This window comes from Luteolibacter yonseiensis (genome assembly GCF_016595465.1).
GTDB lineage: Bacteria > Verrucomicrobiota > Verrucomicrobiia > Verrucomicrobiales > Akkermansiaceae > Luteolibacter > Luteolibacter yonseiensis.
The window spans coordinates 461,372-692,057 of the sequence record NZ_JAENIK010000012.1 but is presented as its reverse complement, the minus strand read 5'-3'; the positions used below and the strand labels follow the sequence as shown (position 1 = coordinate 692,057).

The 230,686-nt window shown below is 59.7% G+C and carries 200 protein-coding genes, 3 tRNA genes and 1 pseudogene (2 of these 204 cut by a window edge); 130 read left to right on the top strand and 74 right to left on the bottom strand.

The genetic code is table 11. The annotated features are described in order from the left end of the window. Together JIN84_RS18650 and JIN84_RS18645 are read left to right on the top strand one after the other, a co-directional pair. Nucleotides 1–501 carry the 3' portion of an AI-2E family transporter gene (locus tag JIN84_RS18650; protein ID WP_200352581.1) on the top strand. Its footprint begins 822 nt before the window's first position, so only the last 501 of its 1,323 coding nucleotides appear in the window; its start codon lies beyond the left edge, outside the window; it ends in the stop codon at nucleotides 499–501. Then, on the top strand, nucleotides 479–1,609 hold the full coding sequence (locus JIN84_RS18645) for a serine hydrolase domain-containing protein (protein ID WP_200352580.1): 1,131 nt from the start codon (nucleotides 479–481) through the stop codon (nucleotides 1,607–1,609). Before JIN84_RS18650 ends, JIN84_RS18645 begins: the two co-directional genes overlap by 23 nt. A gap of 244 nt (nucleotides 1,610–1,853) precedes the next feature. Here the strand turns inward: JIN84_RS18645 and JIN84_RS18640 are convergent, their stop codons facing one another. Further along, nucleotides 1,854–3,128, bottom strand: coding sequence for a hypothetical protein (locus JIN84_RS18640; protein WP_200352579.1), 1,275 nt, complete (start codon nucleotides 3,126–3,128; stop codon nucleotides 1,854–1,856). 190 nt (nucleotides 3,129–3,318) lie between these two features. Here JIN84_RS18640 and trpS point away from each other — a divergent pair, with 190 nt between their 5' ends. The 5 genes from trpS (at nucleotide 3,319) to JIN84_RS18615 (ending at nucleotide 7,311) form a co-directional block, all read left to right on the top strand. Further along, nucleotides 3,319–4,284 carry a tryptophan--tRNA ligase gene (trpS, locus tag JIN84_RS18635; protein ID WP_200352578.1) on the top strand — a complete coding sequence of 322 codons (966 nt, stop codon included), beginning with the start codon at nucleotides 3,319–3,321 and terminating at the stop codon, nucleotides 4,282–4,284. 141 nt (nucleotides 4,285–4,425) lie between these two features. After that, complete coding sequence (locus JIN84_RS18630; RefSeq protein WP_200352577.1) at nucleotides 4,426–5,241, top strand: hypothetical protein; 816 nt, start codon at nucleotides 4,426–4,428, stop codon at nucleotides 5,239–5,241. 65 nt (nucleotides 5,242–5,306) lie between these two features. Beyond that, on the top strand, nucleotides 5,307–5,942 hold the full coding sequence (locus JIN84_RS18625) for an adenylate kinase family protein (protein ID WP_200352576.1): 636 nt from the start codon (nucleotides 5,307–5,309) through the stop codon (nucleotides 5,940–5,942). Nucleotides 5,943–5,957: 15 nt separating this feature from the next. After that, a complete protein-coding gene (gene fmt / locus JIN84_RS18620) occupies nucleotides 5,958–6,869 on the top strand; it encodes a methionyl-tRNA formyltransferase (protein WP_200352575.1) in 912 nt (303 codons plus the stop codon). A gap of 82 nt (nucleotides 6,870–6,951) precedes the next feature. Then, entirely contained in the window at nucleotides 6,952–7,311 is a 360-nt protein-coding gene (locus JIN84_RS18615; RefSeq protein WP_200352574.1) for a VOC family protein, read from the top strand. A 146-nt stretch (nucleotides 7,312–7,457) separates the two neighbouring features. On the opposite strand, the gene JIN84_RS18610 is transcribed toward JIN84_RS18615, so the two are convergent. Beyond that, nucleotides 7,458–8,594, bottom strand: coding sequence for a MalY/PatB family protein (locus tag JIN84_RS18610; RefSeq protein ID WP_200352573.1), 1,137 nt, complete (start codon nucleotides 8,592–8,594; stop codon nucleotides 7,458–7,460). Between the two features lie 217 nt (nucleotides 8,595–8,811). Here JIN84_RS18610 and JIN84_RS18605 point away from each other — a divergent pair, with 217 nt between their 5' ends. From JIN84_RS18605 to JIN84_RS18590, 4 genes are all read left to right on the top strand, one after another. Then, nucleotides 8,812–9,975 carry a DUF4861 family protein gene (locus JIN84_RS18605; RefSeq protein WP_200352572.1) on the top strand — a complete coding sequence of 388 codons (1,164 nt, stop codon included), beginning with the start codon at nucleotides 8,812–8,814 and terminating at the stop codon, nucleotides 9,973–9,975. A gap of 48 nt (nucleotides 9,976–10,023) precedes the next feature. Continuing rightward, a complete protein-coding gene (locus JIN84_RS18600; RefSeq protein ID WP_200352571.1) occupies nucleotides 10,024–11,124 on the top strand; it encodes a glycoside hydrolase family 88/105 protein in 1,101 nt (366 codons plus the stop codon). A gap of 230 nt (nucleotides 11,125–11,354) precedes the next feature. Beyond that, nucleotides 11,355–12,857 (top strand): S10 family peptidase, encoded by a 1,503-nt coding sequence (locus JIN84_RS18595; protein WP_200352570.1) that lies wholly within the window; start codon nucleotides 11,355–11,357, stop codon nucleotides 12,855–12,857. Nucleotides 12,858–13,065: 208 nt separating this feature from the next. After that, nucleotides 13,066–14,322 (top strand): alginate export family protein, encoded by a 1,257-nt coding sequence (locus tag JIN84_RS18590; protein WP_200352569.1) that lies wholly within the window; start codon nucleotides 13,066–13,068, stop codon nucleotides 14,320–14,322. 65 nt (nucleotides 14,323–14,387) lie between these two features. On the opposite strand, the gene JIN84_RS18585 is transcribed toward JIN84_RS18590, so the two are convergent. Further along, nucleotides 14,388–15,281: a LysR family transcriptional regulator gene (locus JIN84_RS18585; RefSeq protein ID WP_200352568.1), complete on the bottom strand. Its 894-nt coding sequence runs from the start codon at nucleotides 15,279–15,281 to the stop codon at nucleotides 14,388–14,390. A gap of 119 nt (nucleotides 15,282–15,400) precedes the next feature. On the opposite strand from JIN84_RS18585, the gene JIN84_RS18580 reads away from it, so the two are divergent. The 5 genes from JIN84_RS18580 (at nucleotide 15,401) to JIN84_RS18560 (ending at nucleotide 20,621) form a co-directional block, all read left to right on the top strand. Continuing rightward, nucleotides 15,401–16,444 (top strand): ABC transporter substrate-binding protein, encoded by a 1,044-nt coding sequence (locus JIN84_RS18580; RefSeq protein ID WP_200352567.1) that lies wholly within the window; start codon nucleotides 15,401–15,403, stop codon nucleotides 16,442–16,444. Nucleotides 16,445–16,548: 104 nt separating this feature from the next. Continuing rightward, nucleotides 16,549–17,835, top strand: coding sequence for a CmpA/NrtA family ABC transporter substrate-binding protein (locus tag JIN84_RS18575; protein WP_200352566.1), 1,287 nt, complete (start codon nucleotides 16,549–16,551; stop codon nucleotides 17,833–17,835). Between the two features lie 77 nt (nucleotides 17,836–17,912). After that, the gene (gene ntrB, locus JIN84_RS18570) at nucleotides 17,913–18,797 is read left to right on the top strand and encodes a nitrate ABC transporter permease (protein ID WP_200352565.1); all 885 of its coding nucleotides are present in this window, start codon (nucleotides 17,913–17,915) and stop codon (nucleotides 18,795–18,797) included. Between the two features lie 25 nt (nucleotides 18,798–18,822). Then, entirely contained in the window at nucleotides 18,823–19,752 is a 930-nt protein-coding gene (locus JIN84_RS18565; RefSeq protein ID WP_200352564.1) for an ABC transporter ATP-binding protein, read from the top strand. Next, nucleotides 19,749–20,621 (top strand): ABC transporter ATP-binding protein, encoded by an 873-nt coding sequence (locus JIN84_RS18560; protein ID WP_200352563.1) that lies wholly within the window; start codon nucleotides 19,749–19,751, stop codon nucleotides 20,619–20,621. The genes JIN84_RS18565 and JIN84_RS18560 overlap by 4 nt, the downstream gene beginning before the upstream one ends. A 597-nt stretch (nucleotides 20,622–21,218) precedes the next feature. On the opposite strand, the gene JIN84_RS18555 is transcribed toward JIN84_RS18560, so the two are convergent. Next, a complete protein-coding gene (locus JIN84_RS18555; RefSeq protein WP_200352562.1) occupies nucleotides 21,219–21,830 on the bottom strand; it encodes a helix-turn-helix domain-containing protein in 612 nt (203 codons plus the stop codon). 76 nt (nucleotides 21,831–21,906) lie between these two features. Between JIN84_RS18555 and JIN84_RS18550 the strand changes: the two genes are divergently transcribed. From JIN84_RS18550 to pdxH, 4 genes are read left to right on the top strand one after another with little or no spacing between them, the layout of a single operon-like run. After that, entirely contained in the window at nucleotides 21,907–22,554 is a 648-nt protein-coding gene (locus JIN84_RS18550) for a trimeric intracellular cation channel family protein (protein ID WP_200352561.1), read from the top strand. Next, a complete protein-coding gene (gene tdh / locus JIN84_RS18545) occupies nucleotides 22,538–23,572 on the top strand; it encodes an L-threonine 3-dehydrogenase (protein WP_200352560.1) in 1,035 nt (344 codons plus the stop codon). Before JIN84_RS18550 ends, tdh begins: the two co-directional genes overlap by 17 nt. Nucleotides 23,573–23,608: 36 nt before the next feature. Continuing rightward, a complete protein-coding gene (locus tag JIN84_RS18540; protein ID WP_200352559.1) occupies nucleotides 23,609–24,805 on the top strand; it encodes a glycine C-acetyltransferase in 1,197 nt (398 codons plus the stop codon). 59 nt (nucleotides 24,806–24,864) lie between these two features. Continuing rightward, a complete protein-coding gene (gene pdxH / locus JIN84_RS18535) occupies nucleotides 24,865–25,500 on the top strand; it encodes a pyridoxamine 5'-phosphate oxidase (protein WP_200352558.1) in 636 nt (211 codons plus the stop codon). 97 nt (nucleotides 25,501–25,597) lie between these two features. Here the strand turns inward: pdxH and JIN84_RS18530 are convergent, their stop codons facing one another. From JIN84_RS18530 to JIN84_RS18510, 5 genes are all read right to left on the bottom strand, one after another. Further along, a complete protein-coding gene (locus JIN84_RS18530; protein ID WP_200352557.1) occupies nucleotides 25,598–28,144 on the bottom strand; it encodes an ATP-dependent Clp protease ATP-binding subunit in 2,547 nt (848 codons plus the stop codon). After that, nucleotides 28,141–29,274, bottom strand: coding sequence for a protein arginine kinase (locus JIN84_RS18525; RefSeq protein ID WP_234043561.1), 1,134 nt, complete (start codon nucleotides 29,272–29,274; stop codon nucleotides 28,141–28,143). The genes JIN84_RS18530 and JIN84_RS18525 overlap by 4 nt, the downstream gene beginning before the upstream one ends. A 13-nt stretch (nucleotides 29,275–29,287) precedes the next feature. Continuing rightward, a complete protein-coding gene (locus JIN84_RS18520; RefSeq protein ID WP_200352556.1) occupies nucleotides 29,288–29,797 on the bottom strand; it encodes a UvrB/UvrC motif-containing protein in 510 nt (169 codons plus the stop codon). A 23-nt stretch (nucleotides 29,798–29,820) separates the two neighbouring features. Next, nucleotides 29,821–30,690, bottom strand: a complete 870-nt coding sequence (gene ilvE / locus JIN84_RS18515) for a branched-chain-amino-acid transaminase (protein WP_200352555.1) — start codon at nucleotides 30,688–30,690, stop codon at nucleotides 29,821–29,823. 100 nt (nucleotides 30,691–30,790) lie between these two features. Then, complete coding sequence (locus JIN84_RS18510) at nucleotides 30,791–31,645, bottom strand: NAD(+)/NADH kinase (RefSeq protein WP_200352554.1); 855 nt, start codon at nucleotides 31,643–31,645, stop codon at nucleotides 30,791–30,793. Between the two features lie 127 nt (nucleotides 31,646–31,772). Here JIN84_RS18510 and JIN84_RS18505 point away from each other — a divergent pair, with 127 nt between their 5' ends. Then, nucleotides 31,773–33,119: a hypothetical protein gene (locus JIN84_RS18505; RefSeq protein ID WP_200352553.1), complete on the top strand. Its 1,347-nt coding sequence runs from the start codon at nucleotides 31,773–31,775 to the stop codon at nucleotides 33,117–33,119. Nucleotides 33,120–33,221: 102 nt separating this feature from the next. On the opposite strand, the gene JIN84_RS18500 is transcribed toward JIN84_RS18505, so the two are convergent. Then, the gene (locus tag JIN84_RS18500) at nucleotides 33,222–34,289 is read right to left on the bottom strand and encodes an LOG family protein (RefSeq protein WP_200352552.1); all 1,068 of its coding nucleotides are present in this window, start codon (nucleotides 34,287–34,289) and stop codon (nucleotides 33,222–33,224) included. 90 nt (nucleotides 34,290–34,379) lie between these two features. Here JIN84_RS18500 and JIN84_RS18495 point away from each other — a divergent pair, with 90 nt between their 5' ends. Both JIN84_RS18495 and JIN84_RS18490 read left to right on the top strand, forming a co-directional pair. Next, nucleotides 34,380–34,820, top strand: a complete 441-nt coding sequence (locus JIN84_RS18495) for a nucleoside deaminase (RefSeq protein ID WP_200352551.1) — start codon at nucleotides 34,380–34,382, stop codon at nucleotides 34,818–34,820. Nucleotides 34,821–35,130: 310 nt separating this feature from the next. Then, nucleotides 35,131–35,670, top strand: coding sequence for a hypothetical protein (locus JIN84_RS18490; RefSeq protein ID WP_200352550.1), 540 nt, complete (start codon nucleotides 35,131–35,133; stop codon nucleotides 35,668–35,670). Between the two features lie 142 nt (nucleotides 35,671–35,812). Here JIN84_RS18490 and JIN84_RS18485 read toward each other — a convergent pair whose 3' ends face one another. From JIN84_RS18485 to JIN84_RS18470, 4 genes are all read right to left on the bottom strand, one after another. Then, nucleotides 35,813–36,421 carry an MBL fold metallo-hydrolase gene (locus JIN84_RS18485; RefSeq protein WP_200352549.1) on the bottom strand — a complete coding sequence of 203 codons (609 nt, stop codon included), beginning with the start codon at nucleotides 36,419–36,421 and terminating at the stop codon, nucleotides 35,813–35,815. An 82-nt stretch (nucleotides 36,422–36,503) separates the two neighbouring features. Further along, entirely contained in the window at nucleotides 36,504–36,701 is a 198-nt protein-coding gene (locus JIN84_RS18480) for a hypothetical protein (RefSeq protein ID WP_200352548.1), read from the bottom strand. Nucleotides 36,702–36,720: 19 nt separating this feature from the next. Further along, nucleotides 36,721–38,499, bottom strand: coding sequence for a sodium:solute symporter family protein (locus JIN84_RS18475; RefSeq protein ID WP_200352547.1), 1,779 nt, complete (start codon nucleotides 38,497–38,499; stop codon nucleotides 36,721–36,723). A gap of 97 nt (nucleotides 38,500–38,596) precedes the next feature. Next, complete coding sequence (locus JIN84_RS18470; protein ID WP_200352546.1) at nucleotides 38,597–39,655, bottom strand: aldose epimerase family protein; 1,059 nt, start codon at nucleotides 39,653–39,655, stop codon at nucleotides 38,597–38,599. A 169-nt stretch (nucleotides 39,656–39,824) separates the two neighbouring features. On the opposite strand from JIN84_RS18470, the gene JIN84_RS18465 reads away from it, so the two are divergent. The 5 genes from JIN84_RS18465 to JIN84_RS18445 are packed head-to-tail and all read left to right on the top strand — an operon-like array spanning nucleotide 39,825 to nucleotide 43,225. After that, nucleotides 39,825–40,253, top strand: coding sequence for a GAF domain-containing protein (locus tag JIN84_RS18465; protein WP_200352545.1), 429 nt, complete (start codon nucleotides 39,825–39,827; stop codon nucleotides 40,251–40,253). Between the two features lie 55 nt (nucleotides 40,254–40,308). Further along, the gene (locus tag JIN84_RS18460; RefSeq protein WP_200352544.1) at nucleotides 40,309–40,773 is read left to right on the top strand and encodes a Jag family protein; all 465 of its coding nucleotides are present in this window, start codon (nucleotides 40,309–40,311) and stop codon (nucleotides 40,771–40,773) included. Further along, a complete protein-coding gene (locus JIN84_RS18455) occupies nucleotides 40,770–41,240 on the top strand; it encodes a DoxX family protein (RefSeq protein WP_200352543.1) in 471 nt (156 codons plus the stop codon). The genes JIN84_RS18460 and JIN84_RS18455 overlap by 4 nt, the downstream gene beginning before the upstream one ends. A 47-nt stretch (nucleotides 41,241–41,287) precedes the next feature. Continuing rightward, nucleotides 41,288–41,632 carry an acyl-CoA thioesterase gene (locus JIN84_RS18450; protein ID WP_200352542.1) on the top strand — a complete coding sequence of 115 codons (345 nt, stop codon included), beginning with the start codon at nucleotides 41,288–41,290 and terminating at the stop codon, nucleotides 41,630–41,632. Between the two features lie 21 nt (nucleotides 41,633–41,653). Continuing rightward, nucleotides 41,654–43,225, top strand: coding sequence for an NAD(P)/FAD-dependent oxidoreductase (locus JIN84_RS18445; protein WP_200352954.1), 1,572 nt, complete (start codon nucleotides 41,654–41,656; stop codon nucleotides 43,223–43,225). Between the two features lie 113 nt (nucleotides 43,226–43,338). Here the strand turns inward: JIN84_RS18445 and bamA are convergent, their stop codons facing one another. Continuing rightward, nucleotides 43,339–45,729, bottom strand: a complete 2,391-nt coding sequence (bamA, locus tag JIN84_RS18440) for an outer membrane protein assembly factor BamA (RefSeq protein ID WP_200352541.1) — start codon at nucleotides 45,727–45,729, stop codon at nucleotides 43,339–43,341. 145 nt (nucleotides 45,730–45,874) lie between these two features. On the opposite strand from bamA, the gene abc-f reads away from it, so the two are divergent. From abc-f to JIN84_RS18425, 3 genes are all read left to right on the top strand, one after another. After that, on the top strand, nucleotides 45,875–47,509 hold the full coding sequence (gene abc-f / locus JIN84_RS18435; RefSeq protein ID WP_200352540.1) for a ribosomal protection-like ABC-F family protein: 1,635 nt from the start codon (nucleotides 45,875–45,877) through the stop codon (nucleotides 47,507–47,509). A gap of 218 nt (nucleotides 47,510–47,727) precedes the next feature. Next, nucleotides 47,728–48,051 carry a putative signal transducing protein gene (locus JIN84_RS18430; protein WP_200352539.1) on the top strand — a complete coding sequence of 108 codons (324 nt, stop codon included), beginning with the start codon at nucleotides 47,728–47,730 and terminating at the stop codon, nucleotides 48,049–48,051. 46 nt (nucleotides 48,052–48,097) lie between these two features. Further along, on the top strand, nucleotides 48,098–49,534 hold the full coding sequence (locus JIN84_RS18425; protein ID WP_200352538.1) for a hypothetical protein: 1,437 nt from the start codon (nucleotides 48,098–48,100) through the stop codon (nucleotides 49,532–49,534). 243 nt (nucleotides 49,535–49,777) lie between these two features. Here JIN84_RS18425 and JIN84_RS18420 read toward each other — a convergent pair whose 3' ends face one another. Further along, on the bottom strand, nucleotides 49,778–50,968 hold the full coding sequence (locus tag JIN84_RS18420; RefSeq protein WP_200352537.1) for an AMP-binding protein: 1,191 nt from the start codon (nucleotides 50,966–50,968) through the stop codon (nucleotides 49,778–49,780). Nucleotides 50,969–51,042: 74 nt separating this feature from the next. On the opposite strand from JIN84_RS18420, the gene JIN84_RS18415 reads away from it, so the two are divergent. The 5 genes from JIN84_RS18415 to JIN84_RS18395 all read left to right on the top strand — a co-directional run bounded on the left by JIN84_RS18415 (nucleotide 51,043) and on the right by JIN84_RS18395 (nucleotide 56,303). After that, nucleotides 51,043–52,296: a beta-ketoacyl-[acyl-carrier-protein] synthase family protein gene (locus tag JIN84_RS18415; protein ID WP_325099618.1), complete on the top strand. Its 1,254-nt coding sequence runs from the start codon at nucleotides 51,043–51,045 to the stop codon at nucleotides 52,294–52,296. Next, nucleotides 52,293–53,318, top strand: coding sequence for a beta-ketoacyl synthase N-terminal-like domain-containing protein (locus tag JIN84_RS18410; protein ID WP_200352536.1), 1,026 nt, complete (start codon nucleotides 52,293–52,295; stop codon nucleotides 53,316–53,318). The genes JIN84_RS18415 and JIN84_RS18410 overlap by 4 nt, the downstream gene beginning before the upstream one ends. A 7-nt stretch (nucleotides 53,319–53,325) precedes the next feature. Continuing rightward, nucleotides 53,326–53,955, top strand: a complete 630-nt coding sequence (locus JIN84_RS18405; RefSeq protein ID WP_200352535.1) for a LolA family protein — start codon at nucleotides 53,326–53,328, stop codon at nucleotides 53,953–53,955. A gap of 184 nt (nucleotides 53,956–54,139) precedes the next feature. Then, on the top strand, nucleotides 54,140–54,658 hold the full coding sequence (locus JIN84_RS18400) for an adenine phosphoribosyltransferase (protein WP_200352534.1): 519 nt from the start codon (nucleotides 54,140–54,142) through the stop codon (nucleotides 54,656–54,658). 91 nt (nucleotides 54,659–54,749) lie between these two features. Then, nucleotides 54,750–56,303, top strand: coding sequence for a glucose-6-phosphate isomerase (locus JIN84_RS18395; RefSeq protein ID WP_200352533.1), 1,554 nt, complete (start codon nucleotides 54,750–54,752; stop codon nucleotides 56,301–56,303). 123 nt (nucleotides 56,304–56,426) lie between these two features. Here JIN84_RS18395 and JIN84_RS18390 read toward each other — a convergent pair whose 3' ends face one another. From JIN84_RS18390 to JIN84_RS18380, 3 genes are all read right to left on the bottom strand, one after another. Beyond that, nucleotides 56,427–56,927 carry an NUDIX hydrolase gene (locus JIN84_RS18390; protein ID WP_200352532.1) on the bottom strand — a complete coding sequence of 167 codons (501 nt, stop codon included), beginning with the start codon at nucleotides 56,925–56,927 and terminating at the stop codon, nucleotides 56,427–56,429. Next, nucleotides 56,920–57,477 carry a GNAT family N-acetyltransferase gene (locus JIN84_RS18385; RefSeq protein WP_200352531.1) on the bottom strand — a complete coding sequence of 186 codons (558 nt, stop codon included), beginning with the start codon at nucleotides 57,475–57,477 and terminating at the stop codon, nucleotides 56,920–56,922. Before JIN84_RS18385 ends, JIN84_RS18390 begins: the two co-directional genes overlap by 8 nt. Nucleotides 57,478–57,541: 64 nt before the next feature. Beyond that, a complete protein-coding gene (locus tag JIN84_RS18380) occupies nucleotides 57,542–57,979 on the bottom strand; it encodes a GFA family protein (RefSeq protein ID WP_234043560.1) in 438 nt (145 codons plus the stop codon). Between the two features lie 168 nt (nucleotides 57,980–58,147). Here JIN84_RS18380 and dinB point away from each other — a divergent pair, with 168 nt between their 5' ends. The 9 genes from dinB to JIN84_RS18335 all read left to right on the top strand — a co-directional run bounded on the left by dinB (nucleotide 58,148) and on the right by JIN84_RS18335 (nucleotide 66,666). After that, nucleotides 58,148–59,188: a DNA polymerase IV gene (gene dinB / locus JIN84_RS18375; RefSeq protein WP_234043559.1), complete on the top strand. Its 1,041-nt coding sequence runs from the start codon at nucleotides 58,148–58,150 to the stop codon at nucleotides 59,186–59,188. An 80-nt stretch (nucleotides 59,189–59,268) separates the two neighbouring features. After that, the gene (locus JIN84_RS18370; protein ID WP_200352528.1) at nucleotides 59,269–60,564 is read left to right on the top strand and encodes an SGNH/GDSL hydrolase family protein; all 1,296 of its coding nucleotides are present in this window, start codon (nucleotides 59,269–59,271) and stop codon (nucleotides 60,562–60,564) included. A gap of 33 nt (nucleotides 60,565–60,597) precedes the next feature. Continuing rightward, complete coding sequence (locus tag JIN84_RS18365; protein WP_200352527.1) at nucleotides 60,598–61,863, top strand: hypothetical protein; 1,266 nt, start codon at nucleotides 60,598–60,600, stop codon at nucleotides 61,861–61,863. Between the two features lie 109 nt (nucleotides 61,864–61,972). Then, on the top strand, nucleotides 61,973–63,436 hold the full coding sequence (locus tag JIN84_RS18360; RefSeq protein WP_200352526.1) for a carboxypeptidase M32: 1,464 nt from the start codon (nucleotides 61,973–61,975) through the stop codon (nucleotides 63,434–63,436). Nucleotides 63,437–63,440: 4 nt separating this feature from the next. Further along, nucleotides 63,441–64,055 (top strand): dTMP kinase, encoded by a 615-nt coding sequence (gene tmk / locus JIN84_RS18355; RefSeq protein WP_200352525.1) that lies wholly within the window; start codon nucleotides 63,441–63,443, stop codon nucleotides 64,053–64,055. Nucleotides 64,056–64,268: 213 nt separating this feature from the next. Next, nucleotides 64,269–64,724, top strand: coding sequence for a PA2169 family four-helix-bundle protein (locus JIN84_RS18350; protein ID WP_200352524.1), 456 nt, complete (start codon nucleotides 64,269–64,271; stop codon nucleotides 64,722–64,724). A gap of 78 nt (nucleotides 64,725–64,802) precedes the next feature. Next, complete coding sequence (locus JIN84_RS18345; protein WP_200352523.1) at nucleotides 64,803–64,973, top strand: DUF1328 domain-containing protein; 171 nt, start codon at nucleotides 64,803–64,805, stop codon at nucleotides 64,971–64,973. A gap of 34 nt (nucleotides 64,974–65,007) precedes the next feature. Then, the gene (locus tag JIN84_RS18340) at nucleotides 65,008–65,364 is read left to right on the top strand and encodes a hypothetical protein (protein ID WP_200352522.1); all 357 of its coding nucleotides are present in this window, start codon (nucleotides 65,008–65,010) and stop codon (nucleotides 65,362–65,364) included. 90 nt (nucleotides 65,365–65,454) lie between these two features. Further along, nucleotides 65,455–66,666, top strand: a complete 1,212-nt coding sequence (locus JIN84_RS18335) for an NAD(P)/FAD-dependent oxidoreductase (RefSeq protein ID WP_200352521.1) — start codon at nucleotides 65,455–65,457, stop codon at nucleotides 66,664–66,666. Nucleotides 66,667–66,682: 16 nt separating this feature from the next. On the opposite strand, the gene hisD is transcribed toward JIN84_RS18335, so the two are convergent. The 3 genes from hisD to JIN84_RS18320 form a co-directional block, all read right to left on the bottom strand. Further along, nucleotides 66,683–67,972, bottom strand: a complete 1,290-nt coding sequence (hisD, locus tag JIN84_RS18330; protein ID WP_200352520.1) for a histidinol dehydrogenase — start codon at nucleotides 67,970–67,972, stop codon at nucleotides 66,683–66,685. A 103-nt stretch (nucleotides 67,973–68,075) separates the two neighbouring features. Continuing rightward, entirely contained in the window at nucleotides 68,076–68,579 is a 504-nt protein-coding gene (locus JIN84_RS18325) for a hypothetical protein (protein WP_200352519.1), read from the bottom strand. A 164-nt stretch (nucleotides 68,580–68,743) separates the two neighbouring features. Beyond that, nucleotides 68,744–69,250, bottom strand: a complete 507-nt coding sequence (locus JIN84_RS18320; RefSeq protein WP_200352518.1) for a YciE/YciF ferroxidase family protein — start codon at nucleotides 69,248–69,250, stop codon at nucleotides 68,744–68,746. 284 nt (nucleotides 69,251–69,534) lie between these two features. Here JIN84_RS18320 and JIN84_RS18315 point away from each other — a divergent pair, with 284 nt between their 5' ends. Next, nucleotides 69,535–69,999: a hypothetical protein gene (locus JIN84_RS18315; protein WP_200352517.1), complete on the top strand. Its 465-nt coding sequence runs from the start codon at nucleotides 69,535–69,537 to the stop codon at nucleotides 69,997–69,999. A gap of 71 nt (nucleotides 70,000–70,070) precedes the next feature. Here JIN84_RS18315 and JIN84_RS18310 read toward each other — a convergent pair whose 3' ends face one another. Beyond that, on the bottom strand, nucleotides 70,071–71,687 hold the full coding sequence (locus tag JIN84_RS18310) for a S8 family peptidase (RefSeq protein ID WP_200352516.1): 1,617 nt from the start codon (nucleotides 71,685–71,687) through the stop codon (nucleotides 70,071–70,073). 179 nt (nucleotides 71,688–71,866) lie between these two features. On the opposite strand from JIN84_RS18310, the gene JIN84_RS18305 reads away from it, so the two are divergent. From JIN84_RS18305 to JIN84_RS18295, 3 genes are all read left to right on the top strand, one after another. After that, nucleotides 71,867–72,214 carry a DUF2288 domain-containing protein gene (locus tag JIN84_RS18305; RefSeq protein WP_325099617.1) on the top strand — a complete coding sequence of 116 codons (348 nt, stop codon included), beginning with the start codon at nucleotides 71,867–71,869 and terminating at the stop codon, nucleotides 72,212–72,214. Nucleotides 72,215–72,648: 434 nt separating this feature from the next. Continuing rightward, nucleotides 72,649–73,488 (top strand): hypothetical protein, encoded by an 840-nt coding sequence (locus JIN84_RS18300; protein ID WP_234043558.1) that lies wholly within the window; start codon nucleotides 72,649–72,651, stop codon nucleotides 73,486–73,488. A 56-nt stretch (nucleotides 73,489–73,544) separates the two neighbouring features. After that, nucleotides 73,545–75,314 carry a phosphatidylinositol-specific phospholipase C domain-containing protein gene (locus JIN84_RS18295; protein ID WP_200352514.1) on the top strand — a complete coding sequence of 590 codons (1,770 nt, stop codon included), beginning with the start codon at nucleotides 73,545–73,547 and terminating at the stop codon, nucleotides 75,312–75,314. A 230-nt stretch (nucleotides 75,315–75,544) separates the two neighbouring features. On the opposite strand, the gene JIN84_RS18290 is transcribed toward JIN84_RS18295, so the two are convergent. Continuing rightward, nucleotides 75,545–77,125, bottom strand: coding sequence for a glycogen synthase (locus JIN84_RS18290; RefSeq protein WP_200352513.1), 1,581 nt, complete (start codon nucleotides 77,123–77,125; stop codon nucleotides 75,545–75,547). Between the two features lie 303 nt (nucleotides 77,126–77,428). Further along, on the bottom strand, nucleotides 77,429–78,052 hold the full coding sequence (locus JIN84_RS18285; RefSeq protein WP_200352512.1) for a hypothetical protein: 624 nt from the start codon (nucleotides 78,050–78,052) through the stop codon (nucleotides 77,429–77,431). A 170-nt stretch (nucleotides 78,053–78,222) separates the two neighbouring features. Here JIN84_RS18285 and JIN84_RS18280 point away from each other — a divergent pair. Together JIN84_RS18280 and JIN84_RS18275 are read left to right on the top strand one after the other, a co-directional pair. Beyond that, nucleotides 78,223–78,298: transfer RNA gene (locus JIN84_RS18280), tRNA-Ala, on the top strand. A gap of 333 nt (nucleotides 78,299–78,631) precedes the next feature. Continuing rightward, nucleotides 78,632–78,826: a hypothetical protein gene (locus tag JIN84_RS18275; protein WP_200352511.1), complete on the top strand. Its 195-nt coding sequence runs from the start codon at nucleotides 78,632–78,634 to the stop codon at nucleotides 78,824–78,826. A 21-nt stretch (nucleotides 78,827–78,847) separates the two neighbouring features. Here the strand turns inward: JIN84_RS18275 and JIN84_RS18270 are convergent, their stop codons facing one another. Both JIN84_RS18270 and trmD read right to left on the bottom strand, forming a co-directional pair. Continuing rightward, the gene (locus tag JIN84_RS18270) at nucleotides 78,848–79,342 is read right to left on the bottom strand and encodes a GNAT family N-acetyltransferase (RefSeq protein WP_325099616.1); all 495 of its coding nucleotides are present in this window, start codon (nucleotides 79,340–79,342) and stop codon (nucleotides 78,848–78,850) included. A 62-nt stretch (nucleotides 79,343–79,404) separates the two neighbouring features. Beyond that, complete coding sequence (trmD, locus tag JIN84_RS18265) at nucleotides 79,405–80,076, bottom strand: tRNA (guanosine(37)-N1)-methyltransferase TrmD (protein ID WP_200352510.1); 672 nt, start codon at nucleotides 80,074–80,076, stop codon at nucleotides 79,405–79,407. Between the two features lie 103 nt (nucleotides 80,077–80,179). On the opposite strand from trmD, the gene JIN84_RS18260 reads away from it, so the two are divergent. The 3 genes from JIN84_RS18260 (at nucleotide 80,180) to JIN84_RS18250 (ending at nucleotide 83,655) form a co-directional block, all read left to right on the top strand. After that, complete coding sequence (locus JIN84_RS18260; protein ID WP_200352509.1) at nucleotides 80,180–81,916, top strand: ABC transporter ATP-binding protein; 1,737 nt, start codon at nucleotides 80,180–80,182, stop codon at nucleotides 81,914–81,916. Between the two features lie 55 nt (nucleotides 81,917–81,971). Continuing rightward, nucleotides 81,972–82,274: a hypothetical protein gene (locus JIN84_RS18255; RefSeq protein WP_200352508.1), complete on the top strand. Its 303-nt coding sequence runs from the start codon at nucleotides 81,972–81,974 to the stop codon at nucleotides 82,272–82,274. Between the two features lie 112 nt (nucleotides 82,275–82,386). Continuing rightward, complete coding sequence (locus JIN84_RS18250; RefSeq protein ID WP_200352507.1) at nucleotides 82,387–83,655, top strand: hypothetical protein; 1,269 nt, start codon at nucleotides 82,387–82,389, stop codon at nucleotides 83,653–83,655. Nucleotides 83,656–83,683: 28 nt separating this feature from the next. On the opposite strand, the gene JIN84_RS18245 is transcribed toward JIN84_RS18250, so the two are convergent. The 7 genes from JIN84_RS18245 to JIN84_RS18215 all read right to left on the bottom strand — a co-directional run bounded on the left by JIN84_RS18245 (nucleotide 83,684) and on the right by JIN84_RS18215 (nucleotide 96,614). Further along, entirely contained in the window at nucleotides 83,684–84,868 is a 1,185-nt protein-coding gene (locus JIN84_RS18245; protein ID WP_200352506.1) for a polysaccharide deacetylase family protein, read from the bottom strand. 54 nt (nucleotides 84,869–84,922) lie between these two features. Continuing rightward, the gene (gene guaA, locus JIN84_RS18240; protein ID WP_200352505.1) at nucleotides 84,923–86,446 is read right to left on the bottom strand and encodes a glutamine-hydrolyzing GMP synthase; all 1,524 of its coding nucleotides are present in this window, start codon (nucleotides 86,444–86,446) and stop codon (nucleotides 84,923–84,925) included. A gap of 114 nt (nucleotides 86,447–86,560) precedes the next feature. Beyond that, complete coding sequence (gene guaB / locus JIN84_RS18235; RefSeq protein ID WP_200352504.1) at nucleotides 86,561–88,015, bottom strand: IMP dehydrogenase; 1,455 nt, start codon at nucleotides 88,013–88,015, stop codon at nucleotides 86,561–86,563. Between the two features lie 172 nt (nucleotides 88,016–88,187). Further along, nucleotides 88,188–88,925 carry a hypothetical protein gene (locus tag JIN84_RS18230; protein ID WP_200352503.1) on the bottom strand — a complete coding sequence of 246 codons (738 nt, stop codon included), beginning with the start codon at nucleotides 88,923–88,925 and terminating at the stop codon, nucleotides 88,188–88,190. Between the two features lie 39 nt (nucleotides 88,926–88,964). Continuing rightward, nucleotides 88,965–92,621, bottom strand: a complete 3,657-nt coding sequence (locus tag JIN84_RS18225) for a pilus assembly PilX N-terminal domain-containing protein (protein ID WP_200352502.1) — start codon at nucleotides 92,619–92,621, stop codon at nucleotides 88,965–88,967. A 534-nt stretch (nucleotides 92,622–93,155) separates the two neighbouring features. Then, nucleotides 93,156–93,827 (bottom strand): response regulator, encoded by a 672-nt coding sequence (locus JIN84_RS18220; RefSeq protein ID WP_200352501.1) that lies wholly within the window; start codon nucleotides 93,825–93,827, stop codon nucleotides 93,156–93,158. Nucleotides 93,828–93,833: 6 nt separating this feature from the next. After that, nucleotides 93,834–96,614, bottom strand: coding sequence for a sensor histidine kinase (locus tag JIN84_RS18215; protein ID WP_200352500.1), 2,781 nt, complete (start codon nucleotides 96,612–96,614; stop codon nucleotides 93,834–93,836). A gap of 250 nt (nucleotides 96,615–96,864) precedes the next feature. On the opposite strand from JIN84_RS18215, the gene JIN84_RS18210 reads away from it, so the two are divergent. Then, nucleotides 96,865–98,598: a 4-alpha-glucanotransferase gene (locus JIN84_RS18210; protein ID WP_200352499.1), complete on the top strand. Its 1,734-nt coding sequence runs from the start codon at nucleotides 96,865–96,867 to the stop codon at nucleotides 98,596–98,598. Nucleotides 98,599–98,602: 4 nt separating this feature from the next. Here JIN84_RS18210 and JIN84_RS18205 read toward each other — a convergent pair whose 3' ends face one another. The 3 genes from JIN84_RS18205 to JIN84_RS18195 all read right to left on the bottom strand — a co-directional run bounded on the left by JIN84_RS18205 (nucleotide 98,603) and on the right by JIN84_RS18195 (nucleotide 101,689). Further along, nucleotides 98,603–99,409, bottom strand: coding sequence for a hypothetical protein (locus JIN84_RS18205; protein WP_200352498.1), 807 nt, complete (start codon nucleotides 99,407–99,409; stop codon nucleotides 98,603–98,605). Nucleotide 99,410: 1 nt separating this feature from the next. After that, complete coding sequence (locus JIN84_RS18200; protein WP_200352497.1) at nucleotides 99,411–99,935, bottom strand: helix-turn-helix transcriptional regulator; 525 nt, start codon at nucleotides 99,933–99,935, stop codon at nucleotides 99,411–99,413. 578 nt (nucleotides 99,936–100,513) lie between these two features. Then, nucleotides 100,514–101,689 (bottom strand): NTP transferase domain-containing protein, encoded by a 1,176-nt coding sequence (locus JIN84_RS18195; RefSeq protein WP_200352496.1) that lies wholly within the window; start codon nucleotides 101,687–101,689, stop codon nucleotides 100,514–100,516. 129 nt (nucleotides 101,690–101,818) lie between these two features. Here JIN84_RS18195 and ribH point away from each other — a divergent pair, with 129 nt between their 5' ends. Genes ribH through JIN84_RS18180 form a run of 3 tightly spaced genes read left to right on the top strand, consistent with a single transcriptional unit; the run spans nucleotide 101,819 to nucleotide 104,620 of the window. Continuing rightward, complete coding sequence (gene ribH / locus JIN84_RS18190; protein WP_200352495.1) at nucleotides 101,819–102,334, top strand: 6,7-dimethyl-8-ribityllumazine synthase; 516 nt, start codon at nucleotides 101,819–101,821, stop codon at nucleotides 102,332–102,334. After that, nucleotides 102,327–103,241: a transcription antitermination factor NusB gene (nusB, locus tag JIN84_RS18185; RefSeq protein ID WP_200352494.1), complete on the top strand. Its 915-nt coding sequence runs from the start codon at nucleotides 102,327–102,329 to the stop codon at nucleotides 103,239–103,241. The genes ribH and nusB overlap by 8 nt, the downstream gene beginning before the upstream one ends. Nucleotides 103,242–103,291: 50 nt before the next feature. After that, the gene (locus JIN84_RS18180) at nucleotides 103,292–104,620 is read left to right on the top strand and encodes an AI-2E family transporter (protein ID WP_200352493.1); all 1,329 of its coding nucleotides are present in this window, start codon (nucleotides 103,292–103,294) and stop codon (nucleotides 104,618–104,620) included. A gap of 45 nt (nucleotides 104,621–104,665) precedes the next feature. On the opposite strand, the gene JIN84_RS18175 is transcribed toward JIN84_RS18180, so the two are convergent. Continuing rightward, nucleotides 104,666–106,291, bottom strand: a complete 1,626-nt coding sequence (locus JIN84_RS18175) for a zinc ribbon domain-containing protein (protein WP_200352492.1) — start codon at nucleotides 106,289–106,291, stop codon at nucleotides 104,666–104,668. Between the two features lie 168 nt (nucleotides 106,292–106,459). Between JIN84_RS18175 and JIN84_RS18170 the strand changes: the two genes are divergently transcribed. The 4 genes from JIN84_RS18170 (at nucleotide 106,460) to JIN84_RS18155 (ending at nucleotide 111,184) form a co-directional block, all read left to right on the top strand. Beyond that, nucleotides 106,460–106,978, top strand: a complete 519-nt coding sequence (locus tag JIN84_RS18170; RefSeq protein WP_200352491.1) for a hypothetical protein — start codon at nucleotides 106,460–106,462, stop codon at nucleotides 106,976–106,978. A 54-nt stretch (nucleotides 106,979–107,032) separates the two neighbouring features. Then, on the top strand, nucleotides 107,033–107,893 hold the full coding sequence (gene purU / locus JIN84_RS18165) for a formyltetrahydrofolate deformylase (RefSeq protein WP_200352490.1): 861 nt from the start codon (nucleotides 107,033–107,035) through the stop codon (nucleotides 107,891–107,893). 62 nt (nucleotides 107,894–107,955) lie between these two features. Continuing rightward, nucleotides 107,956–108,045: transfer RNA gene (locus tag JIN84_RS18160), tRNA-Ser, on the top strand. Between the two features lie 370 nt (nucleotides 108,046–108,415). Then, nucleotides 108,416–111,184 (top strand): PQQ-dependent sugar dehydrogenase, encoded by a 2,769-nt coding sequence (locus JIN84_RS18155; protein WP_200352489.1) that lies wholly within the window; start codon nucleotides 108,416–108,418, stop codon nucleotides 111,182–111,184. Nucleotides 111,185–111,322: 138 nt separating this feature from the next. Here JIN84_RS18155 and JIN84_RS18150 read toward each other — a convergent pair whose 3' ends face one another. Beyond that, the gene (locus JIN84_RS18150; protein WP_200352488.1) at nucleotides 111,323–114,445 is read right to left on the bottom strand and encodes a multidrug efflux RND transporter permease subunit; all 3,123 of its coding nucleotides are present in this window, start codon (nucleotides 114,443–114,445) and stop codon (nucleotides 111,323–111,325) included. A 12-nt stretch (nucleotides 114,446–114,457) separates the two neighbouring features. Continuing rightward, on the bottom strand, nucleotides 114,458–115,591 hold the full coding sequence (locus tag JIN84_RS18145) for an efflux RND transporter periplasmic adaptor subunit (protein WP_200352487.1): 1,134 nt from the start codon (nucleotides 115,589–115,591) through the stop codon (nucleotides 114,458–114,460). A 113-nt stretch (nucleotides 115,592–115,704) separates the two neighbouring features. Between JIN84_RS18145 and JIN84_RS18140 the strand changes: the two genes are divergently transcribed. Further along, a complete protein-coding gene (locus JIN84_RS18140) occupies nucleotides 115,705–116,334 on the top strand; it encodes a TetR family transcriptional regulator (protein ID WP_200352486.1) in 630 nt (209 codons plus the stop codon). Nucleotides 116,335–116,352: 18 nt separating this feature from the next. Here JIN84_RS18140 and JIN84_RS18135 read toward each other — a convergent pair whose 3' ends face one another. The 4 genes from JIN84_RS18135 to JIN84_RS18120 all read right to left on the bottom strand — a co-directional run bounded on the left by JIN84_RS18135 (nucleotide 116,353) and on the right by JIN84_RS18120 (nucleotide 121,534). Continuing rightward, nucleotides 116,353–117,900 carry a SulP family inorganic anion transporter gene (locus tag JIN84_RS18135; protein WP_200352485.1) on the bottom strand — a complete coding sequence of 516 codons (1,548 nt, stop codon included), beginning with the start codon at nucleotides 117,898–117,900 and terminating at the stop codon, nucleotides 116,353–116,355. 452 nt (nucleotides 117,901–118,352) lie between these two features. Further along, complete coding sequence (gene purC, locus JIN84_RS18130; protein ID WP_200352484.1) at nucleotides 118,353–119,063, bottom strand: phosphoribosylaminoimidazolesuccinocarboxamide synthase; 711 nt, start codon at nucleotides 119,061–119,063, stop codon at nucleotides 118,353–118,355. Nucleotides 119,064–119,186: 123 nt separating this feature from the next. Then, nucleotides 119,187–120,575 carry a TonB-dependent receptor gene (locus JIN84_RS18125; protein WP_200352483.1) on the bottom strand — a complete coding sequence of 463 codons (1,389 nt, stop codon included), beginning with the start codon at nucleotides 120,573–120,575 and terminating at the stop codon, nucleotides 119,187–119,189. Further along, nucleotides 120,572–121,534 carry a hypothetical protein gene (locus JIN84_RS18120; RefSeq protein WP_200352482.1) on the bottom strand — a complete coding sequence of 321 codons (963 nt, stop codon included), beginning with the start codon at nucleotides 121,532–121,534 and terminating at the stop codon, nucleotides 120,572–120,574. Before JIN84_RS18120 ends, JIN84_RS18125 begins: the two co-directional genes overlap by 4 nt. Before the next feature lie 300 nt (nucleotides 121,535–121,834). On the opposite strand from JIN84_RS18120, the gene JIN84_RS18115 reads away from it, so the two are divergent. Next, nucleotides 121,835–123,982, top strand: coding sequence for a hypothetical protein (locus JIN84_RS18115; protein WP_200352481.1), 2,148 nt, complete (start codon nucleotides 121,835–121,837; stop codon nucleotides 123,980–123,982). 24 nt (nucleotides 123,983–124,006) lie between these two features. Here the strand turns inward: JIN84_RS18115 and JIN84_RS18110 are convergent, their stop codons facing one another. From JIN84_RS18110 to JIN84_RS18090, 5 genes are all read right to left on the bottom strand, one after another. After that, nucleotides 124,007–125,080: a hypothetical protein gene (locus JIN84_RS18110; protein ID WP_200352480.1), complete on the bottom strand. Its 1,074-nt coding sequence runs from the start codon at nucleotides 125,078–125,080 to the stop codon at nucleotides 124,007–124,009. 57 nt (nucleotides 125,081–125,137) lie between these two features. Continuing rightward, nucleotides 125,138–125,500 carry a hypothetical protein gene (locus JIN84_RS18105; protein WP_200352479.1) on the bottom strand — a complete coding sequence of 121 codons (363 nt, stop codon included), beginning with the start codon at nucleotides 125,498–125,500 and terminating at the stop codon, nucleotides 125,138–125,140. A gap of 136 nt (nucleotides 125,501–125,636) precedes the next feature. Next, nucleotides 125,637–126,359, bottom strand: a complete 723-nt coding sequence (locus tag JIN84_RS18100) for a class I SAM-dependent methyltransferase (RefSeq protein WP_200352478.1) — start codon at nucleotides 126,357–126,359, stop codon at nucleotides 125,637–125,639. A gap of 176 nt (nucleotides 126,360–126,535) precedes the next feature. Beyond that, nucleotides 126,536–128,911: a beta strand repeat-containing protein gene (locus JIN84_RS18095; protein WP_200352477.1), complete on the bottom strand. Its 2,376-nt coding sequence runs from the start codon at nucleotides 128,909–128,911 to the stop codon at nucleotides 126,536–126,538. A gap of 382 nt (nucleotides 128,912–129,293) precedes the next feature. Next, nucleotides 129,294–129,376, bottom strand: a tRNA-Leu gene (locus tag JIN84_RS18090). Between the two features lie 105 nt (nucleotides 129,377–129,481). Here JIN84_RS18090 and JIN84_RS18085 point away from each other — a divergent pair. After that, on the top strand, nucleotides 129,482–130,531 hold the full coding sequence (locus JIN84_RS18085) for a tyrosine-type recombinase/integrase (protein WP_200352476.1): 1,050 nt from the start codon (nucleotides 129,482–129,484) through the stop codon (nucleotides 130,529–130,531). Here the strand turns inward: JIN84_RS18085 and JIN84_RS18080 are convergent. Further along, the gene (locus tag JIN84_RS18080; protein ID WP_200352475.1) at nucleotides 130,521–130,895 is read right to left on the bottom strand and encodes a hypothetical protein; all 375 of its coding nucleotides are present in this window, start codon (nucleotides 130,893–130,895) and stop codon (nucleotides 130,521–130,523) included. The genes JIN84_RS18085 and JIN84_RS18080 overlap by 11 nt on opposite strands. Further along, nucleotides 130,892–131,368, bottom strand: a complete 477-nt coding sequence (locus tag JIN84_RS18075) for an ImmA/IrrE family metallo-endopeptidase (RefSeq protein ID WP_200352474.1) — start codon at nucleotides 131,366–131,368, stop codon at nucleotides 130,892–130,894. Before JIN84_RS18075 ends, JIN84_RS18080 begins: the two co-directional genes overlap by 4 nt. Before the next feature lie 104 nt (nucleotides 131,369–131,472). Between JIN84_RS18075 and JIN84_RS18070 the strand changes: the two genes are divergently transcribed. The 4 genes from JIN84_RS18070 (at nucleotide 131,473) to JIN84_RS18055 (ending at nucleotide 134,147) form a co-directional block, all read left to right on the top strand. Further along, the gene (locus tag JIN84_RS18070) at nucleotides 131,473–132,774 is read left to right on the top strand and encodes a hypothetical protein (protein WP_200352473.1); all 1,302 of its coding nucleotides are present in this window, start codon (nucleotides 131,473–131,475) and stop codon (nucleotides 132,772–132,774) included. Nucleotides 132,775–132,841: 67 nt separating this feature from the next. Next, on the top strand, nucleotides 132,842–133,609 hold the full coding sequence (locus tag JIN84_RS18065; protein WP_200352472.1) for a hypothetical protein: 768 nt from the start codon (nucleotides 132,842–132,844) through the stop codon (nucleotides 133,607–133,609). 103 nt (nucleotides 133,610–133,712) lie between these two features. Beyond that, nucleotides 133,713–133,913, top strand: coding sequence for a hypothetical protein (locus JIN84_RS18060; protein ID WP_200352471.1), 201 nt, complete (start codon nucleotides 133,713–133,715; stop codon nucleotides 133,911–133,913). Between the two features lie 3 nt (nucleotides 133,914–133,916). After that, nucleotides 133,917–134,147, top strand: a complete 231-nt coding sequence (locus JIN84_RS18055) for a hypothetical protein (protein ID WP_200352470.1) — start codon at nucleotides 133,917–133,919, stop codon at nucleotides 134,145–134,147. Nucleotides 134,148–134,161: 14 nt separating this feature from the next. Here JIN84_RS18055 and JIN84_RS18050 read toward each other — a convergent pair whose 3' ends face one another. Next, the gene (locus tag JIN84_RS18050) at nucleotides 134,162–135,007 is read right to left on the bottom strand and encodes a S24 family peptidase (RefSeq protein WP_200352469.1); all 846 of its coding nucleotides are present in this window, start codon (nucleotides 135,005–135,007) and stop codon (nucleotides 134,162–134,164) included. 611 nt (nucleotides 135,008–135,618) lie between these two features. Between JIN84_RS18050 and JIN84_RS18045 the strand changes: the two genes are divergently transcribed. The 28 genes from JIN84_RS18045 to JIN84_RS17910 all read left to right on the top strand — a co-directional run bounded on the left by JIN84_RS18045 (nucleotide 135,619) and on the right by JIN84_RS17910 (nucleotide 157,403). Next, nucleotides 135,619–135,840 carry a hypothetical protein gene (locus JIN84_RS18045; RefSeq protein WP_200352468.1) on the top strand — a complete coding sequence of 74 codons (222 nt, stop codon included), beginning with the start codon at nucleotides 135,619–135,621 and terminating at the stop codon, nucleotides 135,838–135,840. A 71-nt stretch (nucleotides 135,841–135,911) separates the two neighbouring features. After that, nucleotides 135,912–136,679 carry a hypothetical protein gene (locus tag JIN84_RS18040; RefSeq protein WP_200352467.1) on the top strand — a complete coding sequence of 256 codons (768 nt, stop codon included), beginning with the start codon at nucleotides 135,912–135,914 and terminating at the stop codon, nucleotides 136,677–136,679. Continuing rightward, nucleotides 136,676–136,846 (top strand): hypothetical protein, encoded by a 171-nt coding sequence (locus JIN84_RS18035; RefSeq protein ID WP_200352466.1) that lies wholly within the window; start codon nucleotides 136,676–136,678, stop codon nucleotides 136,844–136,846. The genes JIN84_RS18040 and JIN84_RS18035 overlap by 4 nt, the downstream gene beginning before the upstream one ends. 13 nt (nucleotides 136,847–136,859) lie before the next feature. After that, the gene (locus JIN84_RS18030; protein ID WP_200352465.1) at nucleotides 136,860–137,255 is read left to right on the top strand and encodes a hypothetical protein; all 396 of its coding nucleotides are present in this window, start codon (nucleotides 136,860–136,862) and stop codon (nucleotides 137,253–137,255) included. Then, nucleotides 137,252–137,434 (top strand): hypothetical protein, encoded by a 183-nt coding sequence (locus JIN84_RS18025; RefSeq protein WP_200352464.1) that lies wholly within the window; start codon nucleotides 137,252–137,254, stop codon nucleotides 137,432–137,434. The genes JIN84_RS18030 and JIN84_RS18025 overlap by 4 nt, the downstream gene beginning before the upstream one ends. Nucleotides 137,435–137,507: 73 nt before the next feature. Beyond that, nucleotides 137,508–137,762 (top strand): helix-turn-helix domain-containing protein, encoded by a 255-nt coding sequence (locus JIN84_RS18020; RefSeq protein WP_200352463.1) that lies wholly within the window; start codon nucleotides 137,508–137,510, stop codon nucleotides 137,760–137,762. A 236-nt stretch (nucleotides 137,763–137,998) separates the two neighbouring features. Further along, nucleotides 137,999–138,154 (top strand): hypothetical protein, encoded by a 156-nt coding sequence (locus tag JIN84_RS18015; RefSeq protein ID WP_200352462.1) that lies wholly within the window; start codon nucleotides 137,999–138,001, stop codon nucleotides 138,152–138,154. A 42-nt stretch (nucleotides 138,155–138,196) separates the two neighbouring features. After that, the gene (locus JIN84_RS18010; protein ID WP_200352461.1) at nucleotides 138,197–139,003 is read left to right on the top strand and encodes a hypothetical protein; all 807 of its coding nucleotides are present in this window, start codon (nucleotides 138,197–138,199) and stop codon (nucleotides 139,001–139,003) included. Between the two features lie 92 nt (nucleotides 139,004–139,095). Then, nucleotides 139,096–140,289, top strand: coding sequence for a recombinase RecT (locus JIN84_RS18005; RefSeq protein ID WP_200352460.1), 1,194 nt, complete (start codon nucleotides 139,096–139,098; stop codon nucleotides 140,287–140,289). 286 nt (nucleotides 140,290–140,575) lie between these two features. Further along, nucleotides 140,576–141,406, top strand: a complete 831-nt coding sequence (locus JIN84_RS23295) for a YqaJ viral recombinase family protein (protein ID WP_200352459.1) — start codon at nucleotides 140,576–140,578, stop codon at nucleotides 141,404–141,406. 4 nt (nucleotides 141,407–141,410) lie between these two features. After that, nucleotides 141,411–142,490 carry a phage Gp37/Gp68 family protein gene (locus JIN84_RS17995; RefSeq protein WP_200352458.1) on the top strand — a complete coding sequence of 360 codons (1,080 nt, stop codon included), beginning with the start codon at nucleotides 141,411–141,413 and terminating at the stop codon, nucleotides 142,488–142,490. Further along, nucleotides 142,487–143,188: a sulfotransferase family protein gene (locus JIN84_RS17990; protein ID WP_200352457.1), complete on the top strand. Its 702-nt coding sequence runs from the start codon at nucleotides 142,487–142,489 to the stop codon at nucleotides 143,186–143,188. The genes JIN84_RS17995 and JIN84_RS17990 overlap by 4 nt, the downstream gene beginning before the upstream one ends. 3 nt (nucleotides 143,189–143,191) lie before the next feature. Further along, complete coding sequence (locus tag JIN84_RS17985; RefSeq protein ID WP_200352456.1) at nucleotides 143,192–143,794, top strand: J domain-containing protein; 603 nt, start codon at nucleotides 143,192–143,194, stop codon at nucleotides 143,792–143,794. Continuing rightward, the gene (locus JIN84_RS17980) at nucleotides 143,791–144,504 is read left to right on the top strand and encodes a hypothetical protein (RefSeq protein WP_200352455.1); all 714 of its coding nucleotides are present in this window, start codon (nucleotides 143,791–143,793) and stop codon (nucleotides 144,502–144,504) included. The genes JIN84_RS17985 and JIN84_RS17980 overlap by 4 nt, the downstream gene beginning before the upstream one ends. A 122-nt stretch (nucleotides 144,505–144,626) precedes the next feature. Beyond that, entirely contained in the window at nucleotides 144,627–144,797 is a 171-nt protein-coding gene (locus tag JIN84_RS17975) for a hypothetical protein (RefSeq protein WP_200352454.1), read from the top strand. A gap of 31 nt (nucleotides 144,798–144,828) precedes the next feature. Further along, nucleotides 144,829–145,365 (top strand): hypothetical protein, encoded by a 537-nt coding sequence (locus tag JIN84_RS17970; protein WP_200352453.1) that lies wholly within the window; start codon nucleotides 144,829–144,831, stop codon nucleotides 145,363–145,365. A 3-nt stretch (nucleotides 145,366–145,368) separates the two neighbouring features. After that, complete coding sequence (locus JIN84_RS17965; protein ID WP_200352452.1) at nucleotides 145,369–146,016, top strand: Holliday junction resolvase RecU; 648 nt, start codon at nucleotides 145,369–145,371, stop codon at nucleotides 146,014–146,016. Then, entirely contained in the window at nucleotides 146,016–148,565 is a 2,550-nt protein-coding gene (locus JIN84_RS17960) for a DNA methyltransferase (RefSeq protein WP_200352451.1), read from the top strand. Before JIN84_RS17965 ends, JIN84_RS17960 begins: the two co-directional genes overlap by 1 nt. Before the next feature lie 25 nt (nucleotides 148,566–148,590). Beyond that, the gene (locus tag JIN84_RS17955; protein ID WP_200352450.1) at nucleotides 148,591–149,472 is read left to right on the top strand and encodes a hypothetical protein; all 882 of its coding nucleotides are present in this window, start codon (nucleotides 148,591–148,593) and stop codon (nucleotides 149,470–149,472) included. Next, nucleotides 149,469–151,922, top strand: a complete 2,454-nt coding sequence (locus JIN84_RS17950) for a DNA cytosine methyltransferase (RefSeq protein ID WP_200352449.1) — start codon at nucleotides 149,469–149,471, stop codon at nucleotides 151,920–151,922. Before JIN84_RS17955 ends, JIN84_RS17950 begins: the two co-directional genes overlap by 4 nt. Then, nucleotides 151,919–153,097 (top strand): phosphoadenosine phosphosulfate reductase domain-containing protein, encoded by a 1,179-nt coding sequence (locus JIN84_RS17945; RefSeq protein ID WP_200352448.1) that lies wholly within the window; start codon nucleotides 151,919–151,921, stop codon nucleotides 153,095–153,097. The genes JIN84_RS17950 and JIN84_RS17945 overlap by 4 nt, the downstream gene beginning before the upstream one ends. Beyond that, entirely contained in the window at nucleotides 153,094–154,572 is a 1,479-nt protein-coding gene (gene dnaB, locus JIN84_RS17940; protein WP_200352447.1) for a replicative DNA helicase, read from the top strand. The genes JIN84_RS17945 and dnaB overlap by 4 nt, the downstream gene beginning before the upstream one ends. A gap of 147 nt (nucleotides 154,573–154,719) precedes the next feature. Continuing rightward, on the top strand, nucleotides 154,720–155,385 hold the full coding sequence (locus tag JIN84_RS17935) for a hypothetical protein (protein ID WP_200352446.1): 666 nt from the start codon (nucleotides 154,720–154,722) through the stop codon (nucleotides 155,383–155,385). A gap of 50 nt (nucleotides 155,386–155,435) precedes the next feature. Continuing rightward, nucleotides 155,436–155,798, top strand: coding sequence for a hypothetical protein (locus JIN84_RS17930; RefSeq protein WP_200352445.1), 363 nt, complete (start codon nucleotides 155,436–155,438; stop codon nucleotides 155,796–155,798). Beyond that, nucleotides 155,795–155,947, top strand: a complete 153-nt coding sequence (locus JIN84_RS17925) for a hypothetical protein (protein ID WP_200352444.1) — start codon at nucleotides 155,795–155,797, stop codon at nucleotides 155,945–155,947. Before JIN84_RS17930 ends, JIN84_RS17925 begins: the two co-directional genes overlap by 4 nt. Beyond that, complete coding sequence (locus JIN84_RS17920; protein WP_200352443.1) at nucleotides 155,944–156,303, top strand: hypothetical protein; 360 nt, start codon at nucleotides 155,944–155,946, stop codon at nucleotides 156,301–156,303. The genes JIN84_RS17925 and JIN84_RS17920 overlap by 4 nt, the downstream gene beginning before the upstream one ends. 11 nt (nucleotides 156,304–156,314) lie before the next feature. Then, on the top strand, nucleotides 156,315–156,614 hold the full coding sequence (locus tag JIN84_RS17915) for a hypothetical protein (RefSeq protein ID WP_200352442.1): 300 nt from the start codon (nucleotides 156,315–156,317) through the stop codon (nucleotides 156,612–156,614). Nucleotides 156,615–156,965: 351 nt separating this feature from the next. Beyond that, complete coding sequence (locus JIN84_RS17910) at nucleotides 156,966–157,403, top strand: terminase small subunit (RefSeq protein WP_200352441.1); 438 nt, start codon at nucleotides 156,966–156,968, stop codon at nucleotides 157,401–157,403. 187 nt (nucleotides 157,404–157,590) lie between these two features. On the opposite strand, the gene JIN84_RS17905 is transcribed toward JIN84_RS17910, so the two are convergent. Beyond that, the gene (locus JIN84_RS17905; protein WP_200352440.1) at nucleotides 157,591–158,292 is read right to left on the bottom strand and encodes a hypothetical protein; all 702 of its coding nucleotides are present in this window, start codon (nucleotides 158,290–158,292) and stop codon (nucleotides 157,591–157,593) included. 91 nt (nucleotides 158,293–158,383) lie between these two features. Here JIN84_RS17905 and JIN84_RS17900 point away from each other — a divergent pair, with 91 nt between their 5' ends. The 4 genes from JIN84_RS17900 (at nucleotide 158,384) to JIN84_RS17885 (ending at nucleotide 172,677) form a co-directional block, all read left to right on the top strand. Further along, entirely contained in the window at nucleotides 158,384–160,174 is a 1,791-nt protein-coding gene (locus JIN84_RS17900; RefSeq protein WP_200352439.1) for a hypothetical protein, read from the top strand. A gap of 123 nt (nucleotides 160,175–160,297) precedes the next feature. Continuing rightward, nucleotides 160,298–160,825, top strand: coding sequence for a hypothetical protein (locus JIN84_RS17895; RefSeq protein ID WP_200352438.1), 528 nt, complete (start codon nucleotides 160,298–160,300; stop codon nucleotides 160,823–160,825). A gap of 46 nt (nucleotides 160,826–160,871) precedes the next feature. After that, a complete protein-coding gene (locus JIN84_RS17890) occupies nucleotides 160,872–171,767 on the top strand; it encodes a phosphoribosyltransferase (RefSeq protein ID WP_200352437.1) in 10,896 nt (3,631 codons plus the stop codon). 538 nt (nucleotides 171,768–172,305) lie between these two features. Then, nucleotides 172,306–172,677: a hypothetical protein gene (locus tag JIN84_RS17885; protein ID WP_200352436.1), complete on the top strand. Its 372-nt coding sequence runs from the start codon at nucleotides 172,306–172,308 to the stop codon at nucleotides 172,675–172,677. Nucleotides 172,678–172,700: 23 nt separating this feature from the next. On the opposite strand, the gene JIN84_RS17880 is transcribed toward JIN84_RS17885, so the two are convergent. The 3 genes from JIN84_RS17880 to JIN84_RS17870 all read right to left on the bottom strand — a co-directional run bounded on the left by JIN84_RS17880 (nucleotide 172,701) and on the right by JIN84_RS17870 (nucleotide 174,413). Further along, nucleotides 172,701–173,204: a hypothetical protein gene (locus tag JIN84_RS17880; RefSeq protein ID WP_200352435.1), complete on the bottom strand. Its 504-nt coding sequence runs from the start codon at nucleotides 173,202–173,204 to the stop codon at nucleotides 172,701–172,703. Nucleotides 173,205–173,270: 66 nt separating this feature from the next. After that, nucleotides 173,271–173,915, bottom strand: coding sequence for an SOS response-associated peptidase (locus tag JIN84_RS17875; RefSeq protein ID WP_200352434.1), 645 nt, complete (start codon nucleotides 173,913–173,915; stop codon nucleotides 173,271–173,273). Between the two features lie 6 nt (nucleotides 173,916–173,921). Beyond that, nucleotides 173,922–174,413 carry a hypothetical protein gene (locus JIN84_RS17870; protein ID WP_234043557.1) on the bottom strand — a complete coding sequence of 164 codons (492 nt, stop codon included), beginning with the start codon at nucleotides 174,411–174,413 and terminating at the stop codon, nucleotides 173,922–173,924. A gap of 173 nt (nucleotides 174,414–174,586) precedes the next feature. Here JIN84_RS17870 and JIN84_RS17865 point away from each other — a divergent pair, with 173 nt between their 5' ends. The 20 genes and pseudogenes from JIN84_RS17865 to JIN84_RS17775 all read left to right on the top strand — a co-directional run bounded on the left by JIN84_RS17865 (nucleotide 174,587) and on the right by JIN84_RS17775 (nucleotide 192,547). Continuing rightward, nucleotides 174,587–175,507, top strand: coding sequence for a hypothetical protein (locus JIN84_RS17865; protein WP_200352432.1), 921 nt, complete (start codon nucleotides 174,587–174,589; stop codon nucleotides 175,505–175,507). 49 nt (nucleotides 175,508–175,556) lie between these two features. Continuing rightward, complete coding sequence (locus JIN84_RS17860; protein WP_200352431.1) at nucleotides 175,557–175,874, top strand: hypothetical protein; 318 nt, start codon at nucleotides 175,557–175,559, stop codon at nucleotides 175,872–175,874. Next, on the top strand, nucleotides 175,871–176,716 hold the full coding sequence (locus JIN84_RS17855) for a hypothetical protein (RefSeq protein WP_200352430.1): 846 nt from the start codon (nucleotides 175,871–175,873) through the stop codon (nucleotides 176,714–176,716). Before JIN84_RS17860 ends, JIN84_RS17855 begins: the two co-directional genes overlap by 4 nt. Then, a complete protein-coding gene (locus JIN84_RS17850) occupies nucleotides 176,713–177,009 on the top strand; it encodes a hypothetical protein (RefSeq protein WP_200352429.1) in 297 nt (98 codons plus the stop codon). The genes JIN84_RS17855 and JIN84_RS17850 overlap by 4 nt, the downstream gene beginning before the upstream one ends. Nucleotides 177,010–177,057: 48 nt before the next feature. Continuing rightward, nucleotides 177,058–179,118, top strand: a complete 2,061-nt coding sequence (locus JIN84_RS17845) for a portal protein (protein WP_200352428.1) — start codon at nucleotides 177,058–177,060, stop codon at nucleotides 179,116–179,118. 18 nt (nucleotides 179,119–179,136) lie between these two features. Then, nucleotides 179,137–180,690 (top strand): hypothetical protein, encoded by a 1,554-nt coding sequence (locus tag JIN84_RS17840; protein WP_200352427.1) that lies wholly within the window; start codon nucleotides 179,137–179,139, stop codon nucleotides 180,688–180,690. A 2-nt stretch (nucleotides 180,691–180,692) separates the two neighbouring features. Beyond that, on the top strand, nucleotides 180,693–181,256 hold the full coding sequence (locus JIN84_RS17835; RefSeq protein WP_200352426.1) for a hypothetical protein: 564 nt from the start codon (nucleotides 180,693–180,695) through the stop codon (nucleotides 181,254–181,256). A gap of 24 nt (nucleotides 181,257–181,280) precedes the next feature. After that, entirely contained in the window at nucleotides 181,281–181,637 is a 357-nt protein-coding gene (locus tag JIN84_RS17830) for a hypothetical protein (RefSeq protein WP_200352425.1), read from the top strand. Then, nucleotides 181,634–182,281 carry a lysozyme family protein gene (locus tag JIN84_RS17825; protein ID WP_200352424.1) on the top strand — a complete coding sequence of 216 codons (648 nt, stop codon included), beginning with the start codon at nucleotides 181,634–181,636 and terminating at the stop codon, nucleotides 182,279–182,281. The genes JIN84_RS17830 and JIN84_RS17825 overlap by 4 nt, the downstream gene beginning before the upstream one ends. Before the next feature lie 21 nt (nucleotides 182,282–182,302). Then, entirely contained in the window at nucleotides 182,303–182,665 is a 363-nt protein-coding gene (locus JIN84_RS17820; protein WP_200352423.1) for a hypothetical protein, read from the top strand. Between the two features lie 72 nt (nucleotides 182,666–182,737). Further along, nucleotides 182,738–183,184: a hypothetical protein gene (locus JIN84_RS17815; protein WP_200352422.1), complete on the top strand. Its 447-nt coding sequence runs from the start codon at nucleotides 182,738–182,740 to the stop codon at nucleotides 183,182–183,184. Between the two features lie 58 nt (nucleotides 183,185–183,242). Continuing rightward, nucleotides 183,243–184,289: a hypothetical protein gene (locus JIN84_RS17810; RefSeq protein ID WP_200352421.1), complete on the top strand. Its 1,047-nt coding sequence runs from the start codon at nucleotides 183,243–183,245 to the stop codon at nucleotides 184,287–184,289. 56 nt (nucleotides 184,290–184,345) lie between these two features. Further along, nucleotides 184,346–185,890, top strand: coding sequence for a major capsid protein (locus tag JIN84_RS17805; RefSeq protein WP_200352420.1), 1,545 nt, complete (start codon nucleotides 184,346–184,348; stop codon nucleotides 185,888–185,890). Nucleotides 185,891–185,974: 84 nt separating this feature from the next. Next, a pseudogene (locus JIN84_RS23560) lies at nucleotides 185,975–186,148 on the top strand (crAss001_48 related protein); the annotation flags it as partial. Nucleotides 186,149–186,154: 6 nt separating this feature from the next. Next, nucleotides 186,155–186,466 (top strand): DUF2829 domain-containing protein, encoded by a 312-nt coding sequence (locus JIN84_RS23495; RefSeq protein WP_345714443.1) that lies wholly within the window; start codon nucleotides 186,155–186,157, stop codon nucleotides 186,464–186,466. 52 nt (nucleotides 186,467–186,518) lie between these two features. Continuing rightward, nucleotides 186,519–187,244, top strand: a complete 726-nt coding sequence (locus tag JIN84_RS17795) for a hypothetical protein (RefSeq protein ID WP_234043556.1) — start codon at nucleotides 186,519–186,521, stop codon at nucleotides 187,242–187,244. Further along, nucleotides 187,241–188,158: a hypothetical protein gene (locus tag JIN84_RS17790; RefSeq protein ID WP_200352417.1), complete on the top strand. Its 918-nt coding sequence runs from the start codon at nucleotides 187,241–187,243 to the stop codon at nucleotides 188,156–188,158. The genes JIN84_RS17795 and JIN84_RS17790 overlap by 4 nt, the downstream gene beginning before the upstream one ends. Next, a complete protein-coding gene (locus JIN84_RS17785) occupies nucleotides 188,159–191,575 on the top strand; it encodes an Ig-like domain-containing protein (protein WP_200352416.1) in 3,417 nt (1,138 codons plus the stop codon). It begins immediately after the preceding gene. Continuing rightward, nucleotides 191,568–191,855 carry a hypothetical protein gene (locus JIN84_RS17780; RefSeq protein ID WP_200352415.1) on the top strand — a complete coding sequence of 96 codons (288 nt, stop codon included), beginning with the start codon at nucleotides 191,568–191,570 and terminating at the stop codon, nucleotides 191,853–191,855. Before JIN84_RS17785 ends, JIN84_RS17780 begins: the two co-directional genes overlap by 8 nt. Further along, entirely contained in the window at nucleotides 191,855–192,547 is a 693-nt protein-coding gene (locus JIN84_RS17775) for a hypothetical protein (RefSeq protein WP_200352414.1), read from the top strand. Before JIN84_RS17780 ends, JIN84_RS17775 begins: the two co-directional genes overlap by 1 nt. A 227-nt stretch (nucleotides 192,548–192,774) precedes the next feature. Here the strand turns inward: JIN84_RS17775 and JIN84_RS17770 are convergent, their stop codons facing one another. From JIN84_RS17770 to JIN84_RS17755, 4 genes are all read right to left on the bottom strand, one after another. After that, the gene (locus JIN84_RS17770; protein WP_200352413.1) at nucleotides 192,775–193,515 is read right to left on the bottom strand and encodes a hypothetical protein; all 741 of its coding nucleotides are present in this window, start codon (nucleotides 193,513–193,515) and stop codon (nucleotides 192,775–192,777) included. Nucleotides 193,516–193,543: 28 nt separating this feature from the next. Then, nucleotides 193,544–195,160: a S8 family peptidase gene (locus tag JIN84_RS17765; protein WP_200352412.1), complete on the bottom strand. Its 1,617-nt coding sequence runs from the start codon at nucleotides 195,158–195,160 to the stop codon at nucleotides 193,544–193,546. A gap of 64 nt (nucleotides 195,161–195,224) precedes the next feature. Next, on the bottom strand, nucleotides 195,225–195,959 hold the full coding sequence (locus tag JIN84_RS17760; protein ID WP_200352411.1) for a hypothetical protein: 735 nt from the start codon (nucleotides 195,957–195,959) through the stop codon (nucleotides 195,225–195,227). Nucleotides 195,960–196,005: 46 nt separating this feature from the next. Next, nucleotides 196,006–199,542, bottom strand: coding sequence for a pilus assembly PilX family protein (locus JIN84_RS17755; protein ID WP_200352410.1), 3,537 nt, complete (start codon nucleotides 199,540–199,542; stop codon nucleotides 196,006–196,008). Between the two features lie 319 nt (nucleotides 199,543–199,861). Between JIN84_RS17755 and JIN84_RS17750 the strand changes: the two genes are divergently transcribed. Together JIN84_RS17750 and JIN84_RS17745 are read left to right on the top strand one after the other, a co-directional pair. Next, on the top strand, nucleotides 199,862–200,392 hold the full coding sequence (locus JIN84_RS17750; RefSeq protein ID WP_200352409.1) for a DUF3592 domain-containing protein: 531 nt from the start codon (nucleotides 199,862–199,864) through the stop codon (nucleotides 200,390–200,392). A 186-nt stretch (nucleotides 200,393–200,578) separates the two neighbouring features. Further along, nucleotides 200,579–204,076: a DEAD/DEAH box helicase gene (locus JIN84_RS17745; protein ID WP_200352408.1), complete on the top strand. Its 3,498-nt coding sequence runs from the start codon at nucleotides 200,579–200,581 to the stop codon at nucleotides 204,074–204,076. 207 nt (nucleotides 204,077–204,283) lie between these two features. Here JIN84_RS17745 and JIN84_RS17740 read toward each other — a convergent pair whose 3' ends face one another. After that, complete coding sequence (locus JIN84_RS17740; protein WP_200352407.1) at nucleotides 204,284–205,090, bottom strand: sterol desaturase family protein; 807 nt, start codon at nucleotides 205,088–205,090, stop codon at nucleotides 204,284–204,286. Nucleotides 205,091–205,287: 197 nt separating this feature from the next. Beyond that, nucleotides 205,288–206,973 carry a dihydroxy-acid dehydratase gene (gene ilvD, locus JIN84_RS17735; protein ID WP_200352406.1) on the bottom strand — a complete coding sequence of 562 codons (1,686 nt, stop codon included), beginning with the start codon at nucleotides 206,971–206,973 and terminating at the stop codon, nucleotides 205,288–205,290. Between the two features lie 70 nt (nucleotides 206,974–207,043). On the opposite strand from ilvD, the gene JIN84_RS17730 reads away from it, so the two are divergent. Continuing rightward, nucleotides 207,044–207,922 (top strand): LysR substrate-binding domain-containing protein, encoded by an 879-nt coding sequence (locus JIN84_RS17730; RefSeq protein WP_200352405.1) that lies wholly within the window; start codon nucleotides 207,044–207,046, stop codon nucleotides 207,920–207,922. Nucleotides 207,923–208,016: 94 nt separating this feature from the next. Here JIN84_RS17730 and JIN84_RS23555 read toward each other — a convergent pair whose 3' ends face one another. The 4 genes from JIN84_RS23555 to bioB form a co-directional block, all read right to left on the bottom strand. Next, nucleotides 208,017–208,208 carry a DUF4238 domain-containing protein gene (locus tag JIN84_RS23555; protein ID WP_425602308.1) on the bottom strand — a complete coding sequence of 64 codons (192 nt, stop codon included), beginning with the start codon at nucleotides 208,206–208,208 and terminating at the stop codon, nucleotides 208,017–208,019. A gap of 126 nt (nucleotides 208,209–208,334) precedes the next feature. Further along, nucleotides 208,335–208,574 carry a hypothetical protein gene (locus JIN84_RS17720; protein ID WP_200352403.1) on the bottom strand — a complete coding sequence of 80 codons (240 nt, stop codon included), beginning with the start codon at nucleotides 208,572–208,574 and terminating at the stop codon, nucleotides 208,335–208,337. A gap of 9 nt (nucleotides 208,575–208,583) precedes the next feature. Next, nucleotides 208,584–208,787 (bottom strand): type II toxin-antitoxin system HicA family toxin, encoded by a 204-nt coding sequence (locus JIN84_RS17715; RefSeq protein ID WP_200352402.1) that lies wholly within the window; start codon nucleotides 208,785–208,787, stop codon nucleotides 208,584–208,586. Nucleotides 208,788–208,809: 22 nt separating this feature from the next. After that, nucleotides 208,810–209,823, bottom strand: a complete 1,014-nt coding sequence (bioB, locus tag JIN84_RS17710) for a biotin synthase BioB (protein ID WP_200352401.1) — start codon at nucleotides 209,821–209,823, stop codon at nucleotides 208,810–208,812. A gap of 322 nt (nucleotides 209,824–210,145) precedes the next feature. On the opposite strand from bioB, the gene JIN84_RS17705 reads away from it, so the two are divergent. Then, complete coding sequence (locus JIN84_RS17705) at nucleotides 210,146–211,405, top strand: polysaccharide pyruvyl transferase family protein (RefSeq protein WP_200352400.1); 1,260 nt, start codon at nucleotides 210,146–210,148, stop codon at nucleotides 211,403–211,405. A gap of 63 nt (nucleotides 211,406–211,468) precedes the next feature. Here JIN84_RS17705 and JIN84_RS17700 read toward each other — a convergent pair whose 3' ends face one another. The 5 genes from JIN84_RS17700 to JIN84_RS17680 form a co-directional block, all read right to left on the bottom strand. Continuing rightward, nucleotides 211,469–212,152: a hypothetical protein gene (locus JIN84_RS17700; RefSeq protein WP_200352399.1), complete on the bottom strand. Its 684-nt coding sequence runs from the start codon at nucleotides 212,150–212,152 to the stop codon at nucleotides 211,469–211,471. Nucleotides 212,153–212,281: 129 nt separating this feature from the next. Next, on the bottom strand, nucleotides 212,282–213,073 hold the full coding sequence (tpiA, locus tag JIN84_RS17695; protein WP_200352398.1) for a triose-phosphate isomerase: 792 nt from the start codon (nucleotides 213,071–213,073) through the stop codon (nucleotides 212,282–212,284). Between the two features lie 38 nt (nucleotides 213,074–213,111). Further along, entirely contained in the window at nucleotides 213,112–214,308 is a 1,197-nt protein-coding gene (locus JIN84_RS17690; protein ID WP_200352397.1) for a phosphoglycerate kinase, read from the bottom strand. Between the two features lie 96 nt (nucleotides 214,309–214,404). After that, entirely contained in the window at nucleotides 214,405–217,107 is a 2,703-nt protein-coding gene (locus tag JIN84_RS17685; RefSeq protein ID WP_200352396.1) for a tetratricopeptide repeat protein, read from the bottom strand. Between the two features lie 51 nt (nucleotides 217,108–217,158). Continuing rightward, nucleotides 217,159–217,521 (bottom strand): iron-sulfur cluster assembly accessory protein, encoded by a 363-nt coding sequence (locus JIN84_RS17680; RefSeq protein ID WP_200352950.1) that lies wholly within the window; start codon nucleotides 217,519–217,521, stop codon nucleotides 217,159–217,161. Between the two features lie 172 nt (nucleotides 217,522–217,693). On the opposite strand from JIN84_RS17680, the gene JIN84_RS17675 reads away from it, so the two are divergent. Then, entirely contained in the window at nucleotides 217,694–219,106 is a 1,413-nt protein-coding gene (locus JIN84_RS17675) for a hypothetical protein (protein WP_200352395.1), read from the top strand. Between the two features lie 97 nt (nucleotides 219,107–219,203). On the opposite strand, the gene JIN84_RS17670 is transcribed toward JIN84_RS17675, so the two are convergent. Then, nucleotides 219,204–219,452 (bottom strand): hypothetical protein, encoded by a 249-nt coding sequence (locus JIN84_RS17670; RefSeq protein WP_200352394.1) that lies wholly within the window; start codon nucleotides 219,450–219,452, stop codon nucleotides 219,204–219,206. A gap of 123 nt (nucleotides 219,453–219,575) precedes the next feature. Between JIN84_RS17670 and JIN84_RS17665 the strand changes: the two genes are divergently transcribed. Further along, nucleotides 219,576–220,736, top strand: coding sequence for a class I SAM-dependent rRNA methyltransferase (locus tag JIN84_RS17665; RefSeq protein WP_200352393.1), 1,161 nt, complete (start codon nucleotides 219,576–219,578; stop codon nucleotides 220,734–220,736). 11 nt (nucleotides 220,737–220,747) lie between these two features. Here the strand turns inward: JIN84_RS17665 and JIN84_RS17660 are convergent, their stop codons facing one another. Continuing rightward, on the bottom strand, nucleotides 220,748–221,761 hold the full coding sequence (locus JIN84_RS17660; RefSeq protein ID WP_200352392.1) for an FAD-dependent oxidoreductase: 1,014 nt from the start codon (nucleotides 221,759–221,761) through the stop codon (nucleotides 220,748–220,750). A gap of 304 nt (nucleotides 221,762–222,065) precedes the next feature. Here JIN84_RS17660 and prfA point away from each other — a divergent pair, with 304 nt between their 5' ends. Further along, nucleotides 222,066–223,139 carry a peptide chain release factor 1 gene (gene prfA, locus JIN84_RS17655; RefSeq protein ID WP_200352391.1) on the top strand — a complete coding sequence of 358 codons (1,074 nt, stop codon included), beginning with the start codon at nucleotides 222,066–222,068 and terminating at the stop codon, nucleotides 223,137–223,139. 311 nt (nucleotides 223,140–223,450) lie between these two features. Then, a complete protein-coding gene (locus tag JIN84_RS17650; RefSeq protein ID WP_200352390.1) occupies nucleotides 223,451–229,204 on the top strand; it encodes a beta strand repeat-containing protein in 5,754 nt (1,917 codons plus the stop codon). A 314-nt stretch (nucleotides 229,205–229,518) separates the two neighbouring features. Here the strand turns inward: JIN84_RS17650 and JIN84_RS17645 are convergent, their stop codons facing one another. Next, on the bottom strand, nucleotides 229,519–230,442 hold the full coding sequence (locus tag JIN84_RS17645) for a sugar phosphate isomerase/epimerase family protein (protein WP_234043554.1): 924 nt from the start codon (nucleotides 230,440–230,442) through the stop codon (nucleotides 229,519–229,521). A gap of 161 nt (nucleotides 230,443–230,603) precedes the next feature. On the opposite strand from JIN84_RS17645, the gene JIN84_RS17640 reads away from it, so the two are divergent. After that, on the top strand, nucleotides 230,604–230,686 hold the beginning of the coding sequence (locus tag JIN84_RS17640) for a glycoside hydrolase family 16 protein (protein ID WP_200352389.1). It continues 694 nt past the right edge of the window; 83 of the gene's 777 nt are visible here — the first part of the coding sequence; the start codon lies at nucleotides 230,604–230,606; its stop codon lies off the right edge, out of view.

Below are 230,686 nucleotides of genomic sequence, written 5' to 3'. Positions count from 1 at the left end.
ATCCTTGGCACAGCCATCGCCCAGGCGCTGGTCGCTGGGCTGGGGTTTTGGATCGCGGGCGTGCCGGGAGCGGTCCTCCTCTCCGTGCTGACATTCTTTTTCGCGGTGATTCCATTTGGTCCGCCGATGATCTGGCTACCGGCCGCCCTGTGGTTGTTCGCCCAGCACAAGCCGGGACTCGGACTCTTCCTGATCCTCTGGGGTGTGCTCGGAATCAGCATGGTGGATAATTTCCTGCGCCCCTACCTCATCAGCCAAGGCAGCAAGATGCCTTTCGTGCTGATTTTCTGCGGAGTCATCGGAGGTGCCCTGGCTTTCGGACTGGTCGGTGTCTTCATGGGACCGACGTTGCTGGCGGTGGCGTTCCGGTTGATCGAGGAATGGTCCGCCACCCCGAAAGAACCGGAAAGGACGGTGATCTTTGAGGAGACTTCGGAGTTGCACGTCGAACTGACAAAGACCACACACCTGCATGGCGGTGAGTCCTTCAGCATTAGGTAAGGTTCTGGAAGTCTTCGAACGGAACTTCCGCGAGCGGGGGGAGATCGGAGCGTCGGTAAGTATCTGGTGGGACGGCACGGAGCTGGTTTCCGAAGGTCACGGCTGGTGCGAGAAGGACAAGACGAGGCCATGGACCACGAGGACGTTGGTGCCGGTTTATTCAGCGACGAAAGTTCCGTCGGCCGCGACCTTGCTGTTGGCGCTGGAAAACCACGGATTCGGCCCGGACACTCCGGTCAGGGAAATCTGGCCGGCGTTTCCAGTGGGGGAGGCGAGATTTTCACACCTGCTGTCGCATCAATGCGGTCTGGCGGTGCTGGATCAGAAAGCGGATGTTTTCGAGCATGCGGAGGTGGTGGCGGCCATCGAAGCACAGGTCCCGGCATGGCGATTGGGCGAGGGACACGGTTACCATCCCAGGACATTCGGCGCTCTCACGGACGAGCCGGTGCGTAGGCTCACCGGCATGACCTTGGGCAGCTACTGGCGCGAGAAGATCGCGGAGCCGCTCGGGCTGGATTTCTGGATCGGTCTCCCGGAAAGCGAGTGGCCGCGGGTCGCCCGGCTTTATCCGGGAAAGGCCGACAAGTCCGATCTGGCGGATGGTTTCTACAAGCAACTCACCACCTCGGGAACCTTCACCCGGATGGCATTTTCCTCACCAAAGGGATTACACGCTGTCCATGAGATGAACGAACCGCGCGCATGGTCCGCCGGATTGCCCGCGATGGGTGGTGTTGGGACCGCCTCGGCTTTGGCGAAATTTTATCAAGCGATGATCGGCCGCATCGACAGCCCGCTCAGCGAGAATGTTCGTAGGGCCCTGACGGCGCACCAGGTTTCGGGAGATGACAGGGTGCTGCTGCGTCCCACGTCCTTCACCTGCGGCGTGCAACAGGATCCGTTGGATGAGTCAGGGCGGAAGATCCGCCAGCTTTACGGGCCTTCACTCTCGGCCATCGGTCATCCGGGAGCGGGGGGGAGCCATGGCTTGGGAGATCCGGAAACCGGGATTTCCTTCGCCTATGTGATGAATCAGATGGATCTCAGCGTCATGCCGGGGCTGAAATGCGTGGAAATGGTGGAGGCTTTGTTTTCGGAGATTTGATGGAGGTTTCAGGAGACGAAGAGACTATTTCTGACTACGGATTTTACTGATTTACGGATTAGCATGGTCGCGTGGATGCGGAATTCGTGTGAGGTCACTCTCGATTCCGGAGGGTATTCCGCCGTGGCATAGGATCGATGGGGGAGATCTTTCGCATGTAGTTCAGCCATTTATGGCGTCTTCCGCGCGCATGGAAGACGCCATAAATGGCTGAACTACGAACGGAGGAGCATCCACCTCCGAATCATTCTGATGCTTTCGTCTCCCCGGCTTCTTCCGTTTCCTCGCCTGCTTCCTCGCCTGCTTCCTCGGGGGTTTGCTCCTTGGGTTCGTTCAGCGCTGTTTCCTGCACGGGATTCGGGATGATCCAGTTCTTGCCGTCCAGCTTCACCAGAGGAATCGACCCTTTGGTCAATTTCCGCGCGGCGGCATCCCAGACAAATTCGCATTTCAGCATAACCTTGTCCGCATCAGGCCGGCTTTCGTGCCAGCTTTCGTCGTTGCGGAACGAGGAATAGCCGGAGATGGCGGATTCCTCCACGGTGAAGGAGATGGTCAAGGGCTTGGCTTCGGTGGGTTGTTTTGAAATCACCAGCGCGAGGAGGTTCGCGGCGAGAGTCGCTGGATCCACCCTGGGATAAAGGATGTCCATCGAGCCGGGTTCCGTGGTTGCGGTGTCGGCCCCTCCGTCCCCGACATAGGAATTCGCTTGGCTCACGCCATGGGATTTGAAAGCGGAGTAACAAATATTGGACGACCAATGATTGAGGCGGAGGAAATCGCTCTCATCATTTCCGTTCCCCCACACAGGCAGCACATGCCAGCCGGGATCCCCGTCACCTCCGGATTTCAGAACGACCACGCTGGGATTGATCGGAATGAAGGTATCGTTCTTTTTGGCATCGGGAAAAACCACCCATGCAATACCCCGGGAATCTTCTTCGAGCAGGGTGCCCGGCACGCTCAGGGGAGGAGTTGTCCCGTCGTCCTTGGATGGGCGTGTGATGTATTTCCCGGAATACCGTGCTTCCAGGGCCTTGTCATCCTCGGATTCCGCGACCACCCGGACTTCGAGCGGGGTTGCGGGAGTGGAATCGACCCTTCGCAGCAGGCACCAGAGCGTGGCCGCCACCACCTGCTCCTTGGTGTATGGGGTGTATCCCGGCGCTTTCCATGGCTTCACCCGTATGAACACAGGAAGAGCGGGGATCTGGCTGGAATCCGCCGGCTCCACGGAAATGCCGAAGACACTTGCCAGATTCTGATCCAGTTCCGAACCGCCGGACCAGCGCATGGCTCCGTCCGGAGCCGGCCGTGCCTCACCGATGAAATGATGGAGCCCGTAGTAATAGTTACAAACCACCCCCACCGGCCCGAGTGGAATCCGGGTAGGATCGGAACGGGTTCCCAGATTGACGGGTTGCTCGACCGTGGACGTCGCGACCGAAGTGGCCACAACCGGAGTGACCAGCAGGGAACCCACCAAGATGACCACCGAAAGGAAAGGCTTGATTTTCATACGATCTAATTGACTCAGCTACGTACATAGCACGATTTCCTATCAGCGTTGAGTGGAATTTCATCGTTATTTCAAATTTATAGTGAACGGCTTGCGGAAAACGCCAAGGCCATGGCATTTCCGGATGAACTCCCGTTCCCATGCCATCCCCGCTTGACCGATTCCCCGTGACGAATCCATGCTCCGCGCCATGCGAACTCTCACTGGCCTTCAGCCCAGCGGAAAACTCCACATCGGCAACTATTTCGGCGCGATGCAGCCCGCCGTGCGTCTTCAGGATGAAGGCGAGGCCTTCTATTTCATCGCCGACTACCATGCGATGACCTCGTCGCGCGATGCCGCCGCGCTGCGGGTGAACGTGCGCGAACTGGCGACCGATTTCCTCGCCTGCGGATTGGACCCTTCCCGTGCCGTGTTCTTCCGCCAGAGCGCGGTGCCGGAGGTGAACGAACTCGCATGGATTCTTTCCACGGTGTGCCCGATGGGATTGTTGGAAAAATGCCACTCTTATAAGGACAAGATCGCGAATGGCATCTCCCCGAATCACGCGCTCTTCGCCTATCCCGCGCTGATGGCTGCGGACATCCTGCTGTATGACTCGAACAAGGTTCCCGTTGGAAAGGACCAAAAGCAGCATCTTGAGGTCACTCGCGACCTCGCGGTAAAGCTGAACGAAGCCTATGGCGAGGGAACCGTTGTCCTGCCGGAACCCATCATCCGCGAGGATACCGCGCTGGTCGTCGGCCTGGACGGCCAGAAAATGAGCAAGAGCTACAACAACACGCTGCCCATCTTCGGCGAAGAGAAGCCGCTTAAGAAGCTCGTCATGAAGATCACCACCGACTCCACTCCGGTGGAAGATCCCAAACCGACGGAAGGCTCGACCATTCTGGCTCTCTACAAGCTCTTCGCCAGCGAGGAGGACTACGCCACCATGGTGGCGGATCATGAGAAAGGCGGCTGCGGCTATGGAGATTTGAAAAAGCGCCTTGCGGAAGCCTACTGGGATTACTTCTCCGCCATGCGCGCGCGCCGTGCGGAGATCCTGTCAGATCCGGGCTATGTGGATGCGGTGCTGGCGGCGGGTGCCTTGCGTGCCCGCGAAGAGGCTGCCAAGGTCTTGGACCGCGTCAGGAAGGCCGTGGGACTGGCATAGCACGCCCTTTGGGGGAAACGCTGCCACAGCCGATAGACCTGTCATCCGGGTGAAAGAGCGCTTGCCATCACGGCAATGGTCGGGGATGTTCCGCCCATCGTGCCTTCCGAGCAGCGTAAGCCCTTGTGGCTCATCCCAAACTTGCTGAGCCTGGATGCTCCGCTGGTTGCGGTGGCTTGGCTCTACATTTTTGCGAAGACATGGAGGGCGGACTATCTGCCATGGATCTCCTACATCGCGCTCGCGCTGGTGGTCTGGGTCATCTATGTGACTGACAGACTGCTGGATTCCTCGATTCAGGATGGCACCGGCGGGAGATTCGAATCCCGTCATGTCTTTCACCGGAAGCACGCGAAATTATTCCGCATTGCGGCGATCTTCGCCGGAATTCTTGCGATGATCCTCGTCATCGGAAGCATGCCCATGAGGATCTTCGAAAATGCGGGCTTGGGCATCATCCTGGTCATCGGTTTTTTCGCCCTTTCCGTAAACTCCTCCACAGGTCCGAACGACATCCCTTATGCGAAGAACGTGATGGCGGGCCTCGCTTTTGGTTTCGGCACCAGCGTCATCGCCTTCGTTTACACGGCATTCGACTGGTGGGAGTTTGTCATGTCCCCGCAGTTGGTCTGTTTCGCGGTGCTCTGTGTCCTGAACATCTCCGCCATCGACTTGTGGGAACACGCAGGCCGTTCATCCGACCCGGAGGTGAAAGCCTCCGATGAACTCGCGCTCACGCTCCCTCTTACCCTGCTCGGAGGCTCCTCGATCTATTTCGCCGCCCGGGACCACGAACTGGCCACCCGTCCCTTCTTCTACGCCATCCTCACGGGGGCGGCGCTCCTCCACATCATCAACCGGACCCGCTCACGTTTTTCCATGGATGCCCTGAGGGTTCTGGCGGATGTCGCGCTGCTCATTCCGTTCGTTGTTTTTCTTGCGGCGTCCAAGTCCTGACAGCAGCCTCCGGGACGCGTAATCCTCCGGTTCCGCCTTCGTCCCGATCCATCTTTCTTTCATCAATGTCATCCATCGAGCACGCATACAAAAGGCCCGCCTTCATCATCCTCGGAGCACCCGGCTCGGGGAAGGGGACCCAGGGGAAAATCCTCGGCAGCATTCCTCGTTTCTTCCACTGCGCTTGTGGCGATGTCTTCCGCTCGCTCGACACCCGCACCGCGTTGGGCCGGAAATTCGTGGACTACTCAAGCCGTGGCGAACTGGTTCCCGACGAACTGACCATCGAGCTGTGGAAGGCCCAGCTCGACAATCTCGCGGACACGCATGTTTACAAACCGGACATCGATTTCCTCATCCTCGACGGCATTCCTCGCAATGTCCGCCAGGCGGAAATACTCCAGAACCACATCGAGGTCCATCAGGTGTTTCACCTTTCGTGCCCCAACCGCAACGAACTCGCCCGCCGCATGCGCAAGCGCGCCCTGAAGGACAACCGCATCGACGACGCGAGCGACAAGGTCATCGACCAGCGCATCGCGACATACGAGGCCGAGACCAAGCCCATCCTCGAATTCTATCGGGATGAGATGATCACCACCATCGATGCCACGCAACCACCGGTGAAAGTCCTGGCGGAAATGATCCAGCGCATCACCAGCCTGTCCATTTACAACCAGATGGCCCGGCACATCGCCTAACAGATTTTTTCAGACATGCGGCTCATCTTCATCGCCACCGGCGACATCGCCCTTCCGTCCTTCCGTCATTTGTTGGAAAACGGTCCGCGCCCGCTCGCGCTCGTCACCCAGCCGGACAAACCGACGGGTCGTCACCAGAAGCTCACGCCGCCCGCCATCAAGGTGGAGGCGCTCGCGGCGGGCGTCCCTGTCTATCAACCGGAAAAAATCGGAGACATCACCTCCGATCTGGCGGCTCTCCGTCCGGAAGTCATCGTTGTCATGGCTTACGGTCAGATCCTGCGGAAAAACATCCTTACGCTCGCAAGCGAAGCGATCATCAACCTCCACGCCTCGCTGTTGCCGAAATACCGTGGTGCGGCCTGCATCCAGGCCGCCATCGATGCCGGAGACCAAGAAACCGGAATCACCGTCATGCACGTGGTCCGGCAGCTCGACGCCGGGGACATGATTGTCAAACGGTCGATCCCGATTTCCCCGGACGAAACCGGCGGAACCCTTCACGACCGCCTGGCTGATCTCGCCCCGCTCGCAATGGCGGAGGCACTCGAAAACCTGACGACCCGCGATCCGCAGGACGAATCCGCCTCCACCTACATTTCCAAGTTGGAACGTGACGACGGGAAAATCGACTGGACGCAGGACGCGACCGCCATCGAGCGCCGCATCCGCGCCTATGACCCGTGGCCGGGGACATTCACCCTTGCCGTCGAAGGCGGCCAGTCCAAGCGATTGAAGATTTTTCCACCCGTATCCGTATCCTCGGAGGAACTCGCCGCAGGGGAGATATCCACCGCCGGGGGACAGCTCGTCGTCGGCTGCGGAAAGGGAGCGGTCCGTTTGGAGACCGTGCAACCGGACGGCGGCCGCCGGATGTCCGCTTCCGACTATCTCCGTGGCCGCAAGCCCACGGGCTTCGAGTCGTGAGAGAATCGCGCTTCATGCTTTTCATTTTGTTCCGAACGGGGAATGCTCATGAAGCTGTTCATTCCAAACCCATTTTACTCCCATGAATTTCAGGAACGCGCTCTCGGGCATTGCCGTGAAGGACATCGACGCGGCCATCATCTGGTATGAGGCATTGATCGGACGTCCGCCGGACATCCGCCCGATGGATCGTGTGGCCGCGTGGCAGTTCCCGGAAGGTGGCTGGATCGAGGTTTTCCGGGAAGAGGAGCGGGCGGGGATGTCCACCGTGATCCTGGCGGTAGCGAGCCTGGAACTGCAACTGGCCGAACTGGCGAAAACAGGGATAGCCGTGACCTACAACACACCTTCGAAAGACATTGGAGAGGTGGCCATCATCGAAGACCCGGACGGCAACCGCATCGTCTTCGCGGGGCCGCTGACCGGTGTGCTGGATGATTGAGGCACCGGTCACCCGAAGGTGATGAGAAGCGAAGGGGAAGGGGAGTCATCCCCATATCCCTATGCAGGACGTGGAACCACCGGCAAAAATGAACGGTTGCGCGGGTCCGGATTTGTCAGGCGGAATGGTCCCTTTTCATCGTTCTGTCACAAGGCCGCCGCGATTTTCTCCAGCCCTTCAAGCATGCGCGCACGCGGGCAGCCGAAATTGAAACGGATCCAGCCGGGCCATCCGAAGTAGGCCCCGTCCGACAAGAACAATCCGGCTTTTTTCTCAAAATGCAGCGCGGGATTTTCGAGGCCCAGGCCACGCGCGTCGATCCAGGCGAGGTAGGTCGCTTCGCCCGGTTTCACGGACATGCCGGGGCAGCGGGTGTTGATGAATTCGACAAGCAGGTCGCGATTCCCTTTGAGATAATTCACCAACTCCTGACGCCATGGCTCACCATCGCGGTAGGCAGCTTCCGCCGCATAGTAGGCGAGTCCGTTGATCTCGCTGAGAGTGTGTCCGCGGGCGGCGGAAAACTTGCGGCGGATCGTGTCGTCCGGAATGACCGCGAACGCGTAGCCGAGGCCGGCGATGTTCCATGTTTTGCTGGGTGCCAGCAGGGTGATCGTGCGCTTGGCGAGCGTCTCGGGCAGATTCAGCGCGGAGAAATGCGGCGTCGTGACCTCGTCGAAGATGAGATCGCAGTGGATTTCATCCGAAACCAGCACGAGGTCATGCGTCTCGCAGAACAGGGCAAGCTTCTCGACTTCCTCACCGGAGAAAACGCGTCCAAGGGGGTTCTGCGGGTTGCAAAGCAGAAAGACCTTCGTTTCGGGGGTGACGGCGTTTTCCATGGCCTCCCAGTCGAACACCCAGCGGCCGTCAGCCTTTGCATGGTCGACGGTGATCAGGGAAACGTGGGCGTCGTGGTGGACACCGATGAACGGCGGGTAAACCGGGGTGCAGGTCATCACGGCATCGCCCGCCTTGCAGAAGGCCCGGGCGGAGAGCGAGAGCGCGGGCACCAGGCCGCCGAGATGGACGATGTGGTCGATGGGGACGTCCGTGTTCCGGCGATCCCGCAGGTAGGTCAGGATGGCGGAGTTCAACCCCTCATGAGCCTGGGCGTAACCGAAGATGCCGTGATCGACACGCTTGTGCAACGCCTCCAGGATCGCCGGAGCCGAGGCGAAATCCATATCCGCGACCCAGAAGGGATCGAGCTCCGGGCGTCGGTCATACTTGATGCAGCCGGTGCCACGGCGGGTGATGGGCGTGTCGAAATCGAAATTCATCGCGCGGACTTTTCGCCTCTGGCGACGGCGGTTTCAAGTCCGGGCTTGTGATTTTCCACAAATCATCCGCTGCCAGATGACAACTCTTTCAGGTGTTCCATTACTCCATCTGGGCGTTTGACGCTGTTTTCGGGGGGCGGCTAATTTCGACACCGCTGCGTTTGCACTCGTCTGCCTGCCGACGGATTGCCACGCTGCCGGGCGTTATCAAATACCCATGAAATCATTTCTTAGAAAATCCGCCTGGCTTGCAATTGGAACCATCGCTTCCACCTGCGATGCTGCGTCGCTTGAGGTGACCGTCTCGAACACTCTCCCGTCGGCTCGTGGCAGCCAGACCATCGAGGTTTCCGCCAGGGATCTGGCACCGCTGGGGGCGAAGAATCTCAATCTCGTCCACGTTAAGGATGGCAGCGGGAAAGAGGTGCTCTGCCAGGCCATCGATCTGGATGGCGATGAGCTGCGTGCTTTCGACGCCGTCATTTTCCAGGCCGATTTCGCAGCCGGCGAGACGAAGACGTTCACCCTCGGCGTCGGTGCCAAACAGGTCTACAAGAAGGAACAGTTCAAGGCGTTCGGCCGTTTCGTCCGCGAACGTTTCGATGATTTCACCTGGGAGAACGATCTCATCGCCCACCGCACCTACGGGCATGCCTTGGAAACATGGAAGGGGGAACCGCTCACCAGCAGCACCATCGACATCTGGTCCAAACGCACGCCACGCATGGTCATCAGCGACTGGTATCTCTCGGACGACTACCATGCGGATCACGGTGAAGGCGCGGATTTTTACTCCGCCGGACTCAGCCGTGGCTGCGGTGGCAGCGGCCTGTGGGCGGAGGACAAGTTATGGGTTTCGAAAAACTTCATCAGCTCGAACGTGCTGGCGAACGGACCGATCCGCGTGTTGTTCGAACTAAGGTATGCGCCGTTCGCCGTCGGTGGTGCGCAGGTGGAGGAGACCAAACGGGTTTCGCTGGATGCCGGGCAACAGTTCGACCGCTTCGAAAGCCGCTACACCATCAGCGGAGGTGACAACCTGGTCGCCGCCGCCGGTCTGAAAAAGGTTTCCGGCGAGGTGGTGGAATCAAATCCTGCGGAAGGTTGGCTGGCAAAATGGGAAAAAATGGAGAAAGGGGCGGGGAATCAAGGCCTCGCGATCATCACCGCTCCTGCCGGATTGGAAAAGTTTGCTGAGGACAAGCTGAACCAATTGGCGCTCGTCAAAACCGACAAATCCCACGTCGCCACCTACTGGGCGGGATTCTGCTGGGACAAGGCGGGCAGGTTCACCACCGCGGAGGCTTGGAAAAACCATGTCAGCGAGACCGCGAAAAGCCTCGCCACACCCTTGGAGGTGAAGATCACCGCAGCGCCATAATCACAAGGAATGCCGGGTGCGGGCCGGGCTTTCCACAGTCACAATTTCATGAAATCGGTCATACTAACACTGCTGTGCTCAACCGCGTTTTCCCTGGTTGCGAATGCCGGGGAGAAATCTCCCGCCTGCTTCACGGACTGGCCGGAAGGCGCGTCGCCGGCAGTGGTGGGCAAGCGGATCTCTGAAAACATCCTGCCCCGGAAATTCCGCTTCGAAACCAATCCCGCGAAGGCGAAACTTGGCGTCATCTATCCGGAGGTCATCTCCTGGTATGGTGCGCTGACGGTGGCGGATCTCACCAAGGATATCAACCTCCGGGACCGGCTCATCGCGAAGTTCGAGCCATTCCTGTCGGACCCCGGGTCCCAGAGGATCAACCGCGTCGCACATGTGGACTATCGGGTCTTTGGTGCGGTTCCGCTGCAAATCTATCTGGAGAACAAGGACGAGCGTTGCAGGACACTCGGGCTTTCGCTCGCGGACGCGCAATGGGAAAATCCCACACCGGACGGCATCACCGCCGAGGCGCGTTATTGGATCGATGACATGTACATGATCCCGCTCATTCAGACCCAGGCCTACCGGGCATCGGGGGACATGAAATACCTCGACCGCGCGGCACTTACGATGGCCGCCTATTTCGACAGGATGCAGGAGCCGAACGGCCTGTTTTATCACGGCACGAACGCGCATTTCTTCTGGGGCAGGGGTAATGGCTGGATGGCCGCCGGATCGGCGGAATTGCTTCGGTCGTTGCCGGAAAACCACCCCCGGCGCGCTAGATTGCTCGAAGGTTATCGCAAGATGATGGCGGCTCTTCTCGCAAACCAGACTGAAGCGGGAATGTGGCGGCAGCTCATCGACAAGCCGGAATCATGGCCGGAAACATCCGGAACAGCAATGTTCGCCTTTTCCATGGTGACAGGAGTCAAAAACGGCTGGTTGGATGAAAAATCCTACGGTCCGGCAGCCCGCAGGGCATGGCTCGCCCTCGTCGCGCACTTGGACGAAGACGCGAATCTACGGGAGGTGTGCATCGGCACCGACAAGGGATTCTCCGAACAATTCTATCTCGACCGCCCGAGGACAGCAGGGGACCTCCACGGCCAGTCACCGATGCTGTGGACCGCAAGCGCGCTGCTCCGGTGACGTGGCCGGACAGACGTTCCTGATGCTGGTTCTGGAACGTGCAATATTTGACTCCGCATTACATATATTGTAACAAGTAGTAAATGGCCTGCATTTGAACACAGGTGGAAGCACGGATCCCTCGCTATTCCTTGCGTTTGGCGGGTCTCGGACGGATTTCCGGTTTATTTGGCGGTCCTCAGCCATGACATGCCATCGACAACGGAAATTCAGCTGCCTAGGGTTTACCCATGCGACGATTCATTCTCCCAGTTTGTTGTTCCCTGAGTCTGATTGCCTCTGTGGCCGCGGAGCCGGAAAAATCCAATGACGCCAAAAAAGATGACGCGCCGGCGAAAGCCGCGGAGCCTACCACACGTGAGTCGAGTGTGACGATCGATGGGAAAAAGGTTCCTTACAAGGTCACCACCGGAAAACTCCAGCTCAAGGCTGACGACGGCAAGCCGCGCGCGTCCATTTTCCACGTGAGCTACGAGCGCACGGATTCCAATGATCCGACGACGCGGCCGGTGATGTTCGCCTTCAATGGAGGTCCCGGATCGTCCGCCGTGTGGCTCCACATCGGTGTGCTGGGCCCGAAGATCGTCAAGCTCACGGGCGACGGCACGCAGCCCCCCTCCCCGCCTGTCCATCTAACAGAAAATCCCCTGAGCATCCTCGATGTTTGCGATCTGGTGTTCATCGACCCTGTATCCACTGGTTACAGCCGTGCGGAGAAGGACGTCCAGCCCGGTGATTTCCACGGACTGGACGAAGACATCCAATCGGTCGGAGACTTCATCCGCCGCTGGGTCAGCGAGCACGAGCGCTGGGCCTCGCCCAAGTATCTGTTGGGAGAATCCTACGGAGGCATCCGGGCGGCCGGGTTGTCCCATCATTTGCAAAACCGCTATGGAATGAGCCTCAATGGCGTGGTGATGCTCTCGACCTTGCTGGATTTCTCCACGCTCCAGCCCGCCCAAGGGAACGATCTTGCTTATCAGGTTTTCCTGCCATCGCTTGTCGGCACCGCCCACTTCCACAAGAAGATCACCGGGGATCGCGATCAACTCGTGAAGGACAGCACCGCATTCGCGTTCGGCGAATATGCGGCGGCCTTGCTCAAGGGTTCCGATCTGGATCCTGCCACACGCGATGCCGTCGCCGCGAAGCTGGAGAAATTCACCGGAGTCGGCGCCGCCATATGGATCCAGCACGACCTGCGTCTGGACTCCACATCCTTCCGTAGCGAACTCCTGCGGAGTGAGGGAAAGGTTGTCGGACGGTTTGACGCGCGTGTCGCGTGGGATACCACGGACAAGGCCGCCAGTACACCGGAATACGATCCCTCTTATTCCCTCGCCTACGGGGCCTTCGCCACCGCGATGATGGATTATCTGGGACGTGATCTGGGCTACAAGGAAGAACAGCCTTACGAAATCCTGACGAGCAAGGTCCAGCCCTGGAAGTGGAATACGAGCAACTCCGTGGTCAATCTCAGCGGACGCCTCGCCACCGCGATGCGCGACAATCCGAAACTCCGCGTGCTTGTGATGGGAGGATACACCGATCTCGCCACGCCTCCGACCGGCGTGGCATATTCCGTCCGCCACATGTTGAATCTTCCGGAAAACGCCCGGAAGAACATTTCGACCACCTACTATGATGGCGGTCACATGTTCTACCTCAATCCACCGGACCTGATCAAATGCCGCAAGGACATTGTGAACTTCATCCAGGCTCCCACGCCGTGAGGTTCCAAAAATAGGAAAGCCGGTTTCCCTCCGCGCCGCCGTCATTCGCGACGGCGGCGTTTTCATTTTGGCCATTATCGCATGATTGGCCCTCATGTGGTGGTGGAATACGCTTCACCCATTTCGGACCGGCGGCCGGGAATGTGGCAGGGCGCACGCTTTATGGAGGTGTGTGGGGTGCTCCCCCGTTCACGCAAAAAACACACTCATGAAGACGCCATTCGCATTGTTCTTATCCACCGCCGGCCTGCTCCATGCGGGAACTCCCGATTTGGAATCCACGCTTGCCGCCAAGCCCGAGCCATGGATCAAACCCGTCATCGACATCCGTGCCCGCTATGAGTTCGGCGATGTGGATGCCTTCGACCCCTCCCATGCCCTGACGGTCCGCGAGCGTCTGGGACTCAAAACCAAGGCATGGAATGGGTTCAGCGCGTTGATCGAAGGTGAGTTCAGCCAGGCCGTGATCGATGACTACAACGGAGGCGCCGGTCCTACGGCCGACCCGTTCGACCCGGCCAACACCGCCATCTTCGACCCGGAGACCAACGAGTTGAACCAAGCTTTCCTGCAATACGAAGGCTTCGACACCACGGCCAAGATCGGCCGGCAGCGCCTGATCTACGACAACGCGGCATTCATTGGCAATGTGGGCTGGCGCCAGAATGAACAAACCTATGATGGCATCACGTTGGCGAACAAGTCGATCGACGGACTCACCTTGAACTACGGCTATATCAACCAGGTGAACCGTATCTTCGGTTCGGACGCCGATTCCGAAATCGGCTTCCTGCCGGGCTTCGCAAATGTCCAGGATCTTCAATCCGAAATCCACCTCCTCAATGCCTCCTATACGGGTTTCGGCGGTGTGACGCTCGGCGGTTACGCCTATATCATGAACTTCGAGGAACTCGGGGCATGGGATAACAACACCTTCGGTGCGAGCGCCAAGGGAACGCTCGGTGGCGTGGTGCTGTATGGCGAGCTGGCCTTCCAGGACAAGGCCGGTGTGCTGGGAGAGCAAGACGCGCTGTATGGTCACGCCACCGCAACGAAGACCTTCGGAAAGCAGTCGCTGACGGTGGGCCTCGAACATCTTGATGCAGGATTCAAGACCCCGCTCGCCACGGTGCATGCGTTCAACGGCTTCGCGGATGTCACCGACGGCGCCCGCTTGTCCGGTGCCCACAACGGTCTCACGGATCTCTACGTTTCGCACACCATCCCGCTCTTTTACGGTATCAAGTGGACGAACGTGCTGCATGCCATGGGGGACAACGAGATCTCCAGCGGCTACGGATGGGAATATGATTCGGTGCTTACCAAGAAGTTCGACGACAACTTCACCGCAATCGCCAAATTCGCCCAGTTCGAGTCCGAAGGGGATGCCTACGTCGGACCTTCCGGTTCGCCGGGACTCCCGACGGCCACCCGCGTATCCATCGAACTGGACTACACTTTCTGAGTTTTTGGTTGTAGGTTGTTGAGTGGTGCGGGCCGTTCCGGTAACACGGAGTGGCCCGTTTCCTGTCACTCGGTCAGGCTGCTGGGCATCGCGGCGAACGCCATTTCACAAAGACCGATGAACGCTTCCTCAACCAGGCTCGGTTCCCGTTTCGGCGAGTGGAAGACGCCCCATTCGCGTTCGATGCCGGGTTCGTTGATGTTCACCACCTTCAGGCTGCCGTCCGCGATCTCCCGTGCGGCCACCCAGGGAGCGACTATCCCCACGCCGATTCCGAGTTTCGCCATTTCCTTGATGGCCTGCATGTCGCCTAGGACCAGCGGCTTCTTGCCCCGTCCTCCTTTTTGTTCCAGCCAATCTTCGATCAGACGGTGGGTCTCGGTGGCCTTAGCATAGATGATGAACTGGTGGTCGTTGATCGTGGAGAGCACCGACGAATGATCCCCCGCCCAAGGATGGAAGGGTGATACCACGAATGCCAGACGGTCCTTGAACATGGGGCGGTAACCCTCATCTCCCCTGCCCCTTGGCTTCAGTCCGACCACCAGATCGAGATCCGCACCAGCCAGGCGGTCCAGAAGCACGGTGGTGTCGCCTGCCTCGATGACCGGTTCGCATCGGGGAAAGCAATCGCGGAACTCGCGCAGCACAGAAGGGATGAGAAAGTGACAGAGGCTGTGGGGAGCTCCGATGCGGATGCGGGTTTGTCCCCAGCGGCGCAATCCATCGAGATCGCGGCTCGCCTGCTCCAGTTCGAAAATCACCCGCTTGCATCGCCGGAGCAGGAGTTCCCCTTCCGCGGTGACCGCCACCCGTTTCCCGGTCCTGTCCAGCAGGCGGCATGAAAGTTGCTCTTCCAATGTTCTGAGTGAATGACTCACAGCCGACTGCGTCACGAATATCCTGCGGGCGGCGAGCGTGAAACTGCCTTCTTCCACCACGGCAACAAATGCCCTCAACTGTCTTAAATCAGGAACCCACTCCATAAATGAACCGCTTTCATTGAAAGTTGTTTTGCCATGAGCAGTGCTTGTGCCAAATTGTCACCTTTGGCATTCCACGCGCTTTGAGAGGCCTCATGGAAATTTCCGGAAGCCAGACCAGTGGCAAACACTCGATCCGTTTGGGATATGTCCCCTTGAGTGACTGCGCCCCCATCGCGGTTGCGAAGGAGACGGGGATTTTCGAACGTTACGGACTCAACGTCGTCCTTTCCCGCGAACTCGGCTGGGCGAGCGTGAGGGACAAGATGTTCTATGGGGATCTTGAAGCCGCCCAATCCATCGCGGGCATCGCATTCGCCCTCGGAATGGGGCTGGGCGAGCTTCGCTGTGAAGTCGCGGTTCCCCTGATCCTCAATCTCCACGGCAACGCCATCACCCTGTCCAGCGAACTGAAAACCTCGGATATAGGAAAGGGCGAAGGACTGCAGAAATACCTCACCCACTCTTGGAAGAAGGACCGGCCTTTCACCCTTGCCGCGACGCATCGTTACTCGTCACATCATATCCTGCTCAACCAATGGCTCAGGCGGCACGGCCTTTCCACGCCGTCGGACGTGGAAATCATTTTCCTTCCCCCGCCTCTCATGCCGCGCCACCTGAAGGCGGGGCATATCGATGGGTACTGTGTGGGGGAGCCATGGAATTCGGAGTCGATTCTCGCTGGCACGGGCTGGTGTCCGGCCACCTCTTCGGATCTTTCCCATGGGCATCCCGAGAAGGTCCTTCTGCTCTCCGGGAAATTCCTGCGCGAGCGCAAGGATGAATCCACCGCATTGGCCGCGGCTCTTTTGGACGCATGCAAGTTATGCCAGGATCCGGGTTTCAGAAATGAAATGATCTCTATCCTGGCCCTCAAGGAGTATACGGGAGCATCCGAGCGGATCCTGAGGAACAGCCTCAGCGGACAGTTCAACACCGGCATCGGCTCCTCGAATCACACAGCGTTTCATGTCTTTCATGGTGAGTCCGTGAACCGCCCGACGGTGGAGAAGGCATCATGGGTTCTCGCGGGTCTGCGCGGCATCGGCATACTGCCGGATGTCACGGCCGGCTCGCTTTCACGTATCTATCGGGAAGACCTGTTCCATGCCGCCACGCTGTGTTCGCAAGGTGCATGAACCCACTTCATTTCCATGATGAAGATACATCGTTCCGGTTGATTCCATAGAATTTCATTTGGCATCCATGCCGCTTTGTTGACGGACGACATACCCGACAAACCATGGAAACACAATCCTCCCTCACCCGCCGGAAGTTCCTCTCCACTTCCACGAAGACCACCGCGCTCGGACTTCTCGCCTCCGGTCTGCCTGCCGGCTGGCTGGGAGCCCAAACGTCCGGTGAAGCTCCGGAGTCGCCGAATGTGAACTTCGGAATCATCGCCCTGACCGATTGTTCGCCTATCATCATCGCTCATGAAAAGGGCCTGTTCAAAAAATATGGCATCAACTCCACAGTGACCAAAGGCGCGAGCTGGGCGGCCATCCGGGACTCGCTTTCCAATGGCGACATTCAGGCAACCCACATGCTGTTGGGCATGCCGATCGCCTCCACCATGGGTCTCGGAGGTGCTCCGAAGAAGCCGATGATCGCGCCGTGGATTCTCAACCGCAATGGACAATCCATCAGCCTGGCCAGCTCGCTCAAGGGCAAGGTCGCCGCGGATCCCAAGGCTCTCAAACCTCTGGTGGATGCGGCGAAGGCGAAGGGTTCCCCCATGTCCTTCGCCATGACATTCCCACCGGGCACCCATGCCATGTGGCTGCGCTACTGGCTTGCCGCCGGTGGCATCCATCCCGGCGACGCGGCGGGTGCCGGAGCGGACATCTCGCTCATCACGATCCCGCCCCCACAGATGGTGGCGAACATGCAGGCGGGAAAGATGGACGGCTTCTGTGTGGGAGAACCTTGGAATGGCAAGGCAATCAAGGATGAGATCGGTTTCACTGCGATCAATACCCAGGACATCTGGAAAGATCATCCGGAGAAAGTCTGTGCCTTCACCGAGGAGTTCGCCGCGAAGAATCCCAAGACCGTGAAGGCGGTGCTCAAGGCGCTTCACGAGGCCAGCGTCTGGCTGGACAAGATGGACAACCGCCCCGAGCAGGCGAAAATCGTCAGCGCGCCGACCTACATCAACTGTCCGCCGGAAGCCATTCTGCCAAGACTTCAAGGCAAGTATGACATGGGGGACGGCCGCAAGGTCCGGGATCCGAATTACATGATCTTCAGCGACAGGAACTGCAACTACCCACAGCTCAAGTATGGAAAATGGTGGCTTACCCAGCTCCGCCGCTGGGGCTTCACCGAGGGCGCGCCCGACTACGAAGGCATCGCCAAACAGGTCATGCGTTCCGACATTTACGAGGAGGCGATGAAGGAGATCGGATACGCCCATGGCGGTGCCAGTAAGGAGAAGGACACGTTCTTCGACGGAGGAGTGTTCGATCCCGCCGGTGACATGGAAGCCTATGCCGCCTCCTTCTCGGTGAAAACGATCAAGGGCTGACATCGATGGAGCGCGGGATCCGTTCCGCGTGGATGAACGGGTGGATCAGCGATGGTCCACCCTCACAGAACAATACCATGAAACTCTTCTACCAACTCAGGCTCGACGCCATTCTCCTCCCGCTCATCGCGTTGCTCATCTGCCTCGGCGGCTGGGCGCTGATCGCCGGGCATGGGAAGACCACTGTCTCCATCGACGACTGGGGTGACAAGGTCACGAAAACCGAACGTTTCGGATTGTCCAAGAATCTCCCCTCTCCCGCCGAGACATGGACCGCCAGCAAGCCCTACATCGTGGAGCCTTTCGCGAAACGTGGCGAACTGGACCAGGGGATTCTCCGCTTCGCGTGGTTGTCCCTGAAGCTCGTCGCCCAAGGATATGCCATCGCGCTGCTTCTCGGCACACCGATCGGTTTTCTCCTTGGGTTGTCAAAGAACTTCACCCGTGCGTTTGACCCGATCATCCAGATCCTGCGCCCCGTGTCGCCGCTTGCCTGGCTGCCTCTTGGAATGGTCCTCTTCAGCGGCCTGAAAATCATGGATGCGGATGGCCGTTCGGTCTTCGGTACCTCCGATGCCGCGGCCCTCTTCACCATCGCCATCTGCGCCATGTGGCCCACGGTGCTAAATACGGCGGTGGGCGTCAGGGCTGTGCCTCAGGATTACCTGAACGTGGCACGGGTTCTGAAACTCTCGAAGACCAAGACCCTTTTCAAGATCCTCATTCCTTCCGCACTGCCTTACATGTTCACCGGGTTCCGGCTGTCGCTGGGGATCGCCTGGCTGGTCATTGTGGCGGTGGAGATGCTCATCGGAAAGCCCGGTGTCGGCGGATTCCTCTGGCAGCAGTACAACGCGAACAGCTACGCCCACATCATTCTTTCCATCCTCACCATCGGATTCATCGGCTATGTGTTGGACCGCGCGATGAGCATGATCGAAGGACGTTTCCGCTCGGCCTGATGCAACATGGAAGCCCCAACGACCTATGACACCCATCCTCGAACTCTCCGGCGTCACGAAGACTTTCGGCCGCGCCCATGAACTTGCCACCGTCCTGCGGAATGTTGATCTCACGGTGCGTGAAGGTGACTTCGTTTCCATCATCGGCTACTCCGGCACCGGCAAGAGCACGCTCATCAATCTCATCGCGGGCCTGCTGAAACCATCCGCAGGGTCCGCGATGATGGATGGAAAAACCATCGACGGTCCCGGGCCGGAGCGCGGCATCGTTTTCCAAAACTACTCCCTGCTTCCATGGCTCACTGTTTCGGAAAACGTCCGGCTCGCCGTGGACCAGCTTTTCCCGGACAAGAGCGCGCGGGAGCGGAAGGAACATACCGCGAGATACGTGGACATGGTGAAGCTCACCCCGGCCTCCCACAAGTATCCCAAGGAGCTTTCCGGCGGCATGCGCCAACGCGTGTCCGTCGCACGCACCCTCGCGGCGAATCCCCGCATCCTCCTGTTGGATGAACCGCTTTCTGCCCTGGACGCCCTCACCCGCGCGACCCTGCAGGATGAGATCGCCGACATCTGGCACAAGAACCGCACCACCGTCATCTGGATCACCAACGACCCCGATGAGGCGCTGCTGGTCGCGGACCGGGTCATCCCGCTGCTCCCCGGTCGCGATGGTGCGACCCTCGGCGGTGAAATTTCCGTAAACATTCCGCGTCCGCGCCTGCGCAACGAGGTGTTGAAATCCCTCGAATTCAAGGATCTCAAGCTCCAACTCGTCGAGACGCTGTTGAATGCGAAACGCGACACCGCGCCTACGGTCACCAAAAAGCTCGCGGCTCCGGACATCCTTCCGGAAGACCTCGCGCACCGCCGCGCATCCTCCCTGTTCAACCGCCCCACCCCTCGCAGACGCTCACAACTGGAGCGTGAGGAACTCAGCATCGAAGCATCATGAGCACCGCACCCGTTCTCGAACTTTTCAAGCTGTCCAAGGCTTATCCCACGCCCAAAGGCCCCGCCGTCATCGTGAAGGACTTCACGCTGAACTTCGCGGCCGGAGAATTCATCACCCTCATCGGCCACTCCGGTTGCGGAAAATCCACCGTGCTCTCGATGGTGGCCGGACTTACGGATGCCACCGATGGCGCCATGATCCTCGCCGGCAAGGAAACCAACGAGGCCGGTCCGGACCGCGGCGTCGTCTTCCAATCGCCGTGCCTGCTGCCTTGGATGACCGCGTTTGAAAACGTCATGCTCGGCGTCAACCAGGTCTATTACACCGCGTCCAAACAGGAACGCCGGGAACTGGCGGAATATTATCTCTCGGTGGTCGGCCTCGGAAACGCGATGCACAAATACCCGGCGGATCTCTCCCAAGGCATGCGCCAGCGCGTCGGCATCGCACGCGCCTTCGCCCTCCAACCGAAGATGCTCCTGCTGGACGAACCCTTCGGCATGCTCGATTCCCTTACTAAAATGGAACTGCAGGAAGTCCTGCTGGCCCTATGGCGCAGGAACAAGCTCACCACCCTCATGGTCACGCACGATGTGGACGAAGCCATCTTCCTTTCTGATCGTGTCGTGATGATGACGGACGGACCTGAAGCGGAGGTCGGCGACATCCTCACCATCCCTTTCGCCCGGCCACGCGTGCGTGCGGAAGTGATGGCGGATCCCCGGTATCTGGAAATCCGCAACCACCTTCTCACCTTTCTCAACGAGCGTTCGCACATCCGTCCCAGCAGGATCGCCGCAGTGAAGCCAGGGGAGATGGCGACGGCCGGATCAACCCACGCCCCGCATTCGGCCCTGCAAGCGCATTGAACGTGGAAGAGGCATTCCGATGAAGTCGCCGGCAGTCATTCGAATAAAAGCGACGGCGATTCTCCAAAACGCCGCCCGGAGTTAAAGCTTCAGAGGCTGTCGGAAAACGGCAGGAGCCACCTGTGGCGGTGTGAACCGGAGCGGCGGAACGTGTCCGCCCGTGCGGCAGACGTGGTTCTCGAAAAACGAACAAGGGTGAACGGCCTGTCGGCGTGAACGGGAATTGCTTTCAGGTTCTCCGGATCACCACAATCGTCCCATTCCCAGGGTGATGAGACCCTATGGCCCGGATTGTCCCATGGTGCGGGTCGGAGTGGCGGACGCGTTCCGCCACTCCGACCCGCACGACAAACGATGGTTTTTAGTTTTCCGACAGCCTCTTCAGTTTGCTCTTTCACAGACCTGAGCTCTTTCATCAGCCCTAAACAACGAAGGGGCGGATGAATGGGCAAGCTGCTTTCACAAACCTCCGCTCCTTCACCAGTTCACGACTGTTCATGAGCCCGGCTCTGTCAAAACCCCCGTTGTCCATTCGGAAGAGCACGCTGAAGGCGTGAACTCCGGACCACTTCAAGGACTGTCACGTCCCTTGCAATCTCACCGATAAATCACCACCAGGAACAACAACGCTTCCGCCTTGCCGGTGTTCGCGATCGTATGGTCCACATCCGCACGATAGGTGGCGGAATCTCCTTTTCCCAGAACCTCCCTCGAGCTGCCGGATTCCAGCTCCACACTCCCCTCCTCCACCGTCAGGAATTCCCGGGTGCCATCCACGTGCGGCTGGCTGCGGAGCGCGCCGTTCACGGGCAGACGCACTTCATAAAATTCCACATCCTTCTCCATGTTCAGCGGCGAAAGGGTGCGGATCTGGCATTGCTTGTCCTTGCGGAAAATCTGCGCGCGCTCGTTCGCCCGGATGATCTGGATGGATGACGCGGAGTCCGCGCTCTCGATGAGTTCCTGAAGCGTCAGACCGAACGCGCTGGCGATCCGGTAGGTCACGCTCAGGGTCGGGTTCGCGCGTTCCCTCTCGATCTCGCTCAGCATCGACCGGCTCACGCCGCTGGCGGAAGCCAGTTCCTCCAGAGACCAGCCGCGATCTCCGCGCAGCTTCTTCACGCGTCGTCCGAGATCCTCGTTGATGGAATCCTGTTTCGTCGCGGGAGGTGTGGCGGATTGTCTCGAACCTCGTGGCTTGGCGGGCATGGAGTGGCAATATACTGGATCAAATTTCCTGTAAATCGGAATTTACGCTTGCCAGCTTGTTGGAATCAAATCCAGTATGTTGGAAGTCGCGATGCTCTCCACGTTCCTAGACCACTTCGGTGTATCAGTTTCCGCGCTTTCCGGCGTCCTTGCGGCACGGGAAAAAGGTCTCGATCTTTTCGGGGTCCTGGTGCTGGCGGTGGTGACCGCGCTCGGGGGCGGTTCGGTGAGGGACATGCTGGCGGGAGATGGCGCGGTGGCATGGCTGCTGGCCCCCGGAATTTTTTATACCGTCTGCACCGTGGCCTTGGTCGCCTTTTTCATCTGCCGCTGGTGGGAGCCTCCGCAAACCCTTTTCCAGGTGGCTGACGCGCTGGCCCTCTGTTTCTTCGCCGTCGCGGGCACCCGCAAGGGAATGGGCCTGGGCTTCGCGCCTCCGGTATGCATCGCTCTCGGAGTGATCACCGGCGTGGCGGGAGGAATCCTGCGTGACACGTTGCTGGGCCGCGTGCCCCTGGTGTTCCAGAAGCACACCTACTTCTATGCAACGGCGGCATTCTTCGGAGGGTTGATCTACACCCTGCTGCGTGGCCCGCTTGGAGACCATCTCGCGATATGGATTTCCATATCCTCGGCCATTCTGTTGCGTCTTGGCGCGATCCGGTACCGCATCTCCCTACCCTCATTCACTCTGAAATCAAATAACGATGAAAGCCTTGGTTAAAGCCAGATCAGAACCCGGCCTGTGGTTGCAGGATGTACCCGAACCGGACATCGGAATCAACGACGTCCTCATCAAGGTTCTTAAAACGGGCATCTGCGGAACCGATCTCCATATCTACAACTGGGACGCATGGGCACAGAAGACCATTCCCGTTCCCATGGTGGTTGGCCACGAGTTCGTCGGAGAGGTCGTGGCCGCCGGATCGAACGTGAATGATTTCCATCCCGGAGAAATCGTCAGCGCGGAAGGACACGTCGTCTGCGGCCGATGTCGCAACTGTCTCGCCGGCCGCCGCCACCTGTGCAAGGACACCGTCGGCATCGGGGTGAACCGCACCGGAGCCTTCGCCGAATACGTCAGTGTTCCGATGACAAACGTGTGGCACCACACCAAGGGCGTGGATCTCGAAGTGGCCTCCATTTTCGATCCGTTCGGAAATGCGATGCACACCGCGCTGTCGTTCGGCCTGTTGGGGGAGGATGTGCTCATCACGGGGGCGGGACCCATCGGTGTGATGGCAGCCGGAATCGCGAAACATGCGGGCGCCAGGCACGTGGTGATCACCGATGTGAACGACTACCGTCTCGACCTCGCGAAAAAACTCGGAGCGGACGTGGCGCTGAATGTCACGCATGGCAGTATCCAGGACGTCCAGAAGCAGCTCGGCATCAGGGAGGGTTTCGACGTGGGACTCGAAATGAGCGGCAATGCCTCCGCGTTCAACAGCATGATCGACAACATGTGCCACGGCGGCAAGATCGCGATGCTCGGCATCCCGGCCACACCGATCAGCATGGACTGGAACAAGATCATTTTCAACATGCTCACCATCAAGGGGATCTACGGCAGGGAAATGTATGAGACCTGGTACCACATGAGCGTCATGCTGGAGTGCGGCCTGGACATCAAGCCGGTGATCACCCACCGCTTCGGCGCGGATGAGTTTGAAAAAGGCTTCGAAGTCATGAACACCGGAATGAGCGGCAAGGTGGTCCTCGATTGGACCGTCTTCGATTGATCCGACAACAATCCCACACACCCACTTTTGAACATCATGAAATCCTACAGCGCTTTCCAATCCCATCTCAACGAACAGTTGGACGCCATCCGTGGCGCGGGCACTTACAAGAGCGAACGCACCCTGACCACTCCGCAAGGAGCGATGGTGGAGACCACCAGCGGGCAACCGGTGCTGAACATGTGCGCGAACAATTACCTCGGCCTCGCCCAACACCCCGCGATCAAACAGGCCGCGCATGAGGCGCTTGACGCATGGGGCTATGGCTGCGCCAGCGTCCGGTTCATCTGCGGCACCCAGGGAGTTCACAAACAGTTGGAAAACAGCCTCAGCGACTTCCTCGGCACCGAGGACACCATTCTCTATGGATCTTGTTTCGATGCAAACGGAGGCCTCTTCGAAACCCTGCTCGGTGCCGAGGACGCCATCATCAGCGACGAACTCAACCATGCCTCGATCATCGACGGCGTGCGGCTCAGCAAGTCCATGCGCTTCCGTTATAAAAACCGCGACATGGCGGATCTCGAGGCGCAATTGATCGCCGCGGATGCGAAGGGCGCGAGATACAAGCTCATCGTCACCGACGGCATCTTCTCGATGGATGGCTTCATCGCCCCGCTGAAAGAGATCTGTGATCTGGCGGATCGATACAACGCCCTTGTCATGGTGGACGATTCGCATGCCGTCGGATTCATGGGCGGCCATGGCCGCGGCACCCACGAGCATTGCGGCGTCATGGACCGCATCGACATCATCACCGGAACCCTCGGCAAGGCGCTTGGAGGTGCCAGCGGGGGCTACACCAGCGGCCGCCGTGAAATCATCGAACTCCTCCGCCAGCGCTCGCGTCCTTACTTGTTCAGCAACACCCTCGCGCCCACCATCGCCGGCGCATCCTTGAAGGCTCTGGACATCCTCAAGGAATCGACCGCCCTGCGGGACAAGCTGGAGGAAAACACCCGGTATTTCCGGGAGGCCATGACGGAGGCCGGATTCAACCTCGCTCCCGGGGAGCACGCCATCGTCCCGGTCATGCTGGGCGACGCCGCCCTCGCCACCCGGTTTGCCGATGCCATGCTGGAACGGGGCGTTTATGTGATCGGTTTCAGCTATCCGGTCGTCCCCCAGGGCAAGGCCCGCATCCGCACCCAGATCAGCGCCGCACATAGCCGGGAAGAACTGGAACGCGCGGTGGAGGCGTTCAAGTCAGTGAAGATGGAACTGGGACTTTGATGATCCCCTTCCCGCCACCGCCCTTGCACACCCTCCCCGCATCGCTTTAGATTTTCCCCATGGACCTTGCTGATTTCCGTAAAGAGTATTCCGACCGCGGCCTGAAACGGGCGGAACTGGATGCCGATCCGATCGCTCAATTTTCAAACTGGTTCGCACAGGCCATCGAATTCGGTGTCCACGAGCCGAACGCGATGACGGTCGCGACGGTCGATGAAAACGGAATGCCATTCCAGCGCACGTTGCTCCTGAAAAATGTCGATTCCCGCGGGTTCACATTTTTCACGAACTACCAGAGTCGCAAGGCGGCTCAAATGGAGAAGAATCAACAGGTTTGCCTGCTCTTCCCATGGCTCACGCTGGAGAGGCAGATCATTGTCCAGGGTGAGGTGGAAAAGGTCGGTCGCGAGGAATCCCAACGGTATTTCTCCTCCCGTCCGCGGGAATCGCAGATCGGTGCGTGGGTGTCCAACCAGAGCGAGGTCATCGCGTCCCGGGATGTTCTCACGCAACAACTCGCGGAAATCAGGGAGAAGTTCCAGGATGGTGAAATTCCCCTGCCTCCACACTGGGGAGGGTATCTCCTGAAGCCGCGGAGCATCGAATTCTGGCAGGGCGGCCCCGCGCGCCTGCATGACCGCTTCCTGTATCAATTGAAGAACGGTCAATGGACGATCGACAGGCTTTCCCCTTGATTCCCAATACCTGCTTCCGGTTACCGGAACGGTGAAATGAAAAAGCCCCGCTCGCGAGCGGGGCTTTTTGTGATTGGATGCTGTCAGGGAATCCCGGTCATGCGACTCCGCTGACCTCTTCCTCCGGCTCGGGCCGGGTGGAGACGAAGTCGAGTTCATCGCTGTCCGGTTTCTTGATGACATTGACCGTATCTTTCGGCTTCACGTCACCACGCAGCAGCGCCTCGGCGAGCGGATCCTCGAGGAATCGCTCGACGGCGCGGCGCATGGGGCGTGCCCCGTAGGCCGGATCGAAGCCTTTTATCGAAAGAAGATCGCGGGCCTCGGCGGTGAGCGTGAGGTCGATTTCCTTTTCCTTGAGACGCTTGACGAGTTTCGAGACCTCGAGATCGACGATCTGGTTGAGGTCCTTCTTCTCCAACATGTGGAAGACCACCAAACCATCGAGACGGTTCAGGAACTCCGGTTTGAAGTAACGCTTGGACTCTTCGATGATCTTTTCCTTCATGCCTTCCTGATCGGCATCGTCCGCCGCCATCGCGCCGAAACCAAGGGTGGTCTGGCGTTTGATGGTGGAAGCCCCGACGTTGGAGGTCATGATGATGATGGTGTTCCGGAAGTCGATCTTGCGGCCGAGCGAGTCGGTCACAGTGCCTTCTTCCAGAATCTGGAGCAGCAGGTTCATCACGTCCGGATGGGCCTTCTCCACCTCGTCGAACAGCACGACGGAGTAAGGACGGCGGCGCACCGCTTCGGAAAGCTGGCCGCCTTCCTCATAGCCCACATAGCCCGGAGGCGAACCGATGAGACGGCTGGCCGTGAATTTCTCCATGTATTCCGACATGTCGATCTGGATGAGGGAATCCGGATCGCCGAACATGAACTCCGCGAGATTCCGCGCCAGATAGGTCTTGCCGACACCGGTGGGTCCGAGGAACAGGAAGGAACCGATCGGACGGCGCGGGTCCTTGAGATCCGCGCGGGAACGGCGCAGGGCCTTGGAGATGGCGACGACGGCCTCGTCCTGACCGATGACCCGTCCCTTGAGCTCTTCCTCCATCTTGAGAAGCTTCTCGGCTTCCTTCTCCTCCATGCGGCGGAGAGGCACACCGGTCCACTTGGCGACCACGGCCATGATATCGTCATCGGTGACGGTGACGATGGTCTCCTCCGACGAGGCGCGCCAGTTCTTGATCGTATCCTCCAGATTCTTCTTCGCGTGCTTCTCGTCGTCGCGCAGGGCGGCGGCTTTTTCGAAGTTTTGCTCGGCGATGGCGGCGACCTTGTCGCGGTTGATCTGTTCGATGGCCCCTTCCAGCTCTTTGATGGACGGTGGACGTGTCATGGTGCCGATGCGGGCGCGGGCACCCGCCTCGTCGAGCACGTCGATGGCCTTGTCCGGCAAGAAACGGGCGGTCAGGTAACGCGAGGTCAGCTTCACCGCCGCCTCGATGGCCTCAGGCGTGAACTTGGCCTTGTGGTGGGTCTCATACTTTTCCTGAAGACCGCTGAGGATCTTGATGGCGTCATCCACGGAGGGTTCGTCCACCTTCACTTGTTGGAAACGGCGTTCCAACGCGGAGTCCTTCTCGATGTACTTGCGGTACTCGTTCAGGGTCGTCGCGCCGACGCACTGCAACTCGGCACGGCTGAGGGCGGGCTTGATGATGTTGGACGCATCCATCGCTCCTTCCGCCGACCCCGCACCGACGATGGTGTGGAGTTCGTCGATGAAAAGAATGACGTTTTTGACCTTCCGGATCTCGTCCATGACCGCCTTGATCCGCTCTTCGAACTGACCGCGGTATTTCGTGCCGGCGACCATCAGGGCGAGGTCGAGGGTGATGACCTTTTTGTCGCGGAGGATTTCCGGCACATTGCCTGTGGCGATTTCCTGAGCCAGACCCTCGACAATGGCGGTCTTGCCCACGCCGGCTTCGCCGATGAGGACGGGATTGTTTTTCGTCCGGCGGCAGAGGATCTGGATGACGCGCTCGATTTCGCTCTCACGACCGATCACCGGGTCCAACCCACCTTCGCGGGCGACCTTGGTGAGATCGCGGCCAAATGCCTTGAGAGCGGGAGTCTTCGACTTGGCCTCACCCTCCGAATTGGTCGGCTGGGCCTGCCCCTCCTCTTCGAACGGACCATCGCTGTCTTCGATATCCTCATCGTCATCGTCCTCGTCGTCCTGATCGTCAGGTGAAAAATTCGGATCAATCTCCGCAAGAATCTCGTTGCGAGTGCGTTGTATGTCCACATCGAGCCGTTTCAGCACGCGGGCCGCCACTCCCTCGCCTTCCCGCAGGAGTCCGAGCAACAAATGCTCGGTTCCCACATAGGAATGGTTGAGAGCCTTCGCCTCCTTGTTGGCAAGGGCGAGGACTTTCTTCACACGAGGAGTGTATGGAATGTTTCCCGCTGACTTCTGGGGAGGGCCGGAGCCGACCTCCTTCTCCACCTCCATGCGGACGGCTTCGAGCTCGAGGCCCATGCGTTCGAGAACGTTGACCGCGACACCCTGACCAAGCTTGATCAGGCCGAGAAGCAGGTGCTCCGTGCCGACATAGGAGTGGTTGAACCGATCCGCCTCCTTACGGGCGAGAGCGAGAACTTGTTGAGCGCGTGGAGTGAAGTTATTCATGCGTCGCCGGGGTTGGGGTTGGGTGTGTCAGAAAAATTTTTGTCGTCATTTGATGACATACGATTATCAGGAGTTTCAAGAGATTGCAAACGGGAGCGTACGATTTCTGCCCGAATCGAGTCTCTTTCTTCCGGTGAAAGCTTCCGCCCGGAGTGCAGTTGAAGGTGTGCGGGCTGGATGTCCATCAGCAACGAGTCACACAGCATCACCGTTTTCGTGGGAAAATAACCGAGGGTCCCACCCAACCGGAGCAGGGAGAGGTGGTTGAGAGCCTCTTTGGAGTCAATGATATGGGCATAGCGGAGCACGCCGTAGGCCCGGCCGATTTTATCGGAAACCATCTCCGGATCGTCCTCCAGCAGTTTTTCCCGGGCGTTTTGTTCGTGATTCGCGACTTGGGAAATGACGCGCTCGAGACGGCGGATGATCGTCTCCTCGCTCTCGCCGAGCGTGGATTGATTGGAAATCTGGTAGAGATTGCCGAGGGATTCGGTCCCTTCTCCATACAGGCCGCGGACAGCCAGGCCGATCTTGTTCACCGCCTGCAGGACCTGGCCGATCTGGTCGCTGAGCACGAGACCGGGCAGATGGAGCATGGCCGACGCGCGCAGGCCGGTGCCGAGATTCGTCGGGCAGGTGGTGAGATAGCCCAAGGTCGGGTCGAAAGCGAATTCGAGAGACTCCTCCAAATTGGTGTCCAGTTCGGAAAGCGCGCTGAAAGCCGCCGTAAGCTGCAATCCCGGACGAATGGCCTGCATGCGCAGGTGATCTTCCTCATTGAGCATCAGGCTGAACGTCTGCCTGCGTTCGATGACGGCCGCCGAGCCGTCGCCCCGGGCGGCATGTTCACGGGAAATGAGGTGCCGCTCGACCAGAACCTGCTTCTGGACGGAGGTGAGATCGCCGAGTTCGTGCGAAAAAGCTCCTTTCATCGCAGGCAGGGCCTCCACGGCCGGACGCATGAGATCGAGGGCGGCGGCGCGCTGGTCACGCTTCGCCCAGCCCGGGAACGGGTGGCGGCGGAGATTCCTCGCCAGCCGGATACGCGAGGTGATCACGGCTCCGTGCTCGCCCTGCCCGCCTGTCATCCAGTCGGCGGGGTGCTTGATAAGGGTGTTGAAGCGCATCATGGTCGTTTGATTTTCAATGTTTCACCTCATCCAGGTTCCGGATCTCATCGCGGATGCCGGCGGCTTCTTCATAGCTCTCGGAGGCGATCGCCTGGTCGAGCCGCGACCGGAGTTCCTCGATGCGTTGGTTGCGGAACTGGATCGCCATCAGCCCCTCGGGAACTTTCCCGACGTGCGAGGTGCCCTTGTGCATGCCGCGGATCATCTGGGCCACCTCGTCACCGAAGGTCGCATAACAATCGCTGCATCCGAAACGCCGCACGCGTTTCAAGTCATCCAATGTGAAAGTGCAGGTGGCGCATTGCTTGCCATTCCCGGGCACACCGGGTGAAGGGTGGCCCGCCACCGTGCCCGGACCACCCGGCAGACCGCCGAGCAGGAGGTCGGCCAGGGAAAATCCGGTCGGGTCCGTGACTCCGCGCTCCTTCGCGCAGTTGTCGCAAAGGCAAACCTTTTTCATCTGTCCATCGACGAGCTGTGTCAGGAAGACGGTGGCCTTTTTTTCGCAGAAATCACACTTCATTGGCGGGTGCTGGGTGGGTCGCTTCAAGCAACGGGTGTGCCGGTGCTGGTCGCGAGTTCGTGGAATGCTTCGAGGAACCGGGCGGTGAACGGACCGGGCTTGCCGGTGCCGATGACACGGCGGTCGAGCGCGACCACCGGAATGACTTCCGCCGCGGTGCCGGTGAGGAAACATTCATCTGCGGTGAATATATCATAGCGTGTCAACGAGCACTCCTTGAAAGGAACGCCGAGTTTTTCCGCCAGCTCGATGATGACCGCACGGGTGATTCCGTCCAAGGCGCCATCGCAGATCAGTGGGGTGAGCAGCTTGCCGTCCTTGATGAGGAACAGGTTGTCGCCCGTGCATTCGGCCACGTAGCCCTGCTCGTTGAGCATGACGGCTTCCAGCGCGTTCGCCTGGATGGCCTCCACCTTCGCCATGATGTTGTTCAGGTAGTTCAGCGACTTCACCTGTGGCATCAGCGCGGCGGGTGCCGGACGGCGGGTGGCGCAGGTGATGATCGCGAGACCGTTCTTGTAGGTCTCGTCCGGATACAGCTTGATCGTCGAAGCGATGATGAACATCGACGGCTTCGGGCAAAGGTAGGGATTCAGGCCCAGTTCCCCCGCCCCGCGCGTGATGACAAGACGGATGTAGCCGTCCTTGAGGCCGTTGGCCGCAACGGTGTCGACCGTGTATCGCACCACTTCCTCCTGCGTCCAAGGCAGGTTCAGGATGATCGCCTTTGCCGAGTCGAACAACCGCTTGATGTGCTCTTCCAGCCGGAAGACGCGCCCGTTATAAATGCGGATGCCTTCAAAAACCCCATCCCCGTAGAGAAGGCCGTGGTCAAAAACCGATACCTTCGCTTCAGATTCATCTACTAGTTTGCCGTCGAGCCAGATTTTCATGTGAATTCGTGGCCAAGGGTATGGAGATCACCGCCTGTGGCAAGCGGGAGATTCAAGAATCCATCCCGGACAGCCACATTCCTCCCCGCCGGACACCCGCTCAAACGCCCTGCCAATGCAGCTTCTGCCGCAGGGCGCCGTAAAACGACCGCCCTTCGAGACGCAGCAGGAGGAAGGATCGGGGCGACTTTTTCACCTCGATGCGATCTCCCGGTTCGATGTGGATGTTGTCCCGACCGTCCACGGTGAAAATCATCGGACCGCACTCGGCATCCTGCGACGACAATTCGACGGTCGAATCGTCCGAAAGCACCAGCGAGCGCTGGCTGAGACTGTGCGGGCAGATGGGGGTGATGACGAAAACCCCCGCGCTGGGCGCGATCAGCGGCCCACCTGCGGAAAGCGAGTAGGCCGTGGAGCCGGTGGGTGTGGCGACGATGAGGCCGTCCGCCCGATAGTCGTTGAGCAGTTCTCCGTTCACCTGGGCACGCAAGGAGACGAGACGCCCCGTGTCGCCACGCGCCAGGGTGATTTCGTTGAGGGCGGTGAACGATTCCGAAGATCTTCCCTGCCGGTGGACCGTTGCTTCCAACAGCATGCGCACGCTGGTCATATACCGGTTTTCCGAGACGGCCGATGCAAAAACATCCAGCTCGTCGTCCGTGCAACTGGTTAGGAATCCGAGCGTTCCGATATTGATGCCCGCGACGGGTTTTTCAAAATTCCCCAGCTTGGAAAGCGCGTTCAGCATCGTTCCATCACCACCGAGCACGGCGGCGACGTCCACGCTGGACGAGAACTCGTCCGCCGGGATACCGCCGGTCTCCCCCGCATGCCTCGCCGCATCCACATCGAGCACGGTGGTGCAACCGCGGGCTTCAAGGGATTTCCTCAACGCGTGAAGCGTGGAAAGCGAGTCGTTTTTGAGAGGATTGACGAGGATTCCAACTTTCACGGTGGCAGAACCTAACGAAGGAATTCCTCCGCTGGCAAGGGAGTAACACGATTCGCCTGTTGCCTCGACTGAATGAATCATTAGAAATCAAGCAGCCTCTTTCATGAAACAATCGTCCCTTCCCTGCATGAAAATCATTCTCATCGTGTTTGCGCTCGCAATCTCGACCCAATCATCGGTCTCAGCCCGCTCCTGGACAAACGCTCAAGGTAAAACAGTCGAGGCTGAAATGACGTCCCACGACGGCATCTCCGTCTCACTCCGGCTCGGGAGCGGAAAAGTTGTCTCGGTACCCATCGCCACACTTTCTGCGGAGGATCAGGCTTTCATCAAAATCCAACCGGAAATTTCAATCCCACCGGAATCGGTAACGCCTGCCGAACAGCGGATCTGGCCCGACCTCGTGACCATTCCGAACTCCGAGCTGGAAAAAGTCACCATTGAAAAAACCGCGGAATTCTTCATTTACCGCAGCCCGTCATTCGAGTTCACCTGCTCCGCGAATCTCCTCCCCGCCCTGACCAAAGAAATCCCCCGTACGTTCGAAGCGACGAAACGGCTTATTGACGCCCTGCCGTGGGGCATCACGTGCCGTCCGCCAGCGGGCCGGGAACGTTTTCTCGCCGCTCTCTATCCCAAGCGGGAAGACTATGAACGCGCCGGAGGCCCCTCGAACTCCGGTGGGGTCTATATGTCCAAAGACAAGACATTCCGCATCCCGTTCGAAAGCCTCGGCATCAGGAAAGTCGGCGAAAGCTACACCCGCGACAAGGATTTCGACAATGACACGCTGGTTCATGAAATCACACACCAGATGATGGATGAGTATCTGCCGTTCCTTCCCAAATGGGCCGTCGAAGGCACTGCGGAACTAACCGGAATGCTTCCTTACAAAACAGGCACCTTCCGCTCCGGGGATCACAGGAAAGGACTGGTTGACTATCTCGCACGCCCCAGGATCAAGGGAACAAAGGTTGAATTCCCCGACCTGGACACCTTGTTCAGAATGACCCGCTCCGAGTGGGACAAACAAAGCAGCCGCTTCTATTCCGGCGGCAATAGTGACCGCCAACGGGAACTCTACGAACAGTCCGCATTGCTTGTCTATTACTTCAACTTCCTTGATGCGGAACCACCCACCCAAGGGCGGCGCTGGATCCGCTTTATGGACGCCGTCAAGGGGGAGATCGGGAAGTGGAACGAATATCAGGCCGCCTTCGACACTTATCGCAAGGACATGGATGAATTCATGAAACTTCCCGGAGTGAGGCAACTGGAAGGCGCCCGGTTCAGCTACCCACAAGGATTCACACCGCCGAGCCCCCCCGCTTCACCGGATGGCCAAGGAAAGATTTACAGCGAGCAAACGCCGTTCAAGCACGTTGACATCCTTTTGGATGGTCGCAGTCTGGAGCAAGTCAGCGAGGATATCCGCCTTAAGTTCTCACAAAGCAGAATCAAATTGAATGAGTGAGATCGAACGCGCGGGGCACAGGGACGCGACAATGCCCGGATGGTCGCAGCCAATCTGGTGCCCCCCATCCCCGTAGGCGGCCGTCCGACGATCACACTCCGCTCACGCCAGGGCCACCTTGGGTGCCACCAGCTTTCTTACCGTCGGGATGATGTCCGCCAGTTCCTCCACGACGACGAACTCGCCGTCGCACAAGGTGCCGAGCATTTCGATGAGCGGTGTCCAGAAGGATTTCCCGGTGGCGTCCTTGCGGTTGAAAATAATGACGGGCTTCCCTGCCATGGTGGGGTTTCCCTGTTGCTTGAAAATCATCAGCGCCAGCATTTCCTGAACGGTCCCGGAACCTCCGGGGAAAATGACGAACGCGTCCGAATTCTCGATCATGACTTCCATCCGGGTGTAGATGTCCGGCTTCAGCCAGAAACTGGAAAGTCCGATGGGCAGGCCCTCGAGCTCGATGATGTGCGGGACATTCGAACCGCCCGTCCAGCCGCCCGCATCCACCGAACCTCGCACCACCTCGCCCATGATGCCGGAGCTGCCCGCACCTGAAACGCAGCCCATGTTGCTTTCCGCGAGCTGTTTTCCGAACTCGTAACCATCATTCAGATACGCCGGGTCCTCGATCGAAGCGGAACAGAAAACACACACGTTGCCCTCGTGGTTTTCCGGCAACGGTGTCTCGAAGGAGGTGACGGTGTTGGTGCCGATTTTCTCACGGCCGACGACCGGCACACCATTGCGGCGGGTGTTCTCCAGAATCTCGAGAACTTCTTCAGGCGACCCGGCCAGCAGCAGATAGTCCTCGTGGTTTTGCTTCACCGTCCCGAGGGAGTTGAGATGCTTGAGGAGGGAAAAAAGGCGGCTCCAGGAGCCGTCGGAATTGAGCAGCACGGTGGCTTTGCCCGCGAGGTTGACGTCCAGCGTTTGATACCCGACGAAGATGGACACCGCCTTGAACAAATCCTCCAGCGTGGCCCCGGGGGTGAAGACGAAGGCGTCCGACTCGATGATCTTCCGCTCGATGTTTGACAGGGAGATCCGCTGGTCGCCGTTCGAGTTGTAAATATCCCAGCCTTTGCTGAAGAGGCTGTAGAGCAAACGGGCGCGGACTTCCCGATTGGGATCCTTTTCTCCGCGGACGGTTCCTGCGAGTCGGACTTTTGGCATTTCTTGTGGATGGTGTGATCATATGGCAATGCTTGTGCCGGATCGGAAAATTACGTTCGCGGCGGCCTGCCATCTGCATTATCAAAGCGCATGGATTCATTCATGCAAGCGGCACTTGATGAGGCGCGGCTCGGACTCGCCGAGGGAGGCATCCCTATCGGCAGCGTCCTCGTCCACAACGGGAAAATCATCGGACGCGGACACAACCGCCGTGTCCAGAAAGGCAGCACCACCCTGCATGGCGAGATGGATGCGCTGGAAAACGCCGGCCGTCTGGGCGCGGAAATCTACCGGGAATCGATCATCTACACCACGCTCTCCCCTTGCCCGATGTGCAGCGGTGCCATCCTGCTCTATGGCATCCCCAAGGTCGTCATCGGCGAAAATATCACTTTCATGGGCGACGAGGAGCACCTGAGATCCCGGGGCGTGGAACTGGAGATCGTGAATTCTCCGGAGTGCGTCGAGCTGATGGCCGGATTCATCGCCGCGCGTCCGGACCTCTGGAATGAAGACATCGGCGAACCTTGACGATGGGGATCCCCTGTTGTCTGATGCCCTCAAGCGCATGAGAGACGTGGATGCCACTTTTCTGCTGACCGCCGGCATCCGGATCCACCGTTGTCCGGCGCACCCGACAAATTCACCGAACCCGCAAAAAAATGTGGTTTTGCCGACGTATCCGACGGTTCCCGCGAGACAAATATCCCGATTCGCTTCGTTCTTTTATAGCAAATTTGCTCCGGATCTGACCACAGACCTGCAGGCAGCCTGAAAACAACCGGCTTCAACATCCCTCTCGAAGTCCGCGCCCAGTCCAATACCGATTTCAACACACCTTATGGAAACTTTACGCCAAATTCTCGAACAACAGTTCACCTGGGGCCTGCTCCTCGGGCTTCTGGTCGCCACATTCATCTGGAAATCCGGCTTCAGCACGCGCCGGAACATCACGCGCGAGCTCAAACGCGTGGAGACGGAAATGAAGGATCTCCAGGGCCATCTCAATACCCAGCTCAAGATCAACGCCACCGGCAACCAGTCCCTCCAGGCCGAACTCGAAAGTCTCCGGGCGCAGAACGAAACCCTGCGGGTGAACAACGCGGCGCTTCAACAGAAACCCGGCCGGGCCGAGCAGCGTCTGCTTCACGTTTACGACATCGCCATCCGCGCCATGCGCGAGCAGGCGCCGGGATTCGCTCCCGCATGGGAGAAGGCGATGCGCCAGGGCGAACAGGAGGTGGATGCTGCCGAGTCCGGTTTGGTGAAACTGGTGCGCCGGGTGATCCCCGGACTGGGGAATGCCGCCACCGCCGGAAATGGCACCACCGCCATTACTGTGAACGAGGAAACCCCGGAGCGGCAACCGGAGCGACCGTAAGGATCACGGGGGCAAACACGCCGTCATCCGGCGACTACTTGCACCGGACATTCGGTCCGCTAAATTCCGTCCAAGGGGCCGGATGTCTCCCAGTTGGCAGCGTTCAGAACGAACGTGCTCCATCAGAGAAAGACCGGTTCCCCTACTCCAAATAAGGATTTTCGACTTTTTCGCGAGCGATGGTTGTTCCGGGCCCGTGTCCCGGCCAGACCCGCGTCTCGGGAGGCAGGGTCATCAAGTGCTTCGCAATGCCGGTCATCAACTGCCGCGTGCTGCCACCCGGCAGATCCGTCCGCCCGACCGAACCGGCGAACAACGTGTCGCCGGAGAACAACACGCCGTGGTCCTTCAGATACAAGGTCACGCTGTCCGTCGAATGACCCGGTACGTGGGCGAGTTCGATTTCCAGCCCGGCGATCTCCAACACCTTCTCCATATCGAAAATTTCATCGATCTCGTAAGGCACCACCGAGATCGGCAGTCCCCATCCCCGAGCGGCGGATTCCAGAGTGAGATCCTGGGAATATCCGGCGAAGGCATGCAGCTTCAGTCCGAGAGTTTTGAGTGCGGCAGCATCCGTGACGTGATCGTAGTGCTGGTGGGTCAGCAACACGCCATCCACCCGCACACCTCGCGCGCTGATCCATTCCGTGATGCCTTCCGGCGCGTCGATCAGGAGATTGCCATCCGGTGTTTCGATGAGGTAGCCGTTGGTCTGGACGAAGCCGCCGGTGTAGCAGGTGATTTTCATGAACGCGAGGGTCTGAGAAAGAAACGCCCCGTTCAAGCCAATGAACGGGGCGTTGGGATTTAGATGGGTGACTATCGCGGGGTCAGATTTTCTTACCCTTCTTCGCGAAGTATAGCATGACGAGGCCGAACACGAGCATCACGACACCCCAGATGAGGTTCACGTTCATGCCGAGTGATTTCGAGTACATCTCGACATTCGATTTGGTGACGATGCCGTAGATGCCGAGGATCACGCCGTAAATCGTGAAAACGTAGCCGATAGGAAGACGAAGGTCCATGGTGTGGGTGGGTTGGTATTTACCAGAAGATGATGTTCAGGATGAGAGAAACCACGAAAACGATCGTTCCGAGCACCGCAGGACGCATGATCCAGGAATCATTCTCATCCTTGAACTTGGGCGTGAGCGAGTAAACAAGGCCTTGGAGTTCCTCGTCGGTCTTGGTGCGCTTTGTGACCATCGAAAGCGCGAGGTTGACGACGAAGGTGGAGAGGAAAGCCACGATGGCCACCCAGAAGGTCTGGGACATTTCCTTGGGGAACTGCACGAGCGAGTCGGCAGGCAATCCGAGGAAGGTAAGCCAGCCCCCCTTGGAGCCAAGAGCGTTTCCGGTGGCGAAGCTGAAGCCGTGGAAGAGAACCGCGGTGGAGGTGCCCACCACAAGACCCCAGAAAGATCCTGTTCCGTTGGAACGGCGGGTGAACATGCCAAGAAGGAACGTGGCGAACAACGGAGCGTTCACGAAACCGAACACCAGTTGGAGAACGGACATGATGTTGTTATATTTGGAGGCGAACAACGCGAAGCCCATCGCTGCCACGATGCCGAAGACCGTGGCGTATTTGCCCATGGCGAGAAGATCGCGGTCCGTCTTGTTCGGATTGATGGTCTTGTAGAGGTCATAGGTCCAGACGGTGTTGAACGCGGTGACGTTCGCCGCCATGCCGGACATGAAGGAAGCCATCAACGCGGTGATCGCGAGACCCAGCAAGCCGTTCGGGAAGTAATGGAAGATCATCGAAGGCAGCACCTGGTTGTAGTTCAGCGCGCCGTCGGGCTTGATCGGAATGGAGTAGCCACCGGCGACGGTGTCGCTGGTAAGACCGTAGGCGATCATGCCGGGAAGAATGACGATCGCGGGGAAAAGCATTTTAGGGATGGCACCGATGATCGGCGTCCGACGGGCGGCCCCCATCGAGTTCGCAGCAAGGGCGCGCTGGACTTCCGCGAAGTTCGTGCACCAGTAGCCGAAGGAAAGCACGAAACCAAGACCCAGCAGGATGCCATACCAAGGCACACCCATCGGGTTCGCCGTTCCGGCGGTTTCCGCCCAAGAATGAAGAGCTCCCTGACCTTGTGGCGAAGATTGAAGCTTGGCGACGAGGCCGCTCCAACCACCGACGTCCTTGAGGGCGATGTAGGCGAGAGGGGCGATACCGAAGACGATCATGAAAAACTGGAGCACTTCCGTGTAGATCGCGGAGCTGAGACCACCCTTGAGCACGTAGGCCAGGACGATGGCGGAAGTGATGACGAGCGAGGCATAGTAGTTCCAGCCCAGCAACGCGTGGAGTAGATCCGCCAGGGCGTGCATGGAGATACCCGAGGAAGCCACGGTCATGAACGCGAAGGACACCGAGTTGAAAACCCGGGTCGGCTCGTTGTAACGCATCTTGAGGTATTCAGGCACCGACTTCGCCTTGGAGCCGTAATACATCGGCATCATGAAGATGCCGATGAAGACCATGGCCGGGATCGCGCCCACCCAGTAGAAATGGGATGTCATGATGCCGTATTCCGCACCGGAGGCGGCCATGCCGATCAGCTCCTGCGCGCCAAGGTTCGCGGAAATGAATGCGAGACCTGTCACCCAACCCGGGATCGAACGGCCCGAGAGAAAGAAATCCTCAGCGCTCTTGGTATACTTCTTGAGCGCGAAACCAATGCCGATGACGAAGGCCAAATAGATCAGGAGGATCGACCAGTCGATGAAGTTGAGCGGCGGGGCCTTGAGGCCTTCCGTGGAGACAGCTCCGGCGGCTGATGCTAGGAATGAGAAAATTGACGGGTCAGGCATACAGATGGGTAGAGATCGGTGTTTTTAACGTGGGATATGGATGTCAGAAAACCGGGTGACGTTGGCGCGCCACCCAGTTTTGAAAAACCTGCTGGAATTACTCAGCGGAGAACTTGAAGACCATCGTGTGGGAATAGTTCTCACCCGGGCGGAGGACCGCCGAAGGGAAGGATGGCTTGTTCGGCGCGTCCGGGAATCCTTCGGTCTCAAGTGCGAAAGCCGTGCGGTAGGCGTATGCGATGCCGTCCTTGCCCTTGGCTTTTCCGTCGAGGAAATTGCCACCGTAGAACTGGATGGCAGGCTTGTCGGTGGAGATTTCCAACACGCGTCCGGACTTCGGATCCTTCACGCGGGCGGCGAGACGGACGCCTTCTCCTTTTTTCAGGACCCATGCGTGGTCGTAGCCGCCACCGAGCTTGAGGGCTTCGAATTTCTCATCCACGCGCTTGCCGATGGCGGTTGGCGTGGTGAAATCCATCGGAGTTCCCGCCACGGGATCGATCTTGCCGGTCGGGATCAGGCCCGCGTCGGTCGGCAGGTAGCCGTCGGCATTGAGCATGAGGACGTGGTCGTTGATGCTCGTGGTGTGATCGCCGGAAAGGTTCCAGTAGGTGTGCTGGACGATGTTGAGAACGGTCGGCGCGTCGGTGGTGGCCTTGGCAACCCACTTGAGCTCGTCGTTGTCGTTGAGCGTGTAGGTCACGTTGACGGTGAGATTGCCGGGATAGCCTTCCTCACCATCCTTGGAGAGATAGGAAAATTCGACGCCCTTGCCTTCGATCACCTTGCCGGTCCAGACCACCTTGTCGAAGCCCTTGAGTCCGCCGTGCAGCGCGCATGGAATACCGCCGGGATCGTTGTTCGTGGCGAGTTTGTAATCCTTGCCATCAAGGGAGAACTTGCCGTCCTTGATGCGGTTGCCGAACCGGCCGACCGTGGCGCCGAAATAGGAAGTGTTCGTCAGCCAGCCTTCGAGCGTGTCGTAGCCGTGGGTGAGTTCACCGGATTTCCCAGCCTTGTCAGGAGTTTTCACCGAAGAGAGGATGGCTCCGTATTCGGTGACTTGGGCGACGATGCCGTTTTTATTGGTGAGGGTGTAGATTTTCACCTTTTTGCCGTCCGGCGTGGTCCCGTAGGTATCCTCTTTGATTTCCATTGCTGAGCTGAATTGACAGGCGACGAGGCTGAATGCCAGTGCCGTGATAAAGGAATGGGCTTTCTTCATGTGGGGAAGGGTTTGGCGGATAACTTGCAACATGCCAAGTCCGAAATACCGCCACATTAGGGGGGTGACTTTTCCGCCATGCCGTGCTACAGGGTCCGGCATGTCAGAACAGGTTGATTGGTCGTCCGAGCTAAGCTCCATTCTTGAAGATTTCGGCTGCCAGACGGGCACGATCCATCGCACCGCGGCAGATGGCGAGACCCTCGTTCTTGTCGCGCAGATCGGCGTTCCCGACGGCTTGATCGAAAGGATTTCCACCATCCCGTTTGGAAAAGGAATCGCCGGAGCCGCGGCGGAGCGCGGAGAGCCCGTCGAGCTCTGCAACCTCCAGCAGGATCTCGGCGGCATCGCCAAGCCCGACGCCCGCCAGACCGGCGTCTCCGGATCCATCGCCGTGCCTGTTTTCTCCAGCGGTTCCCAGCGGGTCATCGGTACCCTTGGTATCGGAAAATACACGCCCTACGAGTTCACCGATGCGGAAAAAGCATCGCTGGCGGATATCGCGGTACGATTGGCTCACGTAATTTGATGATAAACCCGCCGGGGTGGTTGACCCGGCTGGCGATGTGAATAAACTCCGCGCCATGACCACGGTAGAATCCGCGACGAAGATTCTCGATACCATGCTGGGACACTTGGGGTTCACGGCGACGATCGAACTACAAGACACCCACGACGGCCCCTGCCTGCAGATCCACTCCGGCGAGAGTGCCGCGATCATCGGCAACGACGGGGACCGCCTTGACGATCTTCAATACCTGGTCAACCGGATCGTCCGCCGCCACTTTCCCAAGGCGGAGCGAATCAAGGTGGATTGCGGGCATTTCCGCTCGATCCAGGAGGATCATTTGAAGGACGAGGTGAAAAACATCGCGGCAAGGGTGAAAACCACCGGAAAATCCTTCCAAATGCGTCCGCTCAACGCTTACTACCGTCGCCTCGTCTATAACATCCTCCTCGAGGATCCGCAGATTGTCTCCCATTCGCCCCAGGGGGATGACCGGCTCAAGCGCATCACCATCTCCGCGAAATCCTCATCTTCCACATGAAAAAATTCCTCTTCGACTGCGGCACCCGTGACGTCACCGCCTCCATAGGGATTCTCTCACTGCGCCTGCTTGCCGGAGCAATGATGCTCATCGGCCACGGTATTCCGAAAATCCAGAACTTCGCCGCGCTGAAAGCGACATTCCCGGTGCCCCACTTTTTGGACAAGGTGCTATCCTCTCCGGCCAGCCTGGTGCTCTGCATCTGTGCGGAAGCCGGTGCCACCGCGTTGGTGATTCTTGGACTGGCCACCCGCCCCGCCGCCTTTCTGGTCGGGCTTTGCATGGTCTTCGCCAGCTTCGGATATCTCGACGCGGCACCTTGGTTCCAGACGTCCCCCACCCTTGTCGAGACCAAGGAACTCTCCATCATGTATCTCATCCCCATGATCGCGATCATCCTCTCCGGGGCCGGCGGTTATTCGTTCGACGCCCTCCTTCACAAGGAAGACAAACGCCGCCGCTGGTGAGATGGACCGGTCGTCCGCCCCAGCCATCTATCCGTAAAATCTCCACCATGGAAACCCACCGTCTCGTTCTTCCCGGAGATCTGAACCAATATGGATTCCTCTTCGGAGGACGGTTGCTGGCATGGATCGACGAGGCGTCATGGATCGCCGCCAGCCTCGACTATCCACATTGCCAGTTCGTCACGGTGGCGATGGACAAGGTGGAATTCCACCACAGTGTGCGCGACGGCACCATTCTTAAAATCTCCTGCACACGGGAACGCGAGGGCACCACCAGCACCACCTATGCCGTGAATGTCACGGATCAAAAAGCCGGGCCCGGCATCCTGTTCTCCACCCGCGTCACCTTCGTCAGCGTCGATGACGCCGGCCGCAAGCGCGGCATCCGCTGAAATTTCCTACCTGTGGACCCACTGATCCAATCCATCGACATTGTCCTTCCCTTGGAAAAATCCGAGGATGACGCGGCCCGCCGCCAGGCAGCGGCCGCGAAACTCGGCATTCCCGTCCATAATATCGGCGGCGTCAGGCTGCGCAAGCACTCGATCGACGCACGACAGCGTGCCGTCAAGGTGCAGCTTCGTCTGGATGTCTCGCTCGACGGTCCCCTGCCTCCCGACATCACACCCCAATGGTCCGCGCCCGCCCTTGCCTCCGGTGCGGAAAAAGTCATCATCGTCGGCTGCGGACCGGCGGGATTGTTCGCCGCGCTGCGTTGTCTTGAAAACGGCAGAAAGCCGGTCCTCCTGGAGCGTGGCAAGGACGCCAGCGCCCGCCGTTTCGATCTCGCCCCCATCCTTCGCGAGGGGCGCGTCATCGAGGAGTCCAACTATTGCTTCGGCGAGGGCGGAGCGGGAACATTTTCCGATGGCAAGCTCTACACCCGCGCCACCAAACGCGGTCCCGTCGCGAAGGTTTATGAAGTTCTCGTCGCACACGGGGCGCCGGATGAGATCCTGACGGACGCCCATCCGCACATTGGTTCGAACCTCCTGCCGAACGTGGTCAAGGCCATCCGGAACTCCATCATCGCCGCAGGTGGCGAGGTTCGTTTCCAAACCAAGGTCACCGATTTCCTCATCTCGAACGGCAGACTGCGCGGAGTCGTCACCGCTGCCGGGGACGAGATCCAGGCCGACTCCGTCATCCTCGCCACAGGACACTCCGCGAGAGACATCTACCGGCTTCTGGCGGAGAAGAAAATCCTGCAGGAGGCGAAACCCTTCGCGGTCGGCTTCCGCATCGAACATCCCCAACCGTTCATCGACCAGACCCAATACCACCTGGATCCGGGACAGGAACGTCCCCGGCTGCTGCCAGCGGCCCGTTACCGGCTTGCCACGAAAATCCGTGGCCGTGGCGTGCATTCCTTCTGCATGTGCCCCGGCGGCTGGATCGTCCCCGCATCCACGGAAAACGATGAGGTCGTGGTGAACGGCATGAGCCTCTCCCGCCGTGACTCGCCCTTCGCGAACTCCGGCATGGTCGCCACCGTCGAACCCGAGGACGTCCAGCCATTGGTGAAGGAACACGGCATCCTCGCAGGCCTGGCTTTCCAGAAAGCCCTCGAACGCACCGCGAAAAAAGCCGGTGGTGGAGGCCAGGTCGCCCCCGGTCAACGTGTCACCGATTTCCTGACCGGTCGGATTTCCAACAGCCTGCCGGACACCAGCTACTTCCCCGGCATGACCTCCGCCCCGTTGCACGACCTGCTGCCGCAGTGGATCACCAGCCGCATGCGCGAGGGTTTCAAGCTCTTCGGCCGGCAGATGCACGGCTACATTTCGGAAAACGCGCTGCTGCTCGGTTTCGAGACACGGACCAGTTCTCCTGTCAGGATTCCCCGTCGCGACGACACTCTGGAGCATCCTGAAATCTCCGGTCTCTTCCCTTGTGGCGAGGGCGCCGGCTATGCGGGAGGCATCGTGAGCGCCGCCATGGACGGGCTTCGCGTGGCGGACGCCGCGTGTGGTGTGGCCCGCTGAACAGGTGCCCCATGCCCCCCTCTCCTTCCACACGTCGCGCTGCCGGACAGATCGTAAAAAAAACCGGCCATCCCTGGAGGATGGCCGGCTGAGAGGGTTTCCGCGAACGGAAATCAGAAGGTAGTCTGCAACGAGAAGTTGAACTGGCCTCCCTTGTCAGCTTCGTCATCCGGAGTGGCGACCGGGATCGCATAGTCCAGCGCGAGCGGAAGCGGGCTGATCGGCAGGTGCAGGCGGATGCCGATGCCGACGTCGCTGTAGATCTCGTTCACACCGATGTCCCAGCTGTCGCTGTTGACGAAACCGGTATCCGAGAAGACCGCGGCACGCACGGTCTCGATGATAGGGATAGTGTATTCCACCGAGACGTAACCCAGCGAATTTCCGCCGTAAACCTCGTCCGTATAACCTTTGTCGCGAGGTCCGACATCGCGGAACTCGAAGCCGCGGAGCGTGCGTCCGCCACCGAGGAACATCCGCTCGAAGACCGGAATCTCATCGCCCTGCGTGCTGTCCACGCTGGCAAGCTCGCCGCTGATGGAAAGGATGCTGTCCCATTTCAGGTTCCAGTATTTCTGGCCCTGCATCGAGAGGGTGATGGTGTCCACATCGCCGCCCACAAGGCCGCCGGCCATCGTGAGTCCGACGTCGATCTTATGTCCGCGGCGGGCGGTTTCCGTGCTGTCCAGGCTGTTGTAAACATAGTTCACCGCCAGCGCGCTGCGGGCGAAGTCGCCGCCGATGTTCTTCTCCGAAAGCGCCGAGTTGTCACCGTTGTCTCCGGGGAAATTTTCGTTCTTGTAGTCATTGGAATCCACTTCCGAGTCGATCTTCACCTTCTCCAGGCGATATTCCCCCTTGATGGAGCTTTTAGGTCCGAGCGGCTTGCGCAGGGAGATGGCGGCTCCGAAGTTGGTCTGCTCGTAGTAGTCGCTGAAATAAGTGGACTGCTTGTAGAAAAGCTCGGTGCCGAGAGCGAGTTGCTGGTCGAGGAACCAAGGCTCCACGATCGAGATGCTTGCTTCCGAACGCTCGGAACCGGCACGGAGGCTGGACGAGAATCGTTGTCCGCCACCGGTGAAGTTCCATGGATTGAAGAGGTCGAAGTTCGCCTGTTCCAGCGTGAGGAAGCCCACGATGCTGTCGATGGAGCTGAAACCCACGCCGACGCCGACCTTGCCGGTGGACGCTTCTTCCACGAGCACGTTCACATCGCGGTAGCCGGAGCCGCCGGGAGCGCCCGAGACCTGCACGCTGTCCTTGGTGAAATACTGGAGGTTTTCGAGGCGGGCCTTGGTGGTATCCAGTTCCACCGAGTTGAACTGGTCGCCCGGCTTCAGGGTGATTTCCCGACGGATGACCTTGTCCTTCGTCTTGGTGTTTCCGGAAATGTTCACACGGCCGACCCGGAAACGCGAACCTTCGGTGACACGGTAGGTGATGTTCACCCGGTTTGGTCCGGCATCGCGGATGTCCGGGGTGACGAGGGCATCGGCATAACCGCGCGAGCCGTAGAAGCTGCGGATCATGGTGATGTCATCACGCATCTTCTTCGAGTTGTAGGCGGTCTCTCCCACAAGAGTGAGCGACGGATAAAGCTCTTCCGGCTTGAAAACAGTCATCTTGCCGAAACCGACACCCGCGACGGTGTATTTATCTCCTTCGTTGATCTGGATCACAAGGTCCGTGCGGCCATCGCCCACGGCTTCGCGGTTGATTTTCCCCGTCGCGCGCAGGTAGCCCTTGCTGCGGTAGTAGTCGAGAATGGCGTCGAGGTCGGTGTCGAGCTGGTTCGACTCGAACCGGCCGGACTTGGTGAGCCAGGAGAACCAGCCCTTTTCCTTCACCTTCATCTCCTTGCGGAGTTCCGGATCGGTGAAGGTGTTGTTTCCTTCGAAGCGGATCTTGCGGACCTCGTTCTTCGCTCCCTCGTCGATGACGAAGATGAGATCGGAGACACCCGGCTGGCTGGTCGGCTGCAGGCGGTGCGACACGGTGACGTCGGGATAACCGTAACCTTGGTAATATTTTTCGATGTTCCGGCGGGCCTCGAGGATCGATGCGTCGCTCATGACTCCGCCGCTTTTCAGCTTGGTTTCCTTCGCCAGCTTCTGATCGGTGAAAATCGAATTCCCCAAAAATCCAACCCCGCCCCAACCCGGACGCGTGGTGACTTCCGCGATCAGTTTCACGCTCTCGCCGCTGGGCTCCGCGAGGAAGCGCACGTCGTCGACAAGACCGGATTCATAAAGCGATTTGATGTCGTTATCCAGGTTCTCCGCACGATAGCTGGCGCCAGCCTTGGAAGCCATCAGGTTCCGCAGGCGCGCCTCATCCACCGTCTTCGCGCCGTTGTAACGGATCGTCACCTCGGAGATGTTCTTTCCCTCGAAATCCTGCGCGTGCAAGGTGCCTGCGAGAGCAAGGACGGAGAGCGATGTCAGAGCGGCGAACTGCCCCACGCCACGCGGCATGAGAAATGAAGAGTTGGTAGGAAATCGCATGCGGTGATTGAGGTTGCGCAATAAAGCCCGTCCGCAGCCCGATCCGTCAAGGTCAATAGCTGTGGATTAGTTCACTTTTCCTAATCAATTCCGGCAGATTGCCGAAATCCTTGCCCACCGCCCGCGCGTGATTTACATCCCCCGCGTGCTCACTATTCACAAGCTCACCAAAACTCTCGGCGGCCGCACGCTGCTCCGCGAAGCGGAAATGTCCATCAACTGGGGCGAGCGCGTCGCCCTCGTCGGTCCGAACGGCGCTGGCAAGTCCACGCTTTTCCGCATGATCCTCGACGAGGACCAACCGGACGAAGGGAAAATCGAGCGTGATGAGTATGCCATCACCGGCTATCTGCCTCAGGAAGCGGGCGAGCCGACGGATGAAACCATTTTGGAAATCGCCATCGGCATCACTCCGGAGATGATAGGACTCCTCCGCACCATCCGCGAGGGAGAAAAGTCCGGTGATCTCTCCACCCCGGAGTTCGCACACGCGCAGGACCAGTTCACCGCGCTGAACGGCTACCAGCTTGAGCCGAAGGCAAAAAAGATCCTTTCCGGCCTCGGCTTCAAGCAGGAGGACTTCAACAAACCCGCCCGCGAATACTCCGGCGGCTGGGTGATGCGCGCCCACCTCGCCCGTCTGCTGGTGATGGAGCCGGATCTCCTGATGCTCGACGAGCCGACCAATCACCTGGACCTGCTTTCCCTGCTCTGGCTCCAGCGCTATCTGCTGAACTACTCCGGCGCGATCCTCATGATCTCCCACGACCGGGACTTCATGGACTCCATCATCGAGACTGTCATCGAGATCGATCCCGATGCGGCCGCGCTCATTTCCTACACCGGAAATTACAGCGCTTTCCTTGACCAGCGCGACAAACGCTACGAACTCCAGGTCCAGGCCTACCGCAACCAGAACAAGGAGATCGAGGCGCACCAGGAATTCATCGAACGCTTCCGCCAGGTCGGTTCCAAGGCCGCGCAGGTCCAGTCCCGGATCAAGCTGGTGGAAAAAATCGAACGCATCGAAAAGCCGCGCACCCCGCGCAAGCCGTTCAAATTTTCCTTCCCGCAGCCACCGCGATCCAACCAAAAGGTCATGGAACTCACCCAGATGGGCCAGAGCTATGGCGAGAAGCGCATTTACAAGGACCTGGACCTCACCATCGAGCGCAACGACAAGATCGTGCTCGTCGGTCCGAACGGTGCCGGCAAGACCACCCTGCTCAAGATCCTCGCCGGAGAAATCCAGATCAACGAAGGCAAGCGCGAACCAGGCTATGCCACCAAGATCGGCTACTACAGCCAGCACCGTGCGGAAGCCCTCAACGAGTACAACACGGTGCTCGAAGAGGTCATGGGCGCCTGCACCACCCTGCGCGAGGAAGACGCCCGCGCCATTCTCGGCACCTTCCTCTTCCGCCGCGCGGATGTGGAAAAACGCTGCGGCGTGCTCTCCGGGGGGGAGAAGTCCCGCCTCAACCTCGTCAAGTTTCTTGTCGATCCACCGAACCTCCTCCTCATGGACGAGCCGACGACCCACCTTGACATCCTCTCCATCGACTCGCTTGTCGCCGCGTTGAAAAACTACGAGGGCACGCTCGTCTTCATTTCCCACGACGTGCACTTCATCCGCACGCTCGCGGAGACTACCCTGCACATCACACGGAACGAAAAGAACCCCGAGAAAGGAGCCCTCGTCACCCGCTACACCGGTGGGTATGACTACTTCATCGAAAAGAGCGGACTGAGTGATGACCGTGGCGCGGTGACGGCGTAACCGCGCCGGGCCTGCGATCATGGGCCCGCCTTCGCTGGCAAAGCTGCAATCTGACGGATTTACCTTGTTTCTGAAGATCTGGATCGCGTTGACGGTCGCAGCCACGGCCTTGCTTTTGTCGGGAGTGCTGTATCTTTCATGAACGGGTTCCGTCACCCAGGCTCCATCACGCGCATGGCTCCGCACCAGCGACCCGAAACAGTCCAACACCAGCATCCATGCGTCTTGTCTTCGAAAACATCGACTTCACCATTGTCGGCCACATGCAGAGCCTCCTTGAGTCCGAAGGCATCCGGACGGAACTTCGTAACGCGGGTGCGTCCGGGATCGCCGGAGAGGTGCCTTACACTCAGGTTTATCCGGAGCTATGGGTTCTCAACAACCGCGAGGAAAACCGCGCGCTATCGATCATCAGGGATTACCGGGAAAAGGACGCGGCCTCACCGACCGTTCCAGAGTGGAAATGCGCGAACTGCGGAGAGACTGTCGATGGTGTTTACACCGAGTGCTGGAACTGCGGCACTCCTTCCCCCCTGATGTGAACGATTCACTGCTTGTCGGGTCCGTCTTTTTATCGTGAATGGGAGGATGCGCTTGAGAGTTTTCATCCTGTGGCTGCTGGCCATCGCCGCCGCGCATTCAAACAGCATCATCGCCTGGAACTACCCCCTCGCAGGCTATCAGGAAGGCGGCCCGAAACGAAAACTCGACGCTCCGCCCGAGCCATCGGTCTTCTTCAGCCAAGGTGACATTCTCCACGATATCACACCACCTGTCCCAGCCGTAAAGGACAAGCCGGATACAAAGCTCGACTGGCTGATTTGGAACGAGACGTCCGGACTGATCGTGAGCAAGGGTCCCTGGCAGGCCATCTACATGTTCGCCGACACGGTCCGGATGGGGGAAGTCCTCTCGTCGGCGAAGGTGATTGTGGACGTGTTCGAATTGGCTGAAGGCAAACAAGCGACGAAGGATGCACGCCCTGCCTGTTCGTTTTCCGTCGTCGCCCGCAATGGCAAGCCGGTCACGCTGAAACAAACGAGCGGACCATGGAACATTGATTTCGAAGCTGTCCCTCATATCAACGAATGGCATGTCGACGAGGAGATTCGCTTCAGCACCAGATTTCAACTGAGTCTGACCAAGGGCGATGAAACCCTGAAGATCCAGACGGCGGTCAGGTCGCATGCCAATCGTGCCGTGCGGTTGGGACGCAGCATTCGCGACGGGCGGGGCTTCGAAGTCAGAGCCACCTTCCAACTTTTGCGACCGGATGGACAGATTCTGGAAACCGGGATTTCCGAGGAAAGAAACGGGGAGGCCAAGCCCCTTGATCGAGCACTTGTGGCCCGGAACAAGTCCGCTGAAGGCTGGTTCGAATCGATCCTCATTTCTCCGGAGATTCTTTACGAAATGTCCCCGGACAAATCGACGGACGATGCGGACCCTTTCGCGGAGAGGCCCCCGGAAGGCTTCTTTCGCAAGCCAAGGTTTCATTTCCCATTGGTGGATCTGGCAACCGGAACAATCGCGGCAAGCGGCCGCCCCTTGTGGGACGTCAGCGGATTGTTCGCGGGCTTGGCACTCAAGCCTGGTGAAAGAATCTCTTACGATCCGTTATGCGACCAGCTTCACATCCTGGCGACGGATGAGGAGCTCTTTGGAAAACTGGACATGCTTTTCATGGGATGTCATCTCGATCCACCGAATCTCGCTGTCACCATCACCGGACAGGACGAGTTGTCCGTCGCCGTGATAAGTAATGGGAAGGGGTTGATCTCGCAAGCGAACCACAAAGGAGAGATCCTGAATTCCCTCGAAACAGATGCCGTTCTGGGAGAGGGAGAAGGTATTATCGAGGTGAATCTCGAGATGCGCCATGGCTGCCCGCAGAATGTTTTCAAGACAACCGGCATCGTCTGGAACGGAGGAAAAACACAGTTGGGAAGTGCCGCGACCCAAGGAGAAGCCGAAACCCCGTGGATGCTCCAAGCGGAGGTTTTACGGCAGGAAGATTCTCCGTGATCACCCCGGAAGCATCGGACGTTTCCGTGGCTTTATGATGTCCTTCATTAATGCCGTCTGTTAAGAAGGAACTCAAACATATCCAGGTATTCATGAACCGGTTCGTCATCCACGCCTCTGATGAGGATCGAATTCTTACACGGACAACAATCGTTCGGCACCTCCTCCACGATCAGGAGAGTTTTATCCGAGCTGCTGGTGGAGAGTTTGATATAACCACCCGAATTTGACGCATTGCCGCACTCACCCCCTCACCACCCACTGTCTCGGCAGTTCCCACGTCTGCAACTTTTCCGAGGATGCGGACTTGAGCTGATAGAGGGTGACATTTTCCATCACCTCCACCTCTGCGGCGATTTCCGCATTGCGCTCGGGATCGTTGCTTGCGACCCCATGGACCTTCACCCGCCGCACGAGGCCCGTGGACAAGATCGCGGCCTCCACCTTCGCCGGACTGACCTTGCGACCCGCCACATTGATGGCTCCACCGAGGGTGCCTGTCAGATGGAGCCTGTCTGATGGGTCAAGGAAACCGAGATCCCGAGTGAGATAGCTGCCATTTTCCAACAAGTCATCCTCGCGATGTGAATCGTAGCCAATCGCGACGCCGCTGCTTTTCACGAGCAGGCGTCCGTCCCTGCCGACCTCCACCGAGACGCCCGGCAACGGGGTTCCGACGTCGGTCGCCGATTCGCGCGGTTTGTCGGACAGGTCCAGCGATATTCCACCGCATTCGCTGGCACCGTAGAAATTCCGGATCTTCAATCCTGAGGAAGAGAACACCTCGTTTTCCAACGCGAGCGGCAGCGGTGCGCCAGCGGACAATGCGAGCGTGATCGGCGCTCCTCTCAAGATCCCGGCGCGATGCCATGCCCGCCACATCGAGGGGACGGCGGGCAGGACGAGGGCGGTGTGTCGTTTGAAAATCTCCTCAATCACCCTGGGAAATGGCACGGGAGCGATATGGATGGGCACGCCGTGAAGGATCATGGGCAACACCACATTCGAAAATCCATACGAATGCGCCAGGGAGATGACGGACAGGTTCGGCACTTCGGGTGAGAGTCCCATGGCCGCATGCAGACGATCTCCGTCCGCGATCACTTGCGAGGCGTTGAGAAAAATCCCGCGCGGGATGCCGCTGGCTCCGGGCGTGTATTTCACGAGACATGTTTCCTCGGGAATTTCTCCATTCAACATCGGTTCCGGGGCGTCACGCTCCACCGGGATGACCGCCTGACCATCACGCCACGCCCGGAGGATCCCGACAAAAAAGTCCATCTCTCCGCTACGTGCGATGACCGGGCCGTTGGCAGGTGGCGCGGATTCGACCAGCGCCGCCAGGTCGGAAAAAGTCAGCACATTGCCGCCCTCGTAGATGGCGGGACGGGAAGCGAAGCGGCGGGAGGTTTCTAGCCAGCGGTGATACGGCATTTGACAAGGTGTGCGTGCGTGCCTAGCTAGCAGTGGCCCTGTCTGACGAGCCTTAACTGCGATTCATTTTTCCCGTGGCCTATTTCTCCGACGCCCCACCGCCCTCCCGACCGCGCTCCGTGGTGGTGAGCGGTCTCGGCATCCTCTCCCCCATGGGGTATGGGGCGGAGGAAAACACCATCGGTTTCCGTGCCGGGCGCATGGCGTTTTCTCCGGTGACGATTTTCGATGTCTCGCGGCAACGTGTTGCCACGGCGGGCCAGGTTGATCTGCCGGACGCGGCACCGGATGGCGGGATTTCCGGCAAGGCGTGGTCACGCATGGACCGCGGCACCCGGCTCGCATGGATCGCCGCCCGCGAGGCACTGGCCGATGCGGGGCTGTCAGGAGGGGAAATGCCGCTGGTGGTCGGAACCTCCGCCGCCGCGATGCCTGTGGGAGAGGAGTATTTCAAACAAGCCCTAGCCTCCCCCGTCCGGCGCGCCGCGCAGCTCCGCCGCGTGGAGCTCTACCAGGCACAGCGGCAGATGACCGACATGGCGCGCCAGCTGGGAGTGACGGGGCCTCTCCGCATCGTTTCGAACGCATGCGCCTCCGGAGCGAACGCCATTGGCCAGGCATTCCATCTGGTGAGATCCGGACGGGCGGATCGTGTGCTGGCGGGCGGTTACGACGCGCTGTGCCAGTTGGTTTTTTCCGGATTCGACGCCCTGCAGGCTCTCAGTCCCTCAGGGATCCCCCGTCCTTTTGATGCCGCACGCGATGGTCTTGCCTTGGGTGAGGGCGCGGGGTTTGTCGTTGTGGAGTCGGCCGGATCCGCGAAAGCGCGTGGTGCCAGGGTGATCGCTGAGATCCTCGGCTACGGAGCGGCCACCGATGTCCACCATCTCACCCAGCCCCACCCCATGGGAGATACCGCGCTCGTGACGATGCAAGCCGCCTGCTCCATGGCAGGGATCTCCCCCGGACAAATCGACTACATCAATTCCCACGGCACTGGAACGCCGCTCAATGACATCGCCGAAGGAAATGCGATCCAACGCTGGGCGGGCGACCTGGTGGAGAAGATCCGTGTCAGCTCGACCAAGTCCGCCATCGGCCACCTTCTGGGCGGTGCGGGTGCGGTGGAGTCTGTCATCTGCCTGCTGGCGATGGAGGGCCAGTTCCTGCCCGCGAGCCTGAACGTGCGGGAAGCGGACGCGGTTTGCACCTTCGATCTGGTAAAGACCCCGCGCGAGGCCACCTTGCGGCGGGTGCTCACGAACTCGTTCGGCTTCGGTGGGGCGAATGCGACGCTGGTTTTCGGCAAGGAGGGTGAAATCTCATGAGAACTCCCCTTTCCATCACCGGTTGTGGTGCCGTATCGCCCGCGGGCTGGGGTGTCGCTGCCATGATGCGGCTTCTTGAAGCCGGGGAAAAGCCGGTGCCTTCCTTTCTGGAGCGCGCGGTGGGGGATGAGATCATCCGGACACCTGTCCTGCGTGTCCCGGCGGAGGGAGCGACCACTCCGAAGTTCGCCCGCCTTCGCCGGACCAGTCCGATCTCGAAATTCGCCGCTGCCGCTGCAATGGAAGCCTTGGGTGAAAACCGCCTGGCGGAAGTCGCTGCTGGAAATCTGCGCGTCGGAGTCATCTGCACCCTGACGAACGGCTGCGTGAATTACTCGAACCGCTTTTTCGCGGAGGCTCTCGCCGATCCCTCGCTGGCCAGTCCCATTCTTTTCCCTGAGACCGTTTTCAACGCCCCCTCCAGTCACCTCTCAGCCCTCATCGGCAGCGTGTCCCCGAACGACACACTCATCAGCGACAGCACCGGTTTCCTGAGCGGGATCGATCTTGCCGTCGAATGGATCGTGCGCGGAGATGTGGACGGCTGCCTCGTGGTTGCCAGTGAAGAAATCGACTGGCTGAGTTCGGAAGGCCTTCTCCACTACTCGAGAAATTATCTGCCGGCGGAAGGTGGGGCGGCCGTTTATCTCGAAGCCTCGTGCGGCCCGGTGGAACTGCTGCGATTGCCTGATCCGGTTTCCCTCGCGGGTGCCGGCAGGGAGCAGGCGGCCTGTGAGATCCGCCGCAGGCTTGGTGCCGACGATGATGGAAAAACCCTGCTGGTGGATGGGCGCGCGGGAATTCCGCGCTACGATCGCCCGGATGCCGTCGCGTGGGAAGACTGGCAAGGTCCGCGCTGGTCGCCGAGAATGCTCCTCGGAGAAGGCATGGGAATTTCCGCGGCTCTCCAGACCGTGGCGGCGGTCAGTGCCCTGGAATCCGGCCTGTTTCAAAATGCCATTGTCGCCGCCACCGGTGCCAACCAGCAATCCGCCGGCATGTTGCTCGGCAAGAATCCGTAAAACCACCATGCGCCTCCTCATCCCCTTTATCTCCCTGCTCCTGCTCGCCACGACCCGTGCGGACAACGGCCCGCTCGAAACCTGGTTGAAACGGCAGGCCACCATCACCACCCTGGATGCCGATTTCGTCCAGGAGCGGAAACTTCCCGCGCTCAAGAACCCTGTGTCCACCAAGGGCAGGATCTCATTCGCGAAACCCGACAAGGTTCGCTGGCAGTTGGGAGATCCGGTGGAGACACTCGCCGTTTCGGATGGAGAGACCTTCACCCTCGTCGACACCGCCGCGAAAACCGCCCGCAGGACCGGAGTCAACTCGCCACAGGCCGCCCGGTTTTCACTCCTCTCGGGCAGGGCGTTCGACACGGTGGAGAATTTCCAGCAGACCTTTGAAATCATCGAATCCCGTGTGACCTTGGGCATCCATCAATACACGCTCAAGCCGAAGGACCGGAAAACCCGGTCACAGATCCCTTGGATCTTTCTCGATATCGATCCCGTGAAAAACGAACTCCGCGCGATGGAGATGGAGCTCCAGGACAAGTCCCGTCTGCGAACCGTTTTCCAGAATGTGAAGTTCAACGGCAGGTTGGATGACGCGCTCTTCAAGCCGGATCTCACGGGCTATGATGTGAAATGATGCTCCGCGCGACATGACACTTTTGTATGGTCCGTGACAGCTGACGGCAGTATGGGTGGTTTAATCGGCCGGATCCGACAGAAGCCTGTGTTCTACCGGAATCAGACCAGTCGTTTCCACAAAGAATCCGCCTACCCCGTTTTTGCCGTTTCATTCGTCCCGGCACCGGTCTAGCCTTCCCTCCATGTCCGCCGCCCTCCGCTCCGCCATCCGTGATGTGGTCGATTTTCCCAAGCCCGGGATCATTTTCAAGGACATCACCCCGGTGCTGGCGGATGGGAAGCTTTTCCACGAGGCCATCTCACTGCTTTGCGACACCACCGGCGGGGTGAGGATCGACAAGGTCGTCGGCATCGACGCACGTGGTTTTATCTTCGCGGCGGCGGTCGCGGACCGGCTCGGCGCGGGATTCATTCCGGTGCGGAAAAAAGGCAAGCTTCCGTGGAAGACCCACGAAGCCTCCTACTCGTTGGAATATGGCGAGAACGTCGTGGAACTCCACCAGGACGCCATCCGCCCCGGTGAGACGATCCTGATGGTGGACGACCTGCTCGCCACCGGAGGCACGGCTGCGGCCGCGGTGGAGTTGCTAGAAACGCTCGGCGCGGACCTTGTCGGCATCTCGGTGCTGATCGAGCTGGGCTTCCTCAATGGCCGCGAAAAACTCGCTCGCCACACTGTGAATTCCATCATCACCTATTAACCCTGCTAATCCCCCGGTCCCTCGTTTTTCATCCGCCCACCCGTTTCGCGGGTTGATCCGCACCGTCCATTTTTCCTAAAACCACCGCAACATGTCCTGGCAATCCTACAACCAAAGTCTCGTCCGATACCCGCAACACGGCTTCTCCCTCGACCTCTCGCTCATGGACATCGCGCCCGGGCTGGTCGCCTCGCTCCAGCCGAAGATCGACAAGGCGTTCACCGACATGGCCGCGCTTGAGGCCGGACAAATTGTCAACCCGGACGAAGGTCGCATGGTCGGTCACTACTGGCTCCGGAACGCCGCCCTGGCCCCAAATGAAGAAGTGCGCCGTTCCATCACCGAGCCGTTGGAAAACCTCAAGCGCTTCGCGGAAAAGGTCCACACCGGCGCGGTCTCCTCTCCGACGGGCGGAAATTTCCAACAGGTCCTGCTCATCGGCATCGGCGGTTCGGCCCTCGGTCCCCAGCTCGTCACCGAAGCCATCGGCCAGAACGCCCGGCTCGCGCTGCATTTCTTCGACAACACGGACCCCGCCGGCATGGACACGGTGATCGCCCGGCTCTCCCACACGGGACTCGACAAAACCCTCGTCCTGGTCATTTCCAAATCCGGCGGCACCGCCGAAACGCGGAATGGCATGCTGGAGGCAAAGGCCGCGTATGAAGCGGCGGGCCTCGACTTCGGCCGCCACGCCGTGGCCGTCACCGGGACCGGCTCCAAACTCGACCAATACGCCGCGCAACAGAATTTCATCGCCCGCTTCCCGATGGAAGACTGGGTCGGCGGGCGCACCTCCGTGCTCTCCACCGTGGGCCTCGTGCCTGCCGCCTTGCAAGGCCTCGACATCGATGCGCTGCTCGCAGGCGCCGCCGCGATGGACGTGGAGACCCGCAAGACAGAGGCCGCGAAGAACGCCTCCATGCAGCTCGCGATCGCCTGGTACAGCGCCACCAACGGCAAGGGTGAAAAGGATATGGTCGTCCTGCCCTACAAGGACTCGCTCGTCCTCTTTTCAAAATACCTGCAGCAGCTCGTCATGGAGTCGCTCGGCAAGGAACTGGACCTCGACGGCAACCCGGTGAACCAGGGCATCGCCGTTTATGGAAACAAGGGTTCCACCGACCAGCACGCCTACGTCCAACAGCTCCGCGACGGGGTGAACAACTTCTTCGCCACCTTCATCGAAGTCCGCAAGGGCCGCTCCGGAAACAGCATCGAGGTCGATCCCGGCACCACCACCGCCGACTACCTCCAGGGTTTCCTCCGCGGCACCCGCAAGGCTCTCCACGAGTCCGGCCGCAAGTCCCTCACCATTTCCATTCCGGAGGTCACTCCGTTCCAGCTCGGCCTGCTCATCGCCCTCTTCGAGCGCACCGTATCGTTCTATGCCTCGCTGGTGAACATCAACGCCTACCACCAGCCCGGTGTGGAAGCGGGTAAAAAAGCCGCCGGAGCCTTCATCGACACACTCAACAAGGTGCGCGGCCACATCACCTCATGGGCCAAGACCGCCGGGGAAATCGCCACCGAGATCGATGCGGATCCCGAGGATGTCTACCACTGCCTCACCCACCTCTCCGCGAACGGCGAGGTCCAGATCTCCATCGGCGCGACCCCTGCGGACGACAGCTTCCAGATCTGATCCACAAGGATTGGCTTCATCCTGAAACCAAAATGCGCCGGACACGACGTCCGGCGCATTTCTATTATAAAGCTCGGTGGCAGAACACAGCCCCCGCACCGGTCTGGCTGAAATACCATCTGGTCAAACCCCGCAATCCACGATCTCAAGGTTTGATCCTCCTGTCAGAACTCCCGGCAGCAGTTCCATGGCCCTGCGCGGCACGAAATCCTGTCCGGATTCCATCATCTCCTCCACACCCCACCAGCGGTATTCCTTCACATATCCATCCGGTTTATCCCCGCGGATCTCCTTGTATCCCACCCGCACCACAAAAAATTTCTCAAACTGGTCGATCTCCTTCCCATCCCACACATGCCGGTGACGCCGGTGCCATACGCAAGACCCGGGCGACACCACCAGACCGGTCTCCTCACGGACCTCCCGACGGGCCGCGTCTTCAAACGTCTCCCCCGCTTCCAGACCACCACCGGGCATCACCCAGAAAACCGCTCCTGTGACGGGTTCGACTCCCCGGCAGAAAAGCACGCGGCTTCGCTCGTCGATAAGAATGACCCTTGATGCCAGACGGGGAGTTCCCGATCGACCATCAATGCCCGAAGTGGGATTTTTGTCATCAAACATTCGAAGGTATCCTGGAATAGACCCGTGTGTTCCGCAGCGCACCCGCGAGGTTCCTGCGTTCGTTTCTCATGGTGCCCTCCAGTTCGAATCCCACCCTTTCCGCCAGTTTCCAGCTCGCCACGTTCCTGTCATCGGTGGTGAGGAAAACCCGTGAGGCACCCAAGGATCCCAGCGCGTGGCCAGCCAGTGCCGAAACCCCTTCCGTCATCAGTCCAAGTCCCGCGTATTTCGAATTCCCCCAGTATCCCATTTCGAAATGCCTGAGATCCCAGTCCGCATCGTGCAGACCGCTGCCTCCGACAAGGGAACCGTCCACCTTGAGGAAAAAGAATGCCATCAGATCCTCGTTCAGCAGAAATCTCGCATGAGCCTGGCGACAGGAATTTTCCGACTGTTCGAGGGTGGGCGGTGGAGTGACCCAGGCCAGCCACGGCGCGAGACTTTCAAGCGATCCGAGAATGGCGGCGTTGAAGACCGCCCCATCTCCCGGTCGTGCCACCCGGATGACGAGACGTTCGGATTCGATCTGTTCGGGAAGGGATGACTGCATTTTTTCGCGGATTCTCCAAAATCCTCACCAAGACTGCTGAAGATTTCGGGATAGGTCAACAAGCTCATGGAGTGTCGGCCTCCGGCTTTTTCGAAAAATGTCCGGAAAATTTGCGCGTCGAGGAGTCCATGAAATCCCACGGCTGGGCATCTTCCACGTATATCTCGAACTTCGGCTGGAAAATGGCCGGATCGTCGAGACTCGACGCCACCACGCCGATGATGCCCCGTTCCGCATTTTCCGCGCCCGTCAGCCGGGAACCGCACTCCGGACAAAACCCGCGCACATTATGTCCTCCACCCTCGGTCGCGGTGGAATGCCGCCGGACCTCTCCCTGTGTCAGCCGGAACGCCGGATAGGGGAAAACAACCACAGGCACATAAGGTCCGCCCGTGATCCGCTGGCAGTCGCGACAGTGGCATTTCAACATCAGCACCGGTTCCGCCGTGCTCTCGTATCGCACCGCCCCGCAAATGCATCCTCCAGTGATCGGCAAGTTCATCGTGCCTCAAACATGACCGCACCCGCCGTTTTCTCCACTCCGAAATGACAGTCCCCGCATGCGTCCCCCCGGCGTATCGCGACACCGCCGCAGCCGCGTTGAAAATCCCGGGGTTCCCGGATTTGCTGTGGCGCATCCCGCCTCCGCAGCCGACACTGTGCCCGCCGCTTGAGAAAAATCATCCACATCGACATGGACTGCTTCTACGCCGCCATCGAGGAACGGGAGAACCCCGCCTTGCGCGGCAAGCCCGTGGGCGTGGGCGGTGGCGAGCGGCGCGGCGTGCTGACCACGGCGAACTACGAGGCCCGCAAATACGGCTGCCGCTCCGCGATGCCTGTCTTCAAGGCGCTCGAACTTTGTCCGCAGCTCATCCTCGTGCCGGTGAGGTTCGATCTTTACCGCTCGGTCAGCTCCCGGATCCGTGCCATTTTCGGACGGTTCACCGACCTCATCGAGCCGCTCTCGCTGGACGAGGCCTACCTCGATGTCTCGCACCTGGAGTCCAACGGTGCCGCGGTGGCCCGTGAGATCCGCGCTCAGATTTTTGAAGAAACCGGACTCACCGCCTCCGCCGGGATCGCTCCCAACAAACTCATCGCCAAGATCGCCTCCGACTGGCACAAGCCGAACGGTCAGAAACAGGTGACCGAGGAGGAGATCCCGGCGTTTCTCGAAAAGCTGCCCGTCGGACGTATCTGGGGCGTGGGGAAAAAGATGCGTGAGAAACTCACCGTGCTCGGCATCGAAACATGCGGGGACCTGCAGAAGCTCGACCAGATCGAGCTTTCCCAGCGTTTCGGGAAATGGGGCATCGAGCTGTGGCACCTGTGCCGGGGGATGGACGACCGCGCCGTCACGCCCGACCGCACCCGGAAATCGGTGAGCAGCGAGACGACCTTTTCCGAAAACATCACCACGCTGCCAGCCCTCATCCCGCCGATGCGTGGCATGATCGAGGGACTGCTGGAAGATCTCGCGAAGTCCCACTCGGACCGCACCATCCGTTCGTTGGTGGTGAAAATGAAATTCGCGGACTTCGACCGCACCACCGCCGAACGCGCCGGGCACGTGGTGGACATTTCGGTTTTCGAAGACCTCCTCGCTGAAGCCTGGAAACGCGGAAACGCCCGGGCGGTGAGACTCCTCGGGGTCGGCGTGCGCTTCACTGACCCGCAGGAGGTCGAGCAACTCGAGTTCTTCGATTGAATATCGAAATGACGGAGGAATAAAACGCCTTCCGCACGATTCACTTGTAAAATGAGCGGGGCCGGGATCGTTTACGCCACATGATCCGCGCCGCCTGGTTACTGCCGTTTGTTTCCGTCCTGCCCCTCACCGCCCGGGAACTGCCTCCGCTGCCTGCGGAGCTTTCCGCCTACGTGCTGGAACCGGCTCCGGATACCGCTTCCCCTTTCCTGAAAAAAGGCGATCGCATCGCCATCTGCGGCGACTCCATCACCGAGCAGAAACTCTACTCGGTCCTGCTCGAATCCTACCTGACCGCCAGCTACCCGGAGTTGGAAATCACCTGCCGCCAGTATGGCTGGAGCGGCGAGCAGGCGGGTGGCTTCCTCGGGCGCATGAAAAACGACGTGCTGCGCTTCAAGCCCACCGTGGCCACGACCTGCTATGGGATGAACGACTTCCGCTACGTCCCCTACGAGGACGGGATTGCCGCGGAATACCGGAAGAACCAGACGGCCATCGTCACCGTCTTCCAGGAATCCGGCTGCCGCGTGGTGATCGGCTCGCCCGGAATCATCGACTCCGTGCCACACTGGGTGAAATCCGCCGCCGGCACCCAGCAGGACCTGAACCTGAGCCTTTCCCGCTTCCGGAACATCAACGTGGAAATCGCCAAGGCGAAGAACGCCGCTTTCGCGGATCTCTACCGTCCCATGCTGCTCGCTGATTTCAACGCGGAAAAACAGTTCGGCCCGGACTTCAAGGTCGCAGGAAAAGACGGCGTCCACCCGGCGTGGGCCGGACAGGTCATCATGGCCTACGGATTTCTCAAGGGACTGGGCGTCGATGGAAACCTCGGCGCCGTGAGCTACGACGAAACCAGCGGCAAAGCCACCGCCGCGAACGGTCACGAGGTCCTCACCTCCATCGGGGGGAAGATCACCCTCCGCAGCACCCGCCTGCCCTTCTGCCCCGGGCCGGGAGCGACGGATAAAGACGATTCCATCCGCGCGGGCATGGCGCTGGTGCCCTTCGATGACGAGCTGAACCGTTTTCTCTTCCGTGTCACCTCCCCCAAAGCCGAGTCATACACCGTGACCTGGGGAGACCAGAGCCGCACTTACACCGCCAAGGACCTCGCCGCCGGGGTGAACCTCGCCAAGGACTTCGACAACAATCCGCTGGTTCCGGTGTTTAAAAAAATCTGGGACGCCGTTTCCAAAAAGCAGGAATATGAGACACGCCAGATCAAGAGCATCATCCATGGTCCGGAAGGTGCTGCGGATGCCGAGGCTGCCTTCGCGCTCACGGAGAAAGCCCGGACACCGTTGGAAAAAGCGATTTCCGAAGCAAAACAACCCGCCGAACACGCTATCATGGTGACCGCCGTGAAGTGAAACATCCGCATCCCCTACTCCGTAACTCCTGTCATGAACCGCTCTAACCTCATCTTCACCCACGGAGCCGTGTTTTCCGTAGGCATCGCGGCAGCCATGATCGCGAACAGTTTTCGCGAGACCGGCGCTGACGGAACAGGTGGTGGGACAGCCGCTCTTTCCACCCGTTCCTCATCCCGCGGTGCTGATGGATCATCCGGGAGTGCCGAAACCGACCGCGAGGGAAAAACTCGCGATTCCGACCGCGGTCCCTCGGGCAGGCCCAGAATCGACCCCGTCGAGCAGCTCGGCGGGATTGTGAAGATGACGGATGCCTTTTCCCGCCAGCGCGCGTTGATGGATATGATCGAAAAGCTCGGCCCTGACCAGTTCGCCGCCGTCGCGGAACAATTCCGCAATCTCGACCATCTCGGCAATTCGCGTGGCGAATTCGGCCTCATCCTGCAGGGATGGGCCAAGCTCGACCCGCTTGCCGCGCTCGAATACGTCGGTAAGAACGGCGAAGGCCGCGGCCGCGGAACCATTCTCGAAACCTGGGCGGGCAACGACCCGGCCGCCGCCGAGGCATGGGCCAAGGCGAACTTCACCGGCGAGGGGCCGAATCCCTACATGGCCTCCATCATCCGGGGTATCGCAGGCAACGACCTGACCTCCGCCACCCGCCTCGCGGAGGAAATGCCACGCAGCGACGAGCGCGGATATGCCGCGGGTGCGATCACGGACGCGTTGTTCCTCCAAGGCATCGATGCGGCGAAAAACTACCCCGCCACCATCAAGGACGATGCGTTGCGGGGCGGATTCGTCGCCATGATCGCCGAGCGGCTCGCCCAGAAAAATCCCGAGGACGCCGCGAAATGGCTCGCTTCCATGAACGCGGGCGAGGACCAGATCCGCGCCGCCCGCGGCGTCGCCCAGGCCCTCGCTTCGAAAGATCCTGACGAGGCCGCCCTCTGGCTGAAATCCCTCCAACCGGAAGCCCGGGGCGAGGCCGCCCGGGGCATCATCCCCGCCATGTCCTCAGGCGACATGAACAAGATCACCCAGACCGCGAAATGGGTCGCCACGCTCGCAGGCACACCGGGCTACGACAACGTCGTCGAGGAGTTCGTCTGGAGCTGCAACACCCGCGCTCCCGAGCAGTCCGCCGCATGGATCCAAGGCGTCGCGAATCCCGACCAACAACGCCGTCTCTATTACCGCATGCTCGGTGAATGGTCGCAGCGGGACGCTGCCGCAGTGAAACAATGGGTCGCCGCGAACAACGTCCCTGAAGACGTCCGCCGCCGGTTCCTGCGGTAACGCCGTGCGGAGGCAACCGGGTCGAATGACCTGTGGCTCCTCGTAAGTCTTCCCACAAATCCCCATTTTCCGGCTTTGCCTCGCGGCGGGATTCATTCAGAAACCCCGCATGCCGATTTTTGAAAAAGCCCGCGAGCTTGCGGTCATCAACTCGTCCGCCGCCGTCATCGGCTGGGACCAGGAAACCTACCTGCCGGAAGCCGCCGCGAAGCACCGTGCGGATCAGCTCGCATGGCTCTCCTCACGCGCCCACGAACTCTCCACGTCCGATGCATGGAGGAGGGATCTCGAAGAGGCCGAGGCGGCTGATGATGGCTCCGATTTCAAAAAAACCGCCAATCTCCGGGAGATGCGCCGCGAGTTCGACCGCGCGACGAAGCTGACGGTGGAACTCGTCGCCCGTGACTCGGTGGCCAGTTCGCTCGCGAAGCACGCGTGGGCGGACGCCCGCGAGCGGTCGGATTTCTCCACCTTCGCCCCGCATTTGGAAACCTTGCTCGGCATCGCCCGCGAAAAAGCGGATCTGTGGGGATACGCGGACGAACCCTACGACGCGTTGCTGGACGGCTACGAACGCGGAACCAGCACCGCCGCTGTCGCCCGGTTGTTCGACGAAATGCGGCCTTCCCTGCGGGAAATCTCTGCGGGAGCGGTCGAGCATTCCGCTTCACACGCCCCCTCGCTGCCTCCCGGCCCTTATCCCGTCGCCGCCCAGCAGCATTTCAACGCGCGCATCGCCGCGTCCATCGGATTCGATTTTGATGCGGGTCGCATCGACACCACGACGCACCCGTTCTGCACCACCCTCGGACCGAGGGACATCCGCCTCACCACGCGCTACATGGAGTCGGATTTCACCTCGTCACTCTTCGGCGTCCTGCACGAGGCGGGACACGGACTTTACGAACAAGGACTGCCTCAGGATGACTTCGGACTGCCATCCGGCAGCGCGGTCTCGCTGGGCATCCACGAGTCCCAGTCGCGGCTGTGGGAAAACCACGTCGGGCGTTCGCGGGAGTTCTGGGAGCATTGGTATCCCGTGGCACAGGGCACCTTCCCCCAACTCGCCGGATTCCCGCTGGAAAAATTCCTCCGCTACCTCTGGCGCGCCGAATTCTCTCCCATCCGTGTCGAGGCGGATGAGGCCACCTACGACCTGCACATCCTGCTGCGTTTCGAGCTGGAGCGGCGCATGGTCAGCGGCAAACTCGCGGTCAAGGACGTGCCCGCCGCTTGGAACGAAAGCTTCCGCGAACTCTTCGGCTTCGCGCCGGAGGACGACCGCCACGGCTGCCTGCAGGACATCCACTGGTCGATGGGTGGGCTCGGCTACTTCGCCACCTATACGCTCGGAAACATCAATTCAGCCCAGCTCTTCGCCGCCGCAGGGAAACAGCAGGCCATTGCCGACGCCATTGGCAAGGCGCATTACCTGCCGTTGTTGGACTGGCTGGGAAAATCCGTGCATGCCCATGGCGCCACGCTCGATCCGGCGGAACTGATCCGCTCCGCCACCGGCACCGCGCCTTCCACGGACGCTTATCTGGCCCACCTCAAATCCCGCTACCTGTAAAGACATGCCGGACGGATTCTTCATCGTCATCGAGGGGATCGATGGTACTGGCAAGTCCACCCAGGTGGCACGTCTCGGCGCCTGGCTCACCGCCCAGGGCCGCGAGGTGGTGCTCAGCCGCGAACCCACCGCCGGACCCTGGGGCCGGAAAGTCCGCGAGTCCGCCGCCACCGGACGGCTTTCTCCCGAAGAGGAACTCGAGTATTTCCTCAACGACCGGCGTGAACATGTGGAAGAACTCATCAGACCGTCGCTGGCCGCGGGGAAAGTCGTGATCCTGGACCGCTACTATTTCTCCACCATGGCCTACCAGAGTTCCCGGGGATTCGATCCGCAGGAAATCCGCAAGCGGAACGAACTCTTCGCCCCGGTACCGGATCTGCTTCTCGTGATGGATCTGGATGTGGACGCGGCCCTCCTCCGCATCGGTGCGCGCGGCGATGTCGCGAACGAATTCGAAAAACGGGAGAACCTCCAGCACTGCCGGGATGTTTTCCTCAGCCTTCGCGAAGAACCATTTGTCGAAGTCATCCCGTGTGGAGGTTCCCTTGATGAGGTGACGGAGCTGGTGAACCAAATTGTTTCGACGCGTCTGTTGGAAACCCGACGGCAGGGCTAAGGCAACCGCTCCATGCGGTAGGCAGATAGCGCAAATCGCCCGAAATCCCCGATTTGCTTTTGGGAAATCAAGGATTTATTGCATTTTGCACACATCGAAGCGATCTGCACGGCCAATGGGCACGCTGCGCACGTGATAAAATAGTCACCCTATTGATAATCATAGCGTTAGCCGTCCGCGACGGCTTGGCACCGTTCCTGCGAAAAGCTTTTCATGCTTACGCTTGAAGATCGTCCGGTCAAAGATGCCGCTGAGTTACAACACGTTCTCACCCGTTACATCGATTCCTACCATGGCTACCAACAGGCGGCTGCGGTGGTATCATCTCCCTCCTTTGCCGAAGCATTTCTCGAAATCGCAGATCGGCGCCAACTCATCGTCCGTCACGTTTCCACCCTCATTCTGAACCAAGGGGAAAAGGTGGATTCCGAAAGCAGTCCGGAAGCGACGCTCCACCGTTGGTGGATGCTGGCCCGGGCTCTCATGACCGACGACGAGCTGAAAGCCGTGCTGGCCGAGTGCGTGAGGGGCGAAAAGGAGCTTTCCCGAACCATCCACGACGTTCTCACCCATGGAAACCTGGATGCGAACCATGCCGCCATCATCACTGACGTGGCCACCGAGCTTGAAGAAGCCATCCGCACCTTCGAATCCGTCTTGAATCCGTAATTCTCACACCATGGCGGGCGGGGACAAGCCGGGTCACCGCCAGCCTCAGATCCACTCCGGCAATAGAAAATCAAAGTCATGTTAAGCTGGGCACTCACATTCCTCATACTCGCTCTCATCGCCGGGATCCTCGGCTTCGGGGGCATCGCCGGAACCGCATCCTCGATCGCACAGATCCTGTTCTTCGTGTTCCTCGTCCTATTGGTAGTCTCCGCGTTGGCGCGTGCGCTCCGTGGCAAGACCCCTTGAACCAATTTCCTCATCAACCCGTTTCCTCAGAACCATGAATTCATCCTTATTCAACGACAGAAGGGCCTCCAACCTGCTCAACCGCGTCCGTGACGACATCTTCCACCTCCGGGAGGACGTAGGCAGCCTGCTGTCCCACACCACCAAGAAGACCCTCCCCAACGGGGCACGCGAACTGGCTGACCAGGCGAAGAGCCAGCTCGCTGCCGGTGGTGCCTACGCGGCCTCGCGCCTGCGGGATTTCCGGGGACATCCTCCCCGTCAGTCCGCCGGCTGGATCGGCGGGGCGTTGCTGGTCGGAGTGCTTGCCTACGGCGTTTATTCGCTTTGCCAGAACAGACAAACCGATGAAACCCGCAGGTATGAACCGGAAGACGAGATCGGCGGCTGAAACAGCCAATCTCCACCTCAAACACAACCACCACCCGGTCCGGCCTCGCCAGGTCTTGCCGTGGTGGTTTTTTCATAAGGCCCTCCACCCATGGATCTCACCTCGGACCATCCCTTCTGGACGTTGAAAAACGGCCTGCTCGCCGACTTCCCACCCCTCGCTTCGGACCAATCGTGCGACATCATTGTCCTGGGCGCGGGCATCACCGGCGCATGCGTTGCCGAGGCTCTCACGGCGGACGGCCATGATGTCATCATCGTGGACGCGTGTGATGTGGGCCATGGCAGCACCAGCGCCAGCACCGCCCTCCTGCAGTATGAGGTGGACACGCATCTCATCGACCTCATCAAACTGCATGGCCCTGACCACGCGCGCATGGCCTATCAGGCGTGCTACGAAAGTATCGACATTCTCGAAGAGAAAATCCGCTCTCTCGGTCTGGAAGACTGTGCCTTCACGCGGAAGCCAAGCGTCTATCTGGCGTCCGTGAAGGGACATGTCCCGATCCTGAGGGAGGAAAGCGAGGCCAGACGCGCCATCGGGATCGAAGTCGAAGACTGGGGCGAAAGCGACGTGAAATCCCTGCTCGGATTCTCAAGACCCGGAGCGCTGTGCTCGGCACAGGCTGCGGAAGTGGATGCCTACCGCTTGACGATCGGCCTGCTGAAAACGGTGGCGCGCCGTGGCGGCAGGATTTTCGACCGCACCCGCGTCACGAGGTTGGACATCGACAAATCCGGAGTTCTTGTCAGAACCGACCGCTCCTCCACCATCCGGGCGAAGAGGGTCATCGTTGCGATGGGATACCAGACCCAGACCTTGTTTGATACCGCCTCCTGCGTGAATTTGCAAAGTTCCTTCGCTGCGGCGTCGGAACCGCTGGAAGAATACCAACGGTGGTGGAAAAGCTGTCTGCTGTGGGAATCCGCGAGACCCTATTTCTACCTGCGGACCGAGGCCGGTGGCCGGGCGATCATGGGAGGGGAAGATGTTCCATTCCGGAATGCCACCGCCCGCGACAAACTCATTCCCAGGAAAAGCGCGCGGCTGGCGGACCGGTTCAACGGGATGTTTCCGGAAAGCGGAATGGAAATTTCCCATTCATGGGCGGGCACCTTTGGCGAGACCCATGACGGGCTGGCTTTCATCGGGCCCTATCGGAAGCACCCGCTATGCCTCTTCGCACTCGGCTTCGGAGGAAACGGCATCACCTACAGCGTGACCGCAGCTGAAATCCTCCGTCAGGAAGTCCGGGGCCACCGGCACGACTATTCGCCGGTGTTCCATTTCGACCGCAGGTGAGCGCCCGCCGCCGCGTTTACTTTTCCAGCCGGATGGCTGTGGATCTGCCGTGGGCGTCCAAGCCTTCGATGCGGGAAAATTCCTCCACGACCGGAAGCGATTTCCTGACGGATTCCTTGTCCAGACGGACGATGCTGGTACGGCGCTGGAACTGGTCCGCCCGGATGCCGGAGAATGAACGGCCGGATCCCCCCGTTGGCAGGGTGTGGCTGGGACCCGCAAGGAAGTCTCCGACGGCAACGGGAGAGTCGTTGCCCAGATAGATCGCTCCGCAGGTGCGGATGAGCGGCAGCCAGCGGTCCTCCTCCGCGGTGATGAGCGAAAGGTGCTCCGGGGCGAAGGCGTTGCAGATGGACACACCCTCCGCAAAGGACTTCACGTGAAGCAGGAAGGTTCCGCGCTTGAGAACCTCCCGGATGTATTTCGAACGATTGAGGGTGGGCAGTTGTTTTTCGATCGCCTTCACCACCTTGCCCAGCAACGCCTTCGAATCGGTGGCGAAGCCGACAATGCTGTCGCCGCCGTGCTCGGCTTGTGCGAGAATGTCCGCGGCAATGAACTCCGCGTTTCCGGTCTTGTCGGAGAGAATGAGAATCTCGCTGGGTCCTGGCAGGAGATCGATCGAAACCGCGCCGACGAGCTGCCGCTTGGCTTCGACCACAAAGGAGTTGCCCGGGCCGAAAACACGATCCACCGGGCGGATGGTGCGCGTGCCGAGTGCCATGGCCGCGATTGCCTGGGCCCCGCCGACCTTGATCGCCTCGGTCACTCCCGCCGCTTGGAGCGCGTATAAAAGAGCCGGATTCACGGAGCCGTCCGGTCCGCAGGGCGTGGCAGCCAGGATCTCCGGAACTCCCGCCGCCTGGGCGAACCCGGCCGTCATCAGGGCGGTGGAGACCAATGGGGCCTTGCCTCCTGGCACGTAAACCCCCACCCTGTCAAACGGAGTGAATCTCTCGCCAACTGTTGCACCTTCCGCGTTCTTGGCGGACCAATCCTTCCGCAGGCTGCGTTTCGCGAAGGAGTGGATGTTCTTCAAGCTGCGCGCCACCGCGACCTTCGTCTCGGGCGTGACGGCCTTTTCCGCCGCGGCGAATTCGGCGTCACTGACAAAAAGCGTCTTGGCCGTGAGGATCGCGCCGTCGAAGCGTTTGGTGAGGGTGAACAGGGCCTCGTCCCCCTTTGTGGCGACCTCCGCGATAATCGTGCTGACAAGGTCCCGGGTCCCGGGCTCCGGCAGGGCGCGGCGGTTGAGACGACGGACAAACGGCGCGTAGCCGGAATCTTGGTAGCTGAGAATTTTCATGCCGGAAAAGGAGCCGCAAGTCATGCATACGAAATGCCGTTCGCCAAGCGTGATCCGCACTCCCCGTCATGATGCCGCACGGGCAGGACTCCGTTGCGCCGATTCAAGACGCGCCGGGTGGTCTCGAAGCCTTTTCCGGGTGATCATGATCCTCCACCCCATACTGGCTGGCCAGGTTGTCATGGGTGTGGTTTACAAACACCGATTCTCCCAGGGGATGGTGGTTCCCGATGACCTTTTTTACTCCACGGCTCAGGAGATCCGCCACTTGCACACTGGCTTCCACCGCAAGCGCCATGGATGAGGGGGCGGCTTGATGCAGGAAATGGGCGTCATGTTCCATCGAGTCCTCCTCCCGCTCGATATGGGCCAGCAGAGCTTCGATTTTCTCAAGCCTCACGGAGTCGGGTTCACCCCGGCGGACCGACTCCTCGAAGTTCCGCTTCAGCGCGTTCTCCTCGACTTTCAGCGCGTTCAGGCGCCTCAGCAGCTCCTGGCCCGCCGGCAGGCCGATTTCCGCGATTTCCAACTCGAGGTTGTGCAACTTGTTTTCAGCTTCGAGGATCTTTTCCGCGAGCTGCGAAGGATTTTCCGGATTGAATTTCATATCAGTAAAATTGGTTTATTACCACTCTCCCCACTACCCGATGAAACAGCGTCCTGCAATGCGTTTTTACCAAGTTGGCAAGTTTGTCAGCATTATGGAGCCGCACCCCGGGATCATTGATATAACTGGCGATGAACCTGTGGGCATGGATCACTTCACCCACATCAGACCAAGGACGCGCCGCTCCTTGCTCCGGTAAGGAAGATGCCACCGGCGGCGATCCGTGTGATGGCGCTGTCCGCCTCACATACATCTTGAAGCATCTCCGCCAACAGTTTCGAATCACGGTCGAATCCGAGACAATCCGCGAACGCCTTGGCAACGCCATAGCTCGCCATTTCGTAGTGTTCGATGCGGTTGCCGGATGCGATCAGCACCGCGTCCCGCACCTCGCCCGGGACGGTTTTGGTGAGATGCTTTTTGGTTTCAATGACGAGGCCCCGCATCGCGTCACAAATCATGGTTTCGTGTGAAATTCCATGCTCTTTCCGGATTTCGACAAGACTGGAAAAATGCGTGCGGCTGTCACGCAGACAAAGGCGGAACGCATCACGCAGTTCCGTGCGGGATGAGAAAGCGACCATCTGGGGGAGGACGCCTAGCAACTGGGATTCCGCACTGCACAGGTCGTGAATCTGGTTGAAGTAAAGCTGTTCTAGATTCGTGATCATTTTATTAAGGGGGTTTGAGTGCGGATTCGAAAAGGAATCTGTGGATGATTGTGCAGCAAACATACCATCCCGGACCGCGCTGTTGTGACAAGTTCCAACCCCTACATCGCCAGTATCTAACAGCCACGCGGACCGGTTTTTCACGGCAAGGCTGCAGGAAAACTGATGACAATATGAGGCATTATGCACCCGCACAGCGCATAATGCAAAATGCGACTCTGCCTAAATCGTTGAAATATCAATGCTTTTTGCAATGGTATGCATTCTGCGAATCCGGCAGCACCATGAAAACGGCCTACCTTATTCCACTGCTGACCCTTCCACTGATTTTTGCCAACTGCCGGGAAGCCAAACGAACGGTGTCTGAAGTGAAGACGGAAGTCGCCACTGCCGGCGATGTCACCTTTGCAAGGTCCGCCTTCGAGTCACTGGCGCGTGGGGATGCCTCCGTTGCCGAAAAGATCGACTGGCCCGTCTTCACGTCCATCGGCGAGAATGTGGGTGCCTCATACATCGCCCTTCCTTCCGCTATAGAGAAGGAAAAGCTCGTGAACGCGTTCATCACCCAGTTTGCCACATCATTCCGCGAGAATGGTGGCAGCATCGACGCGTTCACCAACTGGCGGGTCACCGCACATGACTCAGCCCACACCGAGGTTGCCGCGGATTCCTCCTCAGGAATACTCAGCATCACCGTTTCCGAGCGTGATGGCGTGGAAAAGGTTTCCTCACTCAACATGATCAAATGATGGTCGTCCGTTGGATCCTTTCCGGAACGAGCTTTCAAGCACTGTCCGGACGGATCCCGGTCTTCCCGGTTTCAGCGCACGTAGAACGTGTCCTCGCGCTGGTTGTTCAACGGAGTGAGGTCCTGCCCGGCGTTGCCAAGGCTGAGATTGGAGCTTACCCGAAGTGGTTCGTTCCCTGCCAATCCATCCAGACGGACCGGCATTGAGAATGTCTGCATCGCCCCCGGGGCGATCATGGTGGCGTTGAACCGCCGGTTGCCGAAACGGGTGTCGATTTCCAGCAGGGTGTTCACCAGCACCGAGGTGCCACGGTTCTGGATGGTCACCTGGATTTCATCGTTCACACCGGGTCGAACGGATCTTACCAGCCGTTGGTTGGTGATGGCCGCATCGACGATGCCGGGGATGTTTCGGTTCATGACGCGCCCGAGATTGAGTATGCCGCTGCCATATTCGGAATCCGGTCCGGGTATTCCGGCCTCGTCCGCATTGTTCATGACGATTTCCGCCGCCTGGCTGGCCGTCATGGTGATACCGCGCCCGTTCGACATGGTGGCGGCGATGGCTCCGCTGACGAGAGGGGCGCTGGCGGAGGTTCCAACGATGGACTGATATTGGTTGCCAGGCCATGCCGCGTCGATCAGGTAACCGGGAGCGGTGATGGAGAGGTAGGTTCCATAGTTGGAAAAATCCAGATGCTCTCCACGCGCATCCACCGCGCCAACACTGATGACGGTCGGATAGGCCGCGGGGTAACAGGCCTCGGACCGCTCCGAATTCCCCGATGCAGCGACGATGAGGACGTTCTGCTTGTGTGCGTAGAGCACGGCTTCCTCAATCAGGGGATTGTTTTCGGTGGTCCCCATCGAAATGTTGATGATGTGCGCGCCGGCATCGATTGCGGCCAGAATGCCCGCAGCGAGTGCGAAGGAATCCGCCCTGCCGTAATCATCGCTGACGCGCACGGAAATGAGCTCCGCAGCCGGGGCCACCCCTTGCGCGAGCGGGTCATTTCCCGCGATGAGCGAGGCCACCGCGGTGCCATGCCCGTTTGTCTTGGAAATGTCCGCCGGGAACGGAGTGATCACGATGGACTGGGAATAGCCGGGCAGCGCCGGGTGGGAGACAATGCCTGTGTCCAGAACGGCGATTTTCACTCCGGCACCCCAGCCGGCATGGTCCGCAGGGACCCCGAGCCACGGGAGAAGAGACTCACCAAAGCCGACAAGCCCCTGTTGCGTCCCTCCTGAGGAGCCCGGTGCCGGAACAGCGGGAAGCGAGTCGAAGGCCACGATGTTTTCCCCGTCCAACAGGTTGGAGAGATCATTCCATTCCGAGTAGCCGAGGCGCACGGCCCGCAGGCGGTCGAGCTGGTCCACCAACTGGATCTTGCTGCCGGCAAGGGCGAAAAGAAACGCACTGTAGGTTTCTTCCGAGGGGAAACGCAGGATCACCTGATCCGGAGTGCCGCTTTCGAACATCTCCACCGTGCTTCCGTCCCGGAACTCTTCACGATAAGGCGCCGACGCACGATGCGGCACGGATACGGCGGGCCTTGCCACCACCTGAGGCCTGACAGGACTATGCCTGACCACGGACTTTTCCACCCCACGCGCGATCCACCATCCCACCAGCCCGCAAAACACGAGGATGAAAATGGAAAGCAGATGCCGTAGGTGGTTTTTCATGGTCGGCCGGTAGCCGGTTTGGCATTCGACATTACACCCCGGGAAGTTTGGAAAGTTGCTAGGGAATTTCCAAACGCCCGGCGCAGCCGAACGCTACTGAAAATCGGCGGGTTGTGAAGAAGGAATATGGGTCACTTTCCGTCCTTGGCTGGAGGAGCGGCATCCGCTAAACCACCCCCGTGATCTCAATCGACGAAAACGCCGCACCGGAACCGATGAAATACGTGATGCTCGGTGAGGACCACAGCACCACGGCGGAAAAACTCGCCAAATACACGGGCCATGTCTCATGGAGCTACCTCAGACCGCATCATGAAAACGGCAGCCTGCTTTTCGTCGATCCGGAGCTGAAGCTGGAGGAAGTGGGCACGGCATTCGCGCACAACGACAGGAACCGTGTGGAGGCGTGGCTGAAGTCGGGAGAGCTCGTGAAGATCGGAAACCTTCACGCCGCCCAATGGGAGGATACCGACGCGGAGTTCGAAGCGCTTGTCGTCTCCCCCTTCGTCCTCTTCCGGCCCGTCTGAACCGTTGCAGGCGCGCACCGTATCCTTGCCGGTGCTTGTCCCTGTCGTCAGGTACCTATCTCCACCCGATGACATTCAATAGAAATATCTGTTATGATAGTTATGTCATACCCCCACGATCGGGGGGGAGGTTTCATTCAAAAGGAAAGTTCGAGAGAATCAGACCATCCCGCTCCGATGATTCCCCCGCCGATGGATTCATCACACCTTTCCGTGTGATTTGAAAAAATATAACATGAGTCATGGGTTTGGGAAATTCGCACGTTGACAATACATCATTCCTTAACTAGTGCATCGGAACCTTCGGGAAACATCGTTCGTTAGAATGGTTTTCCAAGAACATCGTCCGGCGTGAAGCCGGGCATCGACTCTCAAAGGAAAACCCATTTCGTTTGAAACCCTTTCAAAATCAACCCGCACGGGCACGCACTCTCGTGCCCGCATCATGGTGGAAGACCGCCTCATGGCTCGTCCCTTTCGGGATGTTGTCATTTTCGCTTTACCTCGCGGACATCGTCCCGGAGGCGGATACCGCCGACCATGCGAAAAGAGGATCACGCCCCGGAAGGACCGCCCGTCCGGCGGTGGCAAAACACCAGACCTCGTCCAGCACGCTGCTTTTACAGAGAACGCTCGCCAGCGGAAACGCATCAGACAAGGAGCATGCCATGCGGAATCTCCTGCCGGATCTGATGGCGCGTGACATCGCCTCGGCCGCAAGGATGGCACAACACCTGGAACCCTGGGCATGGCGTGAGGAGGTGCTCTTCCAGGTTGCGAGGGAATGGGCGCGGCAGGATCCCACCGCTGCCGCGGCCTGGGCTCGGGAGCTCGGCGATGCCACCGAACGCGACAACGTGTTCAGCCACGTCTGCATCGCGATCGCGAAAGACAACCCCCATCTGGCTTTGGATTTTGCGGAGCACCACAGGCCGTTGCGGGAGAGAATCCTCAAGATCATGGCGGCCGTAGATTCCGTCGAAGCGATCCTCCACGCGGAAAAACTGACGGATGCCGAGGCCCGCCAGAGAGCCTTTGCCAGCATCGCCCTCGGACGTGCGGAAGAATCGCCCCGTGAAGCCGCGCGCCTCGTTGCGGAACATCTGGCATCCGGCCCGCTGCAGGATGAGACGGCGCTGGCCGTGCTCCACAAGTGGATCATGCTCGATCCCGAAGGTGCGCGGGAATGGGTCGGCATTTTCCCAGACGGGCCGCTGCTGGATGTCGCCGAGTCCCAGCTGGCCGCCGCCGCGGCCTATCCCGCCTCCCGTTGAACAATCTTCCCCTTGGAGTGATGAACGACAAACCCAAACATAAAATACAATCCAAGATGATAAAAACCCACCTGGGCAAGATTATGGGCCTGTTCCTGACCGCCATCCCGGCGCTCTTGCATGGCGCCGGCAACAACTGGATGAACTCCGTCGATGGCGCGAGACTCATCTCCGATCTATCCATCCCCGGCACACACGATTCCGGTGCGAGATATGAGCCGGTGGCGGGCACGGCGAAATGCCAGAACCTCACCATCGCGGAACAGCTGAACGCCGGAGTGAGATTCCTCGACATCCGCTGCCGCCACCTTGACAACGCCTTCACCATCCACCACGGCAGCGTCTATCAGAACATCAACTTCAACGACGTGCTCAACGACACCATCGGATTCCTCAACGCGAATCCTTCGGAAACCGTCATCATGAGCGTCAAGGAGGAGCACACCTCCTCCGGCACCACCCGATCGTTCGAGGCCACCTTCGATTCCTACGTCGCCCAGAACCCGGGCAAATGGCTGCTCGCTTCGTCCATCCCGTCACTGACCAACGCGCGGGGCAAGATCGTGCTCTTCCGCCGCTTCGGAGCCGGCGGCCTGCCCAAGGGCATCGATGCCTCGAACTGGCCGGACAACGCCGCCTTCAGCACCGGCGGAACCCTCCGCGTGCAGGACATCTACAACGTCCCGGACAATGATCCCAAATGGAACTCCATCCTGGCGATCCTCAACGAGGCGCGCTACGGAGGCCCCGCCCCCCTCTATGTGAACTTCGCCAGCGGTGTGAAGAGCGGCGTGTTCGGCATCCCCAGCATCACCACCGTCTCGAACAACATCAACCCGCGGCTCACCACCTTCTTCACCAACAATCCCAGCGGCCGCTTCGGCAGCATCCTGATGGACTTCGCGGACGCGTCGAAGTGTTCGATGATCTACAACACGAACACCCCCGCCTCGCGTCCTTCATACCGCGCCGCCTATTACATGATCGTGAACCGCAACAGTGGGAAAGCCCTCGATCTCATCAGCGGGAACACGGGCAACAGCGCTGCCATCAACCAATGGAGCTACGATTACAACGGTCCGAACCAACGCTGGGTGCTTGCTCCAACCGAGGCGTCCAACCATTTCCGCATCTCCTCGTGGGTCAGTGGAAAAGCCCTCTGCATCGAGGCGGATTCCACCGCCACCGGAGCCAGGACCCACGCCTATGACTACACCGGCAACAACACCGGACAGCAGTTCGACCTCGTGGACGCTGGAAACGGCTACTACAAGATCCGCAACGTGAAGAGCAATCTCGTGCTTGAGATCCTCAACGCCGGCACCGCCGACAACGACCGCGTGCAACAGAACACCGACACCGGAGGACTCCATCAGCAATGGCGCCTGCAACCCTGGGGTGACTACCAGGTCCGTGCCTCCACGGGGAAATACATCTGTATCGAAAACGCGGGAAGCTCGAACGGCAACCCGATCATCCAATACACCTACGAGAACAACCCGTGGTTCAAATGGCGCTTCGAAGGCGTGACCAACGGCCATCTCAAGGCGTCCAGCCTCAACGCCCTCGGTCGCGCGATCTCCGTGGTCGGCGGCACCAGCGTCAATGGCGAGGACTGCCAGCTTTACGACTACAACGTGGCGAATGCCGGAGACCAGAAGCTCCGCATCGTGCCGAAGACGAACGGAAACGTGAAATTCCATTTCGTCCACGACGGCATGAGCTGGGATATCCCCGGAGGAAACTCGGCAAACAACGTGCGTCTCGAGCAATATCCCGACAACGGCAATGCCTGGCAGGAATTCCTGTTGGAAGCCGTGAGATAGGCGGATCAAGCGGCGGACGCATCCCGCAAATCACACTTCCGCCGCCGCGATGAAACGTGGCGGCGGATTTCACAATGCAAGGCGGACACACCGCTCCACAGCGGCCGCAAAAAAGAAGCCAGGCAGAGTGAGCCGGAAAAGCCGACATACCCGATCACCGAAAGCCAGCCAATCTTGGTGGGCCAGCTTCACCAAGACCGTTTACGTTATCCCATGGGACGACGTCATGATCACCCCTCGGCGAGACTTTCCGAAAGGCTCTCCGCGATCGCCTTGATCACCTCTCCGGATTCCTTCTCCACCAGCGGGCGGGCGAGCATTTCCTCGTAGATGCTGATGTAGCGGCGGGCGACTTCCTTATGGCTGAATTCCTGTTCGCTCTCGATCATCACGCGGCGGATCTCACGCTCCCGGATTTCCGCAGGAAGTGAGTAGAATTCCATCGCCCGGTCGATGGCCCAGCGGAAGCCTTCCGACGAGTAGTGGTCGAAGCGGAAGCCGTTTCCGGTGGAGTGGCCGACGTCGATGTGGCGGACGGTGTCGTAAAGTCCGCCCGTCGAATGCACGACCGGCAGCGAGCCATAGAGCGGAGAGGTCATCTGAGGCAGACCGCAGGGCTCGAAGAGCGACGGCATGAGCATGAAGTCTGAGCCTGCATAGGCGAGGCGCGACAAACGCTCCTCGAAGTCCACGATCGCCACCCGCTCGTGCAGGTCGAACGCGCAGACGATCTTGTCGATCCATTCCTGATGCGGACCATTGGCCACGATGACCACCTGCAAATCCCGCTCCCAGTAGTCCGACACCAGCTTGTGCAGGATCTCCGTGAGCAGTTGCGGGCCTTTCTGTACGGGATCGAGACGGGAAGGCCAGAAGAAGATGGGGGCGTCGGGATTCTGTTTGAGATGGAGTTCGCGTTGGAGCGCCTGCTTGTTGGCGGCCTTTCCCTCCACAAAGTCGGCGACACCGAAATTCCGCTCGAGCGCGTCGTCCGTCAGCGGATTGTAGGAAACGTCCGGAGCGTTCAGGATGCCGGCCGAGCATCCGGCGGCGTATTTCGCACGGAGTTCCGCGCGCACGGAGTTCGGCACCACGGAATGCCACCCCTCCACGATTTCCCAAAGGAACCTCGGGCTGACGGTATTGATGTAATGCGCGGCGAAAATCCCGGAAGTCAGCAGATCGATCGGGATGTGCGAGCGGGCGTGATCGTAGTTGAAGGGAGGGCTGGCGAAGAAAAGATTCATCCAGAACTCCGCGGCGTCGATGCCCGCTTCCTCAACCTGTGCCAGCGACACCTGCCGCGTGTGGATGTTGTGCACCGTGAAAAGGCTCTTGATGCCGCGGCGGCGGGCCATGCCGGGAATGAGGGCGGTCATCCAGTCGTTGCAGTGGATCAGGTCCGGATTCACCCGGGGGATGATGTGGTTGATCACCTCGCGCTGGAACACCAGGGCGATGCGCATGGCCTCGTCCGACTGGTTGCTGTAAACCTGCTCGCGATAGTAGAAAATGCGGTCCTCGGCCAGGTGGATGTGCGCCTCCGGGAGGACTTCATGGTATTTCCTCAGCTCCTTTTCATGCAGGCTGAAAATGTCGCCCTGGAACATGCGGCGATAGTTGGGCATGGCGACGTGCACGTCGGCACCAAGCTCGAAAAGCGCCGATACCAGCGAGGCTGAAACATCCGCCAGTCCTCCCGCCTTCGCCGACATCCTCTGCGCCATGTTCCCCATGCCGGATGGCAGATAGGTGATTTCCGGAGTGACAATCAGGATGCGTGGCTTGGTGCTTTTGGTAGTGACAGGCATGGGGCTCGGATTTTTTCGTCCTCTATTCGTTCCGATACTGGTGAATAGTCACCAGTATCGCCAACTCAAATAATGGATTTCGGGCGAATATTTTCGCGGCTCCTTACGGGATCGTGCAAATTCCGAATCTACGCAAGTGGCTGGGGCATCAATTCCCACATGAAGTGCCCCATACCAAGCTTGATCAAGGAATGACCTGACTCTCAGCCTGCCGGCGGCGTAGGGAAAGGCTGAGCATGGTGCCTCCATCGGGCGTCCGTCAGACCTTGCGGACGCACTCCGCGCATCTCCGGGCTTCCTGTCTCAACCCGGTTCGTCCGCCAGATACCGGATGCAGAACTGCGACCATGTCTCCAAGCGATCGAACATCGGACCTGCCAGTTCCTCCAGCGGAGTGAAACCGAGGTCCGTCAACGCGTCCTCACGCGAAGCCACCGCGTCCGATTTCAAATCCACCAGATGCACGATGCCCAGATGCACCTGCCCGACCGGGTTCGATTCATCGTTCAACAATGCGATGATGCGGTGCTCGTGTTTCTCCGGCAGATCCAGCTCTTCCTCGATTTCCCGGGTCACCGCGGCGTGGTAGGCATCCGATCCCTTGCGGTTCTCCCCCATGTCCACAGGGTTCACGTGCCCGCCGACGCCTACGGAAATCTTCGCATGCAGACGGCTCTCTCCGCCCGCCTTGCCTCGGGTGTAGTGGAGAATGCGGTCACCGCAGCGGAAGATACAGTAAGGGATCAGCTGCTTGTGGCCCGGATCCTCCTCCGCCGCCGCGCGATCCATGAAAAAGTGATTCGCGGGATCCAGCAGTTTCGCCACCGCACCGTCCAAGCCCTCCGTGCGGACGCCGGTGAACGATCCGATCTCGTCCAACAACGCACGCGTCACCACCAACACTTCCTCTCCTGCATATTTCGACATGCGGCGCAGCATAATCGGCCGCCACCTCCCGCCAAGCCACATCGTGTGGATTCTTCCAAAACTGCTTTAAAAGCGGGCGATTTAAACTGAGTTTAAGAAAAGTGATCTTTTTCCCAAAAATCATCTTGCCCCGCTCCGATCACGCCGATACATCTCCGCCGCACCCGCGAGGGGCGTTAGCTCAGTTGGTAGAGCACTTGCATGGCATGCAAGGGGTCAGCGGTTCGAATCCGCTACGCTCCACCAATTCTCACCCGAGAGAATTGGATTTTCCCACGCGTTTGGCATACCCATTCCCAGCCTTGTTCCCATGCCATTTTCCAGGCATGCCCCGGTGGACGGAATAAAACACAACCCTACCCTGAAATTTATCTAAAGCACAAGAGAATCAATCGGATTCATGGCTTGCCATGGGGGGAATGATTCGAATTACACTGAGAAATGAGAGCGATCATAAAAGGGACATACCATCCGAATCCCGATGGCTCGAACCGCTCTCAAATCATCCGGAAATATTGCAAGGTAGGTTTGCGGGTTGAAGCGGTCCCCGACCCGAAAAACCCACACGAACCAGATGCGATGGCCATCCATCTCGTCATAAGGCGGCTGCTCGTCCCGAAGAAATTACAGATCGGATATCTGGAGGCGTCGATCCTCCAGGTCAGCCCGGAGCAATACTCCGCAGGTGTGAAACTTTCTGGAAAGGTTGTCAGGATCCACGCCCCCTTCGGAGACAATTCGCCGAGAGTCACGATAGAATTGAAACCGCATTGAGCGGCTCCGCACCGCCGGCCATCAGTCGATGATCCTCCTCATCGGGATCATGTTTGAATGCTCGAATCCGCGCTTCTTGAAAAATTCCTGGGACTCCGCGCTGATGCGGTCGGTGAGAAGGGTGATGCGTTTGAAATGCTTTTTCTTCGCAAAATCCTGCACGTAGTCCAGCAGCATGGTGCCGTAGCCCTGTCCACGATGGTCGGGGTGGATCACCACGTCTTCCATCAGGATGACGAATCCTCCGCGAGCGGTGGAGATCGTGAAGAGAAGATTCACCATCCCGAAGATGGAATCATGGTTTCTCACCACGAAGATGCGTCCGCGGTTCGGCTGCTCCAGGATCAGCTGCAGCCCGCGCTCCTGCACCGCGCGATCCGGTGTGAAATCACCGGAGGCGTCGAAAAGATTCATCACCAGCTCCGTAAGCGCCGGCAGGTCTTCGATCGTCGCAGGCTCCACACGTGGCAGGTCGGCCTCGCTTCCGGCGGTCGCGGCATTCGTCTCGGTTTTCACGCGGCCAGCTTGTCAGGAATTCCCGTCTGGAACATGAAATTTTCGACCCGGCCTGAATTTTTTCACGACAACAGATCCGGACGGTTGGCCCGGGTCCTCGCCAACGCCTGTTCTTGTTTCCACGCGGAGATTTTCCCGTGATTTCCCGAAACCAGTACATCCGGCACCTTCATCCCCCGGAAATCGATGGGCCGGGTGTAAGCCGGTGCCTCGAGCAGGTTCGGATCCGTGAAGGATTCATCCACAGGCGATCGCTCGTCGCCGAGAGCGCCGGGCAGCAGGCGGATCACCGCGTCACACACCACGGCCGCCGCCAGCGCGCCATTGGTCAGAATGTAGTCGCCGATGGAAATCTCCTCGTCCACCAGCGCCTCGATGATCCGGTGGTCCATGCCTTCATAATGTCCGCAGAGGATCAGCAGATGCTCCGCGCCCGCGAGTTCCCGTGCGACCGCCTGCTTGAACGGCCGCCCCTGGGGTGTCATCAGAATCACTTTCGTATCAGGTCTCCGCAGGGCCTCCACCGCGGCGAAGACCGGCTCCGGCTTCAGCAACATCCCCTGCCCTCCACCGCATGGCGTGTCGTCCACGCGACGGTGTTTGTCCTCGGACCAATCCCGCAACTGGTGCCCCGTCACCTCCACCAGTCCCGCCGCGCGCGCGCGCTGGATGATGGAATCACTCAAGGGGGCCAGCGCCACCTCGGGAAACAACGTCACGATATCAATCCGCATGCCGGGACCCTAGCGGAACGCGGGCGCGGCGCGAAATGATTTTCACCGCAATCATCCGAGTTCCCGCTTGCGGGACACGCGTGCCGAGGTTCTTTTTGTTGCTATGGCCATTCTCAAGAGGATTCTCCGGCTCACCTTCCGTTTCCCTCTTCAAAGCGGTCTTTCGCTCGCGATGGCGGTCACCTGCACCGTTCTGGTGCTGGTCCTTCCCGGAGTCACGATGAGGTTCGTGGATGTGATCATCGGACAAAAAAGACCGGATCTCATCATCCCGACCGCCTCGGTCGGAATCGGTGCCATCCTGCTCCGCCAGTTGCTCTTCACTTTGCGCACCTATTATAACAATTCTCTGGAGCTCAAGCTCACCCACCTCATCCGCGTCGAACTTTACGACAAGCTGCAACGGCTTCCCGTGAAATGGTTCGATTCCAACAGTTCCGGAGAAATCATGTCGCGGGTCGCCAACGACGTTCCCACGGCCAACCGGATCATGATCGAAGGGGTGGACCAGGCCATCGCCGCGATCCTCCAGTTCCTCATCGTCGTCGGCTACATGTGCTGGCTCTCGTGGCAGCTCACACTGGTCACGCTCATTCCCCTGCCCTTCATCGCGGTGTTGACCACCTGGTGGAGCCGCCGCTCCGAGCCGATGTGGCGCGAGTCCTCCGAGGCCACCTCCGCGCTCAACGCCATCCTGCACGACAACCTGTCGGGCATCCGCCAGATCAAGGCCTACACGGTCGAACCACAGGCACTGGAAACCTTCGACAAGGCATCCCGCAAGGTGGGCGAGAAAACCATGACCGTCATGCGGGGCCAGGCGCTCGTCTGGCCCGGAGTATCCTTCATCGCCGAATCCGGCATCATCCTGATGGTCGCCTTCGGCGCACACTGGGTGCTGGCGGACCAGCTTTCGAAGGGAGCGGTCATCTCCTTCCTGGTGGCATGGGGCTTCCTGTTCGATCCCATCTCCCGCATCAACACGCTCTCCCAGACATTCACCAAAGGTATCGTTTCCGCCGAGCGTGTCTTCAAGATCCTCGACACACCGGATGAAGCCAATCTAACAGAAGGTATCCGCCCGGAGAGGATGACAGGCCATGTCCGCTTTGAAAACGTCTCGTTCTCCTACTCGGAGGAGGCGCCGACCATCAATGACCTGACGCTTGAGGCGCAACCCGGTGAAACGGTCGCGCTGGTCGGCGCCACGGGAGCGGGCAAGTCCACCGTGCTGAACCTTCTCACGCGGTTCTACGACCCCACTTCCGGCCATATCCTCATCGACGGCGTCCCATTGGACACCATTTCCAAAGAATGGTTGCGCGACCAGCTCGGTTACGTCACCCAGGAAAGCTTCCTTTTCAACACCACCCTCCGCGAAAACCTGCTGCTTGCGAAGCACGACGCCTCGGACGACGAAATCTGGGCGGCCCTCGAAGCAGCGAACGCCGCCGGTTTTGTCCGCGCCAGCCCCGACGGCCTCGCCACCGTGGCGGGGGAACGCGGCGGCCGATTTTCCGGCGGGGAAAAGCAGCGGCTCTCCATCGCCCGGGCCTTGCTGAAGAATCCCCCGCTGCTCCTGTTGGACGAGGCCACTTCCGCGCTGGACAACAAGACGGAACGGCTTGTCCAGGAAGCTCTCGAAAATCTTCGTTCCGACAGAACCTGCTTTGTCATTGCCCATCGGCTTTCCACGGTCCAAAAGGCCGACCGCATCTGCGTCCTGCATCATGGCACGCTCGTCGAGCAAGGCACCCACGCCGAACTCATCCGCCTCGGCGGCAGCTACGCGAAACTTTGTGAAGCCACTTTCGCAAACGATCCTAGACCCGCGGCATAACATCTGTCAGACTCCGTTCGATCCAACTCCCCTTTCCCCAAAAAACATCTCCCACATGGAAACGCTCATACAGCTCCCCGAAGACGAAACGCCCAGCACCATCAGCGAGATCCTCGCATCGCTCCGCAAGGAGCATCTCGAACCCCGTCACGAATCGAAGGCATGGGGCGACTGGATCTACCTCGAAAGCTACAGCACGGTCATCAGCATCGAGTCCAACCGCGGCCTCAGCAGTTCCGCCACCATCGAGCACGGCGAGGGTGAGGAAGAGGGCGAACCCGCCGCATCCATCTTCCGCGCGTTCGGCCGCCTGAACTGGGTCGGCATGGACGACGACGGCGAGTATCCGCTCGCTTGAATTCCCACACCGCGCCAGCAGGGCGCGACACGGATGGTTTCTGTAAAATCTCCGTAAACCGGCCGGAAGCTTCTTGAACCCGGCGTCTCCCGGGGGCATTTCTCCGGATGTTATGAAAACATCCGCAGTCCTCCTCCTCATGTCCACCGCATGCCATGCGTGGCCGGTTTATCAGCTTCACGAATGGGGCACCTTCACCACTGTTTCCGGCTCCGACGGCACGCTTCTGACGGGCCTCGAACGTGAGGAGGAAACCCTCCCGGGCTTCGCCTACTCACACATCGGTCTGGAAAACGGCGGACGTCCCAACATGGACGAAGTCCGGCGCATATTCAAAGAACACGGAACCCAGGGTATTCCTTCATTCAAAGGCCTCGGCAGACGTCCGATCAAGGGCGTCACGGTGAAAATGGAAACGCCGGTGATCTATTTCCATTCGAATGAAACGGCTCCCATCCATGCCAAGGTGAAGGTCGGTTTCGACGGTGGCACCATCAGCCAGTGGTATCCCCAGCGCTCGGGCGGCGAGATGCTTCCCTGGCCGGTTCCGTCGGCGAATCCGATTGCGAAACCCACTCCTCTCAGCGCCTGGACGCTTGACTTCAACAAACCCTATCGTGGTTTCATCGAGTGGGACATCGACATCCTCACACCGGCCCAGACGCGTGACGCCATCCTCTTCAAACCCGGTGACAACGTCAATTGGATGCGTGCCCGGCAACCCATGACAAACGCCGTCCGCACCGCGGACGGAGAGACGGAAGGCTACCTCTTCTATCGCGGCATCGGTCGTTTCGATCCCGGCCTGAAGACCACGGTCGGCCCCGATGAGACCCTGCGTGTGGAGAATCTGACCGGAGGCAGGATTCCCTATCTGGTAGCCTTCGAAATCGCGGATGGCACTCTCCGTTGGGTCGAAAAAACCGAAGGCCTGGATGAGAAAGGAATTCTGGCCATTCCGGAATCCGATCTGAAAAACGATACCTCCGGTTTTTCCGAACCTCTCTATCGCGCCATGACCACCGGCCTTGCGAAGTGCGGGCTGACCGATGCCGAAGCACGCTCGATGGTGGAAACCTGGTGGCGCAGTTATTTCGAGAGTCCGGGCCTGCGCGTGTTCTGGGTTCTGCCCCGCGAATCCACGGATCGTCTGCTGCCTCTTGAAATAACACCTCCCCCGGTGGAAATAGTCCGGGTGATCGTGGGTCGCAGTGAAGTCCTCCGCCCGCGGCAGGAAAAGGAGTGGCTCGCCTCTTCCCGGAAGACGGGTGACGACGCCGCAGCGTGGGAGACGTTCGTCGGCACCGACCGCTTCGGCCTCTCCGTGGCACAGCGGGTGAAGTCGTTGGAAAGTGTCGCCACCAGCGGTGAAAACCACTGAGGTTTTTCAACCCACCCCTCATCCATCATCATCCCGCCGGAGCTTTGCCACACGCATGCGGGATCCGGTCAAGCACGCCGTTCAACACCTCCACCGCGATGGGCGTGGCCTCGTGGAGAAGCACGATGTCGCCTTTTGCCAGATCCGGTAAAATCCTGGAAAGCACTTTCCCGGGATCTTTCTCCACCGCATCAAAGCCACGCCGGTTCCAGGACATCACCGCCAGTCCGAGCTCGTTGGCGACAGGATGGGTGAAGAGGTTCCGGTGTCCCACCGGTGCCCGGAAATAACGCGGTGCGTTTCCTGTGACCCCGCGGATGATCTTCTGGCACTCCTCTATCTCCCTGCGCGTGCGCGATGGCCCCGCGCACCAGAAACGCGCCTGTGGGTGGGTGAGGGTATGATTGCCGATTTCGTGTCCTCGCCGGACGACCTCGCGCGCCAGGTCCGGGTGGGCGAGCACTTTCTCACCGATCATGAAAAAGATGGCTTTCGTGTCGTGACGGTCCAGCAGATCCAGCAACAAGGGGGTGTCGTGAGGATCCGGACCGTCGTCGATGGTGATGAGGATTCTTTCCCCATCCGTCGAACGGATCACTGGTCCGAGCACTTGCGAATATGGACTGAGAATCCAGCTGCAGAACATTGCGGCGAGCAATCCTCCGCCCGCAAAAAACCAGGGCCATCCCCATTTGAAAGCGGCCACCATCACCATTCCATGTGGAATGACGAACAATCCCACCCGCCAGGCGATACCCGGTGCCCCGCTCCATCGCATGCATTCCCGCCAAAACAGCACACCATCCGCGGCGATTTCCAAGACCGCCAGAGCGATCCAGAAATAGGCGAACATTCCTGCCCAACCACCTGCTCCGCATTGCATGACGGCCCATAGCAGACAAACGGTGAGCCAGAGGCGCCATTGATCCGGTTGACTCCTAACAGCCAGAATGAAGGGTAACAACTGCATCACCAGCAGCGTTACCGGAACCGCCAAGAGGCAGCCAAGAAACGGGCCCGCCATCGCGGCCAGCGGGCCGCTGGTGGCGACCCAAATGGTGAGTGGGAAAAGAACGGCGAACACCGCCGTTTCATGACGGTGCATGCCCTGGCGGGAGGCGCGCTCCTCCACATCCCCCGCCACCCGGGGCTCTCCCGCACCGAATACCCGGAACAAGGAAGAAACCGCGCGGTTGTCAGAGGGTGGTCTCATGCCGCACGGTTTTTACCGGAACATCGCGCGGCATGGAATCCACGCCCGCATTCATCACTCCCACTCGATGCTGGCGGGCGGCTTGGTGGAGATGTCGTAGAGCACACGGTTGATGCCCTTGACCTCGTTGAGGATCTTATGGCTCGTCTCGCGAAGGATGACAGGCGGCAGTTCGACCCAGTCAGCGGTCATCGCGTCTTCCGACACCACGGCGCGGAGATTGGTCGCCCATTCATAGCTGCGCTCGTCGCCTTTCACCCCCACGGTCTTCACTGGAATGAGGCCGGCATAGGCTTGCCAAACCTTGTCATACCAGCCGTGTTCCTTGAGTTTTCCGATGAAGATGGCATCGCACTCGCGGATGATGTCGAGACGTTCCTTGTCGACGACTCCGGGACACCTGACGGAGAGGCCGGGACCGGGAAACGGATGACGCTGGAGGATGTCCTCGGGAATGCCCAGCGCGGTGCCGAGTTCGCGCACCTCGTCCTTGAAAAGCTCCGCAAGCGGTTCCAGCACCTTTCCCTCCGCCTGGAGTTCCAGGATTTTGGCAACGCGATTGTGGTGCGTCTTGATCACGGATGCCTTGGACTTCGCGTTGGAAGCGCTCTCGATGACATCCGGGTAGAGCGTGCCTTGCGCGAGCATCTCCGCATCGCCCACCGCGTCCCAGAAGACCTCGATGAACATGTTGCCGATGATCTTCCGTTTCTTCTCCGGGTCTCCCTCACCCGCGAGAGCGGTCAGGAACCTTTCGGAAGCATCCACGGTATCGATGTCCACGCCGATGCGTCGGAAGTTTTCCTGCACCACCTGCGCCTCGTCCTTGCGAAGAAGGCCGTTGTCGACAAAAATGGCCCGCACGTTCACCCCCGCCTCCTTGAGCAGAACGGCAAGCACCGTGCTGTCGACCCCGCCGGAAACGCCGCAGACGACCTGGCGGCTGCCGACCGTTTCGCGGATGCCGTCGATCAGCTCACGCTTGAAGTCGTCGATGTGGAACGGCAGCAGGTTGCTGGAAAGATCGAGGAAGTTTTTCAGGATCTGAAGACCCTCGTGGCTGTGTGTGACCTCGGGGTGATATTGGATGCCGAAGAATTGCTCGTTCCATTGCAGGGAAACCGGTGTTCCGTGCTGGTTCGAAGCGATCACCTTCGCCCCATCGGGCAAAACCTTCACCGTGTCCGAGTGGCTCATCCACACCTGCGAGGACGCGGAAACACCTTCGTAAAGGCCGATGCATTCCGCGGGAAACAGGTTCGCCGGACCGTATTCGCGACGGTCGCTCGCCTGCACCGTGCCGCCGAACTTGATATTGAGAAGCTGCATGCCGTAGCAGACTCCGAGAACCGGAACGTTGAACGCTTTCAACGCCTCGAAATCGAGGTCCGGCGCATCCACCTCGCTGGTGCTCTTGGGGCCGCCCGAAAGGATGATCGCGCCGGGCTTCCCGATGTCCGGGAACTCCTCGATCGCATAGAGCTTGGCGAAGTATCCGAGCTCGCGCACGCGGCGCACAATGAGCTGCGTGTATTGCGAGCCGAAATCGAGAACGGCAACGTGGTTGGAATCGTGCATGGATGGGAAAATTCTAAATCTTGAATTCTAAAATTTGAAACGAAGAGAAGGAGGAAAGGCAGCGCGAATGTTTCTTGTTCTTCGTTTCGAATCTCGCGCTTGGGATTGATCGCCTCAGCTCAGCGGTTGGTAGTTCGTGGGCTCCTCCGTCATGACGATATCATGGACGTGGCTTTCCCGGAGACCACCTGCGGTGACTTGAACGAAGTTGGCGCGTTCGCGGAGTTCGGTCAGGGTGGAGGCTCCGACATAACCCATGCCGGACTTCAGGCCGCCCATGAGCTGGAAGATCACATCGGAAAGAGGTCCTTTGTAGGGTACGCGGCCTTCGACACCTTCCGCGACGAGTTTGCCTGAGCTGTTCTGACCATACCGGTCGCCCGCGCCTTTTTGCATGGCTCCGATGGACCCCATGCCACGATAGGTCTTGAAGCGGCGCCCTTGGGACTGCACCGTCTGGCCTGGGCTTTCCCGGGTTCCGGCGAGAAGCGAGCCAAGCATGACAAGATCGGCTCCGGCGGCCAGTGCCTTGACGATGTCACCCGAGTAACGGATGCCGCCGTCGGCGATGACCTTGACACCCGCCTCACGGCAGACATCGGCGACATTCCGGATCGCGGTGAACTGGGGCATGCCGACCCCGGAAATCACGCGGGTGGTGCAGATGGAGCCCGGCCCCACACCAACCTTCACGGCACTGGCTCCTGCGGAGACGAGATCGCGCGCGCCTTGTTCGGTAACGACGTTTCCGGCGACGACAGGAACATTCGAAAGCGAACGCAACTTGCCGATGACTTCCATGACATGACGCGTATGACCGGTGGCGGCATCGATGAAGAGTGCGTCCGCACCAGCGTCGATGAGCACCTGTCCGCGGTCGATGCAATCCGGACCGACACCTACGGCGGCTCCGCAACGGAGTCTTCCGTGGTCGTCCTTCGCAGCGTTGGTGAAAGTGATGCGCTTCTCGATATCGGAACCGGTGATGAGTCCGAGCAGACGTCCTTCCGCATCGATCAACGGGAGTTTCTCGATCCGGTTCTGATACAAAATACGCCGGGCTTCTTCGAGGCTGGTGTTGGCCGGCGCCGTGATCAATTTTTCACGAGGGGTCATCACGTCGGCCACACGGGCGTCGGTCCGGTCGAGGTAGCGGACATCGCGTCCCGTGACCATGCCCTCGAGGCGGCCTTCGCCATCAATGACAGGAAATCCGGAGAATCCGTTTTTCGCCATCACGGCACGGACGTGATCCACGGTATCCTCCTTGCGGACCGTATGCGGTTTTTGAATCACGGCGTTTTCCGAGCGCTTGACGCGGGAAACCATGGTCGCCTGCTCGTCGATAGGGCATGCGCGGTGAATCACACCGATACCCCCCTCACGGGCGAGCGCGATCGCGAGATCATGTTCGGAAACGGTATCCATCGCCGCGGAGACGACAGGTAGGAACAGTGGGATACCAGCCGTAACATGCGTGGAAAGATCCGCTTCACCAGGCAACACCGAGCTCAAAGCCGGCACCAGAAGCACGTCATCAAATGAAAGTCCGAGAGAAATCTCTGCCATGGCGGAGTCAATAGAAGCGGCCTCCCGAGCGCAAGCCCGAATCTGGGTCAGGGAAATTTTATGGTGGCCGGATCCGATTACAGACCGAACTTCATAAAAAAGAGCGGCATAGGATGCCGCTCTTTTTGTCATTCCGGTTGATTCTGTAATTCCGGTGAGATGCGCGTGGTCCTCACTGTCCGGCTGCGGAAGGAGCCGACGGCTCCCTTGGCGCGAGATCGTCGAAATTCCGGATCTCCACAAAAGCCGTTTTCGGATCCGGGAACATCAGAAGAATATTGCGGCGTTCCTTGCCGGGAACCGTCCAGATACTGGAAGCGATGGGCTCCCACTTGTTGGCTTTCCAAACGAAACCCGTCATGCCGGTCTGAAGGTTTTCTCCCACGGGCGGGTTTTCGATCAGCGAAACCTGACCGGGATTGTAGTCATAGACCTTCTCCTCAAGCTTGAGCCTGACTTTCTGGGGAGCGAGGTTTGTCACGAAATAGGAACCCGCCGGAAAATTCTTTTTCGAATCATCGATCGGCATGATACGGAACTGCGCCTTGTCTTCCGGACGGCTCTTCGGGAAAAACAGAAGAATCGCCGAGTTCACGTTTTGCGGGAGGGTGATCTCCCCCACCAGCTCCCCTTCCCGGGTGATGGATCCCCGGTCCGGCTTGCTGGTGAAAACGATCTTCCTGCCTACCACCGGCACGGTGAAGTATTCATGGTTCAAGTAGGATTTGATGGGGGTTTTCACGGACGCCGCCGACGCTTGCGCCGCAGGGTCCTGCGCATACACATCGTCCTGAGCCAGGCCCGTATTGAAGGCGAGCATGCGGAGTTCCACTTTTCCGCCCCCTTGGGCGAACAGAGGCAGGGAAGTCACGCACAACAGCGCGGCGACAAGCAGTTGTTTGAAGATCATGGTGGAGAGTAAGCGATGCGAACGGCGGGAGGCAAGCATTCAGAGCTCGTTTTCTGAAAGCCAGCGGAAGGACACCAGGTTGAAGCGACGGCCGAACGTGATGTTCGCCGCAGACTTGAGATCGCCTATGTTGGTCTCCGGCACCTCCGTGGAATCAACGAACTCCGGAACACGCTGAACAACCGCCTCGCACCAGGCACGTGCTGTGACAGTTCCTCCGCTCGTGGCCTCGCCATAGCTGCGGATTTTGAAGGTGTCCCCACGCACCGTGATGATCGGAGCAAGCACTGTCATGAGATCACCCTGGGTCAGGGTCGGAGGAGTGCCCTCGGCCGTGAGACCGTTCATGACCGCGGCGTTCTGCACACCGGTCATGCGCCTTGCGGTGCTGGAGATGGTTTTCGAATCACGATCCAGAACTGTCCTGTTGATATCCGCGGTAGCATCCACTTCATCGATGGCGGTCTGCAACAAACCCGCGTTCTGATGTACTGACGATCCGGGGCGGCGGTTCACAAACTCACCGACCGAGAACGGAGGCGCGCCATCGACCTTGCCACGTTCCTTGATTTGTTTGATGATGCTTTCCGCGAGACTCTTGATCTGGGCGTCGGTCAGGGTCTTGAAACCCGCCCAGAGCATGCCATCGGCCGGCTTCGAGCTCGTGAGCGGCTTGCTGATGCGGGTGAACGGTGTTGAATCGTCATTTTTGTAGGAGACTTGCGAAATACTCGTGCTGGCACCTGTTACCGCGACCCTCACGCCGGTCACCGTCCTGTCACGCATGGCCATCAAGGCCGCGCACCAGGCATCCAAGGAAGTCGAGTTGACATTGAACGGACCACGGATCGCCAGATATTTTCCCAATTGCTTCGAGCGTTCCGTCGTATTGAGTCCCAGGATCTCGCTCGTGCGCTCACCGGCATCCTGACTCGAAATCGGGATTATCCGGCTGTTCAACGGCGACTTGGTATTGGCAAAAAGATCGGTCAGGATCTGCTCGGTGGTCCTGGCATCATCCGTCTGCAAAAGTCCCGAACCGGTGGCAAGGTTCGCTACCGATGAGAAATAATAGCCATCCCAAAGAGAGTCATTCAAGAGATAGGAGTGGTCGAGCATCTGCGATCCGGTGCCAAAGGCGACCCTGTTTGCCGGGATCAGGGGATGGGCGCGCGAGTTGCCGAACGGATGGACCACGCGGGGTGGCTTGGATCCGCTCGCGAGGTTCGAGTGAATGAAGTCGCCCAGCGAGGCGGCAGGAGCCAGTGGCACATGATACATGGGCACGAAAGTCGAACCGGCGCTCAAGCGGTTGTCCGCACCGAAGTAACCGCGGTTGGTTTTCGACTCGACAGCGATTCCTCCGTCAGCAGGACTGTCCAAACTGGTGATTTCCTTCAACCGGAGGTCATAAGGTTGGTTACTGAGACCCACCACCGTGCTGTCCTGCACGCCGCCTTCAACGACCATGTTGTTATACAACCAGGGCTTGTTGTCGGTAAGGAGCTCACGTGTGGTGCGGCCCGACATCTCCAGCATGGCGAAGGCGCGCTTCTTGGTCTGCGTCTGGTCACTCGCCTCCTGCAGCATGTCATTGATCCGGTAAGTCCGGGTGATCACGCCGTTGTTTTTCGTCGGGTTTTCGCTGATATCCTGGGTCGGATCTCTTCCCAAGAAATTGAACACATAGGTGCGCAGCGTGTCCGCACTGACATCGCTGATTCCGTTCGTGATTGCCGTTCCTTCGCTGTAACCCGCGAGAAAGTCCACTTGGAACTGGTTGGCCAAGGCTGACGAAGTGACAAATGGCTTGATTTCCACCTTGAGCTCGTGGTCGAGACGCATCGTCACGTATCCGTCTCCGTCGTTCGGATTATTCGGGTACTTCGAAGGACCATAACGATTGTTGGTGGCAAGGTGGTCGATTTGAAGCCCGGCCATGCTGTACCAGCCCGGGACAGCCTCCACTCCGAACTTGTTGTCGGTTCTCCCGTCGATATTGCCGAAGTTACGACCGGACTGCCAGTCGAAGAATGTGGGCTTGATAACGCCATTGGGATTTGTCTCGGCCCCCCAGGTCCAACCGGTCTGGACGCGCGGCGAGAACACCTTCACTTCCCCCGGCCTCAGTTGCAGCCTGGTGCCGGTGTTGTTACGATCCCCATCCGCGAGGACCAGGGTGAAGCATCTCCGTGCGTTCGCATTGTATTGATTGTCGATCTGCATCTGGCCCAGCGTAGCGAACCCACCGTTGTTCGCCGGATCCCTGAAATAGGCTCCGGGGCCCAGGCCCAGGTTCGTGAACCGGAAGGCCACCGGCGGATCCCACACCCTGATGCGCGCCCTGTTCAGGTTGAGCGTCACGTCGTAAGGATTGTAAAGCGTGGTCACCACGTCATAGACCAAGTGAGGCACCGCATAGTTGTTTTTCCCGAGAATGCCATCCCATTGGCTGATGCGTTCAAAGATATGGGGACGATGGCTGACGATGGAGAACACGATCTGCATCTTGGCAATGACGGGCAGCAACCGCTCCGTATCAGGGGAAGGACTGTAGCCTTTCGGATCAATCTTGTTGATCGTGGTGGGACTGTTGACCTTCAGATCGTAAACCTTGTTCGTTTGATTGAGCGAGTAGGCAGGTTCGCCGCTTCCTCCTGTCACATTCGTGAACTTGCGGTAATGATCCCGGAAATACGACCAGCGAAGGTTTCCATCGGCTGACTTGAAATTCTCGGGATAAACGAACGAACTGGCATTCACCACGGCCTCAGGCAGGGTCGGGCTGTTGAGGTTCTGGATGTCAAATACCGAGCTGAGATCGGTTTTCAAACCACCAGTGGCCGTGTTGGTCAAAAGACCCATGTTCATGGTCGTGAAATCATGGAACCTGGAATCAATGGGCTCGTGGTTGGTCGAGTTCAAACCCAGAGCCGCGGTATTGAGGGAAATGAGCTGTTGGGGATCAGCGAGCGAAGAAAGTTCGTTCGCGACCATGTCGGCGCGGTAACGGCGGGGAACCGAGCGCTCGGCAACCTCCAGACGGGGATCGATCGCCGCATCAGGTTTGTCGCCGAAATCAATGGAAGCCTTCGTACTCTCGTCGAAGACCGCCCAACCATAACCGCCTGCGGATTTGGATGACTCGCCGACTTTCACCTTCCCGACAATCACAGTGGTGTCGATGTTCTGACTGTCTTTCGATGGGTTTTTCGCATCTCCCACCAGAACCACCGAGTCATCGCCGAGCGGCAGGGCCGTGTTCGGATAAGCAGGTGCCATGGCATCGTTCTGCTTGGTTGTGGAAACCAGCCAGCCACGGAAATTATTCGACTTGCTGGAATAGCTGGGCGCGCTGTTGTCGTTCGGCGCCCAATGCCAATAGTTGCCTGGATCGCCCTGGTTCCATACCCCCACCGCATGAGGCTGGCCCGGCTTGTCGGCAACCGCGGACGCGGGAGCGGAAACAGCCTTATCCGGCCCCAGCGTTTTCTGAAGTTCACCCAAGGCGAGCATCATCCCGAGGCGCGCGTTGTTTTTCGCAATGCTTGCGGCGCTCGCATGTCCGGAAGAACGAAGGCTGACACTGGACAGCGTCAACAAGCCGACAGCAATCACCGTCAGCAAAATCATCATGCTCAGCGTCACGACCAGCGCGAATCCTGATGGTTGGGTTTTCTTCGGGTTTGTCTTCATGGGGAATAGGGGTTTAAGAAATCTGAAAGAATATAATGACATTACAATGTAATCGCAATCGAAATTTTTTGGCTGGCGTGTTCGTGGGTATCAGGTCTCTGAAGACGTCAGCTATGGGGTCTGCGATTTTTGATTTCGATAGTCTCAAGCAACAGGGTTCGCGGGAGATTATCGTGATGAATGGGTCGGAAAACGGCGTCGGACCTCAAAAGTAGGACCCATTTTCCTCGCACCACAAACAAAAATGGCCGTACCCCCCCGATTGGGGGAGAGGTCGGAAATGTCGCAAATCGGAACTTCCGGATGACAATGAGGCGCAGAATGGCGACTCGAATGGCAAAACATTTTGTGCATACGATGCGGATACGATGTCAGAATTGACCAACTTCGTGTCCCAACGTGCTCTATTTTTCGACGATCCGCTTGTAAGATTGCGGATTTATTGTGTAATATTCCGACAGGAAGCCTCCGTCATTTCAAGTTGTAACAATTGAAAATCAACGACTAGAGGAAATTCAAAGTTCCTCCACTCTCTCACAGCGGCCCGCGCTTGTCTTCCTTAGAATCGCGGAACTTCATCGCCGCTTCGGTGCGGGAATGTACATGAAGTTTTTCGTAAACCCTGCGGAGATGGACTCGCACGGTCTCCACGCTGATATCCAGACGGTCCGCGATCTCCTTGTTCGCGAGTCCCTTTGTCAGGTGTTCGAGAATCTCCGTTTCACGCTTGGAGAGCTTCACCGATTCGGCTTCGGGTGATTTGATGGGCTGGTGGAACGCTTCCACCACCCGCCGGGCGATCTCCGCGCTCATCGGCGCCCCGCCGGAACGCACGTCCCGGACCGCTTGACGAACTTCCTCCGGAGTGGAGCGCTTCAACAGGTATCCGGAAGCTCCCGCTTTCAGCGCCGCGAAGATCTGATCGTGATCCCGGTAAACCGTGACCATGATGACTTGGAGTTCCGGAAGATGATGTTTGATGCGAGCGGTGGCTTCGATTCCGGACATGCCCGGAAGATTGATGTCCATCAGCACCACTTGCGGGCGGAAGGCGTCGATTTTTTTCAAGGCCTCTTCCGCGCTGGTCCAAACCCCGAGGCAGCGGAAATCTTCGGCGGATTCCACAATTTTACGGAGCCCCGCACCGAGTGCGGCATTGTCCTCGACGATCGCGACATCGGTCACTTGCTCCTTGGAAATCGACATTGGGTTTTATGAAAGGGGTTTTGCGGGTGTTAACAAGGGAAGAGTCAGGAAAACGGTCGTTCCCTGTTTACGGAATGTTTCAATACGGCAGTTTCCTCCCGCTTCTTGCATCCGTTGCTTGAGATTGCCGAGGCCGTTTCCACCGCCACCGGCGGCATAGTCAGGCTCGAATCCGCAGCCATTGTCCTCGATCTGGATTTCCAGGGCTTTTTCTTCGAGCCCGATGCGGAGTCGCACCTCGGTCGCACCGGAATGCTTCACGATGTTGTTGAGAGCCTCGCGGGCGGCCAGGAAAACCCCGTGCCGCTGGGGAGTCGCAAGCGGGAATTCAGGAATTTCCCGTACCACGTCGGTGCGCAGCGGGACCCGGGCGATGTCGAGAAACTCCCGCGCGAACGCGGCGATGTATTCCACCAGAGATCGCAGGGTGTCTTCACGCGGGTTCACCGCCCACACGATTTCGTCCAAACTTCCAACGACATGTTTGGCCTTCACGGAGAGCTGGTCCAGCGAAGGCTGGAGAGCGGTTTTCTCCGCATCTTCGGCAGCCAGTGCGGCGAGGATGGATATTTCCGTGAGACTCGCACCGAGGTCGTCATGCAGATCGCGGGCGATGCGCGAGCGTTCTCCCTCGCGGGCGTTGCGGATCTTCAGGGCCTGGATGCGGCTCTTCATCCGCATCCGTGCGGCGGCCCAACCGGAACCGACGGCGATGAAAACGACCAATGCTCCCACCGATACATAGAACCATGCGGTTTCCCAGAACCGGGGCTCGATCACCACCGCGATCCTCGCGGGTGCGGCGCTGCGCAGGCCATCACCATTCACCGCCATCACTTCGAAGGTGTATTTTCCCGGCGGAACGGCTTCGAATGCCGCGACCCGCTGGTCGCCGAGTTCTCGCCACGAATCATCCAGCCCCGCCAGGCGGGCGCGATAGTTGATTTTCTCCGGTGCGCTGAAGCTCAGTCCGACGAAACGGAATTCCAGCCGCGCGCGCCCTGGCTCGGTGGTGATCGGACCGGAGACCACGGGATGGGGCACGCCGTTCGCGCGCGCGGATTGCAGGTAGACGGGAGGTGGCACGGTATTGCGTTTGACCAGATCCGGCCTCACCCGCGCGATCCCGCTGCCGGTGGGAAACCAAAGCAATCCGTCCCGGGCCAGCCATCCGGCGGGTTGGTAGCCGCCGATGCATTCCCGCGATGGGAGTCCGTCCGTGTGATCCAACCGCAACCACTGGACCGCGGCCTCCGCATCCGCAGCGTGGGCCAGAAGCTGTTTCCGTTCCGCGCGGATAATGCCTCCCAACGATCCCAGCCAGATGCAGCCACGGCCATCGTCAAGCACGCACGTCAGACGCGAATCCGGCAGCCCGTCGTCCGCATCGTAGCAATACCATTTTTTTCCGTTCCACAGGTACAGACCGCTGCCAAGTGTGGAAACCCAGGTTTCCTTTTTGGAAACAGGATAGATACCCGACACCCACTGGTGCTTGAGAACTTCCGGTTTGGCAACCGTTTCAAACCCATCCGCATCGCCCAGCAGTATTCTCCCGGAGGCTGTTCCCGCGATGATCTTCCCGCCGGGAAACGGCTGGACCACCGTGAGGTCCATATCCCCCACCCCGTCTTCCCTGCCGTAGCGCCTGACCTTCTCCGACGCGTAGGATGCCAATCCCTGCGAGCCGCCGAACCACAGGGTGCCTTTCTCATCCTGGGTGATGGAGCGGACCTTCGACGGAACCTGGGTCTTCACGAACTGCGGTTTGAACACGCCGTCGTCATACCGGTAGACACTGCCGTCCCGCGACGCCACCCAAAGCTTGAAGTCCTTGTCTTCGAAAATGGCGGACGCGGAACGGGAACTGGAAAGCTGGACATATTCCGACTCTCCGGTCGTCCACCGGTTCAGCCCTCCGCGCCGGTTCGCGATCCACCACGTGCCGGCATGATCCTCCGTCAGAGCCCAGACCGCCCGTTCGATCTGGTCCTCATTCGTATCGAGCACATCCACCCGGGCGTGACGGACCCTGACAAGTCCGTTGATGGGTGAGGCCACCCACACGTTTCCTTCGGAATCCTCCATGAGCTCGTTCACCGCATAGGCCTGGCCACGCAGGGGCAGGTCCACGGAGATCGGCGCCTCACCATCCTTCACGATGGCCAGGCCTCCCGCGCTCCCCACCGTCCAGACGCCACCGGAGCGATCATGCAACTCAGGATTCTTCCCATCCACCACGATCCGGCCGCCGGTTTCCTGCTTTTTCAGATCCTCGGCAAGCAACTGTAACAGGCCGTCCGTGGGTGTGACCACCGTCACGGCTCCGTCATCGGAAATTCTCCCGATTTCCTGCCCCCGTTTATAGAAAATTCCGCCATCGGCATCCTCCACCAACTGCATCACCCGGGGTGGGCCGGGCCGGCGCAGGTTGTCCAGAACACGCTTCATGCGGCCATCGCTTACCTTGAAGAGCCCCCCTTGATAGGTCGCCGCCCAGACACCACCGCTCCGGGTCGTGAAGAGCCGGGAATATGCCAGGCGGTACCGGCGCAGATCTCCTTCCGGCTCGACCAGCTCGAAATCAAAACCATCGAAGCGGGCCACTCCCTCGGCCGTCGCCACCCAGATATAGCCGTCGCCCGCCTGCACCATCGAGCGCACGACGTTGCTCGGCAGCCCGTCCTGCGATTGCCAGACGCGGACGAGCACCCTTGCCGGAGTGGAGAACTCCGCCGCAGACACACACAGGACCAGCAATAGGAAAATGAGCGGAAAGTAACGCACCGGCAGCCAGAAATGAACGAGTCCCCATCCTTTGTGAATTAGAAAAACCCCGCTCAAATGGAGTAATGGCGTCGGCGGAACCGGTTCTACGGAGCTGGGATCGCGGGTCGGGAACGGAGAATCACCTCCCTCCGTTGCGAATGGACGAGGCTCGTGGCAGGCGGATGCTCCACAGGGCTCCCGTCGGTCTCTTACTTGTAACGGTGAATTGAATATTTACGGCAGGCGGCCGAGCGACAAGAATGGGTGCGTGCACACCACCCAGCCCCGCCAAGCCGGCCTCTTGCTTCCAGCCTTCACTCCCCGCCGGGAGGGGGATCTCGGCATCGGCGACACGCTGGCGCTGCGCGGTTGGGTCGACTGGGCGGCCGATCACGGAGTGGCTTTCCTCCAATTGCTCCCGATCAATGAAAACGGCACCGAAGAAAGCCCATACAGTGGCATTTCCTCCGCGGCTCTGGACCCGATCTATCTGGCGTGCGAGGTTGGCGAAATTCCTGGACTCACGGAAGCCGACATCGCGCGGGCCCGCAACCAGCTCAAGGCGGCGATCCAGTCCCCCTTGGTGAACTACCCTGCGGTCCGCGCGGCGAAACGATCGTTGCTGGAACTCGCGTGGTCGAGATTCAAACATTCGGAACCTTCCCTCACCGCGGAGTTCGAAAACTTCAAGAAACTCGAATGCGACTGGCTGGAGGACTACTGCCTGTTCCGCCATCTGATGGAAATCCACGGCGAATCACTGACGTGGGACCAGTGGCCGGAAGGATGCCGCACGCCTCAGGAAGCCCGGAAATTCCTCTCCAAACTCCGGACACGCGACGCGGTGGGGGTGGACCACCGGTTGGATTTCTTCGCCTTCGTCCAATGGCTGTGCTTCCGGCAATGGCTGGCATTGCGCGGGCACGCGCAGGCGCGCGGGGTGAAGCTCATGGGCGACGTGCCGATCGGCATCAGCTGGCATTCGTGCGATGTGTTTTTCAATCGCGAGGAGTTCCACCTCGACTGGAGCGGAGGCTCGCCGCCGGAAGGGATGCGCCAGGACGATCCGTTTTTCCAACAATGGGGACAGAACTGGGGTATCCCGCTTTATCGCTGGGATCACATGCAGGCCAACGGTTTCCAATGGTGGAGAAAACGCATCAAACGGCTCACGCGGATTTTCCAGATGTTCCGGCTGGATCACATCCTCGGGTTCTACCGGATCTATGCGTTCCCCTGGAGACCGGAGAGAAACCACGAATTCATCGGCCTGGGTCGTGAGGAAGCCGCCGCCATCACCCACGGACGCCTGCCCCACTGGTCGCTCAGGCCGGATGACACCATGGAAAACAAGGCGGCGAACCGGGAGGATGGCGACGCCCGGTTGCGTGCGATTTTCGATGCGGCGAACGGGGCCGAAGTCATCGCGGAAGATCTCGGATGGGTTCCCGAATACGTTCGCCCCCACCTGGCCAGCCTGGGCATCGCCGGGTTCCGCATCCCGCACTGGGACTGCAACGAGCATGGCCATCCCACGCCGGGCGATTTTTTTCCAGAGAATACCTTCGCCACTTATTCCACCCACGATCACGACCCGGTCAACGGCATCTGGCGGGCCTGCCAGCGCACGATCCAGCAGCACCACGAGCAGCCAACCGAGCAGACCGGCTGGTGGGTGGGCGGCTGCCACAACACACTGCGGATTCTCTCCGAATTCGCCGGAATACCCACAGCGCACCATTCACCGTGGCCTCCGTTTACCGAAGGCATCCGCCTGCGGTTCATCAAGGCGCTGCTTTCGTCCAACTCGCGCTATGCGGCCCTGATGGTTACCGAACTCTTCAGCCTTGACGACCGCTTCAACCACCCCGGCACAACCGGCGGCGAAAACTGGCGCTACCGCCTGCCCTGGACGCTTGAGGAAATCATGGAAGACCCCTTGCTCCGCGCGAACGGCGAGAAGTTCGCAGCAATCATCAGCATCACCCGTCGTTCGCCCTGAACATTCAACTGTCACTCCTCAACGCGGCCAGGGCGCTGAGCAGCTGATGGTGGTTTTCCAAGCCAAGCCGCTCGCGGATGGTTCCCAGCCGCTTGTCCAGGCTATCCCTGCGGATGCCCATTCCGGCGGCAATTTCCCCCCGCGGACGGGACTTCAGCAGCTCCGCCAGCAGATGACCGTCCTTGTCGTTGAGTCTGTCCACGGAGCTGCCTCCCATGCGGGACTCTACAAATCCGCAGAGCCCCTTCCACGCCGCATCCAGTTGTTCACGTTGCTCGATCCGGCGGCTGACCAGTCCGAGGCGCAGTCCCATATAGTGGAAAACCTGCGCGTCCTGATCCGTGAAATCAAACTCGCGCCGGTTCCAGGTGAGCACCAGACGGCGATCCCGCAGCACGCTCGCCGTGTAACAGATTTGGTAGTGCGCGTCCAGATGTTGATAAACCTCGCGGAACAACGGATTCTCGCGGAACTCCATGATCGGCTGGAAATCCGAAATCCGCATGACCTGCTGAAGGGTATCCTCCAGCTTGTCCGCCGCGATCAACGGATGCTCGGACATGGTTTGGGCATGAGCTTCCTCCAGTCCGCCGAATGAGTCCTGATATTCGTCATTTGTCCGGCAGGTCATCAGCCGGCTCATGTCCCGCGACCAATTGTTCCAGCAGATGCAATCGGCGGGCAGGAGTTTCCCCGCCGTCTCGATGAAGCGTTCCTCGAGTTCGCCGAGTGTCTCTACATCCGCCAGGGACAACATCGCACGGTCGATCCTGCGGGCCTGTGTGGCGCTGATTTGGGAAAAATCCGGCATTTCAGGAAGCCGGTTGGTTCGAATTGAAAATCGCCGCCACCCGGTTTCTCACGCCGAGCTTGTGATAGAGATTCGCCACATGTTTCTCCACCGTCCGCACGGCGCAGCCGAGGATCACCGAAATCTCCGCATCGCTTTTCCCGGCACGCAGCCAGTCGAAAACCTCGCGCTCGCGGATGGTCAGAGCCGCCAGCGGATCCGGCGGCCTGTGTCCGGACGAGCGGCTGCCCCAGATGTGGACCTCCCCGCCCGCATGCCTGTCGGCCGGCGGAGAGTCACCCTCCCGCAGGTCATGCCGGGCATTCGGGCTCAGCCAGACCCCGCCTTCCACGGTGGGTAGTGAAACGCACCATCCCGCGGCGTCAAGGACCTCGCCCCACGCTTTCAGACGCATCCACCTGCGGTGGTTCACCCGCATGAGCTTGTCGTCCAGCCGCTCCAAAAACTCATCCCCAGGTGTTTTTCCGCTTTTTTCATCGTCATCAGGGCCGGCGCTGGGAGACGGGACAGAGGTAGGGGGGATCACGATAGGCGGAATGCAAACAAACCGCTCCACCATGGTCAAGTGCCTAACAGCTATCTAACAGAAATCAGCGCCTGGTCCGGGAATACGTAGATCAAGGGCTTCCGTTTTTCTGCAAAATCTGCAAGGTTGCATGCCCTCCCCGTTTTCACCTACGGGTGGATTGCACGCCGTCTGCGAACCGAATCCACCAGCATCACCCGCTGAGCAATGATTCGGTCCGCAGGCGGTTATCCTCCGGTTGCCCCACTCCAGAGTTCTGGGAATGACGGGTGGCCGTGTTTCAAAGCTTCCGGATACGAATCAGGCCGGTGCCGGTTTTCCCACGTGTACGCAAAAAGTGCGCTTTGGAATTCCCCCCGGATCTCTCAAAGCGCACCTTTTTTCAATCACCACTTGATAGGACAGTCCGACTGACTTCCCCCCGGTTATCGAACCGGACTGTATGGCCCTACGTTCGTGGCAACGATTTCTTTTGGCACGTGAGCGCCTCAGAACAGGACTCAAGATACCACCGATCTCCTCGGGAGAAAGAACTACATACCCCCAATCCCGGCCAAGTGGTGTCATTTCCGGCCATTTTATTCGGAGCACCGCAAGATTCCATCGGTCAGGATCCTCGCCCTCAGTCCGCCCCTGAAGTGGTCGGAAAGGAAAACCTCGGCACCCGGGCCCGCCACCCTGTCCATCCAGTAACACGGCTTGCACTCCTCGCTTCCTTGAAATTCAACTCCTTGGAAGCTGAAACGCCGATCTTTCCATTCCCCGAGCTCCACCCCGCTTACAATCAGGTTCCGGCGGAATACCGAACTGCACAGATCGGGTTGCGACAGGTGTTTTCTCACCGCATCGACGACCTCTGCGGACAAAAAAGTCACCTGTCCCTTGAAATCAGGTTTGTAGCCGAAATACCGGTCTCCCCGCAGACCCATGCCCGCCACGCACTCGACCACGGACAGCCTTTGGATGCCGTGCTCCAAACGGCCCCGCTCATGCCGCCCCCTGAAGTCGTTGCCAGGGGAAATCCATATGTCGTGCAAACCTGCCCTCCACTCGGGAACGGCACCTCCATCGGGTGCGGTGGCATTCACCCAGTCTTCGGGAGTGTTCGCGTTGTCCAGGGCTCGCGGGGTGGCCGGTTCAAGCAGGCGACAGCCATGATGCATGAGAATTTTCCGAGGATGGCGGAACCCATCCGCCTCGGCCTGCTCAAGGATGGGCAACGCGGTATGGGAATAAAGGGCGCAGAGAGGTTCGGGCAGTCCGTCAAATTCACTCCTGTAGGCAAGGAACTTTTCCTCGGGAGTTTTCCGCGCGACCAGATTTACCAGCGTTGCCACATCCAGCCTCGGCAGGTCGCATGCGACCACAAGCCAGTCGTCTGACGGCGACAGGCGCATGCCTGAGAGAATACCCGCCATCGGCCCGCCGTCACTTCCCTCGGGATCACGGACGATCTCCTCGCCATCAAGGCCGGCGGGAATTTCCTGTTCATGGCGCAAGGAAATGACAACGCGGTCACACCCCGCCTCGCGCAGCAGATCCCGACAACGGGCGGCGAGCGTGCGGCCATCCGGATGAACGAGCTCCGCCTTGTCCACCCCCATGCGCGTGCTGCGACCGCCCGCGAGCACCAGGCCACACGGTTTGTTGTCTGAGTTCAGGGTGCTTGTCATGGTGGTTTTCCAAGGGAGCATGGAGGAACGACCATTGGAGGGCAAGCCGATGAGGGTGCATCCCGAGTGATAACTTTTCATGCCCGCGGTGAGCGCCATTCCGCTCCCGGGGCGCCTGCCGTTTGTCGGTCCGTGTGACTTTCCCGCTCTGGTGACGAATCTGTCAGTCTGCCGATTGACTTTTCCACAACAGCCCGCCATACCCCGCGTATGTCTTCAGCGTTGCCGCCGAAACCCCGTATCATCGGACCCAAGGTCCGCATCTGCATTGTCGCGTCCAAATACAACGAGCAGTTCACGGACGCGCTGGTGCAGAACGCTATCGATGAGTTGGGAGAACTTGTCCCACAAGGCCGTGTGGACCTGATCCGCGTGCCGGGCGCTTTTGAAATCCCGGTGATGGTCGCCTCGATCCTGGAGCGGGATCCACCGGCCTGCGTGATCGCGCTCGGACTCATCATCCGTGGCTCCACCGAACATGGGGATCTCGTTGCAAGCTCCGTGACGACCGCCCTCCAGCAACTCGCCGTGCGGTCGCTCCGTCCGGTGATTCATGAAGTTTTGCTGGTCGAAGACGAAAAGCAGGCTTACGCACGCTGCATCGGCGCGCAATTGAACCGGGGCAAGGAAGCCGCCCGCGCCGCCGCCTCGATGATTGATATTTTCCAAGAACTTGACCGATCCATGCCGCGAAACTCCAGCCAGAAGATGCACCGCAATGCCTAGTCGCCGCCATATCCGCGAGGCGGTCGTCCAGTTCCTTTACTGTGCGGATCTTGAAGGAGGAGCGAACCCCGCCGAACTGCGTGGTCCTTTCTGGGACTTCGTGACCGAGTCGGACCGCAGGAGCCTGCAGCTCGCCACCTTCCGCACCGTGCACCACCTCGCCCATGGCCGCGAGGGACGCCTGGTCGAGTTTGTCGAACGCCAGAGCGTCGCCAGCGCCCTGCTTTCCGCCTACCCGCAGGCGGAGGTGCTGAAGCTGGAACTGAAGCGGGTGGCTGAAATGGAATCAGGCTGGAGCACGCTTTTCGCAAAACTGGAACGCCTGCCGAAAGACGATGACGACGCGTCCGTCGCCGAAAGCTTCAGCGACGCACTGGAGAAGCTTTTCAAGCTGGACCGGGACCTCGCCCTGGCACGTCTCCGTTTCCTGCAAGGCATCGAAGACTTCCCCGCCCTGCGCGGACAACTCGAGGCGGTGGCTGCCACGATCCGCCGCCTGCAACGCATCTCCGACCGTCTCCGCATGGTTGAAGAGCCCGAGAAATTTCCCGAACAAGCGGATCTCGCCCGCCTGAGGGACTCGAAGGAGGAGATCATCGCGCTGCGCAAGATGTCCGACGAACTCGTGGATTCGATTCTGGTGAAAAAGGAGTCGATCGACGAGACGCTCGCCGCGGTGGTGGAAAACTTCTCCCCCGAACGGATTGATCCGGTGGACCGGGCCATCCTGAGGCTCGGCACCTACGAAATCCTGCATGCGGCGATTCCGCCGAAAGTCGCCATCAACGAGGCCATCGAGCTGGCCAAACGCTTCGGCACCACGGATTCGCGCAGATTTGTGAACGGGGTCCTGGACAAGATTTCCAAGCACACCGCGGGTTCGTCCGAAAATCAGGAGGTTTTGTAATTGGTATGTGAAGCATGTGCCGTCATAAGACGGCGCAAGTTTTTCCAACCATGCGCTACCCGACCGAATTTCAACAAAAAACTCTCTGGAACGCCGCCACCGGGGTTTCCATCCTGGTGCTGGGTGCCTTGATTGTCGCGCTCGTCTGGCTTTTGGGCTATGTCTTCGGTTTTCTCCAACCGGTGCTCATCCCGCTGATTGTCGCGGGAATCATCGCCTATGTGCTGGATCCGGTGGTGAGGCTGCTGGAAAAAAGGGGCATGAGCCGGCTGTGGTCGGTGGTTTCCCTGTTTGTGGGAATACTGATCGCCATCACCCTGCTCGTGGCCGCCGTCCTGCCCGGCATCCAGAGGAGTCACGGGGCGTTGCGTGAATTCATGGCGAAGAGTACGATGGCCCCGGTTTCCACGACAGCGGAAGTGCCGGCGAACGCGGATCTTGCCGCCACGGACGATTCCCGACATCTCGCTCCCGCCCTCACGCGCTCGCTGAACACTCTCCGCAGGGAGAACGCGGATGGCCCCGTCGGCTGGCTCCTGACGGAAACGGACGATCTGGGCAATCCACGGGAACCCGCGAGGCCTGTGGACCAGGCGCTGACGTTGGATGACTTCGCCCACACCCGCGGCGGCCGCATGCTGGTCGAAAACCTGGATGTGATCTTCAATACCGGAAAGACCTGGCTGACGGCGGGATCCAGCAAGGTCCTGGGTTTTCTCGGGCTGATGCTCGGCATGATCATGGTGCCGGTTTACCTGTTTTTCTTCCTCAAGGAGTCCGCGGCCATCCGCACGCACTGGCATGATTATGTGCCTCTCAAGGCGTCCCGCTTCAAGACATCGCTGGTGGACACGTTGCAGGAAATCAATGGTTACCTGGTATCCTTCTTCCGTGGGCAGGTTCTGGTCGCCGCCATCGACGGCATGCTGGTGGGCATCGCGCTGACGATTTTCGGACTGCCCTATGGATTGCTGATCGGGGTGTTCATGGCCCTCCTGGGGGTGATTCCTTACATTGGCAACATCCTCTGCCTGATCCCCGCCTGCATCATCGGCTATCTGCACGCACAGAGCACGTCTCCTTTCGGCATGGGGCCGTGGGCATATGTCGGCTGCGTGGTGGCGATCTTTGTCATCGTGCAACAGATCAACTCGCTGGTCACCGCACCGAAAATCGTAGGTGATTCGGTCGGATTGCATCCGCTTACGGTGATCTTCTCCATGCTTTTCTGGTCGCTGGTGCTCGGCGGTTTTGTCGGGGCGCTTCTGGCGGTGCCCCTCACCGCGGCGGTCAAGGTGCTGTTCCGCCGATTCATCTGGGAGCGCAAGCTGAAAGAGGGAGCGGGTGCCGAGGCGGTCCCCACCGCGGCGGAAATTTGAACCCACATCTTCAATGGGGCGTTGCTTCACAGGCGCCACATCGCGTCACCGGGAGAGGCGATCCTTGATGGATTTCTCCGCGCGCTCCAGGAGGATCTTCAACTCGGGATCAGATCCCGCCTTCACCGTCGCCAGAACGGACAAGCTGTCAGCTCCTCCCACCCTTCCCATCAGGCGGATTGCCGAGAACCGGAGCGTACCGCTGGTTTCGGGGAACCGACGGAGCAGCGCAGGCTCGATGGCTTGCCCCATTTCCCCATAAAGGGCCTCCCACACTGTGGCATTTTGGGACCAGAGTTCATCCAGGACCGGAACAACATCGACGTTTTTCTCCTTCACGATCAGGGCGATCATTTCCTGCGGAACCACCTGCTTTTTCGCCTGCAGTTTCTTCGCTTCTGCCAACGCCGCGGCGCTGGCAGGCCCGGGTTGTTCGGACCAAGTCTCCAGCGCGCGGCAGATGATCGGTTTGAAATCAACCGTTTCCTCTCCCAGCAATGAAATCAACTGCCGGGTGATATCACTACGGTAGACGGTGGGAGGGGCGTCGGAAAGACGCTGCACGGCCCGCTTCGCGCGGTCGAGGTCGACGCTTTCCAATTCGCGGCGGTTCAGTTGATAGAACGCCGGGTCTTCCCGATTGATCAGCTTCTCCATCGGCCCTTCGATGAAATTCTCGTTGTTCACGCGCACCTCGACCACCGAGAGGTCCGGATAAATATTCTGCGTCTCGCCAAGCGGATTCGCCAGTTTCGCGAGTTCTTGCAGGCTCTTCGTCGTACCGGTAACGACCAGCAGGTAGCCCCCATCCCGAGGATAGGGGTGGGTGGAAGAGTCCGCTTCGGCGGCGCGGATGAAGTAATCCCGCACGAGGTTTTTGTTGCTTCCGCTCAGGTCCCGCAGCCAGATCCCGACCGCCCGCTTGCCACCTTCTTCCTTGGGATGTCTGGCGATTTCCGCGTCGAGCGGATCCGTTCCGATGCGGCTCTTCAGGGCGTTGAGCGACTTGCTCTGTTCCGTTTCCTTCGGAGCTTCAATGGAAGGGCCGGGACCGCCCGCCACGGCTTCCTGTCGGGACTGCGGCAATACCGAGCCGCTTTTGAAAAAGAACGGGACCGCCATGACAAAACCGGCAAGCAACAGTCCCACTCCCAGCGCCTTGATCCGTGCCTTCGGGTTAGCATAGACCAGCAGCAGCATGCCGAGCAAGCAGGCGAAACCACCCATCACGAGACGGTTTCCCGTCTCCATGCCGTCCAACATTCCTCCGCTGGAACCACCGAACATCAGGAGCAGCGCCATGAACACCATCCCACCCACACCCAGCGCGCCCGCCAGGATCCGCTGCGGTGACATCGGCTCCAGAACCGCGGGATCCGGCACGTTCGCATAACGGATGGTCTGGAGTCCCGAGAGGGATTCGCCCCCCGCGAGAGGCACCCGCTGGAAACGGTTCAGGGCCGGATCATTTCGCTCGCCGGGGTAGAATTTCTTGGTGCGGACGATCACCTCGTCATTGATGCGGAAACGGTGTTCGCAACCGCCGCACTCCACCGTCCGTTCCCGCAGGTCATCCCCGACCTTGAAGCGTTGGCCACAGGACGGGCAACGGATAAGCAACAGTGAGTCGTCAGGGTGCGGGTGCGTCATATCGTTACGTCCACTTTTCATGCAAACAGCATTGATTGCAACCCCAAGCATCACCCGAATCCCGAACGCCGGCCGGATCTAACAAAGTTCCGTCCGCAGGCGGGTGCCGGACGATGGTAAGGAAACATTAAATATTGACCTTTCCCTACTTTCTCCCTACCAAGTCGTCCCAATCAGAGCAAGCCACCCATGAGCACCCTCAGAGTCAATCCCCTCCCCACCCCGTCCGGCGATGCTGGAACTCCGGTCCTCCAAAAGGAATGGGAAGGTGGATTCGTGGATGAGGCGGTGATCGCAGCCATGCTGGCCCGCCCCTACGTGAAACGCAGCGCGCCCCAACCCGAGGACATGGCCCTCTCTGCGGAAGATCTCGATTTTGCTGGCTGGAGCGCACCCGTCGCGCCTGTGCGTGAAACGCCCGCTCCCCCGGAACCGGTCGCCATTTCCGTCCCAAGGGCGGCCCCCCTCCCCGCCGCCGAACCTGAGGAAGCCCGGCCACGCCAGGGCAACCTCCTCTGGTGGCTGGCCGGAACGGCTCTCGCGCTCTCGGCCATCTTGTTTTTCTCGGTGCTGCCATCTTTCCTTTCCGGGCCCGTGGTCCCCACTGTCGAAAAAGGCACGCCTCCGGGCCAGGCGAAGGCGGTGTCCGCCACCACCTTTCCAGCGCAAGATACTTCCAATGGAGAAGGCGGAGCGCCACAACCCTGAAACCCATCCGCGATTGATTGACTGGACCTCGCCGGCCACCCAATCTCGCCGCGCATGTCCCGCTCAGGATTGATCCTCAAACTCAGTTGCCACGACCAGCCCGGCATCGTCGCGAAAATCGCGAACTATGTCGCCGGCCACCGGGGGAATCTCATCGAATTCGCCCAGTTCTCCGACCAGCTCGGAGGAAAATTCTTCGCCCGGCTTGAGATCGTCACCACGGATCTGGATGTCGACGTGCAGGATTTCATTGACGGCTTCGGCACGCTCGGCCGCTCGCTCCAGGCGGACTGGCATTTCCGCAAGCTCCCCTACCGCATGAAAACCGCGGTGCTCGTCACCAAGACGGACCACTGCCTCAACGAAATCCTCTGGCGCGCCGAACTGGACGAACTCCCTATCGAGATCACCTCCATCATCGGCAACCGCCCGAACTGCCGCGCTATCGCCGAACGCGCGGGCATCCCTTTCCACGAGATCCCGATGGACGGCGACCAGCGCCTGCCCGGCTTCGCGGAAATCCGCAAGCTCGTCGAAGCCCAGGACGTCGAACTCATCGTGCTCGCCCGCTTCATGCAGATCCTTCCGGACGATTTCTGCCGGGACTTCAGCGGGAAGATCATCAACATCCACCACAGCTTCCTCCCCGCCTTCATCGGCGCGAACCCATACAAGCAGGCTTACGAGCGCGGAGTGAAACTCATCGGAGCCACCTGCCACTACGTCACCGCGGACCTCGACGCCGGCCCGATCATCGAGCAGGAGGTCGACCGCGTGCAGCACTTCCACACCCCGAACGATCTCGTCCGCCTCGGCCGCCACTGCGAGCGCATCGCCCTCGCCAAAGGCATCCGCTTCCACGTCCACGACCGCACCATCATCGACGGCCACCGCGCCATCGTTTTTCCGGATTAAAAATCCAATTGCAGGCTTTACAACCCGCCGATCACCCGCCATTTTCCCGGTCCCGGTTCGAAGGAGAGGTGGTCGAGTGGTCTATGGCACCTGATTCGAAATCAGACGTGGGGTAACACTCACCGAGGGTTCGAATCCCTCCCTCTCCGCCACCCTTTCATCATTTATGGAAATGGGAGTCCCCGGCAGTTTCTGATAGATTCAGCAAAAGGCCGTTTCATCATGCCTGGTCCGAAGTAGTCACGAAGACTCTCAACTGTGCGCCGTGCCCGGTCTGTGAAAAACAGCTTTGGCGATAGATATATTTCCCACGCTTCCTTGAAGCCTCCAGTTGCGGAAACCATATCGGCAATTTCGATGAGAATATCTTTTTCCCGTGGCTACTTACCAAGGATAACTGCTCAAATGGGTAACGGTGCAAGATTGCATGAGTCCGCTCTTTAGAAGAACGTCGGGAAGAGTGTCGGCGGTTCGAATCCTGCCTCGGCTCGCCCGTCTACTCCTCCGGCATCCATCAAACCCATGATCATCTTCGAAAACCCTGTCCCATTGTTCCCTCTTTTCACTTTGTTTCTTTCCACCGCTGGGGCGGCGACGTTGCCTGCGGGGTTTGCGGAGACAAAGATCGCGGACGACTTGAACCCCGTGACCATGTCCTTCTCTCCCGATGGACGGCTGTTCCTCTGCGAAAAGCACGGATTGCTGCGTCTGATCGACGGAGAGAAGCTGTTGCCGAAGCCCGTGTTGGACCTCAGCTCCAAGGTGGATGCTTGGAACGAGCGCGGGTTGTTGAGCGTTTGTTTTGATCCGGAGTTTTCCAAAAACGGTTGGATTTACGTTTATTACACCCACAACCGCGACCCGGACGACAAGGCGCGCACCTCCAGCAACAACCGCGTCAGCCGGTTCACGCTGAAGGGCGATGTGGCGGATTTGAAGAGCGAGGTGGTCATCCTGGAACTCGACAACCTCTCGAAGATCGGCTGGCATAACGGTGGCGGATTGGGCTTCGGCAAGGACGGCAAACTCTACGTCAGCACGGGTGAGAATTCGAAGGATTCGAACGCGCAGGATGGCGGGAACCTGTTGGGAAAACTGCTGCGCATCAACAAGGACGGCACCATTCCCTCGGACAATCCGCATTACAACGAGTACAAGGACAAGAACCGCGCCATCGCCGCGCTGGGCCTGCGGAATCCTTTCACGATCTCGGTGCAACCGGGCACCGGGTTGCTGTATCTCAGCATGGTCGGGGCGAATTTCGAGCAGATCGAGGCCTACGACACCGGCAAGCCGCCGGTGGTGGTGAACTACGGTTGGCCGGGGATCGACGGCCCGCCGAAGAACCAGAAGCAACCCCCGGGCTACCGCGCTCCGGCGTATGCCTACGACCACGGTGGCGGCGGTGGCACGGCCTTGTGCGGCGGCGATTTCTACAATCCCGCCAAGCCGGGCACGGACGCGTTTCCCTCCGAGCACACCGGACGCTATTTCTTCTCGGATTACAAGGGCTGGATCAAATCTATCGACCCCGCCACGCCGGACAAGCGATACGATTTCGCAAAGGACATCGACCGTCCCATCGACGTGGACACCGCTCCGGATGGCTCGCTCTGGTATATCGCCCGCGCGGGCATCCCCGGTGGATCGGACGAGGCGAACAGCGCCAGCAAGAACGGTTCCGTCTGGCGGGTGCGCTGGACCGGCGGCGGACAGGTGGCGAAGCTGGCGGTGATCCAGCAACCGGTGAGCACCAACGTCGGCACATCCATCGGCACGGTGAAGGTCGCGCTTCAGGATTCCTCCGGGAAGCCCGTGGATGCGGCGAACGACAGTGTCACACTCACACTCTCTTCCGGCGGCACGCTCATCGGCACCAGCAAGGTTCCGGCGGTGAAAGGCGTGGCCACGTTTCCCGCACTCAGCATCGCCAAGCCAGGACGCGGTTACACGCTCCGCGCCAGCAGCGGCAGTTTTTCAGCGGTGAGCGGCGGATTCGATATCGAAAACCGTCTCGCCACGCCGGCCATCATGCCAGCCAGCGGCGCCTTCAGCGGTCCGGTGTGGGTCAGCATCTCCAATCCCACGCCCGGCACGACGATCCGCTTCACCACGGATGGAAAAGCCCCGGACGCGGCATCGCCCGTTTACACCGCTCCATTCCAGATCACCACGGGTACCGTCATCAAGGCCATCGCCCGGCGTGACGGCCTGCCTGACAGCGGCGTGGCCGGCGCGGACATCCGGATTTCAGGAAACACGCCTTACGGGCTGGATACACGACCTGCCGTGAGCGGATTGAATCTGCCCGCGACGGCGGATGAAGCACTTCCACCCACCCTCTCCGCCACCGGAATCTTCAGTGACAGGAATCTGACACCCAAACCCGGTGTGATCCCCTACTCTCTGAACAGCCCGTCGTGGAACGACGGCGCGGAAACCCGCCACTGGGTGATCCTGCCGGACTCGGGAAAAATCGGTTTTGCGGACAAGGGCGAATTCACCTGGCCGGGCGGCACGGTTTTCATCCAGCACTTCGAGATCGAAACCGATCAAACCAGCAAGGCCCGCCGGCGCCTGGAGACGCGCTTGCTGGTTCTGGATCCGACCGGTGGCTTCGGCTATGGTGCTACCTACCGCTGGCGACCGGATGGCAGCGATGCCGATCTCGTGGATGCGGCGGGTCAGGAAGAGGTGTTGAAAATCACCGACGCGTCCGGCACCACCCGCAACCAGACATGGAGCTACCCCGGCAGCGGGTTGTGCTTCATGTGCCATACGCCGAACGCCGGATTCGTGCTCGGTCCGAAAACCCGCCAGCTCAATGGCGATCACGCCTACCCGAATGGACGGACCGACAACCAACTCCGCACATGGACCTATCTGCAGATGTTCGGCCCGGCCTTGGATGAAAGCGCGATCAAACATTTCGCACATACCGTGGCCGTGGATGACACCAAGGCATCAGTGGAAGACCGCGCGCGCTCCTATCTCGACACGAACTGCGCCCACTGCCACCGCCCTAACGGCACCGGTGCGTTGTGGGACGCCCGCTACGACACGCCGCTGTCCGCACAAGGAATCATCGGCGGCGAATTACGGAACACGCTCGGCATCGAGAATGGAAAAATCGTCGCTCCGGGAGATCCCGTGAAATCGATCCTGCACCATCGCATGGCCTCGACCAACCTCACCGAACAAATGCCGCCGGTATCACGCAATGTGGTGGATGCCACGGCGCTTGAAGTGCTGGGTGAATGGATCAAGAAGCTGTCGCAGAAAGGCGAGTGACCACATGGACATCGTCTCAATAAGGAGCGTGGACGCCCTCGTCCACGCAGCCGATGGAACGTGCGACACGAGCGCGAAGCTCTTCCTCACACCTCGCATCCGCAGGTCGGACGAGGGCTCATTGCGCGACGCCACAGATCAGTGTGCCTCCGTCTCCTCCAATGGCTTCGGTTTTTTGCTGACTTTCCCGATCACCACGAAAAACACCGGCACGAAGAAAATCGCGAGCACCGTGGCAGTGGTGATGCCTCCCAGCACTCCGGTGCCGATGGCGTTCTGCGCGCCCGAGCTGGCACCCGACGCGAAGGCCAGCGGCACCACACCGATACCGAACGCCAGCGAGGTCATGATGATCGGTCTCAGGCGCAGCCGCGATGCCTCCACCGCCGCATCCACCAGCCCCATGCCGTCGCGATAAAGATCCTTGGCGACTTCCACGATCAGGATCGCGTTCTTCGAGGAGAGGCCGATGATGGCGATGAGTCCGACGCGGAAATAAATGTCGTTCGGCATGTCGCGCAGGATCACCCCGGCGACCGCCCCGAGGATGCCCAGCGGCACCGCGAGCACCACCGAGAGAGGGATCGACCAGCTTTCATAAAGCGCGGCGAGGGCGAGGAAAACGATCAGGATCGACAGTCCATAAAGCACGGGCGCCTGCGAACCGGAGACGCGTTCCTCGTAAGATTGTCCGGACCACTCGTAGCCGAGGCCGGGAGGCAGCTTCTTCACGAGTTCCTCCATCGCTTTCATCGCGTCACCGCTGCTCTTGCCGGCCGCCGCTTCACCCGTGATCGAGAATGCGGGGAATCCGTTGTAACGGGTGAGGCTCGGTGGTCCGATGATCCACTCGGTTCTGGCGAACGTTCCGATCTCCACCATGTGACCCGCCGTGTTCCTCACCCGCAGTTTCTTCACATCGTCCACGAGGGTGCGGTGTTTCCCATCCGCCTGGATGATGATGCGGCGCACCTGGCCGTTCAGGATGAAATCTCCCACATAGTCCGAGCCGAACATCACCGCGAGCGTGCTGTTCACCTCCTCGATCGTCACGCCCATGGCCTGGGCCTTGGCGCGGTCGATGTCCAAGCGGAGCTGCGGAGTGTCCGTCATGCCGGCATACATCACCGCCTTCAATTCGGGATTCCCGGCAGCCATTCCCAGCAACTGGTCACGCGCTTTCACGAAATCCTTGTAAGGAATGCCGCCGCGGTTCTGGAGGCGGAAGTCGAAACCGGAGGTGGATGAACCGAGTTCCGGCAACGGTGGAGCGGTGAGCGCGAAGATCATCGCGTTCGGCCGCACGCCGAATTTCTGGTTCACCCTCGCGACGACGGAACTCACGTGGTCTTTCTCCTCCTTGCGTTCGTCCCAAGGCCTGAGCATCGCGAAGATCATGCCCGTGTGAGGCCCGTTTCCGAAGATGCTGAATCCGGCGATGGAGAACGAATGCACCGCGGATTCCTCCTTCACCATATACTCGTTGATCTCCGCAAGAACCGCGCGGGTCTCACGCTGGGTCGCCCCCTGCGGCAGGGAAACGGGGATCATGAGGTTCCCCTGGTCCTCGTTCGGCAGGAAGGAGGATGGCAGGTCGCGATACATAAGGAACGTCGCCCCGACGATCGCCGCGAACACGAAAAGATAGCGCACGGGCTTGCGGACCAGCGCCGCCACCGTTCCCGAATACCTGTGTGTCGTCTTGTCAAAGACACGGTTGAACCACCCGAAGAAACCCTTCTTTTCATGATGATCCGCACCGATCGGTTTCAGCATGGTCGCGCAGAGAGCCGGAGTGAGCGAAAGCGCCAGGAAGGCTGAAAACCCGATGGAAACCGAAAGCGTGAGCGCGAACTGGCGATAGATGTTGCCGACCGCTCCCGAAAAGAACGCCATGGGAATGAACACGGAGACGAGCACCACCGTGATGCCGATGATCGCGCCGCTGATCTGTTTCATCGCCTTCACGGTCGCCGGGCCGGGTGCGAGCCCCTCCTCCTTCATGATCCGTTCCACGTTTTCGACGACCACGATGGCGTCATCGACCAGGATTCCAATGGCGAGCACCATGCTGAACATGGTCAGCACGTTGATCGAGAACCCCATCGCCATCATCACCGCGAACGTCCCCAACAAGGCGATGGGCACGACGAACGTCGGAATCAGCGTGGCCCGGATGTTCTGCATGAAGAGGAACATCACGACGAACACCAGAGCGATCGCCTCGAACAAGCTCACCACCACCTTCTTGATGGATACCGCCACGAAGGGTGAGGTGTCGTAAGGAATCTCATACTGTACTCCGCTCGGCAGCAGCGGCGCGAGTTCGTCCATCGCCTTCTTGATCCCTTCCACCACCTCCAGCGCGTTCGATCCCGGTGCGAGCTTCACGCCCATGCCGGTGGCGGCCCTGTCGTTGAGACCGGACACGATCTGATAGTCACTGCCGCCGAGCTCGATCCGCGCCACGTCGCGCAGCTTGATGGATGATCCGTCGGGCAGGCTCCGCAGCTCGATGTCGCCGAATTCCTCCGGCGTGTCGAGCGAGTCATCCGCCACGATGGTGGCGCTGAGAGCGGCCGATTCAGGTACGGAATGGCTGCCGATGTCGCCGATAGTGATCCGGTTGTTGTTGCTGCGGACGGCGTTCACCACGTCCGAGGCCGAGAGTTGCAGCGCGGTGAGTTTTTCCGGATCCGGCCAGATACGCATCGCACGCTCCGCGCCGAAGATCTGCACCTGCCCCACGCCGGGCACCCGGCGGAGGATGTCGATCACGCGGGATGCCGCGATCTCTCCGAGGGCCACCGAATCATACTTCGGATCCTTCGAGGACAATGATACGAACAACTGGATGTTGTCGGCGGCCTTCTCGATGCGGATGCCGCCCTGCCTGACCACCGCGGGCAAGCGTTGCTCCACGACCGCCAGGCGATTCTGCACCTCCACCGCCGCGATGTCCGGATTGGTGCCTTGCTTGAAGGTGAGCTTGAGCGACGCCGCTCCGGTGGACTCGCTGGTCCCCGCCATGTAGATCAATCCGGGCGCGCCGTTCATCTCGCGCTCGATGACCGCGGTGACAGTTTCCTCCACGACCTGCGCGGAGGCTCCGGGATACGATGTGGAAATGTTCACCGTCGGCGGCGCGATGTCGGGATACTGGGCGACCGGCAGCGAACGCAGGGACAGCAGCCCCGCCAGGATGATGAACAGCGATACGACCCATGCGAAGATCGGGCGCTTGATGAAGAAGAAGGCCATGGCTCGGGAGTGTTATTTGATTTCGGTTGCCACCACCTTCGTCCCCGGAACGAAGAAGCCCGGGTTTTCCACAATGATTCTTTCGCCCCCCTTGAGGCCGCTGGTGAGATGCCAGCGGTTTCCATCGATGTTCTTCGCCTCCACCGGCAGCGCCACCACCTCGTCGCTCGCGTTGATGGACATTACGATGGACCCTTCGTTCGTGCGGATCACCGCCACGCGAGGGACGAGGATCGCCTGTTTCTCCACTGCGAGATCGAACGAAGCCCTGACATACATTCCCGGGAATAGCTCGCGTTTGGGATTCGGAACCAGCGCGCGCATCATGACGCTGTCGGTGCTAGGTTCGACCGCCAGATCGGAGAAAATGAGTTTTCCGGGTTGGGAATAAACGCTTCCGTCGCCGAGGATGATTCCCACCTTCACCTCGTTCGGATCGATCCCTTCGAAATTTCCTTCCGCGAGGGAGCGGCGGAGCGAGACCACGTCCGAGACCGGCTGGGAAAAATTCACGTAGATGGGGTCGATCTGTTCGACCGTCGTCAGCAGGGTGGCGGAGTCCTCGCCCACTAGCGCGCCCTCGGTGACGGCGGCTCTTCTCGCCCGTCCGTCGATGGGCGAGGTCACGGTCGCATATTCGAGTCGAAGGCGGGCCGATTCCCTCGCCGCCTTGGCGGATTCGATTTTGGCGGCGGCCTGCAACAACTCGGACTCCGCTTCCTTCATGTCGCGGAGACTCACCGCATTGCTGGTGATGAGGGCCTGGTAGCGGTCCTTCTTATCCTGGGCCAGAGCCAGATTCGCCTCGCCTTCCGAAAGCGCCGCCTGGGCGGCATCGTAAGCGGCTTGCAGCGGGGCTTGATCGATACGGAAAAGCACGGCTCCAGCCTTCACTTCCTGCCCCTCTTCGTAGGCGCGTTCTTTCACAACGCCGGAAACACGGGCCCGGACCTCAGCCTGGCGATAGGCTTCCAAGCGACCCGGCTGGCTTGATTTGACGACAAACTGCTCCGGCTTCACCGTGATGAACTTGGCTTCCTGCGGCCCGGCCGGGCCTTGGGGAGCCTGCTCCTCCTTTTTGCAGCTGGTCATCGCCAGAATGGAAAAACTCAGGAACAAGACGGGGGAAAGAAAACGGATCTTCATGGCGGACTGCGGCGTGCGCGGGACACATTCCCTATAAAAATCAACGGGTCAACATTTATTCGTTTGCGAACAATTAAATTTACTCGTATTTTTTCCCGGTCATTCCGAAACCCATGGCCCGCAAAACCAAAGAAGACACCCTCAAGACCGTCGTGAAAATCCTGGACGCCGCCGAAGTGGTTCTGGTGGACAAGGGTGTCGCGAACACCACCATCAGCCTCATCGCGGAGAAGGCCGGAGTCTCCAAGGGCGCCGTCTACGGCCACTACAAGGACAAGGTGGACATCTGCGTCGCAGTCTGCATGCGGGGCTTGGAAACCACGCGTGAGATCACCTCGATTTCGCCCGGGGAAACCTATTTGGAAACCCTCTATCGCTGGGGGATGAACTACCTCCGCACCGTGGGCGAATCCGCATCCGTGAAAAACGTCCTCGAGATCCTTTACATGAAGTGCGAGAAGAGCAGCGAGTACCAGTCCATCCAGGATGTCCGCATCCTTTGGGAAAGACGTGCGTTCAGATCCACGCAACAGCTGATCCGCAAGGCCGCCTCAGCGGGGGAGATCCCGGCGAACACGGAGGTGGACCTCTGCAACATCTACCTCCATTCGCTCATCGAAGGCATCATGGGCACGCTATGGTGGACCGAACGCCTGCCTGAGACAGACCGCTGGGCGCAGGTGGAAAGGATGATCCGTGCGGGCATCAAAACGATTCAGGATTCCGACCATTTCACGAAGTGACGCCCGCGATGGTCAGCTTTACAGCCGGGCGACCAGATAGAGCGGATCATCCTCCGCCACGGTGATTTCCAGCAAGTCCCCCGCCCGCTCCAGCATCCTTTTACAGTCGGGCGACAGATGACGCAGTTCCAGTGTTTTTCCCAGCTTGGCATAGCGGCTCGCCAGCGCCTTGATCGCCTCCAGCCCGGACATGTCGCAGACCCGCGCGTGATGGAAATCCAACACAACCCTGGCAGGATCACCCGCCGGATTGAATTGCTTCGCGAAGTCCTGGACCGAGCCGAAATAAAGCAGTCCTTCGAGACGATAGATCCTCTGATCCGCCGATTCGCCGACCAGTGAAAGACGAACATGCTTCGCACTCTTCCATGCGAACACCAGCGCGCTCAAGATCACCCCGCTGATCACCGCCACCGCGAGATCGTGCCACACGGTGATGCCGGTGACGGCGATGATCACCAACACATCCGACAGCGGCACCTTCCCGATGGTTTTGAAACTCGACCACTCGAACGTCGCGATGACCACCACGAACATCACTCCCGTAAGGGCCGCGATCGGGATGCGGTCAATCAACGGTGCGCCAACCAGAATGAAAGCCAGCAACGCGAGCGCCGCGAAAACACCCGACATGCGTCCCCGCCCGCCGGAGCCGATGTTGATCAGACTCTCGCCCACAAGGGCACAGCCGCCCATGCCCTTAAAAGCTCCCGCCACAATGTTCGCCGCACCGAGCGCCAGAGCCTCGCGGTTTCCCTTGCCCCGGCTCTCGGTCAGTTCATCGATGAGCTGCAGGGTCATCAGGGTTTCGATCAATCCCACCAGCGCGAAGATCACCGCATATGGGGCGACAAATCGGAATGTCTCCCACGTCAGCGGCACATTTGGCAGGTGGGGCATGGGTAACGCACCCCGTACGCTGGAGAGATCGCCCACCGTCTGGGTCGTCAGGCCGAACGCGCCGATGATGCTCACGACCACGATGGCCGCCAGTGACGAAGGAACCTTCTTCGTGAAGCGAGGAAGCACATAGACGATCGCCATCGTGAGCGCCACCAGCCCCAGCATCGTTCCCAGTGCGGAACCCGCAAGCCAGTCTCCCACCACCGCGCCTTCGCGTTCCCGGAACATTTTCAATTGCGATAGGAACACGACGATCGCCAGTCCATTCACAAACCCCATCATCACGGGGTGTGGCACCAGGCGGATCAAACGGCCGAGTTTCAACACGCCGATGACGATCTGAATCACCCCCATGAGGATCACCGCCAGCAACAGATACTCGAAGCCCGCGCCTTCTCCGCCGCGGCGGTTGCCTTCCGAAACCAGCGCCACCATCACCACCGCGAGCGAGCCCGCCGCCGAGGAAATCATGCCCGGGCGTCCGCCGAATGCAGCGGTGATGAGGCACAGGATGAAGCCCGCATACAGTCCGGAAATCGGCGGCACGCCCGCTACGAATGCGAATGCGATCGAGCCGGGAACCAACGCGAGCGCCGTCGTCAGGCCGGCCAGCGCGTCGTCCTTCCAACTGCCGCGCTTCTTTTGAAATAAGTTGGAAAACATGAATTGGAAATCAGTGATGTGAAGAAATGGCGGACGTCTGATCGGCGGGAAAACAGGAAGGAAATCCACCGGATTCCCTCATACGATCAAACCAACATGCGCGCCGGACGGCGTCCCTCATTCACGGTAGCGCCATCTCACCGGGTCCGGCACGGAGCTGCGCGATCTCAAAAAAGCCGGACACATCCCGGCCACTCGACCCGCATAACCAGCCGAGGGTCACCAGGGCGACAAATGGTTTTCATTTTGTCCGTTAGGACGGTTTTCGGGCTCAATAGACAAAATTTCAACGTTTATTGAGGATAAACCAGATCTCAGACACCGACGCAGATGCGAGCGATCCATACCGGAAACCTCCATCAACGGTCAGCCGGTGGTGGTTTCCAAATAGGCTAGCAACCAGATGAGCCGGAACAGGTATCCGGCGTATCATGGCCCGTGTCCGCAGCGGGTCAGCTGTTGGATTTCAGGCGTCCGAGAACTTCCTGATACGCCTCCATCACGCCGCCGAGGTCGCGGCGGAAGCGGTCCTTGTCCATTTTCTCGCCGGTCTTGAGGTCCCACAGGCGGCAGCCGTCGGGGCTGATCTCGTCAGCGAGGACGATGACGGATGGATCCGAGACGAGGCGGCCGAACTCGAGTTTGAAATCGACGAGCTTGAGACCGGCTTTGGCGAAGAAGTCGATGAGAATGGCGTTCACCTTCAGCGCGGAAGCGCGCAGGTGTGCGAGGTCTTCCGGGGTGGCGAGGCCCATCTCCCGGATGTAGTCGTCGTTGATGAGAGGGTCGCCGAGTTCGTCGGATTTGTAGGAAAACTCGATGATCGGCTGGGAGAACACCTTGCCCTCTTCCGTACCGGTGCGCTTGCAGTAGCTGCCTGCGGAAATGTTGCGGATGATGACCTCCACCATCAGGATGGTGACTTTTTTCACCTCGACGTTCGTGTCGTCGATCTTGCGGACGAAGTGGGTGGGCACGCCCGCTTCTTCGAGAAATCCGTAAATGAGGGTGCTGATCTCGTTGTTGAGGCGGCCCTTGTCTTCGAACTGCGCCTTTTTCTCACCGTTGAAGGCGGTGGCGTCGTTCTTGAACTCCATGCGCAGGGTGTCCGGATTTTCGGTTGCCCAGAGGCGCTTGGCCTTTCCTTCGTAAAGCGGTGTCATCCGGAAGTCGTAAAACCCTCTCACGCCGCGGTCAAGAGCGTGGGTGAGGAAGAACGAAAACAGCCCCGGTTGCGGGAATTTGCCAGGCTGCCGTGATCCAGGGTTCGCAAGACAACCGGGCGGTCATTCGCGTAATTTGGCGTGGCGCTCGGCCATGGTCCATGCGACCTCGGGCACGAGCTTGTGCCAGTCCTCGTCCTTGGCATTGATCATCCGGCAAACATCGCGCCCGGTGTAGGAAAGGACGAAATCGTCCTCGCACGGAATCGACTGGATGCGCCCGTTCGCGAGGAAGTGGCGGTAGAGGTGCACGCTGTCCTCCGGCGCACGGAATGTATCCGCGGTGACCAACTCCCCGTTGCGACGGTTTTTCCACGGGAAAACGTGCAGCGTCACCCCCTCCTTGAACAACCGCCCGAACGACTCCAACAAGCCCCCGGCCAGCTTTTCCGACCACTTCGGTTTGAAAAGCTCGTTCAGCAGCCCGATGCTGAGGATGATACCCACGGGCTTGTTGGTATAGCGGTGCAGGAATGCGGCGATGCGGTGGAACTCCGCGCAGCGCGACAGCAGCACGGTTTTGCCCAACGATTGCAGCGCGTCCGCACGGTCGAGGAAATCCACGGGATCCACCCCGCGGCCACGCAGCAGGTTGTGCATGGAGATCTCGCACAACTCGATGGCAGAGACGCGGTCGGTATCGCTGAGGGAGTTCACGAACCCGTCGCGCGCCTGTTCCAACATCTTGAGATGCACCTTCATCACCGGATCGAAACTGCCGCGAAGCAGCAGGACGGGGTGGCGGTAAAGCGCTTCGGCGGGTTGCACGACCTCGCCGCTCGGCAGGAACATGGTCGCATCCGTCAGACCGCTTTCCACCAGTTGCAGGGCGCAGAGCCGGTTGTCGAAAAAGCCGTATCCGTGGCCGGTGAATTTCAGCAGGTCCACTTCCACCCGCCCCGGGACGAGATTGTCCACCAGGGATTCGACGAATTTCTGCAAATGACCGCGGTGACGGAATACGGAATGGATCAGATTCACCCCGACGACGCCGAGCGCTTCCATCTGGTCGATGGTTCTGACATCCAGCAATCTGACGTGGAGCACCACGTCGGAAGGCGGATCACCCGGTTTCATCTGGAAACGGATGCCGAGCCAGCCGTGGCACTCGCCATTGTCCTGCCAGCCGCGGGCGCGCACGGTGTTGCAGAAGGAGAAGAATGTCGTGTTTTCACCACGTTTCGGAGCCAGTCGCTCCAACAGGATGGCATATTCGTGCTCGATCATCGAGGAGAGCCTCGCGGCGGAGACATAACGCTCCGCCTGGCCGTAGATGGCGTCGCTCATCGTCATGTCGTAGGCGGAGATGGTCTTCGCCACCATTCCCGCCGTGCCTGACGCGCGGAAGAAGTGATTCGTGGTTTCCTGCCCAGCGCCGATTTCAGCGAAGGTGCCGTAAACCATGGGGTCCAGGTTCAGTTCCTGCGCTTTTTCCAGTGTCGTTTGTGTCATTTTTCCTCCGTGTTTTCCACCCAGCCATCCGTCACGAAACGCTCGATCTCCACCTGGGTTCCCGAAGTGGCACCTTTCGGATATTTCAGGGAAAGCATGAGAGCGAGGCTTTTGGTATCCGAGTCGAGGTGGATTTTCTGATCGAGAAGGGTGCCTTTTTCGACATAACCATAAAACGATCTCTCGCCGTCCGTGGAAATGAGCCGGTAGGATTTCCACTTCTTTTCATCCGTGAAGGCGAAATTGTAATACTCCACCGCGGACAGCGTCACCCGGAAAACATGGCCGGTGGTCGGCTTGGTTCTGATAAAATCATCCCACGACATTTCCGACCAGCCCACCCAGCTCTCCCAGTCGACCTTCAGGCCCTCCGGAGTGTCGACAAATGCGATGGCCTTCGTGTCCAGGTCGCGGGTGGTGACATGCAGGGATAGCAGATGGCCCAACACGGAGGCCTCTCCGCTGGAGTTGAATTTCGACAATCCCGGCGGGCTGACTTTCCCGTCAGGATGAAAAGTCCTCATCCTGGACTCCGCCACTTCCGGGTTGCGGATCAAAGGGAGCAATTCGTCCACGGACTTCGCTTCCAGAAATTTTTTCGCGAGCGGCTCGGCATCCTTGAGCAGGGCGGCTTCCCCGCGCACGGCGGCCTCCGGGACGATTTGTTTTCCGCCATCCGGATTGGAGACGGCAACTTTTTCGGGAACCGCCGGCTTGCTGCCGGAGTTGAGCAAAACCACCGCACCTCCCACGATCAGTGCGAAAAGAACACTTCCACCGATCAGCATCATCCGCATTTGCCGGTTTTCACCACGCCCGGATCGTGAAGAGCGGGGCTGTTGCTCCCAGGAATGTTGGTCGGAGCCCCCCGCTTTCCTGCCGCGACGGCGTTTTTTCAACACCTGCGGCTCCGCATCCGCCACGGGCTCCTCCACCACCATCCGACGCACCGTGGTCATCAACGGAGGAGGAACATCGTTGGCGGTTGGAATCTTCAACAAGCGCCTGCAACTGGGACACACGATCCCCTTGCCATCATGATCCCTCGGCACGCGAAACACGAACCGGCAATCCGGACACACATAACCACTCCACCGGCGGGCGCTTTCCATCGTCTCTGACACGCCACAGACTGTCGCCAGCCCACAGCGGTCTGCAAGCATTGAGGTGGTGAAAATCCACCCCAGTCCCCCGGAAAAAATCCGGAGCGAGTTTTCCGGTAGGAATCACGTCGCCCCAGCGTAGGACAAGTCATTGAAATGAACTACCGGCCGCCATTCCTCGCCCTGTGTGCCCTCCTAAGTCCTTGTGTTTCCGCCCAGGAAGCTCCCCCGGCGTTCCCCAAAGACCCGCTCGATACATTGGAACGCACCTGTTTTCAAACCTCCAAGCCCTGGAGCCCCCAAGGCAACCTCCGCTCGGATGTCGCCATTTGCTATGGAATCGATGCCACGCTGCCGGAACGTGTCGCCACCTGGAGGGACCGCGGCTATCGCGTGCATCTCATGACCGGTGTCGCCTGGGGCAACTACCAGGACTATCTCTACGGGCGATTCGATGGGAAAAACCATGAGGACAACGCTCAGACCGATCGCAATGGCAAGAAAATCAGCCACGGTGGCGACGTCTATTACATGTGCCCGGCGGAAAACTACGGAGAGTTCCTCTGCGTGGGCGTCCAGAAGGCTCTTGATGCCGGGGTCGAGGCGGTGCATCTGGAAGAACCGGAGTTCTGGGCGCGCGCCGGATACTCGGAAGGATTCAAACGCGAGTGGCGGTCCTATTATCAGGAGGAATGGCAGCCACCCCATTCCACTCCGGACGCACAGTGGCGGGCCTCCAAGCTCAAGTATTTTCTCTACCGCCGCGCCCTCCAGCAGGTTTTCAACCACGTCCAGGCCTTCAACAAACGCACCGGAAAACACGTCCGCTGCTACGTTCCCACCCACTCGCTGATCAACTACGCCCATTGGTGCATCGTCAGCCCGCAATCCAGCCTCGCCATGCTGGACGGCTGCGATGGCTACATCGCCCAGGTCTGGACCGGCACGTCCCGCACCCCGAACCATTTCCGGGGAAAACTCAAGGAGCGTACCTTCGAGACCGCCTTCCTGGAATATGGTGCCATGCAGAACCTCGTCCGTGCCACGGGCCGCTCCGTCTGGTATCTGAACGACCCGATCGAGGACAATCCCCGCCACGACTGGACGGACTACCGGACCAACTGGGAATCCACCCTCACCGCCTCGCTGCTCCAGCCGGACGTTTCCAAATATGAAGTCGCCCCCTGGCCCGAACGCATCTTTGGCGGAAAATATCCGCGTGGTGCGGAGGACGCGAAAACCATTCCGCCCGAATATGCCACCGAACTCCAGATCGTCGGCAACGCCCTCAACGACATGAACCAGGCCGACATCAAATGGGATTGCGGCACCCAGGGCATCGGTGTCCTCATCAGCGACTCCCTCATGTTCCAGCGTGAGCAACCCACTCCGAGCGATCCGCACATGGCACACTTCTACGGGCTCGCCCTCCCACCCCTCAAGCGCGGCATCCCGGTCACTCCGGTCCAGCTCGAAAACGTCCCGCTGCCTCATTTCCTCGACACCCAGAAAGTCCTCCTCCTCAGCTACACCGGCCAGAAGCCGCAATCCCCCGAGGTCCACCAACCACTCGCCGACTGGGTCAAAAAAGGTGGCGTCCTCATCATCGCCGATGACGACAAGGATCCGTATAACCAGGCCCGCGAATGGTGGAATGAACAGGGCAAAACCACGCTCATCCCACGCAACCATCTCTTCGATGCCCTGGGCCTCAAGGACGGACAATTCAATGGCGCACCCGTCTCCGTTGGAAAAGGCTCCGTCATCTGGCTCCGCGAGAATCCCGCCACATTCGCCCTCGGCGAAGAGAGCGAACGCCGGCTCATGGACACTCTCAAGCAGGCGGCCGCTCTTGCCCGCCTCACTTGGAAGGAAACCAACCATTTGTCCCTCAAACGCGGTCCCTATCAGATCGCCGCAGGTCTGGATGAATCCATTTCTGGTCCGGCGGCAACCCTCACCGGCCGGTTCGTGAATCTTTTCGACCCCACCCTCTCCGTCCAGAAATCCTTCTCCGTCACCCCGGGCAGCCGCTACTTCCTGCTGGATCTGGATGCGGTGAAAAAATCCGACAATCCGCAGGTTCTCGCATCCGCCTGCAAGGCCCTGCCCCTCAGGGAGAACTCATGGACCGTCGAAGGCATCACCGACACGCCCGCCGTCCTCCTCATCGCCACCGGAAAGGTCCCGAAATCCGTGAGACTGGACGGTCGGGAGATCACCGGATTCAACCACGGTGACGGGCTTCTTCACGTGCGCTTTCCGAACGAATCCCGCCCTCGTGTGCTCGACCTCGTTTTTTGACAACCGCCGGAGCGGGCGGACACGCTATCGCTCCTTTTTGACAGATCCGGGAGACATGGTGCGGGCATCCGCAGGAATGTCGAAATGCCCCGCCGGATAACCCTCCGGGATTGTCGCGCTGATAAGTTCGATGGAAAACGGCCCTTTGGTGATCCTGAAGGTCTCGGCATCGTTGGAAGATCCCAGGGAATTGCTCCATTCCATCCGCAGCGGCAGGATACGGGACATGCCCAGCAGTTTCATGTGATTGCGGAAATCGTGATGGCCTCCTATGTCCGGCTTGTGATAGAAAACATTTTCCCCGCTTGAAGCCGGAGGTGGAGAGGCGAGAAAATGATACAGTCCGGCCAGAGCCGTCAGGGACTCCACAAGAACATAATCCAGTTTCAAGGCGTGCACTGTCTCCTGCGCGGCGGGAAACGGATAAGTCATGTATCGCGCGGGATATCCGGTCAATTTGCTGGTGGAAGCCCGTTCGGGGCCTTTTTCCAGAAACAGCCGGCAGAGCAAATCCGTGCTGAAAAGTTGTGGATCATAAGGGAGAAGCCGCATCTGGTCGAAGCGTCCCCATTGTTTCTGCCCCAGGCCTATCTTGCCGTCCTTCATGACACGGTAGATCGTCCAAATGAAAGCACCGTCGGCCATGTCGTAGATGAGCGTGCTCCTTTCCACAGGAAATTCCACCCGGCCCCGGGTTCCTTCGGTGTTGATCCTGACCTCGAAGGCGCCGCGTGCCGATGTGGTCAGGCGATAGACCAGATCCAGCCGGGGCAGCGATGCCGGGGTCGCCGTCGCTTCCCAGAACCTGAACCGGACCTGATCCTCGGTGACCAGATCCGTTTCAGGCAGGATGGCGGTCGCACCCTTGGTATTTTTCAAGACGATCTGATTCATTTTCCGCCCTTCCGGTGTCCCCTTCAGCACACGCCCGTCCTTGAGCTTCCACGAGTGGAGGAATGGCCCCGGTTTCACCTCGGGAAGTTCCAACCTCGGATAAACCCATGCGGGATTTTCGACGGTTGAAGTTTGCGCGGACAAAGCTCCTGTCGGGATCAAGTATCCGACAATCAGGGATAGGAATGATTCGCGCAATCTCATGATTTCCCGGACAGCCTGTTAGAAGCGGAGAAGCGGATCAAGTTGCAAAGCACCCGTTCACTCCGGCGTTTGACCTTCCTCCGCGTCGTCCTCGATTTCCTCCCTCACGATCTTCAATCCAAGAAACCCGCTGCCGTGGACAAAGCCGCACGACTCGCACACCATCCACAATCCATCCTGTTTGTCTCCGCCCACGCGGCCACCCCTGCCACAAAAAGGGCAGAGCATCCGCAGTTTTCCGAAAGCCAGCCGGACGCCCATGAAAGCACCGGTGAGACCGAGAATGACCATCAGCCACATCGCGGCGGCTCCCAACCTCCCCATCAGGCCGCCATCCGGCATGAAAAACGTGATGACGATGATGGGGAATAGGATGAAGCATCCTACCTTCGTGAGATAATACCAGAGTCGGAATGGCATGAGCGGGGAAAAGATATGAACCACGGAATCTCCGGAATACACGAAAATGAAGAACAAATGTGTCGGACCGGATGATGAAGCCGGGATCACGACTTCCGTGTATTTCGTGTATTCCGTGGTTTATATGAATGGAGTCTCAGGAATCGGTTTGCCCGTGAGATCTTTTGGCATGCCAAGCGTGGATCATCCCGGCTTGGAAGAAAAGCAGCGGAGAATCAAAGCCGCCGAGCGCGATGATTTCTCCTACCTCACGAGGCAGCAGGACCGCCACGTCCCGGGTATAGGCTTCGCGCATTTGTTGGATTTCCCCCGGATCCACGATCGTCCCGCTCCCTCTCATCACCTTCAGCCAAACCTCAAGCAAGCCCGGCCGGTCGCCCGTGCCGGAAATGTCACCCGCGAGATCGGAACTGACGAGGATACCCTCCGGACGAAGTCTGTCGGCAATGCCGTGGAAAAAACCGGCACGGTCCGTGCGGTCCAGGATGAATTGTGAAACCAGAAAGGAGGTTGCGGCGTCGAACGACCCATCCTGCGGAAGCGAATCGAGATAGCCGCAGTGGAAGACACAGCGTGAAGCGATCCCCGCCTCCTCCGCCCTGCACCGGAAAACCTCCAGCATCGCCGCGGAGGGTTCGACCGCGGTGAATTGCCAATCGGGAAACTTCCTGGCCAGATAAAGGATCTCAGCCCCCGTTCCCGCCCCCACGCACAGGATCCGTGCCGACGTGGGAAGTCCGGAGAGCACTGAACCGGTGAGCAGATGCAACGCGCCGTTGATCGGTGCCAGCCGCCCCCACTTCTCGTCATACGTCGCCGCCTGCTGATCGAAGATCGCGGTGATTTTTTCTTGTTGCATGGGGTGATGGATAGTTCCCGAACAGGACGAATCAAGTTCGGTTTCAGGTTTCCTCATCCCAAGAGAAACCCGTCCCACCACCGCATACCAACGGAGGAAGGACGGGTGAGATTTTGTCGCCCGGGTGTTGGAATCCCAACCAACCATCGCAACACCCTGGCAATCTCCCGCCGATGTCAGCGGCGACGGCGGCGTAGGAACATCAGCGCGGCAAGTCCCGCGAGCCCGGCCGAGCCCGGCTCGGGAATGCTGTAGAGAACCACGTCATTCCCTCCGGTGATGGCGACAGGGCCGGAATCACCAAAATCGCCCTGATAGGTGATGAACAGTCCCTTGCCTCCGAATGTGCCCACCAGCGCACCTTCGGCCAGACCATCGAATGCGCCGGTCAGGCTTGCTCCGGATTCCAGTTGGAAAATTCCGAACGCCTGGTAGTCGTCAATCGTGAAGCCGCCGAACATGCTGACCGCCAGAGTGCCAGCCAAGGTGAGAACTGAAGAAGCGCCGGTCAGCTTCGTGCGGTCGTACTGCTCCGTTCCATTCAGGGTGAAGTCGGTGCCGCCAAGCTCGATACTGGTGATGGTCCCGGAACCAAGGGTGAGATTGTCGGCGATTTCCAGCGACCCGGGACTTGCGCCCGGCGAGTAGGTCGCAGCCCCTACGGTCACCGAACCGGCAATCGTGCCGGTACCGCCCAAGGTGCCACCATTGACGTTCACCGCGGTCTCGCCCAGCGAACCATTGACCAACAAGGTCCCCGCGCTCACGAGGGTCTCGCCGGTATAGGTATTGGCAGCCGTGAGCACCCAGGTCCCGGTCCCTGCTTTCGTCACCCCGGTCAAGCCTGTTGTTCCATTGGAAATGACCCCGCTGACGGTGTTGTCGTTGGAGGAGGCACCTTGGAGTGTGAGGGAGCGTGGCGAATCACTGGAGATCTCCCCGGCCAGCGTCAGGGTTCCACTGGTGGACTGGATGACCGTTCCTCCGCCACCGCTTGTCATTCTGATGGTTCCGTTGATGGTGTTGTCGCCGCTGGCGTTGTTGATCGAATAACCGACGGCACCGACGGTCGTGCCATCGTTGCTTGTCAGGAAGGTGATGGAAGATGGAATCGAAATCCCACCTTCCAAATGAACGGCACCTGTCCGGGAGGTCTGTGTTACCTGGCCGCTCGCGCCGAACGCATTGTTATGCCGCGCGATGACGATGCCGGAGGTCACCGCAGTGCCTCCCGTATATTCGTTGGCTCCGGTGAGGGTCAGCGTGCCGGTGCCGTTTTTCACAAGGCCACCCGCGCCGCTGATGACTCCCGAAAGAGTCTGGGCGGCGGAGCTTTCGTATCTGAATGAGCCGGCGTTCGCGATGTTTCCGGCGTAGCTGCCCGCATTCAGGGTTCCCGCTCCCCAGATGGCGAGAATGCCACCATTGACCGTGGTGGTTCCCGTGTAGGTGTTCGTCCCGGTGAGCCTCGTGGTTCCCGCCCCCACCTTGACGAGGTCGATGGTTCCGAGCCCCCCGCCAATCACGCCGGAAGCGGTGACCGTGTTGGCGCTCCCGCCGAAAGTCAGCGTCCGCGTATTGGCCGTGTTTGATGTGATATTCCCGGAAATGGCGAATCCTCCGCTCGTGGCACCGGAAATCATCAGGTTCTGGTTCAGCGCGATATTCCCGGAAACGCCTGCGGCGCTGGCGCCGTTGTCGGTGTCGATCGTGTAAAGGCCGGTAGTGACGGCATCGCTCGCGCCTACGGTGACATCACGTGCGAGAACGGTCGCGCCATTGATCCGGAGGGTCACATTCAGATTGGAAGCGATGGATGTCGCATTCCCCAAGGCGATGGCCGAGGTGGCGGCACCCGCCGAGGAGGCTCCCGTCAGTCTCAGGGTTCCATTCTCAATGGTGGTCGTTCCGGTGTAGGAGTTCGCCCCTCCCACGCCCAATTGGAACGCGAGGATGCCGGCTCCCTTTTTCGTCACGGATTTCCCTGCTTCTCCTTCCGAGATGTTCCCGGTGATGGTGAAGGTGTTGTTCGTGGAATTCGTGGTGATATCGATGGAATCATTCAGAACAATGTTCGCCGTGATATTGTCCGGATTGGTCGTGCTGGTGCCAGCGGTCGCGCTGTCGGTGAGGACCGCGTTCGTGGTGCCGGTGTTGTCGAAGATCAGCGATCCCGCCGTGCCTGCACGGATCGAATAGAAAGCGGTGTTGTTCGTGTCCCCGAGCAGAAGCTGCCCGACGGTGATCGGCACGTTCAGGTTCACGATGTTCTGTGTCACCCCTCCGGTGATGTTCTTGGTATCCATCGTTGCGATCTCACCGACTCCATTGGGAAAGGTCGTGTTCGGAGTCCAGTTGGCATTGGCATTCCAATCGCGGGTGAACGCGTTGGCGATGACGTTCCAGGTCGCGTCCCCTGCAATAGCCTGGCCTGACAGCATGGACAGTCCGGCGAAGCACAGGACGACACCCGAGCCGGCGCCATGGGCCAGCCTGGGTAAAGCCCGGTTTGCTTTGGGCGATGAGAATTTCAAACGGTTTTTGGGTTTCATTTTGATTTGTGGTTTTTGAAGACGAGGGAGAACTGCTTCAGACCGAGGCCTAACCAGCTGCTTGCGAACCGGGACAGATGGGTTGAAGGTCTGAACCGGGGTCGGAGAACGGCGCGTGAGGTTGGGTTTCAAACGGGGGGCGCAATTTTCCCTCTTATCTGATAAACGAAGTTTCCGGACGAAGGCCGACACCTTCCGCGAATCAATTTTTCGGGAAGTCCTCTCCCGCAGCGAAATACCACCCCCAACCCGAATCAATGGCTCCTAAGATATACATCGAAACAACCGATTCCTCCCTTCCCTGCAAACATTCTGAAAGGGTGGTCAGCTCGAATTGTTCGAGAAAAAACCACCCAAACGCCATTCTTCGCAGGCTTCAGGGTACCGCTGGTCGGACTCGAACCGACACGGGCTTGCGCCCAACAGATTTTAAGTCTGCGATGTCTACCATTCCATCACAGCGGCTTTTATTCGTTTATCAATAACTTATGGAGCTTTGATAGCACCCGTTGACCACCTACCTTGACCACCGGTCTTGCGGGCTTCAGCTTTTTGTCCTATTAGCAGGACATGAGCGATTGGACGCAAGTCGGGGAGAATTTGGTGAGGCACCGGGCCGGAACGATCTATCTACGGGCCAAGGTGGAAGGCAAGGTCAAACGGGTGTCCTTGGGAACTTCCGACCTGCGGATCGCCAAGATCAAACGCGATGACCTGCTCGCCGGGATGCGGGCCGCCGCGGTGCTCCAGCCGAACGCCGCCCATGTCAGGACGATCGGTGATGTTCTTGCCGTCGTGGCAGAGCGGATCACCACTCAGCCCCAGCTCCAACCACGCACGATCCTATTCTACCGCGACATTCTGAAGGTCCTGAAGGAAACCCTTCCGGTGGCCGTGCACGCGAGATCCTGGACAGCGGGAGAGGCCGGAAAGTGGTGGATGAGGATGGCGAAGCAGTATCACGCGCAGCGGGCGAACAACCTGCTCGGGGTGGCCAAGCGGGTGGGCAAGGCGATCGTCGAACTGGGTTTGCGGCTGGACGATCCCACGGCGGGCCTGAAACGGATGAAAGTGACGGAAAAGGACCTTCATATCCCGTCGAAGGAAACCGTGGAGATGGTCATCGAGGACGTTCGGGCCCAGAGGAAGGCGCACTCGGAGGAGGCGGGCAACTACATCGAATTTTTGGCCTATGCCGGATGCCGGCACGGGCAGGCGGTTGCTCTCCAATGGGAGGACATCACCAAGGACTGGATCCGGTTCAAATCGGGAGTTTCCGGGACGAAGGGCGCCGACACGCGGAGGCTTCCCATCTCGCCGCCGCTGCGGGCCATTCTGGACAAGATGCGACCCGAGAACGCCACCGGGCCGGTGTTCAAGCTGAAGACACCCAAAGTCGCACTGGCAAACGCGTGCGAACGCCTGCAGATCCCCCACCTCCGCGTGCATGACCTGCGGCACTTCTTCGCCACATGGGCGCTGGAGTGCGGCGTGGACGTGCCGACGGTGTCGAAATGGCTCGGGCATAAGGATGGCGGCGCGCTGGTCCTGAAAACCTACTTCCACGGCCGCGATGACCACGGACTGGCGAGTGCGGCCAAGCTTGGGCTCAGTTCTTGAACTCCTTCGCACCGTCCGGGAAAAGGTGCGTTACAATCGTCCGAAAGCTGAAAAACGTCTGAAGCAAGACTCCTGTGGTCAGAAATCCGAAAACCGTATCCCCAAGATGGAAATGACCACGGCCTTGCCAAACGACAATCATGAAAAGGCCGATGAGTTCCATGAGGAGAAGAACCCCGACAAATCCCGCCACCCAGTAGCGCAAAGCAAGGGTCTGCGCCAGCGCTTGAAGTTCAAGGTCACGCTTCCCGTTAGCAGCAACATCTGACGGAAGCGAATCAACAGGCACCGGGCGATCTTGCTCGATAGACCTTAAGATGGCCTCGAAATCGGGAGAGAATTTAGTCTCAATTTCGATGCTCATGGAAGTTCCATTCCGAGATCCTTTGCTCGAATACTAGCGGCGGCATGAGAAACGCCGAAGTATGCGGCGACCCGGTAAACGTTGCCCCCGCGTTCCCTCCATGCAGATTTAAATCGTTCCCGGGGCATTATCAGTTCCGATGCGAACTGGTTAGCTTCCCGCTCGACCGGAGTATTCGGTGCATCGATGTTCCTACGGTAATCCACGATCCGCTGACCTGGATGCAAAACAGCGTGGCCGATTTCATGCGCGAGGGTGAATCGCTGACGCTGTGGAGACTCGTTCCCGTTGATGTAAATCCGTTTGTTTTCGTAGTCCACGAGGCCGCTGACGTCTCCGCTGCCTTCGAACTTGTATGGTTCATACCCGAGCGCACGGGCAATCCGGTCCAAGGGAACCGGAACGATACCCTCGACATCGGCACGCACAATCTCCTTGCGCGCCTTCTCCTCAATGTCGCATTTCGAATACATTTGCCGATACTGGAAGCATGATCCGCTTGAGAAAGCAATATAATCCGATCAAAACTCAGGACTGCGCCCGTTACTGAGGCCGCGTGAGGTTGGTAGGTTCTCGCATGGCCCGCAGATACCGTGACGACTGGAATCCGAACGCACGCACCAGAATCGACGCCCGTCCACCCTCGCCTGAGAAGGCCGCGGGAATGACCCGCATTCACTACGCCACGGACGGCACGGTGATCGGTGCGATCGACCGTTACGGGATGCCGCTCGGTTCCCGCGTCCGTCAGGGCCCGAAAGATGGTTCGGCGATCGGCAACCCGTCGACGCCGGGACTCGATCGGCAGACGAGCATGAACTCCCGAGCTCCGGATGAGAATCTCTCCGCCCGCCAGGCGCTCCACGCGGAGATGGTTCGTGCCGGACGCAGCGGCATCACACCGGAGATGCAGGAGCGCGCCAACCAACTCGGCGTCTCCGGACCCGCGTGGAACCGCGTGGCTGGTGCTATTCCTGAAATCCCGGATTCAATCACCGGAACCACCGCGGTTCCAGCTCCCCCACCCCGTCCAGAATCCCCTGCTCGCCGCCTCGGTCAGCTTCCCAGCGGAGCAACGCAGGTCGGCATGGCTCCGTTCAAGCCAGGTATGGCAGAAGGCGGTCTGACTCCGCAGATCGCGACGAACACCCCCGGCGCGGTTCCTGCCGCCGCATCCGGTGCACAGCGTATCAACCGGCTCACCGGCAGGCCATTCGGCTACACCCCTGGCGACACCAGCACCGCCGCGCCGCAGGTTGCCTCGAAACCGCCACAGTCGGACATGGCGAAGACGGCGCAAGCATCCGCGGATCTCTTGGTTGCCCACAGAAAGATCGAAGCAGATTCAGCAAAACGATCTGCATTCCGGGCGGCGGTTCAGCCTCCTAAAATGGGAATATCCCCTTCCCCGCTCAACATCCATGGATTCCGAAGCGCCGCCGGGTTGCCAATCTACCGCGTGAAGGATTTCGCCTTACCTGCAGTGAGCAATCCGCAGCCCGTTGGCGGGCCTCAGCCCGGGCCCGCCGCGCCCCCCAAAGCCGCGACTCCATCGCTGACTCCCGGTTCAACCTTCCGACAGCTCACCACGCCGCCCGCGGTCATGGGGCCTCCGGCCTCCGCCAAACCACAGCCCGCGAAGCCCCAACCAGCCTACAGGACGCCGCCAGCCCTCCCCGCGGGTGGACCCGCGTTCACCGCACCCAACACACGGAGTGTCGCGCGAGAGCAGGAGATCGAGGCTCAACGCGGGGCGAAGCGGAAGGCCTACAACGCTGCGTGGAACCAGACGCCGAACCTGCCAGTGGCGGATCCAAACTCGGTGTTGAACAAATCCTACAAGTCGCTCCGCACGTTCTTCTCCGGCCACAGCTATTGATTCGCCAGCGGACAGGCCCCAGAGAATCCGATTGCACCGTCCACCGCGTCTGATAGAACGCCCGGATATGAAAGCGATCATCTGCGGGATCTTTGTGGCCTCAGGCCTCCCTCTTTGGGCAGAAGAAAGCGCGCAACAACAGGTTGCCCGAGCTGCTGCCGAAAGTGCCGCAGCCCGGGACGGAGTGACAAGTGAGGCAGGCCGGGCGCTGTATCTGAAAGATGAATTGGCGAAACTCGCGGCGAAAGAAGCCAGCGAAAAGCCGGCTGAAAAAACCTTCAGCGAAAAGGAGCAAGATTCAGTGGCCGCGGCTTGCCAAAGATATCCGGACATAACAGTTGAAAACTCAACTTTCAGAAATCGACTCCAGGCCAAGCTGAGCGCATTAAGATCCGCGAACGATCCCGTTATGCATGATCCGAACAGGACCTTCATAGTGGCAAACGAAGTGGCCGTGTCGCTCATCGCCGAAGGGTATAATGTCAACATCGCCAAAGATGGTGTGATTATCGCGACGAAACAGGTGCCCACGGCACCTCTACCTCTGGCCAGACTTGCGAACCCGACAGATATCCCAACGCCGTCGAGAGCGGTGCAGTTAAGCCAAAGAGAACGATACAGGTCTGAAGTTCAGAGTGTGCTGGATAATGACAAGGCACGCCGTCAGGCAGAAACCGCAGTTCTGAATGACCCTTCGTATCAGTTGCGAGAGCTGAGGCGAGAACAAGAAGAATTACGAAGACAAATGCTCGAGGAATCTCAACGATTACAATGGCAGTTGGAGACCGCAGAGCAGGAGCGGAAAAACCGAGAGATAATGAACCGTGGACGCTAATGTGGCCACGCTCCTACGAAGGGATGAGAATCACCGTCGCCATCCTTGCGATCGCCGTCGTCATTCACTGGATTCTTGAACAACTTGGATGGATCAAAACCCCATGAACGAACCCAAATTCCAAGAACTGGCAAAGGTCCTGGTGAAGTTCCCCAGCGACGAGGAACCATGCACCGGATACGTCGTCAAATTGGAGTGGCGTGATAGCCGGTGGATCTACCAGATCTCGCTTCCGGACGAGGAGATTCCCGATGGAAGCTGGGACAACTGGGCACCCGAGGAATGGCTGAGCGCAGCAGGTTGAATCATGAACACCAACGGCACCGACGAGGACAAGACAGTCCTGAATGTATCGCTCGAAACCAAACTGCACCGCAGGCTAGAGAAGTTCGCCCAGGCTGAAGGACTCTCCCTTGAGGCATGGAGCAAGCGGGTGCTTGAAGAGCACGCCGAGGGTTTGAAAATGTTCGACGGAGCAAGGCGGCGCGGCGGCCTCCACGTTTTCAAGCCGCCCCACGTGCTGCCCGATCCGAAATAGATCCGCTCGAGGTATCAGTTGTCGGTCTTATCAAGCCATCCCAGCCAAGTCAGCTCCTCCGTCACCACAATCTCCGGGAATGCTGGATTGAGAGCCTTCAAAATCCGGACCTTCGTTTTTCCGTCTGCCTGAGACACGTAGGAATGCCCCTGCTCGATCTCCTTCTTTTTCGCGACACGTGATGCGTAAATCTTCAGAGTCTTCTCACCGTTGATGTCGAAGAGGTAGATCTCGCCCTTCTTGAGGACGGGCTTCTTGAGGCTGTTCCGTTCACGGAGAACGACGATCGAACAGTCAGGATACTTGGGGCTCATGCTGTCGCCGTGGAGTTGGACGGCAAACCGGCCGGGGCCATACGCGCGGGTCGGAATATGCGTGTCGCAATCTGCAGAGAAAGGCTCACCGGCGGCGGCGTGGAACAGTGGGACCTCGGGGAATGCACTGACGTTCTCGCCAGAAGGTGCCATCCGCAGAGGCACTTCCATTACCTTCTCTTTCGCGGAAACCGCCTCCATATCGCGCCGAGCAGCCTCCTTCAAAACCTCTAACGCCCACTGCCTCACCAAGAGCTGACGGGAGCTTGCTGCCGAGTTGATGTGATCGAATTCCTCCGTTGTTAGCTCTACACTAAATCGTTCCAGATCAGTGGATTCCGACTTATCGCGCGCCGCAGCAGCGGCTGCATCATCAGCCATAAGACGCGCGATCAAGGTTAGCATTCCATCCGGAATTTCCTGAGGGCTGGAGAGCCAGTTATCTACAGTCCTCCGCTTGGTGCCACCGCACTGTTCGCCCAACCATTCACGACTATGACTCTCTCGTTTGAGCCACTCTTTAATCTCCTCTTTGGTGGGATGCATGCCTTGGAATACCTGATTCCATGCGCTTTTCAAAGCAATTTCACGCCATAATGCATTATTGTGTTGTCATGCGCATTATTTCATGCATTCCTAATGCATGTTCACGACACGAGCAACCCAACAGAGGATACAAGGCCTCGAAAGTGACAGCAAATTTCTCTTCTCCGAGATCCGCTCACTCTCTCGTGAAATCACTGCCCTGAATGCTGCCCAGAAGATCCAGGGGAAGACGGTGCTGGCTCTGTCTTCGGTTCTGCTGGCTTGCCAAGTTCTGAGCTTGGCCGGTGATGTGGTGCGGTCCAATCGAGGATATCGCGGACAAGCGACCCAATCGCAACCAGCAGTGCCAACACTGCCACAATCAAAGCCCACCGCGCAAGATTCCGCGCCTGCTTATCCACGGACAGAGTCTCGGAGTGACGCTGATCATCCTTCCGCTCCGCAAGAACCTGAGACGCATACCGGCCAGTCGGACCATCCCCATGCTCCAGAGCCGCCTGCCTCAGTTTCTCATCCGACCAGTTATCCATCGTTGCTCGTAGGTGTGGACTCAGCATCCCCGATCTCTAACGGAAGCCTCTGAACCTTCAACCCAAAACCAGATCACCACCATGTCCGGACTCACCCTTCCAATCGCTCTGGAGGATCTCCCTTCTGAAACCAAGTCGTGGATTATCACCCAATCCGCCTCACGTGGCATCGACCCGCGCCGCCTCGCCCATGACCTACTCGTGAGCGCCGCCGAAGCCGACGGCTTCGCTCCCGGCCCCATGCTGGCGTCCTCGCCCTCGAAACCTGCGGAGCGCGCTCCGAAGAAAGGAGACGCGCAGTGAGCGACTTCGGTTTCTATCTCGACCTCCTAGGTCAGGACCTCAAGCACGCCGTCCGCGGTCGCGTCCCCTATATGGTCAGCACCCTTGGATTCGAAGTCGTCGACGGGAAACCCATCAACAGCGTGAGGGTCAACGTCAACACGGTCTACGCCCTGTCACTGCCGCAAGCCGTGCAGGCTATTTCCTCACACCGGGTCGACCACGTCATTGCTCAAATCTCACTTGCGAACCGCTTCATCGGCGTCCAGCACGTCCTCGCATATCCATGCCGTTTCGCCCGATGGATCTGGAACAATCGTGAGGCCCGCAGCCGGGAACTCAAGGCGGTGCAAACCATGCTCCGTATCCAGACCCGGCAGGCCGTATTGCGTAAAATCGATGATTCTCACGCAGTTCTCGATGTTGCGATACCTGCCGATGCACCGCCACCGCCTCCCCTTCCATATCACTGCGCAAAGCACACGATCGGCCGCTGGGATTCCATCAGTGTGAATGAACATGGCGAGAGCCTGCAAACACCCGACAGCGTTGGCAAGCCATCACCCGCACCCTTGGATTCCATCGCCGAAATGGAGTATTTCTCTCTCCGGCGCTCCGTCAACGATCATCACCGGACAACAACACAGGACCCAATATTCTTCCTGCCCACTCCGGAACAAGTTCCACACGACATCAAAACCTTATTCGAGTGGGTGAGTCGCATCCAACGGGAGGTGGACGAGATGCAATCCTCCCGCGATGGATGCGGGAAACATGCTTTCATTGACCGATTTTTAACGGCGAAGGCGTGGTCCCCCTCGAAACCTGCCGACTCCGGCAACACGGGAGGTGCGCAGTGAAGTTCCTGAAAGCCATCATCGCGATCCTGACCATCCTGCTCATGGGATGCTGCGTTCCCGTCGGATTCATCTGCCGCGCCATCCAGCGTGGGTTCGAAGGCGGGGTCGGCATCTTCGACGCCCACGGTGAGGAGACTCTCGAGGATCCCGATGAAGAGGAACGCTAACCCACTTCATACCATGATCGACCAATCCACCGAACCCCGAAAGCGCGGACGACCCGCCACCGGCAAGAAACGCTTAAAGCTCTCCGCAGTGGTGCTGCCAGCGCTTCTCAAAGCGGCCGCCGCCGAAGCCTTCGCCAGCAACGAGAGCCTTTCCCAGTGGGTTACCCGGTCGATCCAAACCCGGCTATCCACGGCGGATGACTCCATCCCGACCAAGGCCAGCCGCGCCCGCAAAGCACAACGAGAAAAGCTCAGCGTCACCGTTCCGATCCCACTGATCGAAGCCGCCAAGCGCGCCTCATCCAGCAGGGGCGAAAGCCTCAACCACTGGGTTGAGGAGGCCATCGAAGCCCAGCTCCTCAAGTCCGCAACCACCCCGAACCAAAACCCATCTGTATCCCCACCATGAAAAAGCTCCTCACCTTCCCCACCCCTCCAAACGATCCCCGGATCGTCGCCGGATACAGCGAAGAGATGCTCACTCTCGCGATCTCCCAACTGTCGCAGGTCAAGAACCCCGGCGAATGGGAAATCGAGCGTCTGGCCTTCCTCAAGGCCGAGCGCGATCGCCGCAAAGCCGCCGCCTGATCCGATGTCAGTCCTCCTGCCGCCTGGTTACGTCATCCGGGCTTTCCTCCGAATTCTCAAACGCCGCTGAACCATGTCACTCACTTTCGTAGTCCAACTCTCCGACGACGATCTGGAAAAGATCGCCAACAGGGTCGCCGCCAAGATCCGCGCGGGCAAGGCCGACACCTACTCGGTGAAGGAGGCCGCGAAAGTCCTCGGTGTCAGCATCAAGACCGTGAACCGACGCATCCAGGCCAAACTTTATCCTCGGGTGCCGAACATGCGCAGCGTCCGCATCCCCGCCGCCTTCATCGACCGCCTCGTCGAGCCAAACACTGATGCCTGAGCCCGATGAAAATCCGAGAATCATACCACAAGCTGATGTCCGCATCGGCTGGGAGCCAGTCGCCGATTTTTCGGACGATCTGCCTCAAGCGATCGGGTTTTACCATGATCAACGGAGCGCTGGGAGCATTGTCATCGTCGTCTCCGCGCCCAATGACAAATACAGCGTGTGGAAGCGTGAACGCCGGTGCTGGCCGTTCCCCAACCCCAAACGCTGAGAGCGCGTTCCTGCGGACGATGGCGTGCGTGATCATCGCCGCCCATACGACCTCCGGAGCCTGCCTGCTCGCGCTCTCCGCCGCCTATCTCCCAGCCGCCCTGTTGACCTACCTCGCCCTGTTCTTCTGGTGGCTGGCAACCCTCCACGGCCGCGAATGCCTGGCCAACGAGTGACCCGGCAATCCCACCTCCTTTCCAACCCAGATATCCACCATCATGACACCAGCCACCATCGATCCACCTGAAACCACTGATCCTCTCATTCTCACCGGAGAAGGATACGGCCTCATCATCGGCACCGCTGCGGAAACAGCGAAGGCCACGCTTCTCAAAAACTCCAAGCTCATCGTGGAAGTCACCGATCCCGTGGGCGATGCGGCCGCCGACACCCAGTTGAAGGCGCTCGCTGCGATGCGGATCGGATTGGAGAAAACCCGGGCCTCAGTGAAGAAGCCCGCGCTCGATTTCGGTCTGAAAGTCGACCAGATCGCGAAGAGCTTCATCGCCGAAGTCATCGCCGAGGAAGGCCGCCTGAAGAAAGCCCGCGGTTCCTATGCGGAGAAGGTGCTCCAGGAACGGAATCGGGTGATCCGCGAACTGGAGGAGAGGCGGCAAGAAGAGGGAAGGCAACTGCGAGAAGAACAGGAAGCCGCGCAGAAGCTGGAGGACGGACGCATCGCCGCAGAGCAGGCGCTGTGGGAAGCGGATAGCCCGGAGGAGGAAGCCGCCGCAGCGGTGGCCATGGAGAAGGTGAAAGCCGAAACCAGCGAACTGACCGCCACCGTCCGCCCTCCGGTGAACACGAGCGTTGTCACCTTCGCACCTCCCGTTCCGAGGGGCGTGAAGATGGTGCCAGAATATGAAGTCACCGACATCGATGCTCTCTACCGCCACAACGCCGGCCTGGTCACTCTGACACCTCGCCGCATGGAGATCCTCGAAGCGATCGCGCGCGGTCGAATTGGCGATGACCTCCCACAGATCCCCGGACTGAAAATCAAACTCGTCCCGCAGGTCCGGTAACCCCCTTCCCTTCCCGCAAGCCGAACACCGATCCGGGGGGAAACGGTCGACGGCGCGGGAGGGAACCACTTTCCACACTCAAAGACAGAATTATGAACTCACTACTCAACCCGGCGAACGCCGAACCGCAACAATATCAGGACCCAATCATCGTCGCAAATCTGATGAACGAACAGCGGTTCAGCCGCATGATGATCATCGCACAGACCATGGCGAGCGCATCGCTGATCCCTGAGCATCTGCTCGGCAGGAAGAAAGGACAAAACATGGACTGGTTCACGCCGGATGAGGTCCGCGCCAACTGCTTCCTCATCGTAAACCAGTCCTTCCGCTGGGGAATGGATCCATTCGCGGTCATGCCGGAAACCTACGTGGTAGGAGGCAAGCTCGGCTATCAGGGCAAGCTCATCGCCGGACTCGTGAACTCGATGGCCGACTTGGAAGAGCGCCTTTCCTACGAGTTCAAGGGAACGAAAGGACAGGACGATTTCACGGTCATCGTTTCTGGGAAGTTCCGTGGCGCGAAAGCACCGGTCACCGTCGAAGTCTCCGTCGGCCAAGCCAAGACGGACAACCTGATGTGGCGCAAGGATCCGGAGCAAAAGCTTTGCTACACCGGGGCTACGAAATGGGCGCGTCGTTGGTGTCCGGAAATCCTCCTCGGAATCCTTATCGACGATGACCTGGATCACAGCGAAATGCGCGATGCTACGCCACGCGCAGATGCCACCCCACCGAAGGTCATCACTGGTGGAAGGTCCGCCAAGCAGAAGGAAGCCCCTCCCGCTGTCGAAGCTGAGGCCGTGGCAGCGGACGGCCAGCAATACCCGCCACGCGAGGTGATGACCAAAGCCATCAAAGTGGCGATGAAAACCGCGAAACTCGGCCAGCCTGCGGCGGAAACGCGATGCCGCGAACATGGCCTTCTCAAGCATGGTCAAACCTTCCAGGGCACGAATGATACCGAACTTTTCGCGATCTATTCCAAGATCGAAACGCTCTTCCCTGCCCCAGTCGATCCTCCCATCATTAATGTGTTCTACGAGAACCACGCCGTCCACAACTCCCCGGCGGAAGCAACGAAGCCATGGACGCTCTACAAGCTCCGCTACACCCTGGCAGGCGAAGAAGAGCCCAGGGAGGCCACGACGTTCTCCAGCACCTTCGGCGAGTTCCTCGACAAGCTGGAAGGCGGAGAAAGCCTCCTCCTCTCCGTGGAGCCGGGTGAGAAGGGCGATAACATCAAAACCATGGAGCTTGCTCCGAACGCGGGAGGTGAAGCGTGAACGCATCAAATACCGACGGCGGTCCGGCATTTCCATGCCACACAAACCCGCTTCCAAGCAAACTGGCGAACGCTCCACAAGGCATGACCCTCCGTGACTGGTCCGCAGGCCAAGCTCTAGCGGGCATCTCAGCGCAGACAGACGAGCGGACATGCCCCCGTGAGCAGGTGGAAGAGAAGAGCGCTAAGTGGCGCGAAGCAGATGCGAAGTATTGCTATCAACTCGCCGACGCGATGATAGCAGCCCGCAAATGCGATGCTCAAACCCCCAACGAGGGAGGTGGCCAGTGATCGTTCACCAATGCGTTCAACGCTCAACCGAGTGGCACGCCGCCCGTGCCGGAAAGTTCACAGCGTCGGAATCTGGCCCGTTCTGCGCCCCTCCGTTCGAGATCTCCCTGAGCGTCCCCAACATCTGCGATCAGCTCGACCTCGCCGGCATCCCTCATAAGAAGAACGGGAAACGTGCGGACCTCCTCAGCCTGCTGCCGAATCCGGAGCAGTATCTCACCCTCAAGGACGGCGCACAGTCCGCCATCGACCGTAAGCTCGCGGAATGGGCTGGCGAACAGAGGAACGACTTCCAGACGGACGACATGAAACGCGGCAACGCGCTGGAACCGATCGCGAGGCAGCAATACCGCACGATGCTCGGGCTGCCATGTATCGAGGTGGGATTCATTTCTCATGACTCCCTCCCCATCGGTTGCTCGCCGGACGACGTGGTGCTGTCCGAGGATCTCGACGAAGACGCGGACCCTGCCGAGATCGGCGCGCTCATGATCGGCGGTGCCGAAATCAAGGCTCCCGCCTGGCACACTCAGATCCGATACCTCCGCGAAGGCGTCCTTCCCGACGAATATCTTCACCAGGTGCATCACTGCATGGCTGTGACAGGTGCCGACTGGTGGGACTTCTTCAGCTTCTGCCCACATGTGACGCAGTGGACGAAAACCCGTGACATGTGGGTGGCAGACTATTGGGAGGCCGGGAAGATCCCGAGCTTCTACATCCGGACCCACCGTGACGAGTTCACGGAACAGCTCCGCCAAGGATTGGAGGAGCTCGCCGCCGAGTTCCTTCGCCAGAAGGCATGGCTCGAACACCTCGCCGCATAAGGTCATGAAGTCTTCCAAAATCGAATGGTGTGACCACACCTTTAACCCGTGGATCGGATGCACCAGAGTATCCCCCGGCTGTGCCCATTGCTACGCCGCCAACTCCACACGTGCCCGCGTCCTTCGTGCCGCCGGACATGAGACGTGGGGGAAGGGTGCACCCCGATCGCGCACCCAGACATGGAGGGAACCGATCAAATGGAATCGCGAAGCCGCCCTCTCTCTGGAAAACTACAATACCGGTGTAGCTTCAGGAGCGGGGATGACAGAGCTCGCCCGCCCCCGCGTGTTCTGCGCCAGCCTCGCGGACTGGCTGGATGACGAGGTGCCCATCGAGTGGCTGGCCGATCTCCTCGCCCTAGTCCGGTTGACGCCGAACCTCGACTGGCTGTTGCTCACCAAAAGGCCGGAGAACTGGTTTGCCCGAGTCGCAGGAGTTCGCGACGTGGCGCTGGAGCGCGACGACATGGAACTCCACGGATTCGCGCACTCATGGATAGCCCGCGCCGACCGTCCTGCACCTCAAAACGTGTGGGTAGGCACCACCGTCGAGAATCAGGAGATGGCGGACAAGCGCATCCCTCTGCTCCTCTCCATCCCGGCGAAAGTCCGTTTCCTCTCGTGCGAGCCCCTGCTGGGTCCGGTGGATCTCGTGGCGCCATTGGTTGCAGCACGGCGGGCAGGTCTGATGAGCGAGGGTCTGACGGACGAGCAAGCCTGCCGGGTTGAATCGACGTTCTCCGACCTCGACGGCATCCACTGGGTCATCGCCGGCGGCGAGTCCGGTCCCAAGGCAAGGCCCATGCACCCGGACTGGGCACGGAGCCTCCGCGACCAATGCCAGGCCGCCGACGTGCCGTTCCTGTTCAAACAGTGGGGCGAGCACGTGACCGCAACCATTGGAAACTGCTACGATGGGGATTCACGCCAGGTGGAATTGGACGGAACAGACAGTTCCGATTGGACGATTGACCGCCACACCGCCTCTACCGAGATCATGGTGAAGATCGGCAAAAAGAAAGCCGGCCGCCTCCTCGACGGACGCGAGTGGAACGAATTCCCAACGGTGGAGGTGAACGCATGAGCCTGGAACCAATCACCATCGTCTGCGGACTCCCCCGGTCAGGAACGAGCCTGATGATGCAGATCCTCGACGCCGCCGGCATCCGTTGCGCGGGCGAGTATCCCGCCTTCGAGCCTGCCGAACTGCTTACCGGTGTCACCTCGGAGTTCATCGAATCGAATGTCGGAGGCGCGTTCAAGTTGCTGGATCCTCACCTCCATTCCCTGCCCACGGGGAAAAACTACCGGTTCATCATGATGACGCGATCCCGCCGTCAGCAGTCGATTTCGATGGTGAAAATGATGCGCCTGACCCAGTCGGTTCGCCCCGGACCCATCTCGGGCCAAACGATGGAAGCGATGCGAAACAACATCGCCATCGAAGAAGCCGAGGCCATCGGTGCCATATCTCTCCACGGCGCGCCCATCCTCAAGGTCCGCTTCGAGGACATCATCGAACGGACCACGCCAACCGTCTGGCGCATCGCCGACTTCCTCAACAACTGGAGCGAGCCGGAAATGGCCGCGGTGGTGAAGCCGCGCTCCGCCGTCTGCTACAACGGCATGCTCGAGGTCGAACTCGTGGCCGAGCGGGAAGCCCGGGACGCAGCGGAGAAACTTGCTCCCTTCGATCCCCTCCAGTGCCAGTGCCATCTCCCTCCCTACCCCTGTCCGTGCACTTACTGCGAGCACGGCGAATACGACCGAACCACCGTTTGAATTATGGAAAACATCGACGCATTTCCCCTCTCCTGGCCCGAAGGTTGGCCCCGACATCGCGGCACTCGCGAGCGTGGATCGTTCACAGGAACTCCGCGCAATGTTCAGGACGAGCTGCTCGCGGAGATCGACCGGCTTGCGCTGGGCGCTTCATCCCGCACTTACACTGTCCGAGAAAAAGTCATCATTTCCACGAACGTCCCGCTTCGCCGCGATGGCTTCCCAATGGCCAACCGCACCGAGCCATCAGACCCAGGTGTCGCTGTTTACTTCGAGCGCAAGGGCAAGAAGGTCTGCTTCGCCTGCGACAAATATGACCGCGTTTGGAAGAACATGCGGGCAATCCAGAAGACGATCGACGCTCTGAGGGGCATCGAACGGTGGGGATCCTCCGACATGCTCGACCGTGCATTCACCGGATTTGCCGCCCTGCCGGCACCGGAAAGGAAACCGTGGTGGGTGGTGCTCGGGTGCGAGAAAGACTCCACCTACGCACACATCCGCGACTGCTACAAAATGGCTGCCAAACGATGCCATCCCGACAACGGCGGCAGCCATGAGCGAATGGCTGAGATCAATGCAGCATACGAGGAGGCGACACGATGAAAACCACCCCCCTCCTCATGACCGGCGGCAACGTCCGGCTGATCCAGCAGGATCTGAAGACCAACACCCGGAGGGTTCTCGCGGGGCCGGGAAACTGGCTCCAATCCCACGCTTGCCTAACCGGCGGCTGCCTGCACGACACCAGCGAGGAATGCCAGGCTGCACTAATGAAGGAAAGCCCCTACGGCACTGTCGGCGACATCCTCGCCATCAAGGAAACCTTCTGGTGCTGGGGACACTGGAAGATCCAGGTCGCTGATGGCGGCAAGCTCAAAGGAGAATGGAACAACCTAACGGATGCGGAACATCCCATCGTTTACGACGCCGACAAACATGACCTGAAGAAGATCGAGCGGTCTTCTGTTGGCTACCACAAACGGCCGTCCATCTATCTCCCGATGAGCGCCTGGCGAATCAAGCTGGAGATCACGAAGGTCGAGATCCAACGGCTGCAGGACATATCCGAAGTCGACGCGATCGCTGAGGGTGTGGAACGGGAAGGAAACGGGTGGAAATCCTACGAGATGATCCTGACGGGACCGCACAAAGGAAAGCCACATCCGCACTCTATCGTGCCGAACAACTCCCCGATCCATAGTTACCGGGAGATATGGGATTCCATCAACGGCACACCCCGCCCCAACAAACCCGACATCTCATGGAAGGCCAACCCGTGGGTCTGGAGCATCCATTTCCGCAAACTCCCATGATCACCAACCACATCAACACGCTGGCCGCCACCACCTGGCCCGAGGTCGCAGGCGAAGCCCTCGCGGTCGTTCTAATCCTCGGATTCCTCCTCATTTTCTTCCGTGAATAACCACCCACACCCATGAGCCAAGACCACCTGCCACCCAACATTGCAACGCAACTCGCCGATCTGGAACACCGTCACAAGCGCCACCAGCACATGCTCGATGGGCACCACGAGGCCAAGCACGACCGCCGTGATGCCCATCGGAAGAAGAAGCCGCGCCGCATGTCGACCCGAACACTCTGCTGAAACCACAACCCCAGACACCCACAACACAGATATGGAACTCAAGAAATTCACGATTGGCTCGAAAGCCATCAAGTTCGCCGTCGTTCTCAACCCCGAGAGCAAGGACGAGAACGTCGCCACCGAAGAGCGCAACGTCACCGCCCATGAGGAGCCCTTGCCGGAATTGCCCGCAGCATTCGGCAAACTCCCGCCGGTCTTCTGCGAGATCATGGAACTGCCCGCCGAATACGCCACCGGCCTGAGCGTCACAGGCTTCACCATCTCCCACACCAAACAGGGCACCAGGTCGGTGAAGCTCCATGCGAAGAAGCAGTTGGAAACCCGCACGGACTTCCTGCACCCGATGAGCTCGCCGATGATCCAGATCGACAAGCCTGCGGACGGCGAATCCGGAGACGTGCAGTTGAAGGATCCCAAGATGCTGAAGGCGCTGAACAAGGCCATCAAGGAGGCGGAAAACTACGCGGGCGGAAAGCGGTCCCAAAAGCTTCTCAACTTCAACGAAGGGAGAGCCGGTCTCCAGGCACTCGCCGATCAAGGGCAATCACAACTCGGATTCGGAAGCTGAGCCATGTCCCCCGTTCCAACCACCCTCAAAGGAAAGGAGTTCGAACAACTCCTGATGGATGCCGCAGACCGCGAACGTCGCGCGAAGCGGATGACCATGGGCCGCTACGGCACCAATGGCGTCACCATCAAGGACGACAGCGATCCCTCTGGGAAACGCACCAAGACGGTTCTCATTCCGTCGCTCCCCGACTTTGAGGGTGTGTTGTATGATGGGCGGCAGTTCATCATCGAGGCGAAGCACTGCCAGCAAACCGCGTTCGACATGCGGAAGGAGTCGATCAAACCCAAGCAGGTCGAGCACATGCTGGAACGTTCCGCATTCGGAGTTCCCTGCTTCCTCGTCATCCATTTCGCCGAACGCCGCGGCCAGAACTTCTTCTATCCGGCCATCACCGTGGCCATCCCGGTGAACAACTCCCGCCGCGCATGGCAGGACTACGTCGACGCCTATGCGATCGCTCGGAGACTCAAACAGAAGGTGAAGCCGCAGGGAAGCATCACCCGGGACATCGCCCAGGAATGGGGCCAGCTCGTTCCTTGGCGGATCCCGAAAGGCTGCCGCAAGGCCCTCCCCGACCTGATGTCGTTCCTCGTTCCGGATTCCACCGAAACACCCGCTCCAGACAGCGAGCAACCCACTTTATTCTGATGTCCCCCGACCCATATATCCAATTCCTCGAATCGAAGGTGAAGCTCGCTGAAACGTGGGGCTTTGACATCTCCGACGACGTGATCCATCCACTTCTAAAGCCCCACCAGCGTGCCACGGTGCAATGGCTCGTGGCGGGCGGACGCCGGGCAGGGTTCCTCGCATTCGGCCTCGGAAAGACGTTCATCCAGATCGAAACGGTGCGCCTCACAATCACCCGGGCCGGCGGATTGGGATTGATCGTCCTTCCCCTCGGTGTGCGCCACGAGTTCGCCCAGGACGCCGCCAAGCTTGGCGTGAGGGTGAAGTTCATCAAGCGCTTCGAGGAAGTGGAGGACAGCTCAACCATCTACCTGACGAACTACGAGACGATCCGCGACGGCAAGCTCGATCCGGCACTGTTCACCGTGGCATCCCTCGACGAGGCCAGCGTGCTTCGAGGACTTGGAGGAACCAAGACCTTCCGGGAATTCATGCGGTTGTTCACCGGCGATGCGGGGCCGATGGCCAAGCGCAACGATGTGTCACGCGTCCCCCATCGGTTCGTCGCCACCGCCACCCCATCCCCGAACGACTACATCGAGCTGCTGAGCTACGCGGCATTCCTTGGCATCATGGATGTCAGCCAGGCCAAGACCCGGTTCTTCAAGCGTGATTCGACAAAGGCGGATGTTCTCACCATCCACCCCCACAAGGTGAAGGAATTCTGGCTGTGGGTTTCCTCATGGGCGCTCTTTGTCCAGAAGCCATCCGACCTCGGATTCTCGGATGAAGGTTACGAACTGCCACCGCTCGACCTCCGCTGGCACGAGGTCCCCAGCAACCACGCCAATGCCGGCACGGAGAAAAGCGGCCAAGGCAAGCTGTTCCGTGATGCCGCCATCGGAGTTCAGGACGCAGCAGCCGAGAAGAAAAGCAGCCTCGCCGCCCGCATGGCGAAACTGATGGAGATCCGCGGCGAGGATCCCGCAGCCCACCGCATTTATTGGCACGACCTCGAGATCGAGCGGGCAGCTCTCGCAGACAGCATTCCAGGTCTCGTCACCGTGCGTGGCGCCGACACCGACGATCACAAGGAAACCTCCATCATCGGATTCTCAGAAGGCGACATCGCCGAGATGGCGGGCAAGCCCTGCATGCTCGGAAGCGGCTGCAATTTCCAACGGCACTGCAGGTGGGCGGTCTATCTCGGGATCGGTTTCAAATTCAACGATTTCATCCAATCCATCCACCGACTCCTCCGCTTCCTCCAGACCGGCCAGGTGAGGATCGACATCATCTACACCGAGGCCGAGGCGGGAGTCCGGAAGCAGCTGGAGAGGAAGTGGAAACAACACAACGACATGGTTTCAAAAATGACGGCTATCATCAAAGAATACGGGCTTTCCCACAGCGCGATGGCGAAGCATCTGACCCGCAAGCTCGGTGTCGATCGCGTCGAGATCATCGGCGAGGGATATCGGATTGTGAACAACGACAACGTGCTGGAGTTGCGCCGGATGGACTCCGACAGCGTGCACCTCGGGCTCACATCAATCCCGTTTGCTACCCAATACGAATACTCCCCGAACTACGCGGACTTCGGCCACAGCGAAGGCAATGACGAGTTTTTCCAGCAAATGGACTTCCTCACCCCGGAACTGCTCCGAGTGATGATGCCCGGCAGGATCCTCGCCATCCACGTGAAGGACCGGATCGTGCCTGGGGGCATGACAGGCCTCGGCTTTCAGACGGTCTATCCTTTCCACATGAAGTGCATCGAGCACTACACGAAGCACGGCTTCGGATATATGGGAATGAAGACCATCGTGACGGATGTGGTCAGGGAGAACAGTCAGACCTACCGCCTCGGATGGAGCGAACAATGCAAAGACGCCACCAAGATGGGCGTCGGGATGCCGGAATACCTCCTCTATTTCCGGAAGCCTCAGACGAGCACGGAGAAGAGCTACGCGGACCTGCCGGTGAAGAAAAGCAAGGAGAGATATACCCGCTCCCGTTGGCAGGTCGATGCCCATGGATTCACGAGATCCTCCGGCAATCGCCTCATGACTCCCGAGGAACTGCAAACCCTCAACCACCAGCAGATTTTCCGCCTCTTCCGCGACCATTCACTGAGCAACATCTACGACTTCGAGCACCACGTGCGCGTCGGGGAGGAACTTGAGCTGAGCGGACGCCTTCCCACCGACTTTATGCTCCTGCAACCGCAGAGCTGGCACGAGGACGTTTGGACCGACATCACCCGCATGCTCACGCTGAACGGAGCGCAGAGCGCGAAAGGAAAGGAAATGCACCTCTGCCCGATGCAGTTCGACCTGGCCGACCGTGTGATTGAGCAGCTCAGCATGCCCGGGGAGACCGTCTGCGACCCTTTCGGCGGCCTGATGACAGTGCCCTACCGAGCCATCCTCAAGGGACGCAAGGCGATCGGCATCGAACTCAGCACGCCATACTTCCTCGATGGCGCGGCCCACTGCGCGGCTGCCGCCAACAAGATGGCCATCCCGGATCTCTTCGACCGCCTCCAGGACGACTCCGCCGCCTGAATCAACTTTCCCCTCATACCAATCAATGAACTGGATCAATATCAATGTCACCGTGCTGGACTCGGAAGAGTTTCTCGGAGCCGAACCTACCGAACGGGCCACATGGCTCTGCCTCCTCCGATACTGCGTTGGGCAAGAAAACGGCGGTCGTATGCATCAGGCCAAACAGTGGAAGGACCGGAAATGGCAGCAGGTCGTCCGCGTCACATCAAAGGAGATCTCGACTGACTGCGACCTTTGGAACTGGGAAGGTGAAGACCTTGTTGTTAGGTTTTACCCCGAGGAAAAGGAGGCTGAAGTGAAGCACCTCCGTAGCATCGGAAAGCAAACGTCGGAAGCTAAAAAAGCCGCCGCGAGAACCAACGGCGCAAAGGGCGGGAGGCCAACTATCCAGCCAACGGATAAACCCAACGGAACCGAGCAAGAAACCCACGCGGAACCCATAGAAAGGAAAGAGAAAGGAAAGGAATTAGAAGGAGAAGAGAGAGAGCAAGACGCGCCTGCGCTCGCTCCCAAGAATTCGGCCTCGCCGACTTCCGAGCACCAACCCGACGGCTGGTCCAATCGCATGCCAACCGAGCAAGCGCGGGACTTCGACAAGCTCCAGAGCCGAATCAACGCGCTCCATCCAAGCTGGAGAAAGCGCCCTCACTTCAGCCGCATCGAGCAGGACGAGCTATTCGCGAACTCCCGGATCTTCTTCGACCTGAAGGATCAGGATTGGGCGCTCCTCTCCGCCTACATGGCCGTGGAGATCCCTGAAAGCTGGTCCCCCAAGTTCTGGCAGCCGGACAACCGTAGCGTGCTGCTCAAGAGCGTCACAGATGTCCTCGGACATGCCGACCGCTGGAAACGGGAGAGCAAACGCCGGGGCGTCGCCACCGGTCTCGAAGGAGGTGCAGCGTGATCTACAACATCGCCGATCTTTTCTGCGGCGCCGGTGGCACTTCGGACGGCGCGATGGAGGCCGCCAAATTCCTGGGGCATACGCCGCGACTCACGGCCGTGAACCACTGGCCGGTTGCCATCGACACGCACGAGACCAATCATCCGGAAGCGCGATCGCTCTGCACTGGTGTCGATGCAGTAAATCCTCGGGACCTCTTCAAGGAGGGCGAGCTGAACCTCCTGTGGGCGTCTCCGGAGTGCACACACCACTCGATCGCTCGCGGGGGCAAACCGATCAACGATCAGTCACGGGCAACCGCCTGGTGCGTGATCCGGTGGGCGGAAGCTCTCCTTCCCCCGGTGATCCTCGTCGAAAACGTTCCCGAATTCCAGACGTGGGGTCCGCTGATACGGAAGCGTCAAACCGTAAAAATTCAGGTGCCAGCGATTCCATACCGCAAATGGAGGCGCGAGCAGATCGCCCACGGTGTGACCAATCGGAAGGAACTCTCACGGGCATTCTGGTGGGATTCGGTCAACCATCAGGAACGGGAAGTTCAAAAACTCGTCTGGGTTCCTGATCCCAAACGGAAGGGCGAGATCTTCCGCGCGTGGATCGCAACCCTCGAGTCCATCGGCTACAAGGTCGACTACCGCCTTCTGTGCGCCGCCGATTACGGAGACCCGACAACCCGCACGAGGCTTTTCGTCCAAGCTGTTTTCGGTAAGCGGAAGAAGATCGTATGGCCGCATCCGACCCACTCCAAGGAGCCGGATCTCATGACGCCGCGTCGCTGGACGCCGGCACGGGACATCATCGACTGGACTCTGGAAGGACAATCCATCTACGAACGGACCCGCCCGCTTTCACCGAAGACCATGGCCAGGATCTTCGCCGGACTGGAAAAGTATGGTTTGAAGGGCTTCATCGTTCCCCAATTCGGAGAGCGTGAAGGTCAGGTCCCACGAACGCACGACATCGACGAGCCATCACCAGCGGTGACGAGCCACGGTGCCGGAGCATTCGTTCAACCCTATATCATCCCCCAATGCTCAAGTCCCACCCCGAAGAGCGTGGATGAGCCACTCTGCACGGTATTGGCCGTGGGCAGCGGTCCGAAACTGGTGGAGCCTTTCCTGATCCCCCAGCATTCGAGTAACGGGCCCCGGTCCGTTGATGCTCCTGCTCCAACAGTGACCACGACCAGTCGCGGAGTCGGACTGGTGCAGCCGTTCCTCATCACCACCTCGCACGGCAACTCTGGAAAGAAGAATGCAGCCAACTGGAATGCACACTCTCTCAATGCCCCGCTGGGAACTGTGACTGGTGCCACCGAGAAGGGCCTTGTGGAGCCATTCATCGTCGCCTGGGATCAAACCAGCGGCGGCCCATGCGGCGGACTGGCATCAGTCGATGCTCCCCTGTCCACGGTCGTCACGAAGGCCCGCCACGGTGTCGCCCAGCCATTCCTCGTGACTCTGCGTGGAGCGTCTCCCAGCAACATCGCCACATCCCACGGAAGCTTGGACCTGCCCTGCGGAACCGTCACGGCAAATGGCACTCACCTCGGTCTTGCGGAGCCGTTCCTAGTGAACATGAAGGGGCAGAGCACCGCAGCGGATATCGATCTGCCCGCCCCGACCATCACGGCCAGCGCACCACACCTCTATATGGCGGAACCATATCTCATCCAGGTCGCGCACGGTGCCGGCACGTCGGAATCGTCCCGTGTGAAATCCATCGACTCGCCGATGCCGGTTGTGTGCGGAAACCGCGGTGATATGGCCCTGATCGTTCCATTCGTGATGAGCGCGGGCGGCCCCGAATGCGCGGCGCGGACGGTGGACCTCCCCATCGGCACGATCCTCACCCGAGATCACAGGGCATTGGTGCAGCCGTTCCTTGTCAAAACGGCCAACGGTGTGAGCCGTGCCGGGGAAGGAACTCGCGCGAAGGACATCGAGGATCCCGCTCCGACAGTTACGTGCTCGAACGATCTCGCACTGATCGAACCTCATCTCTTGCCCCAACAGAGCGATGGGCGGCTGCGCCCGGTGAGCGAGCCATGCCCGACTGTTGCCACCTCCGGTGCGATCGCTTTCGTGGAGCCGTTCCTCATCAGTTATTACGGAAACGGCCAGCCTCATGATATCGCCGATCCTGCGCCGACAGTTACATGCAAAGACCGATTCGGACTGGTCCGACCGATCGTCGAGATCGACGGACAGCGATACCGGTTGGACATCCGCTTCCGGATGCTCCAGCCCCACGAGCTCGCTCTGGCCCAAGGCTTCCGGCACGACTACAAATTCACCGGCACGAAAACGGACCAGGTAAAACAAATTGGCAACGCCGTGCCCCGCAGGCTCGCGCGTGCTATCGTCGCCGCCGTTGCTTCCCAGAATCCGGACGTGTCCGCACTCGTGGATGCCGAGGAAGCTCGGGATATCGAAAGGGGGGCGGCGTGAAGCCCTCCCAACCCACACTCTTCGACGGTGACCGCATGGATCTATCTGACGCGATAGAGATCACTGCGAACAGCCTTCGCGCCTATGCCGAACGCTATAACTATTGGGCGATCGCATTCTCTGGCGGCAAAGACTCTTCCGCTCTGCTCACGGTTGTGGCATACCTGATCGCGTCGGGGCGGGTGCCGAGGCCGAAAAAACTGATTGTCCTTTATGCCGACACGCGGATGGAGCTACCGCCGCTTCATGCGACGGCGATGATTCTGTTGGAGGAGGTTCGCGCCCTTGGGGTGGAGACGCGGATCGTTCTCCCGGAATTGGACGATAGGTTTTTTGTATACATGCTCGGCCGCGGAGTTCCACCTCCATCCAACACCTTCCGATGGTGCACCGCTCAGATAAAAATCGAGCCGATGCTCGCCGCCCTCAAATCGTTGCGGGATGAAGCTGGTGAGAAGTTCCTGATGTTGACCGGTGTGCGCCTTGGTGAATCCGCTGTCCGGGATGCCCGTATCGCATTGTCGTGCTCGAAGAATGGAGCCGAATGCGGGCAAGGCTGGTTTCAGGAGGCAACACCAGAGTCTGTCGCTGACACCCTTGCCCCGATCCTCCACTGGAGGGTCTGCCTGGTGTGGGATTGGCTGATGGAGGCAGATCTCACCGACAAGTTCGGATTTCATTTTTCCACGAAACTCGTCGCGCACTGCTACGGCGGTGACGAAGCCGTCGAAATCAACGCACGCACTGGATGTGTCGGATGCAATCTCGCTTCCCGCGACGTAGCCCTTGAGCGAGTATTGCAATATCCGCAGTGGAAGCACTTGCAGCCATTGATGGAGCTGCGTCCTCTCTATGCCGAAATGAAGTTGCCGAAGAACCGGCTGCGCAAGGATGGCACCGAAGCCAGAAGAGACGGCACCCTCGTTTCGAAACCATGCCGCATGAGTCCTCTCACGCTCGAAGCTCGGATGGAATTCTTGGATCGACTCCTCAGCATTCAAAAGCGGGCCTCTGTCGATCTGATCAATTCTGTCGAGGAAGTCCGGATCCGCGAACTCATAGCCGCCCAGACATGGCCGCGCGGATGGAAGGGATCCGAACAACTTGCATCAATCCCCTTCGCCAACGTGAACCCGGACGGTTCTGTCCAACCCAACCTGGAGGGAATTCTATGAACACTCCCAACGAATACCCCGGCCCGGATCTGCAGGCTCCGCCCCAACGCGATCCGGACGACGTGACCCGCGCCCTACCCCACGCCATCGGCCCGGAGAAGTCGCTGCTCTCATCCATGCTCCAGGAGCCGCAGGAATTCATCGGCATCGCAGTGGAGGAGAAGCTCACCGCAGACCACTTCTACCAGCCCTCGCACTCCGCTTTGTTTGGATTCCTCGTCGAGTTGTTCAATGCCGGGCAAGAGATCGAGCTGGTCTCGCTGGTGCAACGCCTCCTCGACAGGGGTTTACTCAATCGCGTTGGCGGGCCGGCCGTTCTGACGGACCTCTACACCTACGCGCCCAGTCCCGGTCACTTCCGGTATCACATGAAGCACGTGAAGGATAAATTCGTCCTGCGCTCCATCATCCAGAATTCGAACGAAGCAATCGCCGAGGCCTACGACTCGCCGGAGCAGGTCGAGGAGCTTCTGGATACGGTGGAGGCGAAGATCATGGCAATCCGAGAAGGAGCCGTGATCCAGCGCACGCCTACGACGAAGGAAGCAGTGAACCGGGTGATCGAGAATTTCCAGCGTCGATGCGCCGGAGAGCGTGACAGCCGCGGTATCACCACCGGATTCGAAGAGCTGGACCGAATGTGCAACGGGATGAAACCAGGTGACATGTTCGTCGTCGGTGCGCGCCCCTCGATGGGAAAGACATCCTTCATGATGAACGTGGTCGAGCACGTCTGCATCACAGAAGGGAAGCCATGCCTCGTCTTCTCCGCGGAAATGTCGCGCGATCAGGTGATCGACAGGCTGGTGTTCTCCCGGGCGAAGTTCTCCCTCAGCCAGCATTTTCCCGGCCAGACGCCGGTAAAGGGAGACCTCCAGCGAATCCAGAGATCAGCCCTTGAGACAGCGGCCGCGAAACTCTTCGTCGACGACTCGCCCGGCCCGTCCGTCAATTTCATCCGAGCCGTGGCGAGACGTTACAAGCGAGAGCACAAGATCGAATTCATCGCCCTCGACTATCTCCAGCTCTGCAAGTCGCTTTCCAAGCAGGCGGCATCATCGCGGGAACGCGAAATCTCGGAGATATCCGCCGGCATCAAGGGACTGGCGAAAGAGCTGGGGATCCCGATTATGATCCTCGCCCAACTTGGCCGGAAGGCTGAGGAGCGCGGGGGAAGCAGAGGCACCGGTAAACCACGCATGTCCGACCTTCGCGAGTCCGGATCCATCGAGCAGGACGCCGACATGGTCGGTCTGCTTTACCGGGACGCATACTATGCGGAATCGAACGAGGAAAAGGAAGCGAACGCTGGCCGCGCGCAGCTCGACCTCGCGAAAAACCGCAACGGTCAGACCGGCGTCATCCCGCTCACATTCATCGCCGAACTGATGCGCTTCGAATCAGGACCACCGGCCCAAGAGGAGCAGGTCGAGATGTTCGCTCCGAAGCCACCACGAAGCCGATTCGACGACTGACAGACTTTCGGCCGGTCGCCAAGGGGCGGCTGGAACTTCCGAGAACCCGGTGCGGCTGCTTACTCAAGAAATCATCACAGAGTAATTGCCAGCAGTCGCGCCGGAACCCCTTTCCCCCAAAAACAACAAACACATACCCCACAAGATATGAAACTGATACCTACCATCGGACGAATCGTCCTCTATGTCCTCAGCGCGGCCGATGCCGTCGCCATCAACGATGCCCGTCAGCGCATGTTCGCCTACCCGCAACAGGACTCGTCCACCGCCCCGAGTGGAGCGTTCATCCGTCAGGGTAACGTCGCAACCGAAGGCGACATCTACCCCGCAGATGTTGTCCGCGTGTTCAATCCCGAGAGCGATAATCCTCCGATCAACCTTCAGGTGAAGCTGGACGGAAACGATACGTTCTGGGCCACCAGCCGTTTCGAGGATGATGACAAGTCGCCCGGCAGCTGGCACTGGATGGAATACCAGAAGCAGCAGGCCGCGAAGGAGGTTCCCACCGACAACGGCCCGCTTACTGGAGCATGCGACCCATCCGCCAACTTCCAGCCAGGCAACGGCGACTTCGGACAATTCCAAGCTGGACAACCTGGCACTGGAGTTTCCGGCGATACCTTTGGAACCGGCATCGGCACGCTCGGCGAGGGAAACGGGCCCACCGAATCCTCCTCAAGTCCCGAAGGAGCGGATTCCGGCACTTCCTCCGATCAAGGGGAATCCACTTCGAGCGGTGATTCGAGTGGACCTGAGCAGGCCGGCAGCGATCAGTCCGACGAGAAAAAGGATTCGGTCGAAGACTACATCTGAACTCCAACCACGGCCCGCCGCCTTCACCGGCGGCGGGCTCTCACAACGAGATGGCAGCAGAAACAGCGAGCAAACGAGCCAAGGTCAACGACCGGTGGACCGAATACGACCCTCCGTGGGTGGAACCGGACGGCAGCGCTCCCTTCCGCTACCGTGTGGAGAGCAAGAGCATGCCGGATCTCTGGTATCTCGTCGACCTCACCGCCCGCAACGGCCACGGCCGCTGCTCCTGCATCCACTTCCAGACCGTCGCGGATCCCAACTACCGCCGGCACGGCTCGTGGATTCCCTACGCTCCGAAGAGGCAGGGCGTCAGCGAGTGCAAGCACCTGCGCGCTGCGTGGGACTATCACCACCTCCATGTGACCGTGCCGATGATGGACCGGTTCAAAAACGGGATCCCAGCAGCATGAACATCCCTCCTCCACCCTCCGCAGAAGTTCTGAATTTCATTCGCGACAACCTCGCGATCGCCCGCCGTCTGGCGTGGATCAGCACCATCCACCGCGAGTATCTCGAACATCTGGAGGACCTCGCTCGAATTCACAATCTGAAAATATGAAAGACCTACCGCCCATTGCCATCGCCATCACGATTCCCGCGTTGACCAAGCCGGGAGAGTGCCGTGACGGGTATCTCCAATCCCTTGCTAAGATCAAAACCGGAGATTACTCCGGGGTCAACTGGTCTATCGGTCGAAAGCCCAAGCACGAACTGCTTCACATCTACATCGTGAGCGGCGGCAGAGTGCTATCCCGCTTCCTGATCGCGGGCTACGAGAGCGGCTCAAAGAAATGCTGGGATGGATCCGTCCGCTCCAATTTCTGGGTTGTCTCAGTCGATCCAGAGTTCCCGCCCCGCGAAATCAAAATGAAAGGCTTCCGCGGTTTCCGATACATCTACGAAGCCCTCTGGTAAATCTCACCGATATGAACCGAAACCCCGACATCGACCTCGACAATGAGGCAGTTCCCCCGGGCTACGCGCTCCTGGAGGGAAAGCTCCTCATGGCCACCGCCCGGGCCGCCAAGATACCCTTCGGACTCGCCACCAGACGCGTCCCGTGCAGCAACTCCCACCGGAAGGACACCGTAGGCCTCATCCTCCGCGCTGAGGATCTGCAGCCGATGAAGGAGGCGCTGGAGCGGAAGATTACGAAGCGCACCGTGGCCAGTTATCGGCAGGGTGACCACCAACATGCGTCCCAGCAGCCCTCGATTGTGAAATAGCAGACCATACGCTCCCCTCTATCGCACGGACCAAGGTAACATATCCCAGGTCTCCTCTCAGAAGCTTCATTTCCTCGATTTTTCGCCTTCTCCTCCGCTATCTCGTCCGGTGTCGCGCGCCTAAGCCCCGAACGATCGGCTTCCTCAGCACTTTTCGGCAGATCTTCAAAATCAGAACATTCAGATTCCATAGTCCTAATAGGTTGAGGGAAATTTCTTCGTTGAAAAGGCAAAACATTCGTCTCTCGCCCCCGACTGCTACCCATAACGACTCTGCGCCCGTATAAAAAGCTCGACGCTTCTGCTTACCCTGATTTCAGACGACGCCGTGAACAACGCGTCCCGATCCTTATGAAACCGTTACAAGATGGGCGGAAGCCTCTGAACGTCAGGCAAGAGCGATTCGCGGAACTGGTGGTCTCAGGCCTCAGCGCAACCGAAGCATACATCCAAGCGGGCTACAAGGTGACCGTGAAGAGTGCCGGAACCAACGGGCCAAGGCTGCTGGAAAACGCTGCAATCAGGGCAAGAGTGGCAGAACTCCGCGCCCCGCAGACCGCCGCGGCACTCATGACGAAGGATCGGAAGCGTCAGATCCTGGCTGGAATTGCCGAAGATCCGAAGTCCGGACTGCTCGCGAGGATCCGCGCCATCGAGGTGGATGCGAAGCTGGCCGGAGACTTCGAGCCGGACCAAGTGGTCGTGGAGACCGGGCCGAAGACGCTGGATGCGCTCGAAGCCAGGGCAAAGGAAGTGGTGTCCGCGCTGGATCGGAGGAGGCAGAAATGAACGTCTCCATCTCCATCCCTGAGCCAGCGCTTTGGATCGTGGGCACGATACTGACCATTGTCGTCTTGCGACTTCTCGCCAGGCTCGTCTACCCGAGCAACTGAAAGGCACTGTTCACCCACAAGATGTGGTAGTGCGATTGTGCGATTTTTGGCACATCACCTCCCCTGCCCCATTTTCCTGATACCTACAAGGAAACGGACTCGGCATTCTGTGTGTTGTTACAAGTTGGGCGTTTCATATCTTCCACCAGAAAGTTGAATCCTGGCGGATTCGAACGCTCAAAGATTCGCGTGCCTGGCATCGTGACATAATCGTGATATTCTACGATCCCGTCGCCTGTTTCGAAAATGATCCGCACATCCAACGCTGGCCTTTCCAGCCGCATTCTCGAATTCATCGGGTAGCCGAGCATATAGAGATTCGAAAAGCCTGGGTGCGTTCCACTCGCCTCTGCAAAAATCTCAAACGGAATCTTGGCCGCCTTGCCCGTTGTAGGATCCATGGCGGTCAGATTTAAAATCGTGACAGAATCCCTGATATTTCTGAGAGGCAAGTATACCATCCGCGGATCTTCGCCGTCGAAATGTTCTGCCAATGTGAGGTTTCTCCGGCCAACACCAATGACGTCTATCGCCTGAACACGATTAAAGCTGATCCCATGAGGAAATTCGCCCTCGCCATATGACGCGAACAAGGGGGTTTTGGCACGATTTGACCTCTCAAGCTCTCGGGTGAAATGCTCATACTGTTTTTCGGCGATCTGAGTCTGGTCAGACTGCTTCCGGAACGCACCTGCTGCGGCCCATGCCGCCCATCCCGCCGCTCCTAAGGTCAGGATATTGATCCCGATTTCAACGATTTTAAAGAACACTTCGCCACAGTCCATTCTTCGAAACTGGTCGAATTGACGGTCAGAACAAGCATGATCTTTGCGCCCGTTACGCCACCGGACTTCTCTCAGGCATGCTCCAGCCTGAATGGAAGCCGATTCGATCAGTGAACGATTTGCCGAGAGCCTGAGGGGCAAGACAGCGGACGAGCTGCAATTGATGGCTCTCACCTCTCCCGCCGTCCACTTTGCCTGCTTTGTCACCATCCGGGACAAGAATAACGAGGTCATCATCCCGGTCCCCAACGTCCTCCAGCTCCGCATGTCAGAAGCCTACGAGACGATGTGGGCCATGAAGGTGAAGATCCGGATCATCGCCACGAAACCTCGTCGGGCCGGATGTTCCACGTTTGGAACGCACATCGTCTACCACCACGGGATGCGAAGGCCGATCGAAGGAATCGCAATTTCCGACGTGAAAGAGCACTCCACCGAGATGCTCGACAAGATCAAGGCATACTCGCGGGTAGATTCATTCCCGTGGGGCCACGCGGTGATCAAGGATCCAAACCAGAGCATTGCTTGGGATAACGGGACCAAGTGGACCGTGGATTCCGCTGAGAACCCTGACGCCGGCGTCGGTGGCACTCGCCAATGCGGTTTCTTCTCCGAGGTGTCCAAATGGCCGCAGACAGCCACCAGGAACGACAAGAAGACAATGGCCGCGGTTCTCCCCTCCCTTTCCGGATCGGAGACAGTGGCGATCGCGGAATCCACACCGGAACGCGCAGCGGGATGGCAATACACCACCTGGCAGGAGGCTGTGACGCTTGACCAGTTCATTGCCATGCACGAGGCAGGCATCTGCCCCGAAGAGGTGTGGGTGAAGGTGTTCGCCGCATGGTTCGAATTCGCCGACAACCGCCGCGCCAACCCGGTTCAGGAAGCGGAGATCGACCAGATCCGCCGGACTCTGACCGAGCGCGAGAGGAACGGCATCGAGAAATACGGCTGGGACTGGGAGCAGGTCGCGTGGCGCCGGGAAATTATCAAGAGCGTCTGTAACGGCGACGAGAAGATCTTCGATTTCTACTACCCCGAGGACGAGGTATCCTGCTGGCTCGCCGGTGGAACGCCTCGCTTCGACCTTGGACGCATCACCGAGATGGAGAACATCGCCCGCGGTGCGACCTTCGATACCGGCTATCTCGTCACCCAGGACAACACCAAGGTTTCATTCCAGCCGGTGCGGGACGGGAGCGGAGATATCTACGTGTGGGAGCCGCCGAAGACCGGCCTGCGCTACATCGTCACCTGCGACCCGGCGGAGGACATCACGCAGACGATCGGCATGGATCCCGATGCCAACTCCGTATCCGTGTGGCGAGCCGCCTACCACGATCAGTTGCATGACCGGTGGCGGCCCGCGAAAAAGGTTGCCCGCCTACGCCCGCCCTTCCGAGGCCTCGGTGAAGATGTCGCCGGTCACGTGGCACGGCTGAGCAAGTGGTATGGCCTCGCCATGGTCAGCCTCGAGGTGAACAAGGGCATGGACATCCTCCGCCTCCTCCAAACGGCCGGCATTCCGATCTACAAGCGCCGTCCGTTCTCCCCTCGCATCGGGCAGGTGGTGGAGCAATACGGATTCAAGATGGGCGACAAGGAGGAGCGGAACGCTCTGATCGAAGGTTTCGCATCGGCCATCCGCAATGGGGATGTCGAGGTTCTCGACCTTCACGCACTCGCGGAATACAAAATGTTCATCGTGAACCACAAGGGCCGCGCCGAGGCCGCACCCGGTGCGCACGACGATGATGTCATTGCCGATGCGATCGCGTGGGAAACCCTGCCGAGCGCCCATGAGTTCAAGATGATGGTGGCCAAGCACGTGGACCCGCCCGACCGCCACACCTGGCGGAATGTGACCGGGAAGTGGTAAAAGACGGCTTGCCAAGGCGATTCCGGGTGTTCGAAATGCGAGCAGGTTTATCGACCGCTCCGCTCTCCTCACGTCATCATGGCTGGTGTCCGTGGGGAGATGCGGAGAACTTTCCAACCAGCCATGGATAAGACATCATTGCAGGACGCGTTCGCGAAGGACTTGTTTCACACGGGATACATCGAGGTGGACCTATGGCAAATCGAGGAAGCATTCCCCCACCCCAAGCGATTCGGAATACTGGAGATGAGCGCGATGATCCATGCCGCCATTGAGCACAACGTGCCTCCACCGCCGGAAGAACCAACCCAGGATGAGCAGATCGAAGCGTGGTGCTCGAAGCACGGTTTCGAACAGAGCCGCCCTTGGAACAAGAGAGTGATCGAGTTCAGCATTCCGAACTACATCCCTGAGGACTTCCGTGGGAAACTGAAATCGAACTGTCAGGACTGCGCCATCGGCGATTTGATCGCGTATTCGGATGCACCTGCAGAAACACGGGACGCCAGATCATTCCTCAGGCAATGGCATCGCAATGATGACCCTTCCGAAAGCTATCGTGGATTCACGGCAGCGGTTGAGATCGTGACAGCCCGCTTCGAGCGTGTCGCAGTCGGTCCACGCGCCTTCGTTTTCAAGCGGACGGCATAGACCTGCGCCCGTTACGCCTCCTCAGAGTGCGTGACAGGATGCGTTCATGCCCCTTCCGCAACGCTCCCGTTTCCGTGCCGACGTTCAAGCAGCCCTCGACGAGGTTCAGGTAGCTCCAGACCGGCCAGCGATCGACATTCCCAAGGCGCAAACGCTGACGCGCAGTGCGAACAACCCTGATGCCCAGCGCGTGGGAAACGCCATGCTGCGGGAGGATGAGCGGCAGCGCGAGGATGCGATCCGCCAAGGCCAGATGCAGCAGCGCAGGAGCGAGGCGGAGGCACGCCGAGCTGCGAATGAGCAGGCATCCACGGACAAGCAGGCGCGTGCGATGGACGTTCGCGCTGGTGCCGCAGCCGGTCAAAAAAACGTTACGGATATCGCCACGGGTGAACGCACGATCGCACGTCACAACGACGGTGCGCCGGTCTACGATACCGGGAAGGTTGGAACTCCCACCATCCAGCCGACTCCCGCCGAGCAAGTCTCCACCGTCCCGGGTGTCGGGGGCATTGCACAGCTCAACCGCCCTGCTGGTGATCAAACCGCAGTTGCCACCCAGGCAGCTCAGACCTACCGGAATGACCGCGGATCTCTTCTCACCGCTCCCCTGCCATCCAAGACCGATGCGAAGACGGGCGAAACCCGCGTCACCACCGATGACGAGTTCGGCAGGCCGCAGCAGACCGCGACCGGCGTGGATCCGGTGGCCGAGGCCAAGGCCATGCGGGATGCGGAGTTCCAGCAGCGGAGGGACCAGCTCGCTCTCAAAGCGAACGGCATCGCCCAGCAGCGGATGCGCTTCGATGAACCGTGGAAGAAGGCCAAGGGCGAGTTCGACGACGTCACGCGGGAACTGGAAAAGTCCACAACCTCTCCGAAATTCGTCCTCAATCCGAATACCGGGGCGATGGAAAAGTATGATCCGGACACAGGTTTCGCGGCCCGAGATCGTTACAAGCAGCCGATTCCCTATGATTCTTACGAGCTTGCGAAGTGGCAGCAGGACCAGCGCGACCTGGCAAATAGATACGCGGCCGCCAAGACCGCCCACGACAAGCTCTCCCCCTATGCGGAATCCCTCAACCGAGCGGAGGAAAACACGAAGCTCGAGCATCTGAAGCTCCGCGCGGAACAGATCGCCCACGAACTGCCCGGGATCGGCCCGGAGGCCACCGAACTGCTGGCCAGAAGCGAACCGGACACCGTGGATCCCGACCAGGAGAACCTCTCCGCTGTCCTGCCTCCCGACATTTCTTCCACATCCGGGACAAACGGAATCCCTGCTACTGCGGGGGCAAATGCAGGCGCTGTCCCATCGGTGGAAGACTCTCCCGAAAACCGAACAGAAACTGCCCAGCCGAAACCAGTCATCGCTCCGGACACGCGGAACCCTGACGCAGTGCTCAAGGCATTCTCCGGCTTGCAGGGCGTGGAAGGCATGACGCTGGAGCCATCCGCCGCCGGCAGCTTCATCAATCGGGGCGGGAAATGGATCGGCACCATACAGGACGGCGGCGCGGACGGCCAGAAGGTCATCGTGCTCCGTGATGACGCCCGCACCGACGACGAGATCAACAAGACCGTCGCCCTCGGTGTCACCAGCGGCGCACCGGTGTATCTCCGCGACGACGGTCAAAAGAAGGACATCGCCAAGGAGGCGCAATACCTCGCAAGCGTATTCCAGACGCGACTGGACCCGACGGTGACCAGTCCAAGACAAATGTCCGCTCGCATTGCCCAACTGGGTGCGGACAAGGCCTCCATCAAGGCCAAGGTGAACGCCGGGGAGCTTTCCATCCAAAGCGGTGAAGCCCTCATGCAGGAACTTTACAGCGACACGCTGAAACCCACCCCGCTCTCCACGCCCCAGTCTTTCGGGAAATGGCTGCAAGACAGGTCCAAGGCGGAAAACGACGCCAGCATCGCCCTACGGGGCAAACCGGCCGCAGAAACCGTGCAATCCCGTTGGTCGAACCGGACCAACCTCGCCGACCGGCAGGAGGTGAAGCGGGAATACCTACGCGACTGGTTTTCCGAGAACCGCGGCAAGCCAGGTGTCACCCGGGCGTCAATTCAGAAGCTCTACGGGAAGGATGTCGCGGATGAGGCCACGACCGGCGAGCGCATCCAGTCCGCACTGAAGACCGGTGGACGCATGATACGTGACGACGTGGCGGGATCCATGATCGGACTGGCGGGCAAGTTCGCAGTCGGACTGGGGGCGGCTGAGGCCTCGCTGTTCGGCTCTGAGGACGGCAAGCGGGTGTTCAACGAACTGCTGACTTCCACCAACCGCGACACAGCCAACTGGGTCGAAGGCGCGAAGCGGAATGCCAAGATCTGGACCACCAAGGAAGGAGCGCAGATCAGCGGTCAGCTCAACAATGCCGTCCGGAACTTCAAGCGCACGATCGACGAAGAGTTCGAGAAGCCCGCTCCGGACCAAGGCAAGGTAGATGCGGCGAATCAGGCGGTGATCCAAGCCGCGCTCGCTCTCCACGGCCTCTCCCCCGACCCGTCCTGGCCGATCACCGCTGATTCTCTCGACGCCAACAAGGATCCCGCCCTTGCCTCTGCCTTGGTCCGGTATGCTCAGACCGCCGACCCGCGAGAAATGGAGCTTTTCAAGGAACGTCTGCTCATGAGCAACGGGCGCCGCCAGTTCAGCGCGGAGATGGAGAAGAAAACCGCTGGGATGGGCAAGTTTGGCGGCTCGGTCATCGGAGGCATGCACGCGGGATGGCAAGAGGTGGCCACGGAGATGGTTGCCGACGCCGGCATGCTCGTCACCGCAGGCGGCTCGAAGGCGGTTCAAGCCGGGCTGAAAGGCGTCGGCATGGCATCCAAAGCGAGCATGATCGCGAGAATCGGCGAACGTGCGGGAGCGTTGCTCGACGACGTGGCAAGGGCTGGCATCAAGGCCGAATCTCTTGTGAATCCCCTCACCCGCACCGAGCGAGCCATGAACGGTGTCGTAGGTTTCGGCAAAACTGCAGCCGGTTCCGCAGTGGGCGAAGGATTCGAAGAGGTTCTATCGGAGATCGGCGCGGACTCACCGAATTTACCAGGAGCGTTCGCCTCCGGCACGATCGGCGCAGTTGCGTTGGTCCCAATCGCGCACTTCGGAGGCCAAGCGGTGGCGGGAATCCCCGAACGGGCCCAAACCGCCCGCCGTGACGCTCTGAACGCCAAGTGGACCCGCGACTACAACGCATCCATGGCGGACCTGCCCGGCTTCAAGGCCATCTCTCCCGAACAGGCCATGCTCGCTCGGGCATTCGTGGATCCAGCCCGCTTTGAACAGACCGCCGCGGCCATCGAGGAAAACCGCCAGAAACTCGAAGCGTTCACCGGCGAAGGAATAGACGGGATCACGCCGGAAGACCTCGAAACCGTGAAGGGACAAGCCCGGCAGATGCTCGACCGCTCCGTCACCGACCTGGCCACGCAGACCCAAGAAGGTATCGCGGCCGTAAACGAGATCTACGGCATTGAGGATCCGGAACAGCGAACCTACTTCCAGGGCATCGCGAAGGTTGCCACCGGGAACGAGGCAGCTCTCACGTCCGCCGAACGGTCAGCGATCCAAGGCGGCACCACTCCCGACGGGAAGCCTCTGTTCGCGGAGATCCCACAGTCTGACGGCATGGTCGCCACCGTGCTCACGGACGATGCACGAGCATTCCTGCGAGTCGATATGCCCGCGGTCGGCAACCTGGTCAGGACCACCGAGAGCGATGCGATTTACGACGCCCTTTCCCAACCCACAACCCAACCATCCTATGAGTCGAACCCGCAAGCGTCCGAAAACCTTGAAAGCAATTCGATCCCTGCGCCAACGCCGGAAGGCATGGAAACAGGCCCGGACGCTGAAGGAAACGCAGGCTTTGATGTCGACGGGAATGCTCCGCTTCGACCATCCCAAGAAGCACCGGCGCAAAGCCAGGTGAACTTTGCCGAGCTGGACGCCGCCGAATACGAAGCCGCGCGCCAGACCGATCCCTCGCTTCCGGACATCCCGTCAGTCGTCAAGCAATCCTTGACAGCTCGCCGCCCCGTTTCGGTCTCAATGGCCAAAGCAGCCGGCATCGAAATGCCCGAGGGATATACCCGGCGCGGCCACCTGCTGACTCCGCCGGTTCCAGAGCCTCAGAATAATTCCGGAATAATTTCGCAAGAAAAAGTAGTTCCCGGCGATGAGAGCCCCACCGCCCAAGAGGAGCCGACCCAGCCATCAGAAACCGTCCAAAAGGCGGCAGCGGCTGTCCAGCGGGCCAGCGCACGCTACCCCAGCCTGCGCGGCCTGTTCTTACTCGACGAGTCCGGGCCCACCGGACAGACCGGCGGTGCCTACGCCACCCCTTCCGGTGCGATTGTCATCAACAGCGGCGATTTGGAGAGGGAACTTTCCGGTTTCTCGCCCGACAATCAGGATTCACGCGTTGATGCCATCATTGACGAGGAAATCATTCACCTCGCCCAGTTCGAAGCCGTCCGAAACATCGGTGAAGACGTGCAGGAATTCTACGGCCAGTTGTGGGACGAATTCACCCCGGAACAGCAGACCGCAGCCGCCCACACCTACCAGGCATCGTTCGAGAACAAGGAATCGTGGGCGAAGGCGGCAGAGACAGTCCGTATGCTCGTGCAACAGCGAGCCGATGGACAGGTCACCGAGTTGACCAAGGCATTCTCGAAGGACATGCCAGCCCGACTTGTGGAAATGCTCAGGCGTGCCGTCGAGTTCCTGAAGAGCGTCGTCGCCGGTGACGAGCTGTCCCAGCGCGTGAAGGACGCGATCGACGGGATCGAATCAATCCTCGCGGAATACAGCACTTCGGACGCCCCCACAGACGCAAACCGTCAATCTGAAGCAAAGTTGGATGTCCAAACCGGTCAATCTGACACCCAAGTAGCGGAAATCTTGCCTGAGACGGCCTCTGACCAATTCTCCCCGATGCGTGTTACCGGCGAGGCGATCCGGGACGCCGTGGACCGCGACAGCCGGCTCACCCCGGCCCGGAAGCGGGACTTGGACTTCGCCATGGATGAGATTTGGGACTTGCTCGAAACCCTGCCGCCCGAGCAACGCCGCGAGTTTACCGACAATGCCATCAATGAGTGGTTGGACTCGCTCCCTCCTGCCAAGGAGAAGAAGGCCCGCAGCATCGATTCACCTGCCCGGCGGGAAGCATACAAGATTCTCAATTCGGACAGCTATCCAGCCCTCTCCAAGATCTTCCAGAGCGGGACGAAGCTCGCGCCACGGCCAAACCTGATTTCCCTCGTGCTCGCGAAGCGGAAGTCCGGCGGAAAGCTATCCAACAGGGAAATCGAACTGGTTCAGAACAATCCGGAATACGATGGCGCGCTATTCCAGAACCAATTCGCGAACAGCGGCAAGGGCAAGGTCGCACGCGAGATCCTGAGCCTCATCACCGCCCGCCAGGGTGAGGGATCGCGTCCCGACGTGGTTGCCGGATACGTTCGGGACGGGATGACAGCCTCCGACATGTGGGGAGAACTGTGGAAGGAGCTGAACGCGATCGCCAACGGCACCCAACTCGACGGCGAGGATCCCAACCGGGATTTCAGCGACGAGGATATCGCCGCGGAGCTGGCGAAACCAACAGTTTCCAGTTTGGAAAAAGTTCAGCGTGAGGCATTCGACCATGCCAACACCCCGGACAATGGCGAACCATTCGCCGTGGAGGACTTCACGCCCGAGCACGTCGGAAGCACGGTCACCGTCGACGGAGAGGAAATGCGGATCACCGCGGTCGAGATGGACAGCCTCGGTATCGAGGTGGAATCCGTGATCCTCGACGATCACCTTCGGTTTGGGAGGCAGATCCTCGACGGTGGCGACGTGATATACCTGGAGAATCCGGACGCTCCCGCCTACTCCGCCGAAGTGGATGAGGAGGCTCTGTTTTCCTCACCGTCGGCTCCCCGTGGACGTGCGGCGCCGGTGGACATTCCGAATGCGATCGTCGCCCATGATCTCGGCAAGGCGGCGAAACACCCAGATTACGCCGCCGCCAAGGCCGGTGACCCGCGCGCTGCCCTGCGTCTGGCCCGTGACCTCGTCACGAAGCAGATGCGGAACGACGTTGCCGTGCTCATCGGCGACAGCAAGCCGGTCATCGTGCCGGTGATCGCGATGGAAGCCGGCGGCAACAACAAGATCCCGCACGGTGTTGCGATCAGGATTGAAGAATCGCTCGGACTCCAATCGACCACGGATATCATCCAATCGGTGAAGGCGCATCGCTCCGAAAAGACCGCGCTGGATCGAGTTTTTGCACAGCCATCCTTCAGCGGCCCTGTCAAAGCCGGGGAATCCTACCTCCTCGTGGACGACACCCTCACCCAGGGCGGCACGTTCGCCGCTCTGGCGGACCACATCGCTCGCAACGGCGGGAAGGTGGTCGGAGCAGTTGCCTTGACCGGAAAGCAATACAGTGCCACTCTCCGCCTCAGTGAGCCACTCCTCGCACAACTCCGGAACCGCCTCGGCGACCTTGAAGACACCTTCAAGCGCGCTACCGGTCACGGATTCGAAAGCCTCACCGAATCCGAAGCCCGCACCCTCGTCAAGTTTGGTCCCGTTGACCGAGTCCGAGAGCGAATCACTAAGGAAGGAATCGAAAGAGGCGATGGAGTGGATGCGATCGATGAGGGACAAGCCGATTCCCCGCTAGCCGCTTCTCCGTCGAATCAACGCACATTCGACTTCGAGCCAGCGAAGAACAATCAGAGCACGGTGGCCGGCGCGAAAGTCGATTCCGAGTGGAGCCTCTACAATCCGCGTTCGGGAACCCTCGGCGTGCCCCGGGCAGAGATGCCACAGGTGAAAGCGGACAACCGCAGTGCTTTGGTGCAATACCTCCGCGCCCGCGGTGTCGATTACGAGGCGGAGGAGGTGCTCCCTGGCACGCTGAAACCCACGCAGGCGGAATACTCCCCTTCCAAGGTGCGCCGGGCTCGTGAGTTCGATGGCGGGAACCGTTCCATCCTCGTCAGCGCAGATCATCACGTCGTCGACGGGCATCATCAGTGGATGGTGAAACTAGCTGACGCACCGAAAGAACCGATGCCGGTGATCCGCCTGAAGGCCCCCATCGCCGAGTTGCTTCCGATGATCAAGGAAATGCCCAGCTCGACCACTGCGGCGGGCGCTCCATCCTCGAAAATGGACACCCGCAACGCCGATTCAAAGGAACTCTTCCCCGACGACGGCGGGTTCCAGCTCACCGGCGAGAAGACGGTAGACGGCGAAAAGGTCACCGCGGCAAAACGTGCCGCAGAAGCCGCGAAGGCGAGCCAGGACGCAGCCCAAGGCACGCTCTTCTCCTCCCCTTCCCCCGACCAGTCCGCCGCCGTGCAAGCCGCGTTGGCAGCAATGCCGCCCATCTACCGGGACGTCTTCGCCTCCGTGAGTGCCGGCGACACACCGGCGCAGGTCTTCTCGAAGTTCAATCTGAACGAAATCAAGGTGAAGAATATCCTGAACAGCGTGCGATCGAAGATCACGGCCGCGATGGGTGCAGCATCGGCGGAGGGACTCGTTCCCGTGATGAAAGATGGAAAGTTCGACGGCGGGCGGCCGGATCTCGCTTTGTCCACGAACAAGACCGTCGCCGCCATCGATCAGATCCGGAATGAATCGGACATTCCGGACGTGGAGGCTTGGGACGAAATAAACGATCGCGCCGAAAAGCAACTGTCTGACGACTATCAGGGGACCTACAATGCGCTCTTCAAGAAAGCGTCTGACGTGGATCAGATGAGCACGGTAGAGATTGCGGCGGCCAAGAAAATCATCGCGAGAGAAACCCTCGCGGGAAATATCCGTTCTTCCGCAGATCGGGTGAAAATTGCGCTGTTGATTCATGGCTACAGAGACATTGGAACCGAGGCCGCGCGGCGTCTCGCAATACGACGAGATCCCTCGATGTCTCCGGCGGAAAGGCACGCCCAATACATTGCCGAGGCTTTGTTCACGCCCGATGCTGAGACCCGGAAGCGGTTGCGGGAGGCGAAGAAAGGGCAACAGGAAGACATCCTCTCCGGCTGGATGGCAAGAGTCGACGCCATCAAGGCCGAACTCCTCTCCGAGGGCATCGATATCGACGCATCACTCGCCGCGTTCAAGGCCAGTCAGGACGCCGCGAAACAGTCCTCCGCCGACAGCCCCCGCGCAACCGCGGCAATCGAGGATGAGTTCCGGAAGCTCACCAAACGGGAGAAGGCCGTCATCACCATGATCCGGCAGGGCGCGCGGATGTCGGCGGTCATGGACTCCACGCAAATGTCGAAAAGCGACATCCTGCAGATCCGCAACCAGTTCGACTCCGATATCCGGAAGGCGATGGCGGCCCGGGCGAAGCGATACATGGCGAACAGCCTCGCCGCGTCACCCTCGGACATGATGGACAGCATCCTAGCCGACCTCGGCTGGCAGACGCTGGAGGATTTCGACGATACCGTTCCGGGATATGTTCCTCCGGAACTCCGGAAACCACAGCGCCCCCGGAAGCCAGCACCGACGCCGGCACCGAAGCGTCCGGATCTCACTCCGGAGCAGCAGACCGCCCTCGACGAGGCCTTCGAGCGGTTCAAGGAAGCGGATCCGTCCACCTGGTCGACGTTCTGGCAGACCGAGGCGAAGAATCTCACCCCGATGATCGGGCAAGTCGCTTTCGAGGAATTCAAGGGCGAGGCCATGAAACCCTGGCGTGATCGCTGGCAGACCGAAATGGAGGGCGTCGCCACCCCTGCGGCGCGCATCTCGTTCGACGACTGGATTTCCAAGCCCTCGAACGCGGAAAAGATCAACCGTCAGGAGATGCTGTTCCCCGAGCCGATCAACGAGCAGAAGGGCGACTGGAATGAGACACGGCCGTTCTCCGGTCAGGGAGAACTCATGCGGGAATCCGTCAACGAAACCACCGGCACCTTCAATATGAACGACCCTCGCGCTGTGAAAGCAGTGCTCGACGCATACGCGATCGCACGAGGATCAAAGATGGACGCACTCATGGAATATTGGCGGGCGTCTATTCTTTCCGGGCCTCAGACCCACATCGTGAATGCGGGATCCAACTTGCTCAACGCAGCCTTCAACCTTATCCCGAAACGAGCAGCGGAAGCGGCAATCAACTCGCTCCTCGGAACGGTCGGACAGGGAAATGCACGATCCGCGACGTTCGCCGAATTCGTGCCCATGGCTCGCAATCTCCGGGCCGGATTCCAGCTTGCCGCGAGAATGGCGCTGAATTCCTGGAACCTACAGGAACGCACGTTCGAAGCCTACGCCAACGCGAAGCCACTACAATTCGAGTTCACCGGTGTCGGGAGCGAACATATTCCGCCGGCCTTGAAGGGCCCGCTTGGGAAAATCATGCATTCCATCTCATTCCGGCCAATGACCGCGGTGGATGAGTTCATGAAATCGCTCTACGCCCAGATGGAAGCGGCCGCGCAAGCCCACCGAATCGCCGCCGTGGAGGAAAAGCTCACCGGAGACGCCTACGAAAAGCGCCTGAACGAACTCATGGTGCCAGGCAGTGCAGCGTGGATCCGCGCGATCGACGAGGCAAAGCGCATCACCTTCCAGCAAGAAATCGACGGCACCAACCCGCGCTCGATCGCTCGCCTCGACCAACTCGCGGAACTAGCGAAAAAGGGCCGCAACATGCCGTGGATCGGGCGTCCCTTGACGTTCTTCCTGCCGTTCATCGACACCCCTCTGAACGTTTTCAAGCAGGCCGTGGAGATGTCGCCGATCGGCGGGACGCTCGCGGTGATCGACGGCATCCGGGCACTGCGCCGCCGGGTGTTCCGTGGGAACCTCAGTCCGCAGGAAGCGAAGGCCGAAGCGGACCGGATCTACGATCGCGCGAGATTCGTTCAGGATCTCACCAACCAGACGATGGGTGTCATCGTCATCCTCGCGCTGCAAGGCCTCGTCGAGGGCGATGAGGACGAACTCCCCGTGATCACCGGCACCGCCCCCTACAAATCGACGAAGCGAGGCGAGCGGGACAATGCCTACGCTGTCCTCCCGCCTCAGACGATCCGCATCGGGGACCTGCAGTTCAGTTATGCCCGGGTGGAACCCTTCGCCACCTTCCTGGCGTCCACCGTCGACCTGCTGGTCGAAATGAACCGTCACGGCGGATTCAAGCCCGAGGTGATGTCGCAGTGGCTGGGACGGTTCAAGGATCAGGTGAAGGACAAAACGTTTCTGCAGGGGATCTCCGACCTCATCAATGCCGTGGAGGATCCCGATCGCTTCGCAGAGCGGCTCACCGCGAATATCGCCACCGGTTTCGTCCCGAACCTCATCCGCCAGCCGATCCGGGAGGCTGACTCGCAGATCAGGGACAACAATCCCCGGGCTGACGATGGTTTCATGACCGCGGTGAGCAAGAGGGTCGGGTTCTCGATTGCTCCCCAGTCCGCGCCCGAGAAGATGGACGTTTGGGGCAACGACATTTCGTCGAACCGTGGAGTGCTGATCGGCGGCATCCGGCCCACCGACATGCTTTTCCGGATCCTCGATCCCACCAACGCGACCTTCGGGTCGAAACCCGATCCAATCGATGTGTGGATCTACCGGTGGAATCAACAGGCGGCCAACAGCGAGGATCGTATCGCCATCCAGCCGATTTCGGACGCTGTTTCCGGAACCGTTCCCGGCGAGAAGAAATCTCGGCAATTCGCGCTCACCGTGGAGGAACAACACGCCGCAAACCGAACGGCGGGAAAAGCAGCTCGGGCGATTCTCGGCGACGGATGGGAAACTATGCCGCTTGAACCTCTCCAGGCGGAAAGGATCAACCATGTGGTGAGACATGCCCAGCAATCAGAGCGCACCCGTATCCGCAACGAGAAGATCATAACCGTGCTTAAACATGGCCCCGGTCACTAGGGGGTCCAATAAGGACGTTTTCCCTCTCCGATTGCTGCCCGTCTGATGAGGAGCGAGAGGCGATGAGAACGAAGAATCATTTGAAAGGCCGCCATAGCAAATCCAACGCTGACTACCTGTAACAAGATCGCTGTCTCGCGATGCTGAGAATTAGAAGAGATCACACACATGAGAGAACAGATGATAAGAGTGCAAATGATTATGTTGAGTTTTGTAAACAAGCACTGAAAATACAACAGGCGAGTGGGTTCTTCCTTACAATTTTTTATCTCCGCACTGAAGGCTTTATCTCGCTCTTCGAGACGATTCTTTCTCTTCTCGTTCCACTCAGGAACCTTTCTATCGAGCATGCGCAACAAAAGCGACGATCCCATGTTGAGAGTGATCCCAAGAACAACTGTGGTTACCCAGAAGACAGGGGACGAAAATTGTGCCATAAGCTCCTTCATCCGAGAATCCCAGCACGTACATTTCCGGGACGCAAGCACGCTTCCCGGAATCGACTTGCCGTGATGAGACCGTTCGTGTAGCCGACTCCATGCGCAAGACCGTCCAGCAGTGGTTGAATCTCCCAAAATCTTCTTCGCTTTACGACCCATACCCCCCAGCGGGTGACATCGAGATGGGACTCGTTCACTTCGATGCAGTGCAGAACGCTTTCAAGATTTACCAGGGTGCGGAATGTGACGGAACCTACGACATAAACGCAGACAGGATCCTGAGTGGCGCGGGATTTCTAGACTTTCTGCTTCAGGTTCACATGAAGGAGTGGGTTACCGGACAGCACCTGAAGGATCTTCTCGATTGCGTGACGTGCTGGCTGCACCGGGAGCATGGAAAGCTGCCGCAAGATTTCTTCGATGTAATTGGCGGAATGAACATCGGATTGGACCACCCCGGGGCACCCTAGATTCTCGGCAGATACCAACCCTCTCACGAGTTCATCCGTCTGACCGGTTCTTCCGTCTCAGGCCGGAAGCTCTGCGGAGCCCTCGGGTTGGATGACGGCCCCCTTCGTGGGGCGCCGGTGAACGCCGGCGGCGGCCCGGGCGGCATCGGCCCGTCAGGATCGATCCCATGGCGTGCGAGATGCCAGCGCATATCGTCTCTATTTTCCTGCATTTCGTAGATGCTGTAGCCGTCACGTCTCGCGATCCGGTCCTCAAGCTCCAATAAATAGTGACGAAGGTAGTGGACCGCGACGGGATGGGATTCGTAGTAGGGTTTTCCGTCGAGGTAGTAAATTATCCCCCCATCGAGGTGAATCCTGGTCAGATCCCACCTCCGGCCCTGCTCGTCTTCGACGACGTAGTCGTTGGAGTCCCTGATCTCGATCACCTTTACGCGGGAGCGGTCCGCGAGTCCTACAGGCAGCTCGTATGGCATCACGTTCACAGCCCATCCCCACTCTCCCAGTTTCGGGTATTGTTGCAACATGCGTTCAGCCGAACACTTCGATTCGCCCGGCACAAGTACAAACCCCACGGCGACTATAGATCGAGTTCAGGAAAACAGATCTCCTTGGGCTGGCGGCGGGGGCGGCTCTTTTCTGCCCTTCAGGAAATTCTCTGCCTCCGTGAAAGCCAAGCCAACGGCAGACGGACCGAACTCGTGGAGTTCCCCAGCCAAGTAGGGCGGGATCTGAGATTCTTGAAGAACGGCGGGCATCCGATCGTGGACCGGCTCCATCACTTCATTCGGATCGGTCGTGATCATCGAGTAGCATTCTCCGTGCTGGCCATCCTCCCAGATCCCGGCGATCCAGATCGTGTCGAGATCCGGCCGAACGAAGCGCAGAGGGATCTTTTTGCCGTCCAACTCCACCCACTCGTAAAATGCCGACGCGGGAATGAGGCAACGGCGTTTCTGAAATGCGTCGCGCCACGGCCACCCCTTCAGTTTGTTCTCGCGGGAATTGACGACATTCTTGATCAGCGGCTTTGCTCCCGGCCTGGCCGACCTCACTTGCGTCGGGATCCCCCAGCGCATTTCCCGCAAGGAGCCATCCGGCATGATGACAGGAGCGATGTGCGTGGGACGGATGATCCGTGTTTCTGAAATTTCCAAAAGTCGTTGAACCGCCCGAGCGTCGAGGTAGCCCGGTGAACTGCCGCGCTTCTTGCTTCCGAGTTCGTAGGCGGTGCACATATCCGATCAGCACTTCCTGAGCATCCGAGCCTCCCGCTCGTAGAGCCGGGCAAGCCGGACACGGTCATCACCCTCCAGGGCGACTTTCACCTTCGACGGGACAAGCTTCATGAACCGCTCAATCGTGGGGACCGGCCCGATTTCCAGTGGAACGGCAAAGTTCCAGACGAACTGATTCCCCACCGGCTGGAACGGGGCGAGCGGACGACGTTTCACCTTTGATCTCGGCTTTTCCGCCCTCGGAAGCGGCTCGTGCAGGATGAGCGCGGACCGTTCAAGGACACTAGCCCGAAGGCGACGGCGATCGCGCCCGAAACAGTCTGCGACGAGCTGTCGGGTCATCCCCATGTCCCCGATCATGGTCCGCCACACCTCCAGCCGCGCACGATCGGCAATCCGCGATCGCACATGAGCCGTGATGAACACAGCCGGAATGGAATACTTTTCCGCCGTCCGATAGACGAGCACACGGCACTCCCGTGCGAGCGCTTTCGTCATTTTCCGATGGATCGGCTTTTCCATGGCCACGGTATTAAGCGATTTCACCGTTCTTGGCAAGATCTGCGCCCGTTACGCGCGATGTTCTCAGGTGACATCCTCCGGCAATGGGAGCGCCTCGCAATTACCACGAATTTCCACAGCCTGACGGAGAAACCTCCTCAATCATACGGATGGTGCCGAACACGACCGATGCGCGGCGGATGGCGGGAGCGTGGCGTCCCAGAGGATGCAACCTTGAGGAAACCCTGAGCACTCTGGCGAGGGCGACCCTGCGGCTGATCGACCGCGTTACTGGCAAAAGCTACTCGGCGGACGAATTTGAAGCGAAGATTCTTGCGAGCGTGGCAGCCGGCACAGTCCTGGAACGTGATTCCCCGCCCCTCGACGCAGGGCTCCGCATCCTCGGATCCCTCACCATCGATGGCGATCTAGTGACACTGCCAGACCTCATACCCACCGGCGGTGAGACGCCCGAGTGGACCGACACCGGCGAACCGGCAGATGAGATCGTCGACGGCTGGATTGTCGACTACGACACCATATCATTCCGCTGGAACATCCGGCGAGTCGTGGGAGGCGAGAACCTTGCCGTCTGGTATGGCACGGATGTCGACTCACCGGAGCTCGTGGAGGAATACTATCCGCTAAATTTCGGGCCCGTTCCCATCAGCGGTGTCGCCACGATCGAACTTATCGGCACCCCAGCGCAATACCTGCTCCAAATGGCCGTGGTCAACGGAGGTGATCAGCTCTATGCCTGCACCCGGCTGTCCCCCGTCCAATGGCTCCAGCTCGCCGGTTCAGGACAGAGGATTTACGCCGAATCATTGACCGTCGTCCACGCCACCCTCCTCAATGAAACTATCTTCAACGACAGGGCGGAATTCCGAGACAACGCCATCTTCAACGGAGCAACTGTGTTCACCTCGAACACCCATTTTTCTGGAAAAGTTGAATTGGGTCTCAGCAGCACCGTGACACCCGGAAGCAATGGAGGACTCGTATTCCAGGCCACCTCGAACACCTCGCTCACGGTGAAATATAAAGGAAACGACGGGGTGGTCCGAAGCGCGGCGATCCCGTTGTCCTGAAATACCTGCGCCCGTTATCCCCTGGCGAGTTCTCTGGCACATTCAGGGCATGATTCAGCTCTCAACCAAGCGGACGAACGTTACAGCCAATGAGGAGTATGCCCTCCCATGGGCAAAGGCGGACACCGACCAGCTCATCGAATGGGACATCACGGGCGGCTCCGCCACTGTGGAGATTGGCGTGATCGGACTCACGAGCGCCTTCCGCAAACTACTTCCCCTCGATGGTGTCGCGCCGGTCTTTGCCGCGAGCGGTGGAAGCTGCGTTGTCGAAACCCCCGCCAGCGGCCAGGTGTGCGTCAAGGTCACGTCTGCAAGCTCCCTCGCCATGGTTGTTTCTCAAACCGTGAAACCTCGCCGGAAATGATTTCACCATCGATCCGCGCGTCGCTCACGGCCTCGACATCAGGTCCATCCGTGAGCGGGGCATCATTTGACTCGGACGCGGCCGCGCGAATTGCGCAGATCGAGGCCACGAAGGGTTCACCCGTGACATCGGTGCAGCGGACCGCCATCAACAACTTCTTCCGGACTGAAAAGGCAGCGGGACGATGGAGCATCCACAAACGGATCTATCTCCCGATTTGGGCCAACGCCTCCGCGAATGCCATTGATCTCGTCACCGGAACAACCGGGACATGGGTCAACAGCCCCACCCAGGCAGCCGGCTACGTGCAGGGAAACGGCACCACCCAGTATTTCAACGTCGGATCGACCCCGGGCGCGCTCGGCGTGACCACGAGTTCAGGCTCCATGTGGGTTCTCAACCCACTGGCCGATCCGCGGGCCCAGGCGTCCTTGTCCGGCCTCGTCGGCGCGTCGACCGCGCGATTCTCGCTCGGGCAAGCCGCGAACCTCGACCTTGTCGCCGCCATCGGGGACGTGGCATCCCAGCTCAACGCCGTGGATTCCCGTCTCGGTATTCTCTTCACTGCAACCACGTCGTCGACGTCGAGATACCTGGCGGTTCGCACCACTGCCGGATGGTCCGTCCTGCAAACCTCCACGGCTCTCGACTCGACGGCGCTCGACAACATCAACGTCTACTTCCTCGCGCGGAACAATAACAACAGTGCGGCAATCACGCACTCCTCCGCGCGCTTCGGAGCCTTTGGCCTCGGCGCAGGCTTCACCCAAGCCCAGGCCGACTCGTTCACCGCCGCCATCAAAATCCTTTGGGAAACCTGCACCGGCCTCACCCTGCCATGATTGGATTCATTACCACCCCCGGAGTCTCCTCCTCCCTCACCGCGGCCATCGCGGATGCCCAGACCTCGCGGGGCTGGCCGGTCGTCTGGCTACTTCTCGGCATCCCCGTCATCACTGGCGAGCACGTCGGGAATCACTTCATCCCTGCGGATGACGCGGTTCTCGCCTGTCCGGTGCGCGAAGATCTCACCCCAGCAGACTTCCCGGAGTTTGCCGAACTCATTTCGCAGTTGGGAGGCCTCGATGCACGCATCGATCTCAATCCAGAAGCGATTCTCTCCCATCATGAGTGACGGCTGCGCCCGTTACGAGCGAGGTTCATTTGCGGGATGATCCGCGAAATGAGTTCCCATCACATCCTCGACGAGCGGACAGCAAAAACCACACGCCTCGTTGATGACGCACCAGCGTCCCGAAATGTCAGTCCGAAGAATACGGCGCTGATGATGGAACTGAGTGACAGCCAGGTAGATTGGCTGCTCCAGCAGGCGTGCGATCAATGGAGTTCCTGCTACGGCAGCCTCAGCACGTGGAGGGGCAAGATGACGAAGTGGGAACACATGTCGGAGGGGGACTATTCCGACCGTGTCGGGCGACCAGACCCGAACAACACGGAGTCCGTGAAAGACGTGTTCTCGGTCCAGAATGAATCCATCGGGATGAGCGAAGGATTCGTAGATTTCGCAACCGCTCAGGGGCGTGACGATATCTTCGGAACCTGGCCATGGCTCAAAGCCGGGCCGATCGGGCGGGCTGATGGAACGCTTGCCGACCTTATCACCAAGCACGCGACATGGAAACTTGATCAAAGCGACCTCGAACCCGCTCTGAGAGACGCGATCTCCATCGCGTGCTGGGGCGGCACGGTTTTCGTAAAGACACGGTGGGACCGGCAGGTCGAAACGAGCAAGAGACTGGTCACCGTCGCCATTTCCAAGTCCAAGAACGCTCCGTTCACAAACCCTCAAACGAAAGACTTCATCAAGTCCGAGGAGGAAGCCGCCGCGGCAAAGCTTGACGGAAACGATCTCGAGTGGAGGCGAACTCTCGTCGAGGAGACCACGGTGCACTACGACAACACCCGGACGAACTGCATCGACTTCAAGGACATAGCATTCGACAGCGCGGCACCCCACCTGGATCTCGCCTTCACGAACGTTTTCTGCAGGTTCCGGATGGGATTGCTCGATGTGATGGACCTTTACAAGATTCCGACGGATCGCCTCAACCAACTCAAAGCCGCATGTGCCACGAACGGCGAAGGAATCCGATCAGAGCGCGGCGAATCGAACACCGACACCGCCAGCATTGACGAGGATTCGGCGAATCCACCCATCTCATTGATCGATGGATATATGCGGTTGGATCCTCTCGGCACGGGCAAACCTGTTCGTATCCATTGTGTGTTCGCTCCGGAACTTCAGATCCTCTTCCGCGCGGACTACTTGAAAAATGTAACGCCCGACGGCGTGCTGCCGGTGTTCCCAGTCCGCGTGGCGAAGATCCCCGGACGCATCCTTGGACGGGGTTATTTCGAGAAATACGAGATGTCGAACGACTCCGTGGACCGCCAGCACAACTCGATCACCCGTAGGAACAAGCTTGCCTCCGAAGTGATTGCGGCCGTGCAGCCCGCAGCACTGCTTGATCCCGAGCCGAAAAACTACGTGCTCGACACCTCCAAGCCCGTGGTCCTCGGAGTGGATAAAAAAATTGAGGACTTCGTGCAGTTCGCCACCATTCCGGATTCCAATTCCCGCGCGGTCGAATTGATGAACACCCAGCTCCAGATGGCCCAGATGCGGAGCGGTATCACCTCAGCCGCCCAAGGGGAGCTGAAAGGGGTTCCAAACGCGTCGACGGCCACCGGCGTCAACCAACTCACATCCCGTGGCGCTCTCCTGCTGAAAGACCCCATCACACAGCTCACTGACGACATCGAACGGGTGGCGGGTTTCAACGTCGATCTGGTATACGCCAACCAGGATCGCGACGAGACGTTCGCATGGGGTGACGGCGAGGCTAGCGAACTGCTCACCATTAAGGCGGGCGATGTCCGCGGACTCCGGATGAACGTCTCCCTCCGACTGGTGCAGGCACAGAACCAGTCGAAGCTCGCGAACGCCCAGGCAGCCACTCAGGCATTGGCCAGTTACATCGCGCTTCCCGAAATGGAAAAAGCGGCTGCGCGTCCGCTCTTCATCGACCAGATCACCGCCCTCGGTTACAACAACGCAGAGGACATCATCCGGCAAGCAATAGCGGACCCCGCTGGCATCATCGCGCTGCTTCCTCCAGAGATCGCGCCCATCGTGGCGCAGGCGCTTACGGATGCTGGTGTCATGGCCCCGGCTACCGGGCTTGACAATGTGGATTCTGCGCCCGTTACCGAAGCCACCTGACCATGGCAGTCTGCGGACATGGCCAGTCCGCAAGATTACCACAAGTTCCCCGAGCCGCACGCGACCGCTGCCGGACGGAACAACCCCGAGCAATCTAGGCAGCCGCTATCGGAGGTGGCAAAGCTCTGGCGTCCGAAAAACGCAAACCTCGAAGAGGCGCTGGCCGCCACGGTATCACGTTTTACCCACCGGATCGTATCCGAAGATGGAAGAGCCTTCACGTTCGAAGAATTGCTCGCCTCGGAAGATCTCGCCAGTGCCATCGGCTTAACCCCGGTCCCACGGTCACCCGGAAGCCGCGCGGATCTGTGGGACGACTTTCATCGGACGGATACCGCGTTCGGAACCATAACCAATCCTCCCACAGGTCAGACCTACGACATCCGCTATGGCAATTCCTCCAGCAACTCTGTCCGGATCCTCAACAATAAGTTGGTCGGGAAAAGCCGCGAAGTTTACTACTTCGGCGGAAACATGCTCTCCGAGCCTTGTTTCAACATGGGTGCGGAGGTGGAATGGTTCACCCCTCCGGTGACCACTGGCCCCCAGTTATTCACGCAGCTCACGTTCATCATCAAACCGGACAGCGCGTGGCTGAATTCCCTCATACACATCCGCATCAGCCGTCTCGCCTGTTACGTGGAAGTCGCGACCAGTGGTGGCGCGGGCGGTCTTGTGGAGATCGCGTCGACGGTAGGAACCAACTACTCCACAGCGCCATTCTACCGTGCGATGGACGGTCCCACAGCGATCTATGAGGTGCAGATATCCGGAGACAATCTGGTGCTCACCTGTGACGGAACATCCATCCTCTCGGTGACTGACGCCCGCATAGGCGCCGTCAACGGAACGTGGGTATACTGGGAATCCTACGAAGGGGGAATCAACGATGACATGCGGATGCTCAAAATCTGGGCCAATGACCGTCGCCACGCCGGAGATGTGGGCGACCAGCGGACCATGCCCGCAAGCGGATTTCTGAAGAGCATCTCCGACGGCGGACTGAATTTCTACCGCGGTGGGACCATTCAAAAGGGCGATGTGATCGTGTCCACCGGCAACGTCCGGGCGGACTCTCTGCAAACTGTCCTCAACCGGGCTGCTGGAGGAGCCGGCATCATGCGAGCCTCCGGTCGGCTCAACGCCGCCAGTTCCCAGCCCAACCTCGGTAATGCGGCGGGGAGCGGGGACACAAACTGCGGTTCTTGGAATTCACCTCCCTACGTCATCAACGAAAACGGAGATCGCTACAAAGTGGAGATCTACGGAAGCTTCGCAGCGAACGGAAACAACAAGGTTGTGAAATACAACTGGATCGGCGGCGACATCTTCACCAGCGGAACTCGCACCACCAACGGCGGCACTTGGCGACTCGTCGCGAACATATGGAAATCTTCCAGCAATAACTGGAATTTCGATTTCGAATTCCGAGATTCGGCCGGAATCGTGACCGGATCGCTCTCGGCAGCCACCGGTATGAACAACACACTGGCTCATCAGATCAAGCTGCAAGGCGTAGCTGCGAACGATGCTATCACCCGGGCCATCTTCGTGAATGTCGAACCAAACTGAGAATGAAAACCGTATTCGTCGCCATTCTCCTGCTTGTCGCGAGCTGTGCGCCTCGCGCTGTGCTCGTGGAGCCGGTCGCTCCAGCCGTCACCAAAGCCCGCGCAAGCGTGGAGGCCGCCAACATGTCCTCCGCACGGTTGGAGAAGAACGTGGGAAGCATCCACACCGGAATCTCATCACTCGGTCTGGAGATCAACAAAGCAACCACAGAGGCTGATCGGCTTCGTAAACAAGGATCAGCCACGCCTGCGGAATTGGAAAAACAGTGGAAGGCACTCACGGGGATCCGGACCCGCAATCTATTCCTCGAAACCCAATCCACCGAGGCGGTGCAAAACGCCGCCGAACAACGATTCCTGAGAGAGACCGCGAATGCCCGGCTCGCGGAACTGGAGAAAACAGCCGTCACCAACGACAAGGGGGTGGAAAAGCTGAAAACCCAGATTGTCCGGCAGGAAGGTGACGCCGCCCTCGGTCGCTGGATGAAGCGCGGGATCGTCATCGGCGCAGTCGTCATTTTCATCGCCATCGCCCTATACATCGCAACCCGCTTCAGGATCCTCTGAAGCCAAACACAAGCCCACACACCCATGATCAAACTCATCCAATCCAACTGGCGCGAAGTCATCGCCGTCATCGTCACGATCGCGCTCCTCATCATCGGCCTCATCAGCCTCGGCAATGCGAATATCGCCGCCAGTTCCGCCGCCTCCACAGCGGTATCAGTCGGCGTCTCGCTCCTCGGTGGCATCTGCCACTTTGGCGTCGCTCTCGCGCTGGCGTGGTTCGCTCTCGCTGTGACCTTCCCCGAGGCCAACCGGTTCATCCTTTCCATCCGTTTCGACAACTGGTGGAGCCATCTCAACGACGACGGCAAGGCTCGCATTTCCCTGATCACCGTTGCCGTTCTGGTCCTCGTCGCAGCTCTCTGCCTGGCATCCGCATGAAATTGATCCTCACCTTCCTTGCGGCGACCATCCCCGCCGGCCCCTTGAGCATCTCACCGGAGTCGAAGGCTCTGGTCGTCGACTTTGAAACAGGCGGCAAATCATACTACGACGCCCGCCTCCAACGGCCTACGTGGCCTGGGGGCGCTTCCGGAGTGACGGTGGGGATCGGCTACGACATCGGCTACAACAGCCGAGCGGCCGTGCTTTCCGACTGGAAAGCGCTTCCGGAAGGAAGCCGCAACGCGCTGGCTTCCGCCGCCGGGATCAAGGGCGCCGCCGCCAAACCCCGCGCCGCCGCCTTGAAGTGGATCATCGTCCCCTGGTCCGCTGCAGAATCACTTTTCATCACCAACACGATGCCCCGCTTCGGCACGATGACAGCTAGTGCATTTCCCGGCGTAACATCGAGCCATCCTCACGTTCAGGGATCTCTGCTCTCAATCGTCTTCAACCGCGGTGCGAGCATGAGCGGCCCAAGTCGAACCGAAATGCGGACCATCCGCGATCATGTCAGCGCAAGCCGCATCCGGTTCATACCAGGCGAGATCCGTTCCATGAAGCGCCTATGGCAGAACAAAGGGCTCCCGGGCCTCATCCGCCGCCGCGAGGCGGAAGCCCTGCTCATCGAAAAATCGCTATAATCCTCTCCCCATCTATCACCCATGACCGCCCGCCAGAAGCTCGAAGAAAAAGGAATGAACCTCAACACCCTGCTGATCCTGTTTGCCACCGCAGGGGGCATTTTTACGGCCATCAAGGTGGGAGGACCACTGCTCAATGTCCCGGAGAAAATGGCGCAGGTGGACCAGCAAGTCAGCGCTGTCGCCGGACAGGCGGCGAACATCGAGAGAACGCAGGCCGTTCAGACCGAAGCCCTGAAGACACTCGCGGAAGTCGCCAAAGATTCCCGCGATCTCAGGCGCGACTTCGACCGCTCATCCGCAGAATCGGAGGCCAAGCATAAGGACACGGACAGGCAGTTGGAAGGCGTGAGCCGCCGCCTTGATCGCCTCGAATCGCGCTGAGCGCCCCATGCGCCCGTTACCGAACCGGGCAACGATCAGTAGTGTCCTGACAACTCCAACCCCGCATCCGCCATGTTCCGCGAATTCCTCATTTCCTCCAAGTTCCCCCCTGTCCGTGCCAACCGTGTCATTCTCGGCACCTACCTCGGATTCCTCGTGTTCCGCGATCGCCTCGGCGTGCTCTTCAACCTTGCGGTCGAGCCTGTTGTCACCCTCGCGTCTCCGCTCACCGGCACGATCATCTCCGCGAGGCCCATGGTCTCGGAAGAGACGATCTATCTCACACCCGCCGGCACCCTGGCCGCCCTCACGTTCACCCTTCCCAGTGCCGCAAACGCCCGCATTGGCCAAAAGCGCAGGCTGATCACTTCACAGATCATCACGGCTCTCACCGTGAACGTGGATGGCAGCGGCGTTACTGCAGGTGCTGCCCTCACAGCGGCCGCGGTGAACACCACCTACGAGTGGCAGTATGTGCAGGTGACCGGAACGGTTGCCACCTGGTTGCGCCTGCCGTAACGACACAAAAGTCTGCGCCCGTTACGTGATCGTTCGCGGTCCGTTACGGTCGCGGCTGATGAGCAATCCAACACAGCCTCTCGGCGAACAGCCAGTCGCACCAACCACCCCGGTCGAAACACCCGCCAGCGAACAGCAGGCACCCTCCGACCACTCCACAGCCATCGCAGAGCTCGCCCCCTCTGATCTTTTGAAGATCCTCGAGGGCACACCGCTCGAATCCCCAGCTCCAGAACCAACCCCCGCCCCAACCGCGGCACCCGTGGAGGAAACTCCCGCTGCTGAACCCGCATCAACTCCTCCGGCAAGCGAACAGCAGCCCGTCGAGCACGATGCTCCACCATCTCCGGGCGAGGGACCAAAATCATCCAAACGGATTTCCTTCAACGGACTTCCAGCCGATCAACAGCAGGAAATTGCCAACGCGCGAGACCTCGTGCGCAACGGTGACGCTCCCGACATGCTAGCCGCCCTTCAGATTCTGAGAGGCACCGCTCCTGTCGCCACGTCGACCCCGGAAGCAACTCCCGCCACCGCTCCAGCAACGTCGACCACACCACCTGACGTCGCGGCAATCGAAGCAAAAATCGCCGAACTCAGCGAACAGCGGGACAAGGCGAACGATGACTACGACCGTGACACCGCACGTCAACTTGAAGCCGAAATCCGGGTGCAGGAACGCCTGCTGGTCAGAGCCGAAATCACCGCCGAACAGCAACAGCAGGCCGCTGTTTCCTATCAGGCGGCCTACGACAAGGCAGTCGACCAGTTGGAAGAACGCTTTCCGGCAGTGCTGGATGAAACTTCGGAGTTCTACCAGATCCTCAATGACCGGGTCATCGCGGCGAAGCACAGGAATGATCCTATGTTGCAGCGCCCCGACTTCATTCTGGAAATGGCAGAGAAACTGGATGCAACGCTGAATCCGAAACCGACGACTCCCGGGCCGATTCCGCCCAAGTCCGACACGGTTCCGGAGCAACGCATGGGGATGCAAGTCGCGCCTGCCCACACGGCAGCGCCGCGCCTGAACGCAGTGGAAACGGACGCGCTCATCAAGAACGCAAAGCCCGATGAACTGCTTGCCGTTATCGATGAATTGTAACGGATCTTCAAGCCGATCACCGGGACTGAAACCTCTTCAATAGAAGTCCCTTTATCATGCCTGGAACCTATAATGCCAATGCCACCGTCCAAGCCCTCGCGGACGCAGTGGCAATGGATCCCAATGTCCGTCAAAAGGCTATTTCCCAATACCTTGAGACGACCTCTCTGCAACACAACGCGCTCGAGCGCTTCACGTCCGAAATCCCTGCCAACGCGAAGGTCGGCAAAGGCGTCGGCTCCGTTTTTGCTAAAAAAACCGACCTGACCAAAGGCGGTGCCTCGCAGGTGGATTTCCACGTCGTCGGCACCCCCGGCGGTCCTGGAGTCCAAGGTGACACCGAACTCACCGGTCGCACGTCGAACGCGCGCCTCGGCACCTACCAGGTGACGGTGGACTGGGTCCGTGACGGATTCGAAATGAGCCGCGACATGATTGAATTCCTGGCCGCCGGAAAGAGCCTCGTTGCGACCGTGCTCAACCTGATGTCCGAGAAAATGGGCATCCTGAAGCAGAACCACATGTTCGCCCGCCTCATCAAATCGGCAACCCCTTGGAACACCTACCGGCCCAACAACCGGATGTCGACCGACGCGCTGATCGCCACCGACACGCTCTCGCTCGACGTGGTGAACAACGCGAAGCCGCGTCTCCGTCGGATGGGTGCCAAGCCCCTCGAACGGAAGCTGCAATCCTCCACCAGTTCCCCGGTCGATGGATTCATGTTGTTCGCCTCGGACACCGCCATGCTCCCGATCCGGAACGATTCCTCGTTCCAGACCGCGATTGCCAACGGAGACGAGCGCGGCACAAACAATGCGAACTTCACTGGAGAACTGCTCAAATGGCAGGGACAGAGCTTCTACGAGCTTCCGGTCACTGATCAGGACTGGGATGACTTCAAAGGCGGCCCCCTCATCGCCCGGGCAGTCATCTCTGTTGGCTTCCAAGGCAGTGATGCGGCCCCCGAGCTCATCGCGAACGCGAGCAATACCCTCAGCCGCTACTTCCAGTGGTTCGACGGTTACCAGTTCTCGTTCAACCGTCAGGAAACCACCGCAGGCTTCCCCGCGGTCGATTCCAGCGACAAATATGCATGGGTCATCAACCCGGACGGTTCGCTCGGGTTCGTCAGCTATGTCGGCAGCGGCAACAACGGCAACAAGATCACGATCAAGAACGTGCTCTCGCCGAAGGCTGGTGCCGGCAAGCGCGCCACGACTGTCGGTCAACTCACCACCTCGGGAACCACGAACGTCTGGACCGGGGGTGCTTCCACCCTGCCTGTCACGGGCACGAACGGAGCCTGGAACTATACCGACATCTTCGTCGCCGATGCCGTCGTCATCCAAGCGAACGCACAGGGCGTCCCTTACGCCCGCTCGTTCGTCTTCGGTGCAATGGCTGCCTGCTTCGCCGATGGCCGCATCCGGATGTCTCCGATCGAACAGATCCGTGACTACGGATTCACGATTGGCAAGGGATTTGAGATGATCTTCGGAACCTGCGTCACCCGCAATACCATCAAGAACCCCACTGGCTATCTGATGGTCGAGCACGCTGTGGAGCACGAGGGCTATCCCGTCCCAAGCAAGATCTGATCGTCCTGCAAACCACCCAGAAGCGGGGCGGCATACCGCCGTCCCGCTTTTTATTTCTCCCTCCGCAGACCCAAAAATTGAATTATGAAACCACATCAACAACGTGTAGTGGACGAAAAGTCCGACCTGGATGAAAAGCTCACCAAACTTGGAGAATTCATCGAGTCATCCCCGATCTTCGCCGGACTTCCGAGCGACGAAAAAGAACGTCTTGTCCGTCAGAAATCATGCATGGGGGAATACTCTGAGATTCTGGCCGAACGAATAGCGGCATTTGGCCTTTCAGTCGACGAACTCAATGGAGTCCGCCACTTCACCTTCGGGCCTGCTATCGAAGCCGCCAAGTCCGGCAAACGTATTGCCCGCGACGGATGGAACGGCAAAGGCATGTTCGTCTATTATGTCCCGGCGAACTCATACCCAGCCCAGACCGGCGTCGCCAAAGCACACTTTGGAGAGAACGCGATGGTCCCATACAACGCCTACCTCGCTCTCAAGGGAGTGGACGGCACGGTCAACACATGGGTTCCCAGTGTCAACGACGCTCTGGCCACAGATTGGCAGGTCCTCGACTAAGTCACTTCAACCGCTGGCAGACCGGATGTCAGCCACCTCAACACAGAACCTCATGAACCTGCCGATCGAAATCAACCAGCGCGTGCTCAACGAGCTTGCATCTCCTCAAGACAGAACCGCCATCCGTGTCATCTGCGCTTCCGTCCCGAATCCCTCACCCTACCGGCTCCGCGGCAAGCGGCGGCAATACGTGTTCGAGCGCAACAACACCATCGGTGCCCACATTCTCGACATCCCAGCATCGCTCTGGCAACATGACATCCCACGCGGTCCATGGCGGGAGAACCTTTCCCTCTGCCACGACATGCAGACGGTCATGGGAGTGAAAGTCCCGCTGGTCTTCCTCATCATCCCATGGGGCGAGGGCGCGCAAGATACGGACACGACGGCCGCGACTGGTGAAGGTTCGCAGATGCTCGAACTCCTCCGGAACTTTTTCACGAAACTCGACGCGCCTCCGATCGTCTTCGAAGGACTGGAATGCCTGGCACACCGCGGGCCGGAAGCGTTCTCGGAATTCGTTCAGGCCATCAGCCCTCCGACAGACGATATCGTGGAAGCCGCGAGCCGGACCGGCGAAGCATCACAGCCCTCCGCCCCTTCGTCCCCAGCTCCAAACATTCTCGCGACCCCGGTGAAAAGGGAGCTGTCCATGGACCCTGCCGCAGTGCGTATGCGCAAGATGCGCGGCCGAAAGAGTGAGGCCAAAAAGAAAGCCGCCTCTAAGGTCGCGGCGAAGAAAACCGGCCGTCGCAAGCCTGAACCTGCCCGGGCATGACCATCAACGAAGCCGCCAAAATCCTGCTGGGTTATTTCGCGCCCGAAGAGCGTTCCATTCCCGACGCCTCGCCATATCTCGGCAGGAACGCAGCCGTGGCGAAGGCGATGAATCACGCCCTCCAGGAACTCTTCGGCGAAGGTGGGGCGTGGGTGAAAAAAGACGAACGCGGGCACGTCCTGAACGCGCCCGCCCAGATCACCATCGCGGTGACTGCAGGGTCGAAGGCGGCGACCATCACCGGCTGGCAAGCATGGTTCGCGGGCTGCACGATCCGCATCGACGGGGCTGATATCGACAACCAGATCAGGAACAACAGCGCTTCCGCCGTGCTGAAGTATCCCTATTCGGGAACGAGCGGATCCAAGTCGGCCACCGTCTACAACGACTCCATCGAGGTGGACATCGACGTGGCGGAGGTCCATCAGCCCGTGATGCTGGACAACCATCAGATCACGCCGATGCCTGATGCGAAATCACTCGTCGGGACGAACCCGACGGAGGACTTCAACTTCAGGCGGCACGAGACAGCGATCGCAACGAGTGTGGCTGCCACCGCAGGCACGCCGGTTGCCTACGCCATCGACACCTGGTCACCGGACGCCCTCACCCCGCCGAGGCTTCGGATGCGATTCTTCCCAGCCCCGAACCAACAGCACTTCGTCGGCTATCCGGTGATGCTCGCGCCACCGGTGGTCTCCGATCTCTCCAGCGGGAATGCCCTGCCGATACCTTTCGGGAAGTCCGAATCCATCTTCCTGCCGATGGCTGTGGCAGCGCTGCGGAAATCACCATTCTGGCGGGGAATCGTCGGCGAGGACACTGTGTCATCCGGTGAAGCGGATGCGCGCCGGTCTCTCGCCGAGGCGAACCCGAACAAGAACCCCGGCCCTCGATTCATCCCTCCCTACTAAATGGCTTCCGACGCTTACACCCCGACCACCACTCAGGACGATTCCCAGTTTCAGGGATTCATCACGCTTTACCGGACGCAGCGCGCGGTCCCCGCTGAGATGCCGCTTCCGGAGCGCGGCAGCACGGTGGAAGCCGGGTGGGGTGATGCCTTCGCGAATCATGTGGTGATCGCCCGCGGACTGGTCCCGGACAAATCGCTGCGCATCATGTGGATCCAGCACATGCCGGCGCCGGTGAGTTTCGCCGCCCAAGAGGCCTACAATTTCGCGGAGGACGGAACCCAGCTCGTCCGTGTCTACGTCATGCCCAGGGCGGTCTATCTGGCTGGATACAACGAGACCTACACGGTGCCACCCACCATCGCTGAACTGCTGATTGCACCAGCACTCTACGGCGGTGTGGGCTACTGCTACACCGGCGAAACGGTCGACCGAATCGGCACCGATCCCGACTCCCTGTTCGTCGCCATCACCCGGGTGTGGCTGAAAAAGGTCACCACCCGGAAATTCTTCGACGACAACATCGATTGCGATATCACAGAGACTCGTGAGATCATCGCGGCCGAGACTGGATCCGCGAGTTCTTCCGGAGGTGAAACCGTAGAGATCCAGCCAGGTAACCGATTCATCGACTACCGGATCACGCAGACTGTCGAGGGCTTCGGCACGTCCAAGCAGCTCGCAACACTCATCAAGGACGTTCCATACCGGTTCCCGGACCTCCTGAAGTCCGCCACATGGGTCGGCTGCGCGGCGTTCGCAGATAGTTCCACCGCCGCGGCATCCTACGCCGAGTCGTTCTATATTTACTACGACATGAAGGAACCGAGCATCGGGCCCTATGAGGCGCGCGTGCTCCGATTCCTCGTCACCGATCCGAACTCCCTGAGGAGTTCCTACCCGATCCAGAAGGTCGTGACCCAACGTGAGACCATCGGGCAGTCCCGCGCGTGGTGGCTCGCCAGCACCAAGGGAAACTCCACGTTCGCCGATGCGCGACAGCTCGAGGTCCCAGCCTGCATCCACGGGGAAATCAAGATCGGCAATTCTCAGATCGGATTCGCCCAAGGCCAGTGGACCGATACCCTGCCGGCAACTCCAAATTTCGAAGCCTTCACGGCCCTCACCCAGATGACGGTGGGATACGAAACGCAGAAGGTCGGATATGGCCTCTACATCGCCGAAATCACGCAGATCAATACCACGGGCCTCTACAACGGCGTGACCGTGCCATTCGGAGGATCGGGCGGCTCCACCGGCGCAGGTGACGTTTCCAACACGGTCATTCCCCCGCTGACGCCCACGGCGACGATGGCGGCGGACAATTCCATGATCATGGGCAAGACAAGCCCGATGACCGAGGTCCGGGCCCGAGTCGGCAGCGTCGAATGGGGCGTCGCGCAGACCGACACCACCGGCAACTACGTCATGCCGCTGAGGACACCGCTTTTCACCGATGCTGTCGAGATGCTGGTGAGCGCCCGTCGCAGCGGAGTGGGTTCCCTCACCCGAATCGTCTCCACATTCGACCTGGCGCCGCTCGCGCCTTCCGCCACGATTTCGACGGACCTGTCGACCGTGAACGGGCAATCCGAGCCGGGAGCAACAATCGCCATTCTCGTGAACGCGGCCGCGCAGGTCGAAACGCTGACCATCATCGCCAACCGTCCCCAAGTCGAAACCCTCACTTTCGTCGGCAATGCCACAGCGGATGGCGACATCGAGATCCAGTTCACATCCGCACTGGTGACCGAGCTTATCACCGTGGGAATACTTACCGGCGACACCCCGGCACAGCAGGCGGAGAAGGCTCTCGGGATCGCAGCGGCCAGCACGGTGGACGCACACTGGGAGTTCACGAAGAACGGAGCATCCCTGATCGCCACCGCGCGCGTCACCGCGGCGAACGACGGCACCGCCGAAATGGACCTGACCGATCCGAATACCACCGGCATCACCCCGGCCACCTCCGTCAACACAACTCCCGGGAATGACCCGGTGACCGTCACCGCCACCGGCACCGCGCAGCTCGAGGTCACATGGGTGGATCACGCGAGCCCGCCGCTTACCCTCCTCTTCGCCGTCACATCCGGCGATACTCCGTCGCAGGTCGCAACCAAAGCCGCGGCGGCGCTCGCAGCGTCGACCGTTCACGACAAATTCAACAGCGGCAGCTCCACCAACACGTTCAACATCGCTGCAAACGCCATCCGCCCGAACGACAACCTCCTGGGGATGATCCTCAGCAACGGCACATGTGCCGGGCTGATCACATCGACCTCGGTGCATACTACGGCAGGCGGCATCCCTTTCACGACAACCGCGAACGGTGCCGGTGCATACTCGCACGCGTTCTCGCCAGTCCTTACCAGTGGCGACAATCTCACCGTCACCGCAACCGATGCTGGCGGAACCTCCCCGGCCACCACGGTCACAGCTTCGGCCACGCCTCCGACACTCGCTTCCGCATCGTTCCCCGGCGGTGATTACGACTCGATCACCGGCAACGCGTCCGCAGGGTCCGTCGTGAAAGCATACGTGAACGACGTGCTTGTCGGCAGTGCGACGGCGGCCGGCGGCGGAGTCTACAACATCACGTTGCCAGTCCCGCTCGTGCGTGGAGAACTGGTGCGCGTGGTAGCAACGGATCCCGGCACACCCACCATTCAATCGGCATCCATCTACATCAACGCGCACGATCTCGACCTGGAGAAGCCATCCTACCAGTGGTCCGAGATCCTGAACTTCTACGGGAAGGCACCGGTGGGTGCGACCCACATCAAGATCAGAAGTCCCGGAGGCTCTCTCACCGATGTTCCCATCCTCACACCTTCCCGGAACTTCACATTCACGCTTCCCGGCCAGAACGGCGAGACCTACGAGATTTTCGCCCGTTACGCGGTGGGAGACTCGGATCCCGTCTATGAAACCGTCGCAGTCGTGGACCTCGCACCCCCAAGAATCGAAATCTTCGATAGATTCCGGAATACCGTGCTGGATACGGTCACGGAAGCACCGGCGAAACGCTGGCGGGCTCCCGACAGCTCCCGGGACGGATACCTGGTATTCATCGAGCCGTCGCCGGGGACGACACTGGCGGAAACGTTCATCAATTTCCCCGGTCAGGCCGCCGCTGGCTATGTGCCTGTGAGCAAAAACAATTTCCCATATGCGACCGGTGCTCCTCGTTCCGGTGCGAGCGGAATCATCGATTCGACATGGCGTGGGCCCATGATGTTCGAAAACAACGCTCCGCAGGGCACCACCAATGCCCAGTTGCGGAGCATATTCCTCGCCCAGCTCCCGCTCATCATGGAGGTGACATGCACGGCGCTCGACGGACGCCAGGCACGGCGGACGTTCATCCGGGACGAATACATGGAGCAATACAACAACGTCGACAGCACCTATGGTTGATCCATTTCCACCCCGCACTCCATTCCAACCGCGTGTCATCGCAGCGACATCGATCGGCACAGCCGCGGTGACGCTGGTTCGTTCCCATGCGGAGCGTCCGAACATGAAGGTCCAGCCGCAGAAGTGCGAGGTGCGCGAAGCAGGCGGGAAGACGGGCTCCATCACGTTCAAGGACTGCGACGGACAGGAGGTAGGCAAACTGGAGTGGCGGAATGGTCAGGTGCTCACCGAGGGAGATCAGGAGGTTGAGGGCGGCTGCGACGACTCCACCTCAATCTGATGAGAACCGCGGTCATTGTTCAGGATCCCGCCGGCTATCGGCTGCGGGTGCAGGCTCTCCAAGCAGCCCACCCGAACGTCCACGCGTTTTCTTCCATCACCCATCCACATCCGCACACCCGGGCGATTCATATCCCAGCCGATTGGATCCCTGCAGATCCCTCGATGCCCTATGACCGGAGGTGCTGGCTGAAGTCCGAAGCGATGGGCACAGCGGCCGTGATCGAACACCGGATTATGGCTGATCAATATTGGTTCATCGAATCGGACGTTGTCGCTTCGCAGGACCGCTGGACCGCGCTGTTTGCCGACTGGGAAGGTGTCGATGCCGACTGCGTTTGCCAGCCGCTCCGGCTTCGGGCAAACACTCCGGAAATTGTTTGGTGGAAGGATCCAGGCACACCGGCCTGGGCGGACGCACACCTACTCATGTCGTGCTACCGGCTCTCCCGTCGGGCGGTGCTCGAAATGCAGCGATGCGCGGTGGAGATGCGCGAATGCCTTTCCGAGATCACCGTCGCCAGCGTGATGCGGCGGGCAGGCATGTCGATGGCGAACGTGAACGGCCGTCAGATGCACTGGAATTCCCAAACGATGAAGACGCACGAGCACAAGGTAATCATCAATCCGAAGCTCGTGAACCATCCTGTTAAAGCGAACACCTTCGGTGTTCCGTTGACCACTGCCGAATGACCACCATCGTTGACCACCTGGGGCTTTAAATGGGTGCGAAAAACCACCTCCCCGGAAAGTGTGACCATTGAAGTATCAACGAAAAGGACGCTCCGGCCTCTTTTAAGTCTGCGATGTCTACCATTCCATCACAGCGGCGTCTGAACCGGAGCGGCGTGAGTGCGGGCCTTCCGGCGCGAGAGGATTCGCAGCTCTGCCGGGCCTTGTCGAATGTTGATTTGAAAAAGTCACCACCTGCCCAACATGGCTGCCAGTGTGAGAGCCGTCGGTTCTCCCGGGCGGGCGAGTTTCCTTCCCACGGACGCCTGGGGAAAAACGGCTTCAAGGCACGGGGACGTGACAGGGGCGTCGGACAAGATCGCCCGGGCGGGAATCCCGATGGAGCCTTGGCAGGTCTTCCCTCCCCACGGATCGACATAGGTGACGGGAAAAGAACGGGCACCTTTCTCCAACTTGCGCGGAATGGATGTCAGGGTGACGAAGTGCGCGTCGAGCACGATCCACTCGCCGCCTTTGCCGCGCTTGGCGTAGCGTCTGATGCTGAGAACGGGAGGAAGCCCTTTCGCCAGCGATGTGTTGAGCTGATAATGCACCCGCTTGAGAAGTTTTTCCTGACTTTCCCCCTGCTTGAGGAACAGAACGTCCTGTCGTACGATTGGAAGCGCCTGGCCTACAGTCATCTCGTTGGCGATGTCCTCCAGGTCCGCGATATTGACACCTTTTTTCGACCAGCGGGCGCGTCCGTTGATGTGATTGGAGGGACGCATGCCATAGCGGCGGATGATGGTCTGGATCCTCTGCTTGTCATTCTCTCCGCCGAGCGCCAGCGAGGCACGCTGCCAATTCTTTGTTCCGAAACGGAATGAATTCAACAGCGCGGTCGGGCCACAGGCATTTCCCGCCACAGTGAGTTGGTTCGCCGCCACAGCCTGCGGATTCGGCGCCTCCCGGGAAGGCGAAGCGGCCACGACCGAAAGACAGAGTGCGAAGAAGACGCTACTTGCCGCCAGCCGGTGCATAGCTTTGGGAACGACGGTCGTTGGACGGCTTCGAATCGCGGACGCCATTCGACAGGGTGACTCTGGAATCGTAGCGGGTCGCCGTCGTGGCGGCTTGCGAAATGGGGATGCGGATGGTTTTCACCGCGTTCGCTCCCAGGGAGGTGATGTTCGTATTCACCACCCCGTGAGGCGTGGAAATCGTCACTCCGGTATTGATCAACGTCTCCGTGCCACGGTTCTGCACCATGACTTCCACCTGTCCGTTCGGATAGGCTGCCGAAGGAGGAAGTATCCGCTGGGAAGCCACCGCCGCATCGTAGATGCCGCGGGTGTTCGCGTTGAGGGCCCGGCCCAGGTCCGGCATGCCAGCGCCATACGCGGAATCGGTTCCTTCCTGGCCGCTGTCATTGAGATAGGCGAAAAGAAGGTTCCTCGCTTGGGTGGCGGTGAGTTTCGCCGCTCCCGGCTGGCTCATGAGCGCGGCGATGGCACCGGCAACAATGGGACTGCTGAACGAAGTCCCGTTGACGCTGGCGGCCTGGTCGCCGGTCCATGCCGCGTTCACCCCGAATCCGGGTGCGGAAATTGCCAATTGGTTTCCCGTGTTTGAAAAGTCCAGATGATTTCCCAGCGCGTCCACCGCACCCACGGCGATCACTCCATCGTTCGCGGCGGGATAAGAGAGACGATCGATTCCGTTATTTCCCGCCGCCGCGATGATGAGCGCCCCCGCCGCCTGGGCATAGGCGATGGCGTTCCGGACAAGCCCGCTGTCCCCGAAGCTGCCCATGGAGATATTGATGAGGGAGGCTCCGCCGTCCACGGCGGCGATGATTCCCTGTGCCAGGAGATAACTGTCGGATTGGCCGAGATCGTTTGCGATCCGGATGGAAATGATATCCGCACCCGGAGCGACGCCCGGGGTGAGAGCGTTCTGGCCGATGATCATTGAGGCCACGGCGGTGCCGTGGCCGTTCTGCTTGGAGAGGTCCCCCGGCAGATCGACGAGATTCAACCAGGAGATGTTTGACAGGAAGGCCGGGCTGGTCGCCACTCCCGTATCGAGGACGGCAACGCGAACACCGCTCCCCCACTCGGAATTGTCTCCGGTGATGCCCAGCCACTCGAGCAAACCCTTGCCAAGTGCGACAGCGCCGTCCTGGGCGGTGCCCTCGCCCGGCGTCGGCACGTCAACGGGGAAAATCAGCGAGGATTCCTCATCTCCGCGAAGCAGGGATGCGAGATCATCATAATTGCCGAAACCGATGCGAAGGGCGTTGAGAGCGTCAAGCCGCCCCATGAGGCGCACCTTGTCCCCCGCCCTTTTCAGGAAATCCTCAAGCGCCTCCCGGTCCTTGAAAACGAGGACCCGCTGCCCCGGCAACGCACCCGCCTCCGATGCCTCATCGTCACGCCGGAAAACCGGGCCTCGCTCACCTCTTCGGAACTGGGGTGCCGGTTCGTCGGCAACGACCGGCCGCTTCGGCGCGGTCTCGCTTTCCACCGAGACTGGCCGGACCGGCTCTTTCTGGGTCGCCGTCCCGGCAAGCCAGTATCCGAGCATCGCCGTGAAAGCGAAGCCAAGGGTCAGGAAAAGATTGCGGCGGCGCATGATTCACAGGTAACCCCGGAAATCGGAAAACGGCAGGAAAAAATTTCCGAGAGTTACCGTGGGATCAATTTCCGGAGGCAGAGGCGGGTTTCTCCATCCAGGGCGGGAAGTCCGCGAACATGTTCACGGTAGGCTGCTTGGTGCGGAGATCCACCGACGTGATGACGATCTCGCGACGGTTCTCGAGAGCCCGCCAGCTGACCGACTGGCCGTTCACCCATTCGCCGTTGCCGCTGAGGAACTGCACGAGAACGGGATACATGTTGTAGTCGTTCACCTTCTTGGAATGCGGAAATTGCGCGAATTTCGTGGGAGCGATTTGCGGAGTCAGCTCGCCGGACAATTGGAACCTGATCGGCACCGGTGCGAGATTGATGGCACGGATATGGCCCATTGGAAAGGTCTTGGTATCGTCGTCGAAGACGGTGATGCCATAGGCCGGCTTGCCATCCGCCGCCTTCACGGGAGCGAAGATGAACAATTGTCGCTCTGATTTTCCAAGCGTTGCCTTGCCGACCGGCTTCAAGACAGGTTTGCCGTCCGCGCCGGGAGCTGCCGAATAGAAAGCAGCTTCGCTGGTCTTGAAGACCCCCTCAACCACCGGTGAAACATCGGTGTAGAGATTCACCTCCTGGAGTTCTCCCGGATTGACCCCGGGAAGCGAGACTTTTTCAAGCCCCGGAATCTGCTCGAGGCACAAGGTTCTGAACGCCACCTTGCGGGCATTCTGAGCTAGCGATATCGAAGTTGAAATGGCTGCGATGGCACAGATTTTCGTAACAATTTTCAATGAAAACATAAGCTGCTGGCAAATTGATAACATGAGGCGGGAAAGCCGAAAAGGGTCAAATTTCGCTTTCGTTCAACCACCGGAATGAAACGATCGCGAAGCGGCGTCCGAAGTTGATGTTCACAGGCAGGATGGGAACCGACTCGGCGGTTTCCGTGGTGTCGACATATTCGGGCAGCCGCTGGACGACGGCTTCACACCATGCCCTGGCCGTTATGTTGCCATTGCCATCTCTCGCATCACCAGCCGCACGGACGGTGAAAGTATCCGAGCGAACGGTGACGAATGAACCGATCGTGGAAAGCACGTCGCCTTGTGAAATCTCTCCGAGGCCGCCGGCTCCCGTATTGTTGATCACCGCATCCGGATTCGCCCAACCGTATCCCGAGACATTCGCCGGGCTGATGGCTCTCGCATTGCCCAGCATCGCGGTGTTGAGATTCGCCCGATCCAACGCGGCCTGGATCGCACCACTCGTCGAAAGAGGCCCTGTCGAGAGGCGACGGTTCACAAACTCCGACATCGAAAGGAAGGGACCGCGGTCACGCACCTCCTTGACGATCTCCTTGGCGAGGGTTTCGATTTCTCCGCTCTCCAGCGTACGATAGCTGTTCCATAGCTTGTCTTTTGCGGTCGCATTGGAACCGCCGGCCATCACGGGTTGGCGGATTCTCAAAAACGGAGTGCCTTTGGGATCCTTCTCAGGAGAACCGGTGGTGAGGGGGACGTCGGCACCGCACAAGCTGGAAAGCACGGACATCCACGCCGGCACCGAAGTGCTGTTCACATTGAAACCGCCTTGGGTCATCATGTAGGCCGCCGCCTGCGCTCCTCCTGTGGTGATGGCGGCCGCGGCGGCTTCGTCCGCGGATTTTCCTGCCTTATAGGCGACATTGCGCGCGTTCGGCAGCCGCCTCGTGCCGTTGTAGAACTCGGTGGCGAGATCCTTCTGGGTGCGTGCGGCAGCCCCATTGTAGCCGACTCCCTGCAATGTCGACAGAGAGGAGAACCAATACTTGTCCCACAAGGTGTCGTTCGCGAGCCACGACCGGTCCAACATCACCCGGGTCGTATCCGGTTTCGAGAACGCCACATCCGACGGGATGGCCGGATGCGCGCGGGATTCACCAACGGTGTAGGTCACATATGGGGCTGAGGAAATGCTGCCGCCGTTGGCATTGCGCAGCTGCGCGATGGACTGGAGCGGAGCAATCGGAATTTCGTAGAACGTCGCATTGTTCGAACCCTTGTTAGCGCCGTGTCCTCCGAAGAAGAATGCCTGCAGCGACGTATTGTTCGCACCAGCCAGTCCCCCGGACTCGATTGCGAAACCATTCTGCTTAACAGGAACGAGCGCGAATTCCAACGGGCTCGCACCGCCGCTCGCATTCGAGACAAAATCACAGGTGGCCATTTGGAACGACATCCCGGTATCCGTCATCGGCCTGCTCATGGTGAACGATTCCATCGTCGTCTTGGCACTCACGCTGAATACGGCGAAGGGACGGGCTTTTGAGTAAGCTTTGACCTGGGTCGTGTTCGGCTCATAAATATTCCTGGTGGTGATCGGGCTTTCCGACGGACGCGGACACGAGGCAGGGAAAGTCCGGACCTCCGGGAAGCGGTCGGAGACACCTTCCGACATGATGGCCTTCAATCTCGCCTCGTCCCGATAGAAAACCTGGGTTTTCGCAGCCTCCTGGCTGCCCAGTCTCACGGTGACGCCAAACGAGTTGCTGGCCGCCGCGGTGCTGGGGATCTTCGGACCATAGTTGACCTTGATGACATCATCATCCTTGAGCATCACCACTCCGTCGTTTCTCCGGTCCGTAACCCATTGGGAACGGACTCCGTCCCGGGCGAGCCAGTCCACATGAAAACCGATTCCAATGTTCCCTGGAGAACACAAGCCGGGCATCGTGTTGGCCACCGCGGTTTGTCCCGTCTGATTGCTTTGCCAGTCGAACATCAATGACGACCCGCTGCCATTCGACCCGACTTCACTCGCCCAAGTGGCTGTGGCGGGAAACGGAGTTCCGAAAATCCTCGTTTCGCCCGCTCCTATCGGCACGTCGACGGGGCCGCTCAGACTGTTGGAGAGTTGCATGTTGAAAACTTTCGAAGCTCCACGGTCGCCTGCGTCGACGTAGAAGTTGTTGATCGTGTCCAACCCCGCGTTGGTGGTTGGCAGGCCATTGACGAGGAACTCGAAACCAACGGGAATGTCGGAGAACTCCACTTGGAGACTGTTGACCCGCAATGGGACGTTGTAAGGATTGTGCAGCGTGACCACCGGCAGGTAGGTCAGGAACAACATCTTGTTATATGGCGAACCCGCAGGGGTGCGGTTGCCGTGACTGTCGTGCGCAACAATGCTGAAGATGGTGTCCACCCGGAGCACTGTAGGCAACAGGATCGGCTGCTTGAGGTTTGCTGCGGTTGCCTCATATCGCGGACCCTTGAGCTTGGAATCGACGGTCTTCTTGAGGGTGCCATATCCCGCGGGAAGCGCGGCCTTCATCCCGGCCTTGAGGTCGTTCGCCGTCACACGGCGGTAGAGCCGGGCGTAGTTCGCATAGAAATCCCACCGGATGTCGGCATTCATGCTCGCCCCTTGAAATGGGACCGCGTCATCCGAATACAGGTAACGGTTCGCATAGGCATCGGGCAGCGTCGTGGCGGTCGCAGAAGGATTGTCGAAAAGCACGCTCAGATCGGTCTTGAGCCCGCCGTTCGCGACATCCACCTGAAGGGAGTTCGACGCGACGGTGAAATCGTTGAAATATCTGGCGGTGGCTTCCTTGTCGTTGGCTGGAAAACCCGCTTGTTTCAGGCTGACCAATTTCGGCAGGATCGTGTTAAGTTCCTTGAGATCCTCGTTTTTCTTGTTCAGGAAATCCAGTTTTGCAATCCCTTCGAAACCGTTCCGGGCTGGAGCGCCGATCTGCGCGATCGAGTCGCCCGTCGAAGCCGGATCCGTTGCGGGCATGAGATCGATCCGCCCTTTCACTCCCTCATCCATGGTGACCCAGGCGAGTCCGCCGGTGGTAGCCTTCGACTTGCCCGAGACCGTCAGGACCGGTGCGTTGATTTCCGCAGAGGAGTTGTTGGTCCCGACGCTGCTGCTGCCGACGAGCTTCCGTGTGTCCTTGGACGCCGTCTTGGTGTCAGGCACTTCCCCGGGATTGGGTTGCGATTCGAGATCGACTCCCGTGACATCCGATCCGGAGATCAGGTATCCTTGGAAATTGGAGGCGGATTTCGCGTCATAGTTGGGGCTGGTGTGACCGGCTTTCCATGACTTCCAAACCCCGGTCACGCCAGGAGCCGCGTTTGCGTCCACAAGATTGGCTGGAGCGGTGATCGCCTTGTCGGGGCCTGCGGTCTTCTGCAGGTCACCGATCGCGATCATGAGGGCCAGTTTCGCATTCGCCCGGGCGAGCGACATGGAATCGTTTCTGGCCGCGGTTCGTATCGAGACCGAAGAAAGTGTGAGCAATCCCACCGCGATGACGGTCAGAAGGATCATCATCGATAAGGTGACGACGAGGGCAAAGCCTCTTGGTTGGTTCTTTTTTGGGTTTTGTTTCATCGCATTGGGTAACGATAAATCACACTGACCAATGTCCTTCTCAGCCTACGAAACGGGGTATTTTCGGCCGGTTGGGAGCATTCATCAGAGAATTGGTTTTTTACTTATCAGTATCTCAGCATCGAAATGTGAGCGTGATCATCCCGCCTCTCAGCGGGATCAGACGACGTTTTCACAATGTAGCTACAATGTCGATTACCCATTTGGGTAACTTTCACTACCCCATGTGTAGCTTATCTCGTGCTAATTTGAAGCAAATTTTTCAAAATCGCAATATTTCGTGTGGTGCCGTCGTTCGCAGGGTGCCAACCATCCCCGCATGCCACCGGATGCAGAGAATCTCCACCCCACGAAAAGAACTTCTGGCAGCAATGCCGCCGGTCGGTGGTATCTCGCCATCATAGGACTCAGCCTTGCGTTGGTCGGCGGACTCTTCGTCTGGTTGATGGGCCGCAGTTTCCTCCGGGCGCGCGAGATGCGGTCATGGCCGGAGGTCGCGTGCGTGATCCTTTCCTCGGAAGTCGAGGAGAGGAAGCATGACGAGAATTCGCCTCCGGAATTCCGTCACGCCCTCAGCTTTGGCTATGAATGGAAAGGGACCCCTCACACGGGCGACCACCTGACGCTTCGCGGCAGTCCCTGGTCATCGAACCGCGCGTTGATCGAACAACGCGTCTCCGAACTGCCAGCAGGCAAGTCCGCCCTCTGCCATGTGAATCCGGCGGCTCCGGATTCCGCTGTTTTGAAGACCGATTCACTCGCGCCCGGGTATTCGATCTGGTTCCCCGCGCTCTTCGTGATCGGGGGTCTCGGCATCACATTCCGGGCGATGGTGGCGGGGAAAAATTAACCCCGCGATCCATGTAGGGAATTTTCCTTACATCACCCTTCCAACCAATGACGCAAAAAAGCCGGGACCTAAGGTTTTTATTGCGTCCCCGGAAGGACGTGATTTAAGCTCGCTTCCCGGCGCTGCGTGGCGCGGCAAGTTGCTGCGTGCGGAAATTGCCGGGTAATTCTTCCCATTCCAGACGCGATGAATCCAGACCGAGCGACCCTCAATTTTCTCAATAGTTTTCCAGAAGAGGCCAGAAAACGGGGTGAGATGCTTCAAAAGGATGGAGCGGTCACTCAGATCTTCGGAAATCATCTCTTCATCCAAGGCCGTGTCGAGGACGAGACCGGCATCTTCCGCACCAGCCTCCGCCTGCAGGGCAACCGATGGTTTGGTTCCTGTACCGCCGAAGACGAGCTGATCGCCGGGGCCTGCCAGTATGCCACCATGATGGAGCGCATGCACCGTGGCGAGGATCTTCCCGAGTCGCCGAACGAGTTCGACGACACTCCGGTGCTCGACATCATCGAGGAGAAACTCGGCCGCGAGCTTGACGACAAGGAAGCGGATTTCGTCACGAAGATCGAGAAGCGCTACCGCCGCTACGTCATCGAGGGCGAGCTCCACGACCACGACATGGTCCGCATCACTCCGCGCTGGGAAATCACCACCTACGAGCCGCTTGAACTGTGGCCCATGCCGCCGGGTGACATCCTCGAATTCTGGAACTACATCGCATACGCTTTCTACAAGAAGAAGCTCCCCTACCCCGAGTTCATGAGCGTGATCACCGACCTCGGTCACGTGCAGAAGAAAATGGCGGACTGGGAGCAGGAGCGCGAGGTGGCTTCGTGGTACGAGCGCATCGAGCAGGTCAACGAACGTCCTCCCCAGGACGCGCCGCTCAATGTCGCCTTCCGGCTCGTCGCCACCATCAACGAGGCCCGTTTGGAAATAAAGGAAGAGAAATCCGGCGTCTGGGTCCAGCTGCGCGAGAAAAATGACATCGAGAACTACGTGAACCTCCATCACGAAGCCGCGCTTCTGATGGACGCCTCCAGCCAGACGCTGTGGGAACACTACCTCGCGTTCTTCCGCAAATACGGCGAGACCACCCTCGACTTCGATCAGGAGGAATCCTGCCGGTTCATGAACCGGGTGTTCCGCCAGCCCGCGCTCAAGGGCTACATCGTCAACCTCGACGAACGGGAGTTCAAGGTCGTCGAAGACCGTCTCTCGTGGGTTTGCGAGGATGATCCATACGATGCGAAGAGCTTCGCCCTCCAGCTCGTCACCGCCGCGGGGGAAAATGTCTCCCACTCCGTCCGCCTGCTTCCCGGCCGCAAGGAACTCTATCAGTCCGACGAAACCGTGTTCCCCGGCCCGCCTCGCTGGTTGGAGGAAACCGACGTCATGCCACGTTACCTCATCCCGACGCGGGTCATCGACTCGCTCGAGGGTGTGGAATTCCTTCGGAAAATCGGTGCCTCCCTGCCTGAGTCGCTCAAGAAGCGCGTGGTCGATCTGGAATTGAAGCCCAAGTTCTCGATGAGCCTCGTCGCCGGCCTCACCGCCGCCGAGACCGAGCACTTGGTCATCGACGTCCAAGCTATCGAGACCAAGGGCCGCCGCACCGAGCGCCTCACCAAGGAAGGCTGGGAACTCTCCGAGCAACAACCGGTCAAGGGCAAGCAGCTTCTCCGCTTCGCCCGTGAGGACCTGTATCCCGTCCCCACCATTCTTGAAGAGATGGGCCTCAGCTACGATGAGAAGCTGCTTTCCTTCAAATCCCGCATCACCAAACAGTTCCCCGAAAAATTCGCGGAGTGGATCAAGGCCATGCCGGAAAGCATCGAGCTCGACATCGATCTCCGCCTGCGCTCCATCCTGGCGGACCCGGTCACCGCCGCCGTCCGCTTCGAGGTCGTGGGCCAGGACATCGACTGGTTCGACCTCCGCATCGTCATCGACGTGCAGGGCGTCAATCTCTCCAAGGCACAGATCCGCCAGCTTGTCGCCGCCCGCGGTGGCTATGTCCGCATGGACGACGGCTCGTGGATGCGCTTGGAAATCAAGCTCGACGCCGACCAACGCGAGGCTGTCACCCGTCTCGGACTCGATCCGTTCGATCTCTCCGGCGAGACCCACCGCATGCACGCCCTCCAGCTTGCCGATCCGAAAGCCGCGGAAGTCTTCGATCCCAAGGCATGGGAACGCATCAAGAACCGCGCCGGAGACATCCAGCTCGAGGTCAACCCCAACGTCCCGGACGGCCTCAACGCCACACTGCGGCCCTATCAGATCGACGGTTTCAAGTTCCTCGCCTACCTTTCCGTCAACAACTTCGGCGGCATCCTCGCGGACGACATGGGCCTTGGAAAAACCATCCAGTCGCTGACCTACCTTCTCTGGCTCTTCGAGGAGCACGCGAAGACCGGCGGCATGAAGAAGCCCGCCCTTGTGGTCTGTCCCAAGTCCGTTCTCGACGTTTGGTATAGCGAAGCGGGCAAATTCACACCGCAGCTCACCGTCAAGATCCTCAAGAACCGCGACGACATCGATGTCGACCACATCCAGAATCACATCGACATCCTCGTCCTCAACTACGCCCAGTTGCGCGTTTGCGGAGAAGAACTCAATGGCATCAAGTGGCTCACCACCATCCTTGACGAAGGACAGCAGATCAAGAACCCGGACTCCAAGGCCGCCAAGTGCGCCCGCGAGCTGGACTCCCAGAACCGCCTCGTCCTCACCGGAACACCGATCGAAAACCGCCTGCTCGACATGTGGTCGCTGATGGCGTTCGCGATGCCCGGCGTGCTCGGCAGCCGCGCCTACTTCAAGAAGCGCTTCGACAAGCGGAAGGATCCCCTTTCTCAAACCCGCCTCGCCTCCCGCCTCCGTCCCTTCCTCCTCCGCCGCACGAAGCTTCAGGTCGCCCAGGACCTTCCGCCACGGACGGAAGAGGAAGTCTACGCGAAAATGGAAGGCATCCAGCTCGAGCTCTACAAGAACGAGCTCAAGCGGATCCAGAAGGCCCTCCTCGGTCTCGACTCCGACGAGGCGGTCAAGAAGAACAGCTTCGCCATCCTGCAAGGCCTCATGCGGCTGCGCCAGATCTGCTGTCACCCCGGCCTCATCGACCCGAAATATCTCAAGGAGGAATCCGCCAAAATGGAGTCCCTCTTCTACCTGCTCGACCAGCTTCACGAGGAAGGCCACAAGGTGCTCGTCTTCTCCCAGTTCGTCTCGATGCTCGACCTTATCAAGGCGCGCCTCGAACTCGAAAACCGCCCCTACAACTACCTCACCGGCCAGACGAAGGACCGGAAAGGCGAGATCGAGAAATTCCAGACCACCAAGGAGCCATCCGTCTTCATGCTTTCCCTCAAGGCTGGTGGCGCCGGCCTCAACCTCACCTCCGCCTCCTACGTCATCCTCTACGATCCATGGTGGAACCCCGCCGTCGAGAACCAGGCGATCGACCGGACGCACCGCATCGGCCAGAAGAACAAGGTCATCGCCTACCGTCTGCTCACCCGGGACACGGTCGAGGAAAAGATCCGGATCCTCCAGCACCAGAAGACCCAGCTCGTCACGAACGTACTCGGCGACGAGGGCTTCGCTTCGAACCTCGGCCTGGACGACCTCCAGTTCATCCTCACCCACACCATCGACGAGGACGACGAGATCAAATAATCTCCCTCTCTGAAATGATTCCACAAAAAAGCCCGGCCTCACCGCCGGGCTTTTTTGTGCCATCCGTTGCCGCGTTCCGGGTCCATCGGCATCGCCGCGGCTTGCGACCTTGCGTTTTTTTCGACAAAATGAATCCCCGAACCAAACTCCCTCCCGGGGTATCGAGCGGACTGACGTCATCGGAGGGTCGCACTGTGGGCGACCGGTTTACCGTCCTCGGCTCTCCCTGGGGCGGCTCGTCACCTCACGGAAGCGGGCTTCGTAGCTGGCGTGGTTCGTCTTCATGATGCGGTCCCAGACGTTGAAGTAGAGACCGTAGTTCCCCTTCATCTTCTCATGATGCATCGCGTGGTTCGTCGTGGTGTTGAGGATCTTTCCAAGCCAGGAGTCGATGAGCCAGCGCGGATGGATTTCAAAACCGGTATGCCCCACGACGTTGTGGACGATCTGCCAGACCATGAAGATCGCGAATGCCCCCGGATGGATGGGCATGACGAAAACCACCAGTGGAAAAATCAGGGCCTGCACCACCGCCTCCGCCGGATCGAAGGCATAGGCGGCCCAGGGACTCGGGTTGTGCGAGAGGTGATGCACCCGGTGGAAGAAGCGGAACAGCTTGCGGTGGTGCATCATCCGGTGCGTCCAGTAGAACCACGTGTCATGCAGCACGATGGCGCAGGCGATGCTCCCCCAGAACCAGGCGGTGGCATAGGCGTCCGGTTCCGTGTAAAACTGCGTCCAGCCCTGCCGCGCGGCAAAAACCGTCAGAGCCCCCACTGCGGCGAAAATCACCACCGAGGACATCGAATACATGATCTCCCGCCGGATTTCCGAAGACGCGGGCAATTTCTGCACGACCTTCCGGTGCTTCCACCGCCGGTAAAAGATCACATAGGCGAGCAGCCATGCGAATCCCGCCAGCATCCCATATCGTATCGCAATGGATACGGATGAATTGGCGACGTGTTTGAAAAAGACGAGGATCGGGTCGATTGCGGAAATGTCGGCGATCATGGTGCAGCTACGCCCGGCCGGATTCGTTGCTTTCGGGAGAGACGAGAAATTTGAAATTCCCGGTGCATGACTGGTCTCGATCCCGGGCTGTGACCGCCCCATCTCTCCCCGGAGCACTCCGCGACCTCGGCTAGGATGGACTTGGCCACCTCCCGAGGAGCGTCGTCAGAATGAGCGCGCTCCTCAACCGAACATTCTCAAGCAACCGGCCGCAGAATCGCCCCGGTATCCGCGCTGGAAACCATCGCCGCGTAACGTGCGAGATAGCCGGTGCGGATTCTTGGCTCCGGCGGCTGCCAGCGGCTGCGACGTTCCGCGAGGATTTCCCCGGACACATGCAGGTGGATGCTGCGGGCCGGGATATCGATCTCGATGCGATCTCCCTTTTCTATCAGCGCGATGGCCCCTCCCGCCGCAGCCTCCGGAGAAACATGACCGATCGCTCCGCCGCGCGTCGCTCCCGAAAAACGACCATCCGTGATGAGAGCCACGGAGTCTCCCAATCCGCGGCCCGCGATGGCCGAGGTCGGAGCGAGCATCTCCTGCATGCCCGGACCGCCGCGCGGTCCTTCGTAACGGATGACCACCACATCCCCCGCCTTCACTTTTCCCAGCAGGATGCCTGTGGACGCCTCTTCCTGGGATTCGAAAATCACGGCGCTGCCCGTGAATCGCATCATCGCGGGACTCACTCCGGCGGACTTCACCACGCAGCCGTCGGGTGCGAGATTGCCGAAGAGGATGGCGAGTCCGCCCTTTTCCGAGTAGGGATTCTCCAGCGGACGGATGACGTCGCTGTCCTTCACCTCCGCCGCGCCCGCGATCTCCCCGATGGTGAGTCCGCTGGCCGTCAGACAATCCGGGTGGAGCAGTCCGGGCTTGCGCGAGAGCACCTGCAGCAATGCGGGGATGCCGCCCGCGCGGTCGATGTCTTCCATGTAATGACTGCCGGATGGAGCAACCTTGCACAGGTGCGGTGTCCGGTCGGAGATGGTGTTGAAATCCGCCATCGTGAGATCGATGCCCGCCTCATGCGCCACAGCGATGGTGTGCAGGATGGTGTTGGACGAACCACCCATCGCCATGTCGAGCGCGAGAGCGTTTTCAAATGCCTCGCGCGTCAGGATGTCGGACGGGCGCATGTTGTCCCGCACGAGGCGCAGGATGGTGCGGCCCGCGCGTTCGAAAAGCGCGTCGCGGGCGGGGTCAGTGGCGAGGATCGAACCATTGCCCGGCAGGGCCAGCCCGAGCGCCTCGCACAGGCAGTTCATGGAATTCGCGGTGAACATGCCGGAACACGAACCGCAGGTGGGACAGGCGTTTTTCTCAATCTCATCAAGCTGTTGCCCGGTGATGGCGTCGGCCGAGAACTGGCCCACGGCTTCGAACACGGAGGCGAGGTCCAGCGACTTCCCGGTGCTGGGATTTCTCCCGGAACGCATCGGCCCGCCGGAGACGAAAACCGTGGGAATGTCCACACGCGCCGCGCCCATCATCATGCCGGGCACGATCTTGTCGCAGTTCGGAATACACACCACTCCATCGAAGCAATGAGCGCGCAACATGGTCTCGATGCTGTCCGCGATGAGCTCACGCGAAGCCAGCGAGTATTTCATCCCCCCGTGCCCCATGGCGATGCCGTCGTCCACGCCGATGCAGTTGAACTCGAACGGCACACCGCCCGCATCCCGCACCGCCTGGCGCACCTTGCGACCCACGACATCCAGATGCGCGTGACCGGGGATGATTTGCACGAAGGAATTCGCGATGGCGATGAAGGGCTTGTCGAAATCCTCCTCCGATTGGATCACCCCCGTCGCCCGCAGAAGAGAGCGATGGGGAGCACGGATGGAGCCTTTTTTGATGGTGTCGCTGATGGCCATGGCGGTGATTTTAGAAAATTCCGGAGATAATAAAATTACCTGTTTCGTTCGTTTGTGATACCGAATCGGTATGGACTACTCGATCCGGGAACTGGAATGCTTCATGGCGGTGGCGGAGGAACTGTCCTTCACCCGCGCGGCGAAACGGCTGAATCTGGCTCAACCTCCCCTCTCCCGGCACATCAAGACACTGGAGGAAAAAATCGGCGCGCGGTTGTTTCTACGCGAACCGAGAAACGTCTCACTTACCGCCGCAGGCAGCTTGTTCTACGAGGAAACGCGGAACATCCCCCGCCGCCTCATCCGCGCCGGAGAAGCCGCGCGGCGTTGTGCGATCGGTGAAACCGCCCGACTGCGCCTCGGCTTCGTCAGCGCGGTGATGAATGACGCTCTGGTGGAAGTCTTCCGCGAATTCCGCGAGCGCCACCCGCAGGTCCAGATCATGCTGCACGACGTGCCACCGGGCGAACAGTTGAAAGCAATCGCCGACGGCAGGCTCGACGGAGGCTTCGTCGGCATGGCCACCCCGGACGCGGCCGCGGGCATCGGGTTCTTCGAATTGCGCAAGGAACCGCTCGTCTGCCTCCTCCCCTCCGCCCACGCCTTCGCAGGCCGGAAAAGTATCAAACTGAAATCACTCGCGGACGAATCATTCGTCGCCGTCTCCGGCGAATCCGCCCCGGCCTTCGCCAGCCACGTCCGCGAGCTATGCCGTGCCGCAGGCTTCCGCCCAAGAGTCATCCTGGAATCCCCCCGAGCCCAAGCCGTGGCACTCATGGTCGCCGCAGGATCAGGCGTGGCCATCCTCCCCCAGACACTCGGTACTATGATGGGATCAGCGGTAAGTGCCGTCGCCATCGAAGGCCGTCCCAAAATCACCCACGTCTTCGCGCACCGGACAAGCCGGGGAGAAGAGGCGTTGAGGGATTTGATCCGCTTGTTGAGGTAGATTAATCTTTCTTATTGGATCACCTATTTTGTCGAATATCCGAGGCCATTGGGGAGCAACCAAAGACTCGACACCACCGAGGTCTGCTTCTTAATCAATTTTGAATATCTGGTAAATCTTCAGTCGAATAGAGCCCTCTTTCAAAGGCGACAGAATTTGCACGCGATTCATATGGCTGTTTGCCGTCCATCGGATGAACCCAAAGGCGATCCTTGTGATTGCACCAATGCCTCAGATAAAATTGGGGAACGAAATGATGCCTCTCGCTTCTTCGATTTCTTTTCATTTCTGGGCTGTGACCATGATGGTTCGCCGAGCGGCGCGCTCCCATCTGATTGCCCTGCCCATGAGACTATGACTTCAATCGAAGTGGAATATTTTCAGCCTTGCTGGTTCAAAAGAAGAACGAGCTCTAAGCTGCGGCAAAATCCAAATCTCGGGTCGCGCGGACTGCAGGTTTGGGAAGGACTTCTCCCTTGGCGAGACGGTGGGCGATTTCGTCGCGGACGATGGAGCAAAGCTCCGCGTAGGTTGCCTCCTCCTGTTCTCCATGACAGGTGCCGCCGAAGTAAAGGTCCGGGCAGTAACCGATGTAACACTGATCCTCATCGGACCAGCGGACGAAGCGATGGTAGCGGTCTTCCGGTTTCATGGTGAGAATCTATCCTGCAGACTTAGAATCGGCAATTGCTTTCGCAACCTGGCGCTCCTGATAGGTTTTCGAGTCATCCCCTTCCCCGCCACTCAGGGTGATGATGCCCTGAAATGAAGGATGCTTGAACTGGCGATGTGATCCCTTTTGACGGTCCAAGGCGAATCCCGCCTTGCGAAGGTCTGAGATGAGATCTCGGATTTTACGCGGCATGAAGGTTGGCGGGCGGTGTTTCTCAACAACACCCCGCAGGTGTGCAGCACGCCGGGCTCGCGGGTTGCGAGAGATCGGCCTGCGGAGCTTCCATGGAGGGATTCGGCTCGAGGGTTTCGAGGCCGAGTTTTTTGAGAAGTTCGAGGTCCTTGCGGGCTTCGGGGTTCGAGGCGGTGAGGAGCTTGTCTCCGTAGAAAATCGAGTTCGCTCCGGCGAAGAAGCAGAGGGCCTGGGTTTCGTCGGAGAGGCGGGTGCGGCCGGCGGAGAGTCGGACCTTCGCGCCGGGGACGGCGATGCGGGCGCAGGCGATCATGCGGACGAGGTCGAACGGATCGACCTGCGGGTTGTCCGCCAGCGGAGTGCCGGGCATCGGCATGAGCGAATTGATCGGCACGCTTTCCGGTTGCGGATTGAAGCTGGAGATCACCTCCAGCATGCGCAGGCGGTCGGTGATGGTTTCGCTGATGCCGAGGATGCCGCCGCAGCAGACGGACATGCCGGCATCCTGCACGTTGCGGATCGTCCGGAGGCGGTCCTCATAGGTGTGCGAGGTGACGATGTTCGGGTAGTGCTCCGGCGACGTGTCGAGGTTGTGGTTGTAGGCGGTGACACCCGCCTCCTTGAGGACGACGGCTTCGTTCGGCCCCAGTTCGCCAAGGGTGACGCAGACTTCCATTCCGAGCGACGAGACTTCCTTCACGATGTCCACCACCTGGTTGAAACGCTCGGTGCCTCCACGGACACCACGCCAGGCGGCCCCCATGCAGAAACGGGTGGAACCGTTCGCACGGGCGGCGCGGGCGCTTTCCATGACGGTCTCCTTTGAGAGCAGGCGCTGGCTTTGCAGGTCCGTGTCGTAGCGGGCGGACTGGGTGCAGTAGGCGCAGTCTTCCGAGCAACCGCCGGTCTTGATGGAAAGCAGCGTGCAGAGCTGGATTTTCCCATCGGTGAAATTCGCCTCATGCACGGCGCGGGCGCGCTTGAGGAGTTCGAAAAACGGAAGATCGTGAAGCGATTGAAGTTCTGCGAGAGTCATGGTGGTGGAAATCCGGGCGAGCCGTGCACGGACTTCGTACACCGCGCCAAGCGGATGGCAAGAAGCGAGAGCGAAAAGGACGGACCGACGGAGCAAATCCGTGGATTCTCCGGATCCCGGCGGCGGAGGATTTCCCTTGACCCGTTTGAGTGAACAAGAAAGTTTCCCGGCGTCGCGATGTGGTCCACGGTACATTCCGAGCTTTGGTTGCCGACACAACTGAACCGATTACCCACCATCCCCGCTTGAAAAGCAGTTCCCCCCCAATGGGAATGGGCAAGACATCACGCAGGAAAAGTATCGCACGAATTTCCGACCACATATGATCTATCTGCTATCGGGTAGCGGCGCCCCAAACTTCGGCGACGAGCTCATCGTCCGCAAATGGCTGGACCACTATGCCACCCACCACCCCGACACCCCCCTCCACCTCGACTGCAAATCGATCAACCAGTCCCGGAAGATTCACGGGGGGGCCCACCCGGAAACCAGGTTCTTTTTTTTCCTCAAGGCATTGGCACAAGACAAGGCTCCGGGTTCCTTTTGGGAACACTGCGCGCGGGGCTTCGAATTCGTCATGACGAACGCTTCGGTACTGATGCCCCTGCCTCGTGACTGGAAGCAGAAAAGCCTGTGGGACACCCTGCTCTCCCGCAAGAACCGGCTTACCTTGAACGACCGCGGGCGCAAGCTCCAGATCCCCTTGGAAGACGTTCCGGATTTCACAAAGCTAAAGCTCATCCATCTGGTGGGCGGCGGTTACATCTCCGGCTCATGGCCGAACTCCGGATTTTTATTGGGCTGTTGCGCCGCCTTGAAAAGGCTCTTCGGAGTACCGGTCGTCGCAACGGGACTCGGAGTCACCCCTCTGCCCCTCCCTCCACCGGAATGGCAGGGATTCATCCGCTCTGTTTTGGAAAACTTCGATCTCTTCGAAACGAGGGACAGGGACAGTCATGACAGCATCGGGAAAATTCTCGGAGACCGGGGAAACGCGCTCTGTGGACTTGATGATGTGTTTCTCCAGTTTCCTCAGGCAAAATCCACAGGAGCGACCGATGTTCCGGATGAGAAGCCCTCGCTCCATTTGTCGTTTTTCCCCAAAATCTCGAGATTCGATTCAACCGGCAAACTGATCGAAGATATCCGCCTCACCGCCGAGTCGTTCGGAGATGTGTATTTCTGGCTTTGCTGCAAGCCTGACCGCGTGGTTTTCCGATTGCTGAAAAAGGCGATCCCGGGCGTCAAACTGCTGACACCCGCGGAGCTGGTCAATGGATCGATCCCGATGAAAAGAAATGACTTCATGATCACTTCCCGTTTTCATCCCCACCTCATCGGAGCAGGCAATGGCATGAGCGGAATCTTCCTCGCACAGTCCGCCTTCTACCGCGCCAAACATCACTCCGTGACCGCGCTGGGATCTTCATTTGTCGCGCTGGACAACAAACGCACGCTGTTGGAAACCATGAATGAGGTCAAAAACCATCCTCAATCGGATCGGCTGCGGCAACGCGTCGGTGAACTGTCCCAGCAGAAACGTGAGATCGCGCAAGCCATTGGGAGACTGCTCGGCAGCTGAGGCGATGCGCTGTCACGACGCATGACGCGGGCGGAGCAGTCCGCCCCGCCTGGATCGCATGATTCAGCGGACCCAACTGCCGCGGACGAAGGGAAGCTTCCCCTGTCCGACATCATTGTAAACAGTGGGTCCCCTCGCACCTTCAAGTGCGGTGCCGGTGGATTTTCTCCAGACGGCGCTCATGCTTTCTCCGGTGTGGCAACCCCAGCTCTTGCAATAGGCGTTGCGGGCGAAGATGGACGAACGGATGCGCGGCAGATCGCGCTCGTGCAACCACGCGGTGGAGGCGCCGATGATTTCAGCGCTGTAATCGAACATGAAGGCGTGGCGGTTCGAATGGCCGAAGAAATCAAAGGTCTCGACAGAGCCACGCGGACGGGAGTTGAGTTTCTGGAGGAAATCTCCGGAACTGTTGAACCACACCAGGGTGACCTTGCGCTTCGCCGCCTGTTCGGCGATCCATGAAGTGTATGGCTTGCCATCCTCACGGCCGCGAGCCTGGTAGGCCGGTTGATATACCAGCCAGACGATGGGTGCGTTCGCACCATAAGCCTTGCGGATTTCCGCCATGCGGAGGGTGGAGGCGCGGACGAAGTTCGCCCACCACCGGTCGTGTTGATCTTCCGTGACGCGGTAATTCTCCCATTTCCGCAATGCCGTGCCGCCGGTGACGATGACGTGGTCCGCCGAGCAGAAGGAGGTGAGCAGGAGCGAAATCAGGAGCAGGATGCGGGCGCGACCGGTCATGGCGGGGAACTTAGTGGGGCAATTCTGCCGTGGAAAGCCGGAAGTCACGGAACAAGGCAGAAGAATTCAGGAAAGGTTAAATGAAAAAGCCGCGTGGGTTTTCCCACGCGGCCTGTGATTCTCTGACAATTACTCGCCTTGCGAGCCGTTGCGGATGATTTCCAGGAAGCTCTGCGGCTCAAGGGCGGCTCCGCCGATGAGTGCTCCGTCGATATCCGGACACGCCATGAGCTCGGCGGCGTTGCCGGGCTTCACGCTGCCGCCGTATTGGATGCGGATCTTCGCGGCCGCGTCGGCACCGTAGAGGTCGGCAATGACGGAGCGGACGAAGGCGTGAGCTTCCTGTGCCTGCTCGGAGCTGGCGGTGACGCCGGTTCCGATCGCCCAGACAGGTTCGTAGGCGATGACGGTTTCTCCGAGGTCCTTCTCGGAAACCCCCTCAAGACCACCGGTGATCTGGGTGCGGAGGACGGTTTCCAGATTGCCTGCCTCGCGCTCGGCGAGGGTCTCACCGATGCAGAAGATCGGCTTCAGGTTCGCTTCGCGGGCCTTCTTGATCTTCGCGTTGATGATCGCGTCGGTCTCGCCGTAGATGGCGCGGCGCTCGCTGTGGCCGAGGATGACGTAGTGGACGAAAAACTCGCGCAGCATCAGCACGCTGATCTCACCCGTGTAGGCACCGGAGTCGAACTGCGAGCAGTTTTGTGCGGCGATCTGGATGGCATGGGCGTTCTGCACCGCAGTGGCGGTGTGCAGGAGGTCCGCGAGCTTCGGCAGCGAGACGAACGGAGGCGCGATGACGATTTCACAGGGAAAATCCTGGCCTTGCAGCTTGGACAGGAAGCTCTTGATGAAGTCTTCCGTTTCGGAAGCGCCCTTGTTCATCTTCCAGTTGGCGGCGAAAATCGGTTTACGATTCATGATGATGGTTTCAGTGGTTGGGAGGGTTTGGACGGAAATCAGGCTTCGCTGAGAGCGGCCACACCAGGGAGGGTCTTTCCTTCGAGGAGCTCGAGGGATGCGCCACCACCGGTGGAAATGAAGGTCATCCGGTCATCGAGACCGAACTTGTTGACGGCCGTGACGGAGTCACCGCCACCGACGATGGTGGTGCCTTCGTTCGCCGCCATGGCTTCGGCGATGGCCTTGGTGCCCTTGGCGAAGCTGTCGAGTTCGAACACGCCCATCGGGCCGTTCCAGATGATGGTTTTCGCCTTGGCGACTTCTTCGGAGAATTCGGCGATCGCGACATCACCGATGTCGATGCCTTCCCAGCCATCGGGAGTTTCGCCCCCTTGGCCGTAAACGCCGGTGACCTGGGTCTCAGCACCTTCCTTGAACTCCTGGGTCACGCGGGTGTCGGCAGGAAGCAGGAACTTCACGCCCTTGGCCTCGGCCTTGGCGAGAATGTCGAGAGCGAGGTCGAGCTTGTCGCCTTCCACGCGGCTGTTGCCGGTCTTGTAGCCCTGCGCCTTGCGGAAGGTGTTTGCCATCGCGCCGCCGATGAGGAAGGCGTCGGCTTTCTCCATGAGCGCGGTGATGACCTGGATCTTGTCCGAAACCTTGGCGCCGCCCATGATGACGAGGAAGGGCCGCTCGGGGTTCTGGAGCTTGCCGTCGAGGTATTCCAGCTCGCGGTCGAGAAGGAATCCGGAAGCGCTTTGCTTCACGAAATGGGTGACACCTTCCGTGGAGGCGTGCGCGCGGTGAGCGGTGCCGAACGCGTCGTTGACGAAAATTTCAGCCGAGCCGGCGAGTTTCTCGGCGTAGCCGGAGTCGTTGGCCTCTTCTTCGGGATAAAAACGGGTGTTCTCAAGCAACAGGACCTCGCCCGGTTGGAGGGCGGCGCGGAGGGCGGCCGTTTCCTCACCGATGCTGTCCGGAGCGAGTTTCACCTCTTGGCCGAGGATGGCGGAAAGTGCGGCTGCCACGGGAGCAAGGGAGAACTTCGCCTCGAAGCCGCCGGTGGGACGACCGAGGTGGGAGCAAAGCACGAGCTTGGCACCGCCCGAAATCAGATGGCGGATGGAAGGGATCGCCCCTTGGATCCGGGTGTCATCGGTGATGACGCCATCCTTGAGCGGGACGTTGAAGTCAGCACGCATGAGGACTTCTTTGGAAGAAACATCGAGATCGCGAATGGATAGTTTAGCCATGGGGCGGGAATCCCGCCTTAGAGCAGGCCCGCTGTCAAGCGGGGTGTTGAGTTAGATGGCCCTCCTATCCGGGAACACAGGCGTCCGGTCTGTCATTCACTTCTGCATGGGCTCGGTGCGGAAACGTTCGTGCTGCCGGCGCAGGATGGGGGCCTGGGGGCCTCCGGGTTCGAAATTGACGGCGCGGGCGGAATGCTCGAGCGCCGCCTTCCGGTCTCCTTTGGCGAACCGGATCTCCGCCATGGTATCGAGGTAGGAGGATTCCTCCGGATTGAGTGCGATGACCCTGGTCTCCAGCGCTTCGGCTTCATCGAGCTTGAGCCGGGCACGTGAAGCCAGCCAGGCGGCGGTGTTCCGGGTGTTGTCACAGTCTGGAAATTGTTCGAGCACGCGGGACATGCGCGCCCATGCCGCTTCAAACCACTCATCATGCTCCTTCAGCAGCCCCGCCTTGCGCACGGCGGGAAAGAAGTCGTCAGCCAGACTTCCGTCGCTGGGGAAATTCCCGAGAGCCTGATTGATCAGCGCGACGGATCCGGCGCGGTCTGCCTTGAGATTCGCGAGCGCCCGTCCGAGGTCGGACTGGAAACGCAGGATTTGCAGCGCCACGGGGTTCGAGCTTGGCGGCACCTCGGCCGCCGCGATCTGCGCCCGGACCTCCGCATGAGCCGCCAATTGCAGCCAGCTCCCCTGTTCCATCAACAACGCCTGGTGGGCCTCCAGAACCCTGGCGAGGGTCTGGGGGTTCTCCGGATTGCACTCACGGACAGCCCGTTCCATCCAGATCGCGGCACGCGTGTAGTCTCCACCCTCGCTGTAGGAAATCGAGATCGCTTCGGCGTCATAGCCGAGGGCGAGTTTCTCCACCCAACTGTCGTGAGCGGCAGCCTCCTCCGCCTTCCCGGCGCGCCGCAGAAATGCGGCGGCCCGGGCGTGCAGGGTGGGTACCGGATCAAGCTTGGCCTTGGCGCGGGCCTCGATAAGTTTGAGCTCCCACTCGGCCGCCTCGGTCCAGCGTCCCGCAGCGGTGAAGTTATCCAGGAAAACACCGCCCATGATTTCCTCGCGTTTCCCCTCCGGCAGCATGTCCCAAAGCTTGAGCTGGTTGGCCGCGTCCGACGTTTGCCCGACAAGAAAGATCATTTTCTCCAAAATCGCTTCACGCTTTTCCAAGGGAGTTTTTTGGACGTCCGCCCATGCGAGCTCCACCCATTTCTCCCGGAGTTTGGCGGGGTCGCGCCCGACGCCGAAAACCGAGAGCATCCCGGAGAGGCGTTCCGCGCGACCGGCCTGAGGGTCGAGTTCCGCCAGCCATTCCCATAACACACGGACCTCTTCCTGTTCGCCGAACAGGAAGCCCAGGGCGTCGTCCCAGCGCTCCTCATTGTCACCCGCCCAGGTACCGATCAGTTTTTGCAACAAGGCGGGGGCTCCATCGTGTCGTGATCTCGCACCACGTGTGGAACCGCACAGATATCTCAAAAACCGGGTGAAATGATCCTCATTTTCCCCGGCAAGGGCGAGCAGCGGCTTCAGGTACGCATCCTCGGCCTGCTGGGCCAGTCCGCGGCTTTCCAGAAAGTTCACCAGGTAAAGGAGATCCAGGGTCGCATCGGAAGGATTGTATTCCTCGCTATCATCCTTCCTCAGTATCCCAATCCTCTCGCCGACCCATGCGGTGTAGTCCGGCTTTTCCGGATCGAGTCCCAGAATTTTCAACGCTTCCGGGACGCGTTCGACCATCTCGTTGTAAACATAACCACCCAATTTCGAACTTTGAACAAACGCGGTGTCCGCCATTGCTGTTTCGCCGAGCAAGTACAACGCGTTGATGGCGGCCAGTTGGTCCTGGTCCCCGCGCCCGTTCAACGCGAGCATCAGCGGATATCGATCCAGTTCGCGGATCGGCTTTCCCTGCCAGCGCCGGATCGCGAGATCGGTGTAGGCCGTGGCATTCTTTTCGGCACCCGAATCTCCTTTCTCCCGCTGCAACCAAGGAATCGGATCGCCAAGCAGGACGGACATCACAGCGGAGATCTTCGATTCCCCTGCCGCGGTGGCGGCATTCTTCGCGGCTCCGACATTACCGGAGGCACGGTACAACGCGAGTTGCCAGGCGTCGGCATGGGGTCCTTTGAGCGTGAGCGCGCGCTTCAACTCATCATCCAGAGTCCCTTGGTTGCGGTGGAAATTCGCCAGCGCGAGCAGGCCGGTCGCCGTGGCCGGAGCCATTTCCAAAAACTCCCGCGCGCTATCGGCATCGCCCTTTCCCAGGCTTTCACGCGCCGCGATCACGGCCACGGCGGAAATGCCGAAATTCCCCTCGTGATTGGAACGCAGCGGTTCTTCGAGGCTGGCCCGCAGCTCTGCGCTCGACTCATTGGAATAAAGCTTGAGAAGCTGCCGCCACGCGCGTTTGCGGATGAGTTCCTCAAAAAGTTTCTCCTTTTCCCGTCCGGAGGCCTTGGCATACTGTTCGACAATGGCGATCACCGTGGGATCTGTCTCGGGAGTGATGAAGAGCTGGATTTTCCGGATCAATTCCCGTGCCCTGTAAGCCTGCTCGGGATCCTTGCCCTCCGCGACAGCCTGTAATGCGGGGAGTGCCGGATCTCCGATTTGCCAGATCTTCCGGCTGGCCTCCTCCCGTGTGCGGAATTTCGGATCGGCAAGTTCCTGGACGAGCACTTCCACGGATTTCTCCGGAGGAGAAGGCACGGTGGTGGGTTCCGGCGCGGCGTACGCGGTCCACGACCACGTGGAAAATCCCGCAACCATCAGGACTCGCTGAAATTTCATGAATGCCGAAACGTCGCGGATTTCCCGAATCAATCAACCTCGTTTTCCCGGTCAAGCCGCGAAACTCTCGCCGCAGGAGCAGGTGACCACCGCGTTCGGATTGCTCACCTTGAAACCTCCCTGCTGGAGATCGTCGGAAAAATCCAGTTCACTTCCGCTGACAAAGAGCGCGCTCTTCGGGTCGATCACGACATTCACTCCGTTGCTCGGCACCAGGATGTCCCGGTCGCGCGGGCCGTCGACAAGGTCCATCTTATACTGGAGGCCAGAGCACCCGCCACCGACCACCGCGATGCGCAGCGCGCCGTCCGGCCGTCCCTGCCGGTCGAGCAGGCCGCGCAGGTGTGACGACGCTCCTTCCAGCACCTTCACCAGTTTTTCGTTGCCGATCTTGTAGTTCACCGCCGCGTTCATGGCCGGAACGTGCACTGGAGACGGGAGACGGCAAGACATAAGACGTAAGAAAAGAGACTGATCAGCGAGCCGGGCGGGCGTGATCGGCCGTTTTCCCGCCGTTTGATCTTCCTCGTTCGATATCGAAATCATCTCTTGCCTCCAATCATCGGAATCCCGGATGGTAGGGTACATGAGATACCGCCCCTCCAAACGTGTTATCTGGCTCGCCATTCCGCTGATCCCTGTCCTGCTCATGTGCGGGGGTGTCTGGCTTGCGGGGACCTTCGATGAACCGGACATCTCAACCTGGGGCTCAAAACCTCCTGCCGCAGGAGCCCGCTCCAAGCCGCTGGGTTGGTATGATGACAGCCTTTTCAGTTTGGCGCACTCGAAGCTGAATCCGTGGAAAAGCGAGATGGGTCACGACTTCGGCAGTCATTTTTACAACCTCAAGCAATCGGAAAATCCGCAGGATCAAGAAAAGTATCGCAAGCTCATGAAGCTGGGGAAGGCGTGGTACGGACGCATCCTGGTCCGCTACCCCGAACTCTCGGTCACTTACAAAGACCTTCCAGCCGAACGCAACGGACTGCTGCAGTGGGCACGTTTCGAAAAACGCCTGCGTGACACGATAAAGCCGGGTGCATCCGGCCTCATCGACCTGCCGGACAAGCTCAAGGCGCACTTCGGAGTCACCAAGGAGTTTCCGTGGAATTCGCACTCCGTGAAAGACTGGCTGGATGACAACCGGGCGTTGCTGGATGAAGCGCGCGCCATCGCCCTCATGCCGGAGCGATCCTCCGGAGGCTTTTCCGAAGATGAAACGGTACTCGAAACGGGCATGGCAGCCCGCGATTTTTCCAAGGCATTTCTCATGGAGGCCAGACTTTTTGCCGAACAAGGCGATATCGGCCGTGCGTTGGAATCCATCCGGGCGGCAAACGGACTCGCCGATCATCTGAGGAATGGCGAGGCCCCCACCTTCATGCAGGGGCTCGTCGGTGCCAACGTCCAACAAACCATCGACCGATACGTCCTTTCCAACATCCTCCCGGCCCTTCCCTCCGGGACCGATGTCACGGCTTGGGAAAATGCGGCGAACCCGACACTCCGCCAACCCGCCGATTTCGCACGGCTGGTCCGGGGCGAATGGAATGCCTACATGCCCGGGGTCTTCCTTCCCGCGTTGGCGGATACGAAGGATCCCGGAACTCCCGCCGATGCGGAAGCGTTGGCAGAGGCCTACACCCAGGCATCCCGGTCGTTCGTCAACCGGAACGAATCACTCTCCCTATCGGACCTTCCGTCAAACCCTGTCGTCCGCCCCGGCTATAAGGACCTCTCGCTGCGCAGCCAGCGGATCGCCAAAGAACATGGCATGACAACGGACAGCCACAACCTGCGTGACACTTGGGAAAGGTACCAAGTCCAGACGGGAATGACGCAAGCCGCCTTCGCCATCCTCAAAGGCCAGCCGGTCCCCAATGATCCCATCTATGGAGCGCCCTACCAATGGGACCCGGTGACCCGAAAACTTTCGCTTCCGAAGATTCAGGAATTCAAGAAATCCGCGATCAAGCCGTTGATTCTACCGACGTTGTGACGGAGAGTATTTCCGCCCGTTGCAGGATAACGAAAAAACGGGCCGCCCCTTCTGGAGCAGCCCGTAAAATTCTTCGGAGATCGAAAAAACCGGAATCTCAGGATTCCTCGGTCTCGGTCGCTTCTGGAGCGGCGGTTTCCACCACTTCGTCAGCTTTCTTGGCGACTTTCTTCGCTGGAGCTTTCTTGGCGGCGGCGGCTTTCTTGGCCGGAGCCTTCTTCGCAGGCTCGGCCTTCTTGACAGCGGAGCTTTTCACGGTGCCGCCGAGCTTCAGCTGTTCAGCCTTGCGCTTCAAATAATCGGCGCGGCGACGGCGTTTGATGATCTTTTTAAGTTGTTGTCCCATGATTGGTGGCCCTCTGCCTAGGGATTCAGGCGGACGGGATCAAGGGGAAAATCTCACCAGATTTCACTCACCTGCTGTTTCGCATTCGACATGCGGCCCATTCCCGGCAGAGATTTCCGCCCCATGGCAGGCATCATCATCGCACCCAGAGCACGCATTTTCCACGGTCACGAATGGATTTATGCCACCGAGATCAAGAAAACCTTCGGCAATCCACAACCAGGAGACGTCATCACACTCAAGGATTTCCGGGATCGCCCGCTCGGCACCGCCATTTACAATCCGCAGTCGCAGATCGTCGCGCGACGCTTCTCACGCCGGAAGCAGGATCTCAATCTGGATTTCTTCACCCGCCGCATCGGCCAGGCGATCGAACACCGGAAAGCTTCCGGAATCGATGAAACGCTGGCCCGCCTCGTCTGGTCCGAGTCCGACGGCCTGCCCGGCCTGATCGTGGACCGTTATGGCGACCACCTGTCGGTGCAAACCCTCACGCTCGCCATGGACCTGCGCAAGGAGATCATCCGGGACGCTCTCATCTCCCTCCTCAATCCGGCCTCCATCGTCCTCCGGAACGACTCTCCCTACCGCAAGGCGGAAGGCATGGAGCCGGGGATCGAGATGCTGCATGGAGAAAATCCCGGCAGTTTCCAGGTCCGCGCGAACGACATCATCTTCGAAGTGGATCTCTATGACGGACAGAAGACCGGCCTCTACCTCGACCAGTTCCAGGCCCACGCCGAAGTCGCCGCACTCTCCAAGGGAAAACGCGTGCTCGACTGCTTCACCAATCAAGGCGGATTCGCCCTCGCCTGTGCGAAAGCCGGCGCCGCCCATGTCACCGCCGTGGACGTCTCCGCCAGCGCCTGTGAAGCCGCGAGGAAGAACGCAAAACTCAACGGTGTGGAGATCGACGTTATCGAGCACAATGTCTTCGATTTCCTCAAACACGCCAAGCCGGAGTACGACCTCATCATTCTCGATCCTCCGAGCTTCACCCGCAACAAGGCCACGCTCATGGACGCCATGCGCGGCTACAAGGAGATCCACCTGCGCTCGCTCAAGCTCCTCGACAAGGGCGGCCTCCTCTCCACCTTCTGCTGCTCCTACCACGCCTCGCGCGAACTCTACATGGAAAACCTTGTCGCCGCCTCCATTGATGCGAAGAAATCAGCGCGTCTTGTCATGAACCACTCCCAGCGCGCGGACCACCCGATCCTGATCTCCATCCCGGAAACGGGATATCTCAAGGGATTCACCGTGGAGGTGATCGCTTCGAGATAAACCGGCACCTCTCACCCGCCGGCCTGTATCCGCCGCATCCCTTCGAACATTTCCCGGTGCGCCGCCACAATGCGGGTGCGCCGGGCCATGTCGGGGGCCGGGTCCCATTGGTTCTTATCGTAGGTGCCCCCCAGCAGGATGCCATCCGTGCGCGGGAACATGTAGAGATCCTCGCTGATCAGGTTGTAGTTCACAGCTGGCTGCGGCAGGAGGAAGGTGAGCTGTCCTCGGATGGGCATCAGTTCCGGATCATCACAGAGCTGCTTCGCGCCCAGGCCCGCACAGTTGAAAACCACCGGATGCGGGAGGGACAGCATCTCATCCCGGTTCGCCATGGGCCGGATCAGGATTTTCCCGCCCGCGTCCTCGACTTCTTCGAGCAGGGAAGGCAGGTAGATCGACGGTTCGATCATCATGGTGTGGAACCTCCGGGCGTAATTGGCAGGGAAAACGTGCTCTCCAGGACCGAAGTCATGGAATCCAACCTGCAACGGGTGCAGCACGCCGCCGGGCCCGCTGATCCAACCGTTTTTGGGCGGATCATTGCTCAGGTAATAATTCGGCAGCCATCTCACGCCACGATGCGGTCCGACCAGGCGCTGGAAATACTGGTAAGAAAAAGCCGCCGCCTCGCAATATTGCGCCGCGAACGCCTCGGTCCGCCGGTCATTGTCGAACACGGAAAACGGCCACCATTGCGCGCCCGCAATGTTTGATGTGGTATCCGGTGGCAGCGCGGCGGTGTAGATCGTCACGCTCGCCCCCCGCAGTTGCAGCAGGCGCGCCGTGCTGAGGCCCATCACTCCTCCTCCGACGACGCCGCAGGATACTCCGGCGAGTGATCCCGCCAGTTTCACCGCGAGTTCCGAACTACCCCACGACAGGGTCATCCCGCCACCGCCATGGCCGTAGTTGTGGACGAGGATTTTCCCAGCCGCCTCTTCCCTGCGTACCACGAATCCGGATGGCCGGAAAGGGCGCAGTCCCGCGACCGTGCGGATCTCCAGCGCGGGATCAACCGTCACAGGGACGAGATCATCCCCCTCCCTATTCTTCCTGGTTTCCACCTTTTTCACTGCTTCCACCGGCTGCTCGCGCCGACACCCCGCTCCCGCCGCCATCCCAGCCAAAGTCAATCCAAGCACACGCCTCCGGTTCATCCGCGGACTACGTTTTCCGTCATCAAACTTTTTCATCCCGGACATACCCGCGTTCCGGCCTCCTCGATCGCCTGCCGCCCGAGGATCATCCACTTCCAGAAGGACTGGACAGCCAGCCCCCTGAGAACCCAACCTCTCCCCACCTCCCCGGCAGCCGACTTCCCTTTCGATGGACTATTCCTCTCTTATCTCCAAACGCCGCGACCGCTTCTCAGAACTTGAGGAAGCCGTGGGCGACCCGGAACTTTTCTCCAATCCCAAGCGGGCCACGGCCATCCTTCGCGAGCACCGCCAGCTCAAGGCTTCGCTCGATCTTTGGGATAAATTGCAGGACGTCAAACGCCAGCTCGCGGACAATCAGGAACTCGTCAGATCAGGAGATCCCGATTTCGCGGAAATGGCCGCCGAGGAGATCCCCGAACAGGAAAAGACCATCTCCGGACTACAGGAGGAGCTTCAATACGCCCTCCTTCCCGCCGACCCGAGCGAGGACCGCGACGCGCTTGTGGAAATCCGGGCGGGTGCCGGTGGAGATGAGGCATCGCTCTTCGCCGCCGAACTGATGCGCATGTACCAGCGCTACGCCGATCTGCGGGGTTGGAAGGCGGAGCACCTTGAAAGCTCTCCTTCCGAAGTCGGAGGATTCAAGGAGGTCATCTTGAAAATCACCGGGGAGCAGGTGTTCCGCTATCTCAAATACGAGTCCGGGGTCCACCGCGTCCAACGGGTGCCCGCCACTGAAACCCAAGGAAGGGTCCACACCTCCACCGTCACCGTCGCCGTGCTGCCGGAAGCTGAGGAAGTCGATGTCGAACTCAAACAGGAGGACCTCCGCATCGAAGTTTGCCGGGCGGGTGGCGCTGGCGGCCAGCACGTCAACCGCACCGAATCCGCTGTCCAGATTTTCCACCTTCCCACCGGTCTCTACGTCCGGTGCGAGGACGGACGGTCCCAGATCAAGAACAAGGAAATGGCTCTGCAGATCCTCCGTTCCAAACTCTACGAACAAAAACTCCGGGAGCAGCAGGACGCTTATTCCAGCCACCGCCGCTCGCTCATCGGCTCCGGCGACAGGTCGGAAAAAATCCGGACCTATAATTTCCCCCAAAGCCGCATCACCGACCACCGGATCGGCCACACCTCGCACAACCTCACCGGTATCGTGGCCGGCGACCTCACGGAGTTCACCAACGAACTCCAGAAGGCCGAAATGGCCGACCGCCTCGCGGAAGCGGGACTGTGATTCCGCAAGCTTGACGCGATTGGCGCAAACCGTCCCATCTGGCACCAGATGGCGACAGAATTCGCACGGAATCAATGATTCGGGACGGCGAATGTCGAAAATTCACACACTCCCGAAACCGGGAGCTTGACATCCATTTGCCGAAAGCGAGCGTGTATTCAGCTCACTACTTACAGTGTAGTTACACCCAAACCCTTTGTTCGCATTTCCAGGTTCTGGCAGGCTTCCACCCCTCGCGGGCGAAGCGACCCATTGTCATCCGAAGCTGGCTGTGTGACGTCCGATCATACAACCCAATACCCAATTTATCCATGAAACCCCGTCGCCTTACCGCGTTGTCCGCTTTTTCACGCAAACCCCTCGGTCTCCGGGCCGCCGCATTGTTACTCGCTGCGGGTACGAGCACCACATTTGCCGCCACCCTCTGGTGGGACGGAGGTGCCAGCACCGTAAACAGCGGGAGTGACAACTCCAGCACCACCGCCCAGAATTGGCTTTCCGGAGGCAATTGGGACAACGGCACCACGTCCGCTCCTGTCGCAACATGGACTGCTGGCGACTCCGCGGTCTTCGGCGGTACCGCGGCGAACCAGACGATCACGGCGGGAACCTTCTCCGTCGGAAATCTCACTTTCGGACAAGGAGTCGCAGGTGCCGGCACAAGCGGCACGGCTTACACGGTCTCGGGCGGCACTCTCACTCTGACGGGTAGCAGCATCACGACGAATACTCCGACCGCCCTTAATTCGGTCCTTACCGGGACCACCGGACTCGCCAAGGCCGGCTCCTCCACCCTCACGCTCGGTGGCAGCAATTCCTACACCGGTGTCACCGCGATCAATTCCGGGACGCTGAAGATCACCCCGTCCGGCTACATCCCCTACCGCTACTACAGGTTCACCGTTTCCGCCAACAATGGAGATGGCTACAACCAGCTGGGTGAATTGCATTATTATAACAACGGCCAATGGACCATCGCCGAGGCCGGCAGCGCCGCGCCGAACAATGGAGCTTCCGGCACCGAGCAATACTGGGGCAACGTCAACGACAACAAGGGGGCGAATGCCGGCGGTTTCACCAAGTTCGGCGTGGGTGGCGTGCCCTACAGCATCACCTATGACATGGGCAGTGCGAAGGTGATCAATTCCTACAACTGGTCCTCCGCGAACGACAGCACTCCCGCCCGTAACCCGAAACGGTGGATCGTCGCGGGAAGCAACGACAACAGCACCTGGATCCCTCTCGATGACCGCTCGACCAGCGACCAGGCCGGCCCCTCCAACACCTACACCTGGTCGGGAGCCACGACCAGTTACGCCACCGTGACCAATGCCGCCAATGACGGTGCGGCCAACGCATATCCCATTTCCGGATCGGGCAACATTCCGAACACCTCGGATGTCCAGATCGCAACCGGAGCCACCCTGGACTTGAACGGCACCAACCAGATCGTCGCGTCTCTTGGCAACATCGGCGGTGGCGGCGGCTCGATCACCAACAGCTCGGCGACCAAGGCCCTTACCCTGACGCTCAACCCCGCATCCGGAAGCACGACCTTCGGCGGCACGATCTCCGACAGCGGCGCGGCCTCCGCAATCAGCCTGCTGAAAATCGGCGCTGGCACGCAGGTTTTGGCCGGGAACAACACCTACAGCGGGACCACGACCATCAATGCCGGGACGCTTCAGCTCGGCGGAACCAATGGCAGTATCGGCGCAGGCATTCTTAGCGTTCTCGGAGGCACCTTTGACCTCGGCGGACACTCTCAAGTCGTTCAGAAGCTTTCCGGAACCGCAGGCTCCGTCAGCAACACCGCCGCCGGAGATGCCACATTGAGCGTCAATCTGCCGCTCACCACCGCTGGAGATTTCGCTGGAACCGTCACAACTCCAAGCACTGGTAAACTGAACCTCATCGTCAGTTCAACTTCCGGAGGAACCGCTTCGAATTTCTCATTGTCCAATCCAGCCAATACGTTCAAGGGCACGATCACTGTCAACGGCACACAAGTCCTCACCGGGGTTGATGCGAGCGGCGTGTTCGGCATCAACACGGAGGGCGCGCTGGGCGACCCCACCAACCCGATCGTTCTCAACGACGGAGGCACCCTTGCCAACATGTTCAACCCGAACCAGGGAGGCGGCTGGCCCGGCCACGCCATCTTCACGCTCGGTGCCGAACGCACCATCACCCTGACGGGCATCGGCGGAGTCATCCGCACGGGCTATGGCGAACTCTGCACGATCAACAGCCTCATCACCGGCTCCGGCACATTCTCGAAGGTCGATGGCGGCGGAGTGACCCTCGGCGGCAGCATCAGCAACAACTACACCGGCGGCACCGTCTTGGGCGGCACCGGCAAACTGGTATTGGCGAAGACCGGCGGCGCTCTCGCCATCCCCGGGGATGTGAGTCTGTCTTCCAGCGGTTGGGCAGGAAACTCGTCCGGCCTCGTGCTCGCGGCCAACGAACAGATCGCGGATTCGGCGATCATCACCTGGACCACCAACGCGCTTGGCGGTGGTACCCAGAGCGCCTCCTTCTTACGCACCAACGGCTTCACCGAAACCGTCGGAGGACTCGAGTCTACCGGAAACGGCGGCGAGGCGGTCATTGAAAACCGCGGCTATACCGACACCGCCGTCTACGGCACCGGCACGGTGATCGTGAATGTCACCGGCACCAACAGCTACACCTTCAATGGCGTCATCCGGGACGTGGACGGAGGCTCCAACGGCGGAAATGTCGCAATCACCAAGACAGGCACAGGCACGCAGATCCTCACGGGCGGGGGGAAAGCCTACTTCGGAGCCACCACTGTTTCGGGTGGAGTGCTTCAGGTGGATGGAACACTTCCGAATACTCCCGTCACCGTCAAGGATACCGGAAAACTCATCGGATCCGGCACCCTCGGCGGCACGATCACCGTCCAGTCCGGCGGCATCCTGGCTCCCGGTGACTCAACCGGCTTCGGCACCCTCACGACGTCGGGAGCGGTCACCATCGGTTCCGGTGGCTCGCTCTTCGGACCTGACCTCGGAAGTATCTTGAATGGTGCGGTCACGATCGCCTCTGGTGGAAAACTGCACGGAGTGGGCACCACCAATGGAGCCGTGACCGTTCAGGCGGGCGGAGAACTGGCACCCGGGGTCGATGACATCGGAAACCTCACCGCGAAAGCCGCGGTTTCCCTCGCCGGCAACGCCACATTCCAGGTCAACAAGACAAGTGGCCAGATCACAAATGACACGCTCTCGGGATTCACCAACATCACCTACGGCGGAACGCTGACCATCAACTACACCGGAAGCGCGCCAGCCCTCAACGATACCATCCAATTGTTTGTTCCCGGCCCGGGAGCAACCTTCAGCGGCTCCTTCTCCAGCATCGTCGGACTTCCCACCCTGGCTCCGGGACTGCAGTGGGAAACCACCGGGCTCGTTGGATTGGGCCGGATCAAGGTGGTGAACTACGTCAGCACCCCTAGTTTCAATCCCGTCGCGGGCGGCTATGTCGGAGCACAAAATATCACCATCACATCCGACTCGGGATCGACCATCTACTACACTATCAACGGGAGCCAGCCACCGTCCCCAACGTCCCCCTCGGGAACCAGTCCTGTCACAGGCATTACGATTCCCACGGATTCCACGGTCACCATACAGGCCTTCGCACGGAAAGCCGGTCAGACGGACAGCCCCATCGCAACCGCGGTTTATCGCACGATCACCACTCCCAAGTGGAATGTGGACGAGAGCGGCCTTTGGTCCGAAACCGGAAAATGGCAGAACATGGTGAGCCCGAATGCGGTCAACGCCACGGTGGATTTCACCCTCCCTCAAAGCGCCGCCACGTATGTCACCCTCGATGCCGGCCGCACCGCAGGGAATCTGATCTTCGGCAACACCGAGTGGAACCTTGAGTCATCGGATAACAGCGTCCTGACGCTGGCGACCTCCTCGGGCTCGCCAACGATCACGACATCCGGCTCCACCACGATCTCCGCGACCTTGGACGGCACCCAGGATCTCGTGAAAAGCGGTCCGGGAACGCTGACCTTGAGCGGCACCAACACCTACACTGGGAACACCACGATCGAGCAAGCAGTGCTCGCCGTCACCAGTTTCAGCGCCAACGGCACCGGTTCGCCTCTGGGCAAAGGGAACACGCTATCCATCGACGGATCGACGCTGCGTTACTCGGGTGCAAACAACGTGGGCTTCGGTGCGTTCAACCGGTCGGTGGTTCTTGGATCCGACGGCGGCACCTATGACGCAGCGGTCCCCGGTTCGACCTTCTGGTTCGCGACAGGAGTGATTTCCGGCACGGGTCCACTGACCAAGACCGGTGCGGGCCAGTTGATCATTCAGGCGACCAACACATTCGACGGAACTTTCCATGTCAACGAAGCGGAAGTCCAGATCCGCTCCGCCGCGGCATTGGGAAGCACCGTGGGGGATACCACCGTGGCCGACGGCGCACGCCTGTGCGTCGCGGCGGATATCACCGTCCCGGAAAACTTCATCCTCAACGGCAACGGCGGCGGCAATGGAGCTCTCCAGAACAATGACAACGCGGTGTCTACGGTCAGCGGAACCATCAGTCTCGCCACGAATTCGTCCGTCGGTGGCGGTTCTCCAAACCTCTTCACATTGAGCAATGTGATCAGCGGTCCCGGAACCCTGACCAAACTTGGCACGAATGCCGTTGCCTTGACCGGAACCGCCAGCAACACCTACGCCGGGGTCACCACCATCGGTGGCACGGGCAAACTGGTGCTGGCGAAAACCGGAGGAGCCCTTGCCATTCCCGGCAATATCAATCTTTCCTCCACCGCGTGGAACGGAAACGCGTCCGGCGTGGTTCTCGGCGGTGATGAACAGATCGCGGACGGCTCCATCATCACCTGGACCACCACCAGCCAGACCGGCGGAACACAGGAGGATTCCTTCCTGCGTCTCAACGGCCACACCGAAACCGTCGGCGGCCTGGTGTCCACTGGAAGCCCTGGCGATCCTGTCGTGGAAAACCGCGGATTGAATGACGCCGCGGCGTATGGAACCGGCACGTTGATCATCCAGACCACCGGACCCAACAGCTACAACTACAACGGAGTGATCCGGAACGTAGACGGTGGTTCGAACGGAGGCACGGTCGCCTTGGTCAAGACAGGCACCGGCACCCAGATCCTGAGCGGCAGCATGAGCAACACCGGCACCACCACGATCAATGCGGGTGCCCTGCAATTGGATGGATCCGCCGCCTTCCCGGTCACCGTCGCCACCGGCGGCACATTGAAAGGCAGCGGCTCGACATCCGGTGCGGTAACCGTCAACGCGGGAGGATTCCTTGCTCCGGGCAGCGACATCGGAACCCTCACCACCGGGAACACGACCATCGCCGGAACATACGCATTCGAAGGAAACGGCTCGATCGCCGACCGTCTCACCGTGAATGGAAACCTGACCATCACCGGCGCGACACTTGCGATCAATGCCATCACTCCTCTCCTGGAGCCAAGCTATGTCGTCGCCAGCTACACGGGAACCCTCACCGGAACCTTCACTGTCACCGGACTGCCATCGGGAGTCACCTTGCAGTATGATGGTGCGAACAAGCAGATCCTGCTCATCACGACACAAGCCGCCGGCTACAGCTCATGGGCCACATCCAAAGGCCTGACGGGAGCCAACAACGGCCTCGCCCAGGACCCGGACAGCGACGGTGTGAGCAACCTGTTGGAGTTCTACCTGAATGGAAATCCGCTTGCTTCGGACGCCGCCACCCTGGTGACACAATCCTTGGACGCCACCTATCTGACGCTTGCCTTCAAGCGCCGCGATGACGCGAACACGGACGTCGCCACCCAGGCCGCCCAATACGGATCGAATCTGTCGGGCTGGACCGATGTGACGATCGGAGCCGCCAGCTCCGGTCCGGACGGCAACGGAGTCATCGTCGACGTGGCGGCGAACGGCACCGATCCGGACTCGATCACCGTCCGCATCCCGCGCAGCCTTGCGGCGGGTGGCAAACTCTTCGGACGTCTCAAGGTCACGAAGTAAACTCAAACCACATGCAGGTGGCGGTGGAGACGCCGCCACCCGCATGGAGGTGAATGCGAAGCCCATGAGATGCTCGATGCGCTCATGGGCTTTTCCGTTCGTAGTCCTGCCCTTCAGGGTGTCTTCCGATCGCACGGAATACGTGATAAATGGCTAAACCATCTGCGAAGAATCCTTCGCTGACCATGCGTCACCGGGTTGGGTTCACAGTCTTCCGAGTTCACCAATCAACGCCTTTCAGGAGCTGCGACATTTTTGATCGCAGCTTGAAACAGCAGATCCCCCCTGTTGCGGCAGGAAGGCCCCGACTCCCATCACCCGGCGAACGCCCCCCGCAGCAATTCCAGACTCTTCGGGATCGCCGTCAACGGATCTTCCTTCCCCTCGAATTCCAACGAGACATATCCCGTGTATTCCGCGTCGCGCATGATCTTCGCGATGCGGTTGTAATCCAGATCCAGCGTATACCAGACTCCGCCTCCGAAGTAGGTTTTCGTCTGCAGGAGAACGGTGTCCTTCGCAAGCGCGGCGAGCCGGTCATAGGGGTTTTCCAGGAAATTCCCGGTGTCCAGCGTCACCCGCAACCAGGGTGAATCCACGGCTTCCACCACACGCTTCACGCCTTCCACCGTGCGTCCCAGGCCCCAATGGTTCTCCAGACCCATCACCACCCCGCGTTTTTCAGCTTCCTTCGCCAGTTGCTGGTAGGCTTCGATCACCCAGCCATAGGCATCCTCCTCATTGTGGCCTTCCAGCGGCTTTTCCTCGCCGCGGTTCGCCATGAGCTCGTCAAAGGATTTCGAGGTCCCCCACGTGCCCGAGTTCACGCGGATCGTCGGTATTCCCATCTGGTACGCCTGCTCGAGATAAGAGATCGTCTCATCCACATTCTTTTTCCGTTTCTCCTTGTCCGGGGAAAGGAAGCCCTGGTGCGTCGAATATCCCATCAGGTCCAGCCCCAGCAAAAACGCCCGGCGTTTGATTTTCATCAATTCGGCCGGTTCGGTGGAAACCAACTGCCGCTGGAGGATTTCAAACCCGTCGAAACCCATGCGCGCCGCGTGTTCGATGCAGACATCGATGGGCCGCAGGTCCTCGCGGTTGAATCCCCAGAACGAATAGGAGGACACCCCGATCCGGTTTCCCCGTCCTTTGGATGGTTTCGCTTCCTCCGCGCCTGACAACAAAGGCATGGCGGAAAATGCGGCGGCGGACGTGAGGAAATGGCGGCGTTTCATCTGGCGCAGCATGCAGTCTCCATACCTGTTGGAAACAAAAAACGTTGCTCATGTCCCTTTGAATCATGACCCGTTACGGATGGACCGGCCGGCCGGAAAAATGATTGAAATCTGACTCTCCGGAGACGAGTAGATCACCTTTCCATATTTCCCCACAACCCATGAGACCGCTGATACTTCTCGCCTGCACCGCGCTTTCCGCCATCGCTTCGGAGGACTACAAATTGGTTTGGTCCGATGAATT

Bases quoted from the DNA above. Each gene is read 5' to 3' on its own strand.
- JIN84_RS18640 (WP_200352579.1), bottom strand. From the start codon at position 3,128: ATGAAAATCAAGCCTTTCCTTTCGGTGGTCATCTTGGTGGGTTCCCTG.
- trpS (WP_200352578.1), top strand. From the start codon at position 3,319: ATGCGAACTCTCACTGGCCTTCAGCCCAGCGGAAAACTCCACATCGGC.
- JIN84_RS18625 (WP_200352576.1), top strand. From the start codon at position 5,307: ATGTCATCCATCGAGCACGCATACAAAAGGCCCGCCTTCATCATCCTC.
- fmt (WP_200352575.1), top strand. From the start codon at position 5,958: ATGCGGCTCATCTTCATCGCCACCGGCGACATCGCCCTTCCGTCCTTC.
- JIN84_RS18615 (WP_200352574.1), top strand. From the start codon at position 6,952: ATGAATTTCAGGAACGCGCTCTCGGGCATTGCCGTGAAGGACATCGAC.
- JIN84_RS18610 (WP_200352573.1), bottom strand. From the start codon at position 8,594: ATGAATTTCGATTTCGACACGCCCATCACCCGCCGTGGCACCGGCTGC.
- JIN84_RS18605 (WP_200352572.1), top strand. From the start codon at position 8,812: ATGAAATCATTTCTTAGAAAATCCGCCTGGCTTGCAATTGGAACCATC.
- JIN84_RS18600 (WP_200352571.1), top strand. From the start codon at position 10,024: ATGAAATCGGTCATACTAACACTGCTGTGCTCAACCGCGTTTTCCCTG.
- JIN84_RS18595 (WP_200352570.1), top strand. From the start codon at position 11,355: ATGCGACGATTCATTCTCCCAGTTTGTTGTTCCCTGAGTCTGATTGCC.
- JIN84_RS18590 (WP_200352569.1), top strand. From the start codon at position 13,066: ATGAAGACGCCATTCGCATTGTTCTTATCCACCGCCGGCCTGCTCCAT.
- JIN84_RS18580 (WP_200352567.1), top strand. From the start codon at position 15,401: ATGGAAATTTCCGGAAGCCAGACCAGTGGCAAACACTCGATCCGTTTG.
- JIN84_RS18575 (WP_200352566.1), top strand. From the start codon at position 16,549: ATGGAAACACAATCCTCCCTCACCCGCCGGAAGTTCCTCTCCACTTCC.
- ntrB (WP_200352565.1), top strand. From the start codon at position 17,913: ATGAAACTCTTCTACCAACTCAGGCTCGACGCCATTCTCCTCCCGCTC.
- JIN84_RS18565 (WP_200352564.1), top strand. From the start codon at position 18,823: ATGACACCCATCCTCGAACTCTCCGGCGTCACGAAGACTTTCGGCCGC.
- JIN84_RS18560 (WP_200352563.1), top strand. From the start codon at position 19,749: ATGAGCACCGCACCCGTTCTCGAACTTTTCAAGCTGTCCAAGGCTTAT.
- JIN84_RS18555 (WP_200352562.1), bottom strand. From the start codon at position 21,830: ATGCCCGCCAAGCCACGAGGTTCGAGACAATCCGCCACACCTCCCGCG.
- JIN84_RS18550 (WP_200352561.1), top strand. From the start codon at position 21,907: ATGTTGGAAGTCGCGATGCTCTCCACGTTCCTAGACCACTTCGGTGTA.
- tdh (WP_200352560.1), top strand. From the start codon at position 22,538: ATGAAAGCCTTGGTTAAAGCCAGATCAGAACCCGGCCTGTGGTTGCAG.
- JIN84_RS18540 (WP_200352559.1), top strand. From the start codon at position 23,609: ATGAAATCCTACAGCGCTTTCCAATCCCATCTCAACGAACAGTTGGAC.
- pdxH (WP_200352558.1), top strand. From the start codon at position 24,865: ATGGACCTTGCTGATTTCCGTAAAGAGTATTCCGACCGCGGCCTGAAA.
- JIN84_RS18530 (WP_200352557.1), bottom strand. From the start codon at position 28,144: ATGAATAACTTCACTCCACGCGCTCAACAAGTTCTCGCTCTCGCCCGT.
- JIN84_RS18525 (WP_234043561.1), bottom strand. From the start codon at position 29,274: ATGATGCGCTTCAACACCCTTATCAAGCACCCCGCCGACTGGATGACA.
- JIN84_RS18520 (WP_200352556.1), bottom strand. From the start codon at position 29,797: ATGAAGTGTGATTTCTGCGAAAAAAAGGCCACCGTCTTCCTGACACAG.
- ilvE (WP_200352555.1), bottom strand. From the start codon at position 30,690: ATGAAAATCTGGCTCGACGGCAAACTAGTAGATGAATCTGAAGCGAAG.
- JIN84_RS18505 (WP_200352553.1), top strand. From the start codon at position 31,773: ATGAAAATCATTCTCATCGTGTTTGCGCTCGCAATCTCGACCCAATCA.
- JIN84_RS18500 (WP_200352552.1), bottom strand. From the start codon at position 34,289: ATGCCAAAAGTCCGACTCGCAGGAACCGTCCGCGGAGAAAAGGATCCC.
- JIN84_RS18495 (WP_200352551.1), top strand. From the start codon at position 34,380: ATGGATTCATTCATGCAAGCGGCACTTGATGAGGCGCGGCTCGGACTC.
- JIN84_RS18490 (WP_200352550.1), top strand. From the start codon at position 35,131: ATGGAAACTTTACGCCAAATTCTCGAACAACAGTTCACCTGGGGCCTG.
- JIN84_RS18485 (WP_200352549.1), bottom strand. From the start codon at position 36,421: ATGAAAATCACCTGCTACACCGGCGGCTTCGTCCAGACCAACGGCTAC.
- JIN84_RS18480 (WP_200352548.1), bottom strand. From the start codon at position 36,701: ATGGACCTTCGTCTTCCTATCGGCTACGTTTTCACGATTTACGGCGTG.
- JIN84_RS18475 (WP_200352547.1), bottom strand. From the start codon at position 38,499: ATGCCTGACCCGTCAATTTTCTCATTCCTAGCATCAGCCGCCGGAGCT.
- JIN84_RS18470 (WP_200352546.1), bottom strand. From the start codon at position 39,655: ATGGAAATCAAAGAGGATACCTACGGGACCACGCCGGACGGCAAAAAG.
- JIN84_RS18465 (WP_200352545.1), top strand. From the start codon at position 39,825: ATGTCAGAACAGGTTGATTGGTCGTCCGAGCTAAGCTCCATTCTTGAA.
- JIN84_RS18460 (WP_200352544.1), top strand. From the start codon at position 40,309: ATGACCACGGTAGAATCCGCGACGAAGATTCTCGATACCATGCTGGGA.
- JIN84_RS18455 (WP_200352543.1), top strand. From the start codon at position 40,770: ATGAAAAAATTCCTCTTCGACTGCGGCACCCGTGACGTCACCGCCTCC.
- JIN84_RS18450 (WP_200352542.1), top strand. From the start codon at position 41,288: ATGGAAACCCACCGTCTCGTTCTTCCCGGAGATCTGAACCAATATGGA.
- bamA (WP_200352541.1), bottom strand. From the start codon at position 45,729: ATGCGATTTCCTACCAACTCTTCATTTCTCATGCCGCGTGGCGTGGGG.
- JIN84_RS18430 (WP_200352539.1), top strand. From the start codon at position 47,728: ATGCGTCTTGTCTTCGAAAACATCGACTTCACCATTGTCGGCCACATG.
- JIN84_RS18425 (WP_200352538.1), top strand. From the start codon at position 48,098: ATGCGCTTGAGAGTTTTCATCCTGTGGCTGCTGGCCATCGCCGCCGCG.
- JIN84_RS18420 (WP_200352537.1), bottom strand. From the start codon at position 50,968: ATGCCGTATCACCGCTGGCTAGAAACCTCCCGCCGCTTCGCTTCCCGT.
- JIN84_RS18410 (WP_200352536.1), top strand. From the start codon at position 52,293: ATGAGAACTCCCCTTTCCATCACCGGTTGTGGTGCCGTATCGCCCGCG.
- JIN84_RS18405 (WP_200352535.1), top strand. From the start codon at position 53,326: ATGCGCCTCCTCATCCCCTTTATCTCCCTGCTCCTGCTCGCCACGACC.
- JIN84_RS18400 (WP_200352534.1), top strand. From the start codon at position 54,140: ATGTCCGCCGCCCTCCGCTCCGCCATCCGTGATGTGGTCGATTTTCCC.
- JIN84_RS18395 (WP_200352533.1), top strand. From the start codon at position 54,750: ATGTCCTGGCAATCCTACAACCAAAGTCTCGTCCGATACCCGCAACAC.
- JIN84_RS18390 (WP_200352532.1), bottom strand. From the start codon at position 56,927: ATGTTTGATGACAAAAATCCCACTTCGGGCATTGATGGTCGATCGGGA.
- JIN84_RS18385 (WP_200352531.1), bottom strand. From the start codon at position 57,477: ATGCAGTCATCCCTTCCCGAACAGATCGAATCCGAACGTCTCGTCATC.
- JIN84_RS18380 (WP_234043560.1), bottom strand. From the start codon at position 57,979: ATGAACTTGCCGATCACTGGAGGATGCATTTGCGGGGCGGTGCGATAC.
- JIN84_RS18370 (WP_200352528.1), top strand. From the start codon at position 59,269: ATGATCCGCGCCGCCTGGTTACTGCCGTTTGTTTCCGTCCTGCCCCTC.
- JIN84_RS18365 (WP_200352527.1), top strand. From the start codon at position 60,598: ATGAACCGCTCTAACCTCATCTTCACCCACGGAGCCGTGTTTTCCGTA.
- JIN84_RS18360 (WP_200352526.1), top strand. From the start codon at position 61,973: ATGCCGATTTTTGAAAAAGCCCGCGAGCTTGCGGTCATCAACTCGTCC.
- tmk (WP_200352525.1), top strand. From the start codon at position 63,441: ATGCCGGACGGATTCTTCATCGTCATCGAGGGGATCGATGGTACTGGC.
- JIN84_RS18350 (WP_200352524.1), top strand. From the start codon at position 64,269: ATGCTTACGCTTGAAGATCGTCCGGTCAAAGATGCCGCTGAGTTACAA.
- JIN84_RS18345 (WP_200352523.1), top strand. From the start codon at position 64,803: ATGTTAAGCTGGGCACTCACATTCCTCATACTCGCTCTCATCGCCGGG.
- JIN84_RS18340 (WP_200352522.1), top strand. From the start codon at position 65,008: ATGAATTCATCCTTATTCAACGACAGAAGGGCCTCCAACCTGCTCAAC.
- JIN84_RS18335 (WP_200352521.1), top strand. From the start codon at position 65,455: ATGGATCTCACCTCGGACCATCCCTTCTGGACGTTGAAAAACGGCCTG.
- hisD (WP_200352520.1), bottom strand. From the start codon at position 67,972: ATGAAAATTCTCAGCTACCAAGATTCCGGCTACGCGCCGTTTGTCCGT.
- JIN84_RS18325 (WP_200352519.1), bottom strand. From the start codon at position 68,579: ATGAAATTCAATCCGGAAAATCCTTCGCAGCTCGCGGAAAAGATCCTC.
- JIN84_RS18320 (WP_200352518.1), bottom strand. From the start codon at position 69,250: ATGATCACGAATCTAGAACAGCTTTACTTCAACCAGATTCACGACCTG.
- JIN84_RS18315 (WP_200352517.1), top strand. From the start codon at position 69,535: ATGAAAACGGCCTACCTTATTCCACTGCTGACCCTTCCACTGATTTTT.
- JIN84_RS18310 (WP_200352516.1), bottom strand. From the start codon at position 71,687: ATGAAAAACCACCTACGGCATCTGCTTTCCATTTTCATCCTCGTGTTT.
- JIN84_RS18295 (WP_200352514.1), top strand. From the start codon at position 73,545: ATGATAAAAACCCACCTGGGCAAGATTATGGGCCTGTTCCTGACCGCC.
- JIN84_RS18290 (WP_200352513.1), bottom strand. From the start codon at position 77,125: ATGCCTGTCACTACCAAAAGCACCAAGCCACGCATCCTGATTGTCACT.
- JIN84_RS18285 (WP_200352512.1), bottom strand. From the start codon at position 78,052: ATGTCGAAATATGCAGGAGAGGAAGTGTTGGTGGTGACGCGTGCGTTG.
- JIN84_RS18275 (WP_200352511.1), top strand. From the start codon at position 78,632: ATGGCCATCCATCTCGTCATAAGGCGGCTGCTCGTCCCGAAGAAATTA.
- trmD (WP_200352510.1), bottom strand. From the start codon at position 80,076: ATGCGGATTGATATCGTGACGTTGTTTCCCGAGGTGGCGCTGGCCCCC.
- JIN84_RS18260 (WP_200352509.1), top strand. From the start codon at position 80,180: ATGGCCATTCTCAAGAGGATTCTCCGGCTCACCTTCCGTTTCCCTCTT.
- JIN84_RS18255 (WP_200352508.1), top strand. From the start codon at position 81,972: ATGGAAACGCTCATACAGCTCCCCGAAGACGAAACGCCCAGCACCATC.
- JIN84_RS18250 (WP_200352507.1), top strand. From the start codon at position 82,387: ATGAAAACATCCGCAGTCCTCCTCCTCATGTCCACCGCATGCCATGCG.
- JIN84_RS18245 (WP_200352506.1), bottom strand. From the start codon at position 84,868: ATGAGACCACCCTCTGACAACCGCGCGGTTTCTTCCTTGTTCCGGGTA.
- guaA (WP_200352505.1), bottom strand. From the start codon at position 86,446: ATGCACGATTCCAACCACGTTGCCGTTCTCGATTTCGGCTCGCAATAC.
- guaB (WP_200352504.1), bottom strand. From the start codon at position 88,015: ATGGCAGAGATTTCTCTCGGACTTTCATTTGATGACGTGCTTCTGGTG.
- JIN84_RS18230 (WP_200352503.1), bottom strand. From the start codon at position 88,925: ATGATCTTCAAACAACTGCTTGTCGCCGCGCTGTTGTGCGTGACTTCC.
- JIN84_RS18225 (WP_200352502.1), bottom strand. From the start codon at position 92,621: ATGAAGACAAACCCGAAGAAAACCCAACCATCAGGATTCGCGCTGGTC.
- JIN84_RS18220 (WP_200352501.1), bottom strand. From the start codon at position 93,827: ATGTCGATTTCCAAGGAGCAAGTGACCGATGTCGCGATCGTCGAGGAC.
- JIN84_RS18205 (WP_200352498.1), bottom strand. From the start codon at position 99,409: ATGCCGGATTTTTCCCAAATCAGCGCCACACAGGCCCGCAGGATCGAC.
- JIN84_RS18195 (WP_200352496.1), bottom strand. From the start codon at position 101,689: ATGAAAAGTTATCACTCGGGATGCACCCTCATCGGCTTGCCCTCCAAT.
- ribH (WP_200352495.1), top strand. From the start codon at position 101,819: ATGTCTTCAGCGTTGCCGCCGAAACCCCGTATCATCGGACCCAAGGTC.
- nusB (WP_200352494.1), top strand. From the start codon at position 102,327: ATGCCTAGTCGCCGCCATATCCGCGAGGCGGTCGTCCAGTTCCTTTAC.
- JIN84_RS18180 (WP_200352493.1), top strand. From the start codon at position 103,292: ATGCGCTACCCGACCGAATTTCAACAAAAAACTCTCTGGAACGCCGCC.
- JIN84_RS18175 (WP_200352492.1), bottom strand. From the start codon at position 106,291: ATGAAAAGTGGACGTAACGATATGACGCACCCGCACCCTGACGACTCA.
- JIN84_RS18170 (WP_200352491.1), top strand. From the start codon at position 106,460: ATGAGCACCCTCAGAGTCAATCCCCTCCCCACCCCGTCCGGCGATGCT.
- purU (WP_200352490.1), top strand. From the start codon at position 107,033: ATGTCCCGCTCAGGATTGATCCTCAAACTCAGTTGCCACGACCAGCCC.
- JIN84_RS18155 (WP_200352489.1), top strand. From the start codon at position 108,416: ATGATCATCTTCGAAAACCCTGTCCCATTGTTCCCTCTTTTCACTTTG.
- JIN84_RS18150 (WP_200352488.1), bottom strand. From the start codon at position 114,445: ATGGCCTTCTTCTTCATCAAGCGCCCGATCTTCGCATGGGTCGTATCG.
- JIN84_RS18145 (WP_200352487.1), bottom strand. From the start codon at position 115,591: ATGAAGATCCGTTTTCTTTCCCCCGTCTTGTTCCTGAGTTTTTCCATT.
- JIN84_RS18140 (WP_200352486.1), top strand. From the start codon at position 115,705: ATGGCCCGCAAAACCAAAGAAGACACCCTCAAGACCGTCGTGAAAATC.
- JIN84_RS18135 (WP_200352485.1), bottom strand. From the start codon at position 117,900: ATGTTTTCCAACTTATTTCAAAAGAAGCGCGGCAGTTGGAAGGACGAC.
- purC (WP_200352484.1), bottom strand. From the start codon at position 119,063: ATGACACCGCTTTACGAAGGAAAGGCCAAGCGCCTCTGGGCAACCGAA.
- JIN84_RS18125 (WP_200352483.1), bottom strand. From the start codon at position 120,575: ATGACACAAACGACACTGGAAAAAGCGCAGGAACTGAACCTGGACCCC.
- JIN84_RS18120 (WP_200352482.1), bottom strand. From the start codon at position 121,534: ATGACCACGGTGCGTCGGATGGTGGTGGAGGAGCCCGTGGCGGATGCG.
- JIN84_RS18115 (WP_200352481.1), top strand. From the start codon at position 121,835: ATGAACTACCGGCCGCCATTCCTCGCCCTGTGTGCCCTCCTAAGTCCT.
- JIN84_RS18110 (WP_200352480.1), bottom strand. From the start codon at position 125,080: ATGAGATTGCGCGAATCATTCCTATCCCTGATTGTCGGATACTTGATC.
- JIN84_RS18105 (WP_200352479.1), bottom strand. From the start codon at position 125,500: ATGCCATTCCGACTCTGGTATTATCTCACGAAGGTAGGATGCTTCATC.
- JIN84_RS18100 (WP_200352478.1), bottom strand. From the start codon at position 126,359: ATGCAACAAGAAAAAATCACCGCGATCTTCGATCAGCAGGCGGCGACG.
- JIN84_RS18095 (WP_200352477.1), bottom strand. From the start codon at position 128,911: ATGAAACCCAAAAACCGTTTGAAATTCTCATCGCCCAAAGCAAACCGG.
- JIN84_RS18085 (WP_200352476.1), top strand. From the start codon at position 129,482: ATGAGCGATTGGACGCAAGTCGGGGAGAATTTGGTGAGGCACCGGGCC.
- JIN84_RS18080 (WP_200352475.1), bottom strand. From the start codon at position 130,895: ATGAGCATCGAAATTGAGACTAAATTCTCTCCCGATTTCGAGGCCATC.
- JIN84_RS18075 (WP_200352474.1), bottom strand. From the start codon at position 131,368: ATGTATTCGAAATGCGACATTGAGGAGAAGGCGCGCAAGGAGATTGTG.
- JIN84_RS18070 (WP_200352473.1), top strand. From the start codon at position 131,473: ATGGCCCGCAGATACCGTGACGACTGGAATCCGAACGCACGCACCAGA.
- JIN84_RS18065 (WP_200352472.1), top strand. From the start codon at position 132,842: ATGAAAGCGATCATCTGCGGGATCTTTGTGGCCTCAGGCCTCCCTCTT.
- JIN84_RS18060 (WP_200352471.1), top strand. From the start codon at position 133,713: ATGAACGAACCCAAATTCCAAGAACTGGCAAAGGTCCTGGTGAAGTTC.
- JIN84_RS18055 (WP_200352470.1), top strand. From the start codon at position 133,917: ATGAACACCAACGGCACCGACGAGGACAAGACAGTCCTGAATGTATCG.
- JIN84_RS18050 (WP_200352469.1), bottom strand. From the start codon at position 135,007: ATGCATCCCACCAAAGAGGAGATTAAAGAGTGGCTCAAACGAGAGAGT.
- JIN84_RS18045 (WP_200352468.1), top strand. From the start codon at position 135,619: ATGTCCGGACTCACCCTTCCAATCGCTCTGGAGGATCTCCCTTCTGAA.
- JIN84_RS18040 (WP_200352467.1), top strand. From the start codon at position 135,912: ATGGTCAGCACCCTTGGATTCGAAGTCGTCGACGGGAAACCCATCAAC.
- JIN84_RS18030 (WP_200352465.1), top strand. From the start codon at position 136,860: ATGATCGACCAATCCACCGAACCCCGAAAGCGCGGACGACCCGCCACC.
- JIN84_RS18025 (WP_200352464.1), top strand. From the start codon at position 137,252: ATGAAAAAGCTCCTCACCTTCCCCACCCCTCCAAACGATCCCCGGATC.
- JIN84_RS18020 (WP_200352463.1), top strand. From the start codon at position 137,508: ATGTCACTCACTTTCGTAGTCCAACTCTCCGACGACGATCTGGAAAAG.
- JIN84_RS18015 (WP_200352462.1), top strand. From the start codon at position 137,999: ATGGCGTGCGTGATCATCGCCGCCCATACGACCTCCGGAGCCTGCCTG.
- JIN84_RS18010 (WP_200352461.1), top strand. From the start codon at position 138,197: ATGACACCAGCCACCATCGATCCACCTGAAACCACTGATCCTCTCATT.
- JIN84_RS18005 (WP_200352460.1), top strand. From the start codon at position 139,096: ATGAACTCACTACTCAACCCGGCGAACGCCGAACCGCAACAATATCAG.
- JIN84_RS17995 (WP_200352458.1), top strand. From the start codon at position 141,411: ATGAAGTCTTCCAAAATCGAATGGTGTGACCACACCTTTAACCCGTGG.
- JIN84_RS17990 (WP_200352457.1), top strand. From the start codon at position 142,487: ATGAGCCTGGAACCAATCACCATCGTCTGCGGACTCCCCCGGTCAGGA.
- JIN84_RS17985 (WP_200352456.1), top strand. From the start codon at position 143,192: ATGGAAAACATCGACGCATTTCCCCTCTCCTGGCCCGAAGGTTGGCCC.
- JIN84_RS17980 (WP_200352455.1), top strand. From the start codon at position 143,791: ATGAAAACCACCCCCCTCCTCATGACCGGCGGCAACGTCCGGCTGATC.
- JIN84_RS17975 (WP_200352454.1), top strand. From the start codon at position 144,627: ATGAGCCAAGACCACCTGCCACCCAACATTGCAACGCAACTCGCCGAT.
- JIN84_RS17970 (WP_200352453.1), top strand. From the start codon at position 144,829: ATGGAACTCAAGAAATTCACGATTGGCTCGAAAGCCATCAAGTTCGCC.
- JIN84_RS17965 (WP_200352452.1), top strand. From the start codon at position 145,369: ATGTCCCCCGTTCCAACCACCCTCAAAGGAAAGGAGTTCGAACAACTC.
- JIN84_RS17960 (WP_200352451.1), top strand. From the start codon at position 146,016: ATGTCCCCCGACCCATATATCCAATTCCTCGAATCGAAGGTGAAGCTC.
- JIN84_RS17955 (WP_200352450.1), top strand. From the start codon at position 148,591: ATGAACTGGATCAATATCAATGTCACCGTGCTGGACTCGGAAGAGTTT.
- dnaB (WP_200352447.1), top strand. From the start codon at position 153,094: ATGAACACTCCCAACGAATACCCCGGCCCGGATCTGCAGGCTCCGCCC.
- JIN84_RS17935 (WP_200352446.1), top strand. From the start codon at position 154,720: ATGAAACTGATACCTACCATCGGACGAATCGTCCTCTATGTCCTCAGC.
- JIN84_RS17930 (WP_200352445.1), top strand. From the start codon at position 155,436: ATGGCAGCAGAAACAGCGAGCAAACGAGCCAAGGTCAACGACCGGTGG.
- JIN84_RS17925 (WP_200352444.1), top strand. From the start codon at position 155,795: ATGAACATCCCTCCTCCACCCTCCGCAGAAGTTCTGAATTTCATTCGC.
- JIN84_RS17920 (WP_200352443.1), top strand. From the start codon at position 155,944: ATGAAAGACCTACCGCCCATTGCCATCGCCATCACGATTCCCGCGTTG.
- JIN84_RS17915 (WP_200352442.1), top strand. From the start codon at position 156,315: ATGAACCGAAACCCCGACATCGACCTCGACAATGAGGCAGTTCCCCCG.
- JIN84_RS17910 (WP_200352441.1), top strand. From the start codon at position 156,966: ATGAAACCGTTACAAGATGGGCGGAAGCCTCTGAACGTCAGGCAAGAG.
- JIN84_RS17905 (WP_200352440.1), bottom strand. From the start codon at position 158,292: ATGGACTGTGGCGAAGTGTTCTTTAAAATCGTTGAAATCGGGATCAAT.
- JIN84_RS17900 (WP_200352439.1), top strand. From the start codon at position 158,384: ATGGAAGCCGATTCGATCAGTGAACGATTTGCCGAGAGCCTGAGGGGC.
- JIN84_RS17895 (WP_200352438.1), top strand. From the start codon at position 160,298: ATGGATAAGACATCATTGCAGGACGCGTTCGCGAAGGACTTGTTTCAC.
- JIN84_RS17890 (WP_200352437.1), top strand. From the start codon at position 160,872: ATGCCCCTTCCGCAACGCTCCCGTTTCCGTGCCGACGTTCAAGCAGCC.
- JIN84_RS17885 (WP_200352436.1), top strand. From the start codon at position 172,306: ATGCGCAAGACCGTCCAGCAGTGGTTGAATCTCCCAAAATCTTCTTCG.
- JIN84_RS17880 (WP_200352435.1), bottom strand. From the start codon at position 173,204: ATGTTGCAACAATACCCGAAACTGGGAGAGTGGGGATGGGCTGTGAAC.
- JIN84_RS17875 (WP_200352434.1), bottom strand. From the start codon at position 173,915: ATGTGCACCGCCTACGAACTCGGAAGCAAGAAGCGCGGCAGTTCACCG.
- JIN84_RS17870 (WP_234043557.1), bottom strand. From the start codon at position 174,413: ATGACGAAAGCGCTCGCACGGGAGTGCCGTGTGCTCGTCTATCGGACG.
- JIN84_RS17865 (WP_200352432.1), top strand. From the start codon at position 174,587: ATGGTGCCGAACACGACCGATGCGCGGCGGATGGCGGGAGCGTGGCGT.
- JIN84_RS17860 (WP_200352431.1), top strand. From the start codon at position 175,557: ATGATTCAGCTCTCAACCAAGCGGACGAACGTTACAGCCAATGAGGAG.
- JIN84_RS17855 (WP_200352430.1), top strand. From the start codon at position 175,871: ATGATTTCACCATCGATCCGCGCGTCGCTCACGGCCTCGACATCAGGT.
- JIN84_RS17850 (WP_200352429.1), top strand. From the start codon at position 176,713: ATGATTGGATTCATTACCACCCCCGGAGTCTCCTCCTCCCTCACCGCG.
- JIN84_RS17845 (WP_200352428.1), top strand. From the start codon at position 177,058: ATGAGTTCCCATCACATCCTCGACGAGCGGACAGCAAAAACCACACGC.
- JIN84_RS17840 (WP_200352427.1), top strand. From the start codon at position 179,137: ATGGCCAGTCCGCAAGATTACCACAAGTTCCCCGAGCCGCACGCGACC.
- JIN84_RS17835 (WP_200352426.1), top strand. From the start codon at position 180,693: ATGAAAACCGTATTCGTCGCCATTCTCCTGCTTGTCGCGAGCTGTGCG.
- JIN84_RS17830 (WP_200352425.1), top strand. From the start codon at position 181,281: ATGATCAAACTCATCCAATCCAACTGGCGCGAAGTCATCGCCGTCATC.
- JIN84_RS17825 (WP_200352424.1), top strand. From the start codon at position 181,634: ATGAAATTGATCCTCACCTTCCTTGCGGCGACCATCCCCGCCGGCCCC.
- JIN84_RS17820 (WP_200352423.1), top strand. From the start codon at position 182,303: ATGACCGCCCGCCAGAAGCTCGAAGAAAAAGGAATGAACCTCAACACC.
- JIN84_RS17815 (WP_200352422.1), top strand. From the start codon at position 182,738: ATGTTCCGCGAATTCCTCATTTCCTCCAAGTTCCCCCCTGTCCGTGCC.
- JIN84_RS17810 (WP_200352421.1), top strand. From the start codon at position 183,243: ATGAGCAATCCAACACAGCCTCTCGGCGAACAGCCAGTCGCACCAACC.
- JIN84_RS17805 (WP_200352420.1), top strand. From the start codon at position 184,346: ATGCCTGGAACCTATAATGCCAATGCCACCGTCCAAGCCCTCGCGGAC.
- JIN84_RS17795 (WP_234043556.1), top strand. From the start codon at position 186,519: ATGAACCTGCCGATCGAAATCAACCAGCGCGTGCTCAACGAGCTTGCA.
- JIN84_RS17790 (WP_200352417.1), top strand. From the start codon at position 187,241: ATGACCATCAACGAAGCCGCCAAAATCCTGCTGGGTTATTTCGCGCCC.
- JIN84_RS17785 (WP_200352416.1), top strand. From the start codon at position 188,159: ATGGCTTCCGACGCTTACACCCCGACCACCACTCAGGACGATTCCCAG.
- JIN84_RS17780 (WP_200352415.1), top strand. From the start codon at position 191,568: ATGGTTGATCCATTTCCACCCCGCACTCCATTCCAACCGCGTGTCATC.
- JIN84_RS17775 (WP_200352414.1), top strand. From the start codon at position 191,855: ATGAGAACCGCGGTCATTGTTCAGGATCCCGCCGGCTATCGGCTGCGG.
- JIN84_RS17765 (WP_200352412.1), bottom strand. From the start codon at position 195,160: ATGCGCCGCCGCAATCTTTTCCTGACCCTTGGCTTCGCTTTCACGGCG.
- JIN84_RS17760 (WP_200352411.1), bottom strand. From the start codon at position 195,959: ATGTTTTCATTGAAAATTGTTACGAAAATCTGTGCCATCGCAGCCATT.
- JIN84_RS17755 (WP_200352410.1), bottom strand. From the start codon at position 199,542: ATGAAACAAAACCCAAAAAAGAACCAACCAAGAGGCTTTGCCCTCGTC.
- JIN84_RS17750 (WP_200352409.1), top strand. From the start codon at position 199,862: ATGCCACCGGATGCAGAGAATCTCCACCCCACGAAAAGAACTTCTGGC.
- JIN84_RS17745 (WP_200352408.1), top strand. From the start codon at position 200,579: ATGAATCCAGACCGAGCGACCCTCAATTTTCTCAATAGTTTTCCAGAA.
- JIN84_RS17740 (WP_200352407.1), bottom strand. From the start codon at position 205,090: ATGATCGCCGACATTTCCGCAATCGACCCGATCCTCGTCTTTTTCAAA.
- ilvD (WP_200352406.1), bottom strand. From the start codon at position 206,973: ATGGCCATCAGCGACACCATCAAAAAAGGCTCCATCCGTGCTCCCCAT.
- JIN84_RS17730 (WP_200352405.1), top strand. From the start codon at position 207,044: ATGGACTACTCGATCCGGGAACTGGAATGCTTCATGGCGGTGGCGGAG.
- JIN84_RS23555 (WP_425602308.1), bottom strand. From the start codon at position 208,208: ATGAAAAGAAATCGAAGAAGCGAGAGGCATCATTTCGTTCCCCAATTT.
- JIN84_RS17720 (WP_200352403.1), bottom strand. From the start codon at position 208,574: ATGAAACCGGAAGACCGCTACCATCGCTTCGTCCGCTGGTCCGATGAG.
- JIN84_RS17715 (WP_200352402.1), bottom strand. From the start codon at position 208,787: ATGCCGCGTAAAATCCGAGATCTCATCTCAGACCTTCGCAAGGCGGGA.
- bioB (WP_200352401.1), bottom strand. From the start codon at position 209,823: ATGACTCTCGCAGAACTTCAATCGCTTCACGATCTTCCGTTTTTCGAA.
- JIN84_RS17705 (WP_200352400.1), top strand. From the start codon at position 210,146: ATGATCTATCTGCTATCGGGTAGCGGCGCCCCAAACTTCGGCGACGAG.
- JIN84_RS17700 (WP_200352399.1), bottom strand. From the start codon at position 212,152: ATGACCGGTCGCGCCCGCATCCTGCTCCTGATTTCGCTCCTGCTCACC.
- tpiA (WP_200352398.1), bottom strand. From the start codon at position 213,073: ATGAATCGTAAACCGATTTTCGCCGCCAACTGGAAGATGAACAAGGGC.
- JIN84_RS17690 (WP_200352397.1), bottom strand. From the start codon at position 214,308: ATGGCTAAACTATCCATTCGCGATCTCGATGTTTCTTCCAAAGAAGTC.
- JIN84_RS17685 (WP_200352396.1), bottom strand. From the start codon at position 217,107: ATGAAATTTCAGCGAGTCCTGATGGTTGCGGGATTTTCCACGTGGTCG.
- JIN84_RS17680 (WP_200352950.1), bottom strand. From the start codon at position 217,521: ATGAACGCGGCGGTGAACTACAAGATCGGCAACGAAAAACTGGTGAAG.
- JIN84_RS17675 (WP_200352395.1), top strand. From the start codon at position 217,694: ATGAGATACCGCCCCTCCAAACGTGTTATCTGGCTCGCCATTCCGCTG.
- JIN84_RS17670 (WP_200352394.1), bottom strand. From the start codon at position 219,452: ATGGGACAACAACTTAAAAAGATCATCAAACGCCGTCGCCGCGCCGAT.
- JIN84_RS17665 (WP_200352393.1), top strand. From the start codon at position 219,576: ATGGCAGGCATCATCATCGCACCCAGAGCACGCATTTTCCACGGTCAC.
- prfA (WP_200352391.1), top strand. From the start codon at position 222,066: ATGGACTATTCCTCTCTTATCTCCAAACGCCGCGACCGCTTCTCAGAA.
- JIN84_RS17650 (WP_200352390.1), top strand. From the start codon at position 223,451: ATGAAACCCCGTCGCCTTACCGCGTTGTCCGCTTTTTCACGCAAACCC.
- JIN84_RS17645 (WP_234043554.1), bottom strand. From the start codon at position 230,442: ATGAAACGCCGCCATTTCCTCACGTCCGCCGCCGCATTTTCCGCCATG.